Below are 230,686 nucleotides of genomic sequence, written 5' to 3'. Positions count from 1 at the left end.
GTACTTGATAGTCTTTCTCCAGCACAACAAATCGTAAAGATCGTGGATGAAGAGTTAACGATCACTTTGGGTTCAGAAACGGTCGAATTGACTAAATCTCCAAAAATCCCGACTGTCATCATGATGGCTGGTTTGCAAGGGGCAGGTAAAACAACGTTTACTGGTAAATTAGCGAATTATTTAAAGAAAAATGAAAATGCTCGTCCCTTATTGATTGCAGGTGACGTGTACCGTCCTGCTGCCATCGACCAGTTGAAAGTTTTAGGACAGCAATTGGATGTTCCGGTTTTTGATATGGGAACAGATGTGAGTCCTGTAGAAATCGTTCGTCAAGGGATGGAACTCGCAAAAGAAAAGAAAAATGATTACGTATTGATCGATACAGCCGGTCGTTTACACATTGATGAAACATTGATGGATGAATTAAAACAAATCAAAGACTTGACACAACCTAACGAAATCCTACTCGTTGTCGATGCGATGACTGGTCAAGATGCCGTCAACGTTGCGGATAGCTTCAATCAACAATTAGGGATCACAGGGGTCGTCATCACAAAATTAGATGGAGACACACGTGGGGGAGCGGCGTTATCGATTCGTTCAGTGACAGGTGCACCAATCAAGTTCATCGGTTCTGGTGAAAAGCTGACTGACTTAGAAGTCTTCCATCCAGATCGTATGGCAAGTCGTATCCTTGGTATGGGGGATATGTTGACGCTGATTGAAAAAGCGCAACAAGACTATGATGAGAAAAAAGCAGAAGAGCTTGCGCAAAAAATGCGTGAGAACTCATTTGACTTCAATGATTTCATTGAACAATTGGATCAAGTCATGGGTATGGGCCCAATCGAAGACTTATTAAAAATGATCCCAGGAATGAATCAGGTGCCAGGAATCGAAAATATCAAAGTTGATCCGAAAGATGTTGAGCGTAAAAAAGCAATGGTTTATTCGATGACACCTGCAGAACGTGAAAACCCAGACCTATTGAATCCAAGCCGCCGACGCAGAATTGCTGCTGGTTCAGGGAACAGCGTAGTGGAAGTCAATCGTATGATCAAACAATTCAAAGAATCCCGTAAGATGATGCAACAAATGTCTAAAGGGGACATGAATATTCCTGGCATGGACCAAATGTTCGGTACCGGTGTCAAAGGTAAGCTAGGAAAAATGGCGATGAATCGCATGATGAAGAAAAACAAAAAGAAAAAGAAGAAAAAGAAATAAACAGTAATCAAGTGCAAAAAAGCTTCGAAGACGTATTTAATTTTGTCTTCGGAGTTTTTTGATACATTGTCTGAAAATCCTAAAAGGAGTGAGTCGATGCAACGCTGTCCATGGAGTGAATCAACTGAAATAATGCGTGAGTACCATGATACGATTTGGGGAGTACCTGAATATGAAGACCAACGACTGTACCGTAAATTAATGCTTGATATCAATCAAGCAGGTCTCAGCTGGCAAACGATCTTGAACAAGAGCCAAGCTTTCGATGAGGCTTACGACCAGTTTGAACTCGAAAAAGTCGCTAGCTATACTGAAGAAAAAATCGAAGAATTGATGAGCAATAAAGGAATCATCCGCAATCGCCGGAAAATTGAAGCGGCAATCGCTAACGCACAAGCTATTTTAGCCATGCGAGCAACCGGACTGAGTTTTTCTGATTACCTCTGGTCCTTTGTCAATGGCGAAGTCGTAATCGGAAACTACCAAGACCAAAGTGAAGTGCCAACTACTAGTGAACTCTCTGATCGCATCTCAAAGGACTTGAAAAAACGCGGTTTCAAATTTATTGGAAGTACGACCATTTATGCCTTTTTAGAAGCGGTAGGGATCATCAACGATCACCTGATCACATGTTTTCGCCACCAAGAAGTCACTCGCTAAAGGAGAAAGATGAAATGTCTAAGATCATTTTTTACGGAGCAATCAGTATGGATGGCTATCTAGCAACAATTAATGATGACTTGCAATGGCTCTTCGATACGCCTACTGGGGAAAAAACAACCTATGATGCGTTTTATCAAACCATCGATGTAACGATCATGGGCAGAAAAACGTATCAAGAAGCCAAAAAATATTTAGATACAGCCAAGATCTATCCAGAAAAAACCAATTATGTCTTTTCAACAGACAAAGAATTGAAGTTAGAGGATGCTAGGGTCGTTCACGAAGATCCCGTAAGCTTGATCAAGGAGTTGAAGGAATCAAGTGAACAAAGGATCTGGGTAGTTGGTGGCGGTCGTTTGCTCAAACCAATCATTGAACAGCAACTGATCGATGAATGGTACATTCAAATTGCGCCTGTATTACTTGGGAAAGGGATTCGTCTTTTTCAAGAAGGAGATTATGTACAGCGGTATCAATTGGTGGACACGAAACGCTTTGGCGAGTTTATTGAGCTACACTATCGTAAAGAAGGGCACAAAGAATAGTAGGTCACACAAAAAAACACGAAACAACATGCTGTTTCGTGGTTTTTTGTAAAATTAGCAAGACATCAAGCGTTCAATTTTCCAGCGAAATCTAGATACGCATCTAAAATCGTTTGGAAGAAATCAACGGTTCCTTGGATAATGTTGCCATCTTCATCAAGTAAGTTAGTGATATTTCCGATATACGCTTCTGGTTGTTGTAATGTTGGGACATTTAAAAAGACTAATGATTGACGTAAGTGATGATTTGCGCCAAAACCACCGACTCCACCAGGAGAAGCAGTGACCACTAAACCAGGTTTTTTATCCCAGACACTTTGACCATAAGGACGAGAACCAACATCCAAGGCATTTTTCAATACAGCTGGCACTGAGCGGTTGTACTCAGGAGTAACAAAGATCACGCCGTCTAGATCTTTGACTTCTTCACGGAAACGTGTCCATTCTGTAGGTGTTTGCTCAGGTGTCTCGATATCTTCGTTATAAAAAGGAAGGTCATCGATTTTTACAAATACGCTCTCGTATCCTTCCGGTAATAAGTCCGAAAAAGTTTCTGCAACTTTCTTATTGTATGAATCTTTTCTTAAACTTCCGATGAAAAAACCAATTTTTTTTGTCATAAAACAATTCCTCCTTCAATCTTTCTATATTTATCTTACAAAAAATAAGTAAACTGAGCAAATAAAAACACTTGGGTTATTTTAATGTAGAGTCGAAAACAAAAGAAATGCTTATGGATAGGGGATTTACAAGCTTCCTATGTTCAACCTTGATGATTCAAAAAAGTAAGAAGAAATCCATGGAAAAGGACACTAACGACTTAAAGAAAGAATAAAAATAGAAAAAAATCAGACTGTAAAGAAAAAAAGCTTTACAGGGTAAAAAAAAACTGGTACACTACATCTTGTGAATAAAACAATGGAGGTGGAAATATATAATGGCAGTTAAAATCCGTTTAAAACGTATGGGTTCTAAAAAGAGTCCTTTTTACCGTATCGTCGTAGCTGATTCTCGTTCTCCTCGTGATGGACGTTTCATCGAAACTGTAGGTACTTACAACCCTTTGAAAGACCCTGCAGAAGTAGTTTTAAAAGAAGATTTAGTACTTGACTGGTTATCAAAAGGTGCACAACCTTCAGATACAGTACGTAACATCCTTTCAAAAGAAGGCGTTATGAAAAAACATCATGAAGCTAAATTCTCAAAGAAATAAGGTGACCGGATATGAAAGATTTAAGCGACTTAGTCTTAACAATCGTTCGTCCGTTAGTTACTTATCCTGATCAAGTCCAGCTAGAAGTCGTTGAGTCGGAAGATTTTTACGAATACAATCTAACTGTGGCTCCCGAAGATATCGGTCGTATCATCGGTAAACAAGGGCGCGTTGCGAAAGCAATCCGCACGATCGTTTACGGAGTACGAATCAATGCACCGAAAAAAGTGCGTTTGAATATCATCGACAATAAAGAATAAACTGTTTCGTTTTCGCGAAACAGTTTTTTTTGTGTTCTTTAGAGATCATATTTGGCAAAAACAGGTACAAAGCGTATCCTTAATAGTAAGAGAGGAGTGTTTCAAATGAAAAAAATAGGTTTGATCAGCTTATTCGCTGTCGCTTTACTCGGTGCTTGTCAATCACCAAGTGAAACGAGTCAAGAAACGACAAATGAAACAGTTCGTACGACAGAAACAACTACTTCAAAGGAAGAGATAGGGTCATCTTCCACAAGTAGTCAGGAGACAACAGCTTCAACAGCATCATCAGCTGAAACAAGCACGAGCACACAAGAAAATTCGACGCAAACTGCCTTTGAGCAATTGCAAAAAGAGTATCCAGACACACCGATGCCAAAAGAGATCCCAGTTGGGTCATCTAACTTGAACATCGCAGCAACGATGACAAAACAAGGCTTTTCTGTCTTATACTATCAATCAGAACAAGCACTACCACTAAACGACGCCTCATTGAACCAAGCAGAACCAATCGCTTCTTACCTTTATCAAGATGACTTTGCATCTTCCCAAGAAACACTGAACACGATTCAGCCATTTACAGTCGATACTGGAGGAAGACAAGTCGATCTCGGTTATAACATCGTCGGTTATCAACAAGGTGCTGCAGGTTCTTCGATTCTTGAATGGCAAGAAGGAAATTGGCGGTTACGAATACGTGCCAGCAATATTGACGGACAAGATCCTGTACCTTTGGCGAAACAGATCGTGACTTACTTGGAATCTGCCCGCTTACCTGCACCGGAAAAAGTCGGAACGATCGAAATCAATATGACCGATGGCACCAATCAAAATACTCGGATCATTTGGCAACAACCAACCACTGTTTATACAATCACGAATCAAGATTCGATGAATGCATTAAAAATGGCTGTTTCCATGGAACAACAATAAAAGAAGACTAGAATTGCCAAGAACCACATGCTAAAATAGACAGGAAACGATAGAACACTCTGAGTCCAAAAGCAAATCGTGACCAAGCAGAGTGACAAGAATCATGAAAGAAATGAGGACAAAAGTTGACTGAATATCTAAATGTTGGCAAGATTGTCAATACCCAAGGAATCAAAGGCGAAGTCCGTGTCATCTCAACCACAGATTTCCCTGAAGAACGTTACAAAAAAGGTGAAGTTTTGACACTCTTCCAAGAAGGAAAAGCTCCTGTAGAATTGACTGTAAAAAGTCACCGTAAACATAAAAACTTTGATTTACTCAGCTTTGAGAATCATCCTTCCATCAATGACGTTGAAAAATACCGTGATGGTATCTTACGTGTATCAAAAGAAAACTTAGTTGAATTGACAGAAAATGAATATTACTACCATGAAATCATTGGCTTGAAGGTCATCGATGAAAACGAGAAAGAACTAGGAAAGATCAAAGAGATTTTATCTCCAGGCGCAAATGATGTTTGGGTCATCCAACGACCAAAGAAAAAAGATGCACTGATCCCCTATATCGATTCCGTCGTTCAAGAAGTCGATCTTGAAAATGGCTTGGTTCGTGTGACATTATTAGAAGGATTGATCGATGATGAAGATTGACGTGTTGACTCTGTTTCCGCGAATGTTTGAAGGCCCGATGGGGGAATCGATCATTGGTAAAGCAGTAGCAAAAGAATTGTTAGAAATCAATGTTTCTAATTTCCGTGAGTATTCGGACAACAAACACCAAACGGTCGATGACTATCCTTATGGTGGTGGAGCAGGGATGTTATTGAAAGTCCAACCCATCTATGACAATATCAAAGCCATCGAAGAAAAACATCCAGAGACTAAGAAACGGGTGATTTTACTTGATCCAGCTGGTCAACCGTTCAATCAAAAAATGGCAGAAGAATTTTCGGAAGAAGAGCATCTGATCTTTATTTGTGGCCACTATGAAGGCTATGATGAGCGCATCCGTTCACTCGTAACAGATGAAGTCTCATTGGGAGATTATGTACTGACCGGTGGAGAGCTAGGTGCCATGGTCATGATCGATGCGACCGTTCGGCTATTGCCGGATGTTTTAGGTAATCAAACATCTGCCCAAACAGACTCGCATTCTACTGGCTTGTTGGAACATCCTCAATATACAAGACCTGCAGAATTCAAAGATATGAAAGTACCAGAAGTATTGACCAATGGTAACCATAAATTGATTGAAGAATGGCAACTAAAAGAGTCCTTACGCCGAACATATCTTCGACGTCCAGACATGTTAGAAAAATTAGACATGACACCGCAAATGGAAAAAATGCTAGCGGAGATCAAAAAAGAAGAAGCTTGAGTTGCAACAAATAAATGAAAATTTTCTTTACACTCACCATAGAATATGATAGTATTCTATGGTGAGTGTAAAAACACTTAACTATTACGATGTTCCGCTGTGAGAAATTACTCATAAGAATGTTTGGAATAAGGAGAAGAAAACAATGAATCCATTAATCGAAGAATTAACAAAAGAACAACTACGTTCTGACATTCCAGCTTTCCGCCCTGGTGACACTGTACGTGTTCATGCGAAAGTTGTCGAAGGTACTCGTGAACGTATCCAGTTATTTGAAGGTGTTGTAATCAAACGCCGTGGTGCTGGAATCAGCGAAACTTATACAGTACGTAAAGTTTCTAACGGTGTAGGCGTTGAGCGTACATTCCCATTGCACACACCACGTGTTGCAAAAATCGAAGTTGTCCGTTACGGTAAAGTACGTCGTGCGAAATTGTACTACCTACGTGCATTACACGGAAAAGCAGCTCGTATCAAAGAAATCCGTCGTTAATTTCTTGTTATCAGACAGAGGAAGAACCCTTGAATTTTCAAGGGTTCTTTTTTTTTTCAATTTTTGATGACCTTGATTTTATGTTTTTCCCTTCCAATGCTTCATTACTGTAAGATGTTTGGAAGGCTTTCTTTATATTTAGTTAGAAAAGCCAGTTGCTTACGATAAATGTCGATAATCCGAATGAGAAAATACTATTTAAAAAACTTTCATTTGATATTTACATATATTTATTAGATTTTGCTAATCTTTAAATGTTTTTTTTATTTTTACAGTTAATTGTTAGTGTAAGAGCCAAATCATAAGGAGAAGCCATGAAGAACAAAAATCAGAACCTATATATTGCGCAATTTATTGCAACGGTTTGTGTTGTCGTTGTCCACTCTGGAACGATTGTTAGTGATCCAACATTGCATTTTATAGTTAAAAGCATGATTTGCCGAATCGCTGTCCCGTTTTTCTTCGTAAATAATGCGTACTTCTTTCGATTGAACAGCAAAAGAGAAGGGCATTCGCTGAAGTGGCTGAGAAAGATAGTATATCTCTATGCAGTGACATTTATGCTTTACATACCTTTTGGTATTCAGTTGATACAACAGACAGTCCAAGTTCATTTAGGATTACTACCAATAGCACTTATTGTCTCTTTCTTTTACAGTGGGAGCTTCTATCATTTGTGGTATTTTCCTGCTTTAGTCTTCTCGATAGTTATTGTGAGATACATGCTTCAAAAACTAGGTTATAGATGGATGCTGCTGATTTGCTTCTTGCTCTTTTCGATTGGCTCTATTGAAACATATTCAGCATTTTTTTCTAATCCGTTGCTCGTTTCAGGCGTGGAAAAATATTTCAGTGTGTTTGCGACTACAAGGAATGGCTTTTTCTTTAGTCCGATATTTGTTCTCATAGGGTTTGTTCTAGCAGATAATAAGTATAAATTAAAAAAATACTCCAAGTCACTTTTCTATGGATTGTTCTTAGCTAGTCTTATTGGAGTTTTTGAAGGAATGATCGTATTTCAAAATCAAGGAATCGATAAGAATTTTATGTACTTCACTATTCCATTTACGGTGTGTTTGTTTGGCTTATTAGTTATTACGAAAAACAAGATAAGCGGATTTGAAAAGTTGAAACCCTATAGTCAAAGTGTTTTTTTGCTACATATGATACCTATTCAAATTTTTAATTTGTGGCATAACGAAATTACTGTCGTTAATGGCTTATTTCGTGTAATGATGGGAGTGTTAATTCCACTCATTATGGTTTGGGGTTTTAGCATGGTAAGAAAAACAATGTCAAGAATAAGCCTTGTCAAAATAAAGTAGATCCAGGCGGATTTTGACTCCTTGATGAATTGAAAGAGAGGTAGGTGAGAGAAATCAACGACTATCTAACTATCCTGAAAATAAAGTCAGGAGATGTTGACGCTTGGGAAAAACTTATTGATAAATATTACGACAAAATTTTCAATTATTGCAGAAGAAGGTTTTTTGGAAAAAGTAGATTAGCTGAAGATTTAATCCAAGAAACGTTTTTGAAAGTGATAAGCAGCATTGATTCTTATAAATTTTCAGGAAGTTTCTTCAATTATCTTTTCACCATTGCTGTGAATACGTGTAATAGCTATAGCAAGAAAAATGATTTTGACGAAGTAGTATTCGATGAATCTTACAATAAAGAGTTAGAAGACCAAGACTCAAGCTTTGACTTCATAAATGATCAAAACAGGAACATTCAGCGTGCGTTAGACCAACTGCCAGAGTACCAAAGAGAAGCGATCATACTTAAATTTTTCTATGATATGAAAGTTAAGGAAATAGCACAGTTAACTAAAACGAGTGTGCCAACAGCACAATCAAGGATTCAACAAGGACTAGACAAAATGAAACAAATACTTAAAAAGGAGGACTATTATTTTGAATAGAGATTATTTGAAAAATGATATTTCTACCCAAGAAGCCAAAAAAAGAATAGTGAGATTGGGAAACAAGCAAATGCTTAAAAACCAAATTTCAAGAAAATCCTATTTAAGTTTGTTTTTATCCTCAATTAAGTTTGTGGGATGGAAATTGTGGAGTATTCAATTTGAACTTCTAGGATTCTCCTTGTTTCTTATGTTTTCAAAGGGTGAAATGAGCTATGAACATGTTCTGAGAGGGATAACAGGAATGGTTCTTTTTTCAGTGATATTTTTCACAGATGAGCTGTTTAAGAGCTTCACGAATAATATGTGGGAGCTAGAGCAGACGTTTAAATACGATTTACGGCAACATACAGCGATGAAAATGCTTGTTTTTGGTGTATTTGATTTGCTTTTGATAGTGATTCTTGCGGTGGTAGGTAAGCAGATATTTCCTGTGTCTTTCTTAAGTTTTGCGTTGTATCTTCTCGTTCCGTTCAATGTTTTCTGTATTGTTTTATTCTCAATTTTTACTCTAATACGAAATAACTTGTCGAACCTATTGCTTTGGACTAGTTCGGGAGTACTAGTCGCAGTATCGATTATTATCGAAGGGATATTCAACATTTATAGTTTTCCACTTTCTTATTGGACGATTGTTTATGTGATTACTTCAATTGGACTTCTTGCATTGATAAGACAAATGTTAAAGCAACATAACATGGGAGGTGATTTTATATGAAATTAGAAATAAAGAATATTACTAAGAAATTCGATGAATTAAAAGCCTTAGATGATGTTTCTCTAACGTTGAAAGCAGGAGTTTATGGCTTGCTTGGAGCCAATGGTTCAGGAAAGACAACTCTTTTTAGATTAATTTGTGGAGTGATCAAATCCGATAGTGGGAAAATTTTATATAACGATGAGGATGTGACAATAAATAGTGAAGCATTTAGATCGGTACTAGGTTTCTTACCACAAGATTTCAGTTATTATCCAGATTTTACAGGGATAAAGTTTATGCTTTATATCTCAGCATTAAAAGGATTGAGAGGGAAACTAGCAACAAGACGATGTTTGGAATTGCTTGAATTAGTTGGGCTATCAGAGCAAAAGAATAAAAAAATAAAGAAATATTCAGGTGGTATGAAACAACGTTTAGGAATTGCTCAAGCACTGATTAATGATCCTGAAATTTTGATACTTGATGAACCAACAGTAGGATTAGATCCAAAAGAGCGAGTGAGGTTCAGAAACTTAATCAGCTCCCTATCAGAGAATAAAATTATTATTTTATCTACTCACATTGTATCTGATGTGGAATATATTTCGGATGAAGTGTTGGTTTTAAATAAAGGTGTGGTTCAAGATAGAGGATTAGTAACTGAATTAATGAATAATATCGAAAACAGTGTGTGGGAAGTTAAAACATCGCTTGACGAGATTGAATCATATTACCAAAAATATCCTGTAAGCAATCAAAAGTATGTAGATGATCGTGTCATATTAAGAATCATTTCGACGGTCAAACCGAATGACAATGCTCTCCATGTGAAGGCGAACTTGGAAGATTTGTATTTATACTATTTTAGAACTGAGGATCAAACGAATGCAGATTTTTAAATTTGAAAGTGAAAAGATACTGAAAAACAAATCGATTATTGGATCTGGGCTTGTCTTGTTATTGAGTCTTTTTGCAATCGTCTATATTGGCTTTTTTCAGTCGCAACTTAGGGGAGCTAAAAATATTACTGATGTTTCGGGTAGGGAATCAATTGAAAGATATCTAGATTTTACAAATGAGTACCAAGGTGAGTTGACTGATCATAAGGTTAAAAAAATTACATCTGACTATTTGAAGATTTATCAGGACAAAAAAAGAAAAAACATTCAAATATTTGATTACTTTCAATGGTCAGTGGTCGATACATTCACAAATCACGAGGAGCAAGATGTTTATGTTGAAATGATAGATGCCATTAGGGACGGTAAAAAATATACCATTGACGATGTGAATCTTTTATCTATGAAAAACGTGGGCTATAAAAAAATGGGATTTCCGATCAAAATAGGGAATTTTAAGACTTGGACGGATTTGTTAAATGTCACTTCAATTGCTTTTATCCCAATTTCGCTGTTTGTCATTCTGATATGCTCGATTCTTTTTGCGAATGATACTTCAAAAAATATTATTCCTTTGTTGTTGTCTACAAGGTACGGCAGAACAAAAATGATAAAATCAAAAATTCTGGTTGGAACAGGTATGGCTATAGCTTCCTTCCTGATCGTTCAGTTAATCATCTTGATAATATTTTATATTTATTATGGATTTAGTGGGTGGGATGTGAGCGTTCAAGCCAACTTGGATTGGAAGGTCTTTGATTTTCCATTGGGATGGAATATGCTTCAAGCTTACTTGTTCGGTGTTGTTTTTCAGTTAATAGGAGTGCTGTTCATCGCTGGCGTAACTATGCTGATTTCCAGTTTGAGTAGTTCACCATTTAGTGCGCTAGCTATTTCACTAGGACTCTTTGTCATTCCGCAACCACTGACGCATATTTTTATGTCGGGAATACCGAATAAAATACTGTATCTCTTCCCAATCAATACATTTGAAATTGATAAAGTGTTGTTATGGATGAGTCGAGATAATATGTTCTTCTTTCACTCTTTTGTTGCCAACGTCGCTTTAATACTTATCGTTCTGTTGGTGACAAAAGTGGTATTAGATACAAGTATTTATGTGAGAATGAAAAAACTCAGTCTTTCTTAAAGGATACAAAGAGAAAGGTAGCTAAAAATAGAATTTAGATAAAGACCGAGCAGGATATGTTGGTTGGATCTTAGTCAATATGATCGACAGTGGAGAGCTATCAGAAAATCGCTATATGAACTATTTGAAATTGCAGAAAGAACTGCTCTTTCAAGAAAAGAGAATCCGTGAAAAGGAGAAGCTGAAGAACAGAAGAAAAAGAAAATAGCTCACGGTAAAATAATATCGCTCTAAAGAAGTAACCACAGCCTAAAACGTTCGATACGTTGGCTGTGGTTACTTTTTTTAAAACTAGATACAAAGAAATAAATAATTAAGACGGACGGCTACGGATCGCAGCCTGTGCCACCGCTAATCGAGCAGCTGGAATCCGGTAAGGAGAGCAGGAGACATAGTCGATTCCAATGGCTTGAAAGAAGGGAATGGATTGAGGATCTCCGCCGACTTCACCACAAATGCCGATCGTCATCGTTGGTTTGGTTCGTCGTGCATTAGAAACAGCGAGTTTGATCAATTGACCAACACCTTGTTGATCCAAATGTTGAAATGGATCATGGGTCATGATCGCTTTTTCTTGGTAACGATTGATGAATTTTCCAATATCATCTCGAGAAAATCCATAGGTCATTTGAGTGAGATCATTTGTACCAAAACTGAAGAAATCAGCTTGTTCTGCTAATTGATCCGCAATCAAACAAGCGCGAGGTAACTCGATCATCGTACCGATCTCGTAAGAAAATGGTACGATGTTTTGAGCGTTGAAAGTTGCTTCGATCGTTTCGATCAATAAAACTTTAAGGTGCATTAGTTCTTCTTTTTCAGCAATCAATGGGATCATGATTTCTGGAACAACTGGTATTCCTTCTTGTACTAGCCGAATCGCACTTTGAATGATTGCTTTGACTTGCATCTGATAGATTTCTGGTGTAGTGATACCTAAGCGACAACCACGATGACCTAACATCGGATTGGTTTCTTTCAAGTACTCGATCTTTGCTGTCAGCTCATTGACTGATCGGTTCAGTTTGTCTGCTAAATTCGCAATGTCTGGTGCCTCATGGGGAAGAAACTCGTGCATCGGTGGGTCAAGTAGGCGAATGACCATTGGTTTATCTCGGATCGTTTGGAACATCTGATAAAAATCATTTTCTTGAAATGCCAGCAATTTTGTCAAAGCTGTTTCCATTTCTCGGTGATCTTCTGCTAAAATCAAGCGGCGCATTTCTAAAATACGATCTTCCCCGAAAAACATATGCTCGGTCCTTGCTAACCCGATACCTGTAGCCCCAAAATCAAGAGCAGTGGTTAAATCAGTCAACGTTTCAGCGTTGGCGCGCACTTCTAAGTCGGCGAGTTCATCAGCCCAAGATAAAAATAAAGTAAGGTCCTGATTGTTTTCAGCGATAACTGTAGGAAGTTCCCCTAAGTAAATCTCGCCTGTATTGCCATTGACGGAGAGAATATCGCCTTCTTTTAGCCGAATGTCATTTGTTGTTACAGTTTTTGCTTCTTCGTCGATCGTCAAGGTTTCCGTACCAGTCACGCAACAAGTACCCATCCCACGAGCGACGACAGCGGCATGAGAAGTCATCCCGCCACGACTAGTGACGATGGCTTCACTAACGATCATTCCTTCGATATCTTCTGGAGAGGTTTCGTGACGAACTAAGATGACCTTATTTCCTTGTTCATATCGTTCTTTTGCTTTTTCGGCAGTAAAGACGATCTCACCTGTGGCAGCTCTGGGACTTGCAGGTAAGCCTTGAGCAAATGGTGTTGCTTGTTCGAGGGCTTCAGGTTTAAAAATCGGATGAATTAACTGGTCGATCATTTCTGCTTCCACTCGCATCAAAGCCTCTTCTTTTGAAAGAACGTTCTCATTCACTAAGTCAGTCGCAATCTTTAAAGCAGCTTTAGCTGTGCGCTTGCCGTTTCTCGTTTGTAAAATAAATAGCTTCCCCTGTTCAACGGTAAATTCGATATCTTGCATATCTTTGTAATGGAGTTCTAGCATTTGTGCGTAGTGCAAGAAATCTTGGTAGACATTAGGTAATCGCTCACTAAGCTCTTGGATCGGTTGAGGCGTGCGAATGCCAGCGACAACGTCTTCTCCTTGTGCATCCAGCAAAAATTCACCAAAAAGCTGATTGTCACCTGTAGCGGGATTTCGGGTAAAGACGACACCTGTACCGCTTTCATTTCCGCTATTTCCAAAAACCATTTCTTGGACATTGACAGCCGTGCCTAAATGATGAGAGATACCATGTAACTCTCGATAAACGTTTGCTCGTGGATTGTTCCAAGAGTGGAAGACCGCTTGGATCGCTTCTTTTAGCTGATCCATAGGATGTTGAGGGAAAACTTTATTATGTTTGATAAATAGCTCTTTATAATTTTTGATCAATGCTAACTGTTGTTGTTCGTTGAAAACATTAACCGTTTTATTGTTTTCTTTTTCTGCTTTTGTGAGTAGAAGATTGAATTTTTCTTTGGGGATACCGTAGACGACATCGCCAAACATTTGCAACAAACGACGGTAGCAATCATAAGCAAAAGCTAAACTAGTTTGCTCAGCTAAAGCATGTACTCGTGAATCATTTAGACCTAGATTGAGGATCGTATCCATCATACCAGGCATAGAAAAGACTGCACCACTCCTTACAGAAACTAGCAATAGCTCATCATCGTTCGTAAATGACTTGTTTGTTTTTACTTCTAGCCGTTCGATAGCTGTTTGAATCTCTGTTATCAATTGTTGATCAAAGAAAGCGACATTTTTAAGATAACGCATACAACTTTCTGTAGTCAGGGTAAAGCCAGAAGGAACAGGCAATCCTAAGTGAGTCATTTCCGCTAGATTTGCACCTTTTCCACCCAATAATGCTTTATCTTTGCTTCTGCCTTCGTTAAAGTCATAGATCCATTTTACCATATGATAAGCCTCCATTGATTTAATGTGAGTCATTTATATTGTAAATACATCTTAATATGACTCATATATATCTGTCAATAAAAATAATGAAACACAAATTTATTTTGAAATCGGTTTATATATGTGTATAATAAGAAATGAAAATGAGGAAGGGAGAGAAAAGGCACAAATGAAATTGAGTGAACGACAAAAAAAGATCATCGAGATCGTCAAAGAGACACAACCTGTCAGCGGAGAAAAAATTTCTGAACTCTTAGATGTTTCAAGAGCGACACTGCGGTCGGACTTATCCTTTTTGACAATGTCTGGGATACTAGAAGCTACGCCGAAAATTGGTTATACGTATACAGGTTCTGACCTAGAAACGCTTTTTTTCTTTAAAACATTCACAGTCAAAGTGGATGAGATCATGGTGCCACCATTGCTGATTGATTTGAATACTTCGATCCGTGATGCGATCACGACATTATTCGTGTATGATGTTGGCTCGATTTATGTGATTGACGGAGAAAAACAATTGGTGGGTGTATTATCTCGAAAAGATTTGTTGAGAGCTTCCTTAAATACTGAAATCGATCATACGCCGGTCGCTCTTTGTATGACACGAAGTCCGCATATCAGAACTTGCACGAAAAAAATGGATTTATTGGAAGTAGCGACGATCCTTCAAGATTTTGAAGTTGACTCTCTGCCAGTGGTTGATGAAGCAAATGAGCGAAACGTAATCGGTAAGATCACTAAATCAAAAGTATTGAATTTTATCACTCAGCAAGCGAGAAATGCTGAACGAAATCGATAGGGGGAGTTTATAAATGCAAAATGAAGTCATTGTTTATTCTATCTCAGATTCACTAGGTGAAACGTCGCAAAAGTTATTATCCGCTGTGATGGTCCAATATCCTAACTTGGTGTTCCATAATAACTATAAATTTCCTTTTGTGAATCAGAAGGAAGAGCTGTTGCCGATTTTAGCAGATGCTTTACGTGATAAAGCAATTGTGATCAGTACACTCGTGAATCATGAACTGTCGGAAGTGGCAAAATCTTTTAGTCGGAAAACTGGTTTATTATATATCGACTTGATGCATCCTCTTTTCGAGATCATTCATGCAAAAACTGGGATGCAGCCCATTGAAGAACCAGGGGCTGTCCACAAGTTGGATACTGAATACTTCAATCGGATTTCTGCCATCGAGTTTGCTGTAAAATATGATGATGGAAAAGATCCTAAAGGTTTTTTAGATTCAGATGTCGTACTTCTAGGTGTTTCTCGAACGTCAAAAACACCTTTAAGTATGTATCTGGCAAATAAGGGGTACAAAGTGTCCAATCTGCCATTGATCCCTGAAGTACCATTACCCAAAGTATTAGAAGAAGTAGACAAAAGTAAAATCGTTGGTTTGACTTGTCATCCAGAGAATTTAGTGAGAATCCGGAGCAATCGCTTAGATTCTTTAGGTTTGCATCAATCGTCAAGCTACAACAATTTAGAAACGATCCACAAAGAATTGGCTTACTCGCAAGAGATTTTTGATCACTATGGAAATTTTGTCATTGATGTGTCGGATAAATCGATTGAAGAAACTGCTTTTATCGTTGAACATCATTTGAAAAGCTTGTAGTGAGGAATGAAATTAAACGCGACCTATGTAAAGATCATTTGACTTTACATGGGCCGCTTTTTTAATTTATTACTCTTTGATGAACGTATTGATTTGTACAGAAAGTTTTTTAGTCGCTTTTTTGATTTCTTCTTTTGCTAGGATCGCTGAAACCACAGCAAATCCTTGGACGGGGCAAGTTTTGAATTCTGCAATCGTTTGTTCGTTGAGACCACCGATCAAAACAACAGGGATCGAAACGTGTTGAAGAATCTTCTTGAGTTCATTTTTAGATACGATGATGGCATCTGTTTTAGTAGCGGTTGGGAACATCGTCCCGACACCTAAATAATCTGCCCCAGCTTGTTCAGCGGAAATTGCTTGGTCGAGGGTTTGGACGGAAGCGCCGATGATTTTTTCAGGTCCAATCATTTTTCTCACCACAGCCACAGGTAGATCTGTTTGACCGACATGAACACCTTCTGCATCACAAGCTAACGCAATGTCTACTCGATCGTTGATGATCAATGGAACATTGTATGGTTTAGCTAATCGTTTCAACGCGATCGCTTCCTCATAAAAATCTCGTGAATTGGCTTTTTTTTCTCTCAACTGTAAGACAGTGATACCACCTTCAAGTGCTTGTTGCACTGCTTCTTGGAGTGTTTTCTTTTTCAGCAGTGACTGATCGGTCACTAGGTATAAGGAATAGTTGATGTCATTTTTCAAGATAGTTTCCTCGCAGTAGTAATGTTTCCCGATCAATGCGGCTGATTTCATCAATCAATGCGATCCGAAAACTTCCCGTACCAGCCGTTTGTTCCAACGTAAGCTCACCAGCAATCCCCATGGTAAGAACGGCTGTGGTTGTGGCGTGGAAAAGATGTTCAGGAAAACCCCCACAAAAGCTAGCAATCAATGAAGTGAGCATACAGCCAGTGCCAGTGATCCGACTCATTTCAGGACAACCATTGTGCACTAAGATTTTACGCCGCCCATCAGAAATCACATCTGTCGCACCGGTGATCACTACGATACATTTGTGAGCGGTTGCTAATTGATCAGCAATCTGTTGGGCTTCTTCAATGGAGCTTGCATCATCTGCCGAGGCATCAACACCTTTCGTTGTGCTTGCGATCCCTGCTAAAAAGCGGATTTCTGAAATATTGCCACGAATCACTGCGCATTTCAAGTTTTCCATGATCGTTTTTGCTGTTTGATTACGAAACTGTGAAGCCCCTGCACCGACTGGATCAAAAATGATTGGGATACCTTTTTCATTGGCTGTTTGCCCAGCTAAAAGCATCGAAGCTACGGTACGTTCATTTAAAGTACCCATGTTTAGTACCAATACCTGTGACATTGCTGTGATTTCTGCTACTTCTAACGCTTCATCAGCCATAATCGGTGAACCGCCGATCGCAAGTGTGACATTCGCACAATCATTGACCGTTACATAGTTCGTGATATGGTGGACCAAAGGATTTTTCATACGGACCGTTTCTACAGCTGTTTTTAAAAATGTATTCATTGACTTTGTTCCTCCTTAAGACCATTGCGATAGAGTGAATAGAAATGATTGGTTGGGCCATGACCTTCGCCCAATTCTAGTGAATGTGCGATTGCAGTAGTGATATATTTTTTTGCCTTGGAAATTGCTTGGTCTAATGGTACGCCCAAAGCGAGTTGTGAGGCAATCGCTGAAGAGAAGGTGCAACCAGTGCCATGGGTGTTTTTTGTGGCGATTCGTTCAGACGTATAGGAGTAAATATTTTCCCCATCATACAATATATCAGTGGCTTCACCTGAGCGATGCCCTCCTTTGATCAAAACTGCAGAGTGACATCTTTCATAAATGGCTTTTGCTGCTCGTTCCATTTCTTCCAGGGAAGTAATCGAGCAATCTGCGATTTTTTCTGCTTCTGGAATATTTGGAGTGATCAAAGTAGCTAATGGTAAAACGTTTTTGATCAATGTATCGATTGCTTGTGGCTCCATCAAGGCATCGCCATTTTTTGCATACATCACAGGATCTAGTACAATATTTTTAGGTTGCCATTCTTGTAGACTGCTTGCGACAGCTAACATCGTATCTGCACAAGACAACATACCGATTTTGACTGCATCAGGATAGATGTCCTCGAAAACAGCTGTCATTTGTTCATTGATAATTGTTGGTGCGATGTCTTGGTATGAGATCACACGAGCGGTATTTTCAGCGACTACTGAGGTGATCACAGACATTCCATAAACACCATGAGCGGCAAATGTTTTTAAATCGGCTTGGATACCGGCGCCCCCGCTACAGTCTGAACCAGCAATAGTTAGTACTTTTTTCATCAGATTCCTCCTTAAAATAGAAAAAAGACATTCTTCCAGTATAGAAGAATGCCTTGATTGTTTCGATTTCGCATCAACAAAAAGGACATTTGCTCCCTACGCTGGTATCAACCAACAGGTTCAAAGGGTCAGGTTTTACCTTCTCAACGCGATAACGTCCCCCTGCAAACAAAATCATATTTAGTTACGAACCAATGATATCTGAAAAAAGCAGAAGATTCAAGTTTTACAGGAGCAAGCCTACATTGAGCAGCTAAAAGAAACAGTTTACTTTCTTTCGAAGTAGCGTTCTTATCTGAATTGCTAGTGCGTTTCTCAAAATGGTATACTAAAGAAAAACGATAGAATATTCTAAGTGTACTATGCAATATATCAAAGCCAGACTTTTGGAGGGAATCTCATGACAGAGTTAAGTAATCTACCGAATATAGGGAAAGTATTAGAAGAAAATTTACGAAAGATTGGTGTGACAACGGAAGAACAATTTAAAGAAAAGGGAGCGGAATAGATATTTTTTGAAATTCGTCAAAAGGTGGACAGTGGCGCCTGTCTCCATATGCTATATGGAATCGAAGGAGCGAGAAAAGGCAAGCCTGTGCAAGCTTTATCAAAAGAGGAAAAAGAAAAGTTGAAGCAATTCTATCGAAGCCTATGCTAAAAAAATAAGCAATGAAATCTGGACATGGTGGCTAGTTCCGGATTTCATTGCTTATTTTGGTGTACCTTTTTTAAAAAAAGTTAATTGTTATAGACAGATGAGCAATCATTTTATTTTACTTTTCTGTTCAACATAATCGATAAAGTTAGAAAATATGAAGTGATTAAAAAAATATATTTGTGAATTTAATAACATTGTTGAGTTTTTTTATAACTTCAAATAGAAATATACATAGCTTGAAAGAAGCAATGGAATTAATTTAATTTAATAAACAAGATAACTTAAACCAAAAATAGAACATATTTAATTACTGTTTTATTGGCATTCTGAGGATTAGGTATGTAAAAATTCATACAATTTTAATGTTTAATTTGTTATAATTTACTTGAGATTAAGATATTTATCATCTTTATAAACTGCTAAAAACAGCTGATTAATTAAAAAATAACAATTTCAAAGGATAATCTAAGGCTTTTATATTTTTTGTAATATTAATAATAAATTAAAAGCGAATGGAACATCACAACTAAATAGAGAGGCAGGAGTTTAAATTTATGATCGAGTTTATTATCATTATTTTTTTCGGAAAAAGGGGGTTTAATAAATAGAGGTATATGCGATTTTTATTGTTCATCATTGAGCAATTTAAAGTGTTAACACAATATGGTTATTGACTTCATGCCAGAATGGAGGATCATTATGAAAAAGATAGTATCGTGTTTTATTGTTTTTCTTGTATTTGTAGGGTTCAACCCAAATGTTTCTGCGGCAACTTCAGGAGTCAATTCAGAAGTGTCTTATTCTGCAAATGGCATTGATTATTATGACGTCGGGGAAGATGAAATGATCCCGTGGCGCTTTAATGGTGCACAAATCAATCCTGGAAGTTCTCCAGGGATTTTTTCAACACAAGTGAAGCTATTATCTCAAAATCAACAAAGTGGTGTGGCAATGGTCATGGTTGATCTAAGTACGCTAGATAATACTGATGCGGAAAGAAGAAATCCTAGTGAGATGGAGCTGGAAGTTTTTCTAAATGGGACCTCATTAGGAAAATATCAGGTCGGCGAGCTATTCAGTCATACGAATCCATACCTAGATCCAAGTGTACGTATGATCGGAGTTCCATTTTCCATCGAAGGTGAAATCGGTGATATAAATACACTTGAAATTCATGTTTCACTACCTGTAGATGCATCCAATGCTTCGCGAGTAGCTGAAATTAGAGTAAATGCCTCATTTACACCAATTGAATCCTATACGGTGAGTTATGTCGATGGCGTGGAGAATGAAGTTGTATTCGAGGATCAAACATTCAAACGTATTGAACCAGGAGCTACGACACCTACTTTTGGTGAAGAGCCAACAAGAAAAGGTTATACATTCGCTGGTTGGAGTCCAACCGTCAGTGAGACAGTAACTAGCAACGCAATCTATACAGCCATATGGGAACCCGTTCCGACTTATCAGGTCAACTATACAGACGGTGTACCAGATGAGGAAATTTTTGCAGATCAAGTCTTTAAAGATTTAGTCGCCGGTTCTGCGACACCCACATTTAGTGGGCAACCTACAAGAGCTGGGTATACATTTAAAGGATGGGATAAAGCAGTAACTGATACAGTGACTGGTGATGTAACTTACACAGCTATTTGGGAACCTGTGATTCCACAAACCATCAATTACCAAGTGATCTATACAGACGGTGTAGAAAATCAAACTGTTTTCGATAATCAAGTGTTTTCAGATTTGACTAAAGGCGTAGCAACTCCGGCGTTTAGTGGAACGCCATCAAGAGAAGGCTATAAATTCATCGGTTGGACGCCAACTGTCAGCGAGTTTGTTGAAGGTGATATGACTTATACCGCACAATGGGAAAAATTGCCAAAATTCATTGAGCCTGTGTCACCACCAATCAAACAAGCAGAGGTAAAGAAAGTGAGTGAAACAGTCAAAACGACTGAAATAACTAAAGCGATAACAAAAGTAATGAATAAGGAACAAGTCACGTATACTAAAACCCCCATCAACCATTCAAGAAAAGTCAGACAGCTTCCGAAAACAGCAGAACAATCGATGTACTCGAATATCTTGGTTGGCTTGGGTATGATCATAGTCTTTATAGTGGCAATATACTGGTTGAAACGTTCAAAATCAGAAGGTAGCCGATAAAACTGAAAGATAATGCTCATGTAAAAAAATAGAATAGAGCAAAGAACTAGTAAATAAAAAAAGCATCACTTATAAAAAGACATTAAGTCAGATTTTTTTTGGAAACTCAAAAAAAGTCTGGCTTAATTATTTTCCTCTACGTAGCTATACTGAAAGCGTAAACAAAAAAAGGGGTGATCGCTTATGACAAATTGGCTGAACATTGAGGGGAAAACGATTATTGTAACCGGAGGATCTTCTGGTATCGGGAAAAGTATCGTCGAAAGTTTATTGGAACAACATGTCAATGTAGCAAATTTTGATATTAAAGATTCGACACTTAAACATCAACGATTATTGTTTGTAAAAACCAATATAACATTACGACAAGAGGTAGAAGCTGGAGTTGCAAAAGTAAAGGATCACTTTGGTACGATCGATGGGTTGGTCAACAATGCAGGAATCAACATTCCGCGCTTATTAGTGGATAAAAAGCACGCGCACGGGGAATATGAATTATCCGAGGAAGTCTTTGACAAAATCATCGCAATCAATCAAAAAGGTTTGTATTTGATGACTCAAGCAGTAAGTAGAATTTTAGTTGCTAAAGGAGAAGGAGTTATCATCAATATGTCTTCTGAATCAGGACTTGAAGGTTCAGAGGGACAAAGTGCTTATGCTGCAACGAAAGCCGCTGTCAACAGCTTTACTCGATCTTGGGCAAAAGAGTTAGGAAAATCAAATGTTCGGGTAATAGGGATTGCTCCAGGAATCATGGAGGAAACCGGACTACGCACACTTTCTTATGAAGAAGCCTTGGCCTATACTCGTGGCATCACGATTGAAGAGCTTAGAGCAGGTTATGCCAAAACAAGCACGATTCCATTAGGTCGAAGCGGGAAATTAAAAGAAGTCGCTGACTTAGTTAGTTACTATCTATCTGATCGTTCGAGTTATATCACTGGAGTAACCACAAATGTGGCCGGAGGAAAAACTAGAGGATAAAAAGTGGGGGAAGTAAATGACGGTAGTGAACAGATGGTATCAAATTCTACAATTACTGGTTACCCACAAAGAAATGAGAATCGGCGGGTTGAAACAAAAGCTGAATACAAGTACGCAAACGGTGAAAACCAGCATTGAATCTTTAAACGAAGAATTGATTGGAATTGCAGAAATCGTTCAACATAAGAATGCTTTTCATATCGAAATTGAAAATTTTGAAAAATTTGACTTGATAATGAACGGCAGTTTGAAGCGGAAGAGCGATTTTAATTCTTGCAGTAAAAGAGTTTTCTTTATTCTCAAGAAGCTGATCGAGCAAAAAGATTTTTTGCTGATCGATGATTTGTCAGAAGCATTAGGGGTCAGCCGAAGTACTGTCGTCAAAGATCTACGAGTGATGAAAAAACTGATTTCCTCTTTTGATGTCGAAGTGATTGGCACGCCGAATCGTGGACTGCGTATGCGTGGAGAAGAACTGGATCTACGACTGTTACACCTTCATTATGTACAAGAATATTTTGCAGAACGTCCATTATCAGAACGCACACAAGATTTCGTAGAACACTTAGTTCAAAAATTTAATTTACCTAAAAATCAGGGTCTTCTTTTGAAAAAAACGATTTCTATTACAATGAAACGACTCCTTAAAGGAAATATACTGGTAGACTTGCCAAATGAGTATATGGACCTTATGACGAGTCATCCTGCTTTTGTCGAATTGATCCATCATTTGGAATATGAATATAGCATCACACTAAGCCAAACAGAACAAGCTTTTCTTAGTTTTCCTCTTAATATAAGTGCTATCGTTGGCATGGATAAGTCTACTATTGATGAGCAAAAAATCGAACAGTTATTTCAACAAATGATAGAGAGAATCCATAAAAATTTACTAGTAGAATTTGATGAAACCTTCTTAGTTCATGAAATAAAAGAGCATTTCATTTACATGCTCAATCGTTTGATTTTTCGAATAGAGCTGCAAGATCTGTTCTATGGTGAAATCGAATCCCAATATCCTCTAGCCTATGAACTGGCAAAAATTGGTCTACAGCAGATTGGGGAGCAGTTACAACGAGTGGTTCCGACTGTAGAAATCAGCTATATTGCCTTTTATTTTGAACTTGCATTGAGGAAACAAACCAGTAATAACGAACACAAAGAAATTGCAATTGTCTGTAATACCGGAAAAGGAACAGCTTTGATTATTCGCCGTCAATTGGAACGGGTTTTGGGTCCTCAAATAAGCATGGTCCATTTTTCTGAGGAGGAGTATCAGCAGGAAGACTTAGACCAATATTTTGCTGTTTTTACAACCATTCCTCTGAAAAATGTAAAGAAACATACGCCAATCATTCGATTGATCAATCTATTCAACGAAACTTGGTTGCAAGAAGAGTGGCGTAAAGCAGAAAAGTTGAGAGCTGCAAATGTTCATCACTTAAAACTAGATTTTGAGATTTTAAATGAAAAGAAACCCTACAAACAAAATCTTGATCATATGCTTGAATCTCTTGAGAGCAAAGGTATGGTCGATCAAGAATTTAAGGAGCAATTGTTTATTAGAGAAAAGTTAAGGAGTACGATTTTTGAATATGGAATTGCTTTTCCTCATGCCATCAATAAAAAATCGGCTGAAATTATTTTATCAGTGGGGATCTTTAGGAAAGGGATCTCCACGATCAACGGACAAGTGCAAGTCGTCTTGTTGTTAGCCATTCCACAAGATCTAACGATGGAAAAAGAAAAAGAATTGCTAAAACTGTATGATCAGCTTTTTGCTGTTATTGGCGATCCTGAATTTAGAAGTGAACTATGTCGTTTGGATGATTTAGTTGGGTTACAAAATTGGATGATACGAAAGGGGGTCATAACATGAACTTCATATATATATTCGGCGCATTTGCACTTGCTGCTTACGGACTGCAAGTAATATTTGGAATGAAACAAATCAAACACTTTAATCAAATCTATCTAGAAATGCGCAGAAAAGGGAAGGTGGCTATCGGTCGTCGATCTGGAAAAATCAAAGCAGGAACGATCGTCATGTTTGCTGTCGATCAAAAAGGGATCATTATTGATGCGCGAAAGATGCAGGGCGTAACTGTCCTAGCAAAATTTCGTCTATTGCCACAATATATTGGAACAGATATCCACTACATCGACAACTATCATCCTTTGGTGCGAACAGAAAATAAATTGGTGCAACAAGCAATGGTAAATGCCAGAGAAATCTATTTGCGGGTAGAATTAGGCAATTATCAAGAAGAATCGCTACCTTCCCCACTTACGATGCTTGGCATTCAATTCAGTTTATGGAAAAAACAATACCTATCAAGAAAAAGGAGTGTTGAATAATGGAATATATCACAAAATTTGCGGAAGGCTTCATCGGTTTATTTGAAACGGGTGCGGAAACTTTTGTATCTTGGATGACTGGTATCGTCCCTGTAGTGTTGATCCTAATGGTAGCAATGAATACACTGATTGCTTTCTTAGGTGAAGAACGAGTAACTAAAGTTGCCAAACTATCAACGAAGAATCCCGTCACAAGATATTTGATCTTACCTTTTTTATCTGCCTTTATGTTGGGAAATCCGATGTCTTTTACAATGGCTCGCTTTTTGCCTGAATATTACAAGCCAAGCTATTATGCTTCTCAAGCACAATTTTGTCATACGAGCAATGGCGTCTTTCCCCACATCAATCCGGGTGAATTATTTGTTTGGTTAGGAATCGCCCAAGGAATCACAACCTTAGGATTGAATTCAATGGAATTAGCTGTGCGTTATATGTTTGTCGGAATTCTTATGAATTTTATTGGTGGCTGGGTAACAGACTTTACAACCGCATATGTTTGTAAACAACAAGGAGTCACTCTGAGTAAAACAGTAGAAACAGCGACAGAATAAGGAGGAAGTGAAAAAATGAGCTATCACAGTATTCGAGTTGTAAGAGGAACTGGTGGGTTCGGAGGACCATTAGTGATCACACCAACAGAGGAAAAACATAAATTTATTTATATTACTGGTGGGGGAGAAAAACCAGTAATCGTCGATAAAATTGCTGAATTGACAGGAATGGAAGCAGTCAATGGCTTTAAAACTTCTATCCCAGATAATGAAATCGCTTTAGCAATCGTTGATTGCGGAGGGACATTGCGTTGTGGGATCTATCCAAAAAAAGGAATACCTACGATCAATGTCGTACCAACAGGAAAAAGCGGACCATTAGCACAATACATTACAGAAGACATTTACGTATCGGCAGTAGGGGTCAATCAAATCACGCTGACTACTGAAGAAAGCACGGTCGGTCATTCTGACAACATAGGAAATAAGAGTGGGCCAACACGTGAATATAAATACGATACAAGCAAAAAAATTACTGAACAAAAAGCGGAACAGCAGAATTTTATTGCAAAAATCGGCATGGGTGCAGGAAAAGTAGTGGCAACTTTTAATCAGTCCGCACGCGAAGGTGTACAGACGATGATCAATACGGTCATTCCGTTCATGGCATTTGTTTCCTTGTTGATCGGGATCATACAAGGATCTGGTATCGGTAATTTCTTTGCTAATATCATGGCACCTTTAGCAGGAAATATTTGGGGATTGATGATCATCGGTTTTATCTGTTCCTTACCGTTTCTTTCTCCATTATTAGGACCTGGGGCAGTCATCAGCCAAGTCATTGGGACACTGATCGGGGTGGAAATCGGTAAAGGCAATATTCCGCCACAGCTCGCTTTACCTGCGTTATTTGCAATCAATACTCAAAATGCTTGTGATTTCATCCCTGTCGGATTAGGCTTAGAAGAAGCAGAGGCTGAAACAGTAGAGGTTGGCGTACCTTCCGTTTTATATTCACGCTTTTTAAACGGTGTACCCAGAGTGTTAGTCGCATGGATAGCAAGCTTTGGAATGTATAGTTGAATCTAGGAGGGAAAAAATGTCAGTTTATTCAACAAACGTAACTTCGATTGGGGCAGAAGCTACGCTATTCAAAGAAGAGAAGATCGTGATTCTATTTGGAAAAGATGCACCAGATATGCTATCAGCCTATTGTTATAATATTGAACTCCAGCCAATCCACGGAGAGATCAAAGTAGGACAACAGCTATTCGTCAATGAGACAAGCTATCGCATCACGTCTGTTGGAAGTTTGGTCAATGATAATCTAAAAGAGCTTGGACATATCACAATCAAGTTTGACGGATCAGTAAAACCTGAATTACCAGGTACTTTATATGTTGAAGGGAAAGAAATCGTAGAGATTGGTATCAAGACTAAAATCAGTATTAAATAAATTACAAAGCAACACATCTGTTGAAAGGATGAATAAAATGGAATTTATGTTAGATACGATCAATATTGAGAAAATTCGTTATTATCAATCGATCCTCCCGCTATCTGGAGTAACGTCGAATCCCTCAATCATCAAAAAAGAAAGAAAGATCGATTTGTTTGCTCACTTTAAAGAAATCAAGCAGTTAATTGGAAAAGCCAGTTTACATGTTCAAGTAGTTGGAGAAACAGCAGAGGAGATTTTAGCTGATGCCCAAGTAATCATGGATCATCTTGGTAAGGATATTTTCATTAAAGTACCAGTGAACGAACCAGGATTGGCTGCCATCAAACAACTGAAAGCCAAAGGAGTAAATGTCACTGCTACCGCTATCTACTCTGAAATGCAAGGATACTTAGCAATTGCTGCAGGTGCCGATTATGTGGCACCTTATTATAACCGTATGGAAAATCTAAATATCGATGCTGTTGCTATTATCAAAGCACTAGCAATGGAAATCGAACGAACGCAATCTCAAACCAAAATCTTAGCAGCTAGTTTTAAAAATGTCGCACAAGTCAATCAAGCTTGCCGTCAAGGGGCGCATAGTATTACTGCGTCACCAGATATCTTTGCACAAGTATTCGGTATGCCTTCTATTCATAGGGCAGTGACAGATTTTAAGAAAGACTGGGAAGAGACATTCGGGGTCAAAGATGTGAAAGCATTAGAAGAATCAGAGCAATAAGTTCCTCTAAATAAAAAGAATAAAGAGTCATAGAATGGTTGATCTATCCGTTCTATGACTCTTTTTAAATAACGTCATATTTATTATTTAAACCATTATCAAATAGCCGCTGTGCAGTTTAAGCAACAATAGGTAGCTAACATCTAATGTCCATGTACATACAGTGTATATCGTATAAAATAAATTTTTTTTATGAAATTCAATGTACAATTATATCTACTTTATGACTGGATGTTTACTTAAAAAATAAATGGTTTATTTCATCTGTTGAATCAAGAATGGTTATATTCTTTTCTGTACCGATTTTGGTAAATAGGAGTGGAAATAACTGTTTTGGTTGACTCTTAGTAAATAGACCTTTATAACTGACAACTAGTCTTTCTAAGTGATATAATTTATATAAATAGTAGATTAAAAATAACCGTATGTATTTTTTATAGCATGCTTTTATTAATGAAGGAGGCAGTTGATGAGGATCATAATTGTTGGAGGGAACCATGCGGGGATTGCCGCAGCACTTCGTATTCGTGAGGAATATCCAGACGATGAAGTAATCGTATTTGAAAAAAAAGATGAAATAACATTTGTCTCTCAAACAATCCCATTATTTTTGATGGGACATCAAGATATCCACTCCCAAGCAAATTATGCAACACCGCATGAAATTATTGCTCAAGGAGTGGATTTACGCATTCAAAAAGAAGTAACTAACATCGATGCGAAAAAGAAGACGTTGAATTTTAGAAATGTGTTAAGTCAACATGAGCACGAAATATCTTATGACCGATTGATCATGGCTGCGGGCTCGTATCCCAACCTTCCTCCAACTGGCGGAAAACTAAATGAGACACTTTTTCTTTTGAAAGAGCGTAAGGATGCTGAAGCAATTGAAAAATTTATATCAGAAGCCCATCATGCGGTAGTGATTGGCGCTGGACTGGTCGGCGTAGAAATTGCTCGTATCTTAGCGCAACGAAAAATGAAAGTCACTTTGATCCAGTCAAATGCAAGAATCCTTGACAAATATTTGGATGAGAATGCCGCAATCGAAGTAGAGAAGCAACTAGAAGAAGAAGGTATTCAACTATTACTAGGTACTAGAGTGACAAGTTACCATACAATTGATAAAAAAATCTGGAGCCGACCTAAAATCGAAGTTGAAACTTCTTCTGATTTGACTATCCGTGCAGATGGCGTCTTTGTTTCTGTTGGCTTCCGACCAAATTCGTTCTTATTAGCTGGACAAGTCGAAACCGGTGACCGTGGAGCAATCGTCGTTGATAAGTACATGTATACAACCGATGATTCGATTTTAGCGGTAGGGGATTGCTCTACGACTTATATGGACTTGACCAAAGAAAATATTTATAATCCCCATGCTTCCGATGCGTTTCGTCAAGGGCTGATCGCTGCTGTCAATATCCACGAGAAAAAGCAAGAAGTAGCAATGACCACAGGAACGTATAAATTCAATATGGATGGATTTACCATTGCGAATACAGGAATCACACTCAATCAAGCAAAAAAATTCGGATATGACGCAGAAGAGGTACACTATCAGAATCGTTATCTAGAACGTGGTGGTCAGTTTGTCCATGAATCAATCGTCAAATACTCACCAATTGAGAAAGGTAGAAAAAATCATTATTCAAGTATTTATCTTGTTTATGAAAAGAAAACTAAAAAAATCTTAGGATTGCAGGTCCTAGGAACAGTTGATATTTCTCAATATGTCAATATCATCAGTTTAGCAATCCAAAAAAACGTGACCGTGCCAGAAATTGAATTTACGGATTTCTTTTTTGAACATGGCTACAAGAATCCACTAGGTTTTACAAAAATATTAGCCTCTTTAGTTAGGGAAAAAGAAAGAGAGAGTGGTCGTGATGGCAAAGAAGAAAGATCAAATGAAATTAAATAAACCAGATAAAGAGATGTCAAAAAAACAAAAGCGAATGATTGAAGCTGGCGCACTGTTGACAGTTGGTGCTGGGGCATTTATCGGTGGCGTCACGATTCCAAATCTTTCTGCCTCTGCAGACAGTTCCTCTTTGTCCGAAAAGCGACTTGTTGAAGATGAGACCATCCAAGATATTGAACATACTTCTGTGGATGAATTAAATCAATCCTTACAAAAAGGTCAAAGTAGCAGTGTGAAGACAAATACTGGCTTTGTAGCTAAGTTAATGGATCAACTACCAAGTAAAGAAAAACTTTCTTCTATGTATGAAGGAGAAGGGATCAAAGTCAGTGATACCCATACGGCATATGATATCCAACAAATTTTGGGAATCAAAGATGCGGACGTTTATTACCAAACTTCTACTTTATCTACAAGTGATGCGCAAGTAATGAAAATGTCAAGCTATCGGCAATTGATCCAAGCAAATCCTAATGTAAAGGTAACTTCACAAGATAATTATAAAACGGTCTCTCCTCATTTATATGAATCCAAAGAAAAGGCTTATGAAGATTCTGCAAACTGGAAAGATTCAAAAGTAGTTGCAAGTACGAGAGAAAAATCCTTAAGTTTCTCATCTAAAACGAAACCTGAAAGCACCAACTTTACCGCGGATGATGGTGCAGTATTAGTAAATATGAAAATCGATACAGGTTTTTCTTTGAACGTGAAAGCAGAAAATGGGCAAGCAAAATTAACAGATGAAATCAAAAGCGACTTTGAAGATGCTATGGAGAAGAATTTTTCAATTACCTATGAAGGAAGTACCTATTATGCAGTTTATCATGATGAGTCTATTTCTACCGATCATGGTAAAAATCAAGCAGATGGTTACTTCACGTTTTCTTCATCGACCCATGGATTGCCTTTAGAGATCAACGGACATTACTTGGTTTCCCCTGTTCAGTTCGGTAGTACAGTGGACAGCTTGAAAACGTCTTTATCCTTGCACGGTGTAAGGAGTTTTGAGAACACAGATTCTTGGTTAAATACAGATGAATCCAATATCAATGTAAAAGTAAATTTCGTTGATCAATTAGCGGATGAAAATACAACTTACTATGAAATCCAAGCAAAAGATCAAGTGATCGAGTCATTGAAATATGAATATGTGACCGTTAGTTTAGACGAGCAAAAAGCCACTGATTCAACTACAGCATACGCAGATGAAATGTCGATGCCAACGTATAGTGGTTCTCAATCAGGTATTAGTCCTGGTGGAGCAGTCGATGGTAATCTTGCCGAAGACGCAGCTGGATTAGCAGGATGGAATCAGACAGCGACGTTTTCTGGTGGTGGGTATGGTGGTCACACGATTACAGCGAATTCGGCAGTAACTGTGAAAACAGGACAGGTTTCTCAGACAAACTTTTCTTCAGTTATAAGTACGGTCAATATAACAGTAGACGGTGTGTCTTATAATCAGTTTGTTGCTCAACCAATCATGGTCAATGGAGTTCAGTATGCTGGCTATTTAACCGGAGCAAATGGAAGTGGCAGTGATTTTACAATCGTTGTGAAAGATACGAACTTTAATATCTACCAAATTGGTGGAGAATTTGCTTATATTTCTTCCTCAATGACGGATATGGCCACACCAGATGCAACAACACCGGATGCAACGAATCCACAAGTTTCCCCAGGTACGACAACACCGGAAGTAGACCCAGGCGCCGGTGGAGGCGAAACTACCGATCCCGGCACAGGCACACCAGAAGTAGACCCAGGAACAGGCGGCGAAACCGATCCAGGTACGACGACGCCGGAAGTCGATCCAGGTACGGGAGGCGGAGAAACAGATCCTGGCACAGGCACGCCAGAGGTAGACCCAGGTACGGGAGGCGAAACTGATCCAGGTACAACAACACCGGAAGTAGACCCAGGCACAGGCGGAGAAACTACCGATCCCGGCACAGGTGGCGAAACCGATCCAGGAACGACGACGCCGGAAGTAGATCCAGGTACGGGCGGAGAAACAGATCCCGGCACGACGACGCCAGAAGTCGATCCAGGTACCGGAGGCGAAACAGATCCAGGAACAGGTACGCCGGAAGTAGATCCAGGTACGACCACGCCAGAAGTAGACCCAGGTACGGGAGGCGAAACAGATCCAGGAACAGGCACACCAGAGGTAGACCCAGGTACCGGAGGCGAAACCGATCCGGGCACAGGCACACCAGAAGTAGACCCAGGAACGGGAGGCGAAACCGATCCAGGAACAGGTACGCCGGAAGTAGACCCAGGCACGGGAGGTGGCGAAACCGATCCAGGCACAACCACGCCAGAAGTAGACCCAGGAACGGGAGGCGGAGAAACCGATCCAGGAACAGGTACGCCGGAAGTAGATCCAGGCACGGGCGGAGAAACAGATCTAGGAACAGGTACGCCGGAAGTAGACCCAGGTACCGGAGGCGAAACCGATCCTGGCACAGGCACACCAGAGGTAGACCCAGGTACAGGTGGAGAAACCGATACAGGCACAGGTACGCCGGAAGTCGATCCAGGTACCGGAGGAGAAACCGATCCGGGCACAGGTACGCCAGAGGTCGACCCAGGAACGGGAGGCTAAACAGATCCAGGAACAGGCACACCAGAGGTAGACCCAGGAACGGGAGGCGGCGAAACAGATCCAGGAACGACAACGCCGGAAGTAGACCCAGGTACCGGAGGCGAAACAGATCCAGGAACAGGTACGCCGGAAGTCGATCCAGGTACCGGAGGCGAAACAGATCCCGGCACGACGACGCCAGAAGTAGACCCAGGAACGGGAGGCGAAACAGATCCAGGTACGACCACACCAGAAGTAGACCCAGGCACAGGAGGAGAAACCGATCCGGGCACAGGCACACCAGAAGTAGACCCAGGAACGGGAGGCGAAACCGATCCAGGAACAGGTACGCCGGAAGTAGACCCAGGCACGGGAGGTGGCGAAACCGATCCAGGCACAACCACGCCAGAAGTAGACCCAGGCACGGGAGGCGGAGAAACCGATCCAGGAACAGGTACGCCGGAAGTAGATCCAGGCACGGGCGGAGAAACAGATCTAGGAACAGGTACGCCGGAAGTAGACCCAGGTACCGGAGGCGAAACCGATCCTGGCACAGGCACACCAGAGGTAGACCCAGGTACAGGTGGAGAAACCGATACAGGCACAGGTACGCCGGAAGTCGATCCAGGTACCGGAGGAGAAACAGATCCAGGCACAGGTACGCCAGAGGTCGACCCAGGAACGGGAGGCGAAACAGATCCTGGCACAGGCACACCAGAAGTAGACCCAGGAACAGGCGGCGAAACCGATCCAGGTACGACGACGCCGGAAGTCGATCCAGGTACGGGAGGCGGAGAAACAGATCCTGGCACAGGTACGCCGGAAGTAGATCCAGGTACGGGAGGCGAAACAGATCCAGGCACAGGTACACCAGAAGTCGACCCAGGTACCGGAGGCGAAACTGATCCAGGTACAACAACACCGGAAGTAGACCCAGGCACAGGCGGAGAAACTACCGATCCCGGCACAGGTGGCGAAACAGATCCAGGAACGACGACGCCGGAAGTAGATCCAGGCACGGGAGGTGGCGAAACCGATCCCGGCACGACCACGCCAGAAGTAGACCCAGGAACGGGAGGCGGCGAAACCGATCCAGGAACGACAACGCCGGAAGTAGACCCAGGTACCGGAGGCGAAACCGATCCAGGCACAGGTACGCCGGAAGTCGATCCAGGTACCGGAGGCGAAACAGATCCCGGCACGACGACGCCAGAAGTAGACCCAGGAACGGGAGGCGGCGAAACCGATCCAGGAACGACAACGCCGGAAGTAGACCCAGGCACAGGAGGAGAAACCGATCCCGGCACGACGACGCCAGAAGTAGACCCAGGCACAGGCGGAGAAACTACCGATCCCGGCACGACGACGCCAGAAGTCGACCCAGGCACAGGAGGAGAAACCGATCCGAGCACAGGCACACCAGAAGTAGATCCAGGTACGGGCGGAGAAACCGATCCGGGAACGACGACGCCGGAAGTCGATCCAGGTACCGGAGGCGAAACCGATCCCGACACGACGACGCCAGAAGTAGACCCAGGAACGGGAGGCGGCGAAACCGATCCGGGCACAGGTACGCCAGAGGTAGACCCAGGTACAGGAGGCGAAACCGATCCTGGCACAGGCACACCAGAGGTAGACCCAGGTACAGGTGGAGAAACCGATCCCGGAACGACAACACCGGAAGTAGACCCAGGCACGGGAGGCGAAACCGATCCGGGCACAGGTACGCCAGAAGTAGATCCAGGTACGGGAGGCGAAACCGATCCAGGTACGACGACGCCAGAAGTAGACCCAGGAACAGGAGGCGAAACCGATCCTGGCACAGGCACACCAGAGGTAGACCCAGGTACCGGAGGCGAAACCGATCCAGGCACAGGTACGCCAGAGGTAGAACCAGCGACTCCAGATAAGCCAGAAGCAGGTATTCCAACTGTCAACCCAATTTTGCCAAGTCAACCAGGAGCAAGTATTCCAGGTTTAGATATCGTAATACCAGATAAAAGTCTAAACACGGTCACGCCAGAGATTGATCCGTTAATACCTATTAACCCCGGCACGATCACACCAGAAGTCGATCCAGGTACAGGAGGCGAAACAGATCCCGGCACAACGACGCCAGAAGTAGACCCCGGCACAGGCGGAGAAACAGATCCAGGAACGACAACGCCGGAAGTCGATCCAGGTACCGGAGGAGAAACTGATCCAGGTACAACAACACCGGAAGTCGACCCAGGAACAGGAGGAGAAACTACCGATCCGGGCACAGGAGGCGAAACAGATCCAGGTACAACAACACCGGAAGTCGCCCCAGGAACAGGCGGAGAAACTACCGATCCCGGCACGACTACGCCAGAAGTAGACCCCGGCACGGGTGAAGGCGAAACAGATCCAGGAACGACGACGCCAGAAGTAGACCCAGGCACCGGAGGCGAAACCGATCCGGGCACAGGTACGCCAGAAGTCGATCCAGGAACAGGCGGAGAAACTACCGATCCCGGCACAGGAGGCGAAACAGATCCAGGTACGACCACGCCAGAAGTAGACCCAGGAACGGGAGGCGAAACAGATCCGGGCACAGGCACACCAGAAGTAGACCCCGGCACGGGTGGTGGCGAAACAGATCCCGGCACGACGACGCCAGAAGTCGATCCAGGTACCGGAGGCGAAACCAATCCGGGCACAGGCACACCAGAAGTAGACCCCGGTACCGGAGGCGAAACAGATCCGGGCACAGGTACGCCGGAAGTAGACCCAGGCACCGGAGGCGAAACAGATCCGGGCACAGGTACGCCAGAAGTCGATCCAGGTACGGGAGGCGAAACCGATCCCGGCACGACGACGCCAGAAGTAGACCCAGGAACGGGAGGCGAAACCAATCCGGGCACAGGTACGCCAGAAGTAGATCCAGGTACGGGCGGAGAAACTGATCCGGCCACTGGCACGCCAGAAGTAGACCCAGGCACGGGAGGCGGCGAAACCGATCCGGGCACAGGCACGCCGGAAGTAGACCCAGGCACGGGAGGCGAAACCGATCCAGGAATGACGACGCCAGAAGTAGACCCAGGCGCTGGTGGAGGAGAAACTGACCCAAGTACGACAACACCAGAGGTAAATCTAAGCACCGGTGATGGAGGCGAAACTGATTTAAGTAGTACCACATCAACTGAGACGACCGATACAGATAATCAAGTTGCAAGAAACCAAGTACTAAGTGATAACAGCTCTAATGATGGATTATCTAGTAATAAGCAAACGAATGACCAAACGAGTAACACACAAGAGATAAGTGACTCTGAAGATGTTTCAGGTAAGCAATTACCTAAGACTGGTTCAAGTTCAGGTATGTTTGGAAAATTTGTTGGTGGGATACTTGTTGCTTTTGCAGGATTCTTCGGACTGTTCAAACGCAACCGTCGTGAATTACAAAATGATGAAGATCGTGTCGAACGTGTGATCAAAGAGGAAGATGAAGAACAAGAAAATAAAGAGGAAAATAAGGATAAAAAGTAGAAAATAAGGTAAAAATAGAATACTTTTACCTCGATAAGTCAGCGTTCAGGACAGAAGTGTTTAGCCTCGAAAGATAAGGCACCATCCACTAAAACAATTTTCGTAGATGGTGCCTTATTTCCAAAGAAGTTACTTCTGTTCCCGCCGTTTATTCGGTTTTAGAATATGCGAGAGGACTAATGTCCTACTCGCTTTATTTTGAAGTAGTCAATTTGATTTACGCATTCCGATTAAATAATAGATAAAAATAATCATATAAAATAACCCATGAACTTCCGGAAATAGTTTCCTATTTTGGATTTCATGGGTTATTTTCTTATAGCTATTAGTCACAATGTTTATTCTGCTAGGTTTTTATTAGTTTGTTCATCTAGAATAGGCGAACTCTCATTCACTAAATCAATCGGCTTAATAGCTAAAAATTGAGTTTGAAATTGTAATAGTTTTTTCATGAAAAATGAAATGAGATAAATAGAGATGGCAGAGATAACCGCTTGTCTTACCCCCAGAATCACAAGGTTTAGAACTATGATCACGGTATTTGTCAGTAAAACACCTAAAGCATGTTCGATCCCAAAATATTTTTTGAAAATCAATGGAGGAACCGTAACTCCGCCGTTTGAGGCACCGATTTGGTAAAGAATGAATATTCCAAGACTAAATAGAAAACTGCCAGCGACTAAGGCGATTGGGAAATGTTGGGTGATTGTCAAAGTCGGTGTGTGTGCTAAAATAATCGGAAATATCAAACTACCTATCAGGGTTTTAAAAAAAACAGCTCTTTCCAGAAAGATAAAAGCTAAGCAAAGCATCGCTAGATTGATTGCCCAAACAATCAATGTCCGATCGATCAGCAAGACCATTTCTAGAAGAAAACCAATTGATCCTACGCCTGCTGAAGCAATTTGATGTGGAAGCAAAAACATATTTAGTCCCACAGTAATACTAATGATTCCAACAATAATCACAGGTAATTTTTTTATTTCTGCTTTCACACGCGTATTCCTTTCTTTTTTCACTATTTCTATAATTATAGCAAGTAGTCCAGGTAAGAAAGTAACAACTTTTTCAGACTAAACTGAAAAAAATATTTCGCGGGTTTGTTGCTTATTCGTTGACTAGATAATTATTTTCTTGTAAAGAATGTGCACTATTTTGTTTCTTTTTTCGATACTCTTTAGGTGAGATTTTTTCTTTTCGCTTAAAAATAGAACTAAAATAATTTGGATCATTGTATCCCACTTCTGAGGCTATGACAGATAGTTTTGAATTGGTTTCCCGCAAAAGTCGCCTAGCCATGCTCAATCGTTGTTCAGTAAGATAGTCAATAAATGTTTGTCCTATCCCTTGAGAAAAAATCGTACTGAAATGTGAGCTACTCAAATGGACATGATCAGCCACTTCTTTAAGAGAAAGCTCTGGTTCAAAATAGTGGTTCTCAATATACGTGACGGATTGTTCGAGTACTTCTTTATATTGATTCATGTGATTCTCAAGTACCATTTCTTTTAAAAAGTAAATCATTTGTTCAAGGTATTGGATGAAGAGAGGCGTGTCTGACAGAATGTTCGGGATTTCCTCTGTAGTGGTAAAAGAAACGACTTGATTGGTTTGTTTTTGACGTATCGTTACTAATTCATTCAACTCATTGATGATCAGATGCCTAACGAGAAGTGGATCGGCATGTTGATTGGTCTGTTTAACCAACTTCTCAACAAACGAAGAAATTTCGCTTTTTCTTAGTAAACGAATGGATTCTTTTAGATCAAAAGATTGTCCGTAATTACCAAGCTTTTTTTCATAATCTAAATAAGAAAGAATTTTTATTTTAGGATCGATCTTCAAGTAACTGAGCAAATGAACAGCAGTCTGATAACTATGTGGAATTTCGCTGATTCGTTTGACAGGATAACCGATTGCGATAACTAAATCATCTGTCGTATGACCTAATGTTTTATGAGAAAGCAATGCGACTTGATTTGCTTTTTTTTGTAATAGATCTTCATTTGGATCAAAAATCAATAGTTTGATAAATCGTGAAGAAAGGGAAGAAAAAAGTATTTGTTTATCGTTATCGAATAGCTCGGCCATCTTTTCATGAAAAACATCATAATCTGAAAAAAATTTATTTGTATGATTAGCGATCAAAAGAACCATATATTTATTTCCGGCGATTTCACGTTCCAGTTTTCGACCTTCTTCAATTGCTTCTGAAAGTAGTAATTGATTATTAAATAAAGCATTCAAGTAGAAGTTTTTTTGTACTTCTAAGGAATAGCCATTTGTTTCTTTAGACTGTTTCAATAAGGAAACAGCATCTAATTTTTGGATGATTTGTTCTAGACTCTTTTGTAGTTCATTAGGTTTGATCGGTTTTAACAAATACTCAGCTACTTGAAGTTGGATCGCAGCTTTTGCATAAGTAAATTCATCATATCCGCTAATAAAAATGATTTGGATATCGGGCAAGAGTTTTTTTACTTCATTTGCTAGTTCAATCCCATTCATAAAAGGCATACGAATATCTGTCACCAAGATATCTGGTTTTTGTTCTGCAATCATTGATAAAGCAAGTTCGCCATCGCTGGCATCTTTAATAGAGCCCAGGGGTAGAAAGGTTGAAAATTCAGTGATCATCCTCTTCAATGATTCGCGAATCAAATGTTCATCTTCTGCGATAAAAATTTTATACATTTGCTTCATTCCTATCTATATTTTTTGTAGGGACAACGACATGGACGACTGTTCCGTGATCGATTCTGCTAGAAATCGAGATACTTGCATCGGTTCCATAGTACAAAAGTAAGCGTTTGTTGACATTAAAGAGTCCATATCCTTTATGGAAATTAGTATCTAAACCATCTGCGAGTTCTTGGTTGATCTCCTCTAACTTGGTTTCAGTAATCCCTTTTCCGTTATCAATGATCCAAAAATGGATAAATTCTTCTTGGTCTATATACGCTTTTACGTTGATTTTCCCTGGCCGACGAACCAATTTAGTTCCATGATAGACTGCATTTTCAATCAATGGTTGAAGAATCATTTTCAATATTGGATGATTATTGACTTTTGGATCAATGGTTAATTGATAAGATAATTGGTCTCCATAGCGGATTTGCAAAATCTTCAGGTAATTGTCGCAATGTCGAATTTCCTGTTCGACTGGTATCCAGTCTTTTCCTTGGCTTAATGAAATGCGGAAAAAGTCAGATAAGGCATATGTCATTTCTTTGACTTTTTCAATTTCGCCCATTTCTGCCAACACCAAAATGGCATCTAAACTATTATAAATAAAATGGGGAATGATCTGAGCTTGTAGTGTCCTGACTTCACTTTGCGCAAGATTATATTGCTTCAACGCATTTTCCTCTAACAAAATCACTAAGTTATCAGCCATATCATTCATGCTATTACTTAATTTTTTTAACTCATTATTTTGTGGAGTTTTGATCCGATGATTTAAATGTCCTTCTGCTAAAGCATCAGCCATCTTGATCATTTCATCCATAGGCTGTTGAATTTGGTACATCATTTTCGTGTTGAACTTTCTTGTCAATAGGAAAATCAGCACGATGATAACAGCCTCGATGGTGGAGAGAATCACCAAGGAACTGCGAACTTCTTCACTTTTTATGGAAGCCGTATCGATTTCGATTTTGACAAAATCTTGTAAGATGTCATGGGCAAGTTTGACCGCAGATTCAACATGTAACATCAATGCTTGATTTTCTGCGAATGTTTCTTTTTGATGGATATTTGCAATGATTTTGTCTAAATAGTCAGAAACATTATCAAGGGAGCGCAAAACGATATTGAGTGTTGCTAATTCTTGTGAGTTTTGAGTACTGACTTTGATGGCACTGATTTCTTCTTTGATGCGATTGATCTGGTTGCTCTGTTGAAATTCTTCGGGTGTGATCTGTCCATAAGTTAATCCAAGAGCTTCTTCGATGATTGTTTCTTCTACGTTACTGGCGATTTGATTAGCAATCGAGATATTATGGATACTTTTTTCATAGGAAAAAAGATAATGTGTATAAAGTGCAATGCTAATGATCAAAGGCGTGATTGCTAAAGATAACATGAGCCAGCTTGTATGTCGAAGTAGTACTTTAATGCTTTCGTTCTTTTTCATTTTTCCTCCTAATACCCCCGCGGTGGGATCGTTGAAAAATCATTTTGGTCTGAGAACACCGTATCAGAAACGTAGATGTCTTGTGGAATCGCTTTCTTTTCGAAGTAGCGTTTGACTGTATTGGCAACTAGTTCACCCATAAAAGGATTGCATTCCACCACACAGTTGACCTTTCCTTTTTTTAATTGATCGATCATCTCTTTTTGTGCATCAATGCTGACAATCACAAAATTCTTTTCAAGTTTTTTTTCCTTGATCGCATCTAAGGCACCTAGTGTCATTTCATCATTGTGAGAATAAATGACATCGATTCCCTCAAGTTTTCCCTCATCAATGGCTTTTGAAAATTGTTCTTTGGCTTTTAAGCGAATATAGTCTCCGGTGATCACTTGCCTGACATGGATTCTTGGGTCGCGACCGATGGTTTCTAAAAAGCCGTCTGATCGCAAGCGAGTGGGAGATGTGTTTTCTGAACCACGTATCTCAAATACTTGGATCGATTCTTGTGTTTTTTGCTGGTAATGATTGGTGACATAAAGGCCTGCTCGACTACCTTGTGCTTTGAAACTTGAACCAATATGGGTCAAATAGAGATCTTGTTTTTCCGTTGTGATGTTACGATCAACGATGATGACTGGGATATTCGCTTCTTTCGCTTCTTCCAAAACAGAATCCCAGCCTGTTTCTTCGATAGGAGATAACACGATCATATCGACTTGATAGGCAATGAATGTCATCACATCTTGTATCTGTTGTTTTGGATCAGAGTAACTATTTCGGTGAAGGACTTGGAAATTTTGTTTTTCCAGCGCTTCTTTGATGGATTGATTTTGAACTTTGCGCCAATTACTTTCGGTGCCAGCTTGAGAAAAACCAATGGTCAACTCTTTTTTTGTAGGCTCAGTAGAGTTGAAAGTACACCCAGCCAACAACAGGCAAAAAGCTACCAGGATAAAAAAACTTTTGTTCTTCATAATGAATCTCCCCTTTTATCTATATCATATAGCGTTTTCAATTTTCATATTAGCATGTTTGTCAATTTCGTAAGAAAATCAAGAATCGTCAAAAGAAAATGAAGAAAAATCAAAAGTTTACATAAATTCACGAGGGAATTTATAGAAACACAGAAAAATAATCAATGAAAGCGTTTTATATTTCGATTATGATGAATACATCAAATAAGTATTTGGAGGGACACACATGAAACGAGTTGGGAAAAATTGGTTGGTAGCAATTGTTTTTTTATTAATATCAGTGACAGTATTCGCCGGTTGTAGCAATGGCAGTGCAGCCGGAGATGAAAAAGGATTCGTAGGTATTTCGATGCCAACAAAATCTGCAGAGCGTTGGATCGCAGATGGCGACAATATGGTCAAGCAACTAGAAGAAAAAGGATACAAGACGGATTTGCAATATGGAGAAGACAAAGTAGAAAACCAAGTGGCACAAATCGAAAATATGATCACAAAAGGAGTAGATACGTTGGTCATTGCTTCGATTGACGGTTCAGCATTGACAGATGTCTTAGAAAAAGCACATCAGGCGGATATCAAAGTCATTGCGTATGACCGTTTATTAATGAACTCTGAATATGTCGATTATTATGCAACATTTGATAATTTTGGTGTAGGTGTTTTACAAGCTTCTTATATCGAAGATAAATTAGGCTTAAAAGATGGTGCTGGTCCATTTACGATCGAATTATTTGGCGGTTCACCTGACGATAACAACGCATTGATCAATTACAATGGTGTGATGTCGATTCTTCAACCATATATCGACAGCAAACAATTGAACGTCTCATCAGGTCAAACGAAATTCAATCAAATCGCGACGCTTCGTTGGGATGGCTCAACTGCACAAGCACGTATGGATAACTTATTAAGTGCTAACTATACAGATGAACAATTAGATGCAGTTCTTTCTCCTTACGATCCAATCAGTTTAGGGATCATTTCCTCCTTAAAAGGAGTGGGCTATGGCTCAGCCGACAAACCACTTCCAGTTATCACAGGACAGGATGCAACGATTGCTGGAGTGAAATCCATCATTGCAGGAGAGCAAACACAAACGATCTTTAAAGATACACGGGTGCTAGCTGATAATACGGTAGAGATGATCGAAGCAATCAACAATGATAAAGAAGTGCCGGTCAATGATGAGGAAACCTACGATAATGGTGTGAAAGTCATCCCGACTTATCTAGCTAACCCAGTTTCTGTAGATAAAGAAAATTACAAACAAGAGCTGATCGATACTGAGTATTACAGCGAAAGTGATTTAGGCCAATAAGAGGGCTTTGGAACATTTGTCCTCTTGTACCATTAGAACCGAATAAACGGTGTTTAGAAGCTGACCTTCAACATTAAGCAAAAAATCGGAGAAATATAACCAACTATTTTTCAATTTTCTCTCTTATTGCTTAGGTCAAAACGCTTCTGGTATAACCTCAATAAATAGTGTTTCAGTAGTAGCTCCTTCAAAAATAAGCGTGAGATCTCAAAATTTGAAGAACAATTTTCAGGTTTCGCGCTTATTTTTCGGAGTTGAGCACTTCTATCACACCCTCGATTAGGAAGTGAAAAAATGGCAGATTATATTTTAGAAATGAAAGAAATCATCAAAGAATTCTCTGGTGTTCGTGCGTTGAACAATGTCAATCTCCGCATCAAACGTGGAGAGATCCACGCCCTTTGTGGCGAGAATGGTGCAGGAAAATCCACGTTGATGAATGTGTTGAGCGGTTTGTATCCTTATGGCAGTTATTCAGGCGAAATCATGTATGACGGTGAGGTATGCCAATTCAAAAATCTTAGAGATAGTGAAGCGAAAGGGATCGTGATCATCCACCAAGAATTAGCCTTGAGTCCTTATCTATCGATCAAAGAAAACATTTTTTTAGGGAACGAACAAACAAAACATGGCGTGATCGACTGGAACTTGACGGAACGAAAAACAGAAAATCTACTAAAAACAGTGGGCTTGAAAATCGATCCGAACACCTTAGTCTCACAAATCGGTGTCGGGCATCAACAGTTGGTAGAAATTGCGAAGGCTTTTTCTAAAAATGTTCGATTACTCATATTAGATGAACCAACAGCAGCACTGAATGAAGAAGAAAGTGCCAATCTTTTAGCATTGATCAAGGAGTTTCGCAATCAAGGGATCACTTCGATCATCATTTCGCATAAATTGAATGAAATCGTTGCGGTGGCGGACAGGATCACGATCTTACGAGATGGCCAAACGATCGAAACGTTAGAAAATACAGCAATCAGTGAAGAACGGATCATTAAGGGGATGGTTGGTCGTGATTTAACGAATCGTTATCCTGATCGTCATCCTGATATCGGTGAGGTTTATTTTGAAGTCAAGGATTGGACGGTCCATCATCCATTGACCACCGACCGAATCATCAATGATCATATCGATTTTTCGATTCGACGAGGAGAAATTGTTGGTATCGCCGGATTGATGGGGGCAGGACGAACTGAATTTGCCATGAGTATTTTTGGTCGATCATATGGAAGCAATATCAGCGGTAAGATTTTTAAAGACGGAAAAGAATTAGTGATCAAAGATGTTTCTCAAGCAATTGATCATGGGTTGGCGTATGTGTCCGAAGATCGTAAGTCTGTTGGCTTGAATCTTTTAATGGACATCAGAGAAAATACGACGATTGCTAGTCTCAAAAAAATTAGTCGAAGTGGCATTTTAGATCAAGAAAAAGAAGTGATCGAAGCAGAGAACTTTCGGAAAAAAATGAGGACCAAAGCCACCAATGTGTTCCAAAACGTTGGTAGTTTAAGTGGAGGGAATCAACAAAAAGTCGTTTTAGCTAAGTGGTTGATGACAGAACCGGAAATTTTATTTCTGGACGAACCGACTCGTGGTATCGATGTCGGGGCAAAGTATGAAATCTACACGATTATTGAAGAAATGGCTGCCTTAGGAAAATGTGTCTGTATCATTTCTTCTGAACTACCTGAGATCATCGGTATGTGTGATCGGATCTATACCATGAATGAAGGGAAAATGACGGGAGAAGTGCCTAGAGAAGAGGCAAATCAGGAGTTATTGATGAACCTGATGACAAAAGAAGAGGAGGCAGTGGGCTGATGGAAAATGTCACAAAAAAAAGTCAGGAAAAAAAAGCTTGGAATGTAAAAGAAAAGATATTGGATATCTTTAGTAAATATAGTATGGTCATTATTTTGGTCGCTTTGTTGATCGCTTTTCAACTAATGACCGGCGGGATCTTTTTAAGACCGCTGAATATAACGAATATCGTGTTGCAAAACAGCCATATTTTGATTTTGGCTGCAGGAATGTTGTTGGTCGTACTTTTAGGCTACGTGGATTTATCGGTAGGTTCAGTCATGGCATTTGTAGGGGCGATGGCGGGTATGTTGATGGTCAATAACAACATCAGTCCTTGGCTCGCAGTCCCTTTATGTTTATTAGTTGGTGGGGTGATCGGTGCTTGGCAAGGATTTTGGGTCGCTTATGTAGGAATCCCGGCGTTTATCGTAACACTTGCTGGTCTGCTGATGTTTCGTGGCTTGACACAAGTTGTATTAGGAGGGCAATCTTTAGCGCCTTTCCCTGGAGGTTTCCAAAAAATCTCGACGGGTTATTTACCAGATATCTTTGGTGTTCCTGGAATGCACTTATTGACGTTGATTTTAGGTGTCGTGTTAGCTGTTAGTTTAGTATTTGCTCAATGGCGTGCGAGAGCGCGAAGAAAAGAAAATTTATTTGAAGTACCATCAATGAACGCATTCTTGATCAAAGCAGCATTGACGATCGTTCTTGTCTTAGGATTAAGTTATATCTTTGCTTCATACCAAGGATTTCCAGTAATATTGATCATTTTAGGTGTGATTGTTGGGATATATGGATTTTTGACCAATCGGACAGTCGCTGGACGACAAATTTATGCCACAGGTGGCAATTTGAAGGCCGCTCAATTATCTGGGATCAAGACGAAGAAAATCACCTTTTGGGTATTTGTGAATATGGGCGTCATGGCTGCTTTAGCAGGATTGATCTTAGCCGCTCGTTTAAATGCTGCTACCCCTCAGGCAGGGACTTCGCTTGAATTAGATGCGATGGCTTCTGTGTACTTTGGAGGAGCTTCGACTTCTGGAGGGATTGGAACGATCACTGGAGCAATCGTCGGTGGCTTAGTCATGGGTGTGCTGAACAATGGGATGTCGATCATGGGAGTCGGAGTAGACTGGCAACAGGCAATCAAGGGATTGATTTTATTGCTTGCTGTCGTATTGGATATTTACAATAAAAAACGCAAAATTTCTTGAGGTGGTGAACGGATGGAATCGACAGAGGAAAAACGGATATTATTGATTTGCACCGCTGGGATCACTTCTGGTCTGCTAGTAAAAAATATCCAAAATGCAGCAAATGAAAAAGGGGTGCCTCTACATGTATATTCTGCACCAGCAATCGTGGCAGAGCAAGCGATCCAAAACCAACATATTGACGGACTGATGATCGGTCCACAATCAGAGTATGAAGTGGAACGGTTAAAAGATTTTCTGACGGTAAAAGCTGTTCCTTACAAATTGATTCGTAAAGAAGATTACGAAACATTTGATGGTGAATCTGTCTTAGCAGATATCTTACAATTCTTTTGAAATCACTTGAAGTAAAAGTTGAAAAAGAGCAGTTGTTCCTTACAAAGCGCTAATAAAAAGAATCTCACAGATATTTTTTTGTGTTAATAATCCTTTCCAAAACAAGTTGTGCTACAATGATATCAAATAATTGTTCGGACAACTTGTTTTGGAAAGGATTGGCAAAGTAACCATGGATAAAACAAAATATCAAATGATCGCAGACGAGATAAAGGATAAGATCATTGACCAAATTTTTAAACTAAATGAACCGATACCACCTGAACTCCAATTACAAAAAGACTATCAAGTCAGCCGTCATACGGTAAGACAAGCGATTGGATTGTTAGTCAATGAAGGGTATCTACGTAAAGAAAAAGGTTCTGGAACATATGTCGATGACGCGTATAAGAAAACATCAGAAAGTAGAAAAAATCAAAAGACGATTGGCGTGATCACGACGTATTTATCGGATTATATATTTCCCTCGATCATCCGAGGAATTGAAAAAGCGTTGAGTGAACAAGGATATTCACTCTTATTAGCTAGTACGAATAATGATCATCAACAAGAAAAAAACTGTTTAGAAAAAATGCTGCAGTTTGGTGTAGATGGCTTGATCGTAGAGCCAACAAAAAGTAATGAATACAATCCGAACCTTGCGCTCTATGTCCGATTGAGAGAACAAGGAATCCCGATGGTCATGATCAATGCTGTCTATGAAGAATTAGCGGTCGCCTCGATTTGTGTTGATGATGTAAAAGTTGGCTTTAAAGGGACAGAGTATTTGATCCAGCAAGGACATCAGCGATTACTGTTCATCACGAAAATTGATGATTTACAAGGAAAATATCGGATGAAAGGATTTATTCAAGCGTGCGAAGCCTACGGTATCCAATTTTCGCCGGAAGATATCATTACCTACACGACTGATTCTCGTGGGAAACTAGGTGAAAAAGTCCTCTTACAGCTAAAAGAATCGGCAAGCACCGGCATCATCTGCTACAACGATCAAGTTGCTAGCCAGTTGCTTGATGAGGTGATCGCAAAGGGTTATCAAGTACCGCAGCAATTGTCGATCATCGGAAATGATGATTCCTCGTTGAGTCAGATGGGCGCAGTGAAACTGACCACTTTAACTCATCCAAAAGAGCGGATGGGAAAAGATGCGGCAGAATGGATCATTCACACGATCCAAACGGGTGATCAAGGAGAAAACATCGTCTATGAACCTAGTTTGTTGATCAGAGATTCAGTAAGTGCAGCAAAGAAGGGCGAGTAGCTGAGGGGAAACGCTAAGTGTACCAGATACGATAAAAATTTATTTAATGAAAATTAGTCAATGTCTAGCAAGATATTATTTGCTCTTAAAAAGGTAAAGAGGGGGAATTTACTCTCTTTGCCTTTTTTATATGGCAAATGTGAATTTATCAGGAAAAAGAAAAAGGTTTATGTACGAACAAATAACTATAATATCGTTGACATGTACGTACAAAAAGTTTTATACTGTAACTATCATAAAGAGAAACTAAGGAGGCGTTTGACATCGAAGCGAAAGAAACTAGGCTGAAACGAATAGAAGCGATTCGCACAGGGCAAACAGCACTAGGTATTGAGCTAGGTTCAACGAGAATCAAAGCAGTGCTGATCGATCAACACTATGAGCCGATTGCAGCTGGAAGTTACGATTGGGAAAACCAGTTAGAAAACGGTATTTGGACCTATTCACTTGATGAGATTTGGAAGGGGTTACAATCGAGTTATGGACAGTTAGTCGATGTAGTTTCTGCGGAGTATGAGACGACACTGACTACGATAGGGGCTATCGGCTTTAGCGCAATGATGCACGGCTATCTGGCATTCGATCAAGACGATGAATTGCTTGTTCCTTTTCGCACGTGGCGCAATGCCATTACCGCAGAGGCAGAAGCAAAACTGAGCAAAGCCTTTCATTATACGATCCCACAGCGTTGGAGCATTGCCCATCTATATCAAGCGATTTTAAATAAAGAAACACATTTAAAAGATCTTAGTTACTTTACAACTTTAGCTGGGTACATCCATTGGCAATTGACCGGACAAAAAGTATTAGGAGTTGGAGATGCTTCAGGAATGTTTCCCATCGATCGTCAAACGAAGGGATATGATGCACAAAAGATTGCTATTTTTGATCAATTGGCACAAGCGGAAGGCTTTTCGCAACCGTTAGAAACGCTTCTTCCAGAAATTCGTTTGGCTGGTGAGGTTGCAGGGACGCTGACTGAAAAGGGAGCCAAGCTCTTAGATCTATCCGGTAACTTATCTGCAGGGATTCCTGTTTGTCCACCAGAAGGGGATGCTGGCACAGGCATGGTCGCAACGAATAGTGTGGGGTTACGTACAGGGAATGTTTCAGCAGGGACATCGGCGTTTGCAATGATCGTACTAGACAAAGAGTTAGTAAACATCCATCCAGAGATCGATCAAGTAACAACGCCTGACGGAAGCCCTGTAGCGATGGTTCATACAAACAATTGCTCATCGGAAATCAACGCATGGGTCAAGATTTTCAAAGAGTTCAGTGAGAGTCTTGGCGTGACGATCGATACACAGCAGATTTATGAAACCTTATTTTTGAAAGCGCTACAAGGGGATGGCGACTGTGGAGGATTACTCAGCTACGGGTACCACTCAGGCGAAAACATCACAAAAATGGAACAAGGCAGACCACTATTCGTGAGACAGCCGGATAGTAAGTTTGATTTAGCGAATTTTATGCGGATGCACCTGTCAAGTGCTTTTGGGGCGATGCGTCTAGGGATGGAGATTCTTAAATCCGAACAAGTCACGATCGATCGTTTAGTCGCACATGGTGGGATCTTTAAAACGCCGAAAGTTGCTCAAACGATTCTAGCTTCAGCAATGGAAGCACCTGTCACAGTCATGGAAACAGCCGGAGAAGGAGGCGCTTGGGGGATCGCCTTATTAGCTGCTTATCTCCAAGCGGCAGAAGCAATGACTTTGGAAGAATTTTTAGCAAAAGATGTATTTTCAACTAGTGAAGGTCTGACGATCGAACCAACGGAGGAAGACTTAAGTGGTTACGAACGGTTTATTGAGCTGTATGAAAAAGGGTTGCCTATCGAAGCATCCGCGATCGTATCAATGGAAGAAGGAGTGAGAGAATGTTAGAAGGTCTGAAAGAAGCGGTTTATCAAGCGAATTTAGCTTTACCAAAACAAGGCTTGATCAAATATACGTGGGGGAATGTCAGTGCGTTTGATCGAGAAACAGGATATTTTGTCATCAAGCCTAGTGGTGTGAGCTATGAGGAAATGAAAGCAGAAGATATGGTCGTTGTTGATTTGAATAATCAAGTCATCGAAGGTGAACTAAATCCATCTTCCGATACACCGACACATGCGGTTCTCTACAAACATTTCCCTGAAATTGGTGGGATTTGTCATACGCATTCGACGTGGGCAACGATTTGGGCGCAAGCGGGTCTCGATTTACCCGCCATGGGTACGACTCATGCAGATACTTTTTATGGTAGCGTTCCTTGTGCAAGATTTTTATCGCAAGAAGAAATCGATGCTGGTTATGAACACGAGACCGGCAATGTGATCATTGAGACATTCCAAAATAGAAATATTGATATCATGGCGATCCCGGGAGTGTTGTTACATGGTCATGGACCGTTTACTTGGGGAAAAGACGCTTCTCAAGCGGTGATGAATGCCGTTGTACTGGATGAAGTGGCGAAAATGAACTTATTTACTCGCCAATTGAATAGTTTTTCCGAACCATTGCCACAACGAATATTGGATAAACATTATTTACGCAAGCATGGTAAAGATGCGTATTATGGCCAAAAAAAATAAAAAAAAGAGGAGTTATAAACATGTTAGCAATCAGTGAAAAAGAATTTTGGTTCGTCGTAGGTTCACAACATCTATACGGAGAAGAAGCTTTAGCACAGGTCAAAAAGAATGCGGAGACGATCGTTACAGCACTAAATGATCACCAAACGTTGCCTTATCCGATCGTACTAAAAGAACTAGCAGTGACTGCTGATACGATCACTTCGATCATGAAAGAAGCGAATTACCAAGAGCAAGTAGCAGGTGTGATCACTTGGATGCATACTTTCTCGCCAGCAAAAATGTGGATTCGTGGCACACAATTATTACAAAAGCCTTTGTTGCATTTAGCTACTCAATTTAACGAGAGCATCCCATGGGAAACGATCGACATGGACTTTATGAACTTGAACCAAGCAGCTCATGGGGATCGGGAATATGGTTTTATCAATGCACGACTCAATAAGAAAAATGAAATCGTGGTTGGTCATTGGCAATCCGAAGATGTGCAACGTCAAATCTCAGACTGGATGCATGTGGCTGTGGCTTATAATGAAAGCTTCTCGATCAAGGTTGCTCGTTTTGGCGACAATATGCGTAATGTGGCTGTGACCGAAGGAGACAAAGTTGAAGCACAGATCCAATTTGGTTGGGTGGTCGACTATTATGGGATCGGTGATTTAGTCAAAGTGATCGATGAAGTCACTGATGAAGAGGTAGCGTCATTATTTGAAGAATATAAACAACTTTATGATTTTGATTATGCCAATTATGACCATGACACTTGGGAGGCACATGTCAAAGTACAAGCAAAACAAGAAATCGGGATCAGACGTTTCTTGGAAGCGGGCAATTACAGTGCTTTCACAACAAACTTTGAAGATCTTTACGGTATGCAACAATTACCTGGCTTAGCAGTCCAACGGTTAATGGCAGAAGGCTACGGATTTGCCGGTGAGGGGGATTGGAAAACAGCTGCTTTGGATCGGATGTTAAAAATCATGGCACAAAACAAAGACACAGGTTTCATGGAAGATTACACGTATGAATTGACGCCAGGAAAAGAAGCAATTTTACAGTCTCACATGATGGAAGTAGATCCAACATTGGCTGTCAATCGACCAAAAATCGTTGTTTCGCCATTATCGATGGGTGATCGAGAAGATCCGGCTCGTCTAGTGTTTGATGGTAAAGCAGGCGATGGTGTTGTAGTTTCTATGGCAGATTTTGGGACGCATTACAAATTGTTGATCAATGAAGTGGAAGCTTTTGAACCAACGGAAGCAGCCCCACATTTACCAGTGGCACGCGTACTTTGGAAAGTCAAACCGAATTTCCATGAAGGAGTAGGTGCTTGGATCCGCACAGGTGGCGGACACCATACCGTTGTGTCATTGCACCTTACGACTGAGCAGATCCAAACGTGGGCACGCTTGGTTGATTTAGAAGATATCGTCATCAAATAAATGAAACGACTAAGTAAGAGACTTTAGAAAAACTTACGTCTGATGCCTCTTTTCAAAGAAGTAGAGCGTTATGATGTCATTTATTAGAGATTCAAGTTAAAGTTAAATAAATACCGTAATGTTATCAACTGATCGAGGTCGATAGCATAGGCGAGCAGTCGAAAGAAGCGACGAAGATGAGTCTGGACACTCTGGTAAAGGCCAGACTCATTTTTTGTTCTTTCTTAGGACTAGCAATGATTGAAGGGGTGTTCGATATGACAAACGTAGACAAACAAATAGAATTTGAACAATTAGATGCTTGGTGGCGGGCTGCAAATTATATTTCTATTGCTCAAATGTATTTAAAAGATAATCCATTATTACGCCGTCCATTAACTAAGGAAGATGTAAAGACACATCCTATTGGGCATTGGGGAACAATAGCTGGGCAAAATTTTGTGTATGCACATTTAAATCGTGTCATCAATAAATACGATTTGGATATGTTTTACATAGAGGGTCCCGGTCATGGTGGACAAGTGATGGTATCTAATTCTTATATTGATGGTAGTTACAGTGAAATCTACCCAGAATTTACAGAAGATGAAGCCGGATTGGCTCATCTATGTCGGGTATTTTCTTATCCTGGCGGAATTGCATCCCATGCCGCGCCGGAAACACCAGGATCGATCCATGAAGGTGGAGAACTTGGTTATTCCCTTGCTCATGCGACAGGTGCAATCCTTGATCATCCCGATGTGATAGCGGCGACAGTCATAGGCGATGGCGAAGCAGAAACAGGACCATTAGCTGGCGGTTGGTTTTCAAATGTCTTTATCAATCCGGTCAATGACGGTGCGGTGTTACCGATTTTGAATTTGAATGGCGGGAAAATTTCAAATCCGACCATCCTTGCCCGCAAGAGTGATGAGGATCTTCGAAAGTATTTCGAAGGAATGGGCTGGAAACCTTATTTTGTTGAAGGGACAGATCCCGAAGTTGTTCATCACATCCTAGCATCAACGCTAGATACAGTGATCGAGGAAATCAAAGAAATCCAAAAAGAAGCAAGACAAGCACCTGCGGAATCAGCCACGATGCCAAGATGGCCCGTCATTATTTTTCGGACGCCAAAAGGTTGGACAGGACCAAAGACGTGGGAAAATGAACAAATTGAAGGAACGTTTCGTGCGCATCAGGTACCGATTCCAGTCGATTCTGAGCATATGGAACACGTCGATCATTTGATTGATTGGTTACAGTCTTATCGCCCGGAAGAGTTATTTGATGAACAAGGAAGAATCAACCAAGAAATCAAAGATCTCTCTCCGAAAGGCAATCGCCGGATGTCGACAAACCCAATCACAAATGGCGGAATCGATCCCCAACCGTTAGTCATGCCTGATTGGAAAAACTATGCCGTAGATACTACAACACCAGGAGCTGTCGTTGCACAAGATATGATGGTCTTTGGGGAACAAGCGAGAGATGTAATCACGAAGAATCCAACCAATTTTCGGATCTTTGGTCCGGATGAAACAAAATCCAATCGCTTGAATAAAGTATTTGAAGTGACTGATCGACAATGGTTGGAACCTAAAGATGCTTCAGATGAGTGGCAGTCTTCTGTGGGAAGAGTTATTGATGGTCAATTGTCGGAACATCAAGCAGAAGGATTTTTAGAAGGCTATGTTTTGACAGGTCGGCACGGATTCTTTGCTAGTTACGAATCCTTTTTACGTGTCGTTGACTCGATGTTGACGCAACACTTCAAGTGGATGCGTAAAGCCAGTGATCAGCCTTGGCGGAAAAACTATCCTTCATTGAACTTGATTGCAACATCCACTGTTTTTCAACAAGATCACAATGGTTATACCCACCAAGACCCTGGTGTGTTGACCCATTTAGCAGAGAAAAAAGCAGAGTTTATTCGCGAGTACTTGCCTGCAGATGCGAATAGTCTGATGGCTGTGATGGATCGTGCGCTGCAAGAAGAGCAAGTCATCAACTTGATTATTTCAAGTAAACATCCACGTCCGCAATTTTATTCTGCAACAGAAGCAGAAGAACTAGCTAATGAGGGGTTGAAAATCATCGATTGGGCTAGTACGGTTTCTGCGAATGAAGAGCCAGATCTAGTGATCGCAGCAGCAGGTACAGAACCAAACCTTGAAGCACTTGCCGCAGTCTCACTATTGAATCAAGCATTTCCACAACTAAAAATCCGCTTTATCAATGTGGTTGATATCTTGAAGTTAAGACACCCATCTGTTGATCCGAGAGGGCTAAGTGATGAAGTGTTTGACACGTTCTTTACGAAAGACAAACCAATTCTGTTTGCTTTCCATGGCTATGAAGGCATGATCCGGGATATTTTCTTCTTACGACACAATCACCAATTGATGGTCCATGGCTATCGAGAAAATGGTGATATCACCACGCCGTTTGATATGCGCGTCTTTAGTGAACTGGATCGCTTCCACTTAGCGCAACATGCAGCGGTGACTGTCTATGGTGAAGAAGCTTCGACTTTTTCTGAAGAAATGACCCAACAGTTGAAAGAACATCGAGAGTATATTCGGAAAGAAGGTCATGATCTGCCAGTAGTGGAAAACTGGAAATGGTCAGAGTTGACTCGGTGAGAATAGTTAAATGATATAAAGATAACATTAGTCAAACTGATCTTTTGGTTTCTAGTGTTATCTTTTTTTGGGTTACAAAAGAATCAGAGGATCGAGACACGCCAATAAGCATAGATTCAAAGTTGCATAAATAAACAAGTTGAGAGAAATAGATCATTGTGCGCTCGTTTCTTTATTACAATGCATTTTTCCTATACATCCATGAAAAATTGTGTCAAGTTGGCTTCATCATAGATGATGAAAAAACTATAATTATTAGCATAAATAAAATTTTTTATAGGTTTTTATCTTATTAAGTAAGCGCTACCTAATTACATAACGTTATAAGCATAAAAATTCATTTAAAAAATAAAGTGTGTTATTCTTTGTTTAATGAAAGCGATTGTCAAAAAGTTTACATATTTTTACTTTGAAGTTAGGCTTTTCCTTTATCTATACATAATGGCGTTTGAAGATTTTCAGCTTCTTTTGTATTTAAGTAGAAATAATTGTCATTCAAATGCTGTTTACAAACAGTCCAAGTATAGACATGACTGTTTCACAAGTCTTCTTCATTCAAACGGAAGATAGATAAAGGGGGAAAACCTATGGAGATGCTAAATAACAAAAAAACGAACTCGTGGTTTTTTTGTATGTTATCGTTTATTTTTATCGCTTTTTTAGTTGGAGGCGTTTGCTCTATTTCTTATGCCGATGAAGATCAAAGCCAACAAACAAAGCCATTTGCCCAAAATGAGCACCTTGCCTTTTATCTTGAAGAAACAGATAAAGATGTCAAATTCCACGTAGATAAAAGCTTACCAGAGTCTTTGCAATTCATGATGACTATACTGGACTCGAAGGAAGCGAAAGTCCCTCTTTTCTTAAATGAAGACTCAGTGTCTGAGAACCAGTGGCTAACAGAAGAGCAAGTCACGTCCTTGTCCTTTACCAAACCAATGCAACCCATTCGACTGTTTATTCACTATCAGAGGAATGATGGGGTGGTGAGGGAGCTTACGCCACCAGAAGGACAGTTAGTTCAGATGACTCCGCAACAAGCGAATGCTCAATCAACTGTTTCAGAAAGTGAACTGACCGACAAAATGAATAGCAGTAGCAGTACTGTGGAAGAAAATAGAGAGTCTGGAGAGAGTCCAGAGAAGGATGAGACACAGCAATCATCCGGTGAATCAAAAGTAGCGGAAGAACAGGACACGTCCTCTTCTGACTACCAACCACCCATGGCACGAGCAGCCCAAGCTTTTGCAACAGGGACAGGATCTCAATATGTACCGCCGGGAGCTATCCCTATCAGTGGCGCATTTGCCGCACCAAATGGTGGGGCTGTGGTGTCAAATGTCACGAATACAAATGACAATGGAGGAAAACCATTTTCACAAATTTCTCTTTCAGGTAGTAATAACTGGACGTCGATTTGGTCAAATGACGCATATCGCTTAGATTTCACGAAATCATTTTCACAACGTGTCTATGTCAATTTCGGCACACAACAAGCAGATGGCGTGGCGTTTGTCATGCATAACGATGCAAGAAAAACAACTGCCATTACGAACTCACGGGCGGTAGGTGTCGACGGTCAAAACTTGGGAGTCTACGGAGCGACTGGCGGCTACTATGAGTTATTGGCTCAGAGAACACCAGAAACGACAGCTATTCGTAATTCATTTGCGGTTGAATTTGATCTATTTGCCAATGAAGCAGTAACTGGTAGAGCACGCTATGACGCTCAGATTCCTGCTGGAAGTACGCCACATATGGCGTATACTTTTCCGGGTAACCTAAGCCGAACGTATCAACCAATCAATGCAGTGAATGGTGATTTAGGAGCAAATGATTGGTTCACTTTGACCCTCGCTAATCCCGGACGGATCAAACACAACAGCTTGATCCCACTTAATGGAGCTGTCAGTACCAATGTCCAAGATGGAACATGGTACGAGTTCAATTATAGCTTTAATAGCGCCACACGGAACTTTACCTATTCATTTAGGAATCCTGTCAATGGGGCAAAAACTGCTGACACAACGATACCTTGGGGGGATTTGAACTCGGAATTGCAATTAGCGACCAACAACAATCGAGCCTACTGGGGATTTACAGCGGCCAACGGTAGCGTATCAGGACAAGTTCGTTTTGCTTTTACTCAGCCACCGATACCGATAGGCGCGACAGTGACGAGTAATGTATTGGACAACGCCAATACATCGGTGACTGTTCCAAGTACAGATACAAGTAAAAGTAAATATTTGATGAGCGAGCAGCCTGCTAAGATCCAATCAACGATCAAGGTAAATACAGGTGAAGCAGCCTTGAATACTACGAGGTGGACGACGGTGCTTGATGCGAAAGCAATCAATTTGGCAACAAATGCGACAGTCACACCGACGATCACGAAAACGACTGCCGCAGGGGTGACGTCAACGATTGCCCCAGCAAATTTATCAACAGTCGTGACAAATAACGCGACGACTGGCGTGATCACAGTGGTCACGACGATAGCCAATAACGCAATCAATCTCAATCCAGGAGATTCAGCGACACTGAGTTATTTAGCACCAACAAGAACATTGTCAGCCGATGCACTAACTAGTTACGGAAGTTCAGTCTTGGCAAATCCAGTGGGAACGACGCCAAATGATACAACAAACGTCACCTACTATGGTGATACCGTGTATTATTGGGTTCGAAAAACGGATCAATTTACTGCTTTGTCATGGGAAAATGTCAATATGGTGATCAATTTTAGTGAGACGCTTGATATCTCTGCGAATCGCGATCCTGGGTACCAAAAAACATTCTATTGGAAAGATTTAGATGTCGGCGATCGATTGAGTTTCAAAGTGAGAAAGGGAACGACTTATCTGACCGATGTTCCATTCTCTGATGTCACGACAACAGGGGCAACAAGTTTTAATGCAAATACACAATTAGTGATCCCTACAAAATATTTTGATTATGGTGAAAATAAATTTGTCATCGAAGTGTACTCTTCTGGGAAATTGACGAAACCCGAAGAACCGGCAGCGTCATTGAATCTGACGGTCGCCTACACTGGAGAATTAAGACTTGAACAGGCACCGAGTACATTCAAATGGACGAATCGAAAGGTTCGTCAAAGTAAAGGGATCTTGGATCGTGATGCGGGCAATAGCTTAGAATTAAAGGTATGGGATTCGAGAGATCCACGAACAACAAGAAATTGGTCGGTTGGTCTTTCGATCACGAGTGGAACGAACGCACCTTTTTCTTTCGTCTGGAAAACAAGTCCTACGAGTGCCGTTCAAAATTTGGGTAATTCACCAATCAAAGTGTTTGATTCTGCGAGTGTGACACCGACAGGTTATCTTTATACGCTGAATATGAGTGAAAATGCCGGTGTTTTGTTGAATAGCTCGAAACTCTTGCCTGTGGGTGATTATAGCGGACGAGCGAAAGCCAATTGGAAGCTATATGACACAGCTACGATCGAATAAGGAGGCGATGAGATGAAGCGAATAACTACCAATCTTTTGTTCCTGCTTAGTGTTGTTTTGTTCACTGGCTTTGTGCGAGTCGCTCCTGCGTTTGCCGACGAGGTGATTGCTTCCGATCAGCAAGAAATCCAGTTTGAATTATATGAAAAAGACGAAGTTGCTCCCACAGATAAGGGTGAAAGTGGAACGAGCAAACCGCAAGCGGAGGGGATGCTTCCGCAAACGGGTAGTTTGTTGTATGGAACGTCTGCATTTCTCGGTACATTGCTGATTGGATTTGTCGGACTGATGTATCTTGCAAGGAGGCAGAAGCGATGAAGCCTAAAATCAAATGGTTGCTACTATTTATCTTGCTAATGATGTTAGCTTTCCCTTCTAAGATCCGAGCATCTTCTGTGGGTGAAGAGAAAAAATCAGCAGTGAATGTCCAAATCATCGAACCTGCTATTTATTTAAAGAAAGTGATACCACCGACTTTTGATCGCTACCCAGTCCCTGAAACGGACATTGAAGTACCAGCAAAGCAAGATCTAGTGATCGAAGTGGTTGACAATCGTTCTGGAACGAATGGGTGGAAACTCGATTATTCCTTATCTGCTTTTAAAAATCAGCAGGAATATGCAGCAAAACTTTCTATGAAAGATGGACAGTTGACGACAGAACAAACAACCGTCTATCAAGTCAATGATATAGAAAATATCAGTTATGGCGAAACGCAAGAACTCGTCAAAGTCAGTCAAGGAACAAAACAAAACTTTCGATTGATCTTCCCGAAAGAAAGTATTAAGTTGAGTGTTCCTGCTAATAGTCCAAGTGGTACCTATAAAGCGATACAGACGGTCAACCTCGTAAATGTGGTTGCCGATGTAGATTAATTGAAAATCAAGGAGGAATAAAAATGAATCACAAAACAAAAACATTGAGTGCAGTATTCGCAGGGTTGATTTTAGTAAATATAGGTGGGGTAGCAGCATTCGCAGCAGAGGTACCAGGACAAACTGGAAGTACACCGACGACTGTGACGATTACCGATGCTACTTCAGGAGATTTAAGACTCGATGCCGTTCCAGCGACTTATGCGTTTGAAACAGAAATCGAAAATGGTACGTATTCACTTAGCACTGGAACGATCGGTACACCAGGAAATATCGTTGTTTCAAATGATAGCATCGCTCAAGCTTGGTCAGTGAGAGCAACTGTTGCGAATAATCAATTGACGCGAGCAGCTGCGCCAGCCACATTTACTGTGAATTCATTCCAAATCAATGGCGCACAATTAGTTGGTACAGGTGCAACTGGAATTGTCGCTCAATCAGCTACTACACCAGATGCCGGAAATAATACCGGTCAAATCACCACTCCGGTAACATCGATCGCGATTGGTTTTACTGATCCGAGCAATGTCTTACAAGTAAATAATGTCTTGAACGGTACGATCAATTATCAATTGTACAATACGGCAAATGCTTCTTAATGGCTGTGCCCGAATTGAGAAGATTGGAGCAATCGCATTCAGCGATTGCTTCAATTCTTTCTATAGGTTTTTGTTCATGATCAAATCTATGGGAAAAACCAAATGAATCGATAAATGAGGTGTAGTGATGCGGAAAATAATTTTAGCCATTTGTTTCATGTTTACTTTTTGCTTCCCCTTAGTCACCGAGGCAGAGACTGAGAGTGAAGTGGGCTTTCATATCAAAGCAATTATTCCAGAAAATCAAGCCAATAAAAAATTAACTTATTTTGATTTACAACTAGAACCTGGTCAAAAACAAACGATCAAGTTCCTGATAGAAAATACATCGAATGGAGAGTCAACTTATCAGGTTGCAGTCAACCAAGCCTATACGAATGATCAAGGATTTATTGATTATACGCAACCAATGGATGAACCAGATATACCGGACGAATTTCAAATCGACAACATTGCGAAAGTTCCAGAAAGCATCACTTTAGCTGGTGGAAAGTCGCAAGAAGTTAGCGTTGACCTTACAATGCCAGAAAAAGAATTTGATGGACAAATCTTGGCAGCCATCCATGTCATGAAAGTAGGTCAAGCGGAACAAGAGGGACAAATCGTTAATAATTATGGCTATGTCTTAGGATTGAAATTAACGAATAACACGAATGAAGTGCAAAGAAAGGTGGAATTGGCAGGCGTCGAACCAGCCATTTCATTTGGGAAAACAAGTGTGGTAGCAACCTTGAAGAATCCAACGATGGATGCGATCGGTCATTTGAAATATGTAGCTGAGGTGAAAGATGCCACAGAGGAAGTCATAAAAGAAGTATCCTATGATAAAGAGATGCAAATGGCGCCCTTGTCGACGTATCGATTTGCGATCGATTGGGACAATGAGCGACTGGAAGCGGGAGATTATTCCTTGCATTTGACAATCTCAGATGCAAAAGACAACGAGTGGGTATTCGATCGCAAATTTACCATCAGTGAGAGTGATGCGAAAGAAGTGAATAAGGTAGCAATCTCTGAAGTAAATCAACAGTCGATCCCGACGTGGGTCTATGTAGTTGTGGGTGTCTTACTTGGGGTTATCATTCTATTGATCATTTATTTTCTATTCATACGTAAGAAGAAAAAAGAAGAGTAACCAAAAGGGGTTGTGATCCTTATGTTAACACGAGTCTTAGCATAGGGATCACAATCTCTTTCTGTCAGTTAGCGTTTTTTATAGAAATAATAAAGCACACTGATAAAAAAAATCACAGATATTAGAAGGCCGATTTCGTAATATACAAACACCCTCAGAGAATCGTAAAAGTAGTATGCCATGATTTTAGTGATAAAATAAATCACTGGACATGCAGCTAGGAACACCAAGAAAGTGCGCTTAGTTAATTTAAAGAAATAAAAAAATGCTAGCACGGCAATACATAAAGGAAACCAAAATAAAAACTTGCTTAACTGAACCAACATCATTCACTCCTCTATTATCTTCGTAAATAAATAATACCATTTCTGTGTTATTTTTAAAACTATTAATAGTATCATAACAAAATGTTTTTTTTGATTTCAAAATAAGAATAAGGAGTTATTATATAGGAAACCATGATTTATATTAGTTTGTGATTAGTTGATCATGTTAAACCTTTGTTTTTTTAATAACAGCTATAAAAATAAAATTAGGTTCCTTTGTTATATATCGACCATTTTTTTAAAATGATTTTAACGAATTTGTATGAATAAACTGTAAAACCATTTCAGTGATCCAAAGACAGTCATGACGGCGCATACTGAATGGTTGGTACCCATTATAGCGATAGATATATTCATTTTTCCAACCTTTTGTTTTAGTCTGCTTCATTTGTAATAAGTCAATCAAAGGTTGTAAAGCCTCTTGATCAAGGTCATTAGTATGAGAAGCAATGTAGATAAGATCGGTCAGGGATAAAACATAGCCTTGTGGAAACATATTTTCTGTAATATGTGCAGAAATGGGCTGTCCATTCGACAAACGTTTGAACCATTGATGTTTTTCCATATATATCACACCATCAGTAATCATTTGTTTTACTTGTGGATCAGATTGATCCACCATTTTTTGATAAGTGATCAATGCACGAACACTTTTTCCGATGCCAATGTAACAAGGAGTTTTTCTTAAGCAACCACCATGTTGGCAAATACCACGTCCTGTCCACGAGGTTGTTTGATTACGTTCAAAGAGCTGATAGTTTTTGATCCACGTGAGTGCTCGCTGGGCAGGGAGTGTCTGTCCTAAACCGAGACGAACATAGGTCTCCAGTAACATCGCGTTGTAACAAGGAACGATATCTTCTGCTTTTCCGGTATAAGAAAAACCGTCTGGTGTCGCAACCATTTCTTCTACATATTGGATCAATGACTGGGTAACTGGTAATTGATTTGCATAAGGGATTTCTGCTAAACCGATTAAAGCAAAAATTTTACCTAGACTGGATAGATTCTCTTGTTGCTCATATTTTTTGACGATCAGTGATTGCTCAAGATAGAGCATCGGATCTTCAATCGGCTCATTTTGTTGTATTTTCATTTTTAATCGATAAGCTGTATCCATAAAAGCATCACTCCTTCCATTGCTTATTGTGACTATTTGATAAGGGTTTCATCAATCAAGTATATCATCAAATGGTTGATCAGTAATGGAGAATCCATAGAATCATAGTTGGAACATTTTAATGTTCTTTTTTTTATTTCTTTAAAAAAATATGATACTGGGAGAATTCTAATAATTCAGCGTTCTTTTATAGCAATAATCAATGGCGAATAATTCTAATTTATTGGTGTTAATTTATTTCTATAATAGGAAATAATAAGCACGATAATGATGATAAATGGTGTTATTATTCTTGGTGTAAAGGATGTGGATTGTTATTTCTTTACAAAAAACCGCCAATAAAAGGGGGCTATGAATGGGTGAAGAATCTATTCATAGATAATTGGTGAGCTAAATTTTCTTAGGAGGATGATCTACATTATGAAAAAAAGGAAAACAATGTGTCAATTGATGTTGCTCGGTCTCACTGTGTCAACAATGATGGTGCCAGTTTCCCATGTGTCAGCTGCAAATCAATCAGTAGAAAAGAGCAAGGAGAATGATTCTATACAGACGAGTCAACTAAATCAGTCTTTACTAGGATCAATCACCTCCGTCCAAGAACAAATCAATAGTTTAGAACAAAAGTATGAGTTAGTCGCTTATGATGCCACTGTCTTGCCCGAAAGAATTGACTCTGCCTCACTCTTAGTGGCTGCAGATGTGAAAGTCGTTGATGAAGAAGGGGAGCCGCTAAGTGGCTTCACACCTTATATCAAAGGAACAACTGTTGAAGAAAAGCCAGGGGAATATCAGATGACCATTGGCTTAAAAGAAGATGCCAGTGTGGAAAAGACAGTAAACGTTACAGTTTTAAATGATAAGCAAGAAACAAAATATACGATTTTAGCAGAAGACGTGACCGTACTAGTAGGACAAACTGATACTGATTACATTCTAAAAGTTGCTGGTGCCTATGCACGTAATGAAAAGGGCGAGTTATTTGATGTGATCGTAAAAAGCTCAACCGTTGAAAATCAATTAGGTGAGTATGAAATGACATTAGGGATCAAAGAAGATCCTCGGGTGGAGCGTACGATCAAAGTTACTATCACAGATAAAGAAAGTTACACATTCAGTGCGCAAGATGCTACAGTCATGGTAGGACAAACGGATGATGCTTCAATCATCGCAGCTGCTAATGTCGAGATCACGAATCAGCGTGGTGAAGCAGTGGATGCAAAAGCCGTGATCAAGTCATCGACTGTGCAAGACATCCCAGGAACTTACAAGGCACTGATTGCTGTAGATAAAGATCTAAGTCTTGAAAAAATGATCACTGTCACTGTGATGCAAGAAAATGATGGAGTGACAGGTGTTCACGAATATCAATTTCTCGCTGAGGATGCAACAGTTTATGTTGGTCATACAGATGAACAATCGTTGATAGATGCAAGCGGAGCTTATGCTTTTGATGTAACAACAGGAAAAGTGGCAAGAGTAATCATCAAAGAATCAACGGTGCAAGATACTCCTGGAACCTACGAGGTCATATTTGGGATTGAACAAGATGCTGCTGTTGAAAAAAAGGTGAAGGTGACTGTTCAACAGCTAGAGAACCAACCAAAGTATCGCTTGAATGTGTGGGAAACAAATGTCACTTTGGAAGTTGATCAAACGGATGAGGAAGCGATCCTCTGGGCAAGTGGTGCAGAAGTCGTTGACAAAGATGGTGGTTTATCCTATGAAGCCTATCCAATGATCAAATCGTCAACCGTTGAAAACAAAGCAGGTATCTATGAAGCAACGATTACAGTTGATAAAGACCTTTCAATCGAGCAGAAAATCCAAGTGACAGTCATTGGTGAGGATACAACTGAACCTGAATTGTCCTATGAACTTTACGCCAATGATGGGTTTACTACGATCGAACGTACAGATGATCGTTCAATCATCGAAGCAACGAACGCCTATGCCTATGATAGTCAGGGAAGAGCGATCACTGTTATCGTTAAAGATTCAACAATCAAAGCGGAAGTTGGTGTTTACCAAGTCACTCTAGGGATTAAGCAAAACCCTTCGGTTGAAAAAACAGTCACTGTAACGATTGAAGAAAATGATTCTGAAAATCCTGCTTTTGATTATATATTGTTAGCAGACGATGCAGAAGTGATGGTCGGCCAGACCGATGATTATTCCCTTCTTATAGCAACGAACGCGTATGTGTTCAACCAAACGCTAGGAAAACAAGGTACACCGATTATCAAGGCTAGTACAGTGAAAGATACTCCAGGAGAGTATGAAGCGACAATCGGTATCGAACAAGATGACCGTGTAGAAAAAACAGTGAAAATCAAAGTAGTTGGGGAACAACTACCACAACAAGAGTATATTTTAAGCGCAGCGGATGCTGCTGTAACTGTCGGTCAGACCGATGACCAATCAATTTTAGTGGCGGTCGGGGCCACTGTAACGGATTTATCTGGTCAACCAGTAGAAGCGTTACCAGTGATCAAAGCATCGACAGTCAAAGATGAAGTTGGCTACTATGAAGTAACGATTGGTATTGATAAAGGGGATATTGAGAAAACAGTCAAAGTGATCGTTCGTTCTGAAAATTTGACAGAAGGCTATGTGTTTATGGCAGAAGATGCCGTTATTACGGTGGATGAAATAGATGATGCCTCTATCATCAAAGCAACAAATGCACGAACCGTCTATAGTGATGGCAAAGTCGTGAAAGGTGCAGTCATCAAAGAGAACAACGTGTTGCCTATTCCTGGCGAATACGAAGTGGTACTGATGGCGAATCAGTATGGGTTTGGGGAAAAAACAGTCAAAGTAACAGTCGTAGCCGTCAACTGATACGTAGTTGCTAGGAAGTGATCTGTAACGTGCTATGATCCCAAGGCTACTTAGTTCATTGATCATAGCACAAGAGGTGGGAATAGAAGTTTTTAGTCTCAAAAAATAAAGCGACAGCCATGAAAATTGCTTCTTTAAATTTTTGTGGCCGTCGTCTTTTTGTCGAAGATAGTACTTCTGTTCCCACCGTTTATTCGTTTCTAGGGTGGCACACAGTCTTCTTTTTATTTCAGGGAAATGATACACTGGTTAAAAGAACCCAACGATCACCAAAGGAGAAAAAAATGAAAAATCACTGTCTGATTTACCGAGAGTTTGGTTTACCGCAAGAGGTTGTGCAACTAGAAGAGCAGCCACTCACTTTAAGACAAGGAGAAGTCTTGGTCAAAATGCTGATGGCGCCAATCAATCCTTCTGATTTGATACCAATCCATGGGGCTTATGCGCACCGTATTAGCTTGCCACAAATCGCTGGATATGAAGGTGTCGGGGAAGTAATCCAAGTCACTGATCCTCAGGATGAGCAAATGATAGGACAATACGTCTTACCACTACGAGTAGCAGGAACTTGGCAAACCTATCACATAGTATCAAAGAAAGACCTCATTATTGTCCCGTCTTCGATCGATCGACTGACAGCTGCTCAAATGTACATCAATCCTGTAACTGCTTGGTTGATCTGTACAAAAGAATTGGACCTGAATAAAGGAGATCATGTTTTGCTTAATGCAGGAAATTCCTCCATTAGCAGAATTTTTATCCAATTGAGTAAAATTTTATCATTTAAAGTCATTGTAATTGTTCGACACGAAAAATATAAAGAAGAGTTAACCGAACTAGGAGCAGATTTGGTCGTTGTTTGGGATGAAGAAACAACATTGACTCAAATTTTGGCACATACAAATGCCAAAGGGGTCCGCGCAGCCGTTGATCAAGTTGGAGGGGAAAGTGGTGAGATCCTTGCACGAGCGGTCCAACCTTATGGGAAGTTCATTGCGATCGGGTTGCTATCTGGTCAACAAGTTGATTGGTCATTTCTCCATACGTTGCCGATCCAAGCCAAAGTCTATCATCTAAGGCACTGGGCTGACTCGGTTTCAAATGAAGAATGGCAGAAAGTATTTCAACAATTATTCCGTTTGGTTGAGGAGGGACAATTGAATCTACTAACCACAGCTCCTGTATATCCAATCTCTGACTATCGTCAGGCTTTAGAGGAGGCAGAAAAGAAAAAAAAGAAAATATTTTTAAATTTTGATAGTGTATCAGATAGATGACCGAACAAAAAGAGTAACCTGTGATCAAAAGCAGGTTACTCTTTTTTTATTTCGCGAATAAAGGACAAGTAGCGTTTTTGTTCTATTTATTTTCTAAATAAGCAGGCAAAGACAAATAAGTGATCGTCTCCATTAAAAGACGCCAGTCCGCAATCGTCGGAACATTGGAGATGCGATGAATTTGGCAAGTCTGTTCATCGATCAAATGAAGATCATAATTACAAACTACTAGATCAGCTTGGTAGGTTTCGATCGATTCTTTTGTGACAGCATGTTCAATTTGAAATTCGATCGTTGAACGTTGCATAAAGAGTGTCTCAATTTCATTCAGGATATAATCATCTAAAGATGGCGGTCCTTGGATCGTAAACAAAATACGTAAAGGACGATACGACTGTCTCATCAAAAGCGAAGCATGAAACGTTGTCAACGCAGCTGCGAGATAATCGATATGAACAAAACCAAACAATGGATTATTTTTTAGAAGCGTCAATTTTTCAAGCCATACTTGGTAGATCTCAGAATAACGTGCTTTCATTTGAGTAACCATAGTTGGTGAATGTAATTCGTAAGTATGGCTCATTTTAGAAAGTAAACGCGCATTGACTAAGTAGGCTTCCATTTTTTCTAGTGTCCCGTTTTTGATCATGTGTTCTGGGAAAACAGTCGCTAGAAAACGTTGGATCACTTCGATGACAGTAGGGTTTTCTTCTCGATAAAATGCATAGGAGCGTCCATCATCTAAATTACTTTGACGTGTGTAGGAAATACAATGAAGTGAGACTAAATATAACCACATCGTTTCATTTAATGAGAGCGTTTCATTTGAGCGTGAAAGATAGTAATCCTGTAATAATGGCTCAAGTGAAGAGAAGCCTTTACTACTTTTGATCAACACTTTGATACTTCGATTCAAGTTGCAAAGTTTTTTACACTTCCACCGCGCTTTTGCAATCGACAGCCATAAAGCGGCACGAAAATGGCTAAAATGTAAAAAGGCGTGATCTCTTTTATGACCTTCGTCAACTAAATACTGAGCATCGATCTCACTATCTGAATCAATGATCGTACTATCGCCAAAACTTGAGTAAAAGGCAAAAAAGCAAAAACGAATATCTTCCTCTCTACCTGACAAAGTCAATGGTCCAGTAGTGATCGTCACGCTGAATTCCTTCAAGATATTATTCATATGACGAATCGTTTTAAAAATTGTACTTCTAGAGACCATCAAGGCATCGGCTAATTCATCGGTTGAGTAGGTCACATTATGAAGTAATAGATCCATGATTTGGTAAGTGATGGTCCTTTTTGCTAATAAGGTGATCATCGAATCGATCGTCATTACTTTTTTGTATTGGAATGATAATAGTCCTTTATGATCAATCTTTAGTGAAACACACTGCTCATTCAACGCTTGATTGATTTCTTCAATGTCTTTTTTGAGTGTAGGCTTTGACTTCTCTAAGTCAAGAGCAAGATCATTGATTGTTAACTGGTTGGTTTTATTTTTATGTACTAAATTTAAAATTTGATATTGTCGTTTAAACTGATTATCAAGTTGTAAGGTGATGGGTAAATTTTCCATTATTCTGGCTTCCAATCTTTATTTTTCTATAGATATGTAAGAAATAGAGTCTCTCTTTAATGTTAAAACACATAGTTAGATAGGCTAAGGGGAAGATGTGCATAGTATAAGTATACAAAAAAAACAAACGTTTTAAATGGAAAATTCATGATAATTTAAAAATAATGTGTTTTAAATCAAGGAGGAATAGTTGGAATTGCAGTGTTTTTTATCGAATAATTGTTTTTTAAATAATTTTGTTATTTTTTAAAAGTGAGGAGATTTTGTTTTTCCAATAAAAATTATGCAGAAATTTCCTAGGTGCATAGTGTGATATTTTTTTCTAAATAATAAAAAAAAAGTTTTTGACTATGGGCGCGTGTATTGTAACCAATGACTATTGCTAGAATTACGGAACTTATAGAAATAAGGTAGTGCTTTATTTTTTTTGTTTGAGAAAAAAATAAAAATAAACAAAAAGTAGATTAGTGTTATTATAATCAAAAGATGAAAAAATAATAGTTTTATTACATTGTTATTTAATATCATAGTTTCATCTGGATAAGAAAGGGGTGCATACAATTAATTAGTCAAACATACAACTAGCGGATATCAAAAAAAGTAGGCATGTTCTATTACGAAGAACAGTTGTGTAGGGTATCAATCGTACAATAGAAGATATTAAGTAGAAAACGAAGCACCATAAGTCAGTACATTCAATACATTGAGTATAACTTTCTGCCAAAAAATCAGCAGATTACGTCACGTCAAGTAATACGTGTAGAGTAGGAGGAGGAAATGACTCATTTTTATAAGAAACAAATTTTACATATGATTGTAATTATCTTGCTGCTTTTTTCGTCATTAGGAAATAGTATCAGCGTTATTGCTGAGACGATCAACGAGTCAAGTGTAGAAGAACAGGTAGAAGATATTGGTGAAACACAGGAAACAATAGAAGAAACATTGGTAGAAAGTGAGGAGGCGACTGAGGACGAGAGCGAACCGGTAGAAGCGACGCCAGAAGAAGTGGTGGAAGATGGACCTTTATTAGATAGGGAACCAAGAAATGCGCAGCTATTGAATACGCTAGATAATTTTTGGATCTCTAGATTTTTACAAGGAAATGCCAGTGGAAACCGTACACAGTTTCCAACAACTTTTAGGAATTATTTTTTAAATGACAGCCGAGCGTCCATTGTATGGTCGGGGAGTAATCAGTTAGGTAACCGAACAGGAAATAGTATTGTAGGGCGAATTATGTTGCCTAGGCAGTTTTTATATCGCGACGGAAATAGTTTGTTGTATGCAGGAGTCGATTTTTATGGAATGCCAACAAGAAATCAGTATCAATTTGGAGTGAATACGATTCAACATGGACAAGGAGATTTTCACTTTACTATTCAAGAAACAACACCTTACCAAATAAAAGGTCCAGTTTTATCGCCATCCAATCTGAATGAAGGGACTTTAGCGGATTTTCAAGAATTTACTATACGAGTTGAGCGTATCCGTGATGCTTCTTTTACTAGTCAAAGAGCAAATTCATTTACGGTAGATTTGGATTGGATATTCAATACCTATTTTTATTTTGCAACTATATGGAATCATTCATATTATCCGAACTTTGTAGCAACGGTAAACCAAGCGATCCGTGGCAGTTTTACAGAATTACCCGCTCATACTTTGGCATTTGCTAGAAATCCATCGCAAGGAGCGAGTGCAAATCCATCGGCGCCTGTGACCACACTGGCACAAGGTGCAACAACGACGGTCACCGCTGCAGCCCCAGCGACTGGTTATCAGTTTGCAGGATTTGATGTGAGTGGTACGGGAAGTTCAATCACGAATGTAAATACATCTAATCGAACAGGCACGTTTACCATGGGTTCTCAAAACGCAACAGTTACTGCACGTTACGAACTGAGTAATCGAACCTTAACTTTAGCACGTTCGCCACAGGCTGGAAGTGCAAGTAATCCGACTGCGCCGACGACTAGTCTGGTGGTCGGTGCAACAACGACGGTCACAGCAGGAGCACCGTCTCCTGGCTATCGTTTGGTTGGCTTTAATGTGACAGGAAACGGGACGATTACGAATGTTAATTTAGCAAATCGCACCGCAACCTTCACAATGGGGACTGAAAATGCGACAGTCACAGCGGAGTATGCCTCGACAGTCATTCGCAATGCAGAGGATCTCGGAAAGTTTTTACGTAGCGAGTTTCCTTATGATTCAAATGAACAAACATACACGATCGAACCAGAAACCAATCAGACAATCGATATGTCTGGACAAGGGAACTTTTCAGGTCGTAGTCAATTTTCTGGTAACTTGATCGGGAATGGTACGATTATTAGAAATCTTTCATTAGTATCTCAAAATGCCTCCCTTGGATTGATCCAAACAATCAATGGCAGTAATCTTTCACGAATCGAGAATCTGACCTTAGCTGGCATTTCGCTGAATAATACACGATCATCGTCTAATTCAGCTGGAATCATCGGTCAAGTAGCAAGCGGGAAAACAGTCGAGCTTGAAAATATTACGATCGATGAAAGTAGCCAAATTGCTGCCAATCAACCCGCTGGAAATGCAGGGTTGATTGGAAACAACCAAGGTTCAGTAACGATCAAAAACAGTGAGGTTTCAGGAACCTTACATTCCAACACTGCTAATGGATTGATGGGCGGATTAGTTGGGCAAAACCAAGGACAACTAACGATTGAAAATAGTGTCTCTCGTGTTACTTTTACTGGAGGAGGCTCTTACACCTTAAATATAGGAGGGTTAGTTGGTGAAACCAGTAGTGAGGTCACAATCACTGATTCTAGAAGTGAAAGTCACACCGCAATCAATTCAGCGAGTGGGACATATCGTGGTGGTATGATTGGTCGAGTCACATTCTCAGGGAATGTGATGATCCAACGAAGCATCAATGCTAGTGATATGCGGGGAAATAACAGTATTGTCGGTGGATTTATCGGAAGAATGTCAGGAACTGCTCGAATCGAAGAAAGTTACCATAATGGGCATGTCCAAGGAAGTACAAGTCTAGGAACCGCAGCATTCATCGGCTTGACTGAAGGCGGTGGAGCCCTTGGCATCATGGATAGTTATAGTATTGGTTCTTCCAACGGTAATGGAGTGATCGGAGTCAATCAACTAGCAAGTAATGTTACGTTGAATCAACTCTTTATCGCTGGTTTCACGGGAGGGCAACCAATTACCTCAGATACGACAGGTATCACTGCGACCAATGTTTATTATGATTCCAGTACCACGAATAAAGCAACAACGACAGGTGTAGGGGAAGCGAAAACTACGCTAGAGTTGATCGAATCAACAACCGCTATGTTAGGTTTTGGGAATCGTTGGCGGACCGATTTTTCAGTCGCTCAACGAACGAATAAAACCTACCCTTACCTGAGTTGGCAGACCCAAGGCGCGCAACCGGTAATGTTTTTTGACAGCATCGATCCAATGGTCGATCGTCAAGTAACGGGTAATCAAGTGTCGGTAACATTAGATCTACAAAATGAGCCATTGAAACTATTCAATCCATATAGTTCTGGCTTAGCTGGTGAAGCGACAACAGGAACCTTCACTTTCAATCGTGGATCTATTGCAAGAGTGTCGATTGGTGTCATCAATCAGCAAGGCGTCGTTGGATTTACCGCACGGCGAATGACGGCGACGAGCGCTCGCAATCCAATCGCTGGTAGCGATCATGATCCGGAGATTGAAAAAAATGATTTTCTTGAAGGCGAAACGACACAGATCAAAGCAGCTGCACCTAACCAAGGGTATCGTTTTGTTGGATTCAGTGTAACTGGTGCGGGGAGTTCAGTTTCCAACATCGATTTGAACGCACGAACAGCGACAGTAACGATTGGAACTGAAAACACGGTCATCACAGCAGAATACGCCTCAACGATTATCCGTAATGCCGATGATCTCGGAAAGTTTTTACGAAGTGAGTCTCCTTATGATGCAAACGACCAGACTTACACGATCGAACCAGAAACAAATCAAACGATCGACATGTCAGGAGAAGGTGATTTTTCAGGACGTAGTCAATTTTCTGGTCATCTGATCGGAAATGGCACGATCATCAAAAATCTTTCATTAGTATCTCAAAATGCCTCCCTTGGATTGATCCAAACAATCAATGGCAGTAATCTTTCACGAATCGAGAATCTGACCTTAGCTGGTATCTCGCTGAATAATACACGATCATCGTCTAATTCAGCTGGAATCATCGGTCAAGTAGCAAGCGGTAAGTCAGTGGAGCTTGAAAATATCACGATCGATGAGAGTAGCCGAATCTTAGCGAATCAACCGAATGGAAGTGCAGGGTTGATTGGGAATAATATGGGTTCAGTAGTGGTCAAAAACAGTGAGGTTTCAGGAACGTTACACTCCAACACAGCTAATGGACTAATGGGTGGACTTGTTGGTAAAAATGACGGTCCATTGACCATTGAGAGTAGTCTTTCTCGAGTTACTTTTACTGGTGGTGGTTCATATACATTAAATATCGGTGGACTAGTGGGCGAAACCAGTAGTGAGGTAATAATCACTGATTCTGTAAGTGAAAGCCAAACAGCAATCAATTCATTGAGCGGAACATATCGAGGTGGAATGATTGGTCGAGTGACCTTCTCAGGAGATGTCACGATCCAACGAAGTATCAATGCCGGTGATATGCGAGGAAATAACAGTAATGTGGGTGGATTTATCGGAAGGATGTCAGGAACTGCTAAAATCGAGGAAAGCTATCACAATGGACATGTCCAAGGAAGTACAAGTCTAGGAACTGCTGGGTTCATTGGTATGACCGAAGGCAATGGCGCACTCAGTGTCGTGGATAGTTATAGCATTGGATCCTCCAATGGCAATGGTGTGATCGGGATCAATCAATTAACGGATCGAGTGACACTCAGCCAACTATTTGTTGCAGGTTTTACAGGGGTACAGCCAATTACCTCAGATACGACAGGTATTACTGCGACCAATGTTTATTATGATTCCAGTACCACGAATAAAGCAACAACGACAGGTGTAGGGGAAGCGAAAACTACGCTAGAGTTGATCGAATCAACAACCGCTATGTTAGGTTTTGGGAATCGTTGGCGGACCGATTTTTCAGTCGCTCAACGAACGAATAAAACCTATCCGTATCTCAGTTGGCAGACGCAAAATACGCAACCATCGATGTTTTTTGATAGCATCGATCCAATGGTCGATCGTCAAGTGACGGGCAATCAAGTGGCGGTCACGTTAGATCTACAAAACGAGCCTTTAAAACTATTTAATCCATACAGCTCTGGCTTAGCTGGTGAAGCGACAGCAGGAACCTTCACTTTCAATCGTGGATCTGTTGCAAGAGTATCGATTGGTGTCATCAATCAACAAGGAGTGGTTGGATTTACCGCACGGCGAATGAGTTTGACACTGGTCCGTGATCCCTTGGCAGGAAGTGCAGCTGATCCAAACGCTGACCGAACGAATTTTATCGAAGGGGAAACCACAACGATTCAGGCGGCTGAAGCAAATGCAGGGTATCGCTTTGTTGGATTTAGCGTGACTGGCACAGGGAGTACGGTGACAAGATTTGATCAGGAAAATCGAACGGCTACTTTCACGATGGGGACAGAAGATGCAACAGTGACGGCAAATTATGTACAAACGGTCATACGAACGGCAGAAGATCTAAGTCGCTTTCTGAATAGTCAAGCGCCTTTTGATAAAGATGATGAAAACTATTCGATTGAACCAGAAGATGGAATAGCAATCGATATGGCAAATGCAGGTACTTTTTCTGGTAGACAAGTATATGGAGCGAAATTGATCGGTAATCATGCAGTCATCAAGAATTTGACGTTGACTAGTGGAGAAATAGACTTAGCATTTATTCGCTCAGTCGGAAACGATCCTTTACGAATCGAGAATCTAACATTTGAAAATTTACGAGTGACGAATACTAGAGGTCAGTCATTTACCAACTATACTGCAGGAGTGATTGCCGTAATCAGCGCAGGAAGTATTGTTGAACTTGAGAATATCAGAATGGACAGTAGCAGTAGTATTCTTTCAAACCAGTCGAATGGGAGCGGGGCTTTCGTTGGAAACAACAGTGGACAACTAACGATTACGAATGGCCAAGTCTCAAGTAATCTTCACTCGAATACTTCAAACGGTTTACTAGGTGGTCTCGTTGGTCGCACGACAGGAGTGCTTACCATGAGTCATTCTAGTTCAAAAGTGAATTTTACTGGTGGTAATAATTACTCCTTGAATCTAGGAGGATTGATCGGTGAAGTATCTGGTACAGTAACGATCACCGATACGCATAGCGAGACTCGCTCAACGGTCAATTCTTCAATATCTAGCTATCGTGGAGGGTTGATTGGCTTTGTTACAGAAAATGGTCAAGTACACATTGAACGAAGTATCAATTCGAGTGATCTTCGAAGTGGAAATAGTTATGCTGGTGGATTTATTGGTCGTTTAGCAGGAAATGTGACGATTAATGAGAGTTATCACAGTGGCTATATTCTTGGAAATGTTGCTAATGGTTCTGGTGGATTTATTGGTAGGATTGAAGACAGTGGTCAGTTAGTGATGACCGATAATTATGGTGTTGGTTCATCAAATGGACAAGGAGTGATCGGAGCGATAAGTGCAACTGCAACCGCACAGCTCACGAATTTATTCGTCGCAGGATTTACTGCTGGAGAACCGATTTCGAATACTACCACAGGAATTACAGCAAACAATGTTTATTTTGATGCAAGCACTACAAGAAAAACGACGACAAGTGGTGTGGGTGAAGCGCGTAGCACTACAGGATTGATCGATGCAACCATAACGGAGCTTGGGTTTGGTGAAAAGTGGTTCACAGGTTTTGCTTTGGGGAGCAGTGCCAATCGAACATACCCATACTTGAGGTGGCAGACGAATGGGGCACAAACTTCCGAGTTCTTCAACTCGATCCAACCAGAAGTAGATACAGCTGTTTCAACAAACCAAGTAACAGTAACTTTAGATCTTACAGGACACCCTGTTCGCTTATTCAATCCATATCAAGCGGACTTGGCAGGAGAGGTCACAACAGGTACATTCCAGATCAATCGGAATAATGCCGAGCGTTTTTCAATCGGGGTCATCAATGAACAAGGCATCATTGGCTTTACTGGTATCGGAAATTACACAGATATCCAGCCGAATAGCCAAGTCTTGAACTATGGATATGGAGAAACGGATTATCAGGCAAAAGACTTTGTCAAAGTCTTCAAAGATCAAACTGAAACAGATGATTATGACGCGCGTTTTGTAAGTTTCCCAGATTCACTGAATGGTCAATCTGCACGTGTAGAGGTTTCAAAAAATGGCACAGTATTGGCTACGATCGATGTACCAGTCACTTATCAGTTTGGTCATTCGTTAAATGTAAGAGGAATTAGTTTTCAAGGAACAGACCTACGAGCAGCAACTTTAAGCTTGAACAGTGATCAAACGCAAATTGTTGCGACCTATAATAGTGCATTAGCTGGAACTTCGGTTCATTCCTATTTTGGAAATGATATGTACTATCAAATCAGGCACTATAACCAAGTAACTGTTTCTAATGGTCCAATGAATGCACAAACGCCAGATTTCGATTTTTCTGTTAATGGTAATCAAAGGTTGGATACCTTGAATGGTTTCGGAACAAATCGAAGACTATCAGTGGCGAAAGGCGATATCGTAGAAATTTTCCATGCGGAAGCCAATGGCAGACTGGACAATATCAAAGATAATGTGGTGCAACCAAGGATATCGGATAATCGAAGCCGTTATCAAATCACTGCGAATGGATTTGAACGAATAAACATCGATCGTTTAAATCCAAGTGAACAAAAAACAGTGTTAGGAATGTCTCGTGAAGATATGGATCGTCAAATTGGACGATATTTAGATATCAGTCAATATCCTACCTTGAAAATTGAAGGTTTCACTCAATATCCCGATACGTCCAAAGAAGGAACGACGACTGGCAAGATCGTTGTCAGCGAGTCATTGGTTAATGGTGAAAAAGCCACATGGGAATATACCGTTCCTTTTGTGGTGGAAAGTGATCCAGCGATCCATGTAACGTTACCAGTCCGAATGGCTTTTGACGTCTTAGACGATCAAGTGACTAGTGATGATTATCAGGTGATCAATCATTCGACAACGACAGAATTGACAGTTTCCTTCCATACCAAAAACGATGTGGAGTTAGCAAGTACTTCGAATATTGTCTTTTTAGATTCATCGGAACAAGAAGCGACGAGCGAATCAATGTTTTTATATTTGCAACGAATCGGTGCGACGCCATCTGACAAGCCGTTAGTTGGACAAGCAAGTACTTTTGCTGGTGCACAATGGACCGAATCAGTGCCATCAGATTCCCAAATGTCACTTGGTTTTACAGGGAAATATTTTGGTGATCCCACACAAAATAATAAAGTAACAGGCAAGTTGAGTTTACACTTTGCTGCGAAGATAAATCGAACACACACAAGAAGGTGAACATGATCACACAGGAAACACAGAAAATAACTGAAAAAAATGAACAACAAAAGAAAAAAAGATTACTGGCGCTTCTTTTATTATTGCTTACGATCGTTGCGATTGGTTGGTATTGGTATGTCAATAACCAACCAACGCAGATTTTGTCGGACGATTTTCCGGAGATCAAACATGCGGAAAAAATGACAGGCGACCAATTGAAAAAATATGCCAATCAAGCGGTAGATGATAGTAATGTAACTATCAATGTGTATCCAGAAGTCAGTGTCAATGCGGATGGAAAAACGGGCAATATCTGGATCCAAAACTTGCCGACCAATCGTTATGGGCAACAAGCAATATTGTCCATGAAGGATTCTAAAGAAACATTATATGAAACAGGCTTATTGGAGCCTGGATATGAAGTAACTGAATTGACATTGGCAAAAGAGTTAACGACAGGCACGCATCCAGGAGTAGTAGAATTAGAGTTTTATGATTTAGAAAATAAAAAGCTTATGGGTAAAACGACGGTTGACGTGACCATCAATGTCAATCAATAAAAACGGAATAAAGCAATCATGCTTTAGGATATAAAGACATAAATAAAGGAGAAAACAAAATGAAAGTAAAAAATATTCTAGCAACAGGTTTGATGTTCGGCACGATTTTAGCAGCAGGGGCCAGTGTTCAAGCTGATGTGATCATCAATGGGGATGACCAGACGATTGATAATTCATTAGGTGGATCGATCGATAAGACGGCAGATGTGGCAATCGATGGAACTTTAGGATTTGACAACACAGATCCGGAGGCACCGGAACCAGGCAATCCAGATAAATGGTTGAATGTGACGTTACCTTTAAAAGCGGTCTTCTTCACTGAACCAGAAGACTATAAGACAATTCTAGGTGGAGAGCATAAGATCACCAATCATTCCGGTCGTCCAGTAAAAATCAGTCTAGGAAATTACACAGTTTCTTCTGGAGATATCTCAGCAATCGATCGGTTAACATTGGTTGGTAGTTTAGGAGCCAGCAATCTTTTGATTGAAAATGGTTCGGTAAATACAACCATATCAGAAGACTTTATGACTTTAGCTTCACCGAATGCACGTCCAGGTGATTTAACAGGAGCTAGTACAGCGACGTTTACTTTTGAAGGAGATGTTGATACTGATGTTCTTGATTTTCCAACGGATAAAGGATCAATCTCAATTGCAAGTACGTTGACACTGAATATTGAAGCGCTAGATGAAGCTGGAGATCCGTATCCATAGTTCAAATCGTGAGGTGATTGGATGAAACAAAAAAAACAAACAATTCTTTGTTTGTTCATGGTTTTAGGTCTATTGATCATTGGATTGCCACAAACGCACATAGAAGCTAGTTCTAATAACATTGAAGTCACTGGAGAACTAAAGTTTGACTCAAATGGGACACAAGAAACAAGCCCTACGAAGCCGGATACCGGTGATCCGAAAGAATCAGTGACTCCAAGCGCACCGCCTAAAAAAAACGTTTTACCACCATTGGGAGAACAAATACAAGTATTGTACGTTTTGACAGGCGTGATTTTGATTTTGATCGTTCTTGTTAGTTATCAAATTATTCGTGACAAGCGACGAAATCCAAAAAAAATGAGTGAAATCATTGTGAACTATTCATCGAAGAAATAAATAAAAACCGTAGATTGAAGGATCTACGGTTTTTTTTATAAAAAAATAGCTTTAAAACAGTATGATCAACATTTTCGCTAATTAGAATTATTTGTTAAAAAAATCACTTGACTTAGAGTTCGGTTCAAGGTGTATGATTAAGCAGAAATAAAGGAGGGAAATCTATGTTATTAAAACAAATAAAAGGTCCTCAAGATCTGAAACAAATGACGCAAGAAAAGCTTCAACAAGTGGTAGAGGAAGCACGTGCCGCGTTATTAGAAAAAATCAGCCAATACGGTGGGCATAATGGCCCCAACCTAGGTGTTGTTGAAATGACGGTGGCGCTACATTATGTGTTCGATTCACCAAAGGATCAATTTGTTTTTGATGTCTCACACCAAACCTATGTGCATAAAATGTTGACAGGAAGAGCACAAGCGTTTTTAGACCAAGCGCATTATCAGGAAGTCTCGGGTTACACGAACCCATTAGAAAGCGAACATGATCTCTTCACGATCGGGCATACATCGACTTCATTGTCTTTAGCAAATGGTCTAGCTAAGGCGAGAGATTTGAAAAACGAAACAAATAATGTCGTTGCAGTGATTGGCGATGGGTCTTTATCAGGTGGTTTAGCCTATGAAGGTTTGAACAATATTTCTGAACTAGGTACGAATACGATCATTATCGTCAATGATAATGACCAGTCGATCGCAGAAAATCATGGGGGACTTTACAAAAATCTCAAAGAGCTAAGGGAAACGAATGGTCAGGCCACGAACAATTTCTTTAAAGCCTTAGGACTTGATTATCGTTATCTTGATGCAGGCAATGATTTAGCTGCTTTGATCGAGTTATTCGAAGAAGTAAAAGATCAAAAAGAGCCGGTTGTATTGCATATCCATACCGTTAAAGGAAAAGGGTTCTCCTTTGCAGAAGAAAATCGCGAAAAGTTCCATGCGGGAGGGCCGTTTAGTCTCGAAACAGGCGAGTATCTGCGAGCGAAAGGGGCAGAAACCTACAGCAGCCTAACAACAGACTTCTTATTGCACAAAATGGAGGAAGATCCGACAGTTGTGGCAGTAAATGCAGGCACACCGATGATTTTATTTTCACCGGAACAGCGTCAACAAGTCGGCGCACAATTTGTTGATGTAGGGATTGCCGAAGAACATGCGGCGACGATGACTGCTGGATTAGCCAAAGGCGGGGTAAAACCTATATGGGCAGTCCATTCACCGTTTTTACAAAGAAGTTATGATCAAATCTCTCATGACTTAGCATTGAATCGCTTATCGGGTACGATCCTCGTGACACTTGCTTCTGTAAATGGAATGAATGATGAAAGTCATTTAGGGATCTTTGATATTCCATTTTTGAGTCATATCCCAAATCTAGTATACTTAGCACCGACAACTAAAGAAGAATACTTAGCGATGCTTGAATGGTCGATCGATCAAACGGATCGATTAGTGGCAATCCGCGTACCAGTCGGCCCAATCACTTCTTCTGGTGAAGTAGATCGAACAGATTACAGTCAATTAAATAAGAACAAAGTCATCCAAAAAGGCGAAAAAGTAGCAATCATGGGTGTAGGTAATTTTTATGGTTTGGCAGAAGAAGTGGCTGTTGAATTGAAGAAAGCTCTCCAACTAACGGCTACGGTGATTAATCCAGCGTTCATCTCTGGTTTAGATACTGAATTGCTGGATGAACTTAAAGAAACGCACGATGTAGTTGTCACATTTGAAGATGGTATCTTGGAAGGCGGCTACGGTCAAATGGTCGCTGGCTATTTAGGAGATGCAGCGATCCGTGTGCAAACTTACGGCTTAGATAAAGCCTTTCATGATCGCTATGAAACAACGGAACTATTAGCGGAAAATGGTTTGACAGTAGAGAATATCGTGAAAAATATTGAAGAAACGCTCGCCGATCAACGTTAGTCAAGTCGAAGAAGTGCTGATTTTCGGAGAGAGATTTAGAACTAGGCGAGCTTAAGCTTGAATCAAATTTACATCAAGTTTATAAATAAAATAATTGAACAAGTAATTACTGAAACAGTGGGTTGCTTTCAATGCTGAGGATATCGCATTGAGGCAAGCCACTGTTTTTTTATAGAAATATTTATCTGAAAATCATTAGAAAATTTACACAAAAAATATATATTCCTACAAAGAATTTACTTAAAGTTAATCAGAAGTAAAAAGTGATTTTCTACAATTAGCAGTATAGAAAGAACAAAGGAGTGAACGCATGTTAAAGCTAGATGGTATTAGTAAGACGTTTAATCATCATGAAGTTTTAAAAGAAATCAATGTATCGATCGATAAAGGTGAGATCGTTTCAATACTCGGTGCTTCGGGTTCAGGAAAAACAACTTTATTGAATATTATCCTTGGATTGGAGCAACCAACAAACGGTCAACTATTTTATGATGGCGAAGATATCACAAAACAGGTCATGGAAAAACGACCATTTAATATTGTCTTTCAAGACTATGCTTTATTCCCTAACCTAAGTGCTTATGAAAATTTGGTCTACGGGTTGCGAAAACAAAAAAATATCACTTCTAAAGAAGAATTACAAGAGTTGATCGATCTATTGGATTTGAATGATCATTTGGATAAACGCATCCACCAATTATCTGGCGGGCAAAAACAACGGGTGGCATTAGGTCGGACTCTGGTGATGAAACCCCAAGTATTGTTACTTGATGAGCCATTAAGTGCATTGGACGGTGTCATCAAAGAATCGATCAAAGAACGTATCCAATTGATTGCAAAAAAACTGAACTTAACGACGATCATCGTCACACATGATCCAGAAGAGGCATTGACCCTTTCTGATAAAATCATGGTTTTGAAAGATGGTCGGATCGCACAATACAGTACACCGAAAGATATCGTGACAAATACGATGGAACCCTTTGTACAGGCATTTATTGTCGATCAGCTAAAAATCAAACGACGCAATATTGAACGGATCTTTACTCAAGCAACCGGCGTAGTTCATGAAAAAGTGGTTCGCTTCTCATGAGAAGGATGAAAATAGAAACGCTATTGCCAACGATTATCTTATTTGGTTTTGTCCTCGTATTGTTTTATCCATTAGCGAATGTTTTGAAAGAAGCGTTGACTGTTGAAGGCAGCTTTTCCTTTGAGCTGTTCCGAGAACTAGCAAGGGACTTCGATTGGCTAAATGCGTTAAGTAATAGTTTGCTCATTGCTGGGATCACAGCGATTTTTGCGACCTTCTTTGGCTTTTGGTTTGCTTACGGGATGCACTTTACGAATCTACCTAAAGGATTCAAGTGGATGATTGAGAAATGCTTTATATTACCAATGTTATTACCGACCATCACATACGGCTTTGTGTTGATCTATTCTTTTGGCCGTCAAGGATTGTGGACACGACTAGTCGGTCAAGAGTTGTTTTCGATCTATGGAAAATCAGGTGTGATCTTAGGGTTACTGATCTATACGATCCCAGTGACTTTCTTGTTGATGAATGACGCCATGAATTATTTGGATAAACGCTATTTGACGGTATCCAGATTGATGGGAGACGGATTTTTTAGAGGATTGAAAATCACGATCCTGCAACCGTTGGGCAAAACATTTGGTGTTGCTTTCGTCCAAGCCTTTTTCATGAGTTTTACGGATTTTGGTATACCTGTAGCGGTGGGTGGCCGAGAACCGTTTATCACGACTTTGTTGTATGAGTACTTTATGGGGTCGATTCCAGACTTTAATCGCGGAGCCGTCATTGCACTGATCATGTTAGTTCCTTCGATCATTAGTGTTCTGTTTTTGCGTAAGATCCAAAAAAATGATCATGCAACCCCCGGGACAAATACGTCAGTAAAAAGCAACCCTGTCAGAGATTTTTTCTTTGGTGTAGGACTGACAGTTGGTGGCCTGTTTATTGTGGGAGTCTTCCTCGTGATGTTCCTTCTTCCTTTTGTCGAAGGGTGGCCCTTTGATATGACTTTTACCACACGCCATATCGAAGCGTTCCTACAAACGTCTGATTTAAGAAGAACGTTGAATACAGGGATTTTCGTTGCCCTATGGACGGCGCTGTTTGGAACAGTAATTGCTTATTTGGCAGCAATTTTCACCGCTAGATCCACAAAACAAAGCGTGATCACAAAAACGATCGATAGTCTCGCTTCTGTCACGAACTCGATTCCAGGTATGGTTTTAGGGATTGCCTATTTGCTGGTGTTTAGCGGAACGACTCTTCAAAGTACGATCAGTATTTTGGTGATTGCCAACATGGTGCATTATTTTGCAACTCCTTATCAGTTAGCGAAAAGTGCCTTATTAAAAATGAATCCCAACTGGGAAAATACAGCGAAGATGATGGGGGATAGTTGGCTTGATACAGTGATTCGAATCATTCTTCCAAATTCAAAGCGGACGATCGTTGAGATGGCTTGTTATTATTTTACAAATTCGATGGTTACGATCAGTGCAGTGGTGTTTCTGACAAGTGCCCGAACGATGGTGATCACGACCAAAATCAAAGAATTACAGCATTTCGGCAGATTCACAGAAATCTTTATCCTATCTATCTTATTATTATTGATCAATTTAACCGCAAGAATACTTGCACAATTTATCATGAGGAGATTTGAAGCAAATGAAAAAACTAGTTCAAAAAGGGTTCATTTATCTGTCATTCGTCAGCGCTTTAGGAATTTTAGGGGCGTGTAGTACGTCAAATGCAAGTGAGAATGCCAATGACAACAATGAAAAAGTCATCATCTACACCAACGCAGATGAAGAGCCGGTTCAAATCATCAAAGATGTCCTTGATTCGAATGGTTTTGAAAACCAATACTTGCTGCAATCCTTCGGTACTTCGGAATTGAGTGGTAAACTTTGGGCAGAAGGCACAGATATTGAAGCGGATTTAGTGACAATGAGTACGTTCTATTTGGATGGTGTTCAAGAAAATGAACCGATATTCAAAGAATTGGCGTTAGAAGTCCAACCGATGGATGATCTGCCAAACTACCAAGCACCGATGACGACACAAGAAGGTGTCATTTTCTACAATACTCAAGCACTGAAAGAAGCGGAGTTGCCTGTACCGACGAGTTTAGCTGATTTAGCTGATCCAATCTACGAAGGGCAACTAGCGATTTCTGATATCAACCATTCCTCAACAGCTTGGTTATTGTTCCAAGGATTGATTGATCAATATGGAGAGACAAAAGCGCAAGCGATTTTAGCCGATATTTATGACAATGCAGGCGACCATATTGAAGCGTCTGGTTCGGGTCCGTTGAAAAAAGTCCGCGTCGGTGAAGTGGCGTTGGGTTTTGGGTTACGTCATCAAGCAATCAAAGATAAAAATGAAGGATTGCCAATCGATTTTGTAGAACCAAGTGAAGGAACATACGCTTTAACAGAATCACTCGCGGTGATCGATAAAGGAGAAGCGACGAATCCTTTAGCCGAAAAAATGCTGAATGTGATCCTTAAAGAAGGTCGGGCAGATTTATTACAATTCTACCCAAGTAAACTTTATGAAACAGATGATCTATCGGGGGTTGAAACCGCCAAAAATCAAAAAGTCTTTCCGGAGGCATTAACCCCAGATCTACTAAAAAAACATGCCAGTCTAGTTGAATAGGAGAAAGAAAATGAGTGGAAAAACAAAGGTGATTGAACAGTATGAAAAAGAAATCAATCACAGTAAAATCAATTATAAATTATTGACACCAGGTCCTCTGACCACGAGTCGTACAGTGAAAGAAGCAATGCTTGTCGATCATTGTACATGGGATGATGATTTTAAAGTCATCACCCAGGCGATTCGTCAACGATTGCTTGATCTTGCTAGTGTCTCCAATGAGGCTTATACAGCTGTTTTGATGCAAGGAAGTGGCAGCTTTGCAGTTGAATCTGTGTTAAGTTCAGTTGTTGGCTCGACAGACCGCTTACTGATCTGTACAAATGGTGCTTATGGCCAACGGATGGTGCAAATGGCTGAATACCACGGCATTGATCATGTGATTTATCAAGTGGCTGAAAATGAAATACCACAAGCTGAAAAAATCGAGGAACTATTAGTGTTGCATCCTGATATTACTGCACTTGCAATGATCCACAGTGAAACGACTTCTGGTATTTTGAATCCTTTAGAAGCGATTTCAGCAGTGACAAAGAAACACAAATTGTGTTTTATCGTTGATGCAATGTCAAGCTTTGGTGGCATTCCGATCCCTGTTGGAGAGTTAGGAATCGATTTTCTTGTTTCGAGTGCAAATAAATGTATCCAAGGAGTGCCTGGATTTGGCTTTGTGATTTGTCAAAAAGAGCTACTAAAAAAAAGTGCCGGACAAGCACGCACGTTGAGTATGGATCTTTATGATCAATTTCGTGTGATGGACATTGATGGGAAGTGGCGTTTCACTTCGCCAACACATACTGTATTAGCGTTTTGGCAAGCGCTAGAAGAGTTGGCGGATGAAGGTGGTATCGATGCTCGCTATGACAGGTATCAGTTGAACAATGAGCGTTTGCGTGAACGAATGGCGGAAATTGGGTTTGAAGCCTATGTTAGTGAGAATCAAGGACCTTTCATCACGTCATTCAAATATCCAGAGAGCATCCAATTCGAATTCCAAGCATTTTATGACTATTTAAAAGCACATGGCTACGCAATCTATCCTGGAAAAATCAGTGATACTGATTGCTTCCGGATTGGGAATATTGGTGAGATCTATCTGGAAGATATTGAAAAAGTAGCTGGGTTGATCCAGCAATATATGGAGGAGCGAAAAAATGATTAATGTGGTCATCTTAGATTGGGCAGGAACAGCAGTCGATTTTGGTTGTATGGCACCGGTGGCAGCGTTTCGCGAAGCCTTTAAACATCAAGGAATCACTGTGACTGAACGAGAAATCAGAGAGCCGATGGGAATGAAAAAAATCGAGCATATCCAAATGATGCTAGAAATGCCTCGTATTGCTGAAAGTTGGTTAGAAACTCACGGACGTCAGCCTGAAACTACTGATATCGAGGCAATCTATGAAACATTTGAAGAAGTATTATTCCAACAATTGGCAAATCATGCAGAAGTGAAACCAGGTGTACTTGACACAGTCGCGACTTTACGTAAGCGAGGAACAAAAATCGGCAGTACGACTGGTTATACGAGTGAAATGATGGCAATCGTTGTTGCGAAGGCGAAAGAACAAGGGTATCAACCAGATCGCATCGTCACGCCAGATGAAGTAGACGGCAAAGGGCGTCCCTCCCCAGAGATGTTATTAAGGAACTTGAACTATTTTAAACAGGAAAATAGACAAGAAGTGTTAAAACTAGGAGATACGATCTCTGATATACTCGAAGGGAAGAATGCAGGAGTCCTTTCTGTGGGCGTAATTGAAGGAAGTTCACAAGCTGGTTATTCCTTTGACACGTATCAGCAATTGTCAGCTGCTGAAAAAGGAAAACTTTTTGAACGGGTGCGTCAAGAATTTTTAGAAGCTGGTGCAGATCATGTGATCGATCGGTTTTCTGATTTGCCAAGACTCATAGAAATGATTGAAGAGAAGCAAGCTGTTATGAATTGATTCGTCCCACCATCAAGAGGTCTGCACAGAAGTGTTTAACCTCGAGCAATAAGGTGTCATCCACAAGAATTGTTCTTCAAATTTTTGTGGATGACACCTTTTTTTCGAAGAAGTTCCTTCTGTTTTTGCCGTTCATTCAGTTTTAAGTGGTGCAAGAGGGTGAATGCCCCACTTTTTATGAAAAAACAGCAGAATGTTGCAAAAAAATGCAAAATAGCGTATCTTAGATAAAAGGAGTGAGCATCATGTTGAAGGAAGAACGCATCCAGCGTATCAAAACAATGATTGATCAAGAAAAAAGTGCTTCGATCGAAGATTTAGCAGATCGCTTAGATGTGTCGAAAGATACGATTCGCCGCGACTTGATCCAGTTAGAAAAACAGCGCCAAATCAAACGGACCCATGGCGGTGCTTTAGCAATTCAAAAAGAAGCAACGATCTTTGATTATGAACAACGGTCAACGATCCTAAATGATGTGAAAAAACAAATGGCTGAGCAGGCGCTTGAAATAATGGCAGATCCTTCCTCGATCATCTTTGATTCTTCGACCACGGTGGAAGCAGTGATCAGAGAACTACCGGACAAAAAAATCCATGCGGTCACCAATTCTTTATCTCACGCTTTATTATTAGCTAATTATCCGAAAACAGCTATTTCATTATTGCCCGGTAGATTACACAAAGAACAGTTGTTTTTATTTGGAACGGAAACAGTGGAGCAGTTGAAAAATTATCAAGCAGACTATACGCTACTTGGCGTATTTGCATTGTCAAACGAAGGTCTGTTCATCCATACGGAGGAAGAAGGCTTAGTGAAACGCCAGATGATCCAACAAGGACGCAGGGTGATCGCGCTAGCGGATCATACAAAACTAGATAAAACTGGTTTTTATAAAGTTTGCGACTTATCAGCGATTGACTATTTGATAACGGATCAAAAGCCTCCTAAAGCATTAGCCAAAGCACTGACTGAGAACCACGTAGAACTCATAGAAGCGAGGAAGAATGAATGAAAAAAGAAAACATCCAGTTAACAACTATACCAAAACCAGCGATTTTTCCAGATGTTCCCCCTGTTTTTTTGACAGAGGACACGATCACCGAACGAATCAACAAAACGATCGAACGCATGAAAGCCGAAGCGATCGAACTGTTGGTGATATACGCAGATAAAGAGCATGGTGGTAATTTTGAATATTTTACAGGCTTTATCCCGCGATTTGAAGAAGGATTATTGGTGTTAGATCAAACAGGCAAATTCACGATGATCCTTGGGAATGAGAATCTAAAAATGAATGCACATGCGCGGATCACTGCTGATTTGATCCATTATCCAGCATTTTCTTTACCGAATCAACCAATGGACCATGAACAAAATCTGTCAGCTATTTTTGCATCATTAGAGGTAGCAGATAGAAAGAAAATCGGTTTAGTCGGTTGGAAGTTGTTTACGTCTACGACACAAGACAATAGCCAATTGTTCGATGTACCATTTTTTATCGTAGATGCGCTAAAACAAGCAACCACTGCGGAAACGGCTATCGTCAATGGCACTCATCTATTGATTGGTGAGGAAGGGGCGCGTGTCACGAACAATGCAAATGAAATCGCACACTACGAATATGGGGCAAATCTTGCTTCGTCTTGCATGCTACGTGCATTAGATGCCATTGAACCTGGTGTGAAAGAATCCGAGATCGGAGAGTTATTGCACGGACAAGGACAAGCGAATACAGTGATCACGATTGCTGCAACTGGACGCCGTTTTGAATTTGCGAATCTTTATCCGACAGCCAAAAAGATCCAATTAGGTGATCCGCTGTCATTGACGACAGGCTTCAAAGGTGGCTTATCCAGTCGTACAGGATTTGTAATCGAAGAAGAAGCTCAACTGCCAGCAGAACAAGCCGATTATCTTGATCGAGTAGCAAAACCTTATTATGCAGCTATCGTTAGTTGGTTAGAAGCCATCCATATCGGAATGAAGGGGGCAGATCTGTATCAGTTGATTGAAACAGTCTTGCCACAAGCGACCTATCACTGGCATTTGAATCCAGGACACTTGACGGCGGATGAAGAATGGTTAGCCTCACCCATTTATTCTGGTTCGCAAGAAATCATCAAGAGTGGTATGATCTTCCAATTAGATATTATTCCTTCTGTATCAGGATATACTGGAGTAAGTGCAGAAGAATGTGTGGCACTTGCAGATGAAGGATTGAGAAATGAATTGAAGGAGCAATATCCAGACATGTGGGAGCGGATCGTTGGACGTAAGCAATATTTAGCAGATGTCTTGAAGATTCATTTAAGTGAAGAATTGCTGCCATTATCAAACACTGTCGGTTATCTCCGTCCGTTCTTTTTAGCCAAAGAAAAGGCATTCTGTGTAGCTCCAGTTGAATAAGCAAACCCTCTCCTTCTTGACAATCGAGTAATCTGGTTGGGAGGGGGATTTTTTTATTTAAATGAAAAAGAGTATTTTCGTTGGGCCTCCTTTATTGTATAATATGTAAACGATTTCTTTTGTGGAGGTAAAGATGGAAAAGGTTTTATTGATTGATAATGGACGTAAATATTTTTCAAAAGAACAATTGATCCGGATCATAAAAAAAGCAAGTCAATGTCAATATACGGCAATTTCTTTTGCATTGGGAAATAATGGTTTACGCTTTTTACTGGATGACATGACGCTGATTGTCAAAGGAATAACTTATGCCAGTCAATCAGTCAAAGAAGCATTGATTGCAGGAACAAAACAGTATTATGATGATCCTAATGGTACTTATTTGACGGAAACAGAAATGACAGAGTTAGCTAGTGTGGCTAAGGCAGAAAACATAGAAGTGATCCCGCTGATCAATAAGCCTGGACATATGGATGCGATTTTAACAGGAATGCAACAATTAGGTATTCAACATCCCTGCTATCAAACGTCCATTCGCACACTTGATCTGGACAATCAAGAAGCGGTCGCTTTCACGAAAGCACTGCTTGAAAATATGTGAGCTACTTCTCAACGATAGCTAGTTCCTTCAATATAGGTTGCGATGAATTTGCCAATGATTTAACTGATGGCGGGTGGCGAGGACTCCAGCAGTCTGGGAAGTATCGAGATTTTGTCACCTATACCAATCAATTGGCTCAACTGGTTAAAACCTATGGGATGATTCCGATCGTATTTAACGACGGCATCTACTATGAGGAAAAAGAACAATTTGGTCGATTCGATCAAGACTTAATGATTGCCTATTGGACAGCGGGATGGGACAACTATCACGTCAGTTCTGCCGAATTTTTACTTGATCAAGGGCATCAACTAGTGAATACGAACGATCACTGGTATTGGGTCATCGGTCGAAAAACAAGTGAACAAGGACATTACTCCTTTGATACAGCAAAAACCGCACAAGCGACAATCTCAACATCCACTGTAGTTAGCGGTACTGAATTACCGGTGAAGGGGAGTATGGTCGGTATTTGGGCAGATGAGCCACAAGCAGAGTTTGTATTAACAGATTTATTTGAATTGCTAGAAACAAGTACTAATTAATAGTAAAGACAAAAAACTGTCGGTCAATGGAGTAAGCAGTTGCCTCATTAAACAGCAGTTTTTTTGTTATTTTTTTATGAAGTGAAATGAGTGCGCATTCATTTGAGCGGATTTTCATTCGTTTTTTTATTGACACAAGTAAATGAGTAGCGTATATTATTTTTATAAATCGTAATCATTACTGTTTGCAATGGATAGAAAATTTGAGTAAAAGCCGAAATAAGTCCGCGATTGAATCATAAAAATAAGTGAAAGAAGGAAAAAAAGATGCGACAAAACATTACATTAGAATGCAAGGAAACCGGTGAACGGATCTATTTGACGAGTAAAAACAAAAGAAATACCCCTGAACGATTAGCGCTGAAAAAATATTCACCTAAGTTAAGAAAGAAAATGCTTTTTACAGAAGTGAAATAGTATGGAATGAATATTCGAGAAAAGGTGGGATAAAATGGAGAAGCAAGATCTTTCAAGTGCATACAGAAGATTGAAAAGCCCGAATATCAAAACACGAAAACGTGCGCTCAAAATCATCCAACAATCAAAAAGAATGAAGAATAAATACTAATAGTAGTAATATGATTGGTTTCAATACAACTCCTTTTTTTTACTGTATAACGATGATAAAAAACGTGTTATACTATTCAAAAATAAAGGGGGCGAAACCAATCGATATCAAGTATACCTATGCAACGATCAAGGATCTACCGCGAATTGTTGACATTTATAATCAGTCTATCGCATCGAAGCAAGCAACGGCGGACCTAGAACCGATAACGGTTGACTCGAGAATCCCTTGGTTTGAAGCGCATCATCCTGACACCAGACCGCTTTGGGTGATGTATCACGACGATCATATCGTCGGTTGGATCAGTCTTAGTGATTTTTATGGTCGGCCTGCGTATCAACAAACAGCTGAAATCAGTATTTATCTAGACCCGGTGACACGTGGTCATCATTTAGGCAAGGCCGCACTTGCCTTTGTGGAAACTCAACTGCATCGTTTAAAAATCCAGACAGTGCTGGCATTTGTTTTTGATGTAAATCAGGCGAGTAAAAAGTTATTTCTCAAAAATGGATATGCCATTTGGGGACATTTGCCAAAAATTGCCAACATGGGCGATCAAGAAAATGACCTGATCATTCTAGGAAAAAAATATTAAAATCAATAAAAAAGCATACATTTTGTCCATGTGACAAAAATGTATGTCTTTTTTTTTGCTTCTTACTACACAAATGACTCATTAAGTGCTAGACTAATAAATGAAACAGGTGTAAATATCTGTATTAATATTATTTCTATTTATTATGTAATGACCATGTAAATAGCGTTGAAAAGGAAGATGTCTCATGTTGGTTAAGGAAAAACAAGGTTTAGAAACTGTATCAGAAGAAATGATTAAAGAAAAACAAGGCGTAGAAACTGTATCAGAAGAAGTGATTAAAGAAAAACAAGGTTCAACAACTGTAGTAGAAAGTTTAATCAATCATCAAGTTGATTACGTATTCGGTATTCCAGGAGCGAAAATCGATGGAGTATTCAATGAATTAGAAGATCATGGTCCAGAGTTGATCGTGACGCGTCATGAGCAAAATGCCGCCTTTATGGCGCAAGCAATTGGTCGTATTACTGGAGAACCAGGTGTGGTGATTGCGACAAGTGGGCCAGGTGCGAGTAATCTAGCAACCGGACTAGTCACAGCGACAGCAGAAGGTGATCCTGTGTTGGCAATCGCAGGGCAAGTAAAACGAAGTGATTTATTAAAATTAACACATCAAAGCATGAACAATGCCGCGTTGTTTGAACCAATCACAAAATATAGTGCAGAAATCCAAGATCCTGAAACAATTTCAGAAATTATCGCTAATGCCTACCGAATGGCAAAGAGTTCGAAAAAAGGCGCTAGTTTTATCAGTATCCCTCAAGATGTGGTGGATGCACCCGTCAAAAGTGATGTTATCAAACCATTACAAGATCCTAAATTAGGCTCAGCTTCTTCAGGAGATATCGACTACTTGGTTGAACGGATTCGTGAAGCGAAGTTACCCGTATTGTTAGTTGGAATGCGTGGATCAAGTAAAGATGAAACAGCAGCCATTCGTCAACTTGTTGAAAAAACAGGATTGCCTGTGGTAGAAACTTTCCAAGCAGCCGGTGTGATTTCTCGTCAATTAGAAGACCACTTTTTTGGTCGAGTAGGTCTATTCCGCAATCAACCTGGAGATATGCTGTTAAAACGGAGTGATTTAGTAATTGCGATTGGTTATGATCCAATCGAATATGAAGCGAGAAACTGGAATGCTGAAAAAGATGCTAGAATCATCGTCATTGATGAAACACCAGCTGAAATCGACAGTTACATGCAACCAGAACGTGAACTAATCGGGGACATTTCTGCAACATTAGATTTACTGACAGAGTCATTAGAAGAAACACAAGTATCGGCAGATGCGCAAGAATATTTAAATACGTTGCAAGAAAAATTGAAGGCACGAGATATTTGTGAAACCAGTAGTGAAGACGGGATCTTACATCCGTTAGAAGTAATCAATACACTGCAATCGAAAGTAACGGACGATATGACTGTGACGGTTGATGTAGGTAGTCATTACATTTGGATGGCCCGCCACTTTAGAAGTTATGAAGCCCGTCATTTGCTATTCAGTAATGGCATGCAAACATTAGGAGTCGCACTTCCTTGGGCAATCTCTGCTGCACTGGTTCGTCCAAATACGCAAGTAATCTCTGTGTCAGGAGACGGTGGCTTCTTATTTTCTGCCCAAGACTTAGAAACAGCTGTGCGTAAAAAATTGAAGATCATTCATTTGATTTGGAATGATGGTCGTTATAATATGGTCGAGTTTCAAGAAATCATGAAATATGATCGAGCATCAGGGGTTGATTTTGGACCAGTTGATTTTGTTCAATATGCCGAAGCTTTTGGGGCTAAAGGTCTGCGAGTAAGCAATGCAGAAGAATTGGCATCTGCCTTAGAAGAAGGATTTGCTACAGAAGGGCCAGTCATCATCGATATCCCGATTGACTATCGAGATAATGAAAAATTAGGTGAAACGATCTTACCAGACCAATTTTACTAAGGGGATGTTCAGATGACAGAGAAAGTATTATATCAACATGGTACATTAGGTGCGCTAATGGCGGGACTGATGGACGGTACTACTTCCATTGCGGAGGTCTTAAAGTACGGTACACTAGGTCTTGGAACATTGCATGGGTTAGACGGCGAAGTGATATTTTTAGACGGTGAAGCCTATCAAGGTAGATCAGATGGCGCATTGATCCATTTGTCCGGAGAAGAGTCCACTCCTTATGCGGCAATCACTGCATTTTCAGCGGATCGTTCATTTGCAGTCAAACAGCTATCTAGCGAAGCATTAAAAGAACAAATCCTGAAGGACGAAGCAGGAAAAAATCTCTTTTTAGCCGTCAAGATCAGCGGTTTATTTAAAGATATGCATATCCGGATCATGCCGAAACAAGAGAAACCATACCGACGCTTAGCGAAGATCTCAGAATCCCAGCCAGAGTTCCATCGATCAGATATTCAAGGGACAATTGTTGGGTTTTATACACCGGAATTATTTCAAGGGGTGGCTGCTGCAGGCTTCCATTTGCATTTTATTGACGATGAGAAAACATTTGGAGGGCATATCCTTGATTTTGATGTGTCGCAAGGAACAGTAGAAATCAGTCAAATGGAATCTTTGATGCAACATTTTCCGACAAATGATCCGACTTTTATCCAAAATGAAATCGACTATGCAGATCTAGCTGCTGAAATCGAGCAAGCAGAATGATCTAGTCATTAAGAATGAAAAACAAATCATGGCATTGCTCCTTGAATTAGGCTATAATTTTGGGCATAGAAGGAGTGAGTTTGGATGTTATGGACAGAAAAAGAAAAAAGAGATGCTTATGAAATTTTGCTACTCCAACAAAAAGGACTTTTAGAAGCAGAAGATAACTGGTTAGCCAATTTAGCTAATTCCTCTGCATTATTGAATGAAACATTACCTCAAACAGTCTTTGCCGGCTATTATTTATATGATGGACAAGAATTGATTTTAGGTCCTTTCCAAGGTAGAGTATCATGTACCCGTATCAAAATGGGAAAAGGTGTGTGTGGCGAAGCAGCAGAAAAGCAAAAAACATTGATCGTTGCGAATGTGAAAACCCATGAAAATTATATTTCATGTGATTCAGCCGCACAATCTGAAATCGTAGTGCCAATGATCAAAGATGGCCAATTGATCGGAGTACTTGATATCGATTGTGGTGTGACCGAGGGCTACGATGCTTTAGATCAAGAATTTTTGGAACGATATGTTGAGTTATTGTTAGGTGATTTTCCTGTAAATGTTATGAAATAAAGTGAAAAAGAGTTGAAAAAAGGTGTTTGATCACTTTTTTTCAACTTTTTTTAAATTTATTGAATATTTTTGTTTTCATAATCTAATTTTAATGTTATTATCATTTTATGAAATATTAAAGAACAAGAGGAGAATGAGTTATGACAAGCGAAACAATCGTTTTAGGACAAAAATATGTATGCCATCCAATCGGCATCAAAAATAAAGTAGTCGGAGAAGTAATCGGAAAATTAGAAAATTGTGTGATTATGAGTGTAGAGGAATATGATCGTACAGATCACTTAGATATTCTAGAGAAATGTGGGAAAGTTGTCGCAAAATATACAGATATCTTTGAGTTGAGTCCCGTTGAACAGGTCTTTCAGTCACCAACCAAGCTTTACACACAAGCAATGGTATCTTAAAGTGATGAATACGACTATCGCCTATCAGGAAGTCTGATTTGAATAAGCTATTGTTAATTATCAGACTTCCTTTAATTTGCATACATAATAGAAGCAATTGAGCATTCATACATAATCGTCAAGAAATAGAATACTCGAATACAGACAGTTGAAGAAGGGGCAAGTTAAAAGGGAAAATAACTTTTAACTTGCTTCTTTTTCTTTTTACTTTACAAAAGAAAGTAAATGATTTATATTATTGACAAGTCAATAATTGATTAGTCAACGATAGTAGGAGGCGACAGTATGGAGCTGAGAAAGTTAAGTCAATTGCTTTATCAGATAAAAATCATCAGTCAAGAAGGAACAGCTTTATTTGAAAAGGAAACTGGATTTAGTTTAACGAGGTACGAGATCTTGATGTTCTTACAAGAAAATGGGGAATGTTTGCAAAATAAGTTACAGAGCGATTTAAAAATCGATTTGGCAGCTATTTCACGTCATCTAAAGATATTAGAACAAAAAGGATATGTGATCAGAAAAAGAAATGAGAACAATAATCGTGAAGTATTCGTTTCTTTGTCCGATAAAGCAGTGAATGAATTGACCGAGTGTGAAAAAAATCATCAAGAATCAGATGACTCCCTGTGTGTTTCGCTATCAGATGAAGAAATCGATCAACTGACTAAATTACTAGATAAATTATACTAAAAATCAAAATGAAGAAAGAAGCGGTTAAGTAATGAATAAAACTCTAGCAAACAATGATTTCTCTGATATTGTCTTTGGCAGAAAATCAATCCGTGTGTACGACGAAAATGTGAAAATCCCTCATGAAGAAATGTTGGAAATGATCCAAGAAGCAACAACAGCACCATCTTCTGTGAATCTACAACCTTGGCGCTTTGTAGTAGTTGAAAGCGAAGAAGCAAAAGCAAAATTGAAACCATTGATCCGTTTCAACACAAAACAAAATGATACTTCATCTGCCATGGTCTTGATTTTTGGTGATATGAATTGCTACGAATACGGAGAAGAAATTTATGGTCAAGCTGTAGAAGAAGGCAAAATGCCAGCAGAAGTTCGTGACGAACAACTAGCAGCGATCATTCCTTATTACAAAAATTTCACACGTGAACAAATGAATGACGTAGTGAAAATCGATTCAAGCTTAGCAGCTATGCAATTTATGTTAACTGCACGTAGCCATGGGTATGATACAAATCCAATCGGCGGATTTGAAGCAGACCAATTAGCAGAAGCTTTCGATTTGGACAAAGAACGTTACGTACCTGTAATGATCTTGTCAGTTGGTAAAGCGGTCGATCAAGGCTACGAATCTGTTCGTTTAGCTTCAGAAAAAATCACTTCTTTCAAATAGAAAGAAAAAGGAGACGGACGAATGATCATCATCAATGCAAAATTCACTATCAAAGAAGCAAAGCGCGCTGAATTTTTAGAAGAAGCGACACAATTGATCGAAGCGACTAGAAAAGAAGACGGCTGCTTGAGTTATCAATTGTATGAGTCAACGGAACAAGTAAATGTCTTTGTGATGGTTGAAAATTGGCGGGATGAACAAGCAATCGAAGGACATAACCAAAGTCCATTGTTGCAACAATTGTTCAAAAACATGCCTGAATATGCAGAAAAAGAAACAGAATTGAATGTCGCGAAAACACTTGCATAAAACGATTTGCTGACACGTTCTTTTGCGATCGAAGCAGCTAAAGTAGAAAGAACGTTCACTTTAAGAGGGAGCAAGAAAAGTATAATGTCTATTTATCCCTTAGACCTTTCTTGTTTCCCTCAAGAAGTGAAGCATCTACTTGAAAAGCAATCAACCATATTGAAAAAAAACGACATATGTGGTATATTATGTAAGTATCTTGAAAATACCGTAACCCATTTTATTAAGGGGACGTTACGGATTCGACAGGCACAGTTCGAGCTTGAATTGCGTTTCGTAGGTTACGTCTACGCTAAAACGTTACAGTTAAATATAACTGCTAAAAACGAAAACAACTCTTACGCTTTAGCTGCCTAAAAACAGTTAGCGTAGATCCTCTCGGCATCGCCCATGTGCTCGAGTAAGGGTCCTAACTTTAGTGGGATACGTTTCAACTTTCCGTCTGTAAGTTGAAAAAGAGAACATCAGACTAGCGATACAGAATGCCTGTCACTCGGCAAGCTGTAAAGCGAACCTCTAAATGAGTTGACTATGAACGTAGATTTTTAAGTGGCGATGTGTTTGGACGCGGGTTCGACTCCCGCCGTCTCCATTCGGAGAAATCATATAAGTAGCAAAAACACTGTTGTACCAGCGATTGTACAGTGTTCTTGCTACATTTTTTTTGTTTTGAATACGTTTTTGAATACGTTCAGCTCATTGCTAGATAGTTGGCGAAATTAACTGCCGTCTCATCACGCTTCTCGGGTGAAACATGAGTATAGATGTTCATAGTCGTTTGGATATCCGAATGACCTAAACGAGATTGGACGTTCTTATATGTTTTGCTGATTTCGATAATGAAGAACATCAGGATTTTTATTTTAAGTATTAAGTATTGACTATTCCAACTAAATAGAAAAAATTCTTGTGCTAAAAAATTAGTATGAAAAAATCTATCTATCTATCTATCTATCTATCTATCTATCTATCTATCTATTGATTTGATCAAATTGCTATGATATATTTTATTTAACGAAGGGCGCGATGCCTAGGAAAATAGTCCCATTTCATATTTTTTATGGATTGGGGCTATTTTTCTATCATTTTGAAGGGATAATAATATGGGAGAAAAAATTTTTTTATCTTTGGAAGAACAAATAAAAAAACTTGAGTCTCGAAAACTTAGGTTTAGGAATGATGAAGAAAGGAAAGATGCAATATATGCATTGCAAAATAATTCATATTATTCACTAGTTAACGGATATAAAGATTTTTTCAGTATTATAGATAAAAATGGGGAAGATGATTATCAATACGTACTATTTGTAGATTTAAGAGATACATATGATTTTGATAAAGAACTTTCAGCATTGATTTTTAAATACTTATTGAGAATTGAAGATTCTATTAAAGCTATATTTTCATACCATATTGGCAAACATTATGGACATAAAAACCATGATTACCTTGATCGAAAAAAATATAGAAAAGGTAGTTTTGTAAAAAAGGAACAAAAATACGAAATTGAGATTTTATTAGAAAAATTAAATCGAACTATTGATAGGGAAAGAGATTTACAGATAAAGCATTATTCCAATATGTATGGCTATGTACCACCATGGGTATTGGCGGGTTGTTTATCTATGGATACTTTTATGTATTGGTATAAGCTATCTGATAGACAAATAAAAGAGCAAACTGTTAAAACTATGATGTATGATTTCAGCCAGTACCCGTTTTACCACATAACTGATATAGAAGAAAATCTGGAATTTTTTGTAAATCTAACTACAATCATAAAAGAATACAGGAATCGTGCTGCACACAGTAATAGAATCATTAATCATCGCTCTAGACACAATATCAAAATCCATCTTTTAGAGTTATACGCACTTGAAAGAAAAGAAATTAGAAGCTTATATACAAAGGGTATATTAAAAAATGATATCTCTTCTTTATTCGTTACTATAGCCATTATGTTATCAAAGAGACATACAATTAGGAACAACTTCATAAGAGAACTTAAGGCGCTATTTTATAATTTTAAATTAGCTAATCCCAATCTATATACGAGAGTAACGAGTAAGGTTAGGCTTGATTACGATTTTTCAGAACTATTAAGAGATATAATTTAATTTTTAAAAGTTTTTTGTATGAGTATTTCAGGACATTTTTACCGTTCTTTCTTATAATATGCTATGTTTTTTAAAACTCTTGATTAAAGTGACTTCAGCAGTAACATTCAAATCTGTATTAGAATTATTTTGTGTACATAATTAAAACATATTAAAAAAATGAGCAAAATATTCCATTGCATACTCTATCCACAATTATAAGTATCTTTCTTTTTTAAAGGATTTTTCTTTCAAAGTTTTTTCTGAGGACAAATTGTACTTTTCTTAATAATAGATATTTATAGTTAGTCATACTATAAAGCTGTAAAAAAAATTCTATAAAAATTTTCACTAGGTTTAACTATCATAAAAAATAGTAAAAACAAATTATTATATGAAGCGACGTCTATATGGAGTAAATAAAAATGTTTTTTTATTGTATTTTCTTTTTTTTGAGACGAGAAATCATCGTTTCTGTGCGTATAATAGAGCTGAAGGATAAATTGTGATATTATGATCAATTACTTTTTTAATTGAATAAGTAAAATGCAGGTCATAGTGTATTTTTTAACCTATGGATGCTCTAGGCAGGAGGAAAGAAAATGAGAAATGAGAAGATATTGGCGATCGATGAAGATCTAACATTTAGAAGAATGATTTGGAAGGCCTTACAACCAGCTGGTGTATTGATCTATCAAAGTGATTCCGTCGAAAAAACACTGGATATCATGTCTAGAGTGACTTTTGATCTATATCTCTTAGATATTCGTTTAGCCCATCAAACAGATGGCTACCATATTGTGCAACTCATCCGAGAGCAAGACAGTCTTTCTCCCATCGTTTTTTTTACCGAACAACAAAATGAGATTGAAATTATCACTGGCTTGGAGATGGGAGCAGATTATTACATCACTAAACCTTTCAATCCGACACTGCTAAAGGCGCAAGTTCTCGCTATTTTGGACAGACATAAGGTGCTTAAAGAACAAACGACCCAGTGCAAAAAAAATAAAATCAGTATAGGTGATTTTTGCTTTGACAAAGCGCTTTATCGTTTATATAAAAAAGGCAGATCTATTGAGTTGTCTTCAAAAAAAATCAAGCTGATGCAATTCTTTATAGAAAATCCCGAACAGGTTTTTTCAAAGGAACAAATTTATCAAAGTGTTTGGAATGACAGTGAGCTGGATGCCAATACCATTATGGTTTTTATCAATCACTTACGAAACAAAATCGAAGATGATCCAAAAAATGTCCAGTACCTCAGAACGGTTAGAGGACTTGGCTATATTTTCTTACCCTCTGGTAAAGAAAGTAATCCTTCTAATTGAGCGAAAAAAATACCTAATGAAAGTAAATCTGCTGCACCACCAGGGCTTAGATTGCGTTTGGTCAATCGTTGATCATAGATTGTTAATTCATCAAGTAGCTGCCTCCATGGAAGATTTGCTTGATGGATTTTTTTTGTTTCTTGTTGTACTTTCTGCCACTCCTGAATACCGCCGCGGTGAAGTAGATTCCCGTCTTCGATTTCACTCATCAACAAAACCAAGGCACGGAGAAAGACTTCATCTGGCGCATGATAGTTTGCTGAACGTAAGTAAGGGAGAAGAATAGAAGTAAGGCTAGGATAACACTGAGCAGCTTCGCCACGAACACCTGAAATACCGTGCACCAAAAAAAGCTCTTCCCCATGTGTTCGCTGTGTTTTCCGTGTTAAGCCGTGAAAATCCTCTTTGATCAAATCATGGGTCAGTTCTCCTGTAAGATTTAAAATTTGCTCCGTCTGTGTGACGCTTAAAGGAAGTCTTTGGATAAAACGTTGTTGCATGTGCCAACCGATCGCGCCTAAAATGACCGCAAACGAAAAATTCGCTCCTTTATGTGTATTGATATCATTCGTTGCGACAAGCATTGCTTGTTCTGCCTGATACCCAATGCTTCTTAGCTTTTCAAATAATGATTTCGTGTTCCCTTTATGAGTAAAACCTGCTTCGATATATTTTTGGAAAAACGGTGTTAACGTTTCGATACTTATTTGAAATGTTTGAAAATCCATATCATTATGCGCGCCATTTGAAATAGGATCGACTAGTCCTGGTTTTGGACTCAACGCTACTTCATAACGCAATGCGTACGTTGCAGTTTCTGCGATCGTACCTATCAGTTTATGTTCAGTCAATTTTTCTACGCTCCATTTCAGCTAAAATAAATTGTAATGAACGATCTAAATGCTCGTGGGTGATCAAGGTGATTTGTTCTGCGTTTTTTGTTTGCATCCCGCGATAGATCAGCCAATGTTCTTCAAGGGCTTTATCTCTACGTCTGGATGAACGAATGGCGATATCGCGAAAATAAACGAGGTAAGCTTGTAACTCTAAGACAATGGATTTTAAACGGAGCATTTGGCTTTTCTCGTAAATAAACATATTGAAGTCTGAAAAATTTTGCAAGACTTTTTCTGTTTGATCTGCTTGATTGTAGCTTTCACCGCGTAACAACAGTTCTTTTAGTTCAATGAAGTCGTCTTTTGTCATCTGATTCATTGCTTTGATCGTGGCAAGGGTATCTAAAGATTTACGGATATCATAGATTTCGTAAGCATCTTTTATGCGAATACCTTTGACGACGATACCAATCTTAGGCACGTGTTCAACTAATTTTTCATTGACTAATTGCTTCATTGCTAAACGTATGGGTGTACGGCTGATATTCAATTCTTCCGCTAAGACTTTCTCATTGATCCGTGTATTTGCAGGAATATCGCCAAGAATGATCGTTTTACGAAACGCTTCATAAATAAGTGCATTCAATGTTTTATTTTGAGTTAGATCCAAATTTTTTCTTAATGCTTCAACTACTTGCTTCATTTTTTCTCCCCATTTCTACTTAGACATTAAGTTCCTGTTCTAAGTTTATCATGCTTTCCAACCCTCAAGAGAACGAACCAAAAAATATATCAATAGTAATCAAAATGGCTCCTTCACTTTGGCAGAATGTGAAAATTAGTATTCCAATAATGAAGGAGCCGTTCGTTGAGTTAGTCACTCTTGCTGGCACGATTGGTTTTTATTGTGGGATATAAAATGGCATATGTCCAAAAAGAATAATTGTGACAACAAAAATGGTAAAAATACCTAAGGCATACTTTCCAGCTTCTCTTTGCCATTTTCCCATATCCAATCCGGTCAAACGTAACAAGAGATAGATAAAAGCCACTAACGGACTTAGCAAGTGGAAGGCTTGACCCATCAAAGAGGCGAGAGCCATTTGCATATTCGTAAAGCCATAGGCATGTCCGGCTTCTGCTAAAACTGGTAAAACACCGAAATAAAAACCATCATTTGAAATAAAGAAAGTACCGGGCGCTGAAATCAACGCAATAACTAATCCCCAGAATCCTGCTAGTTGTTTTGGAATAAGATAAGTAAAGCTATTCGCGAGTGCTTCAGCCATACCGGAACCTTGGAAAAGCCCCATGAAAACTCCCGCTGCAAAAACTAAAATCACGACTTGCACCGCATCGCCGCCATTTGCACCAATACGTGCGGATTGATCTTTTAGATTAGGGTAGTTGACCATTAAGGCAATACATGTTCCTACTAAAAATAATAAAAGAGGTGGTAAGGCAATCGAAGAGATAAACGAGCTAGCAACTAACCAAGCAATCAACACGATCGTTAGTACACCGTTGAATACAAAATTTTTAGGACAGCGTATTTTTGCCGTTTCAGGATCAGTGATTTTAGTGATTTCTTCAATTTCCTCATTTGATAATTGGGTAATACCTAAACGGTCACGTTCTTGTTTTCCCATCCGGCGTGCAACGAAAAAGATGACATAAAGCAAAGACAAGATCATTCCAGGAGCTAAGTAAGACAAGATATCCGCATCGACTTCCAATACTGCCATCGCTCGAGCGGTCGGTCCACCCCAAGGTAATAGGTTCATGATGGTATTTTGAAGAATGATCAATACCCCTAAGTTCATCATTTTCATGTTTAATTTTTTATAGATAGGAATAAAAGCAGAACAGCAAATCAACGTAGTCGTTGTCCCATCGCCATTCAGCGAAACGGTTGCGGCAACGATCGCAGTTGCCATTAAAACTTTCATTGGATCGCCTTTGGCAAAATAAATCATTTTTTTAGTGATTGGATCAAATAGACCAGCGTCTAACATGATTGAAAAATATAAAATGGCAAATAATAGCATGATTCCTGTATTTGAAGTTGTTTTGATGCCTTCTAATACAAAATCGCCAATATTTCCTTTCTTTGAAGCACCAGAAATCATTGCAACTAAGGTAAATAAAAGTGGAATAACCACAAGGGAAGTAAACGGGGACATTTTCTTTTTCATGATGACATACATGAAGATAATAATCATTGCATAAGATAAAACGGTTAATAACATACGCTTCTCCTTTTCTGATTGTATTGTTTGTAAGCGGTATCAAAATTAGGTGGGTAGAAAACCATTCTAAGGACAGAAAGAGTTGTGTTTTTCTAAAATTGACGCCTCCTTGACGACTTTAGGATAAGCAATATTTTAATGGGAAGATAGATGAAGGGAGAAAAAAGAACATAAAAAAAACAATTTGGTCTACCTAATCTTATCGAAGGCTTAATAGTACCTTAGCAGAACATTAATTCGTTGGGAAATGCTTTTATATCAGTGTTTGTATTGTTTTTTTTTGCCTGATTCAAGAAAAAGAAACAACAAAAAAACAATCTTCTATCAGTTTGGAAAACATAATTGGTTGAATCATCCTATAATAAAAATAAGGACAGAAAAGAAGAAAGGAGCAAGAAAGATGTGGCTGTTTACCAAACGAACAAATAAGCAACAACCAGCAGTGGAGCCAACCCCCTCAGTAGTAGAAGGGAACAAAGAAAAGAAGGATAAATTGAAATCGGTTCCTGCATATATTGATGCTGCGCCAGCTGATGTTCAGCTTGTCAGTGTGGTAGCTGCAAGTTTAGCAGCAGAATATGATCCGGAGAGTCGATTCATCATCAAAAAAATCAAACAGAGAAATCCGGAAGCAATTTTGGTTTCACTGATTGCTACAGGTGTAGCAGCGGGAACCAATCCAAATAGTCAGTTTATTATACGAAAAATAGCCAAAAAATAAATGCTTTGGAGGAGAAAAAATGTTACGGAAATTCAAAATATCAATTGATGGAAAAGAATATTTAGTGGAAATGGAAGAAATCGGTGGAAGTCCGCAAACGAATCCAGTCCCAACACCAGAACGATCTACACCAGTTGAAGTGGTCGCACCAGCAGATGTTTCAACAACTGTACCAGAAACGAAATCCTCAGTCGAAGCGGGAGCGGATGCGATGACTTCGCCGATGCCAGGCACGATTTCTCGTCTGTTAGTTACAGTTGGGGAGGCAGTGGAAATCAATCAGCCTTTGATGATTTTAGAAGCGATGAAAATGGAAAATGAAATCGTTGCTGGAAGAGCTGGTCAAGTGACTGGTATCCATATCAGTCAAGGAGAAATGGTGAATCCTGGTGATCCGCTCATCACGATCAGTTAAATGTTCGCTTTGAAAACAGAGTCGTTTTGGCGATTCTTAATATTCAATATTAAGTAAAAAGGAAGTGACATGTGTGGAAACACTTATTGAAGGAGTTATTGGCATGGGGCAAGAGCCGGGACGCATCGTGATGATGGTGATTGGCGGAGTCCTCATGTACCTTGGGATAAAAAAAGAATATGAACCAACGTTACTCGTACCGATGGGGTTAGGGACGATCTTAGTCAATTTCCCTAATTCAGGGGTGCTGAGTGCCGGGGGTGAGGCCGGCGCATTCCAAATTTTGTTTGATATGGGGATTACGACGGAGCTATTTCCGCTCTTATTATTCATTGGTATTGGTGCAATGATCGATTTCGGCCCCTTGTTACAAAATCCATTTTTATTACTCTTTGGAGCCGCCGCACAATTTGGGATTTTCTTTACGATCATCGTAGCGATCCTATTAGGTTTTGACTTGAATGATGCAGCTTCTATTGGCATCATCGGAGCAGCGGATGGACCAACTTCCATTTTTGTCGCGAACACGTTGAATTCGAAATATATGGGTGCCATCATGGTGGCTGCCTATTCGTATATGGCGCTCGTGCCAATCATTCAGCCAGTTGCGATCAAAGCTGTGACGACTAAAAAAGAGCGACGTATTCGAATGAATTATCGTGCAGGGGAAGTGTCGCAAACAGCAAAAATTCTTTTTCCGTTAGTTATTTCAGTCGTCGCTGGTTTGATTGCGCCTGTTTCTTTGCCACTTGTTGGCTTCTTGATGTTTGGGAACTTGTTACGAGAATGTGGGGTATTAGATCGTTTGTCGATCACTGCTCAGAATGAGTTAGTCAATCTCATCAGCATATTATTAGGGATCGCCATTTCGGTCAAAATGCAGTATGAAGAATTTTTACAGATCGATACGTTGATGGTTATCGGTCTAGGATTGGTTGCGTTCATTATGGACTCGATCGGTGGAGTATTATTTGCTAAATTATTAAATTTATTCCGAAAAGAGAAAATCAATCCAATGATCGGAGCAGCAGGAATCTCTGCTTTTCCAATGTCTAGTCGCGTCATTCAGAAAATGGCAACAGAAGAAGACCCACAGAACTTTATTTTGATGCACGCAGCTGGAGCCAATGTATCTGGTCAGATTGCTTCAGTGATTGCCGGTGGCTTATTGCTCGCCTTATTAGTATAAGAAAGGAGAATAAACGATGTCAGCAGATTTAATCAAATCTCTTGAACTACTAGTTTTAGGATGGGGTGGCGTGTTCGTTGTTATCTTGATTATTTATCTCGCATCAATGCTACTCAGTCGCTTGTTTCCAGTAAGAAAATAAAAAGAAGGTCTGGTACATGTATACAATCAAAAGATTATGGGTGGAAAAGGATGCTCAAGTCTATCGACAATGGATGGAGTTGATCGAAAAATCCGGTCTCACACTGAATGAAAAAGTTGACTATACCGTTGGGATCTATCAAGAAGAGCGGCTGATTGCAACCGGTTCTTATGAGCGAAATATTTTAAAATATTTAGCTGTTGCGAAAGATTTCCAATCAGAAAATTTATTGACGAAGATCATTCAGCAATTAATTGATCATTTATCTGAAGAAAACAAAAGGCATTTCTTTGTCTACACAAGTCCTAGTAATCACCCGATTTTTCATGCCATGGGATTTAAAGAGATCATTACCACTGAAACCATATTGTTTATGGAACGAGGTACACCTGACTTTCAAGATTATCTTGCCATGTTGAAGGCAAAAAAGAAAAAAGGTACAGGCTGTGGCATTGTGATGAATGCCAATCCTTTTACAAAAGGACATCAGTATTTGGTAGAATGTGCAGCCAAACAAGCAGACCAAGTCTATCTTTTTATCCTTTCGGAAGATCGTTCAGAATTTTCCTTTTCCGATCGTTTAGAGATGGTCAAGCAAGGGGTCGCGCATGTAAAAAATGTCACGATTTTGCCGACAGAAGATTATCTGATTTCTTCCGCCACATTTCCTGCCTATTTTTTAAAGGAACATGCTACAGAAGAAGCGGCAAAAGCACAAGGTACTTTGGATGCGCATCTTTTTAAAGAAAAAATTGCACCGATACTTGCAATTGAAAGTCGATTTGTCGGTGAAGAACCGTACTCTAAGGTAACTGAAATCTATAATGAAACGTTGAAAAAGGTATTTGGAGAATCGCTTTCTTTGATTGTCCTACCGCGAAAATATATCAAAAACGAAGCAATCAGTGCAACAAAAGTCCGAAAAGCCTTACAAGAAAATGACGTGCAGACATTACAAGCGTATTTGCCTGCTTCGACTTATCACTATATCAAAAATCATAAACGTAATAGAGGTGACAGGAAGTGAAAATTTATCAAAGTGCAGTGGCTGGAACAATTGAATCCAGTGATATCATGATCACGATCGATCCAAAGATAGAAAAAGGGATTGAACTTTCCTTGACAAGCAATGTCGAAAAACAATTTGGTCACCAAATCAGAAAAGTCATTATGGACACCCTACAACAGTTGGGCATTGAAGCAGCCAAAGTAACAGCTGTCGATAAAGGTGCGCTTGATTGCACGATCCAGGCAAGGACAATTACAGCAGTCCATCGAGCTGGAAAGCAAGATCGCTATGATTGGAAGGAGATCAATTCATGGAACGTTTAAGGAGAACGATGATGTTTGTACCTGGTGCAAATGCAGCGATGCTGAGAGATGCACCATTATACGGTGCAGATTCACTCATGTTTGATTTGGAAGATGCCGTATCTTTAAAAGAAAAAGATTCGGCACGTTTGCTTGTTCATTTGGCATTAAAAACATTTGACTATAGCAAAGTAGAAACGGTCGTTCGAATCAACGCATTGACGGCTGGGGGTGACCAAGACATAGAAGCAATGGTATTAGCAGGGATCGATGTCATTCGCTTGCCAAAAACAGAAACCGCACAAGACATCATCGAGGTCGATCAGGTCATCACTTTAGTGGAAGAAACCTATCAAATCCCAGTGGGAACCACAAAAATGATGGCAGCGATCGAATCTGCAGAAGGGGTATTGAATGCAAGAGAAATCGCTAAAGCTTCCAAACGGTTAGTTGGCATCGCGTTAGGTGCCGAAGATTATGTGACCAATATGAAAACCCAACGATATCCCGATGGACAAGAATTGTCTTTTGCTCGAAATATGATCCTTCATTCAGCCCGAGCTGCTGGTATTGCAGCAATCGATACTGTCTATTCAGATGTTGAAAATGTTAAGGGATTTCAAGCAGAAGTCCGTCTGATCAAACAACTAGGCTTTGATGGGAAATCAGTGATCAACCCACGTCAGATTCCATTAGTCCATGCCCTTTATGAACCAACAGAAAAAGAGATCCAAGCAGCGAAAGAAGTGATCTGGGGCATCCAAGAAGCAGAAGCAAAAGGTTCAGGCGTGATTTCTGTGAATGGCAAGATGGTGGATAAACCAATCGTCGAGCGAGCAGAAAGAGTGATTGCTCTTGCCAAAGCGGCGAAGTTGATCCGAGAGGAGGAGATCTAGAAATGGATGTAAATAAAGTTGGTAAAGAGATTCCACAATCAGCAACAGTTGCTCACCGTCTGTACGAAGGTGAGTTGGTCCATATTGAACCATTCAAAGAAGCCAGTAGAAATATCCATCCTGTCCGTCCAAATGAGAAAAAAATAGTGGGAAGTCTCAAAGAAGCCATTGAAAAAACTGGTCTGAAAGACGGAATGACGATTTCTTTTCATCATCATTTCCGTGAAGGAGACTTTGTACTTAATAAGGTCATGGAAGAGATTGCCTCGTTAGGAATCAAAGATATCACGATCGCACCAAGTTCAATCGCAAATGTCCATGAACCTTTGATTGATCATATAAAAAATGGCGTTGTGACAGGAATTACCACAAGCGGTTTGCGGGATAAAGTAGGTGCAGCGATTTCGCAAGGAATCATGGAAAAACCAGTAATCATTCGTTCCCATGGTGGACGAGCGCGAGCGATTGCATCCGGTGATCTGCATATTGATGTCGCTTTTTTAGGGGCGACAAGTTCGGATGAATATGGAAATGCCAATGGAACCACTGGAAAAGCCATTTGCGGATCACTAGGTTATGCCATGGTCGATGCAAAATATGCGGATCAAGTGGTCATCCTCACAGATACATTAGTTTCTTTTCCTAATATCCCAATCAGTATTGCACAGACAGATGTCGATTATGTTGTAGAAGTGGAAGCGATAGGTGATCCCGAAGGCATTGCAAAAGGTGCGACACGCTTTACTAAAAATCCTAAAGAACTTTTGATCGCAGAGTATGCAGCAAAAGTCATCACTCATTCTCCCTATTATCAACAAGGATTCTCGTTTCAAACTGGTACAGGTGGTGCGGCACTGGCTGTTACTCGCTTTTTGCGGGAAGCAATGTTGAAAGACCAAATGACAGCTAGTTTTGTATTAGGTGGAATTACAAATGCGATGGTGGAATTACTGGAGGAAGGGTTAGTAGAAAAGATTATCGATGTCCAGGATTTCGATCATTTATCTGCGATTTCTTTAGGCGAAAACAACCAACATTATGAAATAGATGCAAGTATGTATGCTTCACCAGCAAGTAAAGGTGCTATGGTGAATCAGTTAGATACAGCCATTTTGTCTGCGTTAGAAATCGATACGGATTACAATGTCAATGTCATGACAGGTTCAGATGGAGTGATTCGTGGAGCTGTTGGCGGACATCCAGATACAAGTATGGGTTGTAAAATGAGCCTGGTGATCACGCCACTCGTTCGTGGACGGATACCCACTGTTGTTGATCATGTCAATACGGTTGTGACTCCCGGAACCAGCATTGATGTCTTAGTTACGGAAGTAGGTATCGCCATCAATCCTCAACGTCAAGATCTGATCGAGTATTTCAAGGGTGTAGATATACCTCAATATACGATCGACGAGCTTAAACAAAAAGCATATGCCATCGTTGGTGAACCTTCAGCCATCCAGTATGGCGAAAAGATCGTTGCCTTGGTGGAATATCGTGATGGCACACTGATCGATGTGGTCAAAAATGTGTAGCAAATTATTCGATGGACCGACTGTGACGCATGAAGAAATCCTTATCGCAAGAGAGGCACGTGCCAACAGACAGAGGAAATTATTGGAAGCAAATCCGCAACATGTATTGCTTTCAACAACTATGAATATACCAGGTCCTGTCAAAACGTCAGAAGAAATCGCACAAGTCTTTCACGTAGTGGTCGAAGCTATAGAAGAATGTGTTTCAGAGGTCACTCCATTGGTCCAGTTGTATCGTAAGAAAAAAACAGGTTACGAGTATTTTTTGCTTCTTCCTTTAAGAAAAGAACGACTAAAAAAGCGCATGATCGAACTCGAAGAAACTTGCCCCTATGGTCGATTAGTCGATCTTGATGTACTTTTTTGGGAAGAAGGAAAGATTCAGCAGTTGAGTCGTGAGATGCTGGGATATAACCAACGGACATGTTACGTGTGTAAAGAAGTAGCCAAAGTTTGTAGTCGCGAACAGAAACATTCCCTTCAAATAATACGCACACATATCCAGCAACTCGTTGAGAAAGGAAGGAAATAAATGGCAAAAAAAATCCAAATGATGGAAACCGTTTTGCGTGATGGGCAACAAAGCTTGATTGCTACAAGAATGACTACAGCAGACATGTTGCCAATCTTGAAAACGATGGATGAAGCAGGCTACCATTCATTAGAGATGTGGGGTGGCGCTACCTTTGATGCGTGCTTACGTTTCTTAAATGAAGATCCATGGGAGCGTTTGCGTATGATTCGTTCACAAGTCAAACAAACAAAGCTACAAATGTTACTTCGAGGACAAAACCTCCTTGGTTATAAAAATTATGCAGATGACGTAGTCAAAGAATTTGTCGAGAAATCGATCAAGAACGGCATTGATAGTATTCGTGTGTTTGACGCATTGAATGATGTCCGAAATTTACAGACTGCTATTGTGACAGCTAAAGAAGCTGGTGGCCATTGCCAAACAGCTATTTCTTATACGACGAGTGAGATCCATACAATCGATTATTTTGTGAGGTTAGCAAAAGAAATGGCGGATACTGGAGCAGATTCGTTATGTATCAAAGATATGGCGGGCGTATTGACCCCGCAAACTGGTTACGAATTGATCAGTCGAATCAAAGATGCTGTTCCATTACCATTAGAAGTCCATACTCATGCAACAAGTGGGATCGCTGAAATGACCTATTTAAAAGCAGTTGAAGCAGGGGCGGACATCATCGATACGGCTATCTCTTCTTTTGCGGGTGGAACGAGCCAACCTGCAACTGAATCAATGGCTTTGGTGCTTGAAGAACTGGGTTATGATACAGGGCTAGATATGAAAAAAGTGACAGAAATAGCAGAATACTTCAATCCGATCAGAGATCGTTTTCGAGATGAAGAGATGTTGAATCCTAAAGTCAAGGACATTGAACCTAAAACATTGATTTATCAAGTGCCTGGCGGTATGCTATCTAATTTATTAAGTCAGTTGACGGAACAAGGATTACAAGATAGATATGAAGAAGTATTAGCAGAAGTGCCAAAAGTTCGAGCAGATCTTGGCTTTCCGCCACTCGTTACTCCGTTATCCCAAATGGTAGGAACGCAAGCGCTGATGAATGTACTCTCTGGTGAGCGATATAAGCTCGTCCCAACTGAAATCAAAGAATACGTCCGTGGACTGTATGGCCGTTCTCCAGCACCAATCGCTGAAGCCATCCAACAAACAATCATAGGCGATGAACAAGTGATCCAAGAGCGACCCGCAGATTTACTAGCACCTCAATTGCCGCTACTCAAAAAAGAAATCAGTGAGTATGCAAAATCACCAGAAGATCTTTTAAGCTATGCGTTATTCCCACAGCAAGCCAAAGATTTCTTAGGCCGTCGCGAAGACCGATTTTATGACGTACCACTGCAAACGGTTGAAGTGATGATCGACATGGACTGATGTCAAAACAAGGATTCGGTTTTTAGCCGCGGTTGAGAGATAGTAAAATAAAGGTGGATATTTGTCATTTTAGAGAAGTTGACTAGATAAAATTCCCTACTCATGGACTTAGGGGCGATGTCTGAATCCTCAGTCTTGGGCGAGATTAACAATAAAAAAGGAACTGCGTGAACAGTCCCTTTGGAAAGCGCCGCTAAAAACGGCGCCAAAAATTTCATTCGGTATAGTAGAAATAGTCGTCCTCTGTTAAAGTGACGGCTATTTCGTTTTGTCATGTTTAAGCAGTTCCACAATCAAATCAATTCAAAATGCTTCAATGCGTGAACGATCCCGCCTTCGGTATTTTTCTTCGTAATGAAGGTTGCAAGTTCTTTTAACTCATCATAAGCATTGCCCATCGCGATTTTGTGATCACAAGCTTCAAGTAAGGCAAAATCGTTCGGCCCGTCACCAAAACCAAAAGTTGGGACATTCTCTAATTTTAATGTTTCTTTTAAGCGTTTGACCCCTGCACCTTTTGAAATACCTTTTCTGACCGTATCGATCGAATAGGGACTATTGCGGTAAAAAGTCATGTCTGGGAAACGTTCATGATAATATTCATCACCTGATTCGGAAAGAATCAGCAACATATTGATCGGATGATCCTGAAAAGCGGAAGGATCGATTGGTGGCACATCTGAATGGATAAAGCTATAAGCTTTTCTCATCGTCTCTGTGTGATGAGTACTCCAAATGTTCTCTCTATTATAAAAACAAAGGGCATGACCTTGCTCTTCGATATGGTCACGCATTTTTTGGCATTCTTCTTTAGAAAAGCGTACAGAATAAATTTCTTCTCCCTCTACGCTAATACAAGAACCGTTCATTGTTACAGCGGAAGTAATACCTGCATCATGCATGATTTGTTTGATTTCCATTTCTGTCCGTCCAGTGGCGATAACAGGTAGGATATCATTGTCTTTTAATGCTTGGATTGCTGCGGCGATCTCAGGAGTTATTTTAGAATGTCCATCTAATAAAGTTCCATCGAGATCGAAAAATGTGATTGCTTGATAGTTTGTCACAAATAAAACTCCTTTTTCATTTGAATATCTTTATCTTATCAAAGAATGAACAAAAGACAAACGTTTCGTGAAGAATTACTGAACTTATTGGTTCAGCAACCATTTTAGAGTATACTATAGACAGAGATTGGAGAGTGAAATCATGATTTTTTTAACAGTTGGTCTTTTTTTGACCTTGATAGGGCTCTTATTTTTAATTTTGCCTTCTAAAGGTAATTTACCTTTCTATGGTTATCATTCAGAACGTGCTACAAGATCCGACGAACATTGGCGGATTGCCCAACGAACAAGCGGAAAATATTTCTTGATTTTTGGATTATTGATGACCTTGATCGGCTACGGATTAAAAATCACAGGACATACCAATTTTTTTATTATTGAAATGTTACTCTTAGTGTTTCCGATCATGCCGATTTTTATATTAACAGAAAAAAAATTACAAACTTACGATTTGATAAATGGAGGAGACGAGCATGAACATTTTAATGATTGAAGATAATCAATCCGTATCTGAAATGATGCAGATGTTTTTTTTGAATGAAGGATGGGAAGCAACCTTCAAATATGACGGTAAAGAAGGATTAGATGCGTTTTTAGAGAATCCGCAACATTGGGATATGGTCACGTTGGATCTTAATCTTCCGACAATGGATGGCATGATGGTTGGACGAGAAATCCGAAAAGTTTCTAGTACGGTACCAATCATCATGTTGACCGCCCGAGATTCTGAAAGTGATCAAGTGATCGGTTTAGAAATGGGAGCTGATGACTATGTCACTAAACCTTTTAGTCCCTTGACGTTGATTGCACGTATGAAGGCATTACACCGTCGTAGCGAATTGGTAGAAACAAAAGAAGAAAATCCATTATCTGATCAAAATTTTGACATCCAAACCGATCACTTCAAGATGAATACGAAAACGCGTGAAGCCTACTTGAATAACCAACCGATCGATGGATTGACACCAAAAGAATTTGATCTTTTATTTACATTAGCAAAAAAACCAAGACAAGTGTTTTCAAGAGAACAGTTATTGGAACTAGTTTGGGATTATCAATATTTTGGTGATGAACGAACCGTCGACGCCCATATCAAAAAACTGCGTCAAAAAATCGAGAAAGTAGGACCACAAGTGATCCAGACCGTTTGGGGAGTAGGCTATAAATTTGATGATTCAGGTGTTGCCTGATGCGCTATTTATACCAACAATTACTGGCTTTTTGTGGGATGATCGCCATGATCATCTTGATCGTCGGTATTTCTTTTACGCAATTGACCAAGCAGACGATCGAAGAAAATAATTACCAACAACTTTTTGGTTATGCCGAGTCGGTGGAGAAAACGACCCAAACCTTTGCGGATACGTTTCCTCAATTCAATCAGGATCAAGCATTCCAAAATGCGTTGGAACTGACTGAACAAGTATTAACCGAACAAAATGTCAATTTTATCTTTATTGATAAATATGAGCGAGTGATCTATCCAACGGCTGGGGTTTACTTGAATTTTACGATTACAGCCGATCAATGGGAAAGTTTGAGAAGCGGTCGCCAAGTCAAGTTTACTTCAAATAAAAATATCTCAGGAGAGAATCAAGCCACTTCCTATGCATTGGTTCCTTTCAACTTGAATCATGAGTTTTATGGGGGATTAGTTGTCAGCCAACCAGCCAGAAACATCGACAATAGCGTGCGATCAGTCACCTTGAATCTCTTCAAAGGCTTCATCTTCTCAAGTATCATTGCGATCATCGCAAGCTATGCCTTTGCGGCTTTCCAAGTCAAACGGATCAATCGTTTGAGAAATGCTACAAAAGAAGTCACGAATGGCAACTTCGATGTGCAATTACCTGTAAATGACAAAGATGAGTTTGACGAATTAGCAGACGATTTCAATAAGATGACCAACTCACTGAAAGAATCACGAGCAGAAATCGAGGAACAAGAGAATCGGCGCAGACAATTCATGGCAGATGCTTCCCATGAAATGCGGACCCCTTTAACAACCATCAATGGCTTGTTAGAAGGCTTAGAATATAATGCCATCCCAGAAAACCAACGAGAAAATGCCATCAAACTGATGAAAAATGAAACCGAACGTTTGATTCGTCTAGTCAATGAGAATTTAGATTATGAAAAAATCAGAACGAATCAAATCAGCATGGTCATCAAAAAATTTGATGGGACAGAAACGTTAAAAAATATTGTCGCCCAATTGGAAGCAAAAGCAGAAGCTGCGGGTAATCAATTGATTTTAGAAGCACCTGAACAATTAGACGTATACGCTGATTATGATCGGTTTGTACAGATCATGGTCAACATTATTCAAAATGCGATCCAATTCACTGAAAATGGAACGATCACAGTCACATTAGAAAAAGGGTATCTTGAAACGATCATCAAAGTGACCGATACCGGTATTGGTATGTCAGAACAACAAATGAAAAGTATATGGGATCGCTATTACAAAGTTGATCCATCTAGAAAAAATACAAAATATGGCGAATCCGGTTTAGGGTTACCGATCGTTCAACAATTAGTGCGATTGCACAAAGGAAAACTCGACGTAACAAGCGAATTAGGAAAAGGAACAACATTTACTGTAAAATTACCAGATGTTGAAATCGAATGATAACTAAATCAAAAACCGTTAAAACAAGACGTTTCTCTTGTTTTAACGGTTTTTTTGATGGAGAGCAACAAGCACAAGTCAACTCGCTTCTTTACAATCAGTGACATAGGGACTTTCGGCAATGGAAAGATCATGCGTCAACAATAAGATCGAAAAAGAATGATCGTTGACTAAATCGCAAAGATTTGTCAAAAGTTCTTGAATTTCGATAATGGACAAATCATCGATAGGGTCTTCAATGATCAGTTTATTTTTATCGGCAAGGATCGCATGCATCAGTTGTAATTTGATTCTTTCAAACGTGCTCAATTCACTTACTGATTTCTTGAGCAACGAGGAATCAATCATTAGCTTAGCTTGCGCTTGTTCCTGTTTGGCTTTTTTTTGTTTTTCGGGGATGTCCAAAAATACTTGTTCTTTTAAATTAAGGTAAGGAAAGAACGGCCAATTTTTTTGAACGATCATCAGATCTGTTCGTTCTGAAGCAAGGAGTTGTGCTTTGATCTCTGTGAAAATCACCTGTTGTTCGGCTTTCGAACCGATCAGAACGGTAAAACCGCTAAATGATATCAGTGAATCATGTTGGTTCATCAATGATCAGCTTCTTTCTTTTTAAAAGTCGATTTGAAATCATGAAAAGACACGTACTAAGTAATGTGCTAATACTAACTAAACAAATGATCGTCTGTCCGATCCCTTTTAAGGTATCTACTAAAAAGTTATCGCTAAAAAAGTCGATCATAAAAAAACTATTTTGGTCAATCGAGATCGATAAACCATTTCCAGATGAAAAGACACTTGGTAAATTCGGTAGTTCGAAGAAATCTAATAGAGCCAAATTGATTTTTTGGAGTAAAGCTTGATAGCCATTTTGGAAAGCAAAAACGATCAAAAGAACGCCAAGACAACTCAGGACTAATGGAATCAAGGATTGCCAAAAAACAAAAAAGAACATTTTTGGTTTGGAAAGACCCGCTAATCGCCAATTGATGATTTCCATACGATGACGATAGAGTGAGAGTAAAAAGAAAAAAAAGAAACACAAGGCAAACAGTGCCAGTATGCAACTGATCACAACCAGATAGGCTTGTTGAAGCGTTTCTGATGAAGGCAAGTTCTCTTTGACATCAGAAGCATCAAATATCAACACCCGATCTTGGATTTGTTTGTGTAAAGTGGTTTGTAGATTATATAAGTTAAAGCTGATCAATAATAGAAAAGCAGAAAAGCTTGAAAACAAAGTATATAGAAATGTTTGTTTTTTGTAATAAAGTAATCGTGCGGTAGAATAACGGATCATATTCATACTTTTCACCTCAAGAATAGTATAAAAAATGAATATGAATAAAGTATGAAAATCATTTAGTGAAAAACCGAAATAAAGGAAGGCTGATCAAGTAGGACAAGCGAAGGGAACATGAAGGCGTAAAAAAACTTCTTTAGTGCTGCTATTCCTTTGGTCGTACTATGAGATCCAGTGCTAAAACTCATATCCATGTCAAGATCAATGAACGAGCAATGAGTCGCCAAGAATGAAATGATTTATCTGGAATTTTAATCGTTTCAGACTTAGAGTATGTATGAGAAGACAGAGGTGTATCGAATATGGTTAGTAGCATCTCTTTGCTCCTTCAATATTGCTGGTAAGATGCTGGTAAGAAAAAAATCACTGAGTAGGAATAAGCAAATCTATTTATATCTAGTTTTTAAATCAAAAAAACACTCGAAGAAAGGATTTCCTCGAGTGCTGTTCGTTGAGTGATGACATTAGCTACTTGTTGTCACGTTGTTCATTCGTTGTTTTCCACTGAATCTTCACTATCCGTAGGTTCCTCGGTAGGAATACCATGGATATCTTGGAAAGTTTTTGTTTCGTAAAGATTTTGTGTCGTTTGATTGTTGTTCTCACTGAAGACGCTTGTTGATTTGTCACCAAGTGAACGCTCGGCATCATTTAGATGTTGCAAGCCATTTTTGTAATCAAACTTAGAAGTATCAAGTGGTTCTAAACCACTTTCTGTATAGAAACGAAGTAGATCGCCATTATTGATCTGGTCTGAAACAGCGAGTTGCTTGCTGACTGCTTCACGTAAGGCAGTAACTTCTGCTTGTTGTTCTTCAGTCATATCGGATAGGACTTCACCTGTTTGGGTATCGTAGACAGCTCCACCATAATAGGTGTACTTAGGTGAAACAAAGTCACCATCACGGAAAGCAACTAACTGGTTATTATCAGGTGAGAAGAGATCTTGTCCTAATTGGATATAATTTTTTGAATCAACACCTAACAAATGAAGCAATGTTGGTAAAGCATCGACTTGGCCACCATACGTATGATTGATTCCGCCTTTTGTTTGTCCAGGGATATGGATCATATATGGCACGCGTTGCATCGCTGCATTGTCAAAATTTGTCCAGGTCGAACTTGTTTTACCAACTAATTCAGCTAAAGATCTGTTTCTTGTATTAGAGATCCCATAGTGGTCACCGTATAAGACGATGACTGAGTTTTCATACAAGCCACTTGCTTTTAAATAGTTGAAGAATTCTTCTACCGCTGTGTCTAAATAGTTAGCTGTCGCAAAGTAACCATTGATTGTTTCATCGTTCGTATTTGCTACTGGGAATCCAGCTTCCTCATTCGTGAATTTTGAATAAGGGAAGTGATTCGATACAGCAATGAATTTTGAATAGAAAGGTTGTTGCATCCGTTCTAAATATTGGACGGATTGTTCAAAGAAAGGTTTGTCATGTAAACCGTATTGGAATGAGTTATCGTCATTCACGTCATAGTATGAAGCATCAAAGAAGTAATCATACCCAAAACTCTTATAAGTTTCGTTACGGTTCCAGAATGTACCAGCATTCCCATGGAATGCTGCACTGGTGTACCCTTTTGTTTGTTTTAAAATATTTGGTGCCGCTTGGAAAGTATTTTTACCACCAAGTTGAGTAAATAGGGACCCTTGGTTCAACCCGAATAATGAATTTTCCATCAATGTTTCTGCATCACTTGTTTTACCAGCTTTTACTTGATGGAAGAAGTTGTCAAAACTAAATGTTTCATTACTGTGGAACAAACTATTCAAGAAAGGCGTTACTTCATGTTCTACGCCATTTTCGTCTTTCAGTTTATAATCGATCACAAATTGTTGTAGGCTTTCTAAATGGATGTAGATGACATTCTTACCTTCAGCTAATCCGTAGAGATCTTGGTTTGGTTGAGCATAATGTTCTTTGACGTAAGTCGCTACTTCTTTCATATCATTTGGACTTGCTTCAGCTCGTACTTGGTTTGTTTGGTAGGTTTGGATACCGTCGTACACCATGAACGCGTTCAGTCCAAGATATTTAACTAAATAATCACGAGAGAAGGTACGTGTCAATAACTCTGGACGATCTGCTTCAGCTAAAAAGAGATTTCCTGAAAAGATCATCACTGCTAAAGTAGTAAAAGCAAACGCCATTCGAGCGCGTACAGGACGTGTGTCCATTTTGATTTTTTTCGTTGCTAAAAGTCCGACGATCAAAATGATATCGATCCAATAAAGGACATCATAAGGACGGAATAACCGTAAGGCACTTTCGCCTAAACCACTTGCGACTTTTCCGGCGCCTAGGATCGCGTTGATCGTAATAAAATCAGTGAACTCACGATAATAGATGATGTTAGAAAATAAGAGCAAGGTCAACAAGAAATAGATGACAAGCATCGTGATATACGCTGCTTTCGTTCGTCTAACATATAAGGCAATCCCTAAAAGAAGGATAGTCGTTGCGATCGGGTTGATGAACAAGATAAAATATTGGATGCCACTTTCAATCCCTAAATGGAAATCAAATAGATAAGTAGCAATCGTTTTGACCCATAACAAAACTGCTAGTAAAGAAAAAAATCCGAGCCTTTTATTTAAAAAAGCGGGTGTTTTTATTTTCAAATTAATCTTCCTTTCTGCACTCTTACATAAAAAAAGAGTGACATGAAACATACTCACGACTCACATACTCCTAACCATTTTACTAGTAGACCAAAATAGTGTCAATTGAAAGTACAAATCAAGCTTGATAGATTAAGATTTTCTTTAAGATCGCTAAGTTTTGTACAAAAATCTACACATGAAGAGGGAGACAGAAGTGCTCAGCACTGAAAAATCATGATGAAAAATCGGAAATCCTTCTTCAAATTGTCGTTTTTTCAAAATGTTTTCTGAAGGAGCTACTTTCGGAACACTGTGTATTTAGTTTTAGTGGGAGATAAGGAGTTTTTATTTTAGCTTTTTTCTAAGGAAAACTACCTACAAGACAAGGAATCTCTAAGACAAGAAGCGTGTTTTTTGTTATACTAAAAGGGAGAATGAAAAAGCAGGTGAGCCAATGAAACTAACAATAAAAAAAAGAGCAGTCAAGAAATTTTTAAAAGGCTATCCATTGATCCAAGAAGAAGATCTAGTCCAAATGAAAAAAACGACAGAATGGGTAGAATTAATTGATCAGCAAGGAAAATTTTTAGGAAAAGGCTATTTAGGAAAACAAAACAAAGGGATTGGTTGGGTACTCAGCCAAAAAGATGAACCATTTGATCAATCATTTTTTGAACTAAAATTTCTGACAGCTAAAGAAAAAAGGACAAGCTATTTTAATGATGAGCAGACAACAGCTTTTCGTTTGTTCAATGGAGAAGGAGATGGGATCGGTGGTTTGATCATTGACTACTACGATAGCTTTGCTGTCTTTTCTTGGTACAATGAAACCTTATATTTGGCTCGTGAAGTTTTATTAAAAGCTTTTCAAGCTGCTTATCCTGAAATTGTCGGAATCTACGAAAAAATTCGCTTTGAAACAACACGATTACCGGAGAGCCAGCATGTGACTGGAGAAGAGGCCAAAGAACCACTACTTGTCCAAGAAAATGGAGTGACTTATGCCACTTATTTGAATGAAGGTCTAATGACAGGGATTTTCCTTGACCAAAAAGAAGTCAGAGGAGCATTGATCGATGGCTTAGCTTTAGGGAAATCAGTACTGAATATGTTTAGCTATACCGGTGCTTTTTCTGTAGCTGCTGCTATGGGTGGGGCAACAGAAACGACAAGTGTCGATCTAGCAAAACGAAGTTTGAAAAAAACTCGTGAACAATTTGAGGTCAACGGGTTGACACCTGATGCCCATAAAATCATCGTCATGGATGTTTTTGAATACTTTAAATATGCACAACGTAAAGGTTTCTCTTATGATGTAATCGTTTTGGACCCTCCAAGTTTTGCTCGGAACAAGAAAAAAGTCTTTCGTGTAGCCAAAAATTATGGTGAAATGGTGAAAGATAGCTTGTCGATCTTAGCCGATGAAGGAATCCTGATTGCCTCAACAAATGCAGCCAATGTGTCGATTGATCAATTTCAAGCAATGATCGAAGATGAACTAATCTCTGCTGAGTATGAGTACCAAATCAGCGGTGTTTATCGTTTGCCTGATGATTTTCAAACCATTGATTCTTTCCCAGAAGGAAATTATTTAAAGGTATTTGTTTATGAAATAAAAAAATAGAGAGGGCGTGAAGTCAATGTTTCAAGTAAAAGGAGTAAGATTTGGTACTGGACGTCCAAAAGTCTGTGCGCCCTTGACAGGTACAACTCGCGAAGAACTTCTGAGAGAAGCAATCCTAGCGAGGGAAGCCGGTGCTGATTTAGCTGAATGGCGTCTTGATTGTTATCATGATGTCTTCAACAAAGAACAACTAAAGGAAACGTTAGTACTGATCTATGAAATGTTAGAAAGACTACCATTGCTTTTGACTTTTCGAACCTTAGAAGAAGGTGGAACGCAAGATATTTCAATCAAAGACTACCACGATCTGTATAAATTTTTGATCGACACAGAATTAGTGGAAATGCTAGATATTGAGTTGTTCAAAATCGAAAGTATGGAAAAGGATCTGCTCCATGATATCCACCGCCGCCAGATCCCACTGGTCATCAGTAGTCACGATTTTAAAGAAACACCAGCAGATCCGGTCTTGCTGTATCGTTTGAATATGATGGAACATTTTGGTGCAAGTATTGGCAAAATTGCTGTGATGCCAAATAATGAACGTGATGTTTTGCGGATGATGGAATTGACTCGTCGCGCTCATGCGTTTGTGTCAATGCCTCTAGTCACTATGTCAATGGGTGAGCTTGGCATGGTCTCTCGACTAGCAGGCAACGTGACAGGTTCAGCCATCACTTTCGGTGCGTTAGATGCGACACGAGCTTCTGCACCTGGCCAATTACCAGTTAAAGAATTAAAACAAATCATTAGTTTACTCAATGAAAATTAAGCTAGACGAAGGTGAAGATTTTGGCAAAGAAGAAACCAGTAAAAACTAATGCTATCCGTATGGTAGAACAAAAAAAGATTGCTTATACAGAACATGAATATGCTTGGGATGAAGCACATATCAGTGCCTCATCCGTTGCTGCTCAGTTGCCAGGAAGTGAATCACGAATTTTTAAAACATTAGTAGCAGTGGGGAATAACACAGGTCCGATCGTTGCCGTTATTCCAGGAAGCACTGAACTTGATTTAAAAAAACTAGCAAAAGTCTCCGGCAATAAAAAAGTAGAAATGCTCCATCTCAAGGACTTGGAAAAAACGACCGGATATATTCGAGGTGGCTGTTCGCCAATTGGTATGAAAAAATTATTCCCAACATTTATTGAAGAACAGGCAAAAGAATATGACCAGATCATTATCTCTGCTGGAAAACGCGGACTTCAAATGGAACTTGCTCCAGAAGCAATCGCTGAGTTGACCAATGCAACATTTGTCGATATCAAAATTTAAAAACCACAAACAAAAAGCAAAACAAATGCTGAAAGATCGATCCATGAAAGGCGAACGACACGCGTTGCCTTTCATGGATGTTTCATTCAAGCAATGTTTTGCTTTTTTTCTCTTACCATTGACTTTGCATCGCTGCGTGCATTCCTGAAACACGTCCCGTAGCAAAAGCTGCCGTGATATTAAAGCCACCTGTATACCCGTTTACATCAAGTAATTCACCGCCAAAAAACAGTCCGTTCAATACTTTGCTTTCCATGGTTTTTGGATTGACTTCTTTTAATGAAACGCCACCACCAGTAACAAAAGATTTCTCGATGGGAAATGTCTTATGGATCAATAGCTCAAAGTTTTTACATAATTCAGCAAATTCTTGGATTTGTTTTTCAGATGTTTGGCTACCAGTTAGTTCGGTCATTTCTAGCCGTTCAAGATAAAATTGGAGTAGACGTTCAGGTAGAAAACCACGCCACGCATTGATCAAATTCTTTTTCGATTCTTTACTTAGTTCCACTAACTCTCGTATCAGTTCTTCGACTGACTTCGTCGGGAAGCAATCTAAAGAAACAGTTACAGGTGCCTGCGTTTTTTGTAACTCAGTGTTGATGAAACTGGAACACCTTAAAGCTGCTGGTCCAGAGATCCCAAAATGGGTAAATAAAAGATCCATCGTGTGCTCCGTGATCACTTTTCCTTTTTGGTTCAAGACACGTAACGTAATATCTTGTAAAGAAAGACCTTGCAACACTTTATCCGCAATAAATGACTCCTCAGAAATCAAAGGAGACTCTGTTGCATAAAGTGGTGTGATCGTGTGGCCTACTTTTTTGACCAATTTATACCCATCACCTGTTGCACCTGTAGAAGGATACGTGCGTCCACCAGTCGTCAAAATGACGCATTTTGCTTTAAATTCATCAAATTCAGTACGCACACCATAGATTTGGTTGTCCTTATGGATCAATTTTTCTACACGTTCGCCAAAAAACATCGTGACGTTCAATTCATTCAGACGATGAACCAGCGCTTCAATGATTGTTTTTGATTTATTTGTCACTGGAAACATCCGTCCGTGATCTTCTTCTTTTAAGTGAACTCCTTGTGATTCAAAGAATTCCATGATGTCAAAATTGTTGTATTGAGAAAATGTACTATATAAAAATTTACCATTTCCTGGGATATGCGCAATCAAATCATCAACAGGGCGATTATTTGTGACATTACATCGACCGCCACCAGTCATCAATAATTTTTTTCCTGCTTTTTTATTTTTTTCGATCAACAAGACATTGGCACCATACTCGGCTGCACTGATTGCAGCCATCATGCCACTTGTTCCTGCGCCAACAACAATCACGTCATAAGTTTTTTCCATTTTCTCACCTCACAGAGAGTGTAGCATATTTGAAGACGATTCGCAGAAAATGTTTTGACCTATGATTGAAATAAGCTAAAATAAAGTCAGATGAATAAAGGAGCGTGAACCTATGTCAAATGCAAAAGAATACGTACAAGCGATACAAGAAAAACTTCACCAAAAAGATGACGGCCAAATCGAGTTTCTACAAGCGGTCGATGAATTTATGCCTACGGTCATCCAATTTTTAGAAAAAAATCCAGAATACATTGAAAAAAATATTCTAGGGATTTTAGTTGAACCAGAACGAGTGATCCAATTCCGTGTTCCTTGGCAAGATGATCAAGGAAACTGGCAAGTGAATCGTGGGTACCGAATCCAATACAATTCAGCCATCGGACCATATAAAGGTGGCTTACGTTTTCATCCAAGTGTCAATTTGAGTATTTTAAAATTCTTAGCATTTGAACAAATTTTCAAGAACAGCCTGACAGGCCTACCAATCGGTGGCGGTAAAGGCGGAAGTGATTTTGATCCAAAAGGAAAATCGGATAATGAAATCATGCGCTTTTGTCAAAGTTTCATGTTGGAACTGGCAAAACATATCGGACCTTCAATTGATGTACCGGCAGGCGACATCGGTGTAGGTGCTCGTGAGATCGGCTATATGTATGGTGCCTATAAACGATTGAAACAATATGATGCAGGTGTTTTGACAGGTAAACCTTTAGATTTCTGGGGAAGTAAGATCCGCACAGAAGCAACAGGTTATGGCTTAGTTTATTATGTGAAACATCTATTGAACGAAGAACAAGATTCATTTGCTGGCAAAACAGTGATGGTCTCAGGTAGTGGGAATGTGGCAATCTATGCAATCGAAAAAGTCCATGAACTGGGTGGGAAAGTCGTTACTTGTTCTGATTCAGGTGGCTATATCTATGACCCAGAAGGTATCGATCTTGATCTATTAAAAGAATTAAAAGAAGTCAAAAGAGCCCGTTTAACAGAATACGCCAAAGAACGCTCATCGGCTGAATACCACGAAAATGAATCGGTTTGGACATTGAAACAAGCGGCTGACATTGCTTTACCTTGTGCAACACAAAATGAAATCGACGGACAATTGGCAGAGATCCTTGTAGAAAATGGCGTGAAGATCGTCGCAGAAGGTGCGAACATGCCATCCACATTAGATGCTGTTTCAGTCTATGAAAAAGCAGACATCTGGTATTGTCCAGGAAAAGCTGCCAATGCTGGTGGTGTAGCTGTATCTGCGCTAGAAATGAGCCAAAATTCACAACGATTAGTGTGGGAAAGCAGCCAAGTCGATGCACAACTCGACGAGATCATGGCGACGATCTATCAAACGTGTCGTCAAACTGCCAAAGAATTTGGCAACGAAAAAAATCTTTTGCTTGGTGCCAATGTGGCAGGTTTTGAAAAAGTCGCAAAAGTAATGGCTATGCAAGGTTTAGTCTAAAAAATGGAAGTTTCTTGCAAATATTAGAAGCTTCTCGCATATTTGCTTGAAAAATAATAAAAAAAAACGTAAAGTATATCTGTAGATTGAAACTTTTAAGGAGGAACAAAAATGGCACACATTCATTTTGACTATTCAAAAGTTGCACCATTTGTCAATGAACATGAGTTAGGCTATATGCAGAGTCAAGTTACTGCTGCAGACAAATTATTACGAGAAGGAACTGGCGCAGGTAGCGATTTCCGAGGATGGATCGACCTACCTACGAACTACGACAAAGAAGAATTTGCTCGTATCAAAGCTGCTGCTAAGAAAATCCAATCTGATTCTGAAGTCCTTGTGGTCATCGGTATCGGTGGTTCTTATTTAGGCGCTCGTGCAGCAATCGATTTCTTACAACATACCTTCTACAACTTGTTGGGAAGCGACAAACGCCAAACACCACAAATTTTCTTCGCTGGAAACTCAATCAGCTCAACTTATCTTGCTGACTTGATCGAAGTGATCGGCGACCGTGACTTCTCAGTAAATGTCATTTCAAAATCAGGAACAACGACTGAGCCAGCCATTGCATTCCGTGTATTCAAAGAATTACTTGTTAAAAAATATGGTCAAGAAGAAGCAAACAAACGCATCTACGCTACAACAGACAAAGCAAAAGGGGCTGTTAAAGTAGAAGCAGACGCAGAAGGATGGGAAACATTTGTGATTCCTGATGATGTCGGTGGACGTTTCTCTGTATTGACAGCAGTTGGTTTATTACCGATCGCCGCAAGCGGAGCAGATATCGATGCCTTGATGCAAGGTGCTGCCGATGCAAGCAAAGCTTATTCAAGCGACAAACTTGAAGAAAACGAAGCTTACCAATATGCAGCAATGCGTAATATTCTTTACCGTAAAGGCAAAGTTACTGAATTATTGATCAACTACGAACCAGGAATGCAATACTTCTCTGAGTGGTGGAAACAATTATTCGGCGAATCAGAAGGTAAAGATCAAAAAGGAATCTACCCTTCAAGTGCAAACTTCTCAACAGACTTGCACTCACTTGGACAATACATCCAAGAAGGACGTCGCAATATCTTCGAAACAATCGTAAAAGTTGAAAAACCACGTAAATCGATTACGATTCCAGAACAAGCAGAAGACTTGGACGGACTTGGTTATTTACAAGGAAAAGAAATCGACTTTGTAAATACAAAAGCTTTTGAAGGTACATTATTAGCTCATACAGACGGCGATGTACCAAACCTATTAGTTAAAATCCCTACAATGGATGCTTACACATTAGGTTACACAATGTACTTCTTTGAAATTGCTGTCGGCATTTCAGGTTACTTGAATGGTATCAACCCATTCGACCAACCAGGAGTAGAAGCTTACAAGAAAAACATGTTTGCTCTACTAGGCAAACCAGGGTTTGAAGACCTTGCGAAAGAATTGAACGAACGCCTGTAAGATGGGGGTTAGATTACTGATAAAAAATCAGTGCTCAAAATATGTTCCCTTCGAAATAAAATGTGGTACCCATTCTGGTACCCAAAACGAAAGGATGGCTGATTTAGCCATCCTTTTTATTTCTAGTTAGATAGTGGCTTTTTGAAATATACTCTGAGTAAAGAAAAGTAGTATTTAGCTTGAATAGAGCTACGATCATCTGTTAGGTAAAGTATTTTTTGGTTCAAGATAGAATACAATAAACCGAGAGCCAAAATGCAAATTAACCTATTTAATAGACAGTTCAATTAAAACGAAAGGGGATAAGGTGGATAGTATCTACAAAATAAATTCAAGAAGGTATCGATATCAATTGAACCAAAGTTACATAAGACTATTTAGATAATAAGCTCAAAAAAACAGTTGGTGAGAGTTATAATTTGTATCCTGAGGTGATACGTGCTATATTAAATGAGTAATCTAATTTGAAACGTAATCTGAGCGATATATTCACACTATAAAAACTCCTTTTACCAAGTAATGTTAATTGCAACAAAACACGTATGATTTACGTAATAGGAGGAAATATATATGAATAACGGTACAGTAAAATGGTTTAACTCAGACAAAGGTTTTGGATTTATCACTGGTGAAGATGGACAAGATGTGTTTGCACATTTTTCAGCTATCCAAGGTGAAGGCTTTAAGACTTTAGATGAAGGTCAAGCAGTTACTTTTGATATCGAAGATGGTCAACGTGGACCACAAGCAGTAAATATCAATAAATAATTCAATAGACGAATTTGAACCATCTCCTTGTGAGATGGTTTTTTTTGTTATTAGGAATAGATACGAAAATTTTGGAAACATTTGAAAAATTAAGTAAACTATTATTTAATGATCAGTAGGTAGAGATAGCAAGAATCACCATAAGTAGTTGATAAGGAATACATGAATTTTGTATCATTCATAAAATTCAAAGAATAATAGATGATTCTTTCGGACATTAGAGAATAGATCGAACAAAAAAGAATAACTATTCTGTCACTTTATTAAGTTTTTGAAACATACAGCTATTTTTAATACGCGTAAAATCAGAAAATCAAATGCTCTTAAAGTAATTAGAAAAGAGGAAAAGTATATGAAATACGTCATTATAACCCAAGAACATTCTGATTGGCTTTCAGTAGCTCATTCTATTCGTCAATTTGAATGGAAAGCAGCAAAGTATATAGCAGAAAAAATGGAAAAACAAGAATTTACAGATTGGGAATCCGTGATTATTGCAAAAGATGGAAATCCTGTTGTAGGATTCTGTACTCTTGTAAAAAAAGACATTATTGATACGAAGGACTACACGCCTAACATTGCCACTGTTTTTGTCGCGCCAGAATATCGAGGGAAGCATATCAGCCAAAAATTAGTTGCAACAGGTGAAAATAAACTAAAGGAAATTGGTTTCGGCAGTGTATATATAACAACTCAACATGAAGGGTTATATGAAAAATGGGGTTATCAGGAAGTAGCTAAGGAAAATGATCGGTTTGGACGATTGATGCGGATATTAGAAAAAAATTTGATGAATGAAAGATCCGAATGAATAGGGTCGGTTCATACTAAGCGATTAATCAGTTATTTGAATAAGTAAAACAAGTATGCAGACATCTTTGTTCGTATTTATTGAACATTGATTTGTCGTTTTCGTAAGCTCATTCTTAGTAAAAATCATGGGAAATTCAATATGTTTTTCACATATTATTTGTAAGATTAAGCGAATTCAAAAATACTGATAAGAGAATTTTTTCATGAAGAGAATTTTAGTGATTGTTTTAGGTATAACTGTGTTATTAAGTGGGAGTATGTTTTGGAATAGTAAAGATGTGGCAGCAAAGGAACAAAGTGGCACTTACCTTCTAGGGTGTACCATGAGAATAGAAGGAAAACAGTATAAATGGAGAGAAGCGTCATTTGGTGGTACGAACAGAGGATATGAAATCAACCCAGGGAAATATCGCTACCAATTAAGTCCAAATCCACATAAAGATCCTTGGTATAATAAAAACCAACTGAAGTTTTATAACCAAGGTGCTGATCAAATCGAAAAACAGGCAAATGAAGAGAAATGGCAGAGCAAAGGATGGCCTGATACTATCAAAAATATTACGATCCATGGTATTGAGTACACATTGACAAAATAAAAATGTGAATGGTACAAATTTATGCTACTAGAATGATGAATCAAAAGAATAAGCGTAAATGTTTGTATTCTTAGGTAATACATGGTATATTAAATAAGTAATCTAATTTGAAACGTAATCTGAGCGATATATTCACACTATAAAAACTCCTTTTACCAAGTAATGTTAATTGCAACAAAACACGTATGATCTACGTAATAGGAGGAAATATATATGAATAACGGTACAGTAAAATGGTTTAACTCAGACAAAGGTTTTGGATTTATCACTGGTGAAGATGGACAAGATGTGTTTGCACATTTTTCAGCTATCCAAGGTGAAGGCTTTAAGACTTTAGATGAAGGCCAAGCAGTTACTTTTGATATTGAAGATGGTCAACGTGGACCACAAGCAGTAAATATCAATAAATAATTCAATAGACGAATTTGAACCATCTCCTTGTGAGATGGTTTTTTTGTTATTAAAAAGTCATAAGAGGAAAACTATATGGACTACTTGATCTTGGCAAATAGATAGTCCATCTGGCTAAAAGGGGCTAACTATAAGGGAAATGATTGGTTTAGACAGTTGGTACAGGTGATAGAAAAGAATTTAATAGGAAAAGTATAATAAAAAACTTGTCATAAGATTTTATTATTTTTTTAGATTCAAAACGAATAAATCCGAGACAAAATTTTACTTAACTATTTATTAAACTACAATAGTTAAGTAAAATAATCTTTTATATCATCAATCATAAAGTCTTTGATCAATGAAACATCGTGAATGTAAGAGCCTTTTTTAAGAACCTCTTCGCAAGAAATGAAAGACCAGTTTTCTTCTTTACCTCGGTAAGTTGGATTATTCGAATAGACTACTCCATCTATACCTGCCCAAATAATCACTGAGCTACACAAAGGACATGGTTCAAAAGTGCTATATAACCAATAACCCTCAGGTAATATATGTGTTTTTAATTGCTTACACGCGCTTCTGAGGGCGTTTACTTCAGCGTGAGAAGTGGGATCATGATTATCTAAGACAGTAGTTTTTCCGATGGATATAATCATATTATTGTTGTCTACAACAGCAGCAACGATGGAATGATCTTGCCTTTGTAACTGAATCAATTTATGCATGATACTTTTTTGAGGATGAAAATTCATAGTCCATTCTCCTGAAATTTTATAAAGATATTGTAGCATATTTTTTGTTGATGAAAGAAAAAAGCAGAATTGGTGATGAAGAAAAAAACAGTAAGCAAATCGCTTACTGTTTCAAAATGCTCAATTTATCTGATCCGCAGCTTCTGTATTAATGTATCCATAAATTGTACCATTTTTTAGTAATTCATAGTAACTTGAATTATTAATTGAATTATAGAACTTTCGATTGACAGTGTACTTATCATCTATTACTGAAATAGATGATTTAGACCAGAAATTTAAATCTCCCCAAATAGTATATCCTGATTTAGTGATTTGTACAGTTGCGTTATTTAGAAGAGTGATCTTTGTATCTTCAAAATTATTTCCTTTATAATAACCTTTCCATTCAGTACAAGTTTCATCTGTATAGACAGAATAGATTGGCTGATTATTTGGTGTATCATAAGAGACGCCAATATAGAAAACACGGCCTCGTTCAGTTTTCCCTTTCGAGTAGTTAGTATCTAATGATGTCCAGAAATCTTCCCCATCTGTATTGAAAGTCACATACTTATTGTGACTAGTTACGCTTACTTCTTCAACTGCTTCAGAATTGATATACCCATATATTTTATTGTCTTTTAGCAATTCGTAGTAACTAGCATTACTAACTGAATTGTAGAATTTTCTATTCACATTGTAATGATTACCAATCACAGAGAGGGAGGTTTTTGTCCAAAAGTTTAAATCACCCCAGATGGTGTAACCAGCTTTAGTAACATTTACTCGCTTATTATTTGGCGTTGTAATCAATGTATCTTCAAAATTATTTCCTTTGTAATAACCTCGCCATTCAGTACAAGTTTCATCTGTATAAACCGAATAGATCGGTTGATTATCTGCAGTATCATAGGAGGCACTAATGTAAAATACACGCCCTTGTTCAGTTTTTCCTTTCGAGTAATTTGTATCAAGTGAGGACCAAAAATCTTCATTATTATTAGTAAATGTGACATATTTATTATGGCTTGTCGTTGTCAAATTTCTAACAGCCTCGACGTTGATAAATCCGTAAAAATTTCCATTTTTATATATTTTATAATAAGTTGCATTATTGGCAACATTTGTTAATTTTAATCTTGCTGAGAAAACAGCACCAACTTTTGGTTTTTCAATTTCGTGTTCCCATTGAAGGTTATTCCAAATCGACCAACTTTTTGTGACCGTAATTGTCTGATTTATTTCTTCGACTGGAGTATAAGCCAAACTGTCATCAGCTTTTAGGTAGCCAATCCATTCGGAAGAATTTTGGTGCTTGTAAATTGAATACAGGTACTTACCATCTCCTAATTTATAGGCACCTTTTACAAAATAAATTTTGTCTTTAGCAGTCTGGCCGATTATATTTGTTTGTTCTAAGTTTCCCCATATTTTTTGTCCACTAGCCTTAGCAGTCAAATACCGATTTATTTGATCAGAAGTTAATTCTTTCACAGCATCAAAATTAATGTAACCATACGTTTGACCATTATCTAATATTTCTGCATATTTGGCGTTATTAATAGGATTAGTATATAATTTTCCGATTTTATAATTATCTCCAACTGTTGCTTTTTTAATCTCTCTACTAAACTGCAAGTCTGACCATATGGACCATGCTTGAGTAACTGTTACCATTTTATTGTATTCTGTAAATGGGTAGTCTGGTTCAGAAGATAGAAGACGTCTTGCAAAACTAGGATAGAAATATTGAATGTTCACAGTGGTGACTGGTTGTCCAGGTTGAGGCGCATGAATCATAATGCCATCACCTTTATAAATGCCTACATGATAAGTATTACCACGTGTTCCGTAAAACAACAAATCGCCCGGTAATAAAGAATTTAAACTTACTTCCGTACCATATGTTTCTTGATTTGTTGTACCCATAGGCAATTCCATGTTTACGGCCTGTTTGTAAACATATTTTACCAAACCACCACAATCAAAAGAATTAGGTCCAGATGCTCCCCACTCATAAGGCTTTCCTATCTGTTCCATTGCTTTATTGATAACTTTAGTTTGATTTGGAGTCATAGAAGCGTAGGGGGCAATAGTTTCATCACTGGTTGATTTTGTAAAATTAGGAATCTTCATAATTTGTTCAAATTGTTCTTCAGTAAATCCAGCTTGTAAAGCATTCTTTTTCTCAGAATCGTAATCAATCGCTCTATTATTATCTGAATCAGCGAAAGTATTTACAGTACACAGAGAGAAAAAAACTCCTAAACAAAATAATGCAACAATATAACCACTAACATTCAGTTTTTTTTTCATAATGACACTCCATATAGTTTTTTTGCAAGCGCTTGCTATAAAATGGTAACATATTTTAGATGTTATTGTAAAATATTATTTAAAACAATTTATTTTTATTTAATGTTAATTGAGTTATATAACGTTATGAAAAAAATAAAATTAATGTGTTGCTTTATCATTCGTTTTTATATAAAGGGTTTGTTATGTAGCACAATAAGTAATTTACGAGAAATTCTCTAAAAATAATATGATTAGTTTGTTTTATAATTTTATTATTGTTATTGAAATAGATGATTTGCTATAATACGAAAAAAATAAACTAGTTATATATAATGAGTGAATTATACTTTTTCTAAATTTATTATTTTGTCTTTTATAGAAGAAAATAGAGGTTTTTTCATTGTACTTTTAGAGGTAGATGCCATATATTGATTGTTAATATTAAATAAGTTTAATGAATGAAAATAGCTATTAGATGAAAAAAATATAAAACTACAAGACTTTTAGAAAAAAAGACCTGTAGCTTATTCTGTATTAAATCAAAAACCGATAACAACTCTCTGGAAGGCCATAAAGTCTTGTCAGCTCTTCCACTTCTCTTGGGTAAGTTTCCGTATCTTCTTTGTACAAGGAAACGATCAAATTCGAAGCAAAGCAGTTGGCTTCGCTTTCAGATTTGCTTCTTGAATTTCTAGAGGACACATAGTAACTAGATATTTCCCGATGGAACAAAGCGTGTCCAAGTTCATGGGCACAAATGTAAAAACGTTCTTCTGATTCTTTCAGTGAGTTGTTCAATAAAATAATAGGGGAGCCTAATAGTTCTTGAAACTGTCCTTTTGGATTATCGAGAAAAGAAACATATCTGATTTCTATTCCTAATTTTTCAGCAATCACAAAAGGATTGGCGGTATCATAGGTACGCTTCAGTTCGCTTACTAGTTTGATAATATCCATCTCCATATATGCTCACTTCTCTTTGCCGCGTTTTCGAAATTCCCAGAAAAGTCCCGTCAATACATCTTTTACACGTTGCTTTTCCTGTTCTGTCAAAGTTTCTCCACCATACGCCATGTTGACATTTGAATTGAGCATTTTGTCTAACTCAAATAAATCATCTTTATTTGCCCATTTTGGCGCTTGGTTGCTGCCCAATAAGAAATCAGTTGTTACCCCAAAATAATCTGCAACTTTTTTTAAATTTTCCGACTTTGGTGAAACACGATCCCATCTTCTGATCTGGCCATTAGAGATTCCCACGGCACGTTCGACTTCAGCAAAGGTTACGTTTTTTTCTTCTGCTAATTGTTTGATTCGCGCAACGAGTGTCATAAGGAACCACCTTTCTTGATATTTGGATAGCATAAAAGTTATTATAGTTGACAATTAGCTTTTAAGCTATTATAGTTTGCTTATAGATTGATTCAATTGTTCGAAAAGTGAAGAATACAGTCACTTAAAAGTTCTTTCAATCGATCATATTAAGATAAAGCGTATTCTTTTTATTTCTAATGACTTTATAATAGCTTAAAAGTTATTTGGTGTCAAAGATGATGAACATTGAATTCTAATTAACAATGTAGTAGCAGGTTGCGATGGGTAAGGATAAACAAAGGTTAGGTATTCCATAAAGTGGAGGGTGAGCAAAATGATTGTAGAGAATGCTGTGGTATTGAATGAGTTTAGAAATCTTGTAAATAATGTGTACATTCAGATTTTTGTATTGATTCTATGTCTTGATTTTATTAGCGGTATCTGTCTGAAAACAGGGAAAAAGAAACGATTTAAACGTTCTGTGATGAAAGATGTGATCAAATATTTACTGATTTTCCTTATTGTTATGATTGCTTATCCCTATCTAAAGATTACAGGATTTGAAGCAATTGGTATTGCTTTGGTGTTCTCGTATTCTGCCATCTATGGCTTGTCTGTTATTGAAAATCTAAGGAAACTAGGAATACCTGTACCTGATTTTGTTAAAGTACGTTTGAAAAAATGGCGTGATTTCTCAGAGGAGCAGGGGAAGTACAAAAAATGATCGAGAGGATTTTCTTAAAAAGTACTGCAAGGATATTCTTATTATTTGGAGCAAACAAAAAAGACGTTTCTATGGCTCGTTTAGCCAAAAACGTCTTTTAATTCTCTATAGAATTATCAGCTGACATGAAAAGGGAACACTCCTTAGTTAGATTCGTGTAGCGCTTTTACTGCTTGCTCAATGGTGATCCCATAAGCGATGTGTTGTTCGTTCATTGCATCGATTGCCATGAAGCGATTCGTTGAACTATCAAATGCTACACGATAGCTGATGCTTGTTTTTGTGAATGTCATAGATATTTCTCCTTTCATTGGTATTTGTGTATTCATGAAATTTTTCATAAAACTTCCGAATACACCTTAAGTTTAGCACCATTCTAAAATTTGGGCAATCAATGTGCTATAAGATAGCTGTTGCTAGTTTACTTGAAATTAATTCTCTGAAATTCCCATCAATAATCCAATCATTAATAAGATAAATATACCAGTTTGAATATAGACCATCATTATTCACCTCTTTAAGCCCAGTGTATCTCTTTTTTGGTTTGGACTCACGAACAGTGGGGGATAATGTTCAAACAAAATTGTCATATTTTGGGTTGAAATGACTGGAATAATAGCAAAACAGGAATCAAAATAGTGAAAATTGAAAGCGTTGAGCAAACACTTGCTTTGAGATATTTCGCAAACTTCATTATAATAAAAGAAAGGGGGGCGAATCGCTATGCAAAAAAGAAAAAATTCTGGTAAATTAAGCATTTTTCTAGCAGTTATATCTGCTATACCTGCTGTTTTAGCAGTCGTTCGAGCTATTAAGGAATCAAAGCAAAGATAAACTAAATAAAACGTGTCGCTTACTTATCCGATGGGATAGTGAGCGACACGTTTTTATATTAACCAACACCTAGAACAAAGTTTAATAACTTGTCTGAGTAAGTAATTTCTCCTTCTGACTCTCTGACCGTATCATTCAATGCTTGCATATCATCTGTAATAATACCATCTACACCATAAAACATCATTCGGCTCATGTCGTCTGAATCATTAGGTGTCCATACATAGACTTTCTTACCATCCTGATGGGCAGAATCAATAAAGTTACGATTGATCGTGCTGTACTCCATGGTTAAGAAATCCGCAGGTGTTACTGGAGGGCCAACTAGATTAAAAGGCAAAATGTAGCCAACATAAAAATTGGGGTTTTCAGCTTTTAGATCTGAGACTGTTTGATAAGTCAAACTTTGTAAAATATGTCCATGTATTAAAATAGTTTCTTCATATTTTTTAACAAAGTTTTTGACTAAATTATCCGAATCTTTTCGAGTCGTTTTGATTTCGATCAACAACTTCTGGTTCAATTCATTTGCTCGTTTTAAATACGTATCGAATGAAACCAATGGTTCTTTGGCACCATTTTCAGTCACAGTCAATTTTTCCAGTTCTGCTAAAGTTAGGTCTTGCGGTGCTTTATTGACTCCAGTCAAATTTCTTAAATTGAAATCATGCATGACCACGAATTGACCATCTTTTGTTTCTTGGATGTCCATTTCTACATAATCTGGATGATAATCTTTGCTCGTCTTTTCTAGTGCAGCAATCGTATTTTGTGCGCTGTTCCCTAAGCTAACGCCACGATGGGAAATCGTTAAAGGTTTTGTTTCAGAAGCAGATGTCAGGTAATTCATATTGTAAATACAAACACCAACACCAAAGAAAACAGCAAATAAAGTAAACGCAGTATTTTTTAAAGCTGTGTGTTTTTTGGGCACTTCTTGTGAAGAGAACCAGCTGGGAATATCTGGTAAGAAACCTTCATCATCCATAAAGTCTACAATGACGTAAAAAATTCCGACGGTAGACATCACAATATTGAACAAAAGAACGCCTTGTAAGAGTGTCATGGCAAAAACAGCACTAATCAATGAGTAATCGGAGAAATATTCCTCAACAAAGATCTGACCTGACAAGATTGCCAAGTAACTGATTGTTGAAATCAATAAAATCGTACCACTGATCACTAAAAATTGACCTGAAATCGCAAAAAAACGTGCTTTGGTCAAACGCCAACTCTCACGGATCGCTTCACGAAAAGGGCGATCTCTTAAAATCATTTCAGGTAATGCAAAGATTAAACGAATCCCGATATAGCCGAGGAAGACATAGACAAGTAGAAAAGAACTTACGATGATCCAGCGGTTAGTGAAAATAAAATCCATAATAAATGCAGGAATTTTTATTTTAGAAAGTAAGTCTGAATTAAAACTTAATCCGCTGATTGGTAAAATCAAAAAAAAGTAAGCTAAGAAAAATAAAAAAATCATCGGACGAACTTTTTTTATTTGTCGGATGGTCAACTGCAATAATTGCTTCAATGAAATTGGTTCTTGTTTTTTGATGAAATAAACACTCATTAGCAAAAAAGTAAACTCAAAATAGACTAAGAGCAAAATCAACAATAAGACAGCAATCAAGGAGAAGAAAACTCCTGGATGTTGCGAAATCAGTGTGGGGATATTATCCGTTGAAAGATAATCGATCGACCCACGTTGTAAAATCAAGCGTGTCATACTACCAAGCAAAGGCAAACAAATAAACAAAATAAACCCATGCATCAGAACTACATCACGAAAATAAGCTTGTGTTCCTTTAAGGAAGTCCCAAGCATTTCCTAAACTTCGTTTTAAATAAACGATCATTATTATCACCTACTCCTAACATTATAGCGCAAAAAACATAAAAAAGGAGTACTGCAGGAATCTTTCATTGCAGTACTCACAGTGTATCTATTAAGAAATTATCCTAACAAGCCAGTCAGGAAGTTACCACCATAAATCAATGCCATGCTGTACAAAAAGATCGATAAGGGTTTAGCAATCAAAATAATCAACGTGTATTTTTTGACTGAGATATTTGTCAAGCCAGCCATTAAACACAAGGCATCGTCTGGTGCTACTGGTAAGAAGATCGCTAGCGCAAAAAGCTTTTCAAAACGACTTTGGTTTTCTAACCAACCAATATATTTGTCATATGTTTTATCACTAATCATCGACAGGATAAATGGTTTTCCATATTTTCTACCTAATAGGAAAATAATGATCGAACCGATACAAATACCAACGTAATTATAGATAAAGCCAGCGTAAGGACCAAAAATCAGGACACCTGCTGCGGTGCTGATCCCCCCAGGAATGATCGGTATAACGACTTGCAGTATTTGGATCAAGATAAAGATTATCGGTCCTAAAATAATTGAATCACCTACAAGACCTCTTAATGCGTTCAAATCTTTAAAGACGCCTAGATTAATAAAATAAATCGTAAGTGCAATTGAAAAACCAATACCGATGATCGATATAATATTCATTAATTTACGTGATACTGCAACGTTCATCCCTAGTCAACTCCTTCGAGGTTTTCATCTGATAATTGTATTTTACCTGAAAAGCGTAACTGCGCGCCACTATTTCAAGTGAGAAACAACAAACAATTTTGTAAGTTCAAACCAAGTATAGAGGATGAAACAAAATAAAACATCCATCTAGAGTCTTATTTACTTAATTTTATGATCTATAAAAGGTTCATGGCTATTTCACATTTAAATTCGGCGAAAAATCTTGATGTTTAAAATTGGCGAATCATACATGATTTCTACATCATCGATCAGATTCCCAAGTAATCGATAGGATTCTTGGCCATGAGAAGGGGTGCCTAGCAACTCGTGGTAATAGATCTCCATACTAGGATCTCTAGGTGTATTCAACAGTGAGGCCAATGTATTCAAATCTTTTGGCGGATTTTTTGTTGTTCCTTGGAATTCGATATATAGTCCTTCATCTGTATACTCTAAGCCAATACGAATCTCCTTGATCTCGTGTTCGTAAAGATACGTGAGAAATTCATCAATGATCCTCTTTGATAGTTCTTTTTCCATTTCCATGTGCGTTCTTTCCCTTCCCGGTAAACGTAAAATTTTCTAGGATAGGCACTAGTATACCAGCAATAAATCCCGTTGAAAACCCACTATTATATAGATTCAATCCTCCATGCAAGTTACTGAGATTATGGACAAGAGTAATATGTAAAAAGCCTGCAATCACTCCATAAACGCCGCCATAAAATCCACTGATCGGGGCAAGCCCTGTACCGAAAATCGCAGCTACGAGCATGGTCGTATCGGTCATATCATGCATCGTTCCTAATATTGAGGCAATGTAGATACCAATCAAAATCGGAAAACAATTTTTAACATGACTTCCGAATGAGCTGAAACCAGCCACTGAGATGATTCCTCCCACCACAGGCCCATTTAGCACACCACCGATCAGCAAGACGTAAGACATCAATAACAAGCCAACCAAGCCCATATTGATCAAGGTGGCGCCGATACCTGATGTGCCGATGAAATCTGTTGTAAGTTTTCCAGAAGACTCAAAGATTTCACGTAGCCCTTTCAATTTGGATGCGTTAAAGAAGAAGCCACAAACAGCGGTTGATAAAAAGAATAAAAAGATGATCCAAGTCAATTCGTGGTGGTAATCAGTCGAAAGAATCGAGTGTACTTCGATCGAATAACTAAATTGCCGAAGAATACCTGTTACCAACATAGCAATCAACCCTGAAGTAAAACCAATATTATAAAGTGTAAAACCACGATGAAAGGTCAGAGTCTGAACAGCTAGGATCGGCAATAAAAAACCAACGATCAAACCGGCTAAATTACCCAAGAAAGCACCTTGAAGGATTGGTAAACCCATCCCGAACGTAATATAGCTGACAACTGGAGAGAGTGCACTACCAAATAAGCCAATCATTACATATTGAGAAAATGGTTTGTGCATAAAATAGGCATATAAATAAACACCGAGGATAATGGAGATGGAATTGTATAGATTTTTCCCAAAGAATGAAAAACCCGCGACAGTCAATATGGAAGCAAACATCGCACCATTCAACATGACTTTATGGCGATAGGCGAGTAACACAGAAGAGAGTGTAAGTAAGCCTACATTCATAAATGCGCTTCCAAATCCGCCTAAAGCAATATAATCAGTCAAGAGATTACTTGGAGAGGTCATGATGACCGTTAGTCCAACAAGATTATTTGTCAAAGAATCACTGAGCAAGCCAATAATCAAAAAAAACAATCCTGAAAAAATAAGGTAAAAATAGTTTTTCCTTTGAGAAATGATTCTTTTTTTAGGATGAATATAAATAACGTCACTTTTATTCTTCATTACACACCTTCTTTTCCTTTTTATTTAACTATAACTTGAAAGAAAACTTTAGGTCAACTTAAATTCAACACAAAATCAAAAATTGTAAGGGGAAACAAATTACGTAAAAAAATATTTAGAAAATTGAGAAAACCAATAAAAAACACATATATGCTTTAAAATATAACAATTTAGGTATATTATTTGCAAAAATTGATCAATATCGGTTAAAATAAAAGAACAGAGACTGTAGCATGAAGTGGGGGAGTTTATTATGAGAAGAAAAGTCTATACGAAGGATCAAATTCTGAAAGCTGCATATGAAGTTGTTGCTAAAGAAGGATTTAAAGGTTTCACTGCACGAAATATCGCGAAGAAGATGGGGATATCTACCCAACCGATTTACTTAGAGTTCAAAAATATGGAAGATTTAAAAAATACGCTATTAGATGTTATCTTCCAACAGTTAGAAGAAGAAGTGTTTCCTGTAGAGCGTACAGGAGATAAAATCATCGATTTAGGATTGAATTATATTTATTTCGCTAAGAAAAACCATAGCCTTTATATGGCTTTATATATCGATGAGCATGGAAATGGTCAAAAGATGCATGATTTTTCTTATAATTATTTCCGCAAGTTATTAAAAGAGGACGCACGTTATAAAGATTTATCGGAAGAATATATCGATGCACTGCATACTGGTACTTGGGTAACTATCACTGGTATCGCTTCATTGATGTCTTCTAGTATCATGCATCCTACAGAAGAGCAAATCATCTCGATCATCAAAACGACGGTCGATTCCGTACTTGCAATTGAAAATCCAGAAAAAATACGCTAATTGCCACATCATGAGGTTGTGACAAAAGTGTTTAGCCTCGAGAAATAAAGCGCCATCCACGAAATTTGTTCTTCAAATTTATGTGGATGGCGCCTTATTTTTTCGAAGAGGTTACCGCCGTTTATTCAGTTGTAGATGGTGCGAGAGGATGAATATTGCATAAGCTACTTTATTCTTAGCGAATAACTTGAACAGTGTTCTTGGATTTAAACATAACAGTTATGGTATTTAAATGACCAGTTTACAAAACAAACAAGATTAACAAGAGTGCATAATACCTCTTGACATTTTTAGAAAAAAGATTAAAAATAGTAGGCATGGAAGGTTGGCAGAGTGGTAATGCACCGGACTCGAAATCCGGCGAACCGGCTAACACCGGCGCGCAGGTTCAAATCCTGTACCTTCCTTTATATCAACGTTTCTGAGCTATCTGGCGTTTGCCGGATAGCTTTCTTTTTAAAAAAGAGTACCCCTTTTAGTACCCCTTTTTGACTTTATCCCATTCATCCTTTCATATAATTTGAAAAGTTAGAAATAGTGGTCTTATTTTTATTTTCTGTAACGTGCGTGTAGATATTCGCTGTTGTTTGTATGTCTGCATGTCCTAATATTGCTTGAGCATCTTTTAGAGAAGCACCAGATTCAAAAAGTAAACTTGCGTGTGTATGTCGAAATCCATGAGCGGAAATTCGTTTCAGATTTTCGTTTTTCTTATAAATTTGTTTTAACCAAAACCGTGTAATTGTTGGATTATACAATTCTCCATTATTGGAAAAAATTAAATTTGTACTGTCGAAAATATGAGTAAGTTTATTACTGCTTTTTTTATATTTTTTTAGAGCATTTGATAATTCATGATCTAAATATATAGTTCTAACTCCATTTTTCGTTTTTGGCTCATTTACAATTAAACGCCCATTTTTGCCCCTTGTGATAGTTTTATTGACGGTTAGGGTATTTGTCCTAAAATTAATATCCGACCATGTCAGAGCAAACGCCTCGCCTTTGCGTAAGCCAGTATAAGCTAACAAATAGAAAAAAATATAAATAGTGTCTTTTTCTCGCTTAGCAGCATTCAAGAATTCTAGTAACTCATCTTTAGTGTAAAATTCAACATCCTTTTTTTCTATTCTTAGGATTTCACCCTTTGGTACTGTGATAATTTTCATAGGATTGCTTTCTGTTTCCTGAATTGAAACAGCATAGTCAAAAACATTGGAAGTATAGTTTTTATATTTTTTGAATGTTTTTGGATATTGTTCTGACCATTCATTCACAGCTTTCTGGCAAAAAAATACGTCTATTTTGTTTATAAAGTTTTCTCCAAAGACGGGTAGAATATGAAGCCTAAAAATTTCTTCGGTAGATGCCCAAGTACTTTCTTTTACAGTTTTTTTATAATTTTCGAACCATAAATTATATATTTCCAAGAATTTTTTACTTTGCTTTACTTTTACTGAGTCAGCACCTTCATTTTTTACTTGAGTTTCAATCCTTCTTAAAGCTCGGTCTGCTTCAAGAGCAGTTTTAAAGCCCATTTTTTTCACTTTTCTCTTCTTGCCAGTCATTGGATCTACACCGGCGTAAATGTAGAACATGTATTTTGTTTCATTCTTTTTTGTCAAATAGCTTTTAATGCGTTTATCGATTTCTCGTTTCGCCATCTTCAATCTTTCCTTTCGTACGTTTGTTCGGTTGTACAGCGGATTTCGAGATGGTAAAATAGGGTACAACAAATAGACCTACTTTACCGTAGTTCTTTGCACATTTGCGTTCTTGGTCGGGCGGCAAGTGTGCTTTTTTATATATTAATAACCATTTTCGTTCCAAAATGCGTTTGTTAAAGTTTTGGCAGCCATTTTAGGGACTGTTTTATCATCTTTGTTATCCATGTAGTATCTTGGTTGAATGTAATATGCGGATGATAAATCATAAAAAGCTTCAGAATCAGCAGTTACTTGATCGACCCAATTATCAAAATTGATGTCCTTAATTGTAGAATCTTCAAACATCGCTGAAATTAAAACTCCTTCTGAGCTATTTCCTTTTTCATCTAAAAAATCAGTATTTACTTTGACAATAATATTTTCGTAACCTTCTTTTTGAACTACCTTTAAATCTTTTGCAGCAAGCTCAGGGAAGGCTATATTTATAAATGTGTTACCTGAAGTAATGATTTCATCTTTGATAGTTATTATTGCGTTTTTACCATCAACCTTAAGCTCTGTATTTTTACTAACTTCATTCAATTTCTCTTCAATAGTTTGAGGTTTCTCTTCAGTTCTATGAGAATAACTATTAAAAAGGGTGACACCAAACGATGTAACTAGGACAATTACTATTATCATTAAACAACCTAAACAACCATTTGAATCATTTTTTGTATTTATTTTTTGCCTTTTCATATCACATTCCTCACAATCAATTAAGTATAATAATATTGATATCACTGTAAGGTGAGGAAAGGGTCCGTGTTGCAGCACGGGCTTTTTTATTTGAATAAATCCCAAAAACTGAAGGTGGTTTTCTTATATACTTTGTTATATGCAGCTTTCTTTGGATTTTTAATCCAGCCAGTTCCTTTCTTTCCATAACCAGGAATTACTGCTTTTTTCACAGTGCGCTTAGCTCTACCAGTGGTTCGAGCGCTAACTGATTTCTTTATACTCGGCTTTCTCATTCCTATTTTCATTGATTAATCTTCCTTCCAACTACTCTTAGATATTCGCCTGTTGTTACATAATGCACAATAAGCTGCTTAACGTATTCCTCATAATATAAGTCAATCCCATATATTTCCATAAACGTCATGTAATTAAATTCACTAAGATGGACAAAACTATTTTGAACGTATTCTTTTAATAGTTTTCTTATCATAAATTTATTTGCTTCATACTCCATCTTCGAATGGAATACAGCTTGCTGATAAAGAGCCGTAAGCTCATTATGATCTAGAGCATGACGAGCTTCATGTAACACTACTTTTCTTTGTTCCATTTCTGATAAATTTTGATTTACGAAAATTGTTTTATACTTTGGTAAATAAAAACCTTTATTATCAATGTCTGTAATAATAATTTCAATACCATTTTCACTTAAAGCTGATTTAACATATTCCAATTTTCATCAACCTACCTCATTATTTACTTTTTCTTCCCTCCAAAAAAATTCTTACTGCTTCTTTATCTTTGTCAGTTAGAGGTTCACCGTTCCAAGTCATAGCATTTTCTAATGCTTTCTCTAATTCTATTTCAGAAATCTTGTTAGTGTTGGTTTCATCGTCTCTACCTAAAAGATAGTCAGTTGATACACCTAAATAATCAGCTACTTTTTTTAAATACTCAGATTTAGGCTCTTGAGTTTTCCATTTGTAAATAGTACTTGGTCCAAAACCAACACGACTAGATAGCTCTTTAATAGATAAATCTCTTTTTTTTGCCAATTCTTTTATTCTCTCAAATGTTGTCATATCAAGGTTCCTCCGACATGAAAAGATAAAATTTACCCCGTAAGGTCAAAAAAACTATTTACAAATTATCCTTTTAGGGTTATTATCTTTCTTGTAAGTTAATTTGATAGAAAAAACCAAAAAATATAGACCTTCAATACGAAAGTTTGCCGACTTTTCAAAATGTTAAAGGTTATAATTACAGGCTTTTTGCTATGTCTTGATGTTACCCGATAGGGTTAAAATTGTCAATGAACTTTATAAATTTTTCTATCATTTTAACTTACATATTTAAGCATTAAAAAAGTATAGAAGGTGATTTATGCAACGAGTATCATTATTTGTATTTTATTTGGGAACTATTTGAACCTATTAATCTTTCGATAAAAGGGATGAGGACAAGAAAGGAAGTGAGGATGTGTCAAATTTGGATAACGGTCGTGAAGCAATAAAGAAGTTCATGAAAGCAAATGGAATTACTGTGGATGATTTAGCTACTGCATATGGGTATACACGAGTTCGAATGCAACAAATCATTGATGGTCATTGGAGCGGGCCAAAAGCGAATAAAACTATTTTGGAAATTATTCGTGATTATAGAATTCGATAGGAGGATTGAAATGAACATTCTTAGTGATGAGTTTTTAACCCATTTGAGAGTTGCGATTGTAGAAATCATAAAAGATGCAATTAAGCAGATTTCAACTAAAAACTTGTCAGAAACAAGATATCTAAAAAAAACCGAAGCAAAAAAATATGTAGGAGGTGTAAACGAAAAAGGTTTTGAAAAACTAATAGCTCATGGACTAAAAGAAATTCGTATCGATGGTTTCTTAAGATACGACAAGAAAGACATCGATGAGCTAATGGCTAAATACAAAATATAAGAAGGGATAATACATGGACAAACTTAATACAACAATCGTATTCAGCGCGCCAATCATCATTTATCTACTGAGTATCTGGGGAAGTGAACAAGCTTTGATTGGGGTAATTGCCTATTTAGTATGGATGTTCGCAGGACTAGATGAAGCTGAATATCAGACTAAAAAAAGACACGACCGCCGCCAAGCATAATCGTGTCCACAAAAATAAAAATCACAAGGAGATTTTATCACATGAACGTAAAAATTGAAAACTTAATTAAAGAATTAGCGAATGAGCTACAAGAGCAAGAAGCCGGAATGTCGTTAAGTATTGTCAATTCAGAAGGCGAAACAATCATTGCACAAGGAGGCAGCGACATACTAGTCGGTTTAGGGGTTCTTGAACAATATGAAAAAACAAAAGAAAAATTGGAATATAGCGATTGTGATTGTCCCGGCCATCGTGAAGTTTTCAAAGGGTTTGGTATTGAACGTGAATACAGCGATGAAGTTACAGAAGAGACAATCAAAGATTTTACTGACTTCCTTAAATTCTTATCCAATGGAATGGGAGGTACAAAAAAATGATTTCAGTGACTGGATTAGGCGATGAAATATTCGAAGTAATGATGAACAAGGCGCAACAAGACATCCAAGAACAAATTTTGACTGCGGCTTCTCAAGGTCAAACAAGTTGTACTGTTCGTTCAAAAGGACTGACACCATCATTTCTATCAGCGTTGGAAAATGAAGGTGTTTCGAACATTCAACGTGAAGATGGCTCAGTTAAATTATTTTGGGAATTTTAGGAGGTAGGCAATGAGCGAGAAAACTTTTACTGAAAAAGTAGTAACTATTCAGACAGAGCTTAAGGCACCAAAAGGGCAATTCAATAAATTTGGTAATTACAAATATCGATCACTAGAAGATATAAACGAAGCGCTAAAACCATTGCTAGCAAGAGAGCAATTACAGTTAACAGTTAGTGATGAATTAGTACTCATAGGTGAAAGATACTATGTAAAGGCAACCGCAACTATTTCAGATAGTGATGGTAATTATGTCGAAGTGCATGGCTATGCGAGGGAATCGAAGGACAAGAAAGGAATGGATGATTCTCAAATTACTGGAACAGCTTCATCTTATGCTCGGAAATATGCGATGAATGGTTTGTTCTTAATTGATGATACAAAAGATGCTGACACAGATGAATATGCTAAACAAACAAAAGAATCAGCAAGTAAAAAACAGTCTCAGCCTCCAAAAAGTAAAAGCATTTTAACGGATAGTCAAAAACAAACTGCTGTTTCAAAAATGACTGAGTTTGCTAAACAGCAAAATATGAAGTTAGAACAAGCAGTAAACAAATTATTCCCTTATCTGAAGTTAGAGCCTGATTTGGCTAAATTAACGCCAGATGGTTTCGGCATATTGATGAATTACCTTAACAAAAAAATGGGAGGGCAATAATGAAAAACGAAGTTGCTTTAAAAAATGAATTGAACTTCTCGGTTGATTTTAAACAATCTGAGATTACTGTTGCAAATAAAGAAGAGTTTGAAAAGGCGATTAAGGCTTATGCAAATAAATATGAAAATTTGATCATTGATCCCAATAATGTCGCTGATGCAAAAAATGTTCGTGTTGAAATCAACAAGGTAAAAAAAGGACTTGATGAGAAGCGAAAGGAAATTAAGAAAAGTTTCAATTTACCACTATCACAATTTGAAACATGGGTTAAGGAACAGCAAAAGGAAATCGAAAAAGTATTAGCCCCTATTGATCAAGGGATTAAAGAATTAGAAGAAATTGAACAACAAAAAAGAAGGCAAGTTATTGAACAACTGGTTAAAGAAATGTGTGAAACACATAATGTAGATTTTGAAGAAATCGAAATCCATAACTCGTGGTGGGAGCCTTCCGGATCGTTTACCAAAAGTAACAAGCCTACGAAAAAAACTATTGAAGCTATTTCTTTTAGTTTAAATCAAATTGCGGAAAGAAAAAGACAACTAGAAAACGATATTGTAATTGTTTCTAATTACGCACAAGCTGTTGGTTTGGAACCTGAATCATGGACAGTACAAGTCAAAAATGGGGGGACTCCTACTCAATTGATTCAGATGATGGATGAAGCCATTCGAGAAAAGAATGCTAAACAAGAGTATGAAGAAGCTATGTCAAAACTCGAAAAAGAAGAATTGAAAGTATCAGAAAGCGGAACTTCTTTCAACCCAGAAACTGGAGAGGTAGTATCAGAAAATCTTTTTGAAGATGAATTTCCTTTCGATCCTGATGATCCATTTCCTGATATTCCAGCAAAAGAAAATACTATTTTAGTTAAACTGTCTGGACCAAAACATTTATTGATCCAAGCAAGACAATATATTTTGGGCTTGGGTATAAAAATGGAAGACGTTGGTGATTAAGAGTGAAAGTTTTTGGGAAACTGATAAGTGTTTCTGGGAACAAGATAACTCTAGAATTGGAAGATAAAGCAAATATCAAACGAATTAGTACTTTTTCAGATGGGGCAGTTCCTACTGTGGAAGTCGATGTAAAAGATGCACGGAAAATTACAGCGGCACAAAGAAAATTTATCTTTGCCTTATGTAATGATTGTGACGACTGGATGGGAATAGAGCGAGGATATATGCGCCAATGGTTTAGAGATCACTTTGAATTTTATTACGGATACGACAATTTCAGTTTATCGAATTGTTCAGAGGAAGAAGCAACATTGTTTATTGACTTGATTTTGGACTTTGTCTTTAAGCATGAGGTTCCACTACCAAAAGGAATACAAATCAACTTGATACCTAAAAATCAACAACATTATTTCTATTTATGTTTGAAATATCGTATCTGTTGCATAAGTGGGCAACCAAACGCTGAAATTGCCCATTACAATGCTGTTGGTAACCGTAAGAGAAAAAAAGTGGATCATAGAAAACTGTTATTAATGTCTTTATCCCATAAATATCACATGGAGCAACATCAAATAGGAATCAAAGAATTCATGAACAAATACCATGTAGCACCTATTTATCTTGATACTGAGACAGTTATAGAACTTGGCTTAATGACTCGAAAACAAGTAGATGAAATGGACAGTATGGCTCATGAATAGTATGGAAAGTTGGTGCTAAAAATGGATAAAAACATACTCAAGCAAGAGGATTTATTGTCAAAGGGTTACGGTATTATTCCAAAACTAGTGATGAAAGATTTGAAAATAAGTGCTGAAGCTAAAGCAATATATGCATATATCTGTTCTTATTGTGGAGCAGGTGATACTGCGTTTCCTTCTGTTGAATTAATTTGTCATGATTTGGGAATAAGCGAAAAAAGGTATCAGCGACATATAAAACAATTGAAAGAAAATGGGTATGTCATAGTTACACGCAATCGCATTAAAAGTGGTTTTAGCAATAATATCTATACTTTGCCTAAAACCGTAGCAGTACAAAATGTACCGGTACAAAGTATACCGGTACAAAGCTTACCGGTACAAAATGTACCTACTAATATTAACAGTCTTAATAATAACAATCTTAATAGTAACAAAAAAGATAATATGTCGAGTTCAGAAAAAATACCATTTAAAAAAATTATTGATCATTTAAATCAAGTAACCGGATCACGGTTTAGTTCTAAGAGTTCAGATACTCAAAAGCACATCAAAGCTAGATGGAATGAAGGAAATACGTTGGAAGATTTTATTTCTGTAATTGATATCAAAAATAGTCAATGGAAAGACAATGATGATATGAGGAAATATCTTCGTCCATCAACATTGTTCTCAGCTAAAAACTTTGAAAATTATAAAGGAGAGGCGATTGCAGAAAAGAGAAAAGCAAATCAAAAAGAACAAGTTAACGATATTGATTTACACGAGCTAGATAAATTATTTGGTGATGATACATGATTAATAATTTTGAAATGCAATTCACAGCTAGTTTGTTGAATGATCCAAAACAAATAAATGATATTTCAATCAACCCAGATTGGTTTATCAATGATTCTTTTAAAGAAATAGTTATTGCCATTCAAAGCAAAAACGGTGAACAAGAGCTTTTAAGTGATATTTTAACAACTATTAAACAGCTCTATCCATTTAACAATATCACGATTGATGAGTTGATTATGTTAAAAGATAGTGAACCAACGAGTTCAATGGCGGATTTTTACGCAATCCAAATTCATAAAACCTTTGTAAGACAAGAGCTTAAACGATTAACAGATAGCTATAGTGCTTCAGAAGATGAAAGGTTATTAGAACAGATAGCGGATTATCAAGAAGAACTACAAAGTTTGAATAAAAAGAAAATGGATGGATCCATTAAAGGTTATGAACAGTTTATTGAACATTTAAAAGCAGAAAAAAATAATTTTATCAAAACATTTAAACCTTTAGATACATCACTAGGTGGTGGCTTTGGACCAGGGGAATTGGTTGTTGTAGGTGCAAGACCAGCAGTAGGGAAAACTGCTTTTGCTATTAACTTAGCTTTACAGTCGATAACCAAAAACGAGGGAATAGCGACTGATATATTCACTTTGGAGATGACACAAGAACAAATGATGTATCGCTTCGTATCTAACAAAGCCAAAGTTAACAACATGCAAATTAGAAATCCAAAAGGGTTAGATCGTTCAAAAAAACGACTTGCAGCAAAAGCTTATCAAGAAATATCAGAAATGAATTTAAGGATATACGATCAGGAATACACTCAATTGAATGACATAATCACAGCTATTAAAAAGAGAGCAGTAGAAGGAAAATATCTTGCAATCATTGATTATGTAGGTTTGGTTTCTGTAACTGATTCTAGAAAAGACCAAAGACAAATTATCAGCGAAGTGACTAGACGATTGAAGCTATTAACAAATGAACTCAAGATAACGATTATTCTGTTAGCTCAGTTGAGTAGAGAGACAGAAAAAACAGGAAAAGTTCCTACTCTAGCAGATTTAAAAGATTCTGGATCATTGGAACAAGATGCAAATATCGTGATGTTCTTATATCGACCTGATGAAGAAAATAGGCAAGCAATCAAGGTCAAAATTGCAAAAAGTCGTGATGGAGTAATCGGAGAAATTCCATTCAAATTTATCGGTCAATTTATGGATTTCAGCCCAGAGGTGCAGTACGGATGACTTACAAAGAATTTACGAAAATTATGCAAACTGAAGAACTGGAAGAAAGCGAGCTAGTTCGCTATTACCTGCGTGAAGCGGGAAAACGTCAAAAATACATCAAGACTTTGGTGAAACACAATTCACCAAGTGAAGCTATTCAAATTCAAGAAGATAAGAAAATAGAATATCTTTGGCAAGCATTATTCACTGCTATTGATGAAAAGAAACAAGGTTGGCGTTACGTGGAAGATGGTGAGAAGGTAAAACCTATGCTTTTACAACAGCTAGAAGATATCCGAGTGTCGGAACATTTGAGGAGGGAAGCTCAATGACAATCTATTCAAACGAAATCAAGATAGTTGTACCTGGTCAGCCGGTTCCTCAAGGCAGACCTCGATTTGCTCGGAGAGGGAATTTTGTTTCAACATACGATCCAAAACCCAGTGCAGATTATAAAAAAAGAGTGAAGAGATACGCTTCGCGACTAAAGTTGGATAATTTATTGACTGGAGAGCTTGAAGTCGAAGTTTTGATCTTCAAAGAGACTTTGAAAAGCTTCAACAAAGCCAAACGAATTGATGCAGAAGCAAAACTTTTAAGACCAATTACAAAACCTGATGCAGATAATTACGCCAAAGGTGTACTTGATGCGTTGAAAGGAATTGTTTGGAAAGATGACGGACAAGTCGTTGATTTGATTGCTAGAAAATATTATTCCTCTGAACCAAGAGTTGAAATTTACATTAGAGAACTCACAGCTACACAACAACAATTATTTTAGGAGGTTGTCAATATGACAAGAGTAGAATTCAGACCAAATTTAAAAGAGGTAAAAACAACAAACGGAAAGACTAGATTGATTCTAGAAATTGATAAACATCTTTTAAAAGGATGTATGGAAGATTTATCTATGTTGGAGGGTGGCAAAATCACCGCCTCTTTTCGCCCAGAAACTATTTCTTACTCGGTTCCATATGATAAGACTACTAATACGCCAACGCTTCGCTACGAGCAAAATACAAGCGGAGAATGGGAAGTAATTAGAGAAGAACAAACCAATCTGATGGGTGAAGACGATATTGAAAAAAGAAATTTCTTAGTTGAACTTGATATCGTTGATGAATTTATTAAAACAGCAAGATTAGATTATCCTGGTGAAATTAATCCTGATGATGTGTTAGAACGTATTGAAACAGGAGAAAGCCTTGATGATATAGCTTTGGACTACGAAATGATTGTTGAAGATTTAGAGATGGAGTTAGATCAAGCAAGAAATTATTATGCGCCTTATGCGGCTGCTTGGGATGAAAAAAGAAAGCGTGAGGATTAAGCATGATTAATAACGTTGTATTAGTGGGACGGTTAACTAAGGACCCAGACATAAGAAATACTCAACAAGGAACGACGATCGCTAGTTTTACACTAGCGGTCAACCGTAACTTTAAAGACCAAAATGGAAAGCGTGAAGCAGATTTTATTAATTGTGTTGCTTGGCGTAAGACAGCTGAACTAATCGAAAATCATGTTAGTAAGGGACAACAGATTGGTGTAGTAGGACGAGTACAAACACGGTCGTACGATAATCAGCAAGGGCAGAAAGTTTTCGTGACGGAAATTGTTGTAAATGAACTGCAATTTTTAGAATCGAAAGGAAATAGAAACCAGAATAATAATCAAAGCAATACTGATTTTTCAGATCCGTTCGGTGAAACATCGATTGATATCAGTGATGATGATTTGCCATTCAGCTAAAGGAAGTGGGAATAATGATTCAATTAGCAGGTATTCAGACAGGAAAAATCTACTTTTCAGGAGATAACAAAAGCGAAGCAAATAAGTGGTTGCTTAAAACATACACGAACAATAAAAAGCTAAGGAAAAAACATCCGGATGTATTTTTGAAAGATGATCAAATTATGCCGGAACCGATGCTTATAACTACTAAGGAGGAATAGCAAATGGTTGGATTAACAATATTCTGGTGTTTCATCGGTGGTTTACTAGCTTTATTGGGCTTTTTTCTAATTGGTCGTAATGACAAAAACGGAAAAGACACTACGGTCTTAGGTACAGCTCTGTTAGCGCTAGGCATAATGATTGTCGTTGGTGCAGAGTTAAACATTTATGTAAATGGTACGCAAGAAGATTTGGTAAGGTTTATGTTTTGGACGATAGATTAAGGAGGACAGCAAATGAAAGCCTATATTGTAGCAATAACTAATGGTCAGTACATGTTTCCGGTTAGAGATGGAAAGCTATATAAATCAAAGTCAGCAGCAAAGAAGTTTTGTGATCAATACAATCAAAAGCTACCTGTTGCTACTGAGTCGAAAGCAAGAGTATTAGTTGCAGACAATTGGCATGAGGAAAGAGAGGACAGCAAATGATACCGAAGTTTCGAGCATTAAATATAAAGACAGGATTTTGGTTTGATGAACAAGAATTAGTTTTTTGTGATGGTAAATGGTTCCAGGATTGGCGTAGTTTTGAAGACGACTTTCCGTTGGATATGCGAGATTGTGTTGTTATGCAATCCACAGGACTGAAAGATAAGAACGGCGTGGAGATTTTCGAGGGGGATATTGTGAAAAAAACAAATGGATCAATTGGCTATGTTGTTTATCTGCAACAAGAAGCAGGCTTTGTAGTTGTACTGAAGAAAAGTGATTATAGATTGGGACATAGAAATACTGGTGAACCATATAAGGAAGCAACTAACCACGAAGTTATCGGAAATGTATACGAGAATCCAGAGTTATTGGAGGTAAAGTGATTGCCTAAAATATTAGATGCATGTTGTGGTAGTCGTTTATTCTGGTTCGATAAAGATTGTAGTTTTGCAACGTATATGGATATAAGAGAAGAAGAGTACGAGATTTACGGAAAGAAAATAAATGTGAAACCAGATGTTGTAGCTGATTTTAGAGATATGCCTTTTGAAGATAATGTTTACGATTTAGTTGTATTTGATCCGCCTCATTTAAAGTGGGCTGGCCAGAATTCGATTATGAAAGGTCAATATGGACAGCTAGATAAAGATAAATGGCCAGAAGATATAAAACAGGGAATGTCTGAGTGCATGAGGGTTTTAAAACCAAATGGAACACTGATTTTCAAGTGGAATGAGAACCAGGTAAAACTCAAAGATGTTTTGAAAGCTATTGAACCATATAGCCCATTATTTGGAAACAGGAGGAGTCAAACACATTGGTTGGTTTTTATGAAGGAGGAACAGCGGTGAGGTTAAAAGTTCTAGAACAAAAACGCCTCGGAAATGAAACAGAAGCAATGTTGCTCTCTGTTGAAGATGGTGAGGTTTATCAAGTCAGCCTTATCATCACGAGGTTTGAAAAACCGTATTACGGTAATCAACTATATCAAACATTTGCGTATCGAGAAGAAGCAAAAGAATTTTACAACAAACTTTGTGAAATGAGGGAACAAGATGAACAAAAGGCAACGAAAGAAAAAAACGACTGAACCTGTATATATTTTTCATGGTCACGATGTTGTTTCACCAAACATGTGGAAAAATGGAAACTACAGAACCAGACTTTTATATAAGTTAGCAGTGAAATATGGGCTGTTAGAACAAACAAGAGAATATAAGCTTTAGGAGGAACTGCGATGAATAAACGGGATTTGATTGGAAAATGGGAGAATAAGAAAGGTGCTCCTTCATATGAAATAAGCGCCTTTCCGGTTAATCCATCTTTAAATGAAATGTATATTGCAGGATATGGCGTTGCTAAAACAGAAATCCTAGAAGATTTAAAACAACTAGACGAACCGCAGAAGCCAGTGGTGCCGGAGTTTGTGGCGGAGTGGTTTGAAGAACATAAAGATGATTTAGAATTTCCTATTTGGGAATTGTGTGCAGATTCTTATAATGCTGAAGATGAACAAGGAATGCTTGATTGGATTCAGTGTTCTGAAAACAAACCAATCGAAACCCTCATCCGCATGAAAGACGGCTATGAGGTCGAAAAAGAGCCATTGTACATGGTTCCATTGCTAACAGACAAAGAAGGTAACAAAAAGATACTAGTCGAGCGTAGAGGACAGTACGACATCATTTGGGATTATGAGAATGAGGACGACTGGCATGAGTTGCTGACCGAGGAACAGATTAAGTCGGTGAATCCTGATTACTGGAAGTTTGCGGTGCTATATGAGCCTAGTGAGGAGGTGGCGTAAGGATGAGCGAAGAAAAAAGTTTAATTATTTGGAATAAAAACGGATCAACAATGAAATTTGAAAAAGTAACAAATTTTATAGAGGACTGGCAAAGAGATCAAATTTCTTTTGAATATTTTGGGATTAGCACTCAAGTGAGACGTGAGGCGAAATTCTACACTAAAAATATTGCTGGCTATGCGTTAGAACAGGAGGAATCATGATGGCAACTAAAAAGACATATACATTTGAAATTACATGTGATGTTTGTAAAAAGAAAGAAACTATCCATGAAGGTGATCCACAAAGCATTTTTCCTGTAAAGAGTGCTGTTAGAAAAATAGGGTTTTTAGACGATCGTGGGCATCTCGTTAAAGCGGAAGAACAACCGCTGTTAATTGAATCTTTAGATTTATGCCCTGAATGCAGAGAGAAATCTTACACAATGATAATTGCTAGCATTGATCAACCATATACTACGATTGCTAGATATTCGTTTTTAAGCAATAAAGAGTTGGAGGAAGCGGAATGATAAAAATGACATTGGAAGAACTACAACAAAAATATAAAAGAGGCTGGTATAGAAAGGGTAAAACGTATCGTTTTCTATGTGCTATTGATGGTATGGGATTTCTAATATATAAAACAAAATCAGCAATGAAAAAGAAAACATCCACGGTGTGGGGAATTAATCCAGAATGTGATGAGTGGTTTTCTAAAGCCGATTATATTGGATTAGACTTGGAGGAAGCTGAATGAAAGTAAAAGACTTAGTTAATCTACACTATGGTGATATCAGAATAGATATTGAAGTTGAACCACGGCTATGGGATTACCAGTTTAATAAAAAGGATTGTATCGTGGAATATGGGGATGCTGAGGTAGAACAATTCTGTGTTGATATCGAAACGAATGAAGCAGGCTATCCTTAACGTATTCTAAAAATATCGTTACGTGAGGTGGAAGCGGAATGAAGGAAGCCATAAAAGAAAATTTCAAGTACATTTATCTAATGATGTCCTTAATCATGATCATTATATTTGGGTTCAATAATGAATTTGTTAAAGCAGTAGTTATAGGGATTTTCGCAGTTGAATACATCAAAATAATGATGTTATCTGAGCTATCAGAATATTTGAAAACGTCAGTAATAATTCTATATAAAGGCAACGAAAGTGAGGATTCAGAATGAACGATAGACACCGTAGAGTAGCAAAACTCAAGAAACAAGAACTAAATGCAGCAAAAGCAAAACTTGCGAGTGAATACGGAGTATCTATAGAACAAGCGATTGAGATCGCCCAAAGCATTAAAGAAGCATTTCGCAAGATAGGTACGTCCTTACAAGTGCTACTAAAAAATAATCATGAAAAACAATAGATTTTGACAGAAAAGTAAGTAAAAAAGAAAGTGGCTGTTTTCCGCCAGCCACTTCTCAAGTAGTCTATAGTTGTCAAAGGACACATCTAATATAGCATGGGCTATTTTTCCTGATGTTTCAATTTATGTATTTTGATGTGGTAATTAATGTATCTCATCATGATGAACAAGGTAAAAGCGAATAAAAAAAGCCACCTCTTAACGAGATAGCACCACAAAACTATTTTACCATAAGGGGTGGCGTTTGTGAGGTTTCAGTGGTTAAAAGATTATCAAGAACTTGATGAGCAGATTCTTTACTTAAAATGGAATCTTAATAAAAGTAAGCTTGAATTGAGTCGGTGGGTTTATGGAGATTTAGCAGACGTCCGCATTGAAAAAAATTCCAGATCATCCATGTTAGAAGAAAACATTCAAAAGATCGAAAATGAAATTGAAATACTCGAAGAGCAACGCAAAGAAATGCTTGCTATTATTAACTCCTTCAAGGGGATTGATAATGAGATCATTCGAAAAAAGTATGTCGAGGGTTGTTCATTAGAGATAATAGCGGAAGAGATTGGCTACAGCGCATCTTATGTAAGACAAAGACATGCTGATATTCGTAAAACTTTGGATTTCTTGGATGAATATGAAATGAACAAGTTAAATAGACAAAACAAGCTTAGTGAGATTGATTATTACAATAAGGGTAGGCACGAAGCTGCACAAATTAGTTTGTTCTAAAATTCCAATGTTCACTAAATGTTCGAACATTGTAGCTATGTCAGTCTTGTATACAGCGTGATATTCTATTAGTGTCAAAAAAATATGAAAGAGCCAAGATATCCCAACCGTTTTATTAATTGGTATCTGTGGCTCTTTCTATTTTTTTGATTAGACAGCGATCAATAAAAATTATGTTAAAGGATGTGAAACAGCTCCTTGTAAAAATAGTTCGTTTGATTCAACTGGTTGCTGTCTATTTTCTTAATAAGCTAATAGGATATTGAATTAAAGAATCATCATTAATAAAAGGTAAATCAATTGAACCATCTAATGTTTTGAAGTTCCAAACTGAAGAATATGTTGGTTTCTGTACTTCGTTAGGATTTTCAATCCGAGATAAGTTGATTAATTCATTCATTAGTATATGTGGGTATTCTTCTAATTTTAAATTATCAATAAACACCTGATCAAAATATCTATAAACTTTATGACGTACAACACTATATAGATCATTTGTGCCTGCTCGTGAGTTTGTTTGATGGTATTCTCCATCCTGAAAATATTCATCAATAATCGGAAAATTAGGGCTAGAATAAATAATGTTATTGCCAAAAGCTGGTCCAAATGTTGTACTCCATAAGATTTTAAATTCTTTAAAGTTTTCTTTCTTTCTTTTTGCCATTTCGTTAAAAACATCTACGGCGTACTCAAATGCTTGTAATTCAGTTTTGTTCACAATATCACTCCTTGTAAGTATTATCAGCGGACCACTCGCTGATAGATAAAATTATACGACATGTAATTTTTTTCACAATGAAATAAAAAGTCAATTTTAGTTATTAATAAATACACTTTTTGAACATGCACGTTAGTGAGTTTGGGTTTACGGTGATCCCAAGTTACCAGTTAACAAAAACCGTGAAGAGTCATAACTGCATCTCGTTGATGAGGTGTAGTTTTTATATACTGGATCACTCGATGAGTGGTCTTTTTTTATTAGAAAGGAGAGAATCAGAATGGCAATGACTAAAATTAGAACATCAATTACAGGAACAGAATATTGGGATTCAGAAAAGAAAAAGACTGTTGTGGTTCCGAAAGGTCAAGAACCTAACTTTGAAGTAACGGAAGAAAAAGGAATATTAAGTGATGGCAAAACCTTTTTGTCTGTAAATGGTGAACTCATAGCTAGTAGCAGTGAAATTCTTGATAGTGATGGAAACACTGTCGCTGACTTTGACGAAGACGAAGTTACTAACGATCAGTCCAATGAAAAAACAGATGAACTGGATAACATGACTGCAAAAGAATTGCGTGCATATGCTAAGAAACATGGCATTGATATTCCAGGTGCTATCCGTGCAAAAGGAGACATCTTGAATATTATTCGTGAAGCAGAATGAAGTACTGTCAGTTTGACGGATGCACGAACAAGATAGCAAAGGGAATCTATTGTGCCGAACACAAGCGATCAAGCAAATCACGCAAGAAGAAGCAAAAAGCAAAGTCTGTTTATCATCATGAGAACAAACCATTCTATCGAACGCAAGCATGGAAAGATATGCGCCAATTTATTTATGAAAGAGAAGGTGGACACTGTCAGCGGTGTGGTCAGTTCATCTTTGGAAAGAGAGCGCACGTCCATCACATTGTACCAATCAAAGACAACGAACTGCTCAAGCTTGATCCAAACAATCTTATGCTCTTATGTTCAAAATGCCATCCAATTGTTGAAAACGAAACGGAAGAAAAAAAGGTTTTCCCATCGTATTTCAATTGAAGCCCCCCTATCCATTTTTAAATTTTTTTGTCGTGGGGGGATAGGGTAGCGGGGAGGCACGCGCATCGTTTGGTCAATTTTTTCAAAAAATAAAGGGGGGTGTATACAAAAATGACGACTAAAGCGCAACGCAAAGCGATTGTTGATGAAAAAGTAAGTGCTGAAAAAGCTCGTATTTTAGAAATAATGCGTAAGTCTGATTTGTACACTATCACTCTTGATCCGCTGATTGAATCGTATCTGGATATTTTTGAAATTTACCAACATAAATACCTATTGTGGAAGGAAAAAGGTTTTCCGGAGACACAAAAATATACAAATAAAGCTGGTGCTACGAATCAATCAAAACATCAATTAGCTCAGCAAGTGGAAACTTGGGCTGATAAGAAAATGAAAGCATTGGATTTGTTAGGTTTAACGAACAAAACAAAAGCAGGTAGACAAATAACTGGTGGTTCGACTGCAAGAAAAGATGAGGAAATCACAAGACCGGAAGAAAAGCCAGTTGATGAACTTGCAGCACATAGAAATAAGTGGCGTAAAAAGGCAGGTGCAGAAAAATGATTGAGCCTGGTGTGAATTATGCTGATTTATTTGCAAAAGAAGTGCGTAAGAATCCTAAGAAACATACAAAATCGGAAAGAATGGCTATAGATCGTTGGTATCGTTGGAAGAAGCGTAAAGATATTTGGTTCGATGTCGATCGTGCCAACGAGATGATGGATTGGGTTGAATCTTTTATTGTTCATACCAAAGGAGATATGGTTGGAAAACCATTCATTTTAGAACCTTGGGAAAAATTTGCCTATTCTTGGATTTATGGTTGGGTACATGAAAATGAAAATGGCGAAGTTGTACGAGTTACTAACGAAGTATATATACAGATACCTAAGAAAAACGGGAAGACACTTCTAGCTGTCGGTGCTTTAGGCTACGCAATGTATGGAGAAGGTGCGATATCAGTTGATTGTTACGCCTGCGCCTCTGATTTTGCTCAAGCACAATATGCGGCTAAACCTTTTGCAGCTACTATTTTAAATAATCCTGTTTTACTCGAGGGAACTAAAATATTTAAAGGGCCAAAAGGTACTGTTTCAAGTATTATTTACGATTACATTCATGAAGGAATGGCTTATTCAAATAAGTTTATTGTCCAAACCAAAAACATTGAAAATATTGAGGGTTCAAATCCTTATTTTGTTTTGAATGATGAATTGCATAAGCAAGAAAAAATGGAGCAGTATGACAATTTTAAGTCTGCTCAAGTTTCGTTAGCTGCTGTTGGACAACCTTTGATGTTTAATATCTCAACAGCTGGGAAAGGTTCATCGTCTGTAGGGATGCGAGTCTATCGAGAAGCGAAAGAAGTACTGAAACGTGATGATAATGATTCAAGCTTTGTTTTAATCTACGAACCAAATAAAGGATATGACTGGACAGATAGAGATGTCTGGGAAATGTGCAATCCGAACTGGGGTGTTTCAGTGAACTTCACAGCATTGAATAATGCTTTTAAAACTGCCCAACGTTCAGCCCATTCAAAAGCCGAATTTCTGACAAAACATTTAAACGTATTTGTAAATGGTGCGGATAACTTTTTCGAACAAGATCAAGTAGAACCATGTTTAGTAACCACACAAGAACTTGGTGATTTAAGTGGTGAACCATGTTACATCGGCTTAGATTTATCACGTACACGAGACTTAACTTGCGTATCTCTAAATTTCCCAACATGGGATGAAGACGGAAAAGCAATTCTCAAAGTGAAACAGCTCTATTTTATTCCTAACGAAGATTTAGAGTTTAGAGAAAAAGAAGACAATGTTCCTTATAGTAATTTAGCTGAGCAAGGATTTGTTGAATTTTGCGATGGTAAAATGATTGATCAAGATCAGATATTACAGTACATCGAAGACTGCATGGATTTATACGATATACAGCAAGTGAATTATGATCCGGCAATGAGTGACAAACTTGTAGAAAAATTGGAAAACTTAGGGTTGGAATGTGTTGAAGTAGCACAATATCCTAAAGTGTTGAATGCGCCCTTTGATGATGTTGAAAGATTATTTTATGAGAGACGTATTCAATATGATAATCCATTATTTCTATACTGCACATTGAACGTTGTAGCAATCACTAATATAAATGGACAAAAAGCGCCAAGTAAACGCCAGTCGAAGAAAAAGATTGACGGTTTCGTGGCGTTTTTGTGTGGTCATAAAGAAACGATGAATCAGATGACAGATATTGATTCGAACGAATTGGATGAGTATCTCGATAGTATTTACAGGTAATTAGAAAGGCGGTGAGAAAAGATGAGAATTCGAGATAGAATTTCAAACGCAGTATATTCATTCATGGAAAAGCGTGGCTACATCGAAGATATATTCGGTCAAACCACTCGCTACACTCAAAGATATGTCACAGACAATTCAATTATGGAGTCATCCGATGTTTATGAGTTGGTTCAAGATATTTCAAATCAAGTAGCACTTGCGACACCAGTTGTGATTGGTCCTGATGGTAACGAAGTAAAGAATCATTTCTTGCTTAAAATATTGCAAAGTCCAAATGATTATCTAACAGGTTTTGAATTTTCAAAGCTTGAGACGAACACGCTACTGATCAACGGAGAAACCTTCCCATTGACTGACCGAGATCAACTTCATTTAGCATACGGTGTGACAACTAAAATAAATGAACGTCTACAAGAAGAGTTTGAAATGAATGGTCAAAAAATACCAAGTCAGATGATTCGTCACATTAAGAATATCGGTACAGATTCACTAAAAGGTGCAGGGATAATCGATTTAGCAAGAAGCACGCTAGAAGGCGTTCTAAGCGCAGAAAAGGTTTTGACGGATAAATATACCAAAGGCGGTTTACTCGCTTTTATGCTTAAACTGGATGCGCATATCAACCCGAATAACAGTGCTCAAACGAAAATTGTTAAGGCAATACTTGATCAGCTAGAAGGAACACAGGATGACAGTAATCACTCGGTCAAAATGATCCCTCTTGGTAAAGGGTACTCAATTGATACACTGAAAAGTCCAGTAGATGACGATGCAATCTTGAACTATTTAGGCGTGTACAAAAAGGATTTGGGGAAATTCTTAGGTATAAATGTTGATACCTATCAATCACTAATGAAGACAGATATCGAGAAAGCGATGATGTATCTGCACAATAAAGCAATCAAACCAATATTGAAGAACAAGAGCGAGCATTACTCGGCTCTTTTTTTTATGCCTAATTCTGGCTATCGAGTGGAATGGAAAATCAATATTTTGGATTTCGTTCCTTATTCAACAAAAACAAATATTGGATACAACATCGTTCGTACTGCGATTACAAGTCCAGATAATGTGGCAGAAATGCTTGGTTTCCCTAAACAAGGAACGCCAGAAACTGAAGCTGTATATATTTCAAATGACCTAACGGAAATCGGCAAGAAGCATGCAACAGACGATTCTTTGCCTACGAATAACCAAAACTTGAAGGGAGGTGATGAGAATGCCGAAGAAGGAGATTCGAACAATTGACATCACCGATCTTTCAACACGTTCTAACGAAGAAGCACAAACAAGAACGATTAGTGGCTATGCAGCAGTTTTTAATAGCCCAACAAGATTATGGGAAGACTTGGACGAAGTGATCGCTCCTGGTGCCTTTTCAAGAGCTGTTAGCAGTTCAGATGTTCGTTGTCTATTTAATCATGATTGGTCCAATGTTTTAGGACGTACAAAAAGCGGCACGCTACGTTTATCAGAAGATGAACGTGGGTTGAAATTTGAAGTTGATCTTCCGGATACAACAGTTGCTAGAGATTTAATCAAATCGATGGAACGTGGCGATATCAATCAATGTAGTTTTGGATTCATTCCAACTGAAGAAACGTGGGATTACAATTCTACACCAATGCTTCGAACGATTCACGAGGTGGAATTGTATGAAGTTTCTATCGTGCCGTTACCAGCATATGAAGATACCGAAGCCGCTTTAAGAAGTAAGGAAGACTTAGAAAAAGTAGTCGAAAAAAGAAAAAATTTAATCAAAAAAATCAATCAAGCACTAGAAGCTTAGGAGGAAATTCGTATGAATAAAGAATTATTAAAGAAAATGAAAGCACGTCAAGAACAAAGATTGGAAGAGTTACGCGGAAAAATCGAATCTGGTGAATTGCGTGAAGCAGACATCGAAGGCGTGCAACAAGAAATTGATGCAGTCATTGAAGAACTAAATGGAATCAAAGATGCGTTGGCAGATAATGGTGATCCTGGTGATACAGGAGATGGAAAAGATGGTGGCGCAGGAAATGGTAATGATGATCCTGACAATCGTTCTAGTGATGGACCTAGTGGAGAGGGTGCCGATGGCGAAGAAGATGATCCTGAAAATCGTTCAGGCATGATTTCGCAAGAACAACGTGCTGGATTGTTAGATTCGATCAAATCAGGATTGGAGGCAAGAAACAAAATGACAAAAGAACAAAAGGAACAACAAATTCGTTCTGCATTTGCTAATTTTGTTATCGGCAAAATTTCCGAATCAGAAGCTCGATCATTAGGTATTGAAGCCGGAAATGGTTCTGTAACAGTTCCGGAAGTGATTGCTTCGGAAGTAATCACATACGCACAGGAAGAAAATTTATTACGTAAATATGGTACGGTAGTGCGCACAGCTGGAGATGTGAAATATCCATTCCTAGTCAAAAAAGCTGAAGCGAATGTTAATAAGAAAGAGCGTTCAACAGAAATTACTGAAACTGATATTGAATTCGATGAAATCACTCTTGATCCAGCAGAATTCGATGCGTTAGCAACTGTAACTAAAAAATTGTTAAAAATGTCAGGCGTTCCAGTTGAGGATATTGTTGTTGAAGAGTTGAAGAAAGCTTATGTTCGTAAAGAAATCAACTACATGTTCAATGGTGATGATACTGGAAATGAAAACCCTGGTGCGTTAGCTAAAAAAGCAGTAGAATTCACGCCTGAAACATCTGTAGATTTAACGGCAACCGATGCTGGACAAAAATTATATGATGCTTTGATTGAAATGAAAAACACACCTGTAACAGAAGTAATGAAAAAAGGGCGTTTCATTATCAATCGTGCTGCTTTGACTGCAGTTGAAAAAATGAAAACTGCTGATGGATTCCCACTATTACGTCCATTCACGCAAGCAGAAGGCGGGATTGGTCATACATTGGTTGGATATCCGGTTGATTGGACTGATGCAGCAGATAAAAAAGATGAACCTGATACGCCAGTTATTTATTTTGGTGACTTCTCTGCATTTAAAATCCAAGAAGTGATCGGTGCTTTGGAAATTCAAAGATTAGTGGAAAAATTCTCAGGTACGAACAAAATTGGTTTCCAAATTTATAACTTGTTAGATGGACAACTAGTATACTCACCATACGAACCAGCAGTTTACAGATATGAAATCACAAAGTCTGAAGATACACCTGATACTCCCAAATAAGCCCCAAAATCTGACAGCCGTTTATGATGCAGAGAAAATGACTGTCACTGTAACTGCGGACTGTCCAGATGGGGCGACAAGCGCAAGAGCTTATAAAGACGGTCGAAATTTTGGGACAGCTTATATTGTGGACGGAAAGATTACTAAAACATTTGCAGAAATATCAGAAGGAGACACTCATGTCTATGGCTTGAGTGTCTTTTATGATGATGTGGAATCTGAAATCGCCGAAATTAAATTCACAGCAATCGTTGAAACAAAAATATTGACAGTCGATGAATATGTACCAGGAACAAGCACATATGTAACAGGTACGTATCAAGGAACCTTAGCTGAAAAAATAGGATTATACGTTGATGGTACTCATGTGTATTCTGTGCCACTTATCAAGAGCGAATATCCTAAATTCAAATATTATAAAGACAATTTAACTAGTACAGAAAAAGTTCAAGTTTATCTTGCAGATGCAAATGATAAAGAACTTGTTAGAGCGGATGTACCTATTAAACCATCTAGTTTTGAGGTGATCTGATGGCTAATATGGATGAAAAATTAGTCGAAAAGTTTAAGTCGCACATTCATTTTGAAGAGGGCATGGATGATTCCTTGCTCTCTTTTTATTTAGATATGGCAAAAGATTATGTAAAAACTGCAACTGGTGGCCAACAAGAATATCTTATTTTGATGGTTGCTGGTATAGCATACGAATACCGAGTATCTGAAGATGAGTTAGACAAAGCTTTGAGCGCTATTACGCCATTTATTGTACAAGGAGTGATTCAAAATGCCGAAACGACAGACCAATAATCTGCGATGGAAAGCTGAATTGCTAGAAATCAAAACAGGAACAGATGAGAATGATCGTCCAACTACGGTGTATGAATCTATGCGTCCAATTTTCTATGAAGAACTTGGTGTGACTTCTCAAGAAAAATATTTATCACAGCAAGCCAAGACAGACGTTGTCAGGCGAATTAAAGTTAGATGGGATAAATCTATCACAGAGAAGCTAAATGCGCTCAAAATTGATTCTGTGACGTATAACATTACTCGGATTTACACAAATCCAGACACAAGAGAAATGGAGTTGAGTTTAGCTTATGTCGACTAGCTTCAATGAATTAATAAAAGCATTGAAATCAACTAAGTTACCGGTATTTAGAGATAAGGCTGCCTTAGGAACAATGTATCCCTATATCGTGTATTCAAATGTGAGTATTAATAAGAAAATGGCTTCCGGAAAAGTGTATAAAAAGATGCCATACTATCAAATCTCTTTCTTTACGTTAGGAACAGAACAGGACTTGGTAGTCATTGAACAAGCTTTGGAAAAAGTAGGTATCCCTTATGCCGATTTCGTGGGTATACAAGGTGATGAAAATGACGAGACAGTAACTAACTATTACACGTATGTGAGGTGTGTAGAAAATGGCAAGTAAAAACAATAATGGTTTTGCAGACATGGCAGATTATTTAGGGAATTTAGCAAAAGTTGATCCTAAACAAATCTCAATGGAATCTCTGGAAGAAGCGGCAAATTTCTATTTGAAGAATTTAATGCCAAATATCCCAAAATCATTGATAAAGAAAGAACACATGAAAGACCATGTAAAAGTTGTGATCGATAAAGACAGTGTCAAAGTCCAATTTGAAGACACTGCATTTTATTGGCGCTTTGCTGAAAATGGCACTACTAACCAAAAGGCACAACATTTTGCTAGCGGTACGTATGAACAGAATAAAGAAAGAATCGAAGACATTATGACGAAAAAAATTCTTAAATTATGGAGAGGATGATCACAAAATGGATGCTCAAGAAATTAAATTCTTTGAAGGTCTAAGCGACATTTTAATCGCACCAATGTTAACGGATGATACACCAACAAGTGAGCCGACTTATGATGAAGTTGTACGGCTACCAATTGCTACAAAATTGGCAATCAAAGGGAACGGGTCAACTCTTGAAAAATATGCTTCAAGTAAATTATTCCGTTCGATCGGAAGAGAAACTAAACACGAATTAGGGCTTGATCACGTAGGTATTCCAATCGAATTGATGGATAAATTAAAAGGTTTGACACCAGTAAAAGGCGTAACTTTTAGCAATACGAAAGTGAAGCAATTTCCGTTTTTCGCCTTTGGTTTTATTGGAAATATTGAAGGTGGCGCACAGATGGCCGTTTGGTACCCGAAGAGTCAACTATCTAACGTTATCGATGAAGAATACAATACATCTGAATCTGAGATTGATATCGCAGACGTAACTGCAAACATAGTTTCTTATGGTTTAAACACAGAGCCAAATAATATGTATGCAACATTTAATTCATTACGTGATTCAGCTACTGGTGTGACATTGGAGCAATTTATCAAACAGCCGGTTATTAGTGAAGATCAATGGAATGGATTAGCAGGATCAACTACACCGCCAAGTGGTGATGGAGGTGGTAAATAATGGCTAGACTTGCCGATTATGGTATCCACGTTGAAGAATTAAAAAATTCTGCTGTTGTTTCAATTCAAGGACACGAATTTCCAATTGCTTTCACTATGGTAACAATGGAGTACATTGCCGATATTTACGGTGGTGATTATTCGAAATTTGAAACAGATATGAATGCAATGATTTCTAAGAAAAACGGTACAATCTCGATAGCAAATCTAACAAAAAGTGACTTGAAAATTATGCGTGCATTAATATATGCGATGCTTAAAACAGGCGGCTTGGAAGATGATCCAGAAGATATTTTCCTTTTCTTAGGAATGAATCGCGATCTGCTAGATATTTACGGTGTATGTATGGAAATCTTTACGAATCAAACATTCCAGGTGGAAGACGTAAAAAAATCCAAGAAGCCACAAGACTTCAAGCCTTCAAAACAAACTCAAAAAAGAAAAAATCGAAACAAGCGCAAGGGGAAATAGGAACTCCTTGGGCTTTTTATATTTATGTCGCTTTGACTTTACTAGGTTGGAGTGAAGATTTCTTTTTGAAGGCTTCTCCGAACTTGTGGCTTAAATCATTTATCCAATGGCTTGAATACAACAATGAGAACTTCGAAGTTCCGGAAACAATCAGGCTAGACGAAAGTCCGTTTTGGTAAGAAAGGAGCGCTAAGATGAGCGGTAAAGAATCAGATGTAGTACTGAACTTTAAGACAAGTGGAGAAGTTCAGTATGCGAAAACAATCAAAGAAATAAATCAACAAATGAACTTAGCTGCTACCGAGTATAAAAACCAAATATCGGCGATGGATAAAGATGCAACGGAGACGGAAAAGCTAACAGCGGCTAAGCGAAAATTAGAAAAACAAGTAGAACTAGCGAGCATACGAACCAAGCAATTAAGAGAAGAATATCAGCAGTCTGTGAAAGAAACTGGTAAATATTCAACAGAATCCGAAAAATTATATAAACGTTTGTTAGAGTCCCAAACAGGAGAGAATAAGCTGAAAGATGCTTTAGAATCAACAAACGAAGCACTTGAAAAACAAGGGAACATTTCTGTCGAGACAGCGAACAAGCTTAAAAAAATAGAGGAAACTGGTGACAAAATTTCTGGTGTTGGTAAGAAGTTATCAGCAGGAGTCACTGCTCCTTTAGTTGGGATTGCGGCCGCTGGTACTAAGACAGCTAATGAATTAAGTACCTCTCAAACGCAAATTCAAGCGGCGTTCAATTTAACTGAATCTGAAGCAGAAAGACTAAACGAAGCTGTTAAGCAGTATTTTGCTACTGGCATGGTGGATAGCATTGATGAAGCAAAGGAATCAGTAATTCAATTGATCAACCAAATGCCTGCTTTGAAGAATGAAAGTGCTGAATCGATTACAAGTATAGTTACAAGTGCGAAAAGCTTAGAAGATTTGTTTGGCTCTGATATGGAAGAAACGATCAAAGGTGCTAATGCTTTAATGACTGTTTATGGTATGACAGGGCAAGAAGCGATGGACATGATCACAGTTGCTACTCAAAATGGTTTGGATAAATCGCATGAGTTAGGCGATAACCTAGCTGAGTATGCTATTCAGTTCGAGCAAAACGGTTATTCAGCTCAAGAGATGTTTGAAGTATTGCAATCTGGCTTGGAAAGTGGGGCTTATAACTTAGATAAGGTCAATGACTTAGCCAAAGAGTTTGGTATTCGAATCTCTGACGGTTCCATTCAGTCTGCTGTTGAAGAATTAGGTGGAGAATGGCAAGAGCTTTACAATACCATGAAAGACGGTGGCGCAAGCAATGAAGAAATATTTGATGCTTTAGCTAAAAAGATTTCTCAAGTTGGTGATGATACTGAAAAAGCCACTCTTGTGTCTACGATCTTTGGTTCTTTAGGTGAAGACAATGCCACGAAGGTCATTGAAGCGATGGCTGGATTATCTAAGGAAACGGAAGGCGTAAAAGGATCATACGATAATGTTACAGGTGCAAGTAAGAAATTATCTGATCAGATGCAAGAATCAGTTAGTTATCAAAGTGCTATGAATGAACTAATGTTAGCGGGAGCTGAAGTAGGTGAAGTATTTGCACCTTATATCCAAATGGCTGCTGATGCTGTTAAATCTTTCGCGCAGTGGTTTCAAAGCTTAGATCAAAATACGCAAGATTGGATTGTAACAATCGGTCTTATTGCTGCTGCTGTTGGTCCTGCGCTTGTTGTCCTAGGAACATTGGCAGGGTCGGTATCTAATCTTTCTAAAGGAGTCCAAGGCGTTATGAAGGTTTGGGGTAAATTAGGCGAGCTTCTAGGATTATCAGGTGGTTGGGTAACGGTAGCAGTTGTTGCGATAGGAGCATTAATTGCCGGATTAGTATGGGCCTATAATAATGTCCAATGGTTTCATGATGGTGTCAATGCCTTTTTCCAAGGTGTTTCAGATGTAGCAGTCGAGATTTTTAATTATATGAGTGGATATATCAATGGTATTTTTGAAGGAATACTTAATATATTCAACGGATTTTACAACGCTGGTAAGCGAATATTTAATGGTTTTGTTGATTTTATCACTGGAGTATTTACTGGTGATTGGTCAAGAGCTTGGCAAGGAATAGTTGACATTTTTGGTGGTATTTTTGATGGGCTTGTCGCTTATGCAAAAGCGCCATTAAATGCAGTTATTACACTGATTAATGGGGTTATTAGTGGATTGAACGGTATTAAAATACCTAAATGGGTGCCAGGCGTTGGCGGAAAATCATTCTCTATCTCAAAAATACCGTATTTAGCGCAAGGTGGTCACTTAATCAATGGCCAAGCAATTGTTGGTGAAGCTGGTCCAGAACTCTTAACTGCTAAAAATGGTAAAACTACAGTTACTCCACTTTCAGACCAAGAAAAACGAAAAGGAATAAGCGGTAATATTCGAGGCGGTGGGAGCATCGAGCAACATATCCATATCGGCAAAGTCGATGCAAATAATCCATCTGAATTGGACCGAATGAATAGGAAGTTTGCAAGAGCAAATCGTCAAGCCATTTATGATTTGGGAGGTGTACCAGAATGAGTCGTCGATTTATGAATCCAGATGAACCGAATTTTATTTGGAAAAACCTTAATGCCTTGATTGATATGGAATGTATTATTGAGAGCGAGCTTCCTGAAGTTATGCCAGCACAACGATACGAAACATATACAATTCAAGGAAGAAATGGGGAACTGAATGAAACGTTTGGTGATTATGAATCTTTTGACTTTGAAATCGAAAATATCACCGTTCCCCATTCCAAACTTCGTGAGGTTAAAAAGTGGCTTTCCGGAAGAAGTCGACTGATAACGCACAACGATCCAGATAAATATTTAGATGCTATTTGCAATTTAGGTGAAGAAGTCAAATTCGAAAACGAATGGGGCTTCTTTTATACCTTTAGTGTTACGTTTAGATGTCAGCCGTTTAAACGTAAGCTAAATGAACAACCAATCGAATTTAAGACAAAAGAAATCGAGATACATGATCCAGGTGATGAGGTAGCATTCCCTTATTTTGAAATTGAATCGAATGGGGGAGATATCACGCTAACGATTGGAGATAAAAGGCTCACTATATTAAACACGTTGGCAAGTACGGTTATTGTTGATACTGAATTTGGTAAATCAATTCAAGAGGATTTACCACTATTTACCAAAGGAGATTGGCCAACATTGAGTCCAGGAGAGAACGTTCTAGAAGTGAGTGGTTCATTCTCAAAAATCAAGTTATGGAGAAGGAGTGTTTATCTGTGAAGCAAGAGTTTATTTATGCTTACAAAAAGATGCCTGATGATTTAAACATCAATGGTATTGCTTTGCTTGATTGGGAGGATTTACCAGAAATCAATCGCGTGTTAAATGGTCAATATCGATTCTATGGGAATTATGCTAGAGATGGTGAGTTCCGCTCATATCTAAAAAAAGGAAATTTCTTAAAAGTGAAAGTACCCGATGGATCCTGGCAGTATTTTGAAATATATAACGTCAAAAAGAATCTGACTTCTGTTTCAGTAACGGCAAGGCATATTGGTTTTATGGCCAATAAAAATTTTATTATTGAGTCTTTCACAGAAAATGGCAATGGAACACAAATCATGAACAATCTAAAATCTGGTTTGGCTTTCTCACAAAAATTCAACTATCTTTCCAACGTTGGAACAACACATCAGTTCACTGCAAAACAAGTAGCACCGGTTGAAGCTATTATTGGTTCGAATAACGGGAATGAAAATTTAGCTAGTGTGGCAAGTGCAGAATTAGACATGAATAACTATGATTTGAATCTAGTCAAACAAATCGGAGCTGATAATGGATTCAGGATTGACTTTGGTTTGAATCTCGAAGCTATTGAAGAAGAAATTGATGAAGAATCTATTGTAAACAGTCTATTTCTGGTCGGTGGTGTTCCTGACAATGATTACGACGAAGATAAAGACCCTATCACCTATGGATTTTTAGAAATAGATGGTGTAACGGATGAAAATAGGCGCATAGGTAAAAGAGAGAATTCGGATTGTAAAACAATTGACGAATTGAAGAAATGGGGAAATACACTTTTTGAAAATGATCGTATTCATGAACCTAAAGCGACTCATACTGTTAGCATGGTTTCACTAGAACATACTCTGGAATACGGTGAAATATATCGAAAGCTTTCAACTCTTAGCTTCGGAGATGTTGTTCACGTAAGGGCAAAACAGCTTGATATTGAAATCACTGAGCGAGTCGTTGAATATACCTATTTTCCTACACTAGGGAAGTATAAGGATTTAGTTTTAGGAAACGACTTATCTTTATATACCTCAACTGTAAACACACAAACACAAGAGCTTAAAAAGAAAATCGACAATCGGACAGAAACATTAGTGCAAAACGTACTAAATGCAACGGCATGGATCACTGGGAATTCTGGTGGACATGTCGTTTTTCGTCCAGAGAAAGCACCCTCCGAGATACTTATCATGGATACCGATGAAGTAGCGAGTGCAAAGCGTGTTTGGCGATGGAATTTGAATGGGTTGGGTTATTCAGATAATGGAGTAAATGGTCCATTCGGGATTGCTATCACTTCAAAAGGGGAAATTGTTGCTGACTTCATTAAAGTTGGAACAATAAATGCAGAAGTTTTCGAAACGTCCTTCAATGCTTATGGTGATGTGTTAAAACTTGTAAAAGGCACGCTTCAAATTTGGAATGAAAACAAAAAAATCATGGAGCTAACAAAAAAAGGCATGGAGTTTTGGAACTCTAAAGAGTCCATCGGAACAATTGGAACGACAGATTCTGCTGGAAATCCGTTCCCAGATGCAGTGACACCAACACCACTAGAAGAAAATTCTTTAGTAATTCGTACGAACGGTGATGGAAAGTATATTCTCATTTCGCCAACAGAAGGAAAAGGACTCGTTTTATTGGGAAATGGTAAAGCAACATATTTTGGAGATTTAGATATCCAAGGCGACTTGACTATTAAGTCACAAAAAGTAATTCCTGGTCAAAATGGTGGTCCAAGTGGCGGTGGTGGTACAGGTACAGGTGGTTATCCTTCAGAGGTCACGAGTGATTCAGATAAGTTCGCCTGGGATTTATGGGCTTTTTTGATTGCCAATGATTATTCACCACAATCCGCAGCAGGGATTTTAGGAAACGTTCAAGGCGAAGTAGGCGCAGGAATGAATCCTGATACCGAACAAAATGGCGGACCAGGTTATGGTTGGGTTCAATGGGATGGTTCAGCTTATCCACTGGTTGGAGAACCAACGTGGGATGGTAGAGAGTATGTTCAACGATTAATGGCAGCGGCGGGAATCACTCAAGATTATCGAACTTCAGCCGCACAAGCCCGATTAATTAATTGGTGTATGTACAACGGGCAGTGGATTGGGGCTGTAAATCCGACAACTGTTGAAGGGTTTAAAGTAATGACTGATCCAGCCAGTGCTGCGACAGTATTTGAACAGAACTTTGAACGACCAGCGGCAACTCATCCAGAACGTCAAACCTACGCTATAGAATGGTATAACAAATTCAAAGATTTAAAAGCTAGCGGTGCTACTGGTGAAGAAGGATTGAAACATCTTAATTCTTTACTCGGCCAAAGAGTAGGTAACGGACAGTGTTATGGGTTGTCAGCTGAGTATTCAGGATTTTTAGGTGGCTGTGGAATGGGTGCTGGTACACAGTATGGATTGACTCACGTTATTGGAAATACTTCTGCTGCATCTGATATCGGAATTGCTTACGATTGGGCAGCGGTTGGCTGGAAAGTAATTTTAAATCCTAGTTATGATCAATTAGTCGTTGGTGCAATCATCAATTGGGCAAGAGGCGCTCAAGTAGGCTCGTGGTATGCTGACGGCACTTATGGTCATACAGGAGTTATACGTGGATTAGAAAATGGTCGGATGCAAACATATGAACAAAATACAGAAAAAGGAATGGTATGCGCAGAATTGGATAGAGAATTTTTTAATTCGAGTGCAATTTCTTCAATTGTCATACCGCCAAAATAGGAGGGACTAATTTGGCAGAAATACAACACAAAATCACATTATCAACAACAGAATCGAATAATCACATTCAGTTGATCAAAATTCGGCAAGGCGATGTGAACACGCAAAAGCTAGTTGTTGAAATCGTTGAAAATGGGGAACTAAAAACCTTTGAAGGTTTAGTTCCTTTTTTCATCAATACAACAAAGTTCGGTGAGAATCAACCAATCGAACAAAAAGTTCAAAAATACAGCCCAGCTCAAGGTCGCTTGGAATATACGTTGAGCGAACCTGACTGGCAGTGGGGTGGCGAAAATACCGCTCATTTTAGTTTTCGAACATTGAATGGTGACGGTACATGGAGCGAACAATTCAGTACCTTAGACTTCTCTTATCGTGTAGTATCTGGTATCACAAATAGTTGCATCAGAGATTCGGCTTACGTTTGGACGTTTGAAGAATTACTGCGAAGATTCAGAGAGTACATGGAACAAGGTGAAAATGAATGGGCGCAATGGGTCCAAGATAATAAAGACATTTTGGAAAGTGTTGATCCTGGCGGAACAATCATAGCCATCTTAAATGATGCTAAAGGTGATTACGCGAGTTTAGCTGAGCGACTTGATAGCATCGAATTTGAAAGTTTTGACGTTCCTTTAGATGCTAGCCAAATTCAATATGGATTAGTTAACAGATATTTCAATAGCGATACGAACCAATACGAAGAAGTTAAGCCTGCAAATGCAGACAGTGTAATTGAATCAATCGATGATACAAAATTTAATATGGCGTTCATCACTGACATTCATGCGGATGCCCATGTACCAACATCAGAAGGAGATAGTTGGGATAACGGAGAAACCGAATTTGTATCGACTCGAAGATGGAAAGCCATCGGTGAGTTTCAAAAGTTAGGGAATTTATGTGATGTCATGGTCTATGGGGGCGATAATGTAGATGGTCGTGATTCGGGTATTACTTACACACAAGAAGTTCCTGGCAATGGTCAAAGCAATCGATACAAAACCCTAAAAACAGTTGAACGATTTTCTAAGGCAGTAACAGTTCTACAAAAGAAACCTGTTGTGATCTGTGACGGCAATCATGATCGAGGGGGCGTGCCTCATAACGGTAAGCGAACAAAGCTCAATATGCTTTCTCCGGCGGATATTGCGGAAAATTACAATGGCGGTTATGGCGGAATGATTTTTGAAGAAAAAAAAATCGCCCTTTATCGACTTAATACGAATGATTTTACGTCACAAACGGATGAAGATGGTTTCTGGTTAGAGGCTTATGGTCAAGGACCGTCTGGAAGTGATAAACAAGGAAATTTCAATAAAGCACAATTGGTCGATTTTGGACAATGGCTAGAAGGACTCGATCGAACTTACCATGTCATCCTTGTTGGGCATTTTCCCTTACATGATGAGGAAAAAGTGGTGGGAAATAAAAATCACTTTCAAAACCTAGTTGATGCGTTTAAACAAGGAACTAGCATCTCTATCGATTTTACTGAGTGGAGTTCGGTGGATGATTCTGATATCACTGGAGAATATACGTTTGATATGAGCAAAAAAGGAGTCGGCACCGTAGTTGGTTATTTTTGCGGACACTATCACGCCTTTAGTATTCGACAAATGGGAACGACTAAAATTATCATAGGAAACTGCTCAATGTCCGATGAGATCAATACTGAAACCGAAACAGGATTTTATAAGGTTGAAGTAGATACAGAACTAAAAAAAGTCACTGCCAAAGGTGTAGGACGTTGTGAAGATTATACCTTTGACTACTAAAAAGGAGTGAGAAAATGGATTTAACAAAAATGGATAGAGAAGAAGCCATTGATTGGATTATTCGAGAATGGGCGATCCATTCTGATGGAAACGGTCAAAATGCTCACTTATTGGCTACTGAGTTCAACGCCGGTTTTGCTACTCCTGAAATAGTGAGAGGGGCAAAAGGGCAGTACATCATTGACAATGACCTTGGAAAGAAATATCCGGATATGGCAGATATTCCATGCGGTAAATACTGGACCAAGTGGGCATGGGGTGACAATGATATGTATGGAGTGAATGAAGCTTCTTTTATCAAGTTACATGTCTATGCAGCAACGAGTTACTATAAACTCTATGTCGTAATTTCTGGCTATTATGGGGATATTTATTATAAAAATATCCATACGACACCAAATGAAACGACCAATCATGATGGCTATAATCCGCAAGGATGGAGAAAACTAGTCACAGAAAAACTATTGTTCGAAGGAAATGTTTCTGCTCCAGGTAGTACTATCCAATTAAATGATGAAATTAGATACTACAAATACTTGGAACTTCGAGTTGATGGAGACGGAGGACAGGTTTTCAAAGTACCTGTTTTAAGTAAGATGTATTTTCAGGGATTAAATTTAAGTGATGGTGATTCACCTACCACTTATTTTTGGGAAATCGAACTAAATCAACAAGGAACGAATAAGTTAACCATCAAGCGGAATGATCAAACCTATATCAATAATTCTGGTTTGCAAGGGAAATCAACCGGTGCTCTTGCAATTGTAAGCATTAAAGGTTTGAACTAAGTAACATATATAATAACGAAGCGGACTTATTGAAGTTCGCTTTTTTGTATTGTAGGAGGTGTGATAGTTGTCTAATCAAGAAGAAACGATGTGGGTCGAAGTTCTGCAACGTTTAGCAAGAATCGAAGAGAATACCAAACATCTTGATGCAGTCACTGAAAATGCTAGGCTAGCTTTGTCTAAAGCAGAAGAAAATGAAAAAATCATCAAAGAATTAAAAGAAAACCAACGATGGGCGTGGCGAACAATTGCTGGCATGGTTGTTTCGATTTTAGTTTATATGGCAACAAAATTTATAGGAGGTTAAGAGATGATTTTACCTGACAAGTATTACAACAAAATCAAATGGGCAGTGCTTACTGTCTTACCAGCTACCTCAGTGTTAGTGGCTACACTAGGGAAAGCTTATGGATGGGAAGGAACAGATTTAGCTGTTTTTACGATAAATTCCATTACAACATTTTTAGGTGTGGTAACTGGTGTTTCAGCGTATAACTCAAAAAAATAGGAGGAATAAGATGAAAAAGAAGATTTTTGTAGGAGCTCTTGTAGCTCTTTTTTTGTTGCCTGTGAATGTCTTTGCTGCCAAAGGAGATCAAGGTGTCGATTGGGCGATTTATCAAGGAGAAACAGGACGTTTTGGTTACGATAGCGATAAATTTGTCATCGCTCAAATTGGTGGGTACAATGCAAATGGATTGTATACTCAATGGACATATCCCACTCAAGTAGCTTCAGCAATTGCACAAGGGAAAAGGGCGCATACTTATATCTGGTATGATACCTATGGAAATATGGATATTGCCAAACAGACAATGGATTATTTCTTGCCTAAGATTCAAACACCGAAAGGATCAATTGTAGCCTTAGATTTTGAACATGGAGCGATCAATGACAAGAAAGCCAATACTGATACGATTCTTTATGGGATGCGTAGAATCAAAGAAGCTGGGTACACACCAATGTACTACTCCTATAAACCCTTCACGCTTCAATATGTCGATTATCAACGGATTCTAAAAGAATTCCCTAATTCTCTATGGATTGCGGCATATGCGTCTAATTCTGTGACGAATACTCCAAATTATAACTACTTCCCAACAATGGATGGAGTGGCAATTTGGCAATTTACTTCGAACTATATTGCAGGGGGCTTGGATGGAAATGTCGATTTAACAGGGATCACTGATAATGGCTATACTAACTCAGATAAGCCACAAACAGAAACACCAGCAATCAATGCAGGAGAAGAAACAAGTGAAACGCCAAAATCACAGATCAAAGTTGGCGATACAGTTAAGGTGAATTTCTCAGCTAATCAATGGGTAACTGGGGAGACTATCCCACAATGGGTAAAAGGTGAAAGCTACAAGGTTCAACAAGTAGATGGTAATAAATTCTTACTTGCAGATATTCTTTCTTGGATCGATAAATCTAATGTAGAACTTTTGCCAGATTCTACGGCTGTTGCACAACAACCTTCAACTACAACGCACATTGTACAATACGGAGAAACCTTGTCATCAATCGCCACTCAGTATGGCACAACGTACCAAGCTTTAGCTTCTTTGAATGGATTGAGTAATCCAAACATGATCTATGCTGGTCAAGTGTTAAAAGTAAGTGGTGCAGTAAGCACAACTAGAACATATACGGTCCAATATGGCGATAATCTTTCGTCAATTGCGACTAAGTTAGGAACAACGTATCAGTCACTAGCACAACAAAATGGGTTATCAAATCCTAATCTGATTTATCCAGGACAAGTATTATTGTTTTAAAAAGAGTACCCCTTTTGGTACCCCCTATAAGCATATAAAAGTTAATTAAAGTCATTTTTTTAAGGTAAAAAAAGCTGAAAGTAAGCGAAAATCGCTTAAAATCAGCTTTAAACCCTATTCTCGAAATCCGGCGAACCGGCTAACACCGGCGCGCAGGTTCAAATCCTGTACCTTCCTTATATACCAACAGTTAGACACGATTTAGGTCGTGTCTTTTTTGTTGTATTTTTACCCTAAAATATTTTTTGACTCCCCTTTTGGTACTCCTTTTATACTTTTACATACTCCTTTCATATGATTTTTGAATTTTCAAACATGATCGATTTTATGTATAAATAAAGTTCTCTGTAAAAATAAAGAGACAACAAGGGACAGCCTAGTTATTTCTTGCAATCAATCGTTATGACAGTCTTTGCAGCAGTGAGAACAACCATCGAAACTTTTGGATGTGTGGGTTGTGCTTGCTTGATGTAGTGCTTCTTCACATGTAGAAAATACGCCAATAAAAAGTGCATCTTCTGGACAATGCGTACATGAGATCACGTGGACTTCGTGATTTCCTCGATCATCTGTGTTTTTGTTAAAATAATAAATTGCCATCTCTATCTACCATCCTGATTTATTTCAACGTTTTGCTCGTTGATAATTTGATTATACTGGATGGTTGAGTGAGCATGAGGATTATTTTTTCACTATGATGGAATAGGTTGTTTTAAAAAATTCATGAAATAAGCAGGATAGAAGAAAAAATTTTATAAAAGTAGTGATTGCCCATTTTGATTTTTATGTTATCGGGGTTCCAGTGACTTTTTGGATTGCAATATGAAAATCGGTGACCTTCGTTTCTTGGGCAAACAATAAAAATTTATTTACAAGAAGATAAGCGCAGAAATCCAAATGGTGGTGTAGTCTTTTTTGGGTTGTGCGCTTGTTTTCTTGTATTCAAGTAATCTGTTCTCTTTTTTGATATAGATTTTCTATTTATCTGAAATCAACTAATATAGCCATGATTTTTTAAGGATTTTTGATGTTCGCAAGGTGTTCCAACGATCGTGAAAGGAGTTATTTTAGTCGTCGTCGTTTGGCCATTCCATTCATAGGCGTAATTTCTGCCACTCCAATTCGTGTCGCAAGCGAAACAGTGATATTCTACCTCTATTCGTCCAGTTGGGTCTTCTGCTTGAATCCAGCCGATTGACTGAGCGGTGCCATTCGTGATATTCGCTTGATTTAGATCCCAATCATAAGGATCTGAGCTAAAGGCGGTCAATGGTGTAGCAGGTGTATTTAATGCTTTTTCCAAAATTGGATCTTGTGTTTGTCCTTGTTCTGCAGGTGTTTGATTTACCAGCTGTTGATCATTTGAGCTTGTTGTTTCTGTTGTAGTTAATGAACGTTCGGTACTTTTTGTCTGTGAAGTATTCGTGGCTTTTTGAATTGTCGTGTTTTGGATTTCTGGTGCAAATAACGGGAATAGCATGATACCTAATATAAATGCTCCAATAATAGTTGTTACCCCTAACAATATCCCTAATAGTACTTTTCCGATTTTCATGTTGATCCTTCCTAACTTTAAAATAAAATATGTTCTTAAATTGAGCATCTCCGAAATTCGTTTTTTCGTCAAGTGATTTGATAGCAGGTTATAGTTATTGTATATTGAATTTTATTTATTGAAATTTACCTACTCTGTATAGTGAAGCAGGTAGTACAAAGAGATACTTAGTTATTTTCAAATATAATAAGAGGCAAATAAAAAGTTTTTTTAATATTGTGCCGAGTAGTTCTCGTTTCTACCAAACAGAATAACTGACTTTTTTTTCGCATGATGATTCTCTTACATGCTGACGTAAAAGACAGTGATGGATAAAAGGTATCCTATCAAAGCGCAAACAACGAAGATTTTAGATTGAAATAAAAAATGAAATCGCTTGTTATTTTGAAGATATATGTCTACAAAAATCTCCCTATTTATGAATAACATGAAATATTTGTAAACTATAGGAGAATCCAGTAGCTTCCTAGGATAAAACATGTTAAATTAATTGTTGAGTCTACTTTTTTTAAAGATAGAGATTTTTCATTTTATTTGTTTTCATGTGACGAAATTGTAAGAGTGAAAATCATTCATTCTGAATGCCTTCCTGTGATAAGATTCATGTGGACATAATAATGGAATAGTAATTTTAGTAGGATGTGAAATAAATGTGCGGAATCGTAGGATTTGTTAATAACAAAGATAATAAAAAAGCAATCATCAATGACATGATGGATCGCATCATTCACCGCGGACCGAATAGTTCAGGTGAATACATTGATCGTGATGTGGCTTTGGGTTTTAGACGTCTAAGTATTATTGACTTAGAAGGGGGCACACAGCCCATTTACAATGAAGACCAAACAAAAATCATTATTTTTAATGGAGAAATCTACAACTATCAACCACTTAGAAAAGAATTGATCGATGCAGGTCATATTTTCAAAACTCATGCAGATACAGAAGTTTTATTACATGGCTATGAAGAATGGGGAACTGAGTTATTGCAAAAAGTACGTGGGATGTTTGCTTTTGCGATTTGGGATAATGAGAAAAAAGAATTATTCGGTGCAAGAGACCATTTTGGGATCAAACCGTATTACTATGCTGAAATGAACGGAACTTTGATGTTTGGTTCTGAAATCAAGAGTTTTTTACCACATCCAGATTTCAATAAAGAATTGAATCGGGAAGCATTGAAACCATATATGACGTTCCAATATTCTCCTTTAAATGGGGAAACATTCTTTAAAGGCGTCTATCGTTTACCAGAAGGTCATTATTTCACTTACAAAGATGGCCACATGGATATCCAACAGTATTGGGATGCGAACTTTGAAGAAAAAGGCACACAAAGTCGTCAAGAATGGATCGATCAAATTGATGACACAGTGAAAGCATCGATCGAAGCACACACGATCAGTGATGTGGAAGTTGGCTCGTTCTTATCAAGTGGGGTCGATTCAAGTTATGTGACTTCTGTTTTGAAACCAGACCATTCATTCTCAATAGGCTTTGATGATAAAACTTATAATGAAGCAATCGAGGCACGTAAATTAACAGAAATGCTTGACTTGGATAACACCGCAGCTGTCATTGATGGAGACATGTCCTTTAAGGCTTTCCCTTTGATTCAATACCATTTAGATGAACCAGATTCTAATCCATCTTGTGTACCGTTGTATTTCTTAGCGAATCTTGCGGCACAAAGTGTACGAGTCGTTCAATCTGGCGAAGGGGCAGATGAATTATTTGCTGGCTATCAATCATATGGCTTCCACACAAATTCAAAATTTATCCGAGTGATTGCGCAAGGCTTGAAAAAATTACCGAAAGGCACGCGCTATAACTTAGGTAGAAAAATCGGAAAGATGCGTAATTTCCATGGTAGGATCCATTTATATGAATCATTAGCGCCTGCCAAAGAATATTTTATCGGACATGCACGGATCTTTGAAGAAAACGAAGCGGCCAACCTGTTGACGCCAGAATTTCAACAAGCCCCAACAGTCAAAGAAATCATGGCAGAACATTATGCGAAAACTGAAGGAATCCAAGACGAGATCAACAAGATGCAATATGTTGACTTACACCAATGGATGCCAAAAGATATTTTGTTAAAAGCCGATAAACTTTCAATGGCAAGTTCACTGGAAGTGCGGGTACCACTTCTTGATATCGAAGTAATGAAATTAGCGCAACAAATCCCAAGTAAGTATTTATTGAATCAAAACAATACGAAAGATGTCTTTAGACAAGCTGCGAACAAGCATCTGCCTGAAGAATGGTCAAATCGTGTAAAACTTGGTTTCCCTGTACCGATCAAAGCTTGGCTGAAAGAAGAACATGGCTATCACCAAGTAAAAGAATTATTTGAAGCTGATTTTGCGAAAGAGTTCTTTGATCAAGCGAAAATCATCCAATTACTTGATGACCATCATGAAGGTAGAAGTGAAGAACAACGTAAGATTTGGACGATTTTCAGTTTCTTGACGTGGTACAAAGTTTATTTTGTGGATGAAACGATTCCTCAAGCTGAACCGATCCAATATGTAACAGTTTAGACGATCCAACGATGTTTCTATTGAACGCAAAAACGAAGAGTGCCGATCCATAATGGGCAGACTCTTCGTTTTTTTTTTGCCGTAAATCGGAATGAGTTGATTTTTTATTCAAAGGGACGATAATATACAATCAGTAATGGACTTCTCGCTCGAATGTGCCATCTTTTTTATAGATCATTAAGGATGTTTCTTTATTACGAGCTACTTCTTTTCCTTTTTCAATGGCATCTTCTTTATGATCGAAGTGATTGCTTGCTTTTTCAGCGCCTTTAGAGCGAACGATCCAATGATCTTCTTCGAATTTGACTTCGACTGTGGCGTCTAATAATTTAGCTGCTCGCGGATTGCTATCATGCTTGTCATTTTTTTGTGGATTTTTCTCTTTTGAGAAAGCTTTCTTCTCTTTCTCATCTGCACTTTCCACCCATTCTTTCGCTTGACTGATTGCGATCGGGATTGCTCGATCATCAGGATAACCTTCATCTAAAAGCGCATTGCCGATATCGATTGCTTTCTTTTTGGTCAACTCTTCCAAGTTCTTCATGGCTGGTGGGAAATCTTTCATATTCCAAGGCATAGTTAACTCCTCCTAAAAGAATAATTGATTTTACTACTATAACAAGTGTAATCTCAACTTGGTAAAAAGAAAAATCATCTGTTTCAATTTTTCCTGAGCTTGTTTTTTGCTCGTCAAGTAGAACTACTTAACAAAATCGTCAAAAAGGCTAGCAATCTGATAAAAATCATGGTAAGATAATCAAGTCTGAGAGTCATCTTAGAGGATTCTAGTATAAATGGGAGGGAAAATCATGCGCGTAAACATTACTTTAGAGTGTACTTCTTGTAAAGAACGTAACTACCTAACTAACAAAAACAAACGTAACAATCCTGATCGTTTGGAAAAGCAAAAATATTGCCCACGCGAACGTAAAGTTACTTTGCACCGCGAAACAAAATAATATGTCTAAAAAAGTTTGGGTCTGTACCCAAGCTTTTTTATTTTTAGTATAATCAAGTAGTAGATGAAAGGAGCGAGTCAAAATGTTTATTTCCATGTGGGCCCAAGACAAGAATGGATTGATCGGTAAAGATGGGTTATTGCCTTGGCGTTTGCCAAATGATATGCGTTTTTTCAGAGAACATACGGTGGATCGTTTATTAGTGATGGGGCGTAAAACATACGAAGGCATGGGCGACCTATCTCTTCCTTATCGCCACGTCATCGTGTTGACTACCCAAGAAGATTTTGAGGTCAAAGAAAATGCAGAAGTCATGCATTCGATCGATGAATTATTGGTTTTTGCGGAGACTGTTTCAGAAGATATTTATGTTTCTGGTGGAAGTCGGATCTTTCAAGAACTATTGCCCCAGACTGGGATTATTTGGCGAACACTGATCGATGGTGAGTTTGACGGAGATACGTATATTGGAGAGATCGACTTTAGTGATTTTGAACTAGCAGAAGAACATATCGGTATCACGGATCAAGAAAACCATTATGCGCATCGCTTCCAAAAATGGGTAAGAAAGTAAGTTCTGATCATTGATGTATAAAATGAATGAGTGAAAGAAATAAAGGGAGATGTTCAAGATCATGGGAGCATCTTTTTTTTGTCTTTTTTATAGAGAAACAGCTAAGTCAAGCGAGGGTTGCTCCTTAATATTTAGCTGTTTTTTTGTGTTGTATAAAGAACATATAAAGAAATTTCTTGAATATTAACACTATCTTTATAGTCCTTTGTCTATGATGAAAACAAAGGAGAGGAAGAAAATGATCTTATTTTTAGGTTGTATCAGTATGATTTTGTTAGCTTATCTATTCTGGTTTTTATTTAAGGGGGAAGAGCAATGATGAGTGCAGTATTTCAAGGATTGTTTTTCTTTTTTATTCTACTTGTTTTAGCCGCACCTCTTGGGTGGTACATCAAGTTGATCATGACGGGGGAAACACCAAAATATGTACGTTTTATCCAACCAATCGAACGCTTTTTTTATCAATTGATTGGTCCTGAGAGTCAAAAGAAAATGACGGCGAAGCGCTATTTAGCGCATGTGTTGGGTGTTGGGATCTGTTCTTTGCTATTTTTAACGGGATTATTGATGGTCCAAGGTTGGCTTCCTGGCAATAATGGCGTGGAAAATCTGTCATTTGATTTAGCCGTGAATACAGCTGTTAGTTTTATGACAAATACCAACTGGCAAGCTTACACGGGAGAATTGACACTTTCGAATACGACGCAAATGCTTGGTTTGACTGTTCAAAATTTCTTGTCAGCAGCTGTAGGTTTAGCAGTTCTTTGTGCATTGATCCGCGGAATCATCCAAAGGAAATCGAACCAATTGGGCAATTTTTGGCAAGATCTAGTACGTAGTTTACTTTACATTTTTTTACCACTTTCATTGATTACTGCTGTACTTCTGATTTCCCAAGGCGTGGTTCAAACGTTTAGTCATGGGCTGTCTTACACTGATCTATCAGGAGAATCTTTATGGTTGTATCTAGGACCTGTGGCCAGTCAAGTAGCCATCAAGCAATTAGGAACCAATGGTGGTGGATTTTTCGGTGCAAATTCCGCTCATCCATTTGAGAATCCGACGATCTTTTCTAATTTCATCGAGAATCTCGCCATCTTGTTGATACCTACTGCATTGATTTTTGCTTTTGGTTATTGGGTCAAAGAATGGAAACAAGGTCGAACGATTTTGATCGTTTCGTTTGTTTTTCTTTTTGCAGCTTTTGTAGGTGTAGCAATTAGTGAATATCATGGGCCCGCTTTTACGGATGTACTGGGTTCACTGAATATGGAAGGAAAAGAAGTACGCTTTGGTGTAGGTTGGTCAAGTTTATGGGCTGTTAGCACAACAGCGGCATCGAATGGATCAGTCAATGCGATGTTGGACAGTTTTACGCCTCTCGGTGGTGGTATCCCGCTTTTCTTGATGCAATTAGGGGAGATCATCTTTGGTGGTGTGGGTAGTGGCTTGTATGGCATGTTGGCATTTCTGCTCTTGACAGTATTTATTGCCGGTCTACTTGTTGGACGTACGCCAGAATATTTAGGCAAGAAAATCGAGGCTTTCGACATCAAGATGGCTAGTTTAGTGATTTTGACGCCTGTATTATTGACGTTGTTTGGTACGATGGCAGTTTCACTGCATCCTGATGTTTTAACTTGGTTGACCAATAAAGGGCCTCATGGATTTAGTGAGTTGCTTTATAATGTGACTTCTCTAGCAAATAATAATGGGAGTGCATTTGGTGGGTTGACGGCAGATACACCGTTTCTAAATCTTTTAGGAAGTGTCTTGATGTTGTGTTCTCGCTACATTCCGATCGTTGCTATTTTGTTCTTGGCTGAAAACATGGGAAGGAAGAAAACGATCGCGATCAATGATGGAACACTTTCAACAACGAATGGCACATTCATCTCCATGTTGATGATCGTTATCCTTGTTGTCGGAGCATTGAGCTTTTTACCAGCGTTGGCGTTAGGTCCGATCGCTGATCATTTTACCTTAAGTTAGAAGGAGCAAAATCAAATGAAAACTATTTATGTATGGGCAATCAAAGAAGCCTTTGTCAAATTAGACCCAAGACAACAAATCAAAAACCCAGTGATGTTCATGGTCTACATCGGAGCGATCTTAGCGACGATCCTTTGTTTTGAACAAACAACGGTGCCTTTATGGTTTACTATAACGATCACCTGTTTGTTATGGATCACTTTGTTGTTTGCAAATTTTGCCGAAGCAGTCGCAGAAGGTCGCGGAAAAGCGCAGGCAAATAGCTTGAAGCAAGCAAAAAAAGAAGTAGTCACTTATAAGATCAATCGCTTAGAAGACATTGAAAACCAAGAATTTATTGAGATCAAATCTTCTGATCTCAAAAAGGGGGATCTGATTTACGTAGTATCGGGTCAACAAATTCCGGCGGATGGTGATGTAATCGAAGGAGCTGCTTCAGTGGACGAAAGTGCCATTACAGGGGAATCAGCGCCAGTGATCCGTGAATCAGGGGGCGATCGAAGTGCCGTTACTGGTGGGACGACGGTGGTTTCTGATTACTTGGTGATCCGTGTGACATCCGAAAATGGGCACTCCTTTTTAGATCAAATGATTTCGATGGTGGAAGGGACACAACGAAAGAAAACCCCGAATGAGATCGGGTTACAAATCTTTTTGATCACGTTAACGATCATCTTTTTAGCGGTCTCTGTTAGTTTAGTTCCTTTTACCGAATTCAGTAGTCAGCTGTCAAGTAAAGGGGCGCCGATTGCGACGATCGTTGTCATTGCTTTATTCGTATGTTTAGCGCCAACGACGATCGGTGCATTGATTTCATCGATCGGGATTGCTGGAATGAGTCGGTTAACGAAAGAGAACGTGATCGCAATGAGTGGTCGTGCCATAGAAGCAGCGGGAGATGTTGATGTATTACTGTTAGATAAAACAGGAACGATTACTTTAGGAAATCGTCGGGCAAGTGAGTTTTTACCTGTCAATGGCGTCACAGAACAACAATTAGCTGATGCAGCACAGCTCTCATCTTTGGCAGATGAGACGGCAGAAGGCCGCAGTATTGTCATTTTAGCTAAAGAAAAATTTGCTTTGCGAGAACGCATTTTTGAAAAATCTGAAGTGAAATTCATTGATTTTAGTGCGCAAACCCGCATGAGCGGCATGGATTATCGTGGCGATCAGATTCGTAAAGGTGCCGCAGATACGATCAAGAAATATGTGCAGGCACGTGGTGGACAGTATCCAGAAGAATGTGATCAAATCGTCGCAAAAGTTGCCCAAGCTGGCGGAACTCCTTTGGTGGTTGTAAAAAATGATCAAGTGATGGGGGTCATTTATCTCAAAGATATTGTAAAAAATGGTGTACAGGAAAACTTCGCAGATATGCGTAAAATGGGGATCAAAACTATCATGATCACAGGAGACAATCCTTTGACAGCAGCGGCGATTGCGGCTGAGGCGGGGGTCGACGACTTTCTTGCAGAAGCAACACCTGAAAATAAAATGGATCTTATTCGTGACTATCAAGAAAAAGGCCATCTTGTAGCAATGACAGGGGATGGAACGAATGATGCGCCAGCATTAGCACAAGCGGATGTGGCAGTGGCGATGAATACAGGGACACAAGCAGCAAAAGAAGCGGGCAATATGATCGATTTAGATTCTAGTCCAACGAAGCTATTGAAGGTCGTACGTATCGGTAAACAATTATTGATGACTAGAGGTGCTTTGACCACGTTTAGTATTGCAAATGACGTCGCAAAATATTTTGCTGTGATCCCAGTCTTGTTTTATGGGATCTATCCCGAATTGGCCCAGTTGAATATCATGGCACTAGGTAGTCCTCTTACAGCGATTTTATCGGCTGTTATCTATAATGCAGTGATTATTGTCGCATTGATTCCTTTAGCGTTAAAAGGAGTCAAGTATACAGAAAAACCTGCCAGTCAAATTTTACGACACAATCTATTGGTATATGGATTAGGCGGTTTAATTGCCCCATTCATATTCATCAAACTGATCGATCTCGCTTTGAGCTTTTTCTTGATATAAAAAGAAAGACATTTTACAGAAAGAAGGAATTCACCTATGAAAAATATCCTTAGAGCACAGCTTAGTTTTTTATTCCTCAGCATACTACTCCTTGGTGGGCTATACACCTTCGCTGTTACTGGTATCGGTCAACTTTTCTTTGCCCAGCAAGCCAATGGTAGTCAGAGAGTTGTTTCAGGGAAGGTGGTCGGCTCTTCGTTGATTGGACAATCCTTTCAACAGGCAGCTTATTTTAATGGAAGAGGGCAAGACGTGACCCAACTTTCACCAACCTCATCGGAGCAAAAGAAATTAGTAGAAGATAAAACAGAATTGGCACAACAAAGCAATCAAACTACGGAGATCCCAATCGATCTAGTCACAAACTCTGCAAGCGGTGTTGATCCGCATATCAGTGTGGCAGCCGCAGAAAATCAAGTCTCTCGTATCGCTAAAGAGCGGGGACAAGACGTTGCCAAAATTCGTGCTATAATACAGGAAAAAGCACAGAAAGATTGGTTTTCAGATCGAATGTTTGTCAATGTGCTTGAATTGAATCTGTCACTTGATAACATGTAGGTGGCAGAGGGGTTAGGAGAAACAAAGATGGAAAGACAGGATGTTTCAGAAATGTTACACCAGCGTGAAAAAAGCCGAGGACGTCTACGGGTTTATTTTGGCTTTGCGGCGGGAGTCGGCAAGACTTATGCGATGCTGGCGGAAGCACAAGAGCTTAGCGTACTAGGTAAAGATATTGTGGTTGGCTACATCGAACCTCATGATCGCCCGGATACAAACCAATTATTAGAAGGATTACCACAGATTCCTTTAAAAGAAGTGACGTATAAGGGGCTGACTTTGAGTGAACCTAATATCGATGCCATTATCAAACGTCAGCCAGAAATCGTTTTGATCGATGAATTAGCCCATAGTAATGCGCCAGGATCAAGAAATCGCAAGCGATATCAAGATATCGAAGAATTATTGAATGCGGGGATCAATGTCCATACGACGATCAACGTCCAACATATTGAAAGCTTGAATGATATCGTTGAAGAAGTGACTGGGATCGAAGTAAAAGAAACGGTTCCGGATACGTTTTTCCAACAGGCGACATTGAAGGTCATCGATGTGGAACCAGATGAATTGATCGATCGTTTAGCGCAAGGGAAAATCTATGCCGATGAAAATGCAAAACGCGCCTTGCAGCACTTCTTTATTCCTAAAAAATTGGAACAGTTACGAGGTCTAGCGATCCAACGGGCTTCGGATCATATCAATCGTGTGATCGGTAAAACAAATGGTGTCCAAAGCAAACTAATCACGATCGTTCAAGATGCTTTCCCTAAAATGGCTGAGAAAAGTATTCGGTGGACTGCTCGGTTAGCTCAAGGCTTGGGGGCAGAATGGATCGTGCTATACATTCGTTCCGATGATCGTTTACAGGGGACGAATGACTTAGCGGAGAAACTTGGTGCAGAAGTCGTGGTGATCGAGGAGGATCATTCATTTGAAACAATCGTCGAATATGCTAAACTGGTCGGTGCAACCGATTTGATCATCGGTAAAAATTTGGCGAAACCGTGGACGGAGCGATTGTTTTCAGAAGAGCTGGATGTTCGATTGCTCAAACGATTGCCAGAAACTGAACTTCACTTGATTCCTTATAAAGAAAAACGTTCAACCATCCTTTCCCACTCCAAGAAACTAGTGGAAGGGGGAGGAAAAGATGTTGCGATTTCATTGATCTGTGTGTTCGTAGCAACGCTCTTGACTGAGGTGATGCAATATCTCCACTTCGGAGAACAAAACTTGATGTTGGTGTACATTTTCTTTATCTTACTTGTTGCCCGTTTGACCTCTGGCTATTTTTGGAGCGCATTATCTTCTATTTTAAGTGTCTTGGCTTTCAACTGGTTTTTTGTCGAGCCACTGTATTCCTTGACCGTATATAAACAAGGCTATCCGATTACTTTAGTCATCATGCTGATCGTTGCACTGATGATCAGTAATTTGATGGTTCGTCTGAAAAAACAGGCTGTCCATGCCAGAGAAAAAGAACAACAGATGGAAATTCTGTATGAACTGAACAAGCAATTTGTTTTAGCAGAAGACCAGCAACAAATCGTTGAATTATCTGCCACTTATTTAGGTAGACTATTGGATCGGGAAGTGATTTTCTTTGATAAACATGCCATCAAGCTAAGCCAATATACACCAAAAGATGCCCCATTTTTACTCGATCATCCAGAAGAAGCAGCAGTAGCTTATTGGACGGCTAAAAATCAAAAAGATTCAGGTTTTGGAACGGATACATTAAGTGGCGCAAAAGGTTTTTATTTACCGATTGTCGCAAACGGCAAGACGTTAGCCGTTTTAGGGATTCGTCGCAGTCGTGGGCTTCCAATCGAGGATAGTCAATTGAACTACTTACGGTTAGTGTTGACCCAACTCGCTGTTATCTTAGAGCAAACAGAGCTTAAGAATGAAAAAGAGCAAATCGAGTTAGAAAATGAGCGTGAAAAAGTCCGCAGTAATCTATTGCGTGCGATTTCCCATGATTTGCGTACACCGCTGACTGCGATTTCAGGGATTGCGGAAACACTCTTGCAGACAGATGAAGAGTTGAAACAAGCAACGCGCCAAAAATTGCTGACCGATATCCAGACAGAATCCCAATGGTTGATTCGCATGGTGGAGAATCTGTTGTCGATCACACGGATCAATATGGACACGATGCAAGTGAAAAAAACAACAGAACCGATTGAGGAAATCATCGAAGCAGTCTATGAACATGTCACAAAAGTTTATCCTGACAAGGAATTATTGGTTCATTTACCGACAGCGGTTTTATTTGTCGAAGTTGACCCTATCTTGATTGAGCAAGCGATGTTCAATCTGGTGGAAAATGCGTTTCGTCATGGATCGACACAAGGGCAAGTAGAAGTCAGCGTGTTTCAAGAGGGACAACAGGTCATTTGCGAAGTGAAGAATGATGGTGAAATCTCATTGAAGCAATATGAAAAAATCCAGATGAATCTATCCAATGAAGAAGAAGTACCAATTGATTCAAAAAATGGTCTTGGCATTGGATTAAGTATTGTCAAAACCATCATCCATGCCCATAATGGGAAATTAGAGATGGCTGTATCAGAAGGGAAAACAGTGGTTCGCATCTATTTGAACAAGAGTGAGGAGGTGACGTTACATGAGGAAAGTACTATTGATTGAAGATGACCCAACGATCACTGATTTTATGGAAGTCGTGTTGGCAAAAGAACATTATCACGTTACGATTGCCACAACAGGCATGGAAGCTTTGCATGTGTTCCAAGAAGATTCCTTTGACTTGATTTTGCTCGATTTAGGTTTGCCAGACATTGATGGTATCGAATTATTGAAAATCATTCGTAAACGACTGGCTACACCGTTGATCGTGATCTCAGCGCGAAACAACGAGCATGAAAAAGTCAAAGCCCTCGATCTCGGTGCTGATGATTACGTCACTAAGCCTTTTGGGATGAACGAATTGCTTGCTAGGATCAGAACCGCTTTTCGTCATCGTAAACAAGAGGAATTACCTTCAGTCATCACCAATGGTGAATTGACTTTGGACACAGAAAGCCAGCTGTTGACCAAAGCAGGAGAACCGATTCATCTCACTAAGAATGAATATCGCATTTTGCTTGTATTATTCCAACACCTTGGGAAGGTCGTCACTTATCGCGTATTAACATCAGAAGTTTGGGGGCCTTATGGAACAGATTCCCAAGTGTTGCGAGTGAATATGTCAAACATTCGGAAAAAAATCGAGAAAAATACCATTCGTCCAGAATATTTGATCACTGAGATCGGAGTTGGCTATCGGTTACGTGATTACCGAAATTCTTAGTAAGCGACAAACAAATTGAATATCGAATAAAACGACAATCACCGAAGAATTTAACCTCTTGGTGATTGTCGTTTTTCGATGTGCTGTTTACCAGCTAGCACATGGAACACTTCTTTTATTTACAGCGCAAGCCAAATTGTGGTTTTCACGTTTTTACTTTAGCTCGCCTTTGATATCATCGATCATTTGACGACTAGCGATTGGTCCATTATATAACCAGCTAGAAGTTGGACCAAATTCGAACACTTGCCCCGCTTTGACTGCTTTCAGATTTTGCCAAGTGGGTTCATTGAACATCGCTGCTTGTTCATCACTATTGACTAAGATGATATAGTCTGCGTCTAATTCAGCTAATTTTTCTGATGAAACAGCTGACCAATCAGAGGTTGCCTCTTTTGATACTTCTTCCACTAAAGATGGCACACCGAATTGTAGATCTTCATAAACGATGCGACCACTTGAACGATTCTGGCTGACCATAAAGGCAGAGTTGTTCGTGACCCATAAGACGGCCGCTGTTTTCCCATCGATCTGATCACTCAATTCTTCTCGTGTTTCTTTCGCGTAATCTTGATAATCTTGAATGATTTCCTCTGCTTTGTCCTCTTTATTCAATACTTTGCCAATGTCTTGCAACTGTTCTTCCCATGTGACATCGGTACCATTTTTAACAACATAGGTTGGAGCAATTTTACTATATTGCTCGTATTTGCCGCCTTCAACAGTGGCTGAAGAAGAAATCAATAATAAATCAGGTTCAAAACTTAACACATTTTCATAGGGTAGATCATAGGAGATAGTTGGGACATCTTTCAGATCATCTTGTAAATAATCTTGGATCGAACCACTGCCGACTGTCCATTGAGCAACCGGGGTTTCACCTAACGCAACAAGATAATCCTCTAAATAACTGCCGATGATCCGCTTGGGTTGGTTAGGTATTTCAACTGAATGTCCTAATGTATCTGTCAAGGTATGCGTACCATTATCAGCAGTAGTCGATGATGCAGTTGTTTCTTCGGTTGTGGATGAGCCTGGCGAGCAAGCACTAAGTAATCCCACCAAAAGTAATGCGCTAGAGATTGTGAATAGTTTATTTTTAAGTCTCATGTCTTTCCTCCGATCGTAATTGAGAATGTTTCTCAATTGCTATTATTCCCCAAGAAAAGGGCGCTGTCAACTCTTTTTACTAACGTAAACGACGAAATTTGTGCTTGACGAATTTGTGAAGTACCGTCATAATTGAGAATGATTTTCAATGAGAGGGGGAAGTATATGTCTAGATTAAATGCAGTTGAAATTACTACCGGTTACCCCAACAAAACGATAATTGAAAATTTGTCTGTCGCTATACCAGAAGGGAAAATCACCAGTTTGATTGGCCCAAACGGCAGTGGTAAGTCTACATTATTAAAAAGCTTTACCCGCATACTTCCTGTAAAAAACGGCAAAATATTAGTCAACGATCGTGACTTGACGACCTATCATTCGAAAGAACTAGCTCGGAAACTTGCCTTACTAGCCCAAACGAGTGAATACCCATTAGGAATGACAGTTGAAGAAGTCGTTTCTTACGGTAGATATCCCTATCAAAAACTATTCAGTGGCATGGATGATCAAGATCTGCAGGCCATTGAGTGGGCATTGACAGCGACGGATCTGATCTCGCTAAAAGATCGAGACTTAGCGAGTTTATCCGGAGGTCAAGCCCAACGAGTCTGGATTGCGATGGCGTTAGCTCAAGAAGCAGATATCTTGATCCTTGATGAACCAACAACTTTTTTAGATCCTGCGCATCAACTGGAGATCTTAGATTTACTGAAAGAAATCAACCGAATGAAAAAAACAACGATTTTGATGTCGATCCATGACATCAATCATGCCTCCCGCTTTTCCGATTATTTAGTCGCAATGAAAGAAGGGCGATTAATCGTCAATGGGACCCCAGAACAAGTCATCACGAAAGAATGGATGAGAGAGATTTTTGAGATCGAAGCACAAATCGTTCAATTACCTGAAACAAATAAACCTGTCTTTTTAACATATGATCTCATCAAGAAACCGGAGGGAAAATGATGAGGAAAGGGAAAAAAATAAATACCCTGTGGCTGCTTCTGTTATTGGCAATCATTGTCTTCTTTTTTGCTTTGTATAATGGTGCTTCTACAGTTAAAGGCAATGAAGTCTGGCAGGCGTTGTTCCAGTTCGATCCGACTGATCAAGCCCAGCAGATCATTCGTAATATCCGTCTGCCTCGGGTCATCGGAGCATTTATTGTGGGCAGTTGTTTCGCCCTCAGTGGCGCTTTGATGCAAGGGGTAACGCGAAACAACTTGGCAGATTCAGGATTGTTAGGAATCAATGCAGGTGCGTCGTTAGCCATGGCATTTAGCTTTGCTTTTTTACCTAAAGCTTCGCCGTTTTCAATTTTTCTACTATCATTGCTCGGGTCGTTGATCGTGACGATGACGGTTCTAGGTTTCTTTAGTTTTTCAAAAATCGGACTCAGCACCATGCAGATGATTTTAGCCGGTGTGGCGATCAGTTCTTTTTTTACGGCAATCAGCCAAGCACTGACCCAGTTATTTAATCTACAACAAGATTTGACTTTTTGGTTTGTTGGCGGTGCGGCTAATATTACTTGGCAACAGTTGCTCGTTCTTTCTCCTATCTATTTAGTGGCGGTTATTGGCTCTTTTCTATTAGGAAAGTCGATTTCCCTGATCCATTTGAGTGAATCCCATGCGATCGCCTTAGGAGGACATCCACAGCGCACACGGGTCTTGGTTTTCATCTTTGTTTCGATCTTAGCAGCGTTAGCTGTTTCTTTAGTTGGGCCCGTCTCATTTATTGGTTTGATGGTTCCACCTGTTGTTCGTGGCTTTGTCGGTACGGATTATCGGTATGTCTTGCCAGCTTCATTTATCGCTGGGGGAATCTTAGTCATGTTAGCAGACTTTGTGGCACGAATGATCAATCCACCTTTTGAAACACCATTTGGCTTAGTCATCTCCTTGATCGGTGTCCCTTTCTTATTAGTACAAGTTAGGAGGGAACGCGTGTGAAAAAAATATATTGGGGGATTGGCCTGTTACTATTTTTATGGCTTGTGACTGCGGGAATCAGTTTAATGATCGGTACACCGTTTCTTTATATTGACCAATTGATCGATGTCGCAGTTGGTAGAGGAACACAGGTCCAACAATTGGTTCTGACAGAATTTCGCTTGCCCCGACTATTGATCAGTTTATTCGCAGGTTCCTGTCTAGGAATCGCTGGCTATCTTTTGCAAGGAGTAACTAGAAACCCATTAGCCGATTCAAGTATTTTAGGCATCAATTCCGGTGCAGGCTTTTTCGTGATGCTATATTTAGGCTTTTTTACTAGCCATGCGTCACCTTTCTTGTTGCTTTTCGTTGCCTTTCTAGGCGGCACGCTTGCTGCATGTCTAGTCTATTTTGTTGCCTATCAGCGTTCGGGACAAGTGGCGATGAATCGCTTGCTCCTTTCAGGTATCGCTGTGAATGCCGGCTTTTCTGCGGCAATGTTATTAAGTACGATAAAGATATCAAAAGAAAATTATGGCTTTGTAAACGCTTGGTTAGCAGGTTCGATCTGGGGCGCCAGTTGGCCTTATGTCACTGCCTTTTTGCCATGGGTACTTATTCTGATCCCTTTAGCGTTTTTCTATAGTCGCAGGATTGGTCTTTTATCCTTTGGACCAGAACGTGCGCAAAGCTTAGGACTGAATGTGTCACGAAGTCAGTCAGTTTTATTACTGCTTGCTGTTGGTTTAGCCTGTGGCAGTGTGGCTGTCGCAGGTAGCTTGTCCTTTGTGGGGTTACTCGCACCGCATGCTGCCAAAATCATTGTACGTAAAGAAAATCAGTTGACCCTCCTTTTTAGTGGTTTGTTCGGAGGATTATTTGTCAACATTGCTGATATTCTTGCGCGCGTCATTTTGCCAGATGGAGAAGTACCTACAGGAATTCTGATTGCTGTCTTGGGCGCGCCGTATTTTCTTTATTTATTATTTTACATTCAAAAGAAACAACTATCCGTATAAGATAAGAGCAGAATGTTGGAATCAGTTTGGATAGCATAGAGGAACACTGAAGGAGATTTTTCCTTCAGTGTTTTTTAGTCCATTGAGAAATACCTTCAACAACCAGATAAGAAATAAAGTAACAAGACCTATCTAATAGAATTCTCACCCACCGAGAGGTTATGTATTGTTATAATGAATATGTAAACGTTCTATCTAAACATTATGGTAAAGGAGGAAGTTATGGCCACATTCAGCAGTAATTCTCAACAAGCCCAACAGTCCACTTCAAGAATCACCAGTGCAACCAGCCCTTTAAACCAAGCATCATCGCTTCAAAATGACACACGCACCACGCTAATTGGCAATCAAGACATTCAAAGTAGCATAACGTCCGCTAAAAACTCAGCCAATCAAATTGCCTCAGCCATCTCAGGCGCTGCTAATCAATTGCAAACTGCTGCTCAAGGATTTTCTACACTAGACACTCAGTTAAGTCGAGATCTTTTTAAGGAGAGACGCTAATGAATCAATGGACAAATCTTGATACCGAGGAAACGTTGCTGCAAGCAAAAAGAGAAGAACAGGAAAAGAAAATGAAACAACTTGATGCCTGCCGTTCAGATTACCAGAATCACTTTAAAGAAATCGGAAACTTCTTATTTCGATTACAATTGTCTTACCAGAAATCGAATACCTTTACGTCCATCGAAACATTCACCTCGGAGTTTTCACATCAAAGTAGGCGATTGATGAATGGCTTTGATGAATGCCAACATTACGAAATGATCCAACAACAAAAAATCACGCAAAAGCTTGATGAGATTAGCTTTGAGAAAAGAAAAATTTTGTTGGAGGATCAAAACACATGAGTATCGATATGTATCTTTCGGATTCCTTAGCCCAAGCCACGAGCGCCAGTCACTTCTGCCAAAAACAAGTCACTGATTACCAAAATCTCCAACAAGCCATCACTCAATTCACTTTACAAACGCCCAATCTCCAAGGGAAAACCTACGACGCTGCGAAAGCCTATTTTTCCCAAGTACTTTACCCACTCGTCCAAGGAGGAATCTTACTCTCCGAAGCGGTCGAAAAAGCAGCAAAACGATTTCCACAGGAATACATAAATCAAGTTGATTCCATCAGCTTGAAACAATCCGAATTAGAAGCACAGATTCGCCAAATGAATCAGTATATCACTCAAGCCGAGGGAATAAGACAATTGCTTCTTTCACCTCATATGCCAGAAGAACATCAAAGCTTTCAACTCAGTTAGAATACGTTGTTACTCACGATGTATCATGATTTGAAACACAAACTGGAAGAAAAACTCCAAAAACTCTTAGCTTACAACCAAAGCTCCGCGCAATTTTTTACAGAAATCAAAAGTCTCGAACAAGCAGTCAATCAAGGACTTGCTCAAACGAAAACTGCTTGGAATAGCCAAACGAAAACATTCTCTATGCCAAAAGATTTGTCCTGGACAACTACGATCCAAGACAAATGGCAACAAGCAGACAACGAGAAAAAAGGCATCGATCCAACTAAAAACAAAGAACTAGAAAAGTACAACGTCTATGCTCTCATTATTCACGATAACGAGGGCAACCCACGTGTCTTTTGGAAAATCGAAGACAAGCAATCAGGCTACGGCATCGTGAATCCCGAGCTGTATCAATATGTCACGAAAGTAGGTCACTACTTAGACCCTGAACTGATCCAATTCATGACGTACGATACCTACCAAGAGAAAGTCAATGCAGCATGGCGTCAAGGTGTCAATTACGAAACCGGCGAAAAACTAGACCCACTCTTAGGCAGTATTGTCTCTACCTCGCAATACGTCAAAGACGGCTACACATGGATCAATGAATCCGAACTCGGTCAAGCCTTGATGGTATTAGGCTTTACTTACGCCTCATACAAAGTATTGACGACTACTGGTGTGAAACAGGTGGAGAATGGTAAGATTGAGGAGGTGGGTGGTGGAAATATACCAAAGCTATCCACGCTAACTGAAGCAGAGAAACTTAAAATTGCAAATCAATATAAGAAAACAGCACCTATAGATATTCCTGATAACGTAAAAATTAATGCCAAGACAATGAATGCTGGTTATGAACAGATTACTTATAAGTGGAATGATGGTGAATTTAAGTATGAAGTGAGGTGGCATACAAGAACTCCAGGAGCACCTGTAGAACAGGGCAATACATGGGTTATCCAAAGAATACTACCTGGAAATGGAGGGAACAAGCCCCAAAATTTTTTCAAAATTGGTGATAATGAATGGGTAGAAGCGTATAAATGGTATGATGCTATAAATGCAAGAAAAAAAGGAAATGCTACTACAGAACAAATTATAATTTTGGAAAAAGGTCATTGGAAGGAGTGAATGGTATGATTGACAATAAGTTTTATGAAGGTTTTGAAGGAGAAGCAGAGCTTTCTTTTGTAGCTGATGGCAATAAACTTATAATTTGGAACGGGTATTTTGATACAATTTTAGATCACTTATTAGATTGTAATTTAGAAAAAAAGGGGATTTTGAAAGAATACTTTCATCATGAGGGATGGTATGATGATTCACCGTGGTTAATCAAAGATAAATCCCTTATTATTGAACAATTAAAATGTTTTGATATCAACAAAATCAATCAAACCTCAATGAAAGATAGCTTGGAAGAAGTAGTTCAAGCAATTGTTTTATTTTTAGAACACAATTACTTAAGTAAAATCTATATCAACTACGAATAATAAAAGATAGAAATTATAGATGGTAAAAATTCTCTATTCATGAATTATTAAGTTGAAAATTGAAAAACAAATATAAACAAAAAAATCATTCGCATCACTAGTGTTCATCTAGTCTGTGAATGATTTTTCTTCTGCCGTATACATCAAGAAAGAGTAAACTTTATTCATCGATTCCACATAAACTATAATGATTTTCAGTGTTATCTAACGAATGAATGATTGACGATTGTTAACATCAAATGGGGATAGATCGATGTCCTAACTAAAATTAGACAGAACAAATCCAAAAATCTAAAAAGTTAAATTGCTATTTTCTCCGTTTTCCGCTACCATTTTAACAGAAGGTAGGCAGGTGATTATTTGGGACACGAAAAGCAGAAAAAAGAACAGCTCCGTCAATTTGGCATTAATGAACTTAAAAAAATTGCTGCAAGTGGCTATAAAAAAGAAAAAGAACAAAAAATCTATAAGCAATTGTTTGCAACCGAGTATTGGAAACAGGCGCAAGTCATCGGTATAACTCTTTCAAATGAATTTGAAATAGATACACGACCGTTGATCGAACAAGCGAGAGCTTCAGGGAAAATCGTTGTGATCCCTAAGACATTGCCGAAACGTCAAATGGCATTTTATGAGTTCTCTGAGAACACAGTATTGGAACGTTCAAGTTTTGGTGTGTTAGAACCTGTTTCAACGCATCTTTATGAGGCAACGATGATCGATTTATTGATCGTCCCAGGAATCATCTTTCATCCAGATGGGTACAGAATCGGTTTTGGTGGAGGGTACTATGATCGCTATCTGAAAGAGTATCCGCATCAAACGTGCAGCTTGACGTTCAAAGAGATGATTCATAATGATTGGGAACCAGAAGACTTTGATAAGAAAATCCAACATTTATTGAACGACTAAAAAAACAAGGGGGTATATATGAAAGTAAATCGGCAGCAACAATTCAAATTAAAATCTTGGCTCGATGGGCCATTTTTAACACAGATTTTTTTAGTGATCCAAACAATCGTCTTTTTCGCAATGGAGGTATTACCTGGTAATAGCGTGGCTTTTGAACTAGGCATGTCTGGCCAGCATATTGCCTACCTACATGAATGGTGGCGTTTGATCACACCAATATTTATTCATTTTGGGATGATGCATTTTGTACTGAACTCTGTCGTCTTGTATTTTATGGGTTCACAAATCGAAACGGTATACGGTCATTGGCGCTTTTTCTTGATTTATTTACTTAGTGGTATCATGGGAAATGTGACCAGTTTTGCCTTCAATGAAATGAATGTGTTATCTGGTGGGGCAAGTACATCGCTTTTTGGTTTATTTGGTGCATTATTTGTTCTAGGTATTCATTACAAAAATGATTATGTGGTAAAACAGCTGGTACGCCGTTACATGATATTCATTGTTTTTTCTTTTATATTCGGTATATCAGATACCTCAGTGGATATCTGGGGACATGTGGGTGGCTTGATCGGAGGTTTCCTGATAGGGAATCTATTAGGATTACCAAATCGATCCAATGATTACTCGATCCATCATCGTATTATATCGTCGATCGTTTTTCTCTTTCTTTTTATAATATGTGTTTTAGTGGGTTTAAAAAATTATGGAATACTTGTATAATGTGAAGGAAGTGCTTTAAATGGAAAGCTTATACGACGTACAACAGCTATTCAAGAGGTTTGGTATCTATATTTATGTGGGCGCACGGATTTATGATATTGAATTGATGACGATCGAATTACGTAAGCTTTATGATAATCATTTGATCGATCACGAAACATATATGACTGCGTGGCACATCTTAAAAAGAGAACACCGAATCGAAGAGAGCAGAAAGAAAGGAATTTGATCATGGACAAAAAAATTATTGGGATTGATTTAGGTGGAACAACAGCAAAATTTGCGATCTTGACACCTGACGGAGAAATTCAACAGAAATGGAGTATCGATACCAATATTTTGGATGATGGCAAACACATTATTCCTGAAATCATTGAATCTATCAATCATCGTCTGAACTTATACGGTATGAAAGCTGAAGACTTTATCGGTATCGGTATGGGGACACCAGGGACAGTCGACAGCGAAGCTGGTACAGTGATTGGTGCGTACAATTTAAACTGGCGCGAGCTTCAATTTGTCAAAAAAATGATTGAAGAAGGAACGGGCATCAAATTTGCCATCGATAATGACGCCAATGTCGCAGCACTAGGCGAACGTTGGAAAGGTGCAGGCGAAAATGATCCTGATGTCGTATTCATCACTCTAGGTACAGGTGTTGGTGGCGGTATCGTGGCGGATGGTCATTTACTTCATGGTGTGACTGGAGCCGCTGGAGAAGTAGGACACATTACGATCGATCCAAATGGATTCGAATGTACTTGTGGCAAACGTGGTTGTTTAGAAACTGTCTCAAGTGCGACAGGTGTCGTTCGAGTGGCCCGTCATTTGGCAGAAGAATATGCCGGTGATTCACGCTTGAAAGCGATGCTTGATAATGGTGAAGAAGTAACAAGTAAAGATGTTTTTGAATTAGCAGAAGCAGATGATCCATTTGGTTTGATGGTGGTCGATCGTGTCTGTCTATATCTAGGACTAGCTTGCGGGAATTTAGGAAACACGTTGAATCCATCAAGTATTGTCATCGGTGGAGGTGTATCAGCTGCGGGAGAATTTTTACGCAGTCGTGTGGAGAAATACTTCAAAGAATTTACCTTCCCACAAGTGAGAGAATCAACAAAAATCAAATTAGCTGAATTAGGAAATGAAGCAGGCGTCATCGGTGCTGCCTCATTAGCCTTGAAATATGCTGAATAAAGTGGAGGCACGACATGGTTTTATGGATTATTAACATCATTTTATTACTGATCATCTTAGCTATCGTATTTTGGGAAGTTTACTTACGAGTAATGGCTAAACGTTCTGCAACAATGCTTGAAGAAGAAGAATTTCGTGAAGGAATGCGTCGTGCACAAGTCATCGATGTTCGTGAAAAAGATGTCTTTGACGCGGGTCATATTTTAGGCGCTAGAAATATTCCTTATACAGTGCTAAAAAATTCACTTGGTTCGATTCGTAAAGACCAACCGGTTTATATTTATGATCAAAAGAAAAGTTTGAGTATTCGTACAGCTAACCAACTGCGTAAAGCAGGCTACCAAGATATCTATATCTTAAAAGGTGGCTATGATGGTTGGTCAGGTAAAATCAAAAGTAAAAAAATCTAACGAGGAGTCTTGTACTTCTTATGTTACCTTAGTAGCAACAAGAATAAGAGCGGTTATTCGCTCTTTTTTCTTGTTGTTTTTTCTTATTGCAGAAAAATTATGCTATGATGGAATGAGAGGATATAACAAAGGTAGTCAGCACCAAGTATTTTCCTAAATTCGGTTTTTTGATTTACGGATGTGATTTGGAAATCAGTTGTTCACAGAATGAAAAACATGAAGAACTGTTGCTCCTTAGTGAGTTAGCCAAGTAAATCATTGTAGCGCGTATTGAGTGAAATCAAGAGAAAAGATGCGTGATAACCAAGCAAATACATATAGGTAGGTGGATAGATGAGAATTGGGATCATCGGGGCAGGTCCTCGTGGACTTAGCATGTTAGAGCGTTTACTCTATAATCAACAAGAAGAAGATATTGAGATCCTCCTTTTTGATCCAAGTGGAATCGGTGGCAAGGTTTGGCGAGTCGATCAGCCAAAAGAAGTACTGATGAATTCATTGGCGTCACAAGTGACGATGTTTACGGATGAGACATTAAGTAGTGGCGGCGTGGTCGCTAACGGAGTGAATCTTTATCAATGGGCGAAAGAATTTGCTCCTTCTTATCTTAGTAAGACAACTATCAAAGAAAAAGAAGCGTTTTTGTGTGAAGCAGCTAATTTATTAGAAAACCAACCAACAAGTCGTCGCTTTTTTGGCGTCTATCTCCAATGGTTTTACGCGCGTCTACAAGAACGATTTTCTGATCGTTTCAATTATATACAAGAATTAGTCATCGAAGCCACCAAGAAAGAGAAACAATTCATTCTACAAACTAAAGACGAAGCCTATGTGGTGGACCATCTGATCCTAGCAACGGGTCATTGGGAACATGAACGAACGTCAGAAGAAAGACAATTAAGTGAGTATGCGGCTGAGCATCACTTATTTTACCAAGGACCAGCTAATCCAGCCGATGTTGATTTATCGATGATCCCTGCCCAAGAACCGGTGTTTGTTCGGGGGTTAGGACTCTGTTTTTTCGATTATATCGGTTTGTTGACACAACAACGAGGCGGTCGCTTTGAAGAATTGGAAGGTCGATTGGTTTATCGTCCGTCGGGAGAAGAGCCTATCGTCTATTGTGGCTCTCGGCGAGGGTTACCTTACTATCCCCATGGACGCAACCAGAAAAAAGTTGGCGAGGTGGCACAGCCAGTTATTCTGACGCAAGAACGATTAAATACGTACTATCGGACCCAAAAACTGACTGGACAAGATTTCTTTGCGGACTTAAAAAAAGATCTCGAATTGTTCTATTATAAAAAAGTGATTGAGGAACATGGGTTGTCGATTGCTCTCAGCGAATTTCAAGAAGTCTTTCTTGGAGCTACAGAAAAGGAATGGCTGCAAAAATATCCTGCATTAGCAAACCATTTGTGGTCTTGGAACCTACTTGATCACTTGACCGACCACACGTTACCCTATCCACAAATGAGTCGGAGATATATCGAAGATCAAATCAATGAAGCGCAAAAAGGGAATGTGGACGGTCCATTGATTGCGACGTTGGATGCATTGAAAGATTGGCGAAACATGGTGCATCAAGCAATGCTATGGGAAGTTTTTTCTGCAAAAGAATATAAAGAAGTATTGTGGCAATGGTTCAATACGTTTGATGCTTTTTTTACTATTGGTCCGCCTTTACGAAGAGCCCAGGAATTAGCAGCATTAATCGATGCAGGGATTTTTCATTTGGTGGAACCTCCTTTTACTTTTATAGGAAAGGACAAGAGATTTCACCTGGAACCAGAAGGGCTTTCAAGTAGCTATCTAATTGAGGCACGATTACCAAAAAATGACTTACGAACAACGAGAAATCCAGCCTTGATCAGTCTACGTGATGCCCAGGTCCTTCAGCCATTTCAGTTGCATGATCCAAGTGGCGATTTCGTTTCTGGTGCGGTAGCGATCGAACGAGAAAGTTCACGTGTGATCGATGCACATGGGGAAGTACAAAACAATTTGTATTGTATCGGCATCCCAACAGAAGGGGTAGAATGGTTAACAGCCTCCGTTCCGAGACCCCATGTCGATTTTTGGAATCTTAGACAAATTGATCGTATCGCACAACTGATTTTAGCAGAAAAATCATAAAAAGAACGTTCCTTCAGGAGAGTGGGACATTAGTTCTCTCCCACCAACTAAATCCGAATAAACGGCGGGAACAGAAGTAACCTCTTCGGAAATAAGGTGCCATCCACAAAAATTTGAAGAACACTTTTCGTGGATGGCGCCTTATTTCTCGAGGCTAAACACTTCTGTCCCGACCTCTTGTAGGAACGTTCTTTTTGGATAGCACGAGGGAGATAGAAGAAACGCGACTGTGCTATTCGTCAGCTTCCATTCCTGTCGTAACTTAAAAATGTGAGTTTTAGAAAAAACTTGTTAGAAATAAAAAAACCCAAAAAATTGCAGAACAATTTTTGGGTTTTTCGTTTTTGAAGCTGAATGCTTCAATCACTCGTTCTTATCGTGATACACGTTTTCTCATTGCTTTTTTACGATTTTCTTCAATCATTGCTTCTTTTTCGTCGATTGGGTCGATGACTGTTTTCTTTACAGAAGTTACTAAACCAGCCACAGCTGCTACAGTAGCCAAGCTACCTACTAAGATACCTGATACAAATTTTTTCATAATGATTCACCTCATTTATCTATTTGACACTTCTATTATGAAGCAAAACCAGGAAAAACGCTAGTCTTTCGTTTTTTTATTTGAAACCCTTTACAATAAAATGTTGAAAAAATTTACTAAATGTTTTATTATAAATTTACTAAATAAAATGAAAGAAGGTTTTGTCAAAAAAAAGTCCCTGTTTTCTGGTCTTCACTTTTGTTAAAATAAATAACGAATATAATTATATGGATAAAGGAGTCTTAACATGACAATTTTAGTATTAGGCGGAGCAGGCTATATTGGTTCCCATGCCGTCGATCAATTAATTGAAAAGGGCTATGATGTAGCAGTCGTGGATAATCTTTTGACAGGCCATCGTCAAGCAGTTCATACTGATGCACGTTTTTATGAAGGCGATATTCGTGACAAAGAATTTCTACGCGGAGTTTTCCAAAAAGAAACGATTGAGGGCGTCTTGCACTTTGCAGCGAGCTCGTTAGTCGGTGAATCAGTTGAAAAACCCTTAGTCTACTTCAATAATAATGTTTATGGCATGCAAGTATTATTAGAAGTAATGCACGAGTTTGATGTGAAACGGATCGTCTTTTCTTCCACAGCTGCGACTTACGGTGAGCCAAAAGAATCGCCGATCACTGAGGGGTCACCAACGAATCCGAAAAATCCTTATGGTGAAAGCAAACTGATGATGGAAAAAATGATGAAGTGGTGTGACGAAGCATATGGCATGCGTTATGTGGCTTTACGCTATTTTAATGTAGCAGGAGCTAAGAGTGATGCGTCGATCGGCGAAGATCATACCCCTGAAACCCATTTAGTCCCCATCATTTTACAAGTAGCTTTAGGCCAACGAGAATCATTAGCGGTCTATGGCGATGATTATGATACCCCAGACGGAACATGTATCAGAGATTATGTACAAGTGGAAGATTTGATTGCTGCGCATATTTTAGCATTGGAATATTTAAAAGCTGGAAATGAAAGCAACTTCTTCAACTTGGGAAGTAATAAAGGTTATTCAGTCACAGAGATGCTAGAAGCAGCACGAGAAGTCACAGGCCGTGATATCCCTGCAAAAATCGCACCACGAAGAGCGGGTGATCCAAGTCGTTTAGTAGCTTCAAGTGAAAAAGCGAGAGCAATCCTTGGCTGGGCACCTGAATATACAGATGTGAAAGAAATCATCAAAACTGCTTGGGCATGGCATGAAAGCCATCCTAACGGGTATGAAAAGTAGGTGGAAGAAAATGACGATTAGTCAAACAATTGCAGATTTTGTCACATTAGCAATCGCTTCTGGTGGTTGGATGGAAATGGACCGTATCTACTTACAAAATCGTATTTTAGGTCTTATTGGCGAAGAAGCCGGCGACTCTTTTGAAGTACGTCCAGTGCAAGAAGAATCGGTCGATCTATTGAATCGTTTAGTTGAACAAGCAAAAGAAAATGGCTTGGTGACGGATGTAACAGCTGACCGAGAAATATTTGAGGCACAATTGATGGATTTCTTGACGCCACCACCTTCTGTTGTCAATGCTTTTTTTGCTCAACATTATTCAAAAAGTCCAGAAGAAGCGACGGATTATTTTTATCAGTTGAGCCGCAACAATGACTATATCAAAACACGAGCCATCGCAAAAAATATCGTGTATACTTATCCGTCTGAATACGGAGACTTGGAAATCACGATCAATCTATCTAAACCTGAAAAAGATCCAAAACAAATCGCTGCAGAAAGAAAAGCGGTGCAAGTTGATTACCCATCGTGTATGTTATGTATGGAAAATGAAGGGTACAAAGGAAGATTGAATTACCCAGCACGAACCAATCATCGAATCATCCGAATGAACTTAGACGGAGAAAGTTGGGGATTTCAGTATTCGCCTTATGCCTACTACAATGAACACTCGATCATTTTATCAGAAGAACATCGACCAATGCGCATCACAAAAGAAACGTTTGCTCGGTTGTTGAAGATCACTGAAGTCTTACCACACTATTTCGTAGGTTCAAATGCTGATTTGCCGATCGTTGGTGGATCGATCCTTTCACATGACCATTATCAAGCAGGGCGTCATGAATTTCCGATGGCGAAAGCGCCGATGGAGAAATTGATCAAGCTAGGCGAGTATCCACAGGTGATTGCAGGGATCGTCAAATGGCCGATGTCTGTGATCCGTTTACAGTCGCCCGATAAAGATTTATTAGTAGAAGCAGCGGATGCAGTCTTAAACAAATGGCAGAACTATTCAGATGAATCAGTATCAGTCATCGCCTATTCAGCAGATGGTACGCCACATCACACGATCACGCCGATTGTTCGTCGCAGAGAGGATTACTTTGAAATCGACTTAGTATTGCGCGACAACAATGTGTCCGAAGAACATCCTGAAGGGATTTTCCATCCTCATCGTGATATCCAACATATCAAAAAAGAAAATATTGGCTTGATCGAAGTGATGGGGTTGGCCGTCTTGCCACCACGCTTAAAACCAGAATTGGAAGAAGTGAAGCAATATCTACTGGGTGAAGAAAATCAACTCGCGGACTATCATCGTGAATGGGCAGAACAGCTAAAACAAGCAAATCCTGATTTGACTGAAGAGACTGCGACAGTTGTTATCCAAAATGCTGTTGGGCAAGTCTTCGCCAGAGTTTTAGAAGATGCCGGCGTCTTCAAACGGGACGAACAAGGAAGAGCTGCGTTCTTGCGCTTTACTGAAACATTATAAGCATCGGTCAGTTACAGGAGGGGAAACGAATGGCCACAATCAAAGATATTGCTCAGTTGGCGGGAGTTTCTCCTGCCACTGTCTCAAGAGTGCTGAATTATGATGAGAAATTGTCAGTAGGCATGGAAACGAAACAAAAAATTTTTGAAGCAGCTGAACACTTGAATTATAAAAAACATCATAAGAATCTAGCCTCTGAAAAACAAACGATCAAATTGATCCAATGGTATGATACACAAGAAGAATTAGAAGATCTTTATTATCTTTCTATACGCTTAGGAATCGAAAAAAAAGCGGAGGAAGCGAATATTCGCCTGATCAAGGAAACCTGGGATGCCATTAGTGAGCAATCTGCAGATGGAACGATTGCTTTAGGAAAGTTTGACGAAGAGCAATTGAAAGAATTGAAACGTACGCAAGAAAACCTTTTACTTGTCGATTCAGATGGCACAAGATTTGGCATCGATTCTTTAGTCGTTGATTTTGAGTCGAGTCTTCGCTTAGTGATGGATCATTTCTTACAAGAAGAAGTCAAACAACTCGTGATGATAGCCGGAAAAGAGTACACGAAGCAACACCGAACACCGGTGACTGATCCTAGAACGGCAATTTTTCAAAAACTGATCAGTGAAGAAAAGAACCTCTCAGGAAAAATCATTGAAGCGGATTTTTCAGTGGAGGCAGGATATCAAGCTGTTCATGATTTTTTATTGCAAGAAAAGGAATTACCTGATGCGTTGTTTGCTGCGAATGATGCGTTAGCAATTGGTGCATTGAAGGCAATCAAAGAAGTAGGATTGACTATTCCGCAAGATATCTCAGTGATTGGCTTCAACGATATCAGTGTGGCAAAGTATGTCTCACCACCCCTCTCTACAGTCAAAGTGTACACCGAATGGATGGGGGAGTTGGCAGTTGAGACATTGACCCAGTTAATCCATAGTACTGCACCGGTTGCAAGAAAAATCACGATCGCGACAGAACTAATTTTACGAGAATCAACAAAACAAGCTACGATCAAATAGACGATTATCAACCTTAGTAAAGGGGTGGGAATTTCAACAGCGGCGAGAGCCAAACTTGATTTTTCCTCCCCTTTTTTACCTCGAAGTATGCTACAATGATAAACGACATTAGAGTAGTAGAAGGGAACGGTCAAATGATTACATTAGGGATCGATACAGCAAATCAAACCTTAGCTGTTGGCGTATTGGAAGACGAAACAGTGTTAGGTCAAATCCAAATCAATAGAAAGAAAAATCATAGTCTGACGTTGATGCCAGCGTTGGATCAATTGATCTCAGATTGCCAACTCACACCAGAACAAATCGATCGAATTGCTGTGTCAAGTGGTCCAGGCTCTTATACAGGATTGAGAATCGGTGTCACAACTGCCAAGACATTAGCATATACTTTAAATAAAGAATTGGTTGGTGTTTCCAGTCTTGCTGTACTTGCAGCAAATTGCGTAGGAATCGAAGGAATCATTGTACCGATGTTTGATGCGAGAAGAAAAAATGTTTATGCTGGTGCCTATCGCTGGCATCATGGAACATTAGAAAACGTTCTAGAAGACACCCATATTGCTTTTGTAGAATTAACCGAAAAATTAAAACAAATGGATGGATCGATCACTTTTGTCGGTAGCGATTGCCACAAATTCAACTCAGAAATCGCTCAATCAATACCTGATGCTAAGTGTAACTCCTTGCCACTTTGGGATATTCCTAGTGGAGTTGTCGTCGCGCAATTAGGGGCTTCAAGTAATCCGGTCAACGATATCCAAGCCTTCTTACCACGTTACTTAAAACGAGTGGAAGCAGAAGAAAAATGGTTGGAGACACATACGCCAGGAGAAGAAAGCTATGTTGAAAAAATTTAAAGCCTATCTACGGACCATGCTTCAAGAAAAAGCAGATTATCCAGAGAAAACGATCACTGTTGGCGAAAAGCAATATCAATTACGAGAGTTGACAGTTGAGGATGTCAAGGCGTTGTTAAGTATCGAACGGGAAGTTTATTTAGGGGAATTACCTTGGACAAAAAGTGCATTCATCTCAGAGCTGACTTCCCCATTCATGACTTTATATTTAGGGATATTCGATCGAGAAGAATTATTCGGCTTTGTTGGATCTAGAGTATTAGGACTCGATTGCCATCTCACGAACATTGCGGTCAGTCCGAGTTACCAACGGCAGCGTATCGGCACCTATTTAATCAACGAGATCGAGACATTCGCACGGATGAATCAATGCGAGACCATGTCATTAGAAGTACGGATCAGTAATCAGAATGCCCAACGCTTATACAGAAAACTAGGCTTCCAATCGAGAAAAGTAAAAAAAGGGTATTATACAGAAACGAATGAAGATGCCTTAGATATGGTAAAACTATTAAAAGAAGAGTGAAATAAAGTGATTGAAGAAAAAACAGCTTTCAATGATACAAAATTAGCCCAAGCGCTTTGGCAAGTCAGTGACGATGCTTTTTTAAATGGATCACCTTGGACAAAAGAGCAATTTTTGTCTGATATCCAACAACCGCAAACCAATTATTTAGTCCTTCACCAGGCAGATGAAATCATTGGCTTTATTGGATATGCCAAAGTACTTGATGAAGTAGAAGTGACGAATCTTGCAGTTCTGACTGCTGAACAACACAAAGGTGTAGCAAGACAATTATTACAAGAGATGCTGCAACGAGAAAAAGCTAACCAAGCGCATAGTGTTTTTTTAGAAGTACGACAGTCAAATATTGCTGCCCAACACCTTTACGAATCAGAAAAATTCCGCCAAGTAGGTAAACGAAAAGCCTACTATCATGATCCGGTCGAAGATGCGGTCATCATGTGTACAAAGCTAAAAACAGAGGTGATGAAACCATGAATGATAAACAAACAGAATTGATTTTAGCAATCGAGTCAAGCTGTGATGAAACAAGCGTAGCGGTCGTGAAAGATGGACAAGAAATCTTATCGAATATCGTTGCCTCTCAAATCAACAGCCATAAACGCTTTGGCGGGATCGTACCTGAAGTGGCCAGTCGCCATCATGTAGAGCAAATTACTTTATGTCTCGAAGAAGCGTTGGTAGAAGCAGGCGTGACTGCCGAACAACTTACTGCGGTTGCTGTCACAGAAGGACCAGGTCTTGTAGGGGCATTACTCATCGGTATTTCAGCAGCAAAGGCTTTTGCTTGGGCAAATCATCTGCCATTGATCCCAGTGAATCATATGGCAGGACATATTTACTCCGCCCGCTTCGAAAAAGCATATGAATTTCCATTGATGGCGTTGTTGGTCAGTGGAGGGCACACGGAGTTAGTTTATATGGAAGAAGATGGCGCTTATGAGATCATCGGTGAAACAAGAGACGATGCCGCTGGAGAAGCCTACGACAAAGTAGGACGTGTTTTAGGATTGAGCTATCCAAGTGGAAAAGAAATCGATGAATTAGCCCATCAAGGTAAAGATGCCTACCACTTTCCTCGGGCAATGCTTCGTGAAGATAATTATGATTTTAGTTTCAGTGGCTTAAAAAGTGCATTTATCAATTTAGTTCACAACGCGGAGCAACGAGGGGAAGAATTGGATCGAGCAGACCTTGCTGCAAGTTTTCAAGCCAGTGTTGTCGAAGTCTTGGTAACAAAAACGATACGTGCTTGCAAAAGTTATCCGGTGAAACAATTGATCCTTGCAGGTGGCGTTGCTGCCAATCAAGGACTAAGAGAAAGCTTGAAAGCAAGTTTAGCCTCAGAATTACCTGAATTGGAACTGATCGTACCACCATTACGCCTTTGTGGGGACAATGCGGCAATGATCGGTGCCGCTGCATCCGTCGAATGGCGAAAAGGGCATCTTGCTGATTATCGACTGAATGCAGAACCAGGTTTAGTGTTAGGTGAACCAATAGAAAATGTCAGGTAATTTACCTGACATTCATCTTAGAAATTTGAATACAATAAAGATTATATGGATATAATCTAGGTTATTATAAGTGTAGTTATGGAATTAGAGGCTTTTCCTTATCCATACACTTAGCACTGACAAGGCTGATAGGTTAAAAAACTTAAGTTAACTCAGGTTATATAAATTGTGTCAGTTAATTCTATGTGATAGTATAAGAATTGTAGAAAATAAAAAGGATAATGTTATTTTCTATAATGTTTTACCGAAGGCTGAAAGCCTTCACAATTCAATGCAAAGGAGGTCGAATGGATGAAAAAGTTTGTCGGATATTTAGTTGTATTTTTCACTGCATTATTGTTCACTGTCCCTGTAGATGCCGCTGGCGCGATTTCTGCGAATGAGCAACAGATCCTAGACTTGTTGAAAGCACCAGTAAGTATTCAAGGAAAAGAATTCACTGTCCCTGATACTTACATTACACAAGCCGAAAACCATTTGAAACAAAATGATTTAACGGATGCACAAGTAGAAACTGCCGTTACAGGTATTCAAAATGTGCGTAATCTGTTAGGTTCAGTAACAATAGATATGACAGGAGTCAACACGCTTGATGATTTGATCCGTGCTTTACCACGGGATGTCATCATGCAAATCCAACAAGAGGTAACGAGAGTTGCTGACGCGTTGGGATTAGTTGTACTAAGTTGGAATGGAAGTAACATCCAAATCGGTGTGAAAAACGCTGATGGAACAACATCACCAGCTTTTAGTACTAGTTCTCCAATTAAACAAACAGGTGGTAACTATACCGCTAGTGCAATGGCAATTGCTTCATTACTATTAGTCGCAGCAGGTGCGGTTGTAGTAGGAAGAAAGACAAAGATTGCGTAAAAAGCGCAAGCTGCTTAAGAGACTAGGGGCAATGCTTTTTGTCCCTGTCTTTTTTTTGGCAGCTGGTTATTCTCTAATGTACGTCATAGGAAGACCTGTCATTCATTTTGCCACTTCTTCTTTAAATTTGTTTTTACTTTCAGATGTCCCAACATTCGAAACGCAAGAACAAAGCTTTGAAGCTGTAAAAGAAGAAGATGTCGCTAAAGATGAGAACAATGAACTGGCATCTAGCAGTATCGCTTACCCTAGAGGTGGCGAACGTTATGGTGACATCATGGTGGATTCTTTAGATCTGAATGTGCCTTTGTATTTTGGAGATACCGATGAGATATTAAGAAAAGGTGCCGGACAATATATGGGTTCTGTCTACATAGGTGAGACTGGAACTTCACTAGTTGGTGGGCACAATGTTGATGGGTTTGGTAAGCTAAGCGGTATTCAAACAAATGATATCGTGACAGCTAAGACGACCTATGCGAATTACCGCTATCAAGTAAAAGAAATGGTGATTCGTCATAAAGATGATCCGGAAATCAATGAATTGATCAGTCAAAAAGATAAACCAATACTGCTTCTTTATACATGCTATCCTGTTGATAGTTTAGGCATGACGGATGAACGACTTTTTGTTATCTGTGAGTTAGTTGAAGGTCCGTTGATCAATCCTAATAAATAGGAGGAAATCATGAGTACGCAAAAATTCATGCAAAAAGGGTCTCGTTGGCTACTTACTTTTATTTGTTCTTTGAGTTTGTTTGCCGGCATGACGTTAGTTGTATTGAGACTAACGTTGTTCAACCAACAGTTTATGGAAAAAGCCATGGAAGAAGCCAATTATTCAGAAACGATCACCTCTGAGATCAATCAAAGAATCAGCGATCTAGGTCGAGGAAGCAATATTCCTGCAGATGTATTGGCAGACACTGTTCCTCAAGCTTATGTACAATCGAATGTTGAACACTATATTCGCACCATTTATACAGACATTCCTTTTTTGATTGAACGGACAGAGGATGTAGACAAAATCATCCAGAAAAAAGTCGAAGACTATGCGAAAGAAAACAATTATGAAATCAATGCAGAAACACAACAATCAATTGATAATCTAAAAAAATCTGCCATCGAAACCTATAGTGAATATATTGAGATCCCTTATCTTTTGACCTATGGGAAGCAAGTGATGGGGTATAAAAGAACGCTGACCTTATTGATCTTCTTTACAATGACAGTTTCTGCATTATTAGTGATTGCGATCATTGCAATCGACACACGTTTTTTCCATCGTGCGTTACGCTATTTAAGTTATGCAGTGGGGGGCGCTGGTTTAATGCTTTTAGCGTTACCTCTTTTTGTGTACCTTTCCAAAATGGTCGAGCGTATCGGCATCAATTCAAAGTCGCTCTATCATTTTTTAACTACGTATCTAAGCAACTTTATTGTAACATTTATCCAATGGGGAATCGTGCTCATAATTTGTAGTTTCATCATCTGGATGTTGAGCGAATTATTAAGAAGACGAAAAGTTAAGAAAAGATATTAACGATAGAAAGTGGAGAAAACATGGAAGAAACGATTAGTCTAGGAGAATTATTTGAGATTTTAAGAAAGCGTTGGTTGCTGATTCTTGCGACCACGCTTGCCGGATTTGCATTAGCTGCTGGAGTCACGTTCTTTTTGATCACACCTAAATACAGTTCATCAGCTGAGATGATCGTTCAGTCAAAAGCAGAAAATACGAATACGAATCTACAAGATGTCAACGCTAACGTATTGTTGATCAATACTTATAAAGATATGATTTTAGGCGATGTTGTCATCAATGATGTTCAAAGAGAACTTGAACAAAATTATGGACAAAGTCTTACAAAGGGTGAGTTGAAATCGGTGATCAGTGTCAATCAATCACAAAACTCACAAATGTTCCAAATCGTTGCAACTGTCGATAATCCAGATCATGCGACGGATATCGCCAACGTTACAGCACAAGTATTCCAATCAAAAGCAACGGACGTATTGAATGTCAATAAAGTGACGATCACTTCTGCAGCACAAAGCAATCCTACACCTGTTTCACCAAATAACATGTTGAACGTAGTTATCGGTGGGTTGCTTGGCTTGATGATTGGAGTCGGATTAGCCTTTCTTCTAGAGTTGTTAGATAAAACAGTCAAAGATGAGCGTTTTGTCACAGAAGAATTAGGATTGCCGATTCTTGGAGACGTCAATGAAATGACGAAGAAAGAACTTGAAAACGGCCGTATGTTTCAACCAGCAGAAGTCGAAACGATTGAAACAACAGAACAAAGAGAAAGCCGTCGTTCACGAAAACGTGTATAAGGAGAAGTATTTATGAAGAAAAACACTATTTTACCTGTTTCACTCCTCAGCATTACCGATAAAAATGCCATGGTTTCCGAACAATATCGGACGATTCGTTCAAATATCCAATTTGCTTCTGTCGATCGTGAATTGAAGACGATGGTCGTGACTTCATCTGGTCCAGGTGAAGGAAAATCAACAACAGCTGCTAACTTAGCTGTCGTATTCGCAAATAGTGGCAAACGAGTTTTGCTGGTGGATGCTGATTTGAGAAAACCAAGTGTAGCATTGACTTTTCAATTGCCAAATGTCAATGGATTAAGTAATTTTTTAGGCGATCGTGAAGGAAGACCGGAATCATATTATCATACCAGTTCCGTCGAAAATCTTTGGGTCATGACAAGTGGACCAAAACCACCGAATCCATCAGAACTACTTGATTCGAAACGAATGGAAGAAGTGATCGAACAACTAAAAGCAGTATTTGATTTGATCATTTTTGATTTACCTCCCATTGCAACAGTCACTGATGCTCAAATCTTAGCCGCAAAAACAGATGGGACACTTTTAGTCGTCCGAGAACGCAAAACAATGAAACAAGAATTAATCAAAGCGAAAGAACTGCTATCCATTGCACAAGCAACGATTTTAGGTGTTGTTTACAATGGTGCGAAGAAGAATGCAGATTTTAATTATTATTACTATTGATGAGGAAGTGAGCAAAAATGATTGATTTACATTGTCATATTTTACCTGGTATAGATGACGGACCAAAAACGGTTAAAGAATCGATCGCCATGGCAGAAGAAGCTGTTCGACAAGGAATCACCCACATTTTATGCACCCCTCATCACAATCAACGTTTCACCAATGAAAAAGCAGATGTATTACTAGCTGTCGAAGACTTGCAAAAAGAACTCGATCGACAGTCCATCCCCCTAACTTTATTTGAAGGACAAGAAGTTCGAATAAAAAGAAATCTAATAGATGAAATTAAAAGTGACAAGATTCTTTTTGCAGATGTTACCGATCGCTATTTGCTAGCTGAGCTACCAACAAACAGCATTCCCGAATACACAGAAAGTTTGTTTTATGAATTACGTCAGATGGGGATCGTACCAATCATTGTCCATCCTGAGCGGAACCGTGGTTTTCAAGAAAGTCCTAATCTATTATTACCCTACTTGAATATGGGCTGTTTGGCGCAGTTGACTGCACCAAGTATTGCAGGAGTTTATGGCAAACAGATCAAGAAGTTAAGTGAAGAACTGGTTCAACATCGGCTTGTCCAGATGATCGCCTCAGATGCCCATAGTCGAAAAGATCGGGATTTTTATATGGAGAAAGCCTATAGTATCGTAGAGAAAAAATTTGGACCAAGAGTTATCGAAGAAATGGATCAAGTAACAAGAGACATCATCAATGGGGAGCAAGTGCATGCAAAAGATTTTCGACCTATTGTATAAAAGTTTTAGGGGGCGCAGGGGTTGTTTGAACTTACTAGAAGAAGAAAAGTAATCATTTTAGTTTTGGTTGATAGTTTGTTATTAGGCATCTCTATATTATCAAGCTATTATTTTATGACACCATTTGTTGGTATCGATCAAGATTATTTAGCCGTGAATTTAGGCGTATCACTAATTTTTTATATTGGATATGGCATGCTGTTCAAAACATTCACGCGAATCAATCGATATACGAATTTAAATGAGATGGCAGCTATTTTTTCAGCCATTACTTGTACCGTTATTTCATCATTTATCATTCAATATTTGTTTATGCAAAAAATCAGCCTTAGATTACAATTATTAACTTACATCTTATCTATGTTTCTCATCATCAGCAGTCGTTTATTCTGGCGTATATATATCGAACATAAAGCACAGCGTCAAGAATCGCCACTAAACAAACACAGAACACTAATTATCGGAGCTGGCGAAGGCGGACGTATCCTATGCAATAGTATTCTTAGTTCAAAAGCAATCAACGATTTGGAAGTGATTGGCTTTGTGGATGATGATCCGAACAAATATAAAACATATTTGTCTGGGATAAAAGTCGTAGGGAATACCAAAGACTTACCAAGATTGATCGATGAATTGTCGATTGACATGGTAACGATCGCGATACCTTCCTTGCCACGAAAAAGAATTCGTGAAATTTTCCATCTTATCGAATCAAAAGAAGTCAAGATGAATACCATGCCCTCGATTGAAGAAATCGCATCAGGGAAAATCAATGTTTCTCGCTTGAAAGAAATCGACGTAGTCGACTTGTTAGGACGAGAAGAAGTCAAATTAGATTTAGACAAACTAAAATCACACATCTCAGAAAAAGTCATACTTGTTACCGGAGCTGGAGGCTCTATTGGTTCAGAAATTTGTCGTCAAGTACTTGCTTTTTCGCCAAAAAAATTACTCTTATTAGGACATGGTGAAAACTCGATTTATTTGATTCATCGCGAACTATCAGGAGATCCCTCTTATAATAAAACAGAAATCATTCCAATTATTGCTGATATCCAAGACCGTGAAAAGATCTTCCATATCATGAAAGAACATCAGCCAGATATCGTCTATCATGCAGCAGCACATAAACATGTACCGTTGATGGAATATAACCCAAGAGAAGCAGTAAAAAACAATATCAAAGGAACAAAAAACGTAGCTGAGGCTGCCAAAGAAGCGAATGTCAAAAACTTTGTAATGGTTTCCACAGATAAAGCAAATAACCCACCAAATGTAATGGGAGCCACCAAACGAATCGCAGAAATGATCGTGACAGGCTTGAATGGAGAAAACTGTACCAAGTTTTCGGCCGTAAGATTTGGTAATGTATTAGGCTCCCGCGGAAGCGTGATCCCTGTTTTTCGAGAACAGATCGCAAAAGGCGGACCAATCACGATCACCGACTTTCGGATGACCCGTTACTTTATGACGATCCCAGAAGCAAGCCGTTTAGTCATCCAATCGAGTGCATTAGCCAAAGGTGGCGAAATCTTTGTCTTAGATATGAGTGAACCAGTTAAAATCTTAGATCTTGCACGAAATATGATCCGCTTGAGTGGATACACTGAAGAAGAAATCGAAATCGTCGAAACAGGCATTCGACCTGGCGAAAAATTGTATGAAGAACTGTTATTGGACAAAGAACGAAATGATGAACAGGTGTATGAAAAGATTTTTGTCGGGAATATCAAAGGTTACCCGATCCAAGAAGTCATGGAATTTGTAACAGGTTTATCCGACGATGACAAACAGCTAGCAAAAGAAGTCGTAGCATTTGCGAGGGCTTCGAGTAAGTAGGGGGAGTGTCATGAAAGCAATAATTGTTGGTGCTGGAGGATTCGGTAAAGAACTCGCCTTTTTATTAAGTAGACAGTCCGAATATGAGTTAATTGGCTTTGTTGATGATGTCAAGACGGTAGATGAAAAAATTGTTGGAATACCAGTGCTAGGAAAAATAGAATTATTAACAAAAATGGAACTAAAGATTGCTGTATTTATAGGAATTGCTAATCCGCATATTAAGGAAAAAATTTTTTTGGAATTGAAAGGTAATAATAATCTGACATTTCCAAATTTGATTGATGCTACTGCTTTAGTAGGATTGAATGTACAACTAGGTATAGGGAACATTTTGATGCCTTACACAACTTATACAGCCGATATAACAATAGGTAATTTCAATATGTTCAATATCTATTCAACAATTGGGCATGATTCAAAGATAGGAAACTATAATTCAATCTATCCAAATGTAAATCTGTCTGGTTATGCACTATTAGGCAATCGAAATGAAATCGGAGTCGGAACTAAAGTGATACCAGAAGTCTCGATTGGCCAAGGAAATATTATAGGCGCAGGAAGTGTAGTTGTTAAGGATATTCATAACAATACAAAAAGTGTGGGTGTGCCTGCAAAAATAATAGAAAGTTGGGATTAAGATGGAAAATGAACGAATACTCCTAGCATCACCACATATGAGTGATGAAGGATACGAACAAGAATACGTCAAGGAGGCATTTGACACCAACTGGGTTGCTCCGCTTGGTGCAAATGTCAATAACTTTGAAAAAGAATTGGCTGAGTATGTAGGGATTGACCATGCGGCTGCATTGACTTCAGGTACAGCAGCCATCCATTTAGCATTAAAAGCAGCTGGGGTTGGAGAAGATGATATTGTGATTTGTCAATCATTAACATTTTCAGCTACTGTAAACCCTATCGTCTATCAAGGTGCAAAACCAGTGTTTGTAGATAGTGATAATGAAACTTGGAATATGGACCCTGAACAACTTAGAATCGCTTTAGAGAAATATCCTGAAGCAAAAGCAGTAGTTGTCGTTCATTTATACGGTTTATCTGCAGATTTAGATGAAATCATCAAGATATGTAAAGAATATCAAGTGACCTTGATCGAAGATGCGGCAGAGTCACTAGGTACAACATATAAAGGTCAATATACTGGCACATTTGGGGAATATGGTATCTATTCTTTTAATGGGAATAAAATAATCACCACCTCTGGTGGAGGAATGGCTGTTTCAAATAATCCAGAAAGAATTGAAAAAATTCGATTTTGGTCAACACAATCCCGGGAACAAGCACGTCATTATCAACATAATGAAATAGGCTATAACTATCGTATGAGCAATATTGTAGCAGGGATCGGCAGAGGACAGCTAAAAGTATTGTCAGACCGAATCAACAAGAAACGATATATTTATGATTACTATAAACGTGAACTATCTGACATTCCTTCCATTTCCTTCATGCCTGAAAATGAATGGAATCAACCTAATTATTGGCTAAGTGTGATTTTGCTTTCAGATGTGGATACGAATATGCTTATGGATGAATTGGATAAAGCAAATATCGAAGCACGTCCTGTCTGGAAACCAATGCATCTACAACCAATTTTTGCAGAATATGATTATGTTGGAAATAATGTTGCTGAAACATTATTTAATACTGGTGTGTGTTTGCCATCAGATACGAAGATGACAGATGAAGATTTGTCTCGAGTCGTGAAAACAATTAAGCGAGTGTTACAACATGAATAATAAAAGCGTATATCAGAAATGGGGAAAAAGAGCATTAGATATATGTTTCTCAGCTCTTGCTCTTGTTGTCTTATCGCCTGTTCTTTTAATCGTAGCTCTTTTAGTAAAAATTAAATTGGGCTCTCCAATCATATTTAAGCAAGATCGACCTGGAAAAGATGAAGTCATTTTTTCCATGTATAAATTTCGTACAATGACGGATGCAAAAGATGCAAATGGAAATTACTTACCTGATAATGTTCGGTTAACGAAATTTGGACAATTACTACGAGCAACCAGTTTAGACGAATTACCTGAACTTTGGAATATCTTAAAAGGGGATATGTCCTTTGTGGGTCCAAGACCTTTATTAGTTGAATATTTGCCTTTATATAATGAGAATCAAAGAAAACGTCATAGCGTCCGCCCAGGATTGACTGGATTAGCGCAAGTCAAGGGTAGGAATGCGATTAGTTGGGGAGAGAAGTTTGAGTATGATTGCTACTATGTAGAAAACTGTACATTTATGCATGATATTATAATCTTTTTTTTAACAATCAATAAAGTTATTAGACACGAAGGTATTAGCTCAAGTTCTAGCGTAACGATAGAGAAGTTTGAAGGGAATGATACAAACTGAAAATTTTATATGTAACGACAATATCTAATACTTTAAATGCATTTCTTATTCCACATATTGAAATGTTAATTAATGAAGGGCATGAAGTAAGCGTTGGTTGCTCAATTGAGCAACCTCTAAAGCCATTTTTTCAAGATTATGATATTGAAGTTTATCAAATCCCGTTTAGTAGAAGTCCATTCTCAAAATATAATTTATCTGCATACCAAAGTCTTAAGAGTATTGTTAATGAAGAAGATTTTGACATCGTTCACACCCATACACCTATAGCATCTATGATTACTCGATTAGCATGCAAAAAATTGAAAACTAAAGTATTTTATACTGCTCATGGTTTTCATTTTTATAAAGGTGCAAGTGCAATAAACTGGCTTTTTTACTATCCGATTGAAAAATATTTGTCTAGATATACAGATACGCTGATTACTATAAATCAAGAGGATTTTCAACGTGCATCAGATCATTTTTTTGCTAAGAACGTCTATTTAGTAAATGGTGTAGGGTTACCTCTTGAAGCATGTAATAAACCTATTGATCGAGTGAAAAAAAGAGAAGAATTGGGGATTGATGTAGAAGCGAAAGTTATTCTATCTGTGGGAGAACTTAATGATAATAAAAATCATAAAGTTGTAATTGAGGCATTGAGAGAATTTAAAAATAAAAATTTCAAATACTTGATTTGTGGAGTTGGTCCTCTAGAAAATGAGTTAATTCGTCAAATAAATGAATTTGGACTATCACATAAAATAGAACTGCTTGGCTATAGAAATGATATCATTGAGATATTGAAGATTAGTGATTTATTTATTTTCCCTTCAAAAAGAGAAGGGCTTCCAGTCTCAGTTATGGAAGCCATGGCTAATGGAGTTCCTGTAATGGCATCTAATATAAGGGGAAATATGGATTTGATCACTCAAGGAGAAAATGGAATACTGTTCACCGATAATATAGATTTAATAGGCTCGCTAAGTGATTTCTTCTCAGAAAATCTTCCGATAAAGAAATATGCTCAAATTGCAAGCGAATCAATAAGGAAATATGGTGAAGAGATAGTTATAAAGCAAATAAGTGATATATACAGTGAGTAACCAACATCCTTTTAGGAGGAAGAGAATGGAATTTACAGATATTTCAACATCATTGGAAGAAAAAAAAAACGAAAAATTAGTTATTGATAGATTTATTTTTTTGATAGGATTCACAATAAATATCACACAGATTTTTCTAGGTATAAATGTTTCTGTCAGTGATGTTTTCATGATTTTTTTGATCATATTATTATTTTTGACAAAGTCAATCTATTTAACAAAAAAAACAACTATATACTTTATTATACTCTTGAGTTTGAGATTCTTTTCGACTATGCAAATATCAAATTGGTTGAATATTTCAATATCATTTATACCTATATTTATTACTTTTCAAAAGTTTATAATCAGCTTGCTCTATTTTATTCTTTTTATTTCTGTTTTGACCATAAATCCAAAAACAAAGGAACTTTTTTTTAAAGGATTAAAATATGGAAGCCTGATTTTAGGTACTTTATCATTAATAATTTATTTTATTGGCCCATCTGCTCTACGGTCTATTGTATTGTTTGGTGAGATACGTATGAGAGGGTTTATGAATGATCCTAATTATTTCGCTTATATGCAAATATGCGGGTTTTGTATTTGGTATCTCAAAGGATTCAAACGAAAACTAACAAATTTTTTGGCAATGATTATATATCCTACGACAATTTTGCTATCGGCTTCAAAGACTGGTCTAATTGTTTTTATTTGTATGTTAAGTGTACTGAGTTTAAAAAAATTTTTTACAAAAAGTAAGTCACCTGCTAAGTTAGCAACTTTGTTCTTAGTAATAAGTGGAAGTTTGACTATGTTTTATGTATTCTTCGATTCAATCATGACAGATTTACTGGCATTTACACAATCAGTTCCTCAACTGGAACGAATATACATTGTATTTGAAAATTTTAGTGGTGCAATTACCGAGGGTGGTTCAGGGAGAGTAGACGCATGGGAAACAGCTTATAGACTTATTAATGATACTCACTTTATGGGGATAGGTTTTATGGATTACTCAAGTGTAGCCAAAGTAATAAGTGGTAGTCCAACTATAGCGCATAATACCTTTTTACAATTAGCAGTGGAGTGGGGAATTGGTCCGTTAGTTGTTGGTTTAATATTCTTAGTAAAACAAAGTATTATTGAACTTTTTAATAAAAACTGGATAGTTGTTGCATTAGTTCTTGGAACAATATTTTTTTCCTTCAGTATATCTCTGCAAAACTCGAGAATACTATGGATTCTATTAGCAATGTTATTTTCAAATAAATCAGTTTCTGATTATTTCAAAAATTCAAGAGTTAAATAAAATGTTTCATTTTATGTTATTAGCTAATTTAGGAGAGAAAATAAATGATAAGTGTTATTGTACCCACATTTAATGCGGAGAAATCAATTAAAAGAGCTATAGACTCTATTTTAAAACAAACTTACCAAAATTTTGAAATCATTATTTGTGATGACTGCTCAACAGACGGTACATGGGAAATATTAAAGGAACTGGAAGAAACAGATTCAAGAATTCAAATTTATCAAAATGAAAAAAATTCTAAAAGTGCCTATACGCGTAATAAAGCAATAAAAAAATCTTCTGGAAAGTATATCATGCAACTAGATGATGATGACTATTGTCACGAGGAAAGAATGGAAAAGCAAGTTCTATTTTTAGATAATCATCCTGAATATGATTTTGTTGGAAGTAATGCTTATCTTTGGGATCAAGATGGTATATATGGTGAGTTGATAATTAAAGATAAACCTGAAATTAATGACTTGCTAAAAACTAGTCCATTTATTAATCCATCAGTAATGTTTCGAAAGGAAGCATTAGAGAGTGTTCAAGGCTATAGGGTTTCTAAAGAAACTGTGAGAGGTCAGGACTATGACTTATACTTGCGATTGTATGTAAATGGATTTAGGGGATTCAATATACAAGAAAAGCTTGTTTATTATTATCAAGATAAGAATTACTATAACAAGATTTCTTGGGAAAATAGAATTGGTGAATTCAAATTTAGATATAGAAATTTTAAGAAACTCAAGCTATCACCAACACAATATATTTATATTATCAAACCTTTAATTGCATTAATCGTACCAAGAAGAATCTTATCATTGAAACAATCAAGGAGGAATAGAGCTTGAATATCTCAGTATTCGGTTTAGGTTATGTTGGCCTAGCAAATGCACTACTTCTAAGCCAAAGCGAAGAAGTCAAAGCATATGATATTGTAACAGAAAAAATAGACCAGTTGAATCAAGGAATTTCTCCTATAGAGGATAAAGAAATTAGTGAATTTTTAAAAAAGGATAATCTAAAAATTAATTTTATCAAAGACTTTGAAGAAGCTGTGATTTTCGGTGATTACTTAATTATTGCAACCCCAACAGATTACGATGAAAAGAAGAATTATTTTAACACTTCATCAGTTGAAAAAGTAATCGAACAAGCTTTAGCAATCCGATCAGATGCTACTTTTATAATCAAATCAACTGTTCCTGTAGGGTACACGGAAGAATTAAAGAAAAAGTATGGAACGGAGAGGATAATATTCTCACCAGAATTTCTGCGTGAGGGTAAAGCCCTGTACGATAACCTTCACCCATCAAGAATCGTGATTGGCGAAAACTCAGGTAGGGGACAAGAAATTGCTAATCTTTTTAAGAAGAATGCTCATGATAATGAGGTCCCAATACTATTGACGAATTCAACAGAAGCGGAAGCAATCAAATTGTTTTCAAATACCTACTTAGCTTTAAGAGTTGCTTATTTCAATGAACTTGATACTTATGCTGAATCGAATGGTTTAGACAGTAAGCAAATTATCGAAGGTGTCGGACTAGATCCTAGAATTGGTTCGCATTATAATAACCCATCGTTTGGCTATGGAGGGTATTGTTTACCAAAGGATACTAAGCAACTGCGTGCAAATTATAGTGGTGTCCCAAGCAATTTGATTGGTGCAATCGTTGATGCAAATGCGACGAGAAAAGATTTTATCACTGAACAAATTTTAGCTAGAAGTCCCAAAGTTGTAGGGATTTATCGCTTGACTATGAAAGCTGCTTCAGATAATTTTCGTTATTCTTCAATTCAAGGAGTAATGAAAAGACTGAAGGCGAGAGGTATTTCTGTTATTGTATATGAACCTACTGTAGATGAGAAGGAATTTTCAGGTTTTCCGGTGATACCTGAACTAGCAGATTTTAAAAATCTAAGTGATGTAATCATCTCCAATCGATTTGATGAAGAATTGGATGACGTTGAAGAAAAAGTTTATACTAGAGATATTTTTAGAAGGGATTGATTGAGTGAAAAACATAGCTCGTAATTTCATTTATCAATCCATATTCCAGATAATGAAAATAGTTATTCCAATTATAACCATACCTATAGTATCTATGGCGTTAGGTCCTGCTGGAATAGGGATCTTCAACTATACCAATTCAATCGCACAATATTTTGTACTAGTTGCTAGCTTAGGTGTAGCTATGTATGGGAACAGAGAAATCGCACTTGCGTATAATCGACAAGAGGACATCTCTAAATTATTTTGGGAAATTGTTGTATTTAAAGCGATATTGACATTAGCAGTATTTTTTATCTACATTGCTGTTGTCAGTTTCTTACCTAACAGTAATTATTTTTATTTTCAAAGTTTAACCATTTTAGCAGTGCTTTTTGATATATCATGGTTCTTTATGGGAATTGAAGATTTTAAGTTAACTAGTGTATCGAGTTTATTCGTTCAAATAATTACTTTTGTGTTGATACTGCTTTTTATTAAAGATTCAAATGATGTAGGTATCTATATTTTGATCCAAACAGCTGGTATATTTGTTTCACAAGTGTTAGTTTGGTTCTTTATCAAACCTTATATAACATTTCAAAAAATAAATCTAAAAAAAAGTTTTAGTCACATCAAAGGCTCGTTTGAATTCTTTATACCCCAAGTAGCGATTACCTTATATACGAATTTAAATAAGACCTTATTAGGCTTATTCATAGGGGCTTCAGCAGTTGGATTTTATACAAACTCACTCACATTAAATACCGTGTTTATAACAATCATCACTACACTTGATATTGTTTTACTTCCACATATGAGTGGTTTGTTTGCTAAAAAAAATGTTGAGCGAATTGTAGAGCTGATGGATAAAACGATTGATCTACAGTTGTTTTTTAGTTTACCGATCATGTTTGGGATGTTAACTGTATATGATAAGCTTGTTCCATGGTTTTTTGGGGAAAAGTTCTTATTTATTAATAATGTTATCCCGTTTTTTACTCCTTTAATAGTAATTATTCCGCTAGGTATGGCTGTTTCAAGACAGTACCTTATTCCTATAGGTAAAGTTAGAGAATATAATAAATCTGTGATTATTGGTGCAGGTATAAACATTATAAGTAATCTAATCTTACTACCAACTGTCGGTTTTTTTGGAGTTGTCATTTCTAATTTATTGGCTGAATTCTTTGTTACTGCAGTAAGAGTGCGCTCGTTTCTCAAATCTACTAACTTTTCTTTTAATTTTCGGCGAATAAGTATTTATTTTATTTCAGCACTTGCAATGATGATTATCACCAGAATATTGACTAATTCTATGCAAGCAAGTTTAATAACTAATATAGTACAAGGTTTAATTGCTATTACCCTGTATTTTATCTTTACAGTAGTAATGAGAACAAATCCTATTGTTTCATTTATTCAAGAGAGAAGAAGTAAGTGAATGATTACTTACTTCTTTTTTTATTTATCAAAAGAGGATGGCAAAGAATCACTCCCGCCACCCCGGCGTCACTGCTTCCTTACAAAACGTGAACCGTTTCTTGTCATAATTCACCAAGCCGGAGTCTTTCAGCTGTTTAATCACCTGTCCGGCGGTTTCACGAGTGGTACCGCTATTGACTGCTAGTTCTTTCAACGTGATCGGATAGGGTATCGATATATGACCGTCTTCTGTAGGGATTCCTAATTCTTCTTTTAAAACAAATAGGTTTTGTTTCACTCGGTCAAAAGCACTGGAGGTCAAGCCGATTTGAATGCGTAGTTCGTGCATCTGAACGACTTTTCCTAACTTCTGGATCATGTAAATCAATTGATTGGGGTTGTTTTTGACGATTTTTTCATAACAAGCTACAGGAAAATAAAAAGTCTCGATATCTGTCATGGCTTGTGCTGTATACGTATAAGGTTCTTCTTCAAAAATACCAGACATTGGAAAGAGATTATTTGCTGTGACATAATCATAGTAGTAATAAGTCGCACTTTCGTCATAACGCTCTAAACGGATCAATCCTTCTGTTAAGACATAGAAACGTTGCCGCTCATCTCCTTCATCAAAAAGCACTTGTCCTTTCTTATATGAACGTAGGACAGTCTGCTCTTTGATTTCTTCAAATTCCTCATCAGTAAAGTGTTCAAAATCAGGTTGATATCTGAGTTTAGAAAAATGATAATCGATTTTATTTACACGCATGAACATCCCTGCTTCCTATTATTCTTTAATTCTATTGTGACTTCTTTTATTTCTTTTGTAAAGCCATAATACATTCCGAGAAAAGCTATATTTTGTAAAAAATCAATTGCGTTTGTTATTATGTAGGATTTATACAAAACAGATGAATATAATTTGATGAGTGATCATAAAAGTGTATAAAAAACAAATAATATACATAAAGTAAACGCTAACAACCTTAATTTAAATGGGATTTAAAAATATACAGAAAAATTTTTTTGATGAATAAAAATTTTTTTGATAGAGTTTTCAGTATAAAAAAAAGAGAAATTATTAATAAAAGATGCAAAAATGTGTAATTATTTAATTAAGCTTTAATAATGAGAGATTCTTCTCATTTAAAATGCGAGAAAAGCATGAAAGTGATTACAAAAGCAGTTTATTCTAAGTATGTAATCAAAACGAAGGAGGCAACACAACATGGATAAACCGATTCACGTTTTCTCTGAGATAGGAAAGTTAAAGACAGTATTATTAAAACGACCTGGTCAAGAAGTGGAAAATCTAACACCTGATATTATGGATCGTTTGTTGTTCGACGACATTCCGTATCTACCGATTGCACAAGCTGAGCATGATGAATTTGCACAAGTGCTCCAAAGTGAAGGCGCTGAAACATTATATTTAGAGAAATTAGCGGCTGAAGCAATCGATGCAGGTAATGTCAAAGAGGAATTTTTAAATAAAATGTTAGATGAATCTTTTATTGCATCTAATGCTGTTAGAGATGGTCTTCATGAGTTCCTTCTATCAATGGAAACTCAAGATATGGTAGATAAGATCATGGCGGGTGTCCGTACAAAAGATATCGATGTGAAATCACGTAGTTTATACGATTTATCATCTGATGACGACTATCCATTCTACATGGACCCAATGCCAAACCTATACTTTACAAGAGACCCTTCCGCATCAATGGGAAATGGGATGACAATCAATAAAATGGCATTTGAAGCGCGTCGTCGTGAGTCAATGTTCACAGAATACATTTTGAACCACCATCCACGTTTTGCAAATAAAGGTGTTGACGTATGGTTGGATCGCGAAAATCCAGATCATATCGAAGGTGGGGATGAATTGATCCTTAGTGACACAGTTGTCGCTGTTGGTATCTCACAAAGAACAAATGCAAAAGCGATCGAGCGTTTAGCACGTCACTTATTTGCGAAAAACGCAGGATTTGAAAAAGTCTTGGCAATCAAGATTCCGAATAATCGTGCGATGATGCATTTAGATACAGTATTTACAATGGTTGACCATGACAAATTCACGATCCACCCAGCGATCCAAAGTAAAGAAGGAAAAATGGACGTCTTTACAATCGAACAAGCTGGCGATGATATCAAAATTTCTCATTCAGATGATTTACAAGAGTCATTGAAATCAGTTCTAGGTTTAGATGATCTTGTATTGATCCCAACAGGTAATGGCGATGCGATCGTTGCACCTCGTGAACAATGGAATGATGGCTCAAACACATTAGCGATCGCTCCAGGGGTTGTAGTTACTTATAATCGTAACTATGTATCAAACGAATTATTGAGAAGCTACGGCATCAAAGTATTGGAAATCACTTCAAGTGAATTGTCACGCGGTCGTGGCGGCCCTCGTTGCATGAGCCAACCGTTAGTTCGTGAAGATTTAAAATAGTTTATTCCTGATGGCAGTCACTGTCAGCTGCCATCAGATTTCCTCTTAATACCAAGTACTTTATGTACTATCAAATAGAATACAATTTTAAAGGAGAATGTTCATATGAAAGAATCAGTATTTCAAGGAAGAAGTTTATTAGCAGAAAAAGATTTTACAAAGGAAGAGTTACAATATTTGATCGACTTTTCTCAACACTTGAAAGATTTGAAAAAACGTGGCATCCCACATCATTACTTAGAAGGAAAAAATATTGCATTACTATTTGAAAAAACATCAACACGTACTCGTGCAGCATTTACAACTGCAGCAATCGATCTTGGTGCGCATCCTGAATATCTAGGTGCGAATGACATCCAATTAGGTAAAAAAGAATCTACAGAAGATACTGCCAAAGTATTAGGTAGTATGTTTGACGGAATCGAGTTCCGTGGTTTCAGCCAAAAAATGGTGGAAGAATTAGCTGAATTCTCAGGCGTACCTGTATGGAATGGTTTAACTGATGAATGGCACCCAACTCAAATGATCGCTGACTTCTTAACGATCCAAGAAAACTTCGGTAAAGTGGAAGGCATCACAGTTGCTTATTGTGGCGATGGACGTAACAACATGGCGAATTCATTGTTAGTAACAGGTGCAATCTTAGGAACAAACATGCGTATCGTTGCACCAAAAGAATTACAACCTGAAGAAGAAATCGTGAAAATGGCTGAAGAGTTTGCAGCGAAATCAGGTGCACAATTAATGATCACTGACGATGTTGCTAAAGGGGTTGACGGAGCAGACGTTCTTTACTCAGACGTTTGGGTATCAATGGGTGAAGAAGATAAATTTGAAGAACGTATCAAATTATTGAAACCTTACCAAATCAATATGGATATGATCGAAAAAACAAACAATACAGATCGTTTGATCTTCTTACACTGCTTACCAGCCTTCCATGATACGAAGACAGTTTACGGTGAACAAATGAAAGAACGCTTCGGCATCACTGAAATGGAAGTAACAGACGAAGTATTCCGCAGTAAATATGCACGTCAATTTGAGCAAGCAGAAAACCGTATGCACTCAATCAAAGCAATCATGGCAGCAACACTAGGAAACTTATTCATTCCTCGTGTGTAACAACTAACAAGTAAATAATCAAAACGAGTCAGCGTGAGGATCGTTCAGAAAGAACGCTGGCTTGTTTTGTCATCGGTAAAATTCAGAATGTTCTGAAAGAAAGGGAGATAGACATGGCAAACAGAAAAGTGGTTGTTGCATTAGGCGGAAACGCGATTTTATCAACAGATGCAAGTGCAAAAGCACAACAAGACGCATTGATGGAAACAGCAAAATACTTAGTGAAATTTATTGAACAAGGAGATGAATTGATCATCTCACATGGTAATGGTCCTCAAGTTGGAAATTTGTTGATCCAACAACAAGCGGCTGATTCAGAAAAAACACCGGCAATGCCATTAGATACATGCGTGGCGATGACGGAAGGTTCAATTGGCTATTGGTTGCAAAATGCGATGGGCGAAGTGTTGAAGGAAAAAGGAATCGATAAAGATGTCGTTTCTTTAGTGACACAAGTCATCGTTGATGAAAATGATCCATCGTTCAAAAATCCAAGCAAACCAGTTGGACCTTTCTATACAGAAGAAGAAGCGAACGATCAGATGAACGCAGACTCTTCCGTAACATTCAAAGAAGATGCAGGACGTGGTTGGCGTAAGGTCGTTGCTTCTCCAAAACCAATCTCAATCAAAGAAGCTCGTGTCATCCAAACATTAGTGGAACAAGGCGTGATCACCATTTCTGTAGGTGGTGGCGGTATTCCAGTAGTGGAAACTGCAACAGGTCTTGAAGGAAAAGAAGCCGTGATCGACAAAGATTTTGCTTCTGAAAAATTAGCAGAGATCATCGGAGCAGATCTACTGATCGTGTTGACGGGTGTCGATAATGTCTATGTGAATTATCAAAAACCTGATCAAAAGAAACTAGAAACAGTTGGTGTCTCAGAAATGAAACAATACATTGCTGAAAACCAATTTGCTCCAGGAAGCATGTTGCCAAAAGTGGAAGCAGCGATTGCCTTTGTTGAGGCTCGTCCTACTGGGAAAGCAATTATTACTTCCTTAGAAAATATTGAGAATCTATTAGCTTCAGAAGAAGGAACGATCATTGTTGCTGATGAAGCGTAAGAAACTTTTTATCGTTTTACCATGACCATGTGTATAAAATGTCCAGTTGGTTTTTAATCTCCTTTAGACCTCCTGGACATTTTAGGTTGTGAGAAAAGCACTTTGACCTGAGCAATAAGATAGAAAATCAGAAAATAGTTTCTTATATTTTTTGATTTTTTAGCTTATTGTTGAAGGTCAACTTTTCGAACACCGTTTATTTATGAAGAAAACTCTAGCCAGTCGATTGGATATCTGCTATAATTCAAATCAAGTTAAATAAGAGCAACGTTTGCTGAACAAGAGAGTAATTGGTGTCATTTCGTTCAAAGCGAGTCTGGGTAGAGTGGAAGCCGGACGGACAAATCCCAATGAAGCGCACTTGGAGAACTCTGTCTTTGACAGACGGTCGTCTACCGATATCAGATCGAGCAGGTCCTTTTTTAGGACAATTGGAGTGGTACCGCGGGAATTCTCGTCTCTAGTAAATTCATAGGAAATATGGATTTGCTAGAGATTTTTTTGTTTTACAGCAAACAATATGTAGGAGGAAAATAAATGAATAACAAAGATGTTGTTGCAAAAGCACTATATGAAGTAGTACAAGATGATTTGACGTTGGAGCAAGTCGCACAATTACTTGAAAATCCAAAATCAGCGGACCATGGAGATGTCGCATTTCCCACGTTCTCTTTAGCAAAAATCTTCCGCAAAGCACCACAACAGATCGCAGCGGATCTTGCTGAGAAAATCGATGCAACAAATTTTGAAAAAATCGAAGTCGTTGGACCATACTTGAACTTCTTTATGAACAAAGAGATCATTAGTAATCAAGTGTTAGCTACAGTAGTAAAAGAAAAAGAACACTATGGTGATAGCACGATCGGTAACCAAGGAAGCGTGCCTATCGATATGTCTTCACCAAACATTGCAAAACCAATTTCAATGGGTCACTTACGTTCGACAGTAATCGGAAACTCAATTGGCTTTATCATGGAAAAATTAGGCTACCAACCAGTACGTATCAACCATTTAGGAGACTGGGGCACACAATTTGGAAAACTGATCGTTGCCTACAAAAAATGGGGATCTGCTGAATCTGTAAAAGCTGAACCAATCAATGAATTATTGCGTCTATATGTCCAATTCCACGAAGAAGCTGAAACACAACCTGAATTGAATGATGAAGCTCGTTCTTGGTTCAAGCGTCTAGAAGAAGGCGACGAAGAAGCGATGGAGTTATGGCAATGGTTCCGTGACGAATCAATGAAAGAATTCAACAAGATCTATGACTTGTTAGAAGTTCGTTTTGATTCATTGAACGGGGAAGCTTTCTATAATGACAAGATGGATGAAATCGTCGAATTACTAGAAGAAAAACATCTCTTACAAGAAGACAAAGGTGCAGAAATCGTTGACTTATCTGCTTATGATCTAAATCCTGCCTTGATCAAAAAATCAGATGGTGCGACACTTTATATTACGCGTGATTTGGCAGCTGCACTATACCGTAAACGTACGTATGATTTCAGTCAATCACTATACGTAGTTGGTAATGAACAAAGTTATCACTTTAAACAATTGAAAGCTGTCTTGAAAGAACTAGGCTTTGACTGGTCAGATGATATGCACCATATCCCGTTTGGTTTGATCACACAAGGTGGTAAAAAACTATCTACACGTAAAGGAAAGATCGTTTTACTAGAAGAAGTATTGAATGAAGCAATCGACTCAGCGAAACAACAAATCAGTGAAAAGAATCCTGATTTGGAAAACAAAGATGTCATCGCAAAACAAGTCGGTGTTGGGGCTGTTATTTTCCACGATTTAAAAAATGACCGTTTGAATACCTTTGACTTCAATTTAGAAGAAGTGGTTCGTTTTGAAGGGGAAACTGGTCCTTATGTCCAATATACTCATGCTCGTGCGATGAGTTTATTAGACAAAGCAGGTTTTGTTCCTTCTGAAGATCAAGCTTATGCGTTGAATGATGAAAATAGTTGGGAAGTCGTGAAGCTTGTACAGAAATACCCTGAAACAGTACTTCAAGCGGGTGAAAAATATGAGCCATCGATCATTGCAAAACATGCGATCAAACTGGCACAAGCATTCAATAAATACTATGCACATACAAAAATCTTAGCGGACGATGACCAAAAAGAAGCACGCTTAGCGTTAGTTTATGCGGTAACTGTTTTACTAAAAGAAGACTTACGTCTATTAGGATTACATGCACCAGATAAAATGTAAAAAGTTTCATTGCTCAATGATTTTCTGAAGAGAAATCTAAAAGTTATTTATCAGTCAATAATCCATTGCATATTTACAATTGAATTGATTTTTATCTAGAAGGTTCTCTTTTAGAAACGAGCCAAGTCGGGATTTGAAAAAATCCCGGCTTTTTTGACGTATTTTTGGTACGGCATACATTTTCATAGTTGTTTTATGTTGAATTGTACATACAAAAATTTTTATGAATAAATAATTGAATTTCCTTTTCTTATTTTAGAAAAAGTCGTTTCATGAGAATCTTCACTTTTTGTTAAGCGCTTTCTTTTCTTGCGGTATACTCTCGGTGTAAATAAAAAAGAAAAGGAGTGGAAAAATGAAAGTGAAAAAGAAATGGTTCTCGTTGTTGATAGTTGTGATGTTGTTGTCGTCGGTTTTCCAACCGACACTCTTAGCCTTTGCGAGTGATCGATCCTTCAGAGAAGCGATCTCGCGTCCGGCTGTTGAGATTGATTTAAGCGGCACTTCGCAAGCGAAAGATGAAAAAACATGGAACGAATGGGCAAAACTCCGAGGATTTACGGATACTTTGACTGCCGAACATAACGTATTTGATAATTTGGTTCTAGCGGATTATTTAGACATGATGGAAGGGCCAAGTACGTTACCCCTCAGTGCACGGTTTGCTCGTTCAAAAATTGCACCGATCATCCAAGCTACCGCCTTTGCTGAATTTACCCGACCCTACTTAAAAGAATCGTCCAAAGAGATGGCTGTCAGTCAGTTGTATCGGGTGACCTCCACCAATATCTTAAGACAATCGATCAGTTTACTTGGTGACGCCATTGATGCGCCCGAAGATCCGATTGAGATTTATCCAACCACTAAAATCGAGTTGGCTAGTTGGATTTCAGTCCAAAACCAGTTTCTCGAATACATAGAAACGACCCCCGACTTATCTGGATATGAGATGCGAACTGGCACAGACGGTGTGAGCAGATTGTTCGTGCCGAAAAGCACAAACAATCAAAGTCTGTTAGTTTATCCAGATACTTCACTGAATGAATACTTACCGGGAAATGAAAAATTACCTCCGCGGATCGGCGCCCTGAAACAAATCAATTTTTCTCCATATAATGGTCCAGGAACACCCTATGTCAATGTGACCATGAGCTATACCGCCTATGACCATCGTCAACAATTATATACACAATATGATGTTCGTGGCATCACGATTCCCATGGAGACGGACTTTGATACATTTTTAGCAGAAATCGCCACACCTGAACAAGCCTTGGAACTGGTCAAAGAATATTCTTCGGTCCAATTCGGGGCAGTAGACCTAACAGATGTCGATTCCGTCAATGAAGTCGGAAAAGAAATCACCCGTCAGATGATCGATGAGCGGGATGCGCTGATTGATCAATTGCCTGATACGTTTCAGACCAATCTATTCCGGATCGTAGCGAAAGCCAATGACAAGGAAGTTGTCATTAATCGGGAAGGTGAATTTGTGTATCGGGGAACGCAAGAAATTGTTCCCTTAGATCAAATCGACATCGGCTTTAACCAAGAAGTCATCTATACGATCCGCAAAGTGCAAAGCTTTTTCGGTATCTATTGCAACTACTATGCGTTAGCCGATGGCTTGTTTGATGAAGAACGCACGAATGCCTTACCAAGAAGTCTAGATGAAACCACCATTGCAGCGATTTCTGAAGTCGGTGGCAATGTATTGAAGAATTTACCAAATTACGAAAATACCGACTGGGTCATCAAACAGTCCCAAATCCAGCTCGAAAAAACAGACATCTTACTTATCATTATGTGCTTACCGTTGTCTGAAATGTTTTCTGTCTTACGAGCAGTTGAATCCGAAGAAGTCTTCGTAACAGCGATCGAAGTCGAAGAAGCTGAAGCCGCTCGCGTATTGGAAGCGGAAAAGGCTCTGATTACCAAGGGCTGTCCAAATGAAGCCTTAGTAGAGAAGTTACCAACTACTGAATTTTATAACCGCAAGTCGTTGCGACATGTGGCAGGAGAGGTGAGACCTGGGAGAAGTGGCAATCCTGAAATCACAGGTGCCCATTCGAGACATCCTGATTTTTATAGCCCAGACAGTGGAGTTGTATATAAGCCGACAGGAACAGTGGTGGAAGGGCAACCTTTTGAGGCAGAAGTTAGATATGATGGGAACATTAAAAATACTAAATCTACTGTTTTTCCCGACAACTGGGATGCGGAAAAGATTATTAGTGAAGTAGAAAGAATTGTAAAGGAAAAAGTATCTAGTTCCGTCCCAGGGAATCATCCTTTTAGTGGCGATAGTACAGAAGGATTTAAAATAGCAGGGCGAGTAAATATAAAAGCAAATGGTAAAATAAATGTTGTGACAGCTTATCCAATCATAGAATGATAAAGAATGGTGGTACTTAGTTAAACTAAGTGCCACCATTCTTTATCTTCACGTATTTTGTGCTGAAATTGTTCTGGCGTATAGGTTTCACGCCAATAGTATTTGTTGTAAAGCATATATTTTCTCATAATCACTTCAATCGCATCATCTAACACCTTATTTAGCCCCAGATACTTAACATTAGTAATTCCACCATTAAAGAAGTCGCCATGAAAACACGTTCCTATACTATAAGGAGAGAGACTGTAAATAGGTATCTGGTTAAAATAAATATTATATTCATAATTAGATATGGTAGCAATTGGATCATCAGGCTCATCTTGTTCAGAGTCATAAGGCGCATCAGCTAATAAATGACCAATTTCTGGTCCAAAATCAATAAATGAATCATCGTGAGTAAGAGTTAAGTGAAAATCTAACTGTCTCAGCTGTGTCTCTAGAAATTCCGTATTTTTTTTAACAGCTGCTAAAGGTCGGTACTTTGGATCACTGAAATCAAATGG

At 38.5% G+C, this 230,686-nt stretch carries 234 protein-coding genes, 1 tRNA gene, 1 other RNA gene, 1 pseudogene and 1 riboswitch (2 of these 238 running past the window's edge); of the genes and pseudogenes, 195 read left to right on the top strand and 42 right to left on the bottom strand.

Annotated elements, in window-relative coordinates:
- The 3 genes from ffh to EM4838_RS09235 form a co-directional block, all read left to right on the top strand.
- A protein-coding gene (ffh, locus tag EM4838_RS09245) for a signal recognition particle protein (RefSeq protein ID WP_071867495.1) crosses the window boundary here: on the top strand, positions 1–1,227 show its 3' portion. It extends 192 nt beyond the left edge of the window; only the last 1,227 of its 1,419 coding nucleotides appear in the window; its start codon lies off the left edge, out of view; the stop codon is at positions 1,225–1,227.
- A gap of 96 nt (positions 1,228–1,323) precedes the next feature.
- On the top strand, positions 1,324–1,887 hold the full coding sequence (locus EM4838_RS09240) for a DNA-3-methyladenine glycosylase I (RefSeq protein WP_071867496.1): 564 nt from the start codon (positions 1,324–1,326) through the stop codon (positions 1,885–1,887).
- A gap of 14 nt (positions 1,888–1,901) precedes the next feature.
- On the top strand, positions 1,902–2,435 hold the full coding sequence (locus EM4838_RS09235) for a dihydrofolate reductase family protein (RefSeq protein WP_071867497.1): 534 nt from the start codon (positions 1,902–1,904) through the stop codon (positions 2,433–2,435).
- Between the two features lie 65 nt (positions 2,436–2,500).
- Here the strand turns inward: EM4838_RS09235 and EM4838_RS09230 are convergent, their stop codons facing one another.
- Complete coding sequence (locus EM4838_RS09230; protein ID WP_071867498.1) at positions 2,501–3,055, bottom strand: NADPH-dependent FMN reductase; 555 nt, start codon at positions 3,053–3,055, stop codon at positions 2,501–2,503.
- A gap of 317 nt (positions 3,056–3,372) precedes the next feature.
- Here EM4838_RS09230 and rpsP point away from each other — a divergent pair, with 317 nt between their 5' ends.
- From rpsP to EM4838_RS09175, 11 genes are all read left to right on the top strand, one after another.
- Entirely contained in the window at positions 3,373–3,648 is a 276-nt protein-coding gene (rpsP, locus tag EM4838_RS09225) for a 30S ribosomal protein S16 (RefSeq protein ID WP_010735006.1), read from the top strand.
- A gap of 11 nt (positions 3,649–3,659) precedes the next feature.
- Positions 3,660–3,908, top strand: coding sequence for a KH domain-containing protein (locus EM4838_RS09220; protein WP_010735007.1), 249 nt, complete (start codon positions 3,660–3,662; stop codon positions 3,906–3,908).
- Positions 3,909–4,013: 105 nt separating this feature from the next.
- Positions 4,014–4,841: a hypothetical protein gene (locus EM4838_RS09215; protein WP_071867499.1), complete on the top strand. Its 828-nt coding sequence runs from the start codon at positions 4,014–4,016 to the stop codon at positions 4,839–4,841.
- A gap of 125 nt (positions 4,842–4,966) precedes the next feature.
- Positions 4,967–5,491 carry a ribosome maturation factor RimM gene (rimM, locus tag EM4838_RS09210; RefSeq protein ID WP_010735009.1) on the top strand — a complete coding sequence of 175 codons (525 nt, stop codon included), beginning with the start codon at positions 4,967–4,969 and terminating at the stop codon, positions 5,489–5,491.
- Positions 5,481–6,218, top strand: a complete 738-nt coding sequence (gene trmD, locus EM4838_RS09205) for a tRNA (guanosine(37)-N1)-methyltransferase TrmD (RefSeq protein ID WP_169823226.1) — start codon at positions 5,481–5,483, stop codon at positions 6,216–6,218. The genes rimM and trmD overlap by 11 nt, the downstream gene beginning before the upstream one ends.
- 145 nt (positions 6,219–6,363) lie before the next feature.
- Positions 6,364–6,711: a 50S ribosomal protein L19 gene (gene rplS, locus EM4838_RS09200; RefSeq protein WP_002286913.1), complete on the top strand. Its 348-nt coding sequence runs from the start codon at positions 6,364–6,366 to the stop codon at positions 6,709–6,711.
- A gap of 314 nt (positions 6,712–7,025) precedes the next feature.
- Positions 7,026–8,036 carry an acyltransferase family protein gene (locus EM4838_RS09195; RefSeq protein WP_071867501.1) on the top strand — a complete coding sequence of 337 codons (1,011 nt, stop codon included), beginning with the start codon at positions 7,026–7,028 and terminating at the stop codon, positions 8,034–8,036.
- Between the two features lie 44 nt (positions 8,037–8,080).
- Positions 8,081–8,635, top strand: a complete 555-nt coding sequence (locus tag EM4838_RS09190; protein ID WP_071867502.1) for an RNA polymerase sigma factor — start codon at positions 8,081–8,083, stop codon at positions 8,633–8,635.
- On the top strand, positions 8,628–9,353 hold the full coding sequence (locus EM4838_RS09185; protein WP_071867503.1) for a hypothetical protein: 726 nt from the start codon (positions 8,628–8,630) through the stop codon (positions 9,351–9,353). Before EM4838_RS09190 ends, EM4838_RS09185 begins: the two co-directional genes overlap by 8 nt.
- Positions 9,350–10,234: an ABC transporter ATP-binding protein gene (locus tag EM4838_RS09180; RefSeq protein WP_071867504.1), complete on the top strand. Its 885-nt coding sequence runs from the start codon at positions 9,350–9,352 to the stop codon at positions 10,232–10,234. The genes EM4838_RS09185 and EM4838_RS09180 overlap by 4 nt, the downstream gene beginning before the upstream one ends.
- A complete protein-coding gene (locus EM4838_RS09175) occupies positions 10,221–11,384 on the top strand; it encodes an ABC transporter permease subunit (RefSeq protein ID WP_071867505.1) in 1,164 nt (387 codons plus the stop codon). The genes EM4838_RS09180 and EM4838_RS09175 overlap by 14 nt, the downstream gene beginning before the upstream one ends.
- Before the next feature lie 313 nt (positions 11,385–11,697).
- Here EM4838_RS09175 and ppdK read toward each other — a convergent pair whose 3' ends face one another.
- Positions 11,698–14,316 carry a pyruvate, phosphate dikinase gene (ppdK, locus tag EM4838_RS09170; protein ID WP_071867506.1) on the bottom strand — a complete coding sequence of 873 codons (2,619 nt, stop codon included), beginning with the start codon at positions 14,314–14,316 and terminating at the stop codon, positions 11,698–11,700.
- A gap of 169 nt (positions 14,317–14,485) precedes the next feature.
- Between ppdK and EM4838_RS09165 the strand changes: the two genes are divergently transcribed.
- Complete coding sequence (locus EM4838_RS09165; RefSeq protein ID WP_071867507.1) at positions 14,486–15,115, top strand: CBS domain-containing protein; 630 nt, start codon at positions 14,486–14,488, stop codon at positions 15,113–15,115.
- A 13-nt stretch (positions 15,116–15,128) separates the two neighbouring features.
- Positions 15,129–15,938, top strand: coding sequence for a pyruvate, water dikinase regulatory protein (locus tag EM4838_RS09160; RefSeq protein WP_071867508.1), 810 nt, complete (start codon positions 15,129–15,131; stop codon positions 15,936–15,938).
- 69 nt (positions 15,939–16,007) lie between these two features.
- Here EM4838_RS09160 and thiE read toward each other — a convergent pair whose 3' ends face one another.
- Genes thiE through thiD form a run of 3 tightly spaced genes read right to left on the bottom strand, consistent with a single transcriptional unit; the run spans position 16,008 to position 18,257 of the window.
- On the bottom strand, positions 16,008–16,646 hold the full coding sequence (thiE, locus tag EM4838_RS09155) for a thiamine phosphate synthase (RefSeq protein ID WP_071867509.1): 639 nt from the start codon (positions 16,644–16,646) through the stop codon (positions 16,008–16,010).
- A complete protein-coding gene (thiM, locus tag EM4838_RS09150; protein WP_071867510.1) occupies positions 16,636–17,448 on the bottom strand; it encodes a hydroxyethylthiazole kinase in 813 nt (270 codons plus the stop codon). Before thiM ends, thiE begins: the two co-directional genes overlap by 11 nt.
- A complete protein-coding gene (thiD, locus tag EM4838_RS09145; RefSeq protein ID WP_071867511.1) occupies positions 17,445–18,257 on the bottom strand; it encodes a bifunctional hydroxymethylpyrimidine kinase/phosphomethylpyrimidine kinase in 813 nt (270 codons plus the stop codon). The genes thiM and thiD overlap by 4 nt, the downstream gene beginning before the upstream one ends.
- 76 nt (positions 18,258–18,333) lie before the next feature.
- Positions 18,334–18,431, bottom strand: a riboswitch (TPP riboswitch).
- Positions 18,432–18,657: 226 nt separating this feature from the next.
- Here thiD and EM4838_RS09140 point away from each other — a divergent pair.
- From EM4838_RS09140 to EM4838_RS16695, 11 genes and pseudogenes are all read left to right on the top strand, one after another.
- Positions 18,658–18,915: pseudogene (locus EM4838_RS09140) on the top strand (TfoX/Sxy family protein).
- A gap of 699 nt (positions 18,916–19,614) precedes the next feature.
- Positions 19,615–21,087, top strand: coding sequence for an InlB B-repeat-containing protein (locus EM4838_RS09135; RefSeq protein WP_071867512.1), 1,473 nt, complete (start codon positions 19,615–19,617; stop codon positions 21,085–21,087).
- Positions 21,088–21,270: 183 nt separating this feature from the next.
- A complete protein-coding gene (locus EM4838_RS09130) occupies positions 21,271–22,071 on the top strand; it encodes an SDR family oxidoreductase (protein ID WP_071867513.1) in 801 nt (266 codons plus the stop codon).
- A 16-nt stretch (positions 22,072–22,087) separates the two neighbouring features.
- Positions 22,088–23,950, top strand: coding sequence for a BglG family transcription antiterminator (locus EM4838_RS09125; protein ID WP_071867514.1), 1,863 nt, complete (start codon positions 22,088–22,090; stop codon positions 23,948–23,950).
- Entirely contained in the window at positions 23,947–24,429 is a 483-nt protein-coding gene (locus EM4838_RS09120; RefSeq protein WP_071867515.1) for a transcriptional regulator GutM, read from the top strand. Before EM4838_RS09125 ends, EM4838_RS09120 begins: the two co-directional genes overlap by 4 nt.
- Positions 24,429–24,983, top strand: coding sequence for a PTS glucitol/sorbitol transporter subunit IIC (gene srlA / locus EM4838_RS09115; RefSeq protein WP_071867516.1), 555 nt, complete (start codon positions 24,429–24,431; stop codon positions 24,981–24,983). The genes EM4838_RS09120 and srlA overlap by 1 nt, the downstream gene beginning before the upstream one ends.
- Positions 24,984–24,998: 15 nt before the next feature.
- The gene (srlE, locus tag EM4838_RS09110) at positions 24,999–26,006 is read left to right on the top strand and encodes a PTS glucitol/sorbitol transporter subunit IIB (RefSeq protein WP_071867517.1); all 1,008 of its coding nucleotides are present in this window, start codon (positions 24,999–25,001) and stop codon (positions 26,004–26,006) included.
- 16 nt (positions 26,007–26,022) lie between these two features.
- On the top strand, positions 26,023–26,379 hold the full coding sequence (locus EM4838_RS09105) for a PTS glucitol/sorbitol transporter subunit IIA (RefSeq protein WP_071867518.1): 357 nt from the start codon (positions 26,023–26,025) through the stop codon (positions 26,377–26,379).
- A 37-nt stretch (positions 26,380–26,416) separates the two neighbouring features.
- On the top strand, positions 26,417–27,106 hold the full coding sequence (locus tag EM4838_RS09100) for a fructose-6-phosphate aldolase (protein WP_071867519.1): 690 nt from the start codon (positions 26,417–26,419) through the stop codon (positions 27,104–27,106).
- Between the two features lie 469 nt (positions 27,107–27,575).
- Positions 27,576–29,027 (top strand): FAD-dependent oxidoreductase, encoded by a 1,452-nt coding sequence (locus EM4838_RS09095; RefSeq protein ID WP_071867520.1) that lies wholly within the window; start codon positions 27,576–27,578, stop codon positions 29,025–29,027.
- Entirely contained in the window at positions 28,993–31,635 is a 2,643-nt protein-coding gene (locus EM4838_RS16695) for a hypothetical protein (RefSeq protein ID WP_179948044.1), read from the top strand. The genes EM4838_RS09095 and EM4838_RS16695 overlap by 35 nt, the downstream gene beginning before the upstream one ends.
- Here EM4838_RS16695 and EM4838_RS16690 read toward each other — a convergent pair.
- Positions 31,632–33,551, bottom strand: a complete 1,920-nt coding sequence (locus EM4838_RS16690; protein WP_179948043.1) for a hypothetical protein — start codon at positions 33,549–33,551, stop codon at positions 31,632–31,634. The genes EM4838_RS16695 and EM4838_RS16690 overlap by 4 nt on opposite strands.
- 7 nt (positions 33,552–33,558) lie before the next feature.
- Here EM4838_RS16690 and EM4838_RS16685 point away from each other — a divergent pair, with 7 nt between their 5' ends.
- On the top strand, positions 33,559–35,124 hold the full coding sequence (locus EM4838_RS16685; RefSeq protein ID WP_179948042.1) for an LPXTG cell wall anchor domain-containing protein: 1,566 nt from the start codon (positions 33,559–33,561) through the stop codon (positions 35,122–35,124).
- Positions 35,125–35,462: 338 nt separating this feature from the next.
- On the opposite strand, the gene EM4838_RS09065 is transcribed toward EM4838_RS16685, so the two are convergent.
- The 4 genes from EM4838_RS09065 to EM4838_RS09050 all read right to left on the bottom strand — a co-directional run bounded on the left by EM4838_RS09065 (position 35,463) and on the right by EM4838_RS09050 (position 40,233).
- Complete coding sequence (locus EM4838_RS09065; RefSeq protein ID WP_071866868.1) at positions 35,463–36,119, bottom strand: YitT family protein; 657 nt, start codon at positions 36,117–36,119, stop codon at positions 35,463–35,465.
- A 112-nt stretch (positions 36,120–36,231) separates the two neighbouring features.
- Positions 36,232–37,818, bottom strand: coding sequence for a response regulator (locus EM4838_RS09060; protein ID WP_071866867.1), 1,587 nt, complete (start codon positions 37,816–37,818; stop codon positions 36,232–36,234).
- Complete coding sequence (locus EM4838_RS09055) at positions 37,811–39,259, bottom strand: sensor histidine kinase (protein WP_071866866.1); 1,449 nt, start codon at positions 39,257–39,259, stop codon at positions 37,811–37,813. Before EM4838_RS09055 ends, EM4838_RS09060 begins: the two co-directional genes overlap by 8 nt.
- Before the next feature lie 8 nt (positions 39,260–39,267).
- The gene (locus EM4838_RS09050; RefSeq protein WP_071866865.1) at positions 39,268–40,233 is read right to left on the bottom strand and encodes an ABC transporter substrate-binding protein; all 966 of its coding nucleotides are present in this window, start codon (positions 40,231–40,233) and stop codon (positions 39,268–39,270) included.
- Positions 40,234–40,459: 226 nt separating this feature from the next.
- Here EM4838_RS09050 and chvE point away from each other — a divergent pair, with 226 nt between their 5' ends.
- The 14 genes from chvE (at position 40,460) to EM4838_RS08980 (ending at position 58,912) form a co-directional block, all read left to right on the top strand.
- Entirely contained in the window at positions 40,460–41,551 is a 1,092-nt protein-coding gene (gene chvE, locus EM4838_RS09045; protein WP_071866864.1) for a multiple monosaccharide ABC transporter substrate-binding protein, read from the top strand.
- Between the two features lie 294 nt (positions 41,552–41,845).
- Positions 41,846–43,378: a multiple monosaccharide ABC transporter ATP-binding protein gene (gene mmsA, locus EM4838_RS09040; protein ID WP_071866863.1), complete on the top strand. Its 1,533-nt coding sequence runs from the start codon at positions 41,846–41,848 to the stop codon at positions 43,376–43,378.
- On the top strand, positions 43,378–44,580 hold the full coding sequence (mmsB, locus tag EM4838_RS09035; protein ID WP_023519955.1) for a multiple monosaccharide ABC transporter permease: 1,203 nt from the start codon (positions 43,378–43,380) through the stop codon (positions 44,578–44,580). The genes mmsA and mmsB overlap by 1 nt, the downstream gene beginning before the upstream one ends.
- Positions 44,581–44,592: 12 nt before the next feature.
- The gene (locus tag EM4838_RS09030; RefSeq protein WP_071866862.1) at positions 44,593–44,916 is read left to right on the top strand and encodes a PTS sugar transporter subunit IIB; all 324 of its coding nucleotides are present in this window, start codon (positions 44,593–44,595) and stop codon (positions 44,914–44,916) included.
- A 172-nt stretch (positions 44,917–45,088) separates the two neighbouring features.
- Positions 45,089–46,177 (top strand): GntR family transcriptional regulator, encoded by a 1,089-nt coding sequence (locus EM4838_RS09025; protein WP_071866861.1) that lies wholly within the window; start codon positions 45,089–45,091, stop codon positions 46,175–46,177.
- A 302-nt stretch (positions 46,178–46,479) separates the two neighbouring features.
- Complete coding sequence (locus EM4838_RS09020; protein ID WP_100917268.1) at positions 46,480–48,066, top strand: xylulokinase; 1,587 nt, start codon at positions 46,480–46,482, stop codon at positions 48,064–48,066.
- Positions 48,060–48,758, top strand: a complete 699-nt coding sequence (locus tag EM4838_RS09015) for an L-ribulose-5-phosphate 4-epimerase (RefSeq protein ID WP_071866859.1) — start codon at positions 48,060–48,062, stop codon at positions 48,756–48,758. Before EM4838_RS09020 ends, EM4838_RS09015 begins: the two co-directional genes overlap by 7 nt.
- Positions 48,759–48,778: 20 nt before the next feature.
- Entirely contained in the window at positions 48,779–50,203 is a 1,425-nt protein-coding gene (gene araA / locus EM4838_RS09010) for an L-arabinose isomerase (protein WP_071866858.1), read from the top strand.
- 257 nt (positions 50,204–50,460) lie between these two features.
- Positions 50,461–52,827, top strand: a complete 2,367-nt coding sequence (locus tag EM4838_RS09005) for a phosphoketolase family protein (protein ID WP_071866857.1) — start codon at positions 50,461–50,463, stop codon at positions 52,825–52,827.
- Between the two features lie 587 nt (positions 52,828–53,414).
- On the top strand, positions 53,415–56,303 hold the full coding sequence (locus EM4838_RS09000) for a lectin-like domain-containing protein (protein WP_071866856.1): 2,889 nt from the start codon (positions 53,415–53,417) through the stop codon (positions 56,301–56,303).
- A gap of 12 nt (positions 56,304–56,315) precedes the next feature.
- Positions 56,316–56,621: an LPXTG cell wall anchor domain-containing protein gene (locus EM4838_RS08995; RefSeq protein WP_071866855.1), complete on the top strand. Its 306-nt coding sequence runs from the start codon at positions 56,316–56,318 to the stop codon at positions 56,619–56,621.
- Positions 56,618–57,178: a WxL domain-containing protein gene (locus EM4838_RS08990; RefSeq protein ID WP_071866854.1), complete on the top strand. Its 561-nt coding sequence runs from the start codon at positions 56,618–56,620 to the stop codon at positions 57,176–57,178. The genes EM4838_RS08995 and EM4838_RS08990 overlap by 4 nt, the downstream gene beginning before the upstream one ends.
- Before the next feature lie 23 nt (positions 57,179–57,201).
- Complete coding sequence (locus EM4838_RS08985; RefSeq protein WP_071866853.1) at positions 57,202–57,777, top strand: hypothetical protein; 576 nt, start codon at positions 57,202–57,204, stop codon at positions 57,775–57,777.
- A gap of 127 nt (positions 57,778–57,904) precedes the next feature.
- Positions 57,905–58,912: a WxLIP family cell surface protein gene (locus tag EM4838_RS08980; protein WP_233433728.1), complete on the top strand. Its 1,008-nt coding sequence runs from the start codon at positions 57,905–57,907 to the stop codon at positions 58,910–58,912.
- Between the two features lie 564 nt (positions 58,913–59,476).
- Here the strand turns inward: EM4838_RS08980 and EM4838_RS08970 are convergent.
- A complete protein-coding gene (locus EM4838_RS08970) occupies positions 59,477–60,358 on the bottom strand; it encodes a hypothetical protein (protein WP_071866851.1) in 882 nt (293 codons plus the stop codon).
- A 420-nt stretch (positions 60,359–60,778) separates the two neighbouring features.
- On the opposite strand from EM4838_RS08970, the gene EM4838_RS08965 reads away from it, so the two are divergent.
- Together EM4838_RS08965 and EM4838_RS08960 are read left to right on the top strand one after the other, a co-directional pair.
- On the top strand, positions 60,779–63,202 hold the full coding sequence (locus EM4838_RS08965) for a hypothetical protein (protein ID WP_071866850.1): 2,424 nt from the start codon (positions 60,779–60,781) through the stop codon (positions 63,200–63,202).
- 284 nt (positions 63,203–63,486) lie between these two features.
- Complete coding sequence (locus EM4838_RS08960; protein WP_071866849.1) at positions 63,487–64,479, top strand: zinc-dependent alcohol dehydrogenase family protein; 993 nt, start codon at positions 63,487–63,489, stop codon at positions 64,477–64,479.
- A gap of 82 nt (positions 64,480–64,561) precedes the next feature.
- On the opposite strand, the gene EM4838_RS08955 is transcribed toward EM4838_RS08960, so the two are convergent.
- On the bottom strand, positions 64,562–66,064 hold the full coding sequence (locus tag EM4838_RS08955; RefSeq protein ID WP_071866848.1) for a helix-turn-helix domain-containing protein: 1,503 nt from the start codon (positions 66,062–66,064) through the stop codon (positions 64,562–64,564).
- Positions 66,065–66,841: 777 nt separating this feature from the next.
- Between EM4838_RS08955 and EM4838_RS08950 the strand changes: the two genes are divergently transcribed.
- The 27 genes from EM4838_RS08950 to EM4838_RS08825 all read left to right on the top strand — a co-directional run bounded on the left by EM4838_RS08950 (position 66,842) and on the right by EM4838_RS08825 (position 97,281).
- The gene (locus EM4838_RS08950; RefSeq protein WP_071866847.1) at positions 66,842–74,602 is read left to right on the top strand and encodes an InlB B-repeat-containing protein; all 7,761 of its coding nucleotides are present in this window, start codon (positions 66,842–66,844) and stop codon (positions 74,600–74,602) included.
- Between the two features lie 2 nt (positions 74,603–74,604).
- The gene (locus EM4838_RS08945) at positions 74,605–75,144 is read left to right on the top strand and encodes a hypothetical protein (RefSeq protein WP_071866846.1); all 540 of its coding nucleotides are present in this window, start codon (positions 74,605–74,607) and stop codon (positions 75,142–75,144) included.
- Between the two features lie 59 nt (positions 75,145–75,203).
- A complete protein-coding gene (locus EM4838_RS08940; RefSeq protein ID WP_071866845.1) occupies positions 75,204–75,860 on the top strand; it encodes a hypothetical protein in 657 nt (218 codons plus the stop codon).
- Between the two features lie 21 nt (positions 75,861–75,881).
- Positions 75,882–76,259 (top strand): hypothetical protein, encoded by a 378-nt coding sequence (locus EM4838_RS08935; RefSeq protein ID WP_071866844.1) that lies wholly within the window; start codon positions 75,882–75,884, stop codon positions 76,257–76,259.
- A gap of 164 nt (positions 76,260–76,423) precedes the next feature.
- Positions 76,424–78,187 carry a 1-deoxy-D-xylulose-5-phosphate synthase gene (locus EM4838_RS08930; RefSeq protein WP_071866843.1) on the top strand — a complete coding sequence of 588 codons (1,764 nt, stop codon included), beginning with the start codon at positions 76,424–76,426 and terminating at the stop codon, positions 78,185–78,187.
- A gap of 310 nt (positions 78,188–78,497) precedes the next feature.
- Positions 78,498–79,280 carry an ABC transporter ATP-binding protein gene (locus EM4838_RS08925; RefSeq protein WP_071866842.1) on the top strand — a complete coding sequence of 261 codons (783 nt, stop codon included), beginning with the start codon at positions 78,498–78,500 and terminating at the stop codon, positions 79,278–79,280.
- Positions 79,277–80,962: an ABC transporter permease gene (locus EM4838_RS08920; protein ID WP_071866841.1), complete on the top strand. Its 1,686-nt coding sequence runs from the start codon at positions 79,277–79,279 to the stop codon at positions 80,960–80,962. The genes EM4838_RS08925 and EM4838_RS08920 overlap by 4 nt, the downstream gene beginning before the upstream one ends.
- The gene (locus EM4838_RS08915; RefSeq protein WP_071866840.1) at positions 80,889–81,887 is read left to right on the top strand and encodes an extracellular solute-binding protein; all 999 of its coding nucleotides are present in this window, start codon (positions 80,889–80,891) and stop codon (positions 81,885–81,887) included. The genes EM4838_RS08920 and EM4838_RS08915 overlap by 74 nt, the downstream gene beginning before the upstream one ends.
- 10 nt (positions 81,888–81,897) lie before the next feature.
- Positions 81,898–83,049, top strand: a complete 1,152-nt coding sequence (gene phnW, locus EM4838_RS08910) for a 2-aminoethylphosphonate--pyruvate transaminase (protein WP_071866839.1) — start codon at positions 81,898–81,900, stop codon at positions 83,047–83,049.
- Entirely contained in the window at positions 83,042–83,836 is a 795-nt protein-coding gene (gene phnX / locus EM4838_RS08905; protein WP_071866838.1) for a phosphonoacetaldehyde hydrolase, read from the top strand. Before phnW ends, phnX begins: the two co-directional genes overlap by 8 nt.
- A gap of 245 nt (positions 83,837–84,081) precedes the next feature.
- Positions 84,082–84,849 (top strand): DeoR/GlpR family DNA-binding transcription regulator, encoded by a 768-nt coding sequence (locus tag EM4838_RS08900; protein WP_065095996.1) that lies wholly within the window; start codon positions 84,082–84,084, stop codon positions 84,847–84,849.
- Positions 84,846–86,243 carry a M24 family metallopeptidase gene (locus EM4838_RS08895; RefSeq protein WP_071866837.1) on the top strand — a complete coding sequence of 466 codons (1,398 nt, stop codon included), beginning with the start codon at positions 84,846–84,848 and terminating at the stop codon, positions 86,241–86,243. The genes EM4838_RS08900 and EM4838_RS08895 overlap by 4 nt, the downstream gene beginning before the upstream one ends.
- A gap of 133 nt (positions 86,244–86,376) precedes the next feature.
- A complete protein-coding gene (locus tag EM4838_RS16860) occupies positions 86,377–86,844 on the top strand; it encodes a family 20 glycosylhydrolase (RefSeq protein WP_233433727.1) in 468 nt (155 codons plus the stop codon).
- Positions 86,841–87,389 (top strand): hypothetical protein, encoded by a 549-nt coding sequence (locus tag EM4838_RS16855; RefSeq protein ID WP_233433726.1) that lies wholly within the window; start codon positions 86,841–86,843, stop codon positions 87,387–87,389. Before EM4838_RS16860 ends, EM4838_RS16855 begins: the two co-directional genes overlap by 4 nt.
- Positions 87,390–87,656: 267 nt before the next feature.
- Complete coding sequence (gene rpmG, locus EM4838_RS08885) at positions 87,657–87,806, top strand: 50S ribosomal protein L33 (RefSeq protein WP_071866836.1); 150 nt, start codon at positions 87,657–87,659, stop codon at positions 87,804–87,806.
- 34 nt (positions 87,807–87,840) lie between these two features.
- Entirely contained in the window at positions 87,841–87,957 is a 117-nt protein-coding gene (locus EM4838_RS08880) for a putative metal homeostasis protein (RefSeq protein ID WP_086334907.1), read from the top strand.
- A 52-nt stretch (positions 87,958–88,009) separates the two neighbouring features.
- Positions 88,010–88,552 carry a GNAT family N-acetyltransferase gene (locus tag EM4838_RS08875; protein ID WP_071866873.1) on the top strand — a complete coding sequence of 181 codons (543 nt, stop codon included), beginning with the start codon at positions 88,010–88,012 and terminating at the stop codon, positions 88,550–88,552.
- Positions 88,553–88,784: 232 nt separating this feature from the next.
- Positions 88,785–90,488, top strand: a complete 1,704-nt coding sequence (gene alsS / locus EM4838_RS08870; RefSeq protein WP_071866872.1) for an acetolactate synthase AlsS — start codon at positions 88,785–88,787, stop codon at positions 90,486–90,488.
- 12 nt (positions 90,489–90,500) lie between these two features.
- Entirely contained in the window at positions 90,501–91,208 is a 708-nt protein-coding gene (budA, locus tag EM4838_RS08865) for an acetolactate decarboxylase (protein WP_071866835.1), read from the top strand.
- A gap of 84 nt (positions 91,209–91,292) precedes the next feature.
- Positions 91,293–91,781, top strand: a complete 489-nt coding sequence (locus EM4838_RS08860) for a GAF domain-containing protein (RefSeq protein WP_071866834.1) — start codon at positions 91,293–91,295, stop codon at positions 91,779–91,781.
- A 140-nt stretch (positions 91,782–91,921) separates the two neighbouring features.
- Entirely contained in the window at positions 91,922–92,185 is a 264-nt protein-coding gene (locus tag EM4838_RS08855) for a hypothetical protein (protein WP_066025247.1), read from the top strand.
- Between the two features lie 285 nt (positions 92,186–92,470).
- Positions 92,471–92,875, top strand: a complete 405-nt coding sequence (locus tag EM4838_RS08850; protein WP_019724433.1) for a MarR family winged helix-turn-helix transcriptional regulator — start codon at positions 92,471–92,473, stop codon at positions 92,873–92,875.
- A 31-nt stretch (positions 92,876–92,906) separates the two neighbouring features.
- Positions 92,907–93,545 carry a nitroreductase family protein gene (locus EM4838_RS08845; RefSeq protein ID WP_071866833.1) on the top strand — a complete coding sequence of 213 codons (639 nt, stop codon included), beginning with the start codon at positions 92,907–92,909 and terminating at the stop codon, positions 93,543–93,545.
- 21 nt (positions 93,546–93,566) lie between these two features.
- Positions 93,567–93,854 (top strand): putative quinol monooxygenase, encoded by a 288-nt coding sequence (locus EM4838_RS08840; RefSeq protein WP_023519920.1) that lies wholly within the window; start codon positions 93,567–93,569, stop codon positions 93,852–93,854.
- A gap of 227 nt (positions 93,855–94,081) precedes the next feature.
- Positions 94,082–94,449: a transfer-messenger RNA gene (gene ssrA / locus EM4838_RS08835) on the top strand.
- Positions 94,450–94,957: 508 nt separating this feature from the next.
- Positions 94,958–95,971: an Abi family protein gene (locus EM4838_RS08830; protein WP_071866831.1), complete on the top strand. Its 1,014-nt coding sequence runs from the start codon at positions 94,958–94,960 to the stop codon at positions 95,969–95,971.
- 581 nt (positions 95,972–96,552) lie between these two features.
- On the top strand, positions 96,553–97,281 hold the full coding sequence (locus tag EM4838_RS08825; protein WP_071866830.1) for a response regulator transcription factor: 729 nt from the start codon (positions 96,553–96,555) through the stop codon (positions 97,279–97,281).
- Here the strand turns inward: EM4838_RS08825 and citG are convergent.
- From citG to EM4838_RS08810, 3 genes are all read right to left on the bottom strand, one after another.
- On the bottom strand, positions 97,236–98,132 hold the full coding sequence (gene citG / locus EM4838_RS08820; protein ID WP_081367431.1) for a triphosphoribosyl-dephospho-CoA synthase CitG: 897 nt from the start codon (positions 98,130–98,132) through the stop codon (positions 97,236–97,238). The two genes, EM4838_RS08825 and citG, sit on opposite strands and share 46 nt — an antisense overlap.
- Entirely contained in the window at positions 98,125–98,820 is a 696-nt protein-coding gene (locus EM4838_RS08815; RefSeq protein WP_071866829.1) for a GntR family transcriptional regulator, read from the bottom strand. Before EM4838_RS08815 ends, citG begins: the two co-directional genes overlap by 8 nt.
- Positions 98,821–99,019: 199 nt before the next feature.
- Complete coding sequence (locus tag EM4838_RS08810; RefSeq protein WP_071866828.1) at positions 99,020–100,366, bottom strand: CitMHS family transporter; 1,347 nt, start codon at positions 100,364–100,366, stop codon at positions 99,020–99,022.
- 400 nt (positions 100,367–100,766) lie between these two features.
- Here EM4838_RS08810 and EM4838_RS08805 point away from each other — a divergent pair, with 400 nt between their 5' ends.
- The 10 genes from EM4838_RS08805 to EM4838_RS08765 all read left to right on the top strand — a co-directional run bounded on the left by EM4838_RS08805 (position 100,767) and on the right by EM4838_RS08765 (position 108,502).
- Positions 100,767–101,087, top strand: coding sequence for a hypothetical protein (locus EM4838_RS08805; RefSeq protein ID WP_071866827.1), 321 nt, complete (start codon positions 100,767–100,769; stop codon positions 101,085–101,087).
- A 19-nt stretch (positions 101,088–101,106) separates the two neighbouring features.
- Complete coding sequence (locus EM4838_RS08800; protein ID WP_071866826.1) at positions 101,107–101,502, top strand: acetyl-CoA carboxylase biotin carboxyl carrier protein subunit; 396 nt, start codon at positions 101,107–101,109, stop codon at positions 101,500–101,502.
- Between the two features lie 73 nt (positions 101,503–101,575).
- Complete coding sequence (locus EM4838_RS08795) at positions 101,576–102,691, top strand: sodium ion-translocating decarboxylase subunit beta (RefSeq protein ID WP_034691433.1); 1,116 nt, start codon at positions 101,576–101,578, stop codon at positions 102,689–102,691.
- A gap of 16 nt (positions 102,692–102,707) precedes the next feature.
- Complete coding sequence (locus tag EM4838_RS17020; protein WP_086334846.1) at positions 102,708–102,833, top strand: OadG-related small transporter subunit; 126 nt, start codon at positions 102,708–102,710, stop codon at positions 102,831–102,833.
- 16 nt (positions 102,834–102,849) lie between these two features.
- Complete coding sequence (gene citC / locus EM4838_RS08790; protein WP_071866825.1) at positions 102,850–103,860, top strand: [citrate (pro-3S)-lyase] ligase; 1,011 nt, start codon at positions 102,850–102,852, stop codon at positions 103,858–103,860.
- Entirely contained in the window at positions 103,857–104,165 is a 309-nt protein-coding gene (citD, locus tag EM4838_RS08785; protein WP_071866824.1) for a citrate lyase acyl carrier protein, read from the top strand. Before citC ends, citD begins: the two co-directional genes overlap by 4 nt.
- The gene (citE, locus tag EM4838_RS08780; RefSeq protein ID WP_071866823.1) at positions 104,153–105,040 is read left to right on the top strand and encodes a citrate (pro-3S)-lyase subunit beta; all 888 of its coding nucleotides are present in this window, start codon (positions 104,153–104,155) and stop codon (positions 105,038–105,040) included. The genes citD and citE overlap by 13 nt, the downstream gene beginning before the upstream one ends.
- 2 nt (positions 105,041–105,042) lie before the next feature.
- The gene (citF, locus tag EM4838_RS08775) at positions 105,043–106,575 is read left to right on the top strand and encodes a citrate lyase subunit alpha (RefSeq protein ID WP_071866822.1); all 1,533 of its coding nucleotides are present in this window, start codon (positions 105,043–105,045) and stop codon (positions 106,573–106,575) included.
- Positions 106,568–107,107, top strand: a complete 540-nt coding sequence (gene citX, locus EM4838_RS08770; protein WP_081367430.1) for a citrate lyase holo-[acyl-carrier protein] synthase — start codon at positions 106,568–106,570, stop codon at positions 107,105–107,107. The genes citF and citX overlap by 8 nt, the downstream gene beginning before the upstream one ends.
- Positions 107,108–108,502: an oxaloacetate decarboxylase subunit alpha gene (locus EM4838_RS08765; protein ID WP_071866820.1), complete on the top strand. Its 1,395-nt coding sequence runs from the start codon at positions 107,108–107,110 to the stop codon at positions 108,500–108,502.
- A gap of 293 nt (positions 108,503–108,795) precedes the next feature.
- Here the strand turns inward: EM4838_RS08765 and EM4838_RS08760 are convergent, their stop codons facing one another.
- The gene (locus tag EM4838_RS08760; RefSeq protein WP_071866819.1) at positions 108,796–109,569 is read right to left on the bottom strand and encodes a Cof-type HAD-IIB family hydrolase; all 774 of its coding nucleotides are present in this window, start codon (positions 109,567–109,569) and stop codon (positions 108,796–108,798) included.
- Between the two features lie 142 nt (positions 109,570–109,711).
- On the opposite strand from EM4838_RS08760, the gene EM4838_RS08755 reads away from it, so the two are divergent.
- From EM4838_RS08755 to EM4838_RS08745, 3 genes are read left to right on the top strand one after another with little or no spacing between them, the layout of a single operon-like run.
- Positions 109,712–110,062, top strand: a complete 351-nt coding sequence (locus tag EM4838_RS08755) for an SdpI family protein (protein ID WP_034687740.1) — start codon at positions 109,712–109,714, stop codon at positions 110,060–110,062.
- A complete protein-coding gene (locus tag EM4838_RS08750) occupies positions 110,043–110,759 on the top strand; it encodes a response regulator transcription factor (RefSeq protein ID WP_010735098.1) in 717 nt (238 codons plus the stop codon). The genes EM4838_RS08755 and EM4838_RS08750 overlap by 20 nt, the downstream gene beginning before the upstream one ends.
- A complete protein-coding gene (locus EM4838_RS08745; protein WP_019722958.1) occupies positions 110,759–112,201 on the top strand; it encodes a sensor histidine kinase in 1,443 nt (480 codons plus the stop codon). The genes EM4838_RS08750 and EM4838_RS08745 overlap by 1 nt, the downstream gene beginning before the upstream one ends.
- 78 nt (positions 112,202–112,279) lie before the next feature.
- On the opposite strand, the gene EM4838_RS08740 is transcribed toward EM4838_RS08745, so the two are convergent.
- The 3 genes from EM4838_RS08740 to EM4838_RS08730 all read right to left on the bottom strand — a co-directional run bounded on the left by EM4838_RS08740 (position 112,280) and on the right by EM4838_RS08730 (position 116,190).
- Complete coding sequence (locus EM4838_RS08740; protein ID WP_071866818.1) at positions 112,280–112,792, bottom strand: P-loop NTPase family protein; 513 nt, start codon at positions 112,790–112,792, stop codon at positions 112,280–112,282.
- Complete coding sequence (locus EM4838_RS08735) at positions 112,779–113,507, bottom strand: hypothetical protein (RefSeq protein WP_019722957.1); 729 nt, start codon at positions 113,505–113,507, stop codon at positions 112,779–112,781. Before EM4838_RS08735 ends, EM4838_RS08740 begins: the two co-directional genes overlap by 14 nt.
- Positions 113,508–113,991: 484 nt before the next feature.
- Positions 113,992–116,190, bottom strand: coding sequence for an LTA synthase family protein (locus EM4838_RS08730; protein ID WP_373865792.1), 2,199 nt, complete (start codon positions 116,188–116,190; stop codon positions 113,992–113,994).
- A gap of 385 nt (positions 116,191–116,575) precedes the next feature.
- Between EM4838_RS08730 and EM4838_RS08725 the strand changes: the two genes are divergently transcribed.
- The 3 genes from EM4838_RS08725 to ybaK are packed head-to-tail and all read left to right on the top strand — an operon-like array spanning position 116,576 to position 119,023.
- The gene (locus EM4838_RS08725; RefSeq protein ID WP_071866816.1) at positions 116,576–117,745 is read left to right on the top strand and encodes a class I SAM-dependent rRNA methyltransferase; all 1,170 of its coding nucleotides are present in this window, start codon (positions 116,576–116,578) and stop codon (positions 117,743–117,745) included.
- Positions 117,746–117,761: 16 nt separating this feature from the next.
- Entirely contained in the window at positions 117,762–118,517 is a 756-nt protein-coding gene (gene aroD, locus EM4838_RS08720; RefSeq protein ID WP_071866815.1) for a type I 3-dehydroquinate dehydratase, read from the top strand.
- A gap of 20 nt (positions 118,518–118,537) precedes the next feature.
- A complete protein-coding gene (ybaK, locus tag EM4838_RS08715) occupies positions 118,538–119,023 on the top strand; it encodes a Cys-tRNA(Pro) deacylase (RefSeq protein ID WP_010735105.1) in 486 nt (161 codons plus the stop codon).
- A gap of 112 nt (positions 119,024–119,135) precedes the next feature.
- Here the strand turns inward: ybaK and EM4838_RS08710 are convergent, their stop codons facing one another.
- Complete coding sequence (locus EM4838_RS08710) at positions 119,136–120,395, bottom strand: BaiN/RdsA family NAD(P)/FAD-dependent oxidoreductase (protein ID WP_071866814.1); 1,260 nt, start codon at positions 120,393–120,395, stop codon at positions 119,136–119,138.
- Positions 120,396–120,507: 112 nt separating this feature from the next.
- Here EM4838_RS08710 and gdhA point away from each other — a divergent pair, with 112 nt between their 5' ends.
- The 6 genes from gdhA to EM4838_RS08680 all read left to right on the top strand — a co-directional run bounded on the left by gdhA (position 120,508) and on the right by EM4838_RS08680 (position 125,903).
- Positions 120,508–121,857: an NADP-specific glutamate dehydrogenase gene (gene gdhA / locus EM4838_RS08705; RefSeq protein ID WP_071866813.1), complete on the top strand. Its 1,350-nt coding sequence runs from the start codon at positions 120,508–120,510 to the stop codon at positions 121,855–121,857.
- A gap of 111 nt (positions 121,858–121,968) precedes the next feature.
- Positions 121,969–123,315, top strand: a complete 1,347-nt coding sequence (locus EM4838_RS08700) for a glucose-6-phosphate isomerase (RefSeq protein ID WP_019722952.1) — start codon at positions 121,969–121,971, stop codon at positions 123,313–123,315.
- Positions 123,316–123,885: 570 nt separating this feature from the next.
- Positions 123,886–124,083: a cold-shock protein gene (locus EM4838_RS08695; protein ID WP_019722950.1), complete on the top strand. Its 198-nt coding sequence runs from the start codon at positions 123,886–123,888 to the stop codon at positions 124,081–124,083.
- Between the two features lie 352 nt (positions 124,084–124,435).
- Positions 124,436–124,894, top strand: coding sequence for a GNAT family N-acetyltransferase (locus EM4838_RS08690; protein WP_071868101.1), 459 nt, complete (start codon positions 124,436–124,438; stop codon positions 124,892–124,894).
- A 205-nt stretch (positions 124,895–125,099) separates the two neighbouring features.
- Entirely contained in the window at positions 125,100–125,492 is a 393-nt protein-coding gene (locus tag EM4838_RS08685) for a hypothetical protein (RefSeq protein ID WP_071868102.1), read from the top strand.
- 213 nt (positions 125,493–125,705) lie between these two features.
- Positions 125,706–125,903: a cold-shock protein gene (locus EM4838_RS08680; protein WP_019722950.1), complete on the top strand. Its 198-nt coding sequence runs from the start codon at positions 125,706–125,708 to the stop codon at positions 125,901–125,903.
- 293 nt (positions 125,904–126,196) lie between these two features.
- On the opposite strand, the gene EM4838_RS08675 is transcribed toward EM4838_RS08680, so the two are convergent.
- From EM4838_RS08675 to EM4838_RS08660, 4 genes are all read right to left on the bottom strand, one after another.
- A complete protein-coding gene (locus EM4838_RS08675) occupies positions 126,197–126,637 on the bottom strand; it encodes a nucleoside deaminase (protein WP_071866812.1) in 441 nt (146 codons plus the stop codon).
- 120 nt (positions 126,638–126,757) lie between these two features.
- Complete coding sequence (locus tag EM4838_RS08670; RefSeq protein ID WP_081367429.1) at positions 126,758–128,935, bottom strand: C40 family peptidase; 2,178 nt, start codon at positions 128,933–128,935, stop codon at positions 126,758–126,760.
- A gap of 516 nt (positions 128,936–129,451) precedes the next feature.
- The gene (locus EM4838_RS08665; RefSeq protein WP_019722947.1) at positions 129,452–129,880 is read right to left on the bottom strand and encodes an ImmA/IrrE family metallo-endopeptidase; all 429 of its coding nucleotides are present in this window, start codon (positions 129,878–129,880) and stop codon (positions 129,452–129,454) included.
- Positions 129,881–129,886: 6 nt separating this feature from the next.
- Positions 129,887–130,249 (bottom strand): helix-turn-helix domain-containing protein, encoded by a 363-nt coding sequence (locus EM4838_RS08660; protein WP_071866811.1) that lies wholly within the window; start codon positions 130,247–130,249, stop codon positions 129,887–129,889.
- Positions 130,250–130,565: 316 nt separating this feature from the next.
- Between EM4838_RS08660 and EM4838_RS08655 the strand changes: the two genes are divergently transcribed.
- Positions 130,566–130,955 carry a phage holin family protein gene (locus EM4838_RS08655; protein WP_071866810.1) on the top strand — a complete coding sequence of 130 codons (390 nt, stop codon included), beginning with the start codon at positions 130,566–130,568 and terminating at the stop codon, positions 130,953–130,955.
- 143 nt (positions 130,956–131,098) lie between these two features.
- Here the strand turns inward: EM4838_RS08655 and EM4838_RS16600 are convergent, their stop codons facing one another.
- From EM4838_RS16600 to EM4838_RS08635, 5 genes are all read right to left on the bottom strand, one after another.
- The gene (locus tag EM4838_RS16600) at positions 131,099–131,248 is read right to left on the bottom strand and encodes a hypothetical protein (RefSeq protein WP_010735118.1); all 150 of its coding nucleotides are present in this window, start codon (positions 131,246–131,248) and stop codon (positions 131,099–131,101) included.
- 599 nt (positions 131,249–131,847) lie between these two features.
- Positions 131,848–133,647, bottom strand: a complete 1,800-nt coding sequence (locus tag EM4838_RS08650; protein ID WP_177187683.1) for a glycerophosphoryl diester phosphodiesterase membrane domain-containing protein — start codon at positions 133,645–133,647, stop codon at positions 131,848–131,850.
- Between the two features lie 101 nt (positions 133,648–133,748).
- Entirely contained in the window at positions 133,749–134,345 is a 597-nt protein-coding gene (locus EM4838_RS08645; RefSeq protein WP_010735121.1) for a TVP38/TMEM64 family protein, read from the bottom strand.
- A gap of 204 nt (positions 134,346–134,549) precedes the next feature.
- Positions 134,550–134,885 carry a hypothetical protein gene (locus tag EM4838_RS08640; protein ID WP_176285314.1) on the bottom strand — a complete coding sequence of 112 codons (336 nt, stop codon included), beginning with the start codon at positions 134,883–134,885 and terminating at the stop codon, positions 134,550–134,552.
- Positions 134,854–136,188, bottom strand: a complete 1,335-nt coding sequence (locus EM4838_RS08635; RefSeq protein WP_071866807.1) for a DUF1576 domain-containing protein — start codon at positions 136,186–136,188, stop codon at positions 134,854–134,856. The genes EM4838_RS08640 and EM4838_RS08635 overlap by 32 nt, the downstream gene beginning before the upstream one ends.
- Before the next feature lie 253 nt (positions 136,189–136,441).
- Here EM4838_RS08635 and EM4838_RS08630 point away from each other — a divergent pair, with 253 nt between their 5' ends.
- The gene (locus EM4838_RS08630) at positions 136,442–137,008 is read left to right on the top strand and encodes a TetR/AcrR family transcriptional regulator (RefSeq protein WP_023519894.1); all 567 of its coding nucleotides are present in this window, start codon (positions 136,442–136,444) and stop codon (positions 137,006–137,008) included.
- 319 nt (positions 137,009–137,327) lie between these two features.
- Positions 137,328–137,415 (top strand) — tRNA-Ser (locus tag EM4838_RS08625).
- A gap of 96 nt (positions 137,416–137,511) precedes the next feature.
- Here the strand turns inward: EM4838_RS08625 and EM4838_RS08620 are convergent.
- The 5 genes from EM4838_RS08620 to EM4838_RS08600 all read right to left on the bottom strand — a co-directional run bounded on the left by EM4838_RS08620 (position 137,512) and on the right by EM4838_RS08600 (position 140,477).
- The gene (locus tag EM4838_RS08620; RefSeq protein ID WP_071866806.1) at positions 137,512–138,672 is read right to left on the bottom strand and encodes a site-specific integrase; all 1,161 of its coding nucleotides are present in this window, start codon (positions 138,670–138,672) and stop codon (positions 137,512–137,514) included.
- 144 nt (positions 138,673–138,816) lie between these two features.
- On the bottom strand, positions 138,817–139,413 hold the full coding sequence (locus EM4838_RS08615) for a hypothetical protein (RefSeq protein WP_071866805.1): 597 nt from the start codon (positions 139,411–139,413) through the stop codon (positions 138,817–138,819).
- A gap of 86 nt (positions 139,414–139,499) precedes the next feature.
- Positions 139,500–139,700, bottom strand: coding sequence for a hypothetical protein (locus EM4838_RS08610; protein WP_071866804.1), 201 nt, complete (start codon positions 139,698–139,700; stop codon positions 139,500–139,502).
- The gene (locus EM4838_RS08605) at positions 139,697–140,128 is read right to left on the bottom strand and encodes an ImmA/IrrE family metallo-endopeptidase (protein ID WP_071866803.1); all 432 of its coding nucleotides are present in this window, start codon (positions 140,126–140,128) and stop codon (positions 139,697–139,699) included. The genes EM4838_RS08610 and EM4838_RS08605 overlap by 4 nt, the downstream gene beginning before the upstream one ends.
- Positions 140,129–140,147: 19 nt before the next feature.
- Positions 140,148–140,477: a helix-turn-helix domain-containing protein gene (locus tag EM4838_RS08600; RefSeq protein ID WP_071866802.1), complete on the bottom strand. Its 330-nt coding sequence runs from the start codon at positions 140,475–140,477 to the stop codon at positions 140,148–140,150.
- Between the two features lie 397 nt (positions 140,478–140,874).
- On the opposite strand from EM4838_RS08600, the gene EM4838_RS08595 reads away from it, so the two are divergent.
- The 28 genes from EM4838_RS08595 to EM4838_RS08470 all read left to right on the top strand — a co-directional run bounded on the left by EM4838_RS08595 (position 140,875) and on the right by EM4838_RS08470 (position 152,746).
- Positions 140,875–141,066 (top strand): hypothetical protein, encoded by a 192-nt coding sequence (locus EM4838_RS08595; RefSeq protein ID WP_071866801.1) that lies wholly within the window; start codon positions 140,875–140,877, stop codon positions 141,064–141,066.
- A 10-nt stretch (positions 141,067–141,076) separates the two neighbouring features.
- Positions 141,077–141,343, top strand: coding sequence for a hypothetical protein (locus EM4838_RS08590; protein WP_071866800.1), 267 nt, complete (start codon positions 141,077–141,079; stop codon positions 141,341–141,343).
- A 13-nt stretch (positions 141,344–141,356) separates the two neighbouring features.
- Positions 141,357–141,533: a hypothetical protein gene (locus EM4838_RS16595; RefSeq protein WP_169823218.1), complete on the top strand. Its 177-nt coding sequence runs from the start codon at positions 141,357–141,359 to the stop codon at positions 141,531–141,533.
- Positions 141,534–141,574: 41 nt separating this feature from the next.
- Positions 141,575–141,910: a hypothetical protein gene (locus EM4838_RS08585; RefSeq protein ID WP_071866799.1), complete on the top strand. Its 336-nt coding sequence runs from the start codon at positions 141,575–141,577 to the stop codon at positions 141,908–141,910.
- On the top strand, positions 141,907–142,131 hold the full coding sequence (locus EM4838_RS08580) for a hypothetical protein (protein ID WP_071866798.1): 225 nt from the start codon (positions 141,907–141,909) through the stop codon (positions 142,129–142,131). Before EM4838_RS08585 ends, EM4838_RS08580 begins: the two co-directional genes overlap by 4 nt.
- Before the next feature lie 10 nt (positions 142,132–142,141).
- Positions 142,142–142,792: an ERF family protein gene (locus EM4838_RS08575; RefSeq protein WP_071866797.1), complete on the top strand. Its 651-nt coding sequence runs from the start codon at positions 142,142–142,144 to the stop codon at positions 142,790–142,792.
- Positions 142,792–143,751, top strand: coding sequence for a DUF1351 domain-containing protein (locus EM4838_RS08570; protein WP_071866796.1), 960 nt, complete (start codon positions 142,792–142,794; stop codon positions 143,749–143,751). The genes EM4838_RS08575 and EM4838_RS08570 overlap by 1 nt, the downstream gene beginning before the upstream one ends.
- A gap of 2 nt (positions 143,752–143,753) precedes the next feature.
- On the top strand, positions 143,754–144,452 hold the full coding sequence (locus tag EM4838_RS08565) for a putative HNHc nuclease (protein ID WP_071866795.1): 699 nt from the start codon (positions 143,754–143,756) through the stop codon (positions 144,450–144,452).
- A gap of 21 nt (positions 144,453–144,473) precedes the next feature.
- A complete protein-coding gene (locus tag EM4838_RS08560; protein ID WP_071866794.1) occupies positions 144,474–145,250 on the top strand; it encodes a conserved phage C-terminal domain-containing protein in 777 nt (258 codons plus the stop codon).
- Positions 145,247–146,482, top strand: coding sequence for a DnaB-like helicase C-terminal domain-containing protein (locus EM4838_RS08555; protein WP_081367428.1), 1,236 nt, complete (start codon positions 145,247–145,249; stop codon positions 146,480–146,482). Before EM4838_RS08560 ends, EM4838_RS08555 begins: the two co-directional genes overlap by 4 nt.
- Positions 146,479–146,796, top strand: coding sequence for a hypothetical protein (locus EM4838_RS08550; RefSeq protein WP_071866793.1), 318 nt, complete (start codon positions 146,479–146,481; stop codon positions 146,794–146,796). The genes EM4838_RS08555 and EM4838_RS08550 overlap by 4 nt, the downstream gene beginning before the upstream one ends.
- On the top strand, positions 146,793–147,245 hold the full coding sequence (locus tag EM4838_RS08545; protein ID WP_071866792.1) for a RusA family crossover junction endodeoxyribonuclease: 453 nt from the start codon (positions 146,793–146,795) through the stop codon (positions 147,243–147,245). Before EM4838_RS08550 ends, EM4838_RS08545 begins: the two co-directional genes overlap by 4 nt.
- A 12-nt stretch (positions 147,246–147,257) precedes the next feature.
- The gene (locus EM4838_RS08540; RefSeq protein ID WP_071866791.1) at positions 147,258–147,794 is read left to right on the top strand and encodes a hypothetical protein; all 537 of its coding nucleotides are present in this window, start codon (positions 147,258–147,260) and stop codon (positions 147,792–147,794) included.
- A 2-nt stretch (positions 147,795–147,796) separates the two neighbouring features.
- Entirely contained in the window at positions 147,797–148,216 is a 420-nt protein-coding gene (ssb, locus tag EM4838_RS08535; protein WP_071866790.1) for a single-stranded DNA-binding protein, read from the top strand.
- A 14-nt stretch (positions 148,217–148,230) separates the two neighbouring features.
- On the top strand, positions 148,231–148,419 hold the full coding sequence (locus EM4838_RS08530) for a hypothetical protein (protein WP_071866789.1): 189 nt from the start codon (positions 148,231–148,233) through the stop codon (positions 148,417–148,419).
- A 3-nt stretch (positions 148,420–148,422) separates the two neighbouring features.
- The gene (locus EM4838_RS08525) at positions 148,423–148,644 is read left to right on the top strand and encodes a phosphocarrier protein HPr domain protein (protein ID WP_071866788.1); all 222 of its coding nucleotides are present in this window, start codon (positions 148,423–148,425) and stop codon (positions 148,642–148,644) included.
- Between the two features lie 12 nt (positions 148,645–148,656).
- Positions 148,657–148,851 (top strand): hypothetical protein, encoded by a 195-nt coding sequence (locus tag EM4838_RS08520; protein ID WP_071866787.1) that lies wholly within the window; start codon positions 148,657–148,659, stop codon positions 148,849–148,851.
- On the top strand, positions 148,848–149,237 hold the full coding sequence (locus tag EM4838_RS08515) for a YopX family protein (protein WP_071866786.1): 390 nt from the start codon (positions 148,848–148,850) through the stop codon (positions 149,235–149,237). The genes EM4838_RS08520 and EM4838_RS08515 overlap by 4 nt, the downstream gene beginning before the upstream one ends.
- A complete protein-coding gene (locus EM4838_RS08510) occupies positions 149,238–149,705 on the top strand; it encodes a class I SAM-dependent methyltransferase (protein ID WP_071866785.1) in 468 nt (155 codons plus the stop codon).
- The gene (locus EM4838_RS08505; protein WP_081367427.1) at positions 149,702–149,944 is read left to right on the top strand and encodes a hypothetical protein; all 243 of its coding nucleotides are present in this window, start codon (positions 149,702–149,704) and stop codon (positions 149,942–149,944) included. Before EM4838_RS08510 ends, EM4838_RS08505 begins: the two co-directional genes overlap by 4 nt.
- Before the next feature lie 147 nt (positions 149,945–150,091).
- Positions 150,092–150,661 (top strand): DUF1642 domain-containing protein, encoded by a 570-nt coding sequence (locus EM4838_RS08500; protein WP_100917267.1) that lies wholly within the window; start codon positions 150,092–150,094, stop codon positions 150,659–150,661.
- A gap of 2 nt (positions 150,662–150,663) precedes the next feature.
- A complete protein-coding gene (locus EM4838_RS08495) occupies positions 150,664–150,864 on the top strand; it encodes a hypothetical protein (protein ID WP_100917266.1) in 201 nt (66 codons plus the stop codon).
- Positions 150,864–151,172 (top strand): hypothetical protein, encoded by a 309-nt coding sequence (locus EM4838_RS08490; RefSeq protein WP_071868097.1) that lies wholly within the window; start codon positions 150,864–150,866, stop codon positions 151,170–151,172. The genes EM4838_RS08495 and EM4838_RS08490 overlap by 1 nt, the downstream gene beginning before the upstream one ends.
- Entirely contained in the window at positions 151,169–151,399 is a 231-nt protein-coding gene (locus EM4838_RS08485) for a hypothetical protein (protein WP_081367484.1), read from the top strand. The genes EM4838_RS08490 and EM4838_RS08485 overlap by 4 nt, the downstream gene beginning before the upstream one ends.
- Positions 151,396–151,572, top strand: a complete 177-nt coding sequence (locus EM4838_RS16490) for a hypothetical protein (protein ID WP_157811374.1) — start codon at positions 151,396–151,398, stop codon at positions 151,570–151,572. Before EM4838_RS08485 ends, EM4838_RS16490 begins: the two co-directional genes overlap by 4 nt.
- 38 nt (positions 151,573–151,610) lie before the next feature.
- Positions 151,611–151,832, top strand: coding sequence for a hypothetical protein (locus tag EM4838_RS08480; RefSeq protein WP_071868098.1), 222 nt, complete (start codon positions 151,611–151,613; stop codon positions 151,830–151,832).
- Positions 151,829–152,020, top strand: coding sequence for a hypothetical protein (locus EM4838_RS08475; RefSeq protein WP_071868099.1), 192 nt, complete (start codon positions 151,829–151,831; stop codon positions 152,018–152,020). The genes EM4838_RS08480 and EM4838_RS08475 overlap by 4 nt, the downstream gene beginning before the upstream one ends.
- Before the next feature lie 246 nt (positions 152,021–152,266).
- On the top strand, positions 152,267–152,746 hold the full coding sequence (locus EM4838_RS08470; RefSeq protein ID WP_100917265.1) for an RNA polymerase sigma factor sigma-70 region 4 domain-containing protein: 480 nt from the start codon (positions 152,267–152,269) through the stop codon (positions 152,744–152,746).
- 235 nt (positions 152,747–152,981) lie between these two features.
- Here EM4838_RS08470 and EM4838_RS08465 read toward each other — a convergent pair whose 3' ends face one another.
- A complete protein-coding gene (locus tag EM4838_RS08465; protein WP_071868004.1) occupies positions 152,982–153,464 on the bottom strand; it encodes a hypothetical protein in 483 nt (160 codons plus the stop codon).
- Between the two features lie 280 nt (positions 153,465–153,744).
- Here EM4838_RS08465 and EM4838_RS08460 point away from each other — a divergent pair, with 280 nt between their 5' ends.
- From EM4838_RS08460 to EM4838_RS08350, 22 genes are all read left to right on the top strand, one after another.
- Positions 153,745–154,131 carry a Rho termination factor N-terminal domain-containing protein gene (locus tag EM4838_RS08460; protein ID WP_071868003.1) on the top strand — a complete coding sequence of 129 codons (387 nt, stop codon included), beginning with the start codon at positions 153,745–153,747 and terminating at the stop codon, positions 154,129–154,131.
- Entirely contained in the window at positions 154,128–154,508 is a 381-nt protein-coding gene (locus EM4838_RS08455; RefSeq protein WP_071868002.1) for an HNH endonuclease, read from the top strand. Before EM4838_RS08460 ends, EM4838_RS08455 begins: the two co-directional genes overlap by 4 nt.
- A gap of 111 nt (positions 154,509–154,619) precedes the next feature.
- On the top strand, positions 154,620–155,072 hold the full coding sequence (locus tag EM4838_RS08450) for a P27 family phage terminase small subunit (RefSeq protein ID WP_071868001.1): 453 nt from the start codon (positions 154,620–154,622) through the stop codon (positions 155,070–155,072).
- Positions 155,069–156,805, top strand: coding sequence for a terminase large subunit (locus tag EM4838_RS08445; protein WP_071868000.1), 1,737 nt, complete (start codon positions 155,069–155,071; stop codon positions 156,803–156,805). Before EM4838_RS08450 ends, EM4838_RS08445 begins: the two co-directional genes overlap by 4 nt.
- A gap of 21 nt (positions 156,806–156,826) precedes the next feature.
- Positions 156,827–158,056 (top strand): phage portal protein, encoded by a 1,230-nt coding sequence (locus EM4838_RS08440; RefSeq protein WP_071867999.1) that lies wholly within the window; start codon positions 156,827–156,829, stop codon positions 158,054–158,056.
- Positions 158,028–158,597, top strand: coding sequence for an HK97 family phage prohead protease (locus tag EM4838_RS08435; RefSeq protein WP_071867998.1), 570 nt, complete (start codon positions 158,028–158,030; stop codon positions 158,595–158,597). The genes EM4838_RS08440 and EM4838_RS08435 overlap by 29 nt, the downstream gene beginning before the upstream one ends.
- 12 nt (positions 158,598–158,609) lie before the next feature.
- Positions 158,610–159,998 carry a phage major capsid protein gene (locus EM4838_RS08430; RefSeq protein ID WP_071867997.1) on the top strand — a complete coding sequence of 463 codons (1,389 nt, stop codon included), beginning with the start codon at positions 158,610–158,612 and terminating at the stop codon, positions 159,996–159,998.
- Positions 159,955–160,530: an immunoglobulin-like domain-containing protein gene (locus EM4838_RS08425; RefSeq protein WP_071867996.1), complete on the top strand. Its 576-nt coding sequence runs from the start codon at positions 159,955–159,957 to the stop codon at positions 160,528–160,530. Before EM4838_RS08430 ends, EM4838_RS08425 begins: the two co-directional genes overlap by 44 nt.
- Positions 160,530–160,805, top strand: a complete 276-nt coding sequence (locus EM4838_RS08420) for a head-tail connector protein (RefSeq protein WP_071867995.1) — start codon at positions 160,530–160,532, stop codon at positions 160,803–160,805. The genes EM4838_RS08425 and EM4838_RS08420 overlap by 1 nt, the downstream gene beginning before the upstream one ends.
- Entirely contained in the window at positions 160,783–161,109 is a 327-nt protein-coding gene (locus EM4838_RS08415) for a phage head closure protein (protein WP_071867994.1), read from the top strand. The genes EM4838_RS08420 and EM4838_RS08415 overlap by 23 nt, the downstream gene beginning before the upstream one ends.
- Positions 161,099–161,437 (top strand): hypothetical protein, encoded by a 339-nt coding sequence (locus EM4838_RS08410; protein WP_071867993.1) that lies wholly within the window; start codon positions 161,099–161,101, stop codon positions 161,435–161,437. Before EM4838_RS08415 ends, EM4838_RS08410 begins: the two co-directional genes overlap by 11 nt.
- Positions 161,427–161,795, top strand: coding sequence for an HK97-gp10 family putative phage morphogenesis protein (locus EM4838_RS08405; protein WP_071867992.1), 369 nt, complete (start codon positions 161,427–161,429; stop codon positions 161,793–161,795). Before EM4838_RS08410 ends, EM4838_RS08405 begins: the two co-directional genes overlap by 11 nt.
- A 7-nt stretch (positions 161,796–161,802) precedes the next feature.
- A complete protein-coding gene (locus EM4838_RS08400; protein WP_071867991.1) occupies positions 161,803–162,453 on the top strand; it encodes a major tail protein in 651 nt (216 codons plus the stop codon).
- Positions 162,453–162,923, top strand: coding sequence for a hypothetical protein (locus EM4838_RS08395; RefSeq protein WP_071867990.1), 471 nt, complete (start codon positions 162,453–162,455; stop codon positions 162,921–162,923). The genes EM4838_RS08400 and EM4838_RS08395 overlap by 1 nt, the downstream gene beginning before the upstream one ends.
- A gap of 194 nt (positions 162,924–163,117) precedes the next feature.
- Positions 163,118–165,502, top strand: a complete 2,385-nt coding sequence (locus EM4838_RS08385) for a phage tail tape measure protein (RefSeq protein ID WP_071867989.1) — start codon at positions 163,118–163,120, stop codon at positions 165,500–165,502.
- Positions 165,499–166,218, top strand: a complete 720-nt coding sequence (locus tag EM4838_RS08380) for a phage tail domain-containing protein (protein WP_100917263.1) — start codon at positions 165,499–165,501, stop codon at positions 166,216–166,218. The genes EM4838_RS08385 and EM4838_RS08380 overlap by 4 nt, the downstream gene beginning before the upstream one ends.
- Positions 166,215–168,977 carry a phage tail tip lysozyme gene (locus EM4838_RS08375; RefSeq protein ID WP_071867988.1) on the top strand — a complete coding sequence of 921 codons (2,763 nt, stop codon included), beginning with the start codon at positions 166,215–166,217 and terminating at the stop codon, positions 168,975–168,977. Before EM4838_RS08380 ends, EM4838_RS08375 begins: the two co-directional genes overlap by 4 nt.
- A gap of 11 nt (positions 168,978–168,988) precedes the next feature.
- Positions 168,989–170,755, top strand: a complete 1,767-nt coding sequence (locus tag EM4838_RS08370; RefSeq protein ID WP_071867987.1) for a BppU family phage baseplate upper protein — start codon at positions 168,989–168,991, stop codon at positions 170,753–170,755.
- Positions 170,756–170,769: 14 nt separating this feature from the next.
- A complete protein-coding gene (locus tag EM4838_RS08365) occupies positions 170,770–171,543 on the top strand; it encodes a hypothetical protein (RefSeq protein ID WP_071867986.1) in 774 nt (257 codons plus the stop codon).
- 67 nt (positions 171,544–171,610) lie between these two features.
- Positions 171,611–171,850, top strand: coding sequence for a hemolysin XhlA family protein (locus EM4838_RS08360; protein ID WP_071867985.1), 240 nt, complete (start codon positions 171,611–171,613; stop codon positions 171,848–171,850).
- Between the two features lie 3 nt (positions 171,851–171,853).
- Positions 171,854–172,051, top strand: coding sequence for a phage holin (locus tag EM4838_RS08355; RefSeq protein WP_100917262.1), 198 nt, complete (start codon positions 171,854–171,856; stop codon positions 172,049–172,051).
- Positions 172,052–172,061: 10 nt separating this feature from the next.
- On the top strand, positions 172,062–173,324 hold the full coding sequence (locus EM4838_RS08350) for a LysM peptidoglycan-binding domain-containing protein (protein WP_100917261.1): 1,263 nt from the start codon (positions 172,062–172,064) through the stop codon (positions 173,322–173,324).
- Positions 173,325–173,717: 393 nt separating this feature from the next.
- Here the strand turns inward: EM4838_RS08350 and EM4838_RS08345 are convergent, their stop codons facing one another.
- Both EM4838_RS08345 and EM4838_RS08340 read right to left on the bottom strand, forming a co-directional pair.
- Complete coding sequence (locus EM4838_RS08345) at positions 173,718–173,924, bottom strand: hypothetical protein (protein WP_071868007.1); 207 nt, start codon at positions 173,922–173,924, stop codon at positions 173,718–173,720.
- A gap of 391 nt (positions 173,925–174,315) precedes the next feature.
- Positions 174,316–174,879: a hypothetical protein gene (locus tag EM4838_RS08340; RefSeq protein WP_071868008.1), complete on the bottom strand. Its 564-nt coding sequence runs from the start codon at positions 174,877–174,879 to the stop codon at positions 174,316–174,318.
- Positions 174,880–175,529: 650 nt separating this feature from the next.
- Between EM4838_RS08340 and asnB the strand changes: the two genes are divergently transcribed.
- Complete coding sequence (gene asnB / locus EM4838_RS08335) at positions 175,530–177,425, top strand: asparagine synthase (glutamine-hydrolyzing) (RefSeq protein WP_071868009.1); 1,896 nt, start codon at positions 175,530–175,532, stop codon at positions 177,423–177,425.
- A gap of 130 nt (positions 177,426–177,555) precedes the next feature.
- Here the strand turns inward: asnB and EM4838_RS08330 are convergent, their stop codons facing one another.
- The gene (locus EM4838_RS08330; RefSeq protein ID WP_010735127.1) at positions 177,556–178,002 is read right to left on the bottom strand and encodes a DUF2188 domain-containing protein; all 447 of its coding nucleotides are present in this window, start codon (positions 178,000–178,002) and stop codon (positions 177,556–177,558) included.
- Positions 178,003–178,219: 217 nt separating this feature from the next.
- Here EM4838_RS08330 and rpmG (EM4838_RS08325) point away from each other — a divergent pair, with 217 nt between their 5' ends.
- From rpmG (EM4838_RS08325) to EM4838_RS08295, 7 genes are all read left to right on the top strand, one after another.
- A complete protein-coding gene (gene rpmG / locus EM4838_RS08325; protein WP_373865805.1) occupies positions 178,220–178,384 on the top strand; it encodes a 50S ribosomal protein L33 in 165 nt (54 codons plus the stop codon).
- Positions 178,385–178,466: 82 nt separating this feature from the next.
- Positions 178,467–178,958, top strand: coding sequence for a dihydrofolate reductase (locus EM4838_RS08320; protein WP_071868010.1), 492 nt, complete (start codon positions 178,467–178,469; stop codon positions 178,956–178,958).
- Between the two features lie 315 nt (positions 178,959–179,273).
- Positions 179,274–180,950, top strand: coding sequence for a potassium-transporting ATPase subunit KdpA (kdpA, locus tag EM4838_RS08315; RefSeq protein ID WP_071868011.1), 1,677 nt, complete (start codon positions 179,274–179,276; stop codon positions 180,948–180,950).
- Between the two features lie 15 nt (positions 180,951–180,965).
- On the top strand, positions 180,966–182,996 hold the full coding sequence (kdpB, locus tag EM4838_RS08310; RefSeq protein WP_071868012.1) for a potassium-transporting ATPase subunit KdpB: 2,031 nt from the start codon (positions 180,966–180,968) through the stop codon (positions 182,994–182,996).
- A 36-nt stretch (positions 182,997–183,032) separates the two neighbouring features.
- On the top strand, positions 183,033–183,554 hold the full coding sequence (locus EM4838_RS08305) for a potassium-transporting ATPase subunit C (protein WP_071868013.1): 522 nt from the start codon (positions 183,033–183,035) through the stop codon (positions 183,552–183,554).
- A 27-nt stretch (positions 183,555–183,581) separates the two neighbouring features.
- On the top strand, positions 183,582–186,206 hold the full coding sequence (locus EM4838_RS08300; protein ID WP_071868014.1) for a sensor histidine kinase: 2,625 nt from the start codon (positions 183,582–183,584) through the stop codon (positions 186,204–186,206).
- Complete coding sequence (locus EM4838_RS08295) at positions 186,184–186,867, top strand: response regulator transcription factor (RefSeq protein WP_010735133.1); 684 nt, start codon at positions 186,184–186,186, stop codon at positions 186,865–186,867. Before EM4838_RS08300 ends, EM4838_RS08295 begins: the two co-directional genes overlap by 23 nt.
- Before the next feature lie 153 nt (positions 186,868–187,020).
- Here the strand turns inward: EM4838_RS08295 and EM4838_RS08290 are convergent, their stop codons facing one another.
- Complete coding sequence (locus tag EM4838_RS08290; RefSeq protein ID WP_023519887.1) at positions 187,021–187,977, bottom strand: iron-hydroxamate ABC transporter substrate-binding protein; 957 nt, start codon at positions 187,975–187,977, stop codon at positions 187,021–187,023.
- Positions 187,978–188,142: 165 nt separating this feature from the next.
- On the opposite strand from EM4838_RS08290, the gene EM4838_RS08285 reads away from it, so the two are divergent.
- The 14 genes from EM4838_RS08285 (at position 188,143) to EM4838_RS08225 (ending at position 199,050) form a co-directional block, all read left to right on the top strand.
- Positions 188,143–188,943 carry an ABC transporter ATP-binding protein gene (locus EM4838_RS08285; protein WP_023519886.1) on the top strand — a complete coding sequence of 267 codons (801 nt, stop codon included), beginning with the start codon at positions 188,143–188,145 and terminating at the stop codon, positions 188,941–188,943.
- The gene (locus EM4838_RS08280) at positions 188,943–189,932 is read left to right on the top strand and encodes a FecCD family ABC transporter permease (RefSeq protein WP_065095551.1); all 990 of its coding nucleotides are present in this window, start codon (positions 188,943–188,945) and stop codon (positions 189,930–189,932) included. The genes EM4838_RS08285 and EM4838_RS08280 overlap by 1 nt, the downstream gene beginning before the upstream one ends.
- Positions 189,929–190,933: a FecCD family ABC transporter permease gene (locus EM4838_RS08275; protein WP_065095550.1), complete on the top strand. Its 1,005-nt coding sequence runs from the start codon at positions 189,929–189,931 to the stop codon at positions 190,931–190,933. The genes EM4838_RS08280 and EM4838_RS08275 overlap by 4 nt, the downstream gene beginning before the upstream one ends.
- A 222-nt stretch (positions 190,934–191,155) precedes the next feature.
- Positions 191,156–191,437 carry a TIGR04197 family type VII secretion effector gene (locus tag EM4838_RS08270; RefSeq protein WP_086334828.1) on the top strand — a complete coding sequence of 94 codons (282 nt, stop codon included), beginning with the start codon at positions 191,156–191,158 and terminating at the stop codon, positions 191,435–191,437.
- On the top strand, positions 191,437–191,784 hold the full coding sequence (locus tag EM4838_RS08265) for a DUF3958 family protein (protein ID WP_086334752.1): 348 nt from the start codon (positions 191,437–191,439) through the stop codon (positions 191,782–191,784). The genes EM4838_RS08270 and EM4838_RS08265 overlap by 1 nt, the downstream gene beginning before the upstream one ends.
- Positions 191,781–192,191 (top strand): virulence protein, encoded by a 411-nt coding sequence (locus EM4838_RS16850; RefSeq protein ID WP_233433725.1) that lies wholly within the window; start codon positions 191,781–191,783, stop codon positions 192,189–192,191. Before EM4838_RS08265 ends, EM4838_RS16850 begins: the two co-directional genes overlap by 4 nt.
- Positions 192,192–192,221: 30 nt before the next feature.
- Complete coding sequence (locus tag EM4838_RS08260) at positions 192,222–193,310, top strand: transposase (RefSeq protein WP_233433724.1); 1,089 nt, start codon at positions 192,222–192,224, stop codon at positions 193,308–193,310.
- Between the two features lie 5 nt (positions 193,311–193,315).
- Positions 193,316–193,672: a hypothetical protein gene (locus EM4838_RS08255; RefSeq protein WP_065096500.1), complete on the top strand. Its 357-nt coding sequence runs from the start codon at positions 193,316–193,318 to the stop codon at positions 193,670–193,672.
- A gap of 360 nt (positions 193,673–194,032) precedes the next feature.
- Positions 194,033–194,584: a 5-formyltetrahydrofolate cyclo-ligase gene (locus tag EM4838_RS08250; RefSeq protein WP_065096499.1), complete on the top strand. Its 552-nt coding sequence runs from the start codon at positions 194,033–194,035 to the stop codon at positions 194,582–194,584.
- 18 nt (positions 194,585–194,602) lie between these two features.
- Positions 194,603–195,307, top strand: a complete 705-nt coding sequence (locus EM4838_RS08245) for a rhomboid family intramembrane serine protease (RefSeq protein ID WP_065096498.1) — start codon at positions 194,603–194,605, stop codon at positions 195,305–195,307.
- A gap of 19 nt (positions 195,308–195,326) precedes the next feature.
- The gene (locus EM4838_RS08240) at positions 195,327–195,536 is read left to right on the top strand and encodes a YqgQ family protein (RefSeq protein WP_065096497.1); all 210 of its coding nucleotides are present in this window, start codon (positions 195,327–195,329) and stop codon (positions 195,534–195,536) included.
- Positions 195,537–195,538: 2 nt separating this feature from the next.
- Entirely contained in the window at positions 195,539–196,504 is a 966-nt protein-coding gene (locus tag EM4838_RS08235; protein WP_019723942.1) for an ROK family glucokinase, read from the top strand.
- A 14-nt stretch (positions 196,505–196,518) separates the two neighbouring features.
- A complete protein-coding gene (locus EM4838_RS08230) occupies positions 196,519–196,914 on the top strand; it encodes a rhodanese-like domain-containing protein (RefSeq protein WP_010735146.1) in 396 nt (131 codons plus the stop codon).
- 333 nt (positions 196,915–197,247) lie between these two features.
- Complete coding sequence (locus EM4838_RS08225; RefSeq protein ID WP_071867861.1) at positions 197,248–199,050, top strand: FAD/NAD(P)-binding protein; 1,803 nt, start codon at positions 197,248–197,250, stop codon at positions 199,048–199,050.
- Positions 199,051–199,423: 373 nt separating this feature from the next.
- Here the strand turns inward: EM4838_RS08225 and EM4838_RS08220 are convergent, their stop codons facing one another.
- Positions 199,424–199,591: a DUF3042 family protein gene (locus tag EM4838_RS08220; protein ID WP_010735150.1), complete on the bottom strand. Its 168-nt coding sequence runs from the start codon at positions 199,589–199,591 to the stop codon at positions 199,424–199,426.
- A 247-nt stretch (positions 199,592–199,838) separates the two neighbouring features.
- Between EM4838_RS08220 and galE the strand changes: the two genes are divergently transcribed.
- The 22 genes from galE (at position 199,839) to EM4838_RS08110 (ending at position 220,928) form a co-directional block, all read left to right on the top strand.
- Positions 199,839–200,828, top strand: coding sequence for a UDP-glucose 4-epimerase GalE (gene galE, locus EM4838_RS08215; RefSeq protein WP_071867862.1), 990 nt, complete (start codon positions 199,839–199,841; stop codon positions 200,826–200,828).
- Positions 200,829–200,838: 10 nt separating this feature from the next.
- Positions 200,839–202,323 (top strand): UDP-glucose--hexose-1-phosphate uridylyltransferase, encoded by a 1,485-nt coding sequence (gene galT, locus EM4838_RS08210; RefSeq protein ID WP_071867863.1) that lies wholly within the window; start codon positions 200,839–200,841, stop codon positions 202,321–202,323.
- Positions 202,324–202,352: 29 nt separating this feature from the next.
- Positions 202,353–203,348: a LacI family DNA-binding transcriptional regulator gene (locus EM4838_RS08205; RefSeq protein WP_071867864.1), complete on the top strand. Its 996-nt coding sequence runs from the start codon at positions 202,353–202,355 to the stop codon at positions 203,346–203,348.
- A gap of 134 nt (positions 203,349–203,482) precedes the next feature.
- Positions 203,483–204,205, top strand: a complete 723-nt coding sequence (gene tsaB, locus EM4838_RS08200; RefSeq protein ID WP_065096442.1) for a tRNA (adenosine(37)-N6)-threonylcarbamoyltransferase complex dimerization subunit type 1 TsaB — start codon at positions 203,483–203,485, stop codon at positions 204,203–204,205.
- Complete coding sequence (gene rimI / locus EM4838_RS08195) at positions 204,189–204,731, top strand: ribosomal protein S18-alanine N-acetyltransferase (RefSeq protein ID WP_065096443.1); 543 nt, start codon at positions 204,189–204,191, stop codon at positions 204,729–204,731. The genes tsaB and rimI (EM4838_RS08195) overlap by 17 nt, the downstream gene beginning before the upstream one ends.
- Positions 204,732–204,737: 6 nt before the next feature.
- Positions 204,738–205,208 carry a ribosomal protein S18-alanine N-acetyltransferase gene (gene rimI / locus EM4838_RS08190; protein ID WP_065096444.1) on the top strand — a complete coding sequence of 157 codons (471 nt, stop codon included), beginning with the start codon at positions 204,738–204,740 and terminating at the stop codon, positions 205,206–205,208.
- Complete coding sequence (tsaD, locus tag EM4838_RS08185; RefSeq protein ID WP_071867865.1) at positions 205,205–206,248, top strand: tRNA (adenosine(37)-N6)-threonylcarbamoyltransferase complex transferase subunit TsaD; 1,044 nt, start codon at positions 205,205–205,207, stop codon at positions 206,246–206,248. The genes rimI (EM4838_RS08190) and tsaD overlap by 4 nt, the downstream gene beginning before the upstream one ends.
- A gap of 291 nt (positions 206,249–206,539) precedes the next feature.
- The gene (locus EM4838_RS08180) at positions 206,540–207,121 is read left to right on the top strand and encodes a hypothetical protein (protein WP_065096446.1); all 582 of its coding nucleotides are present in this window, start codon (positions 206,540–206,542) and stop codon (positions 207,119–207,121) included.
- Between the two features lie 31 nt (positions 207,122–207,152).
- A complete protein-coding gene (locus EM4838_RS08175; RefSeq protein WP_023519871.1) occupies positions 207,153–207,800 on the top strand; it encodes a class D sortase in 648 nt (215 codons plus the stop codon).
- Between the two features lie 9 nt (positions 207,801–207,809).
- Complete coding sequence (locus EM4838_RS08170) at positions 207,810–208,664, top strand: hypothetical protein (protein ID WP_010735160.1); 855 nt, start codon at positions 207,810–207,812, stop codon at positions 208,662–208,664.
- Between the two features lie 20 nt (positions 208,665–208,684).
- Positions 208,685–209,461, top strand: a complete 777-nt coding sequence (locus tag EM4838_RS08165) for a YveK family protein (RefSeq protein WP_010735161.1) — start codon at positions 208,685–208,687, stop codon at positions 209,459–209,461.
- A gap of 12 nt (positions 209,462–209,473) precedes the next feature.
- Entirely contained in the window at positions 209,474–210,151 is a 678-nt protein-coding gene (locus EM4838_RS08160; protein WP_062805073.1) for a CpsD/CapB family tyrosine-protein kinase, read from the top strand.
- Between the two features lie 17 nt (positions 210,152–210,168).
- Positions 210,169–210,909 carry a tyrosine-protein phosphatase gene (locus EM4838_RS08155; protein WP_071867866.1) on the top strand — a complete coding sequence of 247 codons (741 nt, stop codon included), beginning with the start codon at positions 210,169–210,171 and terminating at the stop codon, positions 210,907–210,909.
- A 21-nt stretch (positions 210,910–210,930) separates the two neighbouring features.
- A complete protein-coding gene (locus EM4838_RS08150) occupies positions 210,931–212,748 on the top strand; it encodes a polysaccharide biosynthesis protein (protein ID WP_071867867.1) in 1,818 nt (605 codons plus the stop codon).
- 10 nt (positions 212,749–212,758) lie between these two features.
- Positions 212,759–213,388, top strand: coding sequence for an acetyltransferase (locus EM4838_RS08145; RefSeq protein WP_071867868.1), 630 nt, complete (start codon positions 212,759–212,761; stop codon positions 213,386–213,388).
- 1 nt (position 213,389) lies between these two features.
- On the top strand, positions 213,390–214,508 hold the full coding sequence (locus EM4838_RS08140; RefSeq protein WP_071867869.1) for a DegT/DnrJ/EryC1/StrS family aminotransferase: 1,119 nt from the start codon (positions 213,390–213,392) through the stop codon (positions 214,506–214,508).
- Positions 214,501–215,127 carry a sugar transferase gene (locus EM4838_RS08135; protein WP_071867870.1) on the top strand — a complete coding sequence of 209 codons (627 nt, stop codon included), beginning with the start codon at positions 214,501–214,503 and terminating at the stop codon, positions 215,125–215,127. Before EM4838_RS08140 ends, EM4838_RS08135 begins: the two co-directional genes overlap by 8 nt.
- The gene (locus EM4838_RS08130; protein ID WP_071867871.1) at positions 215,124–216,215 is read left to right on the top strand and encodes a glycosyltransferase family 4 protein; all 1,092 of its coding nucleotides are present in this window, start codon (positions 215,124–215,126) and stop codon (positions 216,213–216,215) included. Before EM4838_RS08135 ends, EM4838_RS08130 begins: the two co-directional genes overlap by 4 nt.
- Before the next feature lie 25 nt (positions 216,216–216,240).
- On the top strand, positions 216,241–217,506 hold the full coding sequence (locus tag EM4838_RS08125) for an O-antigen ligase family protein (protein ID WP_071867872.1): 1,266 nt from the start codon (positions 216,241–216,243) through the stop codon (positions 217,504–217,506).
- 44 nt (positions 217,507–217,550) lie between these two features.
- Positions 217,551–218,342: a glycosyltransferase family 2 protein gene (locus EM4838_RS08120; protein ID WP_010735170.1), complete on the top strand. Its 792-nt coding sequence runs from the start codon at positions 217,551–217,553 to the stop codon at positions 218,340–218,342.
- The gene (locus EM4838_RS08115) at positions 218,339–219,505 is read left to right on the top strand and encodes a nucleotide sugar dehydrogenase (RefSeq protein WP_071867873.1); all 1,167 of its coding nucleotides are present in this window, start codon (positions 218,339–218,341) and stop codon (positions 219,503–219,505) included. Before EM4838_RS08120 ends, EM4838_RS08115 begins: the two co-directional genes overlap by 4 nt.
- Before the next feature lie 4 nt (positions 219,506–219,509).
- Complete coding sequence (locus EM4838_RS08110; protein ID WP_010735172.1) at positions 219,510–220,928, top strand: oligosaccharide flippase family protein; 1,419 nt, start codon at positions 219,510–219,512, stop codon at positions 220,926–220,928.
- A gap of 48 nt (positions 220,929–220,976) precedes the next feature.
- Here EM4838_RS08110 and EM4838_RS08105 read toward each other — a convergent pair whose 3' ends face one another.
- Positions 220,977–221,678: a Crp/Fnr family transcriptional regulator gene (locus EM4838_RS08105; RefSeq protein WP_023519859.1), complete on the bottom strand. Its 702-nt coding sequence runs from the start codon at positions 221,676–221,678 to the stop codon at positions 220,977–220,979.
- Positions 221,679–222,137: 459 nt separating this feature from the next.
- Between EM4838_RS08105 and arcA the strand changes: the two genes are divergently transcribed.
- The 5 genes from arcA to EM4838_RS08080 all read left to right on the top strand — a co-directional run bounded on the left by arcA (position 222,138) and on the right by EM4838_RS08080 (position 230,183).
- The gene (gene arcA / locus EM4838_RS08100) at positions 222,138–223,367 is read left to right on the top strand and encodes an arginine deiminase (protein WP_062805084.1); all 1,230 of its coding nucleotides are present in this window, start codon (positions 222,138–222,140) and stop codon (positions 223,365–223,367) included.
- 105 nt (positions 223,368–223,472) lie between these two features.
- Positions 223,473–224,492 (top strand): ornithine carbamoyltransferase, encoded by a 1,020-nt coding sequence (gene argF, locus EM4838_RS08095; RefSeq protein ID WP_010735175.1) that lies wholly within the window; start codon positions 223,473–223,475, stop codon positions 224,490–224,492.
- 113 nt (positions 224,493–224,605) lie between these two features.
- Entirely contained in the window at positions 224,606–225,559 is a 954-nt protein-coding gene (gene arcC / locus EM4838_RS08090; protein ID WP_071867874.1) for a carbamate kinase, read from the top strand.
- Between the two features lie 537 nt (positions 225,560–226,096).
- Complete coding sequence (gene argS, locus EM4838_RS08085; protein WP_071867875.1) at positions 226,097–227,788, top strand: arginine--tRNA ligase; 1,692 nt, start codon at positions 226,097–226,099, stop codon at positions 227,786–227,788.
- Between the two features lie 355 nt (positions 227,789–228,143).
- On the top strand, positions 228,144–230,183 hold the full coding sequence (locus EM4838_RS08080; protein WP_071867876.1) for an EndoU domain-containing protein: 2,040 nt from the start codon (positions 228,144–228,146) through the stop codon (positions 230,181–230,183).
- Positions 230,184–230,203: 20 nt separating this feature from the next.
- Here EM4838_RS08080 and EM4838_RS08075 read toward each other — a convergent pair whose 3' ends face one another.
- On the bottom strand, positions 230,204–230,686 hold the end of the coding sequence (locus tag EM4838_RS08075; RefSeq protein WP_071867877.1) for a hypothetical protein. Its footprint extends 498 nt past the window's final position; 483 of the gene's 981 nt are visible here — the last part of the coding sequence; the start codon falls outside the window, past its right edge; it ends in the stop codon at positions 230,204–230,206.

The organism is Enterococcus mundtii (genome assembly GCF_002813755.1).
GTDB classification, from domain to species: Bacteria; Bacillota; Bacilli; order Lactobacillales; family Enterococcaceae; genus Enterococcus_B; species Enterococcus_B mundtii.
This window is presented reverse-complemented; position numbering and strand designations above follow the sequence as displayed.

Coding starts and splice junctions, on each gene's coding strand:
- chvE (WP_071866864.1), top strand. CDS start 40,460: ATGAAACGAGTTGGGAAAAATTGGTTGGTAGCAATTGTTTTTTTATTA.
- EM4838_RS09240 (WP_071867496.1), top strand. CDS start 1,324: ATGCAACGCTGTCCATGGAGTGAATCAACTGAAATAATGCGTGAGTAC.
- phnX (WP_071866838.1), top strand. CDS start 83,042: ATGATTAATGTGGTCATCTTAGATTGGGCAGGAACAGCAGTCGATTTT.
- citE (WP_071866823.1), top strand. CDS start 104,153: ATGGAACGTTTAAGGAGAACGATGATGTTTGTACCTGGTGCAAATGCA.
- EM4838_RS08740 (WP_071866818.1), bottom strand. CDS start 112,792: ATGAACCAACATGATTCACTGATATCATTTAGCGGTTTTACCGTTCTG.
- EM4838_RS08675 (WP_071866812.1), bottom strand. CDS start 126,637: ATGAATTTTCATCCTCAAAAAAGTATCATGCATAAATTGATTCAGTTA.
- citC (WP_071866825.1), top strand. CDS start 102,850: ATGTATACAATCAAAAGATTATGGGTGGAAAAGGATGCTCAAGTCTAT.
- EM4838_RS08615 (WP_071866805.1), bottom strand. CDS start 139,413: ATGAAAAGGCAAAAAATAAATACAAAAAATGATTCAAATGGTTGTTTA.
- EM4838_RS08125 (WP_071867872.1), top strand. CDS start 216,241: ATGGAATTTACAGATATTTCAACATCATTGGAAGAAAAAAAAAACGAA.
- EM4838_RS09000 (WP_071866856.1), top strand. CDS start 53,415: ATGGAGATGCTAAATAACAAAAAAACGAACTCGTGGTTTTTTTGTATG.
- EM4838_RS08660 (WP_071866811.1), bottom strand. CDS start 130,249: ATGACACTCGTTGCGCGAATCAAACAATTAGCAGAAGAAAAAAACGTA.
- rplS (WP_002286913.1), top strand. CDS start 6,364: ATGAATCCATTAATCGAAGAATTAACAAAAGAACAACTACGTTCTGAC.
- EM4838_RS08320 (WP_071868010.1), top strand. CDS start 178,467: ATGTTTATTTCCATGTGGGCCCAAGACAAGAATGGATTGATCGGTAAA.
- EM4838_RS08555 (WP_081367428.1), top strand. CDS start 145,247: ATGATTAATAATTTTGAAATGCAATTCACAGCTAGTTTGTTGAATGAT.
- argF (WP_010735175.1), top strand. CDS start 223,473: ATGAAAGAATCAGTATTTCAAGGAAGAAGTTTATTAGCAGAAAAAGAT.
- EM4838_RS09120 (WP_071867515.1), top strand. CDS start 23,947: ATGAACTTCATATATATATTCGGCGCATTTGCACTTGCTGCTTACGGA.
- EM4838_RS08985 (WP_071866853.1), top strand. CDS start 57,202: ATGAATCACAAAACAAAAACATTGAGTGCAGTATTCGCAGGGTTGATT.
- EM4838_RS08575 (WP_071866797.1), top strand. CDS start 142,142: ATGAGCGAGAAAACTTTTACTGAAAAAGTAGTAACTATTCAGACAGAG.
- EM4838_RS08295 (WP_010735133.1), top strand. CDS start 186,184: ATGAGGAAAGTACTATTGATTGAAGATGACCCAACGATCACTGATTTT.
- EM4838_RS09100 (WP_071867519.1), top strand. CDS start 26,417: ATGGAATTTATGTTAGATACGATCAATATTGAGAAAATTCGTTATTAT.
- EM4838_RS08455 (WP_071868002.1), top strand. CDS start 154,128: ATGAAGTACTGTCAGTTTGACGGATGCACGAACAAGATAGCAAAGGGA.
- EM4838_RS08240 (WP_065096497.1), top strand. CDS start 195,327: ATGGAAAGCTTATACGACGTACAACAGCTATTCAAGAGGTTTGGTATC.
- EM4838_RS08965 (WP_071866850.1), top strand. CDS start 60,779: ATGAAAAAAAGGAAAACAATGTGTCAATTGATGTTGCTCGGTCTCACT.
- rpsP (WP_010735006.1), top strand. CDS start 3,373: ATGGCAGTTAAAATCCGTTTAAAACGTATGGGTTCTAAAAAGAGTCCT.
- EM4838_RS08430 (WP_071867997.1), top strand. CDS start 158,610: ATGAATAAAGAATTATTAAAGAAAATGAAAGCACGTCAAGAACAAAGA.
- budA (WP_071866835.1), top strand. CDS start 90,501: ATGACAGAGAAAGTATTATATCAACATGGTACATTAGGTGCGCTAATG.
- EM4838_RS09135 (WP_071867512.1), top strand. CDS start 19,615: ATGAAAAAGATAGTATCGTGTTTTATTGTTTTTCTTGTATTTGTAGGG.
- EM4838_RS09025 (WP_071866861.1), top strand. CDS start 45,089: ATGGATAAAACAAAATATCAAATGATCGCAGACGAGATAAAGGATAAG.
- EM4838_RS08405 (WP_071867992.1), top strand. CDS start 161,427: ATGGCAAGTAAAAACAATAATGGTTTTGCAGACATGGCAGATTATTTA.
- EM4838_RS08165 (WP_010735161.1), top strand. CDS start 208,685: ATGGAAGAAACGATTAGTCTAGGAGAATTATTTGAGATTTTAAGAAAG.
- EM4838_RS08830 (WP_071866831.1), top strand. CDS start 94,958: ATGGGAGAAAAAATTTTTTTATCTTTGGAAGAACAAATAAAAAAACTT.
- EM4838_RS08725 (WP_071866816.1), top strand. CDS start 116,576: ATGAAACTAACAATAAAAAAAAGAGCAGTCAAGAAATTTTTAAAAGGC.
- EM4838_RS16860 (WP_233433727.1), top strand. CDS start 86,377: ATGGAAAAGGTTTTATTGATTGATAATGGACGTAAATATTTTTCAAAA.
- EM4838_RS08880 (WP_086334907.1), top strand. CDS start 87,841: ATGGAGAAGCAAGATCTTTCAAGTGCATACAGAAGATTGAAAAGCCCG.
- EM4838_RS08980 (WP_233433728.1), top strand. CDS start 57,905: ATGCGGAAAATAATTTTAGCCATTTGTTTCATGTTTACTTTTTGCTTC.
- EM4838_RS08340 (WP_071868008.1), bottom strand. CDS start 174,879: ATGAAAATCGGAAAAGTACTATTAGGGATATTGTTAGGGGTAACAACT.
- EM4838_RS08475 (WP_071868099.1), top strand. CDS start 151,829: ATGAACGATAGACACCGTAGAGTAGCAAAACTCAAGAAACAAGAACTA.
- EM4838_RS08630 (WP_023519894.1), top strand. CDS start 136,442: ATGAGAAGAAAAGTCTATACGAAGGATCAAATTCTGAAAGCTGCATAT.
- EM4838_RS08350 (WP_100917261.1), top strand. CDS start 172,062: ATGAAAAAGAAGATTTTTGTAGGAGCTCTTGTAGCTCTTTTTTTGTTG.
- EM4838_RS08875 (WP_071866873.1), top strand. CDS start 88,010: ATGATAAAAAACGTGTTATACTATTCAAAAATAAAGGGGGCGAAACCA.
- EM4838_RS08520 (WP_071866787.1), top strand. CDS start 148,657: ATGAAAGCCTATATTGTAGCAATAACTAATGGTCAGTACATGTTTCCG.
- EM4838_RS08140 (WP_071867869.1), top strand. CDS start 213,390: ATGGAAAATGAACGAATACTCCTAGCATCACCACATATGAGTGATGAA.
- EM4838_RS08840 (WP_023519920.1), top strand. CDS start 93,567: ATGATCATCATCAATGCAAAATTCACTATCAAAGAAGCAAAGCGCGCT.
- EM4838_RS08500 (WP_100917267.1), top strand. CDS start 150,092: ATGAATAAACGGGATTTGATTGGAAAATGGGAGAATAAGAAAGGTGCT.
- EM4838_RS08225 (WP_071867861.1), top strand. CDS start 197,248: ATGAGAATTGGGATCATCGGGGCAGGTCCTCGTGGACTTAGCATGTTA.
- EM4838_RS08415 (WP_071867994.1), top strand. CDS start 160,783: ATGCCGAAACGACAGACCAATAATCTGCGATGGAAAGCTGAATTGCTA.
- EM4838_RS08345 (WP_071868007.1), bottom strand. CDS start 173,924: ATGGCAATTTATTATTTTAACAAAAACACAGATGATCGAGGAAATCAC.
- mmsB (WP_023519955.1), top strand. CDS start 43,378: ATGGAAAATGTCACAAAAAAAAGTCAGGAAAAAAAAGCTTGGAATGTA.
- EM4838_RS16695 (WP_179948044.1), top strand. CDS start 28,993: ATGGCAAAGAAGAAAGATCAAATGAAATTAAATAAACCAGATAAAGAG.
- EM4838_RS08600 (WP_071866802.1), bottom strand. CDS start 140,477: ATGACAACATTTGAGAGAATAAAAGAATTGGCAAAAAAAAGAGATTTA.
- EM4838_RS08940 (WP_071866845.1), top strand. CDS start 75,204: ATGAAAGTAAAAAATATTCTAGCAACAGGTTTGATGTTCGGCACGATT.
- EM4838_RS08655 (WP_071866810.1), top strand. CDS start 130,566: ATGATTGTAGAGAATGCTGTGGTATTGAATGAGTTTAGAAATCTTGTA.
- EM4838_RS08930 (WP_071866843.1), top strand. CDS start 76,424: ATGTTATTAAAACAAATAAAAGGTCCTCAAGATCTGAAACAAATGACG.
- EM4838_RS09160 (WP_071867508.1), top strand. CDS start 15,129: ATGCAAAATGAAGTCATTGTTTATTCTATCTCAGATTCACTAGGTGAA.
- EM4838_RS08825 (WP_071866830.1), top strand. CDS start 96,553: ATGAGAAATGAGAAGATATTGGCGATCGATGAAGATCTAACATTTAGA.
- EM4838_RS08765 (WP_071866820.1), top strand. CDS start 107,108: ATGGCAAAAAAAATCCAAATGATGGAAACCGTTTTGCGTGATGGGCAA.
- EM4838_RS16595 (WP_169823218.1), top strand. CDS start 141,357: ATGGACAAACTTAATACAACAATCGTATTCAGCGCGCCAATCATCATT.
- mmsA (WP_071866863.1), top strand. CDS start 41,846: ATGGCAGATTATATTTTAGAAATGAAAGAAATCATCAAAGAATTCTCT.
- citX (WP_081367430.1), top strand. CDS start 106,568: ATGTGTAGCAAATTATTCGATGGACCGACTGTGACGCATGAAGAAATC.
- EM4838_RS09165 (WP_071867507.1), top strand. CDS start 14,486: ATGAAATTGAGTGAACGACAAAAAAAGATCATCGAGATCGTCAAAGAG.
- EM4838_RS08155 (WP_071867866.1), top strand. CDS start 210,169: ATGATTGATTTACATTGTCATATTTTACCTGGTATAGATGACGGACCA.
- EM4838_RS09015 (WP_071866859.1), top strand. CDS start 48,060: ATGTTAGAAGGTCTGAAAGAAGCGGTTTATCAAGCGAATTTAGCTTTA.
- EM4838_RS08695 (WP_019722950.1), top strand. CDS start 123,886: ATGAATAACGGTACAGTAAAATGGTTTAACTCAGACAAAGGTTTTGGA.
- EM4838_RS08160 (WP_062805073.1), top strand. CDS start 209,474: ATGAAGAAAAACACTATTTTACCTGTTTCACTCCTCAGCATTACCGAT.
- EM4838_RS08480 (WP_071868098.1), top strand. CDS start 151,611: ATGAAGGAAGCCATAAAAGAAAATTTCAAGTACATTTATCTAATGATG.
- EM4838_RS08735 (WP_019722957.1), bottom strand. CDS start 113,507: ATGAATATGATCCGTTATTCTACCGCACGATTACTTTATTACAAAAAA.
- EM4838_RS08395 (WP_071867990.1), top strand. CDS start 162,453: ATGGCTAGACTTGCCGATTATGGTATCCACGTTGAAGAATTAAAAAAT.
- EM4838_RS08945 (WP_071866846.1), top strand. CDS start 74,605: ATGATCACACAGGAAACACAGAAAATAACTGAAAAAAATGAACAACAA.
- EM4838_RS08285 (WP_023519886.1), top strand. CDS start 188,143: ATGTCTAGATTAAATGCAGTTGAAATTACTACCGGTTACCCCAACAAA.
- EM4838_RS08255 (WP_065096500.1), top strand. CDS start 193,316: ATGATTGACAATAAGTTTTATGAAGGTTTTGAAGGAGAAGCAGAGCTT.
- EM4838_RS08265 (WP_086334752.1), top strand. CDS start 191,437: ATGAATCAATGGACAAATCTTGATACCGAGGAAACGTTGCTGCAAGCA.
- EM4838_RS08515 (WP_071866786.1), top strand. CDS start 148,848: ATGATACCGAAGTTTCGAGCATTAAATATAAAGACAGGATTTTGGTTT.
- rpmG (WP_071866836.1), top strand. CDS start 87,657: ATGCGACAAAACATTACATTAGAATGCAAGGAAACCGGTGAACGGATC.
- argS (WP_071867875.1), top strand. CDS start 226,097: ATGAATAACAAAGATGTTGTTGCAAAAGCACTATATGAAGTAGTACAA.
- EM4838_RS08490 (WP_071868097.1), top strand. CDS start 150,864: ATGGCAACTAAAAAGACATATACATTTGAAATTACATGTGATGTTTGT.
- alsS (WP_071866872.1), top strand. CDS start 88,785: ATGATTAAAGAAAAACAAGGCGTAGAAACTGTATCAGAAGAAGTGATT.
- EM4838_RS08270 (WP_086334828.1), top strand. CDS start 191,156: ATGGCCACATTCAGCAGTAATTCTCAACAAGCCCAACAGTCCACTTCA.
- EM4838_RS08120 (WP_010735170.1), top strand. CDS start 217,551: ATGATAAGTGTTATTGTACCCACATTTAATGCGGAGAAATCAATTAAA.
- EM4838_RS08845 (WP_071866833.1), top strand. CDS start 92,907: ATGAATAAAACTCTAGCAAACAATGATTTCTCTGATATTGTCTTTGGC.
- EM4838_RS08080 (WP_071867876.1), top strand. CDS start 228,144: ATGAAAGTGAAAAAGAAATGGTTCTCGTTGTTGATAGTTGTGATGTTG.
- EM4838_RS08435 (WP_071867998.1), top strand. CDS start 158,028: ATGCCGAAGAAGGAGATTCGAACAATTGACATCACCGATCTTTCAACA.
- srlA (WP_071867516.1), top strand. CDS start 24,429: ATGGAATATATCACAAAATTTGCGGAAGGCTTCATCGGTTTATTTGAA.
- tsaD (WP_071867865.1), top strand. CDS start 205,205: ATGAATGATAAACAAACAGAATTGATTTTAGCAATCGAGTCAAGCTGT.
- EM4838_RS09180 (WP_071867504.1), top strand. CDS start 9,350: ATGAAATTAGAAATAAAGAATATTACTAAGAAATTCGATGAATTAAAA.
- EM4838_RS08645 (WP_010735121.1), bottom strand. CDS start 134,345: ATGAACGTTGCAGTATCACGTAAATTAATGAATATTATATCGATCATC.
- EM4838_RS08180 (WP_065096446.1), top strand. CDS start 206,540: ATGAAAAAGTTTGTCGGATATTTAGTTGTATTTTTCACTGCATTATTG.
- EM4838_RS08400 (WP_071867991.1), top strand. CDS start 161,803: ATGGATGCTCAAGAAATTAAATTCTTTGAAGGTCTAAGCGACATTTTA.
- EM4838_RS09055 (WP_071866866.1), bottom strand. CDS start 39,259: ATGAAAAAGAACGAAAGCATTAAAGTACTACTTCGACATACAAGCTGG.
- tsaB (WP_065096442.1), top strand. CDS start 203,483: ATGATTACATTAGGGATCGATACAGCAAATCAAACCTTAGCTGTTGGC.
- EM4838_RS08855 (WP_066025247.1), top strand. CDS start 91,922: ATGACAAGCGAAACAATCGTTTTAGGACAAAAATATGTATGCCATCCA.
- EM4838_RS08680 (WP_019722950.1), top strand. CDS start 125,706: ATGAATAACGGTACAGTAAAATGGTTTAACTCAGACAAAGGTTTTGGA.
- EM4838_RS08935 (WP_071866844.1), top strand. CDS start 75,882: ATGAAACAAAAAAAACAAACAATTCTTTGTTTGTTCATGGTTTTAGGT.
- EM4838_RS08220 (WP_010735150.1), bottom strand. CDS start 199,591: ATGAAAAAATTTGTATCAGGTATCTTAGTAGGTAGCTTGGCTACTGTA.
- kdpA (WP_071868011.1), top strand. CDS start 179,274: ATGATGAGTGCAGTATTTCAAGGATTGTTTTTCTTTTTTATTCTACTT.
- EM4838_RS08685 (WP_071868102.1), top strand. CDS start 125,100: ATGAAGAGAATTTTAGTGATTGTTTTAGGTATAACTGTGTTATTAAGT.
- thiM (WP_071867510.1), bottom strand. CDS start 17,448: ATGAATACATTTTTAAAAACAGCTGTAGAAACGGTCCGTATGAAAAAT.
- EM4838_RS08570 (WP_071866796.1), top strand. CDS start 142,792: ATGAAAAACGAAGTTGCTTTAAAAAATGAATTGAACTTCTCGGTTGAT.
- EM4838_RS08245 (WP_065096498.1), top strand. CDS start 194,603: ATGAAAGTAAATCGGCAGCAACAATTCAAATTAAAATCTTGGCTCGAT.
- EM4838_RS08425 (WP_071867996.1), top strand. CDS start 159,955: ATGAAATCACAAAGTCTGAAGATACACCTGATACTCCCAAATAAGCCC.
- EM4838_RS09195 (WP_071867501.1), top strand. CDS start 7,026: ATGAAGAACAAAAATCAGAACCTATATATTGCGCAATTTATTGCAACG.
- EM4838_RS08365 (WP_071867986.1), top strand. CDS start 170,770: ATGGATTTAACAAAAATGGATAGAGAAGAAGCCATTGATTGGATTATT.
- kdpB (WP_071868012.1), top strand. CDS start 180,966: ATGAAAACTATTTATGTATGGGCAATCAAAGAAGCCTTTGTCAAATTA.
- ssb (WP_071866790.1), top strand. CDS start 147,797: ATGATTAATAACGTTGTATTAGTGGGACGGTTAACTAAGGACCCAGAC.
- EM4838_RS08105 (WP_023519859.1), bottom strand. CDS start 221,678: ATGCGTGTAAATAAAATCGATTATCATTTTTCTAAACTCAGATATCAA.
- EM4838_RS09005 (WP_071866857.1), top strand. CDS start 50,461: ATGACAAACGTAGACAAACAAATAGAATTTGAACAATTAGATGCTTGG.
- thiD (WP_071867511.1), bottom strand. CDS start 18,257: ATGAAAAAAGTACTAACTATTGCTGGTTCAGACTGTAGCGGGGGCGCC.
- EM4838_RS08385 (WP_071867989.1), top strand. CDS start 163,118: ATGAGCGGTAAAGAATCAGATGTAGTACTGAACTTTAAGACAAGTGGA.
- EM4838_RS08230 (WP_010735146.1), top strand. CDS start 196,519: ATGGTTTTATGGATTATTAACATCATTTTATTACTGATCATCTTAGCT.
- EM4838_RS08925 (WP_071866842.1), top strand. CDS start 78,498: ATGTTAAAGCTAGATGGTATTAGTAAGACGTTTAATCATCATGAAGTT.
- EM4838_RS08145 (WP_071867868.1), top strand. CDS start 212,759: ATGAAAGCAATAATTGTTGGTGCTGGAGGATTCGGTAAAGAACTCGCC.
- trmD (WP_169823226.1), top strand. CDS start 5,481: ATGAAGATTGACGTGTTGACTCTGTTTCCGCGAATGTTTGAAGGCCCG.
- EM4838_RS08330 (WP_010735127.1), bottom strand. CDS start 178,002: ATGCCTTGGAATATGAAAGATTTCCCACCAGCCATGAAGAACTTGGAA.
- EM4838_RS08850 (WP_019724433.1), top strand. CDS start 92,471: ATGGAGCTGAGAAAGTTAAGTCAATTGCTTTATCAGATAAAAATCATC.
- EM4838_RS08995 (WP_071866855.1), top strand. CDS start 56,316: ATGAAGCGAATAACTACCAATCTTTTGTTCCTGCTTAGTGTTGTTTTG.
- EM4838_RS08670 (WP_081367429.1), bottom strand. CDS start 128,935: ATGAAAAAAAAACTGAATGTTAGTGGTTATATTGTTGCATTATTTTGT.
- EM4838_RS08355 (WP_100917262.1), top strand. CDS start 171,854: ATGATTTTACCTGACAAGTATTACAACAAAATCAAATGGGCAGTGCTT.
- EM4838_RS08700 (WP_019722952.1), top strand. CDS start 121,969: ATGGCACACATTCATTTTGACTATTCAAAAGTTGCACCATTTGTCAAT.
- EM4838_RS08440 (WP_071867999.1), top strand. CDS start 156,827: ATGAGAATTCGAGATAGAATTTCAAACGCAGTATATTCATTCATGGAA.
- phnW (WP_071866839.1), top strand. CDS start 81,898: ATGAGTGGAAAAACAAAGGTGATTGAACAGTATGAAAAAGAAATCAAT.
- EM4838_RS09130 (WP_071867513.1), top strand. CDS start 21,271: ATGACAAATTGGCTGAACATTGAGGGGAAAACGATTATTGTAACCGGA.
- EM4838_RS08710 (WP_071866814.1), bottom strand. CDS start 120,395: ATGGAAAAAACTTATGACGTGATTGTTGTTGGCGCAGGAACAAGTGGC.
- EM4838_RS16850 (WP_233433725.1), top strand. CDS start 191,781: ATGAGTATCGATATGTATCTTTCGGATTCCTTAGCCCAAGCCACGAGC.
- EM4838_RS08920 (WP_071866841.1), top strand. CDS start 79,277: ATGAGAAGGATGAAAATAGAAACGCTATTGCCAACGATTATCTTATTT.
- EM4838_RS08750 (WP_010735098.1), top strand. CDS start 110,043: ATGAACATTTTAATGATTGAAGATAATCAATCCGTATCTGAAATGATG.
- EM4838_RS09095 (WP_071867520.1), top strand. CDS start 27,576: ATGAGGATCATAATTGTTGGAGGGAACCATGCGGGGATTGCCGCAGCA.
- EM4838_RS08280 (WP_065095551.1), top strand. CDS start 188,943: ATGAGGAAAGGGAAAAAAATAAATACCCTGTGGCTGCTTCTGTTATTG.
- araA (WP_071866858.1), top strand. CDS start 48,779: ATGTTAGCAATCAGTGAAAAAGAATTTTGGTTCGTCGTAGGTTCACAA.
- EM4838_RS16490 (WP_157811374.1), top strand. CDS start 151,396: ATGAAAGTAAAAGACTTAGTTAATCTACACTATGGTGATATCAGAATA.
- EM4838_RS08560 (WP_071866794.1), top strand. CDS start 144,474: ATGGATAAAAACATACTCAAGCAAGAGGATTTATTGTCAAAGGGTTAC.
- EM4838_RS08810 (WP_071866828.1), bottom strand. CDS start 100,366: ATGTTATTAACCGTTTTATCTTATGCAATGATTATTATCTTCATGTAT.
- EM4838_RS09105 (WP_071867518.1), top strand. CDS start 26,023: ATGTCAGTTTATTCAACAAACGTAACTTCGATTGGGGCAGAAGCTACG.
- EM4838_RS08620 (WP_071866806.1), bottom strand. CDS start 138,672: ATGGCGAAACGAGAAATCGATAAACGCATTAAAAGCTATTTGACAAAA.
- EM4838_RS08860 (WP_071866834.1), top strand. CDS start 91,293: ATGTTATGGACAGAAAAAGAAAAAAGAGATGCTTATGAAATTTTGCTA.
- EM4838_RS08170 (WP_010735160.1), top strand. CDS start 207,810: ATGAGTACGCAAAAATTCATGCAAAAAGGGTCTCGTTGGCTACTTACT.
- EM4838_RS08690 (WP_071868101.1), top strand. CDS start 124,436: ATGAAATACGTCATTATAACCCAAGAACATTCTGATTGGCTTTCAGTA.
- EM4838_RS08610 (WP_071866804.1), bottom strand. CDS start 139,700: ATGAAAATAGGAATGAGAAAGCCGAGTATAAAGAAATCAGTTAGCGCT.
- galT (WP_071867863.1), top strand. CDS start 200,839: ATGACGATTAGTCAAACAATTGCAGATTTTGTCACATTAGCAATCGCT.
- EM4838_RS09235 (WP_071867497.1), top strand. CDS start 1,902: ATGTCTAAGATCATTTTTTACGGAGCAATCAGTATGGATGGCTATCTA.
- arcA (WP_062805084.1), top strand. CDS start 222,138: ATGGATAAACCGATTCACGTTTTCTCTGAGATAGGAAAGTTAAAGACA.
- EM4838_RS08410 (WP_071867993.1), top strand. CDS start 161,099: ATGTCGACTAGCTTCAATGAATTAATAAAAGCATTGAAATCAACTAAG.
- EM4838_RS08895 (WP_071866837.1), top strand. CDS start 84,846: ATGAAAAAAGAAAACATCCAGTTAACAACTATACCAAAACCAGCGATT.
- EM4838_RS08550 (WP_071866793.1), top strand. CDS start 146,479: ATGACTTACAAAGAATTTACGAAAATTATGCAAACTGAAGAACTGGAA.
- EM4838_RS08235 (WP_019723942.1), top strand. CDS start 195,539: ATGGACAAAAAAATTATTGGGATTGATTTAGGTGGAACAACAGCAAAA.
- EM4838_RS09175 (WP_071867505.1), top strand. CDS start 10,221: ATGCAGATTTTTAAATTTGAAAGTGAAAAGATACTGAAAAACAAATCG.
- EM4838_RS08205 (WP_071867864.1), top strand. CDS start 202,353: ATGGCCACAATCAAAGATATTGCTCAGTTGGCGGGAGTTTCTCCTGCC.
- rpmG (WP_373865805.1), top strand. CDS start 178,220: ATGGGAGGGAAAATCATGCGCGTAAACATTACTTTAGAGTGTACTTCT.
- EM4838_RS08800 (WP_071866826.1), top strand. CDS start 101,107: ATGTTACGGAAATTCAAAATATCAATTGATGGAAAAGAATATTTAGTG.
- EM4838_RS08805 (WP_071866827.1), top strand. CDS start 100,767: ATGTGGCTGTTTACCAAACGAACAAATAAGCAACAACCAGCAGTGGAG.
- EM4838_RS08745 (WP_019722958.1), top strand. CDS start 110,759: ATGCGCTATTTATACCAACAATTACTGGCTTTTTGTGGGATGATCGCC.
- EM4838_RS08665 (WP_019722947.1), bottom strand. CDS start 129,880: ATGGAGATGGATATTATCAAACTAGTAAGCGAACTGAAGCGTACCTAT.
- ppdK (WP_071867506.1), bottom strand. CDS start 14,316: ATGGTAAAATGGATCTATGACTTTAACGAAGGCAGAAGCAAAGATAAA.
- EM4838_RS08525 (WP_071866788.1), top strand. CDS start 148,423: ATGGTTGGATTAACAATATTCTGGTGTTTCATCGGTGGTTTACTAGCT.
- EM4838_RS08580 (WP_071866798.1), top strand. CDS start 141,907: ATGATTTCAGTGACTGGATTAGGCGATGAAATATTCGAAGTAATGATG.
- aroD (WP_071866815.1), top strand. CDS start 117,762: ATGTTTCAAGTAAAAGGAGTAAGATTTGGTACTGGACGTCCAAAAGTC.
- EM4838_RS08990 (WP_071866854.1), top strand. CDS start 56,618: ATGAAGCCTAAAATCAAATGGTTGCTACTATTTATCTTGCTAATGATG.
- galE (WP_071867862.1), top strand. CDS start 199,839: ATGACAATTTTAGTATTAGGCGGAGCAGGCTATATTGGTTCCCATGCC.
- EM4838_RS09125 (WP_071867514.1), top strand. CDS start 22,088: ATGACGGTAGTGAACAGATGGTATCAAATTCTACAATTACTGGTTACC.
- gdhA (WP_071866813.1), top strand. CDS start 120,508: ATGTCAAATGCAAAAGAATACGTACAAGCGATACAAGAAAAACTTCAC.
- EM4838_RS08495 (WP_100917266.1), top strand. CDS start 150,664: ATGAGCGAAGAAAAAAGTTTAATTATTTGGAATAAAAACGGATCAACA.
- EM4838_RS08755 (WP_034687740.1), top strand. CDS start 109,712: ATGATTTTTTTAACAGTTGGTCTTTTTTTGACCTTGATAGGGCTCTTA.
- EM4838_RS08545 (WP_071866792.1), top strand. CDS start 146,793: ATGACAATCTATTCAAACGAAATCAAGATAGTTGTACCTGGTCAGCCG.
- EM4838_RS08300 (WP_071868014.1), top strand. CDS start 183,582: ATGGAAAGACAGGATGTTTCAGAAATGTTACACCAGCGTGAAAAAAGC.
- EM4838_RS08450 (WP_071868001.1), top strand. CDS start 154,620: ATGACGACTAAAGCGCAACGCAAAGCGATTGTTGATGAAAAAGTAAGT.
- EM4838_RS08135 (WP_071867870.1), top strand. CDS start 214,501: ATGAATAATAAAAGCGTATATCAGAAATGGGGAAAAAGAGCATTAGAT.
- EM4838_RS08915 (WP_071866840.1), top strand. CDS start 80,889: ATGAAAAAACTAGTTCAAAAAGGGTTCATTTATCTGTCATTCGTCAGC.
- EM4838_RS08900 (WP_065095996.1), top strand. CDS start 84,082: ATGTTGAAGGAAGAACGCATCCAGCGTATCAAAACAATGATTGATCAA.
- EM4838_RS17020 (WP_086334846.1), top strand. CDS start 102,708: ATGTCAGCAGATTTAATCAAATCTCTTGAACTACTAGTTTTAGGATGG.
- srlE (WP_071867517.1), top strand. CDS start 24,999: ATGAGCTATCACAGTATTCGAGTTGTAAGAGGAACTGGTGGGTTCGGA.
- asnB (WP_071868009.1), top strand. CDS start 175,530: ATGTGCGGAATCGTAGGATTTGTTAATAACAAAGATAATAAAAAAGCA.
- EM4838_RS08445 (WP_071868000.1), top strand. CDS start 155,069: ATGATTGAGCCTGGTGTGAATTATGCTGATTTATTTGCAAAAGAAGTG.
- EM4838_RS08970 (WP_071866851.1), bottom strand. CDS start 60,358: ATGGATACAGCTTATCGATTAAAAATGAAAATACAACAAAATGAGCCG.
- EM4838_RS08640 (WP_176285314.1), bottom strand. CDS start 134,885: ATGGAAAAAGAACTATCAAAGAGGATCATTGATGAATTTCTCACGTAT.
- EM4838_RS08955 (WP_071866848.1), bottom strand. CDS start 66,064: ATGGAAAATTTACCCATCACCTTACAACTTGATAATCAGTTTAAACGA.
- EM4838_RS08950 (WP_071866847.1), top strand. CDS start 66,842: ATGACTCATTTTTATAAGAAACAAATTTTACATATGATTGTAATTATC.
- citF (WP_071866822.1), top strand. CDS start 105,043: ATGGATGTAAATAAAGTTGGTAAAGAGATTCCACAATCAGCAACAGTT.
- EM4838_RS08585 (WP_071866799.1), top strand. CDS start 141,575: ATGAACGTAAAAATTGAAAACTTAATTAAAGAATTAGCGAATGAGCTA.
- EM4838_RS08530 (WP_071866789.1), top strand. CDS start 148,231: ATGATTCAATTAGCAGGTATTCAGACAGGAAAAATCTACTTTTCAGGA.
- EM4838_RS08730 (WP_373865792.1), bottom strand. CDS start 116,190: ATGTTTCATGTCACTCTTTTTTTATGTAAGAGTGCAGAAAGGAAGATT.
- EM4838_RS08460 (WP_071868003.1), top strand. CDS start 153,745: ATGGCAATGACTAAAATTAGAACATCAATTACAGGAACAGAATATTGG.
- EM4838_RS09230 (WP_071867498.1), bottom strand. CDS start 3,055: ATGACAAAAAAAATTGGTTTTTTCATCGGAAGTTTAAGAAAAGATTCA.
- EM4838_RS09215 (WP_071867499.1), top strand. CDS start 4,014: ATGAAAAAAATAGGTTTGATCAGCTTATTCGCTGTCGCTTTACTCGGT.
- EM4838_RS08590 (WP_071866800.1), top strand. CDS start 141,077: ATGAACATTCTTAGTGATGAGTTTTTAACCCATTTGAGAGTTGCGATT.
- EM4838_RS08175 (WP_023519871.1), top strand. CDS start 207,153: ATGCTTTTTGTCCCTGTCTTTTTTTTGGCAGCTGGTTATTCTCTAATG.
- EM4838_RS08960 (WP_071866849.1), top strand. CDS start 63,487: ATGAAAAATCACTGTCTGATTTACCGAGAGTTTGGTTTACCGCAAGAG.
- EM4838_RS09050 (WP_071866865.1), bottom strand. CDS start 40,233: ATGAAGAACAAAAGTTTTTTTATCCTGGTAGCTTTTTGCCTGTTGTTG.
- EM4838_RS08635 (WP_071866807.1), bottom strand. CDS start 136,188: ATGAAGAATAAAAGTGACGTTATTTATATTCATCCTAAAAAAAGAATC.
- EM4838_RS08290 (WP_023519887.1), bottom strand. CDS start 187,977: ATGAGACTTAAAAATAAACTATTCACAATCTCTAGCGCATTACTTTTG.
- rimI (WP_065096443.1), top strand. CDS start 204,189: ATGTTGAAAAAATTTAAAGCCTATCTACGGACCATGCTTCAAGAAAAA.
- EM4838_RS08305 (WP_071868013.1), top strand. CDS start 183,033: ATGAAAAATATCCTTAGAGCACAGCTTAGTTTTTTATTCCTCAGCATA.
- arcC (WP_071867874.1), top strand. CDS start 224,606: ATGGCAAACAGAAAAGTGGTTGTTGCATTAGGCGGAAACGCGATTTTA.
- EM4838_RS09060 (WP_071866867.1), bottom strand. CDS start 37,818: ATGTATAAAATTTTTATCGCAGAAGATGAACATTTGATTCGCGAATCA.
- EM4838_RS09220 (WP_010735007.1), top strand. CDS start 3,660: ATGAAAGATTTAAGCGACTTAGTCTTAACAATCGTTCGTCCGTTAGTT.
- EM4838_RS09030 (WP_071866862.1), top strand. CDS start 44,593: ATGGAATCGACAGAGGAAAAACGGATATTATTGATTTGCACCGCTGGG.
- EM4838_RS08540 (WP_071866791.1), top strand. CDS start 147,258: ATGACAAGAGTAGAATTCAGACCAAATTTAAAAGAGGTAAAAACAACA.
- EM4838_RS08815 (WP_071866829.1), bottom strand. CDS start 98,820: ATGAAGCAAGTAGTTGAAGCATTAAGAAAAAATTTGGATCTAACTCAA.
- EM4838_RS08485 (WP_081367484.1), top strand. CDS start 151,169: ATGATAAAAATGACATTGGAAGAACTACAACAAAAATATAAAAGAGGC.
- EM4838_RS16600 (WP_010735118.1), bottom strand. CDS start 131,248: ATGACATTCACAAAAACAAGCATCAGCTATCGTGTAGCATTTGATAGT.
- EM4838_RS08420 (WP_071867995.1), top strand. CDS start 160,530: ATGGCTAATATGGATGAAAAATTAGTCGAAAAGTTTAAGTCGCACATT.
- EM4838_RS08380 (WP_100917263.1), top strand. CDS start 165,499: ATGAGTCGTCGATTTATGAATCCAGATGAACCGAATTTTATTTGGAAA.